The sequence below is a fragment of the Rheinheimera marina genome (assembly GCF_042654345.1).
Classification (GTDB): Bacteria; Pseudomonadota; Gammaproteobacteria; order Enterobacterales; family Alteromonadaceae; genus Pararheinheimera; species Pararheinheimera marina.
Genome location: NZ_JBHSGB010000001.1, coordinates 56872 through 285704 on the forward strand (window position 1 = coordinate 56872; position 228833 = coordinate 285704).

At 52.9% G+C, this 228833-nt stretch carries 217 protein-coding genes and 1 pseudogene (1 of these 218 running past the window's edge); 92 read left to right on the plus strand and 126 right to left on the minus strand.

Annotated elements, in window-relative coordinates:
- Positions 1–30: 30 nt before the first annotated feature.
- Entirely contained in the window at positions 31–786 is a 756-nt protein-coding gene (locus ACFO3I_RS00275; protein ID WP_377330756.1) for a TerC family protein, read from the minus strand.
- A 43-nt stretch (positions 787–829) separates the two neighbouring features.
- Positions 830–1624, minus strand: a complete 795-nt coding sequence (locus tag ACFO3I_RS00280; RefSeq protein ID WP_377330758.1) for a substrate-binding periplasmic protein — start codon at positions 1622–1624, stop codon at positions 830–832.
- A 154-nt stretch (positions 1625–1778) separates the two neighbouring features.
- On the opposite strand from ACFO3I_RS00280, the gene ACFO3I_RS00285 reads away from it, so the two are divergent.
- On the plus strand, positions 1779–3281 hold the full coding sequence (locus ACFO3I_RS00285) for a YifB family Mg chelatase-like AAA ATPase (protein WP_377330760.1): 1503 nt from the start codon (positions 1779–1781) through the stop codon (positions 3279–3281).
- 1 nt (position 3282) lies between these two features.
- Here ACFO3I_RS00285 and ACFO3I_RS00290 read toward each other — a convergent pair whose 3' ends face one another.
- Entirely contained in the window at positions 3283–4452 is a 1170-nt protein-coding gene (locus ACFO3I_RS00290) for a Bcr/CflA family efflux MFS transporter (RefSeq protein ID WP_377330762.1), read from the minus strand.
- A gap of 192 nt (positions 4453–4644) precedes the next feature.
- Between ACFO3I_RS00290 and ACFO3I_RS00295 the strand changes: the two genes are divergently transcribed.
- The gene (locus ACFO3I_RS00295) at positions 4645–5352 is read left to right on the plus strand and encodes a substrate-binding periplasmic protein (protein WP_377330764.1); all 708 of its coding nucleotides are present in this window, start codon (positions 4645–4647) and stop codon (positions 5350–5352) included.
- On the opposite strand, the gene ACFO3I_RS00300 is transcribed toward ACFO3I_RS00295, so the two are convergent.
- Positions 5334–5900: a sugar O-acetyltransferase gene (locus ACFO3I_RS00300; RefSeq protein ID WP_377330765.1), complete on the minus strand. Its 567-nt coding sequence runs from the start codon at positions 5898–5900 to the stop codon at positions 5334–5336. The genes ACFO3I_RS00295 and ACFO3I_RS00300 overlap by 19 nt on opposite strands.
- 98 nt (positions 5901–5998) lie before the next feature.
- Between ACFO3I_RS00300 and ACFO3I_RS00305 the strand changes: the two genes are divergently transcribed.
- Positions 5999–6673, plus strand: a complete 675-nt coding sequence (locus tag ACFO3I_RS00305) for a DUF3334 family protein (protein WP_377330767.1) — start codon at positions 5999–6001, stop codon at positions 6671–6673.
- Here the strand turns inward: ACFO3I_RS00305 and ACFO3I_RS00310 are convergent.
- The 4 genes from ACFO3I_RS00310 to ACFO3I_RS00325 are packed head-to-tail and all read right to left on the minus strand — an operon-like array spanning position 6670 to position 9854.
- A complete protein-coding gene (locus ACFO3I_RS00310) occupies positions 6670–7890 on the minus strand; it encodes an ATP-binding protein (protein WP_377330769.1) in 1221 nt (406 codons plus the stop codon). The two genes, ACFO3I_RS00305 and ACFO3I_RS00310, sit on opposite strands and share 4 nt — an antisense overlap.
- 19 nt (positions 7891–7909) lie before the next feature.
- A complete protein-coding gene (locus tag ACFO3I_RS00315) occupies positions 7910–8605 on the minus strand; it encodes a response regulator (protein ID WP_377330771.1) in 696 nt (231 codons plus the stop codon).
- A complete protein-coding gene (locus ACFO3I_RS00320) occupies positions 8605–8979 on the minus strand; it encodes a DUF3019 domain-containing protein (protein WP_377330773.1) in 375 nt (124 codons plus the stop codon). Before ACFO3I_RS00320 ends, ACFO3I_RS00315 begins: the two co-directional genes overlap by 1 nt.
- A 14-nt stretch (positions 8980–8993) precedes the next feature.
- A complete protein-coding gene (locus tag ACFO3I_RS00325) occupies positions 8994–9854 on the minus strand; it encodes a MipA/OmpV family protein (protein ID WP_377330775.1) in 861 nt (286 codons plus the stop codon).
- Between the two features lie 188 nt (positions 9855–10042).
- Here ACFO3I_RS00325 and ACFO3I_RS00330 point away from each other — a divergent pair, with 188 nt between their 5' ends.
- Together ACFO3I_RS00330 and rlmF are read left to right on the plus strand one after the other, a co-directional pair.
- Entirely contained in the window at positions 10043–11101 is a 1059-nt protein-coding gene (locus ACFO3I_RS00330; RefSeq protein WP_377330777.1) for a LacI family DNA-binding transcriptional regulator, read from the plus strand.
- A gap of 17 nt (positions 11102–11118) precedes the next feature.
- Complete coding sequence (gene rlmF / locus ACFO3I_RS00335; protein ID WP_377330778.1) at positions 11119–12024, plus strand: 23S rRNA (adenine(1618)-N(6))-methyltransferase RlmF; 906 nt, start codon at positions 11119–11121, stop codon at positions 12022–12024.
- 57 nt (positions 12025–12081) lie between these two features.
- On the opposite strand, the gene ACFO3I_RS00340 is transcribed toward rlmF, so the two are convergent.
- The 10 genes from ACFO3I_RS00340 to ACFO3I_RS00385 form a co-directional block, all read right to left on the minus strand.
- Positions 12082–13527 carry an MFS transporter gene (locus ACFO3I_RS00340; RefSeq protein ID WP_377330780.1) on the minus strand — a complete coding sequence of 482 codons (1446 nt, stop codon included), beginning with the start codon at positions 13525–13527 and terminating at the stop codon, positions 12082–12084.
- Positions 13528–13795: 268 nt separating this feature from the next.
- Positions 13796–14251: a hypothetical protein gene (locus ACFO3I_RS00345; RefSeq protein ID WP_377330782.1), complete on the minus strand. Its 456-nt coding sequence runs from the start codon at positions 14249–14251 to the stop codon at positions 13796–13798.
- A 160-nt stretch (positions 14252–14411) separates the two neighbouring features.
- Positions 14412–16475 carry a M13 family metallopeptidase gene (locus ACFO3I_RS00350; RefSeq protein ID WP_377330784.1) on the minus strand — a complete coding sequence of 688 codons (2064 nt, stop codon included), beginning with the start codon at positions 16473–16475 and terminating at the stop codon, positions 14412–14414.
- Between the two features lie 143 nt (positions 16476–16618).
- Positions 16619–18484, minus strand: coding sequence for a glycoside hydrolase family 13 protein (locus ACFO3I_RS00355; RefSeq protein ID WP_377330786.1), 1866 nt, complete (start codon positions 18482–18484; stop codon positions 16619–16621).
- A 1-nt stretch (position 18485) separates the two neighbouring features.
- Positions 18486–20933 (minus strand): glycoside hydrolase family 31 protein, encoded by a 2448-nt coding sequence (locus tag ACFO3I_RS00360; protein WP_377330788.1) that lies wholly within the window; start codon positions 20931–20933, stop codon positions 18486–18488.
- 20 nt (positions 20934–20953) lie between these two features.
- A complete protein-coding gene (locus tag ACFO3I_RS00365; RefSeq protein WP_377330791.1) occupies positions 20954–22459 on the minus strand; it encodes a tryptophan halogenase family protein in 1506 nt (501 codons plus the stop codon).
- A 94-nt stretch (positions 22460–22553) separates the two neighbouring features.
- Positions 22554–25358, minus strand: coding sequence for a TonB-dependent receptor (locus ACFO3I_RS00370; RefSeq protein WP_377330793.1), 2805 nt, complete (start codon positions 25356–25358; stop codon positions 22554–22556).
- A gap of 403 nt (positions 25359–25761) precedes the next feature.
- Positions 25762–29739: a pullulanase-type alpha-1,6-glucosidase gene (gene pulA / locus ACFO3I_RS00375; protein WP_377330795.1), complete on the minus strand. Its 3978-nt coding sequence runs from the start codon at positions 29737–29739 to the stop codon at positions 25762–25764.
- A 56-nt stretch (positions 29740–29795) separates the two neighbouring features.
- Positions 29796–32711 carry a TonB-dependent receptor gene (locus ACFO3I_RS00380; RefSeq protein ID WP_377330797.1) on the minus strand — a complete coding sequence of 972 codons (2916 nt, stop codon included), beginning with the start codon at positions 32709–32711 and terminating at the stop codon, positions 29796–29798.
- A 180-nt stretch (positions 32712–32891) separates the two neighbouring features.
- The gene (locus ACFO3I_RS00385) at positions 32892–34517 is read right to left on the minus strand and encodes a methyl-accepting chemotaxis protein (protein WP_377330798.1); all 1626 of its coding nucleotides are present in this window, start codon (positions 34515–34517) and stop codon (positions 32892–32894) included.
- Between the two features lie 168 nt (positions 34518–34685).
- On the opposite strand from ACFO3I_RS00385, the gene ACFO3I_RS00390 reads away from it, so the two are divergent.
- The 4 genes from ACFO3I_RS00390 (at position 34686) to argA (ending at position 38416) form a co-directional block, all read left to right on the plus strand.
- The gene (locus tag ACFO3I_RS00390; protein WP_377330799.1) at positions 34686–35099 is read left to right on the plus strand and encodes a DUF350 domain-containing protein; all 414 of its coding nucleotides are present in this window, start codon (positions 34686–34688) and stop codon (positions 35097–35099) included.
- An 11-nt stretch (positions 35100–35110) separates the two neighbouring features.
- Positions 35111–35683 (plus strand): DUF1190 domain-containing protein, encoded by a 573-nt coding sequence (locus ACFO3I_RS00395; RefSeq protein WP_377330801.1) that lies wholly within the window; start codon positions 35111–35113, stop codon positions 35681–35683.
- A 6-nt stretch (positions 35684–35689) separates the two neighbouring features.
- A complete protein-coding gene (locus ACFO3I_RS00400; RefSeq protein ID WP_377330803.1) occupies positions 35690–36841 on the plus strand; it encodes a glutathionylspermidine synthase family protein in 1152 nt (383 codons plus the stop codon).
- Between the two features lie 255 nt (positions 36842–37096).
- The gene (gene argA / locus ACFO3I_RS00405) at positions 37097–38416 is read left to right on the plus strand and encodes an amino-acid N-acetyltransferase (RefSeq protein ID WP_377330805.1); all 1320 of its coding nucleotides are present in this window, start codon (positions 37097–37099) and stop codon (positions 38414–38416) included.
- Here the strand turns inward: argA and ACFO3I_RS00410 are convergent.
- Entirely contained in the window at positions 38411–39493 is a 1083-nt protein-coding gene (locus tag ACFO3I_RS00410) for a glycerol-3-phosphate dehydrogenase/oxidase (RefSeq protein ID WP_377330806.1), read from the minus strand. The two genes, argA and ACFO3I_RS00410, sit on opposite strands and share 6 nt — an antisense overlap.
- A gap of 131 nt (positions 39494–39624) precedes the next feature.
- On the opposite strand from ACFO3I_RS00410, the gene ACFO3I_RS00415 reads away from it, so the two are divergent.
- A complete protein-coding gene (locus ACFO3I_RS00415; protein WP_377330808.1) occupies positions 39625–40398 on the plus strand; it encodes a substrate-binding periplasmic protein in 774 nt (257 codons plus the stop codon).
- Positions 40399–40401: 3 nt separating this feature from the next.
- Here the strand turns inward: ACFO3I_RS00415 and ACFO3I_RS00420 are convergent, their stop codons facing one another.
- Both ACFO3I_RS00420 and proB read right to left on the minus strand, forming a co-directional pair.
- Positions 40402–41652 (minus strand): glutamate-5-semialdehyde dehydrogenase, encoded by a 1251-nt coding sequence (locus ACFO3I_RS00420; protein WP_377330809.1) that lies wholly within the window; start codon positions 41650–41652, stop codon positions 40402–40404.
- Positions 41652–42761, minus strand: a complete 1110-nt coding sequence (proB, locus tag ACFO3I_RS00425; RefSeq protein ID WP_377330810.1) for a glutamate 5-kinase — start codon at positions 42759–42761, stop codon at positions 41652–41654. The genes ACFO3I_RS00420 and proB overlap by 1 nt, the downstream gene beginning before the upstream one ends.
- Before the next feature lie 192 nt (positions 42762–42953).
- Here proB and ACFO3I_RS00430 point away from each other — a divergent pair, with 192 nt between their 5' ends.
- The 3 genes from ACFO3I_RS00430 to ACFO3I_RS00440 all read left to right on the plus strand — a co-directional run bounded on the left by ACFO3I_RS00430 (position 42954) and on the right by ACFO3I_RS00440 (position 44808).
- On the plus strand, positions 42954–43595 hold the full coding sequence (locus tag ACFO3I_RS00430) for a YiaD family glycine zipper/OmpA-like lipoprotein (protein ID WP_377330812.1): 642 nt from the start codon (positions 42954–42956) through the stop codon (positions 43593–43595).
- Positions 43596–43657: 62 nt separating this feature from the next.
- Positions 43658–44527 carry an EamA family transporter gene (locus ACFO3I_RS00435; protein WP_377330813.1) on the plus strand — a complete coding sequence of 290 codons (870 nt, stop codon included), beginning with the start codon at positions 43658–43660 and terminating at the stop codon, positions 44525–44527.
- Positions 44528–44556: 29 nt separating this feature from the next.
- Positions 44557–44808 (plus strand): hypothetical protein, encoded by a 252-nt coding sequence (locus tag ACFO3I_RS00440; RefSeq protein WP_377330815.1) that lies wholly within the window; start codon positions 44557–44559, stop codon positions 44806–44808.
- Positions 44809–44873: 65 nt separating this feature from the next.
- Here the strand turns inward: ACFO3I_RS00440 and speE are convergent, their stop codons facing one another.
- Positions 44874–45728, minus strand: a complete 855-nt coding sequence (gene speE, locus ACFO3I_RS00445; protein WP_377330817.1) for a polyamine aminopropyltransferase — start codon at positions 45726–45728, stop codon at positions 44874–44876.
- Between the two features lie 125 nt (positions 45729–45853).
- On the opposite strand from speE, the gene speA reads away from it, so the two are divergent.
- From speA to ACFO3I_RS00465, 4 genes are all read left to right on the plus strand, one after another.
- Positions 45854–47740 (plus strand): biosynthetic arginine decarboxylase, encoded by a 1887-nt coding sequence (gene speA, locus ACFO3I_RS00450; RefSeq protein ID WP_377330819.1) that lies wholly within the window; start codon positions 45854–45856, stop codon positions 47738–47740.
- A 74-nt stretch (positions 47741–47814) separates the two neighbouring features.
- Entirely contained in the window at positions 47815–48708 is an 894-nt protein-coding gene (locus ACFO3I_RS00455) for an acyltransferase (protein ID WP_377330820.1), read from the plus strand.
- The gene (locus ACFO3I_RS00460) at positions 48708–49631 is read left to right on the plus strand and encodes an acyltransferase (protein ID WP_377330822.1); all 924 of its coding nucleotides are present in this window, start codon (positions 48708–48710) and stop codon (positions 49629–49631) included. Before ACFO3I_RS00455 ends, ACFO3I_RS00460 begins: the two co-directional genes overlap by 1 nt.
- Entirely contained in the window at positions 49625–50827 is a 1203-nt protein-coding gene (locus tag ACFO3I_RS00465; protein WP_377330824.1) for a mechanosensitive ion channel family protein, read from the plus strand. The genes ACFO3I_RS00460 and ACFO3I_RS00465 overlap by 7 nt, the downstream gene beginning before the upstream one ends.
- Positions 50828–50830: 3 nt before the next feature.
- Here the strand turns inward: ACFO3I_RS00465 and ACFO3I_RS00470 are convergent, their stop codons facing one another.
- Entirely contained in the window at positions 50831–52015 is a 1185-nt protein-coding gene (locus tag ACFO3I_RS00470) for a methyltransferase (RefSeq protein ID WP_377330825.1), read from the minus strand.
- 148 nt (positions 52016–52163) lie between these two features.
- Between ACFO3I_RS00470 and ACFO3I_RS00475 the strand changes: the two genes are divergently transcribed.
- Positions 52164–52553, plus strand: a complete 390-nt coding sequence (locus ACFO3I_RS00475) for a response regulator (RefSeq protein WP_377330826.1) — start codon at positions 52164–52166, stop codon at positions 52551–52553.
- 35 nt (positions 52554–52588) lie between these two features.
- On the opposite strand, the gene ACFO3I_RS00480 is transcribed toward ACFO3I_RS00475, so the two are convergent.
- The 3 genes from ACFO3I_RS00480 to ACFO3I_RS00490 are packed head-to-tail and all read right to left on the minus strand — an operon-like array spanning position 52589 to position 55650.
- On the minus strand, positions 52589–53557 hold the full coding sequence (locus tag ACFO3I_RS00480) for an FHA domain-containing protein (protein ID WP_377330828.1): 969 nt from the start codon (positions 53555–53557) through the stop codon (positions 52589–52591).
- Positions 53545–54789, minus strand: coding sequence for a S1 family peptidase (locus tag ACFO3I_RS00485; RefSeq protein ID WP_377330830.1), 1245 nt, complete (start codon positions 54787–54789; stop codon positions 53545–53547). The genes ACFO3I_RS00480 and ACFO3I_RS00485 overlap by 13 nt, the downstream gene beginning before the upstream one ends.
- A 15-nt stretch (positions 54790–54804) precedes the next feature.
- Positions 54805–55650 carry a tetratricopeptide repeat protein gene (locus tag ACFO3I_RS00490; RefSeq protein ID WP_377330832.1) on the minus strand — a complete coding sequence of 282 codons (846 nt, stop codon included), beginning with the start codon at positions 55648–55650 and terminating at the stop codon, positions 54805–54807.
- Between the two features lie 352 nt (positions 55651–56002).
- On the opposite strand from ACFO3I_RS00490, the gene ACFO3I_RS00495 reads away from it, so the two are divergent.
- The gene (locus ACFO3I_RS00495; RefSeq protein WP_377330833.1) at positions 56003–57742 is read left to right on the plus strand and encodes an acetolactate synthase 3 large subunit; all 1740 of its coding nucleotides are present in this window, start codon (positions 56003–56005) and stop codon (positions 57740–57742) included.
- A 1-nt stretch (position 57743) separates the two neighbouring features.
- Positions 57744–58238 (plus strand): acetolactate synthase small subunit, encoded by a 495-nt coding sequence (gene ilvN / locus ACFO3I_RS00500; protein ID WP_377330835.1) that lies wholly within the window; start codon positions 57744–57746, stop codon positions 58236–58238.
- Between the two features lie 40 nt (positions 58239–58278).
- Here ilvN and ACFO3I_RS00505 read toward each other — a convergent pair whose 3' ends face one another.
- Positions 58279–58644 carry a response regulator gene (locus ACFO3I_RS00505; protein WP_377330836.1) on the minus strand — a complete coding sequence of 122 codons (366 nt, stop codon included), beginning with the start codon at positions 58642–58644 and terminating at the stop codon, positions 58279–58281.
- 164 nt (positions 58645–58808) lie between these two features.
- On the opposite strand from ACFO3I_RS00505, the gene ACFO3I_RS00510 reads away from it, so the two are divergent.
- Positions 58809–59177 (plus strand): response regulator, encoded by a 369-nt coding sequence (locus ACFO3I_RS00510; RefSeq protein ID WP_377330838.1) that lies wholly within the window; start codon positions 58809–58811, stop codon positions 59175–59177.
- A 26-nt stretch (positions 59178–59203) separates the two neighbouring features.
- On the opposite strand, the gene ACFO3I_RS00515 is transcribed toward ACFO3I_RS00510, so the two are convergent.
- The 7 genes and pseudogenes from ACFO3I_RS00515 to ACFO3I_RS00545 all read right to left on the minus strand — a co-directional run bounded on the left by ACFO3I_RS00515 (position 59204) and on the right by ACFO3I_RS00545 (position 64429).
- A complete protein-coding gene (locus ACFO3I_RS00515) occupies positions 59204–59737 on the minus strand; it encodes an Hpt domain-containing protein (RefSeq protein ID WP_377330840.1) in 534 nt (177 codons plus the stop codon).
- 14 nt (positions 59738–59751) lie between these two features.
- The gene (locus ACFO3I_RS00520) at positions 59752–60045 is read right to left on the minus strand and encodes an STAS domain-containing protein (protein ID WP_377330842.1); all 294 of its coding nucleotides are present in this window, start codon (positions 60043–60045) and stop codon (positions 59752–59754) included.
- A gap of 13 nt (positions 60046–60058) precedes the next feature.
- Positions 60059–60423 (minus strand): annotated as a pseudogene (locus ACFO3I_RS00525) (response regulator).
- Positions 60424–60432: 9 nt separating this feature from the next.
- A complete protein-coding gene (locus ACFO3I_RS00530; protein WP_377330844.1) occupies positions 60433–60639 on the minus strand; it encodes a hypothetical protein in 207 nt (68 codons plus the stop codon).
- A 24-nt stretch (positions 60640–60663) separates the two neighbouring features.
- A complete protein-coding gene (locus ACFO3I_RS00535; RefSeq protein ID WP_377330846.1) occupies positions 60664–61236 on the minus strand; it encodes a methyl-accepting chemotaxis protein in 573 nt (190 codons plus the stop codon).
- A 506-nt stretch (positions 61237–61742) separates the two neighbouring features.
- Entirely contained in the window at positions 61743–63041 is a 1299-nt protein-coding gene (locus ACFO3I_RS00540; RefSeq protein ID WP_377330848.1) for a cation:proton antiporter, read from the minus strand.
- 149 nt (positions 63042–63190) lie between these two features.
- A complete protein-coding gene (locus ACFO3I_RS00545) occupies positions 63191–64429 on the minus strand; it encodes an NRAMP family divalent metal transporter (RefSeq protein ID WP_377330850.1) in 1239 nt (412 codons plus the stop codon).
- Between the two features lie 154 nt (positions 64430–64583).
- On the opposite strand from ACFO3I_RS00545, the gene ACFO3I_RS00550 reads away from it, so the two are divergent.
- Complete coding sequence (locus tag ACFO3I_RS00550) at positions 64584–64859, plus strand: hypothetical protein (protein WP_377330852.1); 276 nt, start codon at positions 64584–64586, stop codon at positions 64857–64859.
- 26 nt (positions 64860–64885) lie between these two features.
- Here the strand turns inward: ACFO3I_RS00550 and ACFO3I_RS00555 are convergent, their stop codons facing one another.
- Positions 64886–65458 carry a GNAT family N-acetyltransferase gene (locus tag ACFO3I_RS00555; RefSeq protein ID WP_377330854.1) on the minus strand — a complete coding sequence of 191 codons (573 nt, stop codon included), beginning with the start codon at positions 65456–65458 and terminating at the stop codon, positions 64886–64888.
- A 77-nt stretch (positions 65459–65535) separates the two neighbouring features.
- Here ACFO3I_RS00555 and ACFO3I_RS00560 point away from each other — a divergent pair, with 77 nt between their 5' ends.
- Positions 65536–66876, plus strand: a complete 1341-nt coding sequence (locus ACFO3I_RS00560) for an NAD(P)/FAD-dependent oxidoreductase (protein WP_377330855.1) — start codon at positions 65536–65538, stop codon at positions 66874–66876.
- A 187-nt stretch (positions 66877–67063) separates the two neighbouring features.
- Here the strand turns inward: ACFO3I_RS00560 and ACFO3I_RS00565 are convergent, their stop codons facing one another.
- Entirely contained in the window at positions 67064–67837 is a 774-nt protein-coding gene (locus ACFO3I_RS00565) for a substrate-binding periplasmic protein (RefSeq protein ID WP_377330857.1), read from the minus strand.
- 128 nt (positions 67838–67965) lie between these two features.
- Here ACFO3I_RS00565 and ACFO3I_RS00570 point away from each other — a divergent pair, with 128 nt between their 5' ends.
- The 7 genes from ACFO3I_RS00570 to ACFO3I_RS00600 all read left to right on the plus strand — a co-directional run bounded on the left by ACFO3I_RS00570 (position 67966) and on the right by ACFO3I_RS00600 (position 75593).
- Complete coding sequence (locus tag ACFO3I_RS00570) at positions 67966–68217, plus strand: GNAT family N-acetyltransferase (RefSeq protein ID WP_377330859.1); 252 nt, start codon at positions 67966–67968, stop codon at positions 68215–68217.
- A gap of 79 nt (positions 68218–68296) precedes the next feature.
- A complete protein-coding gene (locus tag ACFO3I_RS00575) occupies positions 68297–68845 on the plus strand; it encodes a glycine zipper 2TM domain-containing protein (protein ID WP_377330861.1) in 549 nt (182 codons plus the stop codon).
- A gap of 163 nt (positions 68846–69008) precedes the next feature.
- Entirely contained in the window at positions 69009–69389 is a 381-nt protein-coding gene (locus tag ACFO3I_RS00580) for a DUF1294 domain-containing protein (protein ID WP_377330862.1), read from the plus strand.
- A gap of 91 nt (positions 69390–69480) precedes the next feature.
- Positions 69481–70653, plus strand: coding sequence for a dipeptidase (locus tag ACFO3I_RS00585; protein ID WP_377330864.1), 1173 nt, complete (start codon positions 69481–69483; stop codon positions 70651–70653).
- 24 nt (positions 70654–70677) lie between these two features.
- Positions 70678–73992 carry an MHYT domain-containing protein gene (locus ACFO3I_RS00590; RefSeq protein ID WP_377330866.1) on the plus strand — a complete coding sequence of 1105 codons (3315 nt, stop codon included), beginning with the start codon at positions 70678–70680 and terminating at the stop codon, positions 73990–73992.
- A complete protein-coding gene (locus ACFO3I_RS00595; protein WP_377330868.1) occupies positions 73992–74987 on the plus strand; it encodes a response regulator in 996 nt (331 codons plus the stop codon). The genes ACFO3I_RS00590 and ACFO3I_RS00595 overlap by 1 nt, the downstream gene beginning before the upstream one ends.
- 75 nt (positions 74988–75062) lie before the next feature.
- Entirely contained in the window at positions 75063–75593 is a 531-nt protein-coding gene (locus tag ACFO3I_RS00600; RefSeq protein WP_377330870.1) for a hypothetical protein, read from the plus strand.
- Positions 75594–75668: 75 nt separating this feature from the next.
- Here the strand turns inward: ACFO3I_RS00600 and ACFO3I_RS00605 are convergent, their stop codons facing one another.
- From ACFO3I_RS00605 to ACFO3I_RS00615, 3 genes are all read right to left on the minus strand, one after another.
- Entirely contained in the window at positions 75669–75947 is a 279-nt protein-coding gene (locus ACFO3I_RS00605; RefSeq protein WP_377330871.1) for a cell division protein ZapA, read from the minus strand.
- A 3-nt stretch (positions 75948–75950) separates the two neighbouring features.
- Positions 75951–76154, minus strand: coding sequence for a hypothetical protein (locus ACFO3I_RS00610; protein WP_377330872.1), 204 nt, complete (start codon positions 76152–76154; stop codon positions 75951–75953).
- A gap of 165 nt (positions 76155–76319) precedes the next feature.
- Complete coding sequence (locus ACFO3I_RS00615) at positions 76320–77123, minus strand: DUF2884 family protein (RefSeq protein WP_377330873.1); 804 nt, start codon at positions 77121–77123, stop codon at positions 76320–76322.
- A gap of 229 nt (positions 77124–77352) precedes the next feature.
- On the opposite strand from ACFO3I_RS00615, the gene ACFO3I_RS00620 reads away from it, so the two are divergent.
- On the plus strand, positions 77353–78288 hold the full coding sequence (locus ACFO3I_RS00620) for a M14 family metallopeptidase (protein ID WP_377330875.1): 936 nt from the start codon (positions 77353–77355) through the stop codon (positions 78286–78288).
- 74 nt (positions 78289–78362) lie between these two features.
- Here ACFO3I_RS00620 and ACFO3I_RS00625 read toward each other — a convergent pair whose 3' ends face one another.
- On the minus strand, positions 78363–80516 hold the full coding sequence (locus tag ACFO3I_RS00625) for a TonB-dependent siderophore receptor (RefSeq protein WP_377330876.1): 2154 nt from the start codon (positions 80514–80516) through the stop codon (positions 78363–78365).
- Between the two features lie 161 nt (positions 80517–80677).
- Between ACFO3I_RS00625 and ACFO3I_RS00630 the strand changes: the two genes are divergently transcribed.
- Positions 80678–81331 carry a DsbA family oxidoreductase gene (locus ACFO3I_RS00630; protein WP_377330878.1) on the plus strand — a complete coding sequence of 218 codons (654 nt, stop codon included), beginning with the start codon at positions 80678–80680 and terminating at the stop codon, positions 81329–81331.
- A 3-nt stretch (positions 81332–81334) separates the two neighbouring features.
- On the opposite strand, the gene ACFO3I_RS00635 is transcribed toward ACFO3I_RS00630, so the two are convergent.
- Together ACFO3I_RS00635 and ACFO3I_RS00640 are read right to left on the minus strand one after the other, a co-directional pair.
- Positions 81335–81676, minus strand: coding sequence for an FKBP-type peptidyl-prolyl cis-trans isomerase (locus ACFO3I_RS00635; protein WP_377330879.1), 342 nt, complete (start codon positions 81674–81676; stop codon positions 81335–81337).
- Positions 81677–81681: 5 nt separating this feature from the next.
- Positions 81682–82152 carry a MarR family winged helix-turn-helix transcriptional regulator gene (locus ACFO3I_RS00640; RefSeq protein WP_377330880.1) on the minus strand — a complete coding sequence of 157 codons (471 nt, stop codon included), beginning with the start codon at positions 82150–82152 and terminating at the stop codon, positions 81682–81684.
- Positions 82153–82363: 211 nt separating this feature from the next.
- Here ACFO3I_RS00640 and ACFO3I_RS00645 point away from each other — a divergent pair, with 211 nt between their 5' ends.
- Positions 82364–83152, plus strand: coding sequence for a substrate-binding periplasmic protein (locus ACFO3I_RS00645; protein WP_377330882.1), 789 nt, complete (start codon positions 82364–82366; stop codon positions 83150–83152).
- A gap of 91 nt (positions 83153–83243) precedes the next feature.
- Entirely contained in the window at positions 83244–83729 is a 486-nt protein-coding gene (locus tag ACFO3I_RS00650; RefSeq protein WP_377330883.1) for a hypothetical protein, read from the plus strand.
- Between the two features lie 66 nt (positions 83730–83795).
- Here ACFO3I_RS00650 and ACFO3I_RS00655 read toward each other — a convergent pair whose 3' ends face one another.
- Positions 83796–85910 carry a hypothetical protein gene (locus tag ACFO3I_RS00655; protein ID WP_377330885.1) on the minus strand — a complete coding sequence of 705 codons (2115 nt, stop codon included), beginning with the start codon at positions 85908–85910 and terminating at the stop codon, positions 83796–83798.
- Positions 85911–86084: 174 nt separating this feature from the next.
- Here ACFO3I_RS00655 and ACFO3I_RS00660 point away from each other — a divergent pair, with 174 nt between their 5' ends.
- Positions 86085–86717: a lysoplasmalogenase gene (locus ACFO3I_RS00660; RefSeq protein ID WP_377330887.1), complete on the plus strand. Its 633-nt coding sequence runs from the start codon at positions 86085–86087 to the stop codon at positions 86715–86717.
- Here the strand turns inward: ACFO3I_RS00660 and ACFO3I_RS00665 are convergent.
- Positions 86668–87477, minus strand: coding sequence for a TMEM175 family protein (locus ACFO3I_RS00665; RefSeq protein ID WP_377330889.1), 810 nt, complete (start codon positions 87475–87477; stop codon positions 86668–86670). The two genes, ACFO3I_RS00660 and ACFO3I_RS00665, sit on opposite strands and share 50 nt — an antisense overlap.
- A gap of 207 nt (positions 87478–87684) precedes the next feature.
- On the opposite strand from ACFO3I_RS00665, the gene ACFO3I_RS00670 reads away from it, so the two are divergent.
- Positions 87685–88743, plus strand: coding sequence for a DUF3083 family protein (locus ACFO3I_RS00670; protein ID WP_377330890.1), 1059 nt, complete (start codon positions 87685–87687; stop codon positions 88741–88743).
- 11 nt (positions 88744–88754) lie between these two features.
- On the opposite strand, the gene ACFO3I_RS00675 is transcribed toward ACFO3I_RS00670, so the two are convergent.
- Entirely contained in the window at positions 88755–89948 is a 1194-nt protein-coding gene (locus ACFO3I_RS00675) for a diguanylate cyclase domain-containing protein (protein WP_377330891.1), read from the minus strand.
- 192 nt (positions 89949–90140) lie between these two features.
- Here ACFO3I_RS00675 and ACFO3I_RS00680 point away from each other — a divergent pair, with 192 nt between their 5' ends.
- Positions 90141–90488: a PadR family transcriptional regulator gene (locus tag ACFO3I_RS00680; protein ID WP_377330892.1), complete on the plus strand. Its 348-nt coding sequence runs from the start codon at positions 90141–90143 to the stop codon at positions 90486–90488.
- A complete protein-coding gene (locus tag ACFO3I_RS00685; RefSeq protein WP_377330894.1) occupies positions 90488–91219 on the plus strand; it encodes a permease prefix domain 2-containing transporter in 732 nt (243 codons plus the stop codon). Before ACFO3I_RS00680 ends, ACFO3I_RS00685 begins: the two co-directional genes overlap by 1 nt.
- Before the next feature lie 22 nt (positions 91220–91241).
- Here ACFO3I_RS00685 and ACFO3I_RS00690 read toward each other — a convergent pair whose 3' ends face one another.
- The 3 genes from ACFO3I_RS00690 to ACFO3I_RS00700 all read right to left on the minus strand — a co-directional run bounded on the left by ACFO3I_RS00690 (position 91242) and on the right by ACFO3I_RS00700 (position 92626).
- Entirely contained in the window at positions 91242–91835 is a 594-nt protein-coding gene (locus tag ACFO3I_RS00690; RefSeq protein ID WP_377330896.1) for a hypothetical protein, read from the minus strand.
- Between the two features lie 129 nt (positions 91836–91964).
- On the minus strand, positions 91965–92183 hold the full coding sequence (locus ACFO3I_RS00695; protein ID WP_337880098.1) for a helix-turn-helix transcriptional regulator: 219 nt from the start codon (positions 92181–92183) through the stop codon (positions 91965–91967).
- On the minus strand, positions 92180–92626 hold the full coding sequence (locus ACFO3I_RS00700) for a hypothetical protein (protein WP_377330898.1): 447 nt from the start codon (positions 92624–92626) through the stop codon (positions 92180–92182). Before ACFO3I_RS00700 ends, ACFO3I_RS00695 begins: the two co-directional genes overlap by 4 nt.
- A 433-nt stretch (positions 92627–93059) precedes the next feature.
- On the opposite strand from ACFO3I_RS00700, the gene ACFO3I_RS00705 reads away from it, so the two are divergent.
- Positions 93060–94052 (plus strand): branched-chain amino acid aminotransferase, encoded by a 993-nt coding sequence (locus ACFO3I_RS00705; RefSeq protein WP_377330899.1) that lies wholly within the window; start codon positions 93060–93062, stop codon positions 94050–94052.
- A gap of 75 nt (positions 94053–94127) precedes the next feature.
- Here the strand turns inward: ACFO3I_RS00705 and ACFO3I_RS00710 are convergent, their stop codons facing one another.
- Complete coding sequence (locus ACFO3I_RS00710; RefSeq protein ID WP_377330901.1) at positions 94128–95387, minus strand: NADH:flavin oxidoreductase/NADH oxidase family protein; 1260 nt, start codon at positions 95385–95387, stop codon at positions 94128–94130.
- A 228-nt stretch (positions 95388–95615) separates the two neighbouring features.
- On the opposite strand from ACFO3I_RS00710, the gene ACFO3I_RS00715 reads away from it, so the two are divergent.
- From ACFO3I_RS00715 to ACFO3I_RS00730, 4 genes are all read left to right on the plus strand, one after another.
- Positions 95616–95972, plus strand: coding sequence for a MerR family transcriptional regulator (locus ACFO3I_RS00715; protein ID WP_377330902.1), 357 nt, complete (start codon positions 95616–95618; stop codon positions 95970–95972).
- A gap of 347 nt (positions 95973–96319) precedes the next feature.
- Positions 96320–97282, plus strand: coding sequence for a hypothetical protein (locus ACFO3I_RS00720; protein ID WP_377330903.1), 963 nt, complete (start codon positions 96320–96322; stop codon positions 97280–97282).
- Positions 97283–97495: 213 nt separating this feature from the next.
- Positions 97496–97987, plus strand: a complete 492-nt coding sequence (locus ACFO3I_RS00725) for a hypothetical protein (protein ID WP_377330905.1) — start codon at positions 97496–97498, stop codon at positions 97985–97987.
- Entirely contained in the window at positions 97987–98202 is a 216-nt protein-coding gene (locus ACFO3I_RS00730) for a helix-turn-helix transcriptional regulator (protein ID WP_377330907.1), read from the plus strand. Before ACFO3I_RS00725 ends, ACFO3I_RS00730 begins: the two co-directional genes overlap by 1 nt.
- 91 nt (positions 98203–98293) lie before the next feature.
- Here ACFO3I_RS00730 and ACFO3I_RS00735 read toward each other — a convergent pair whose 3' ends face one another.
- From ACFO3I_RS00735 to ACFO3I_RS00745, 3 genes are all read right to left on the minus strand, one after another.
- Positions 98294–98485, minus strand: coding sequence for a hypothetical protein (locus ACFO3I_RS00735; protein WP_377330908.1), 192 nt, complete (start codon positions 98483–98485; stop codon positions 98294–98296).
- A 74-nt stretch (positions 98486–98559) separates the two neighbouring features.
- Positions 98560–98751, minus strand: coding sequence for a hypothetical protein (locus ACFO3I_RS00740; RefSeq protein WP_377330910.1), 192 nt, complete (start codon positions 98749–98751; stop codon positions 98560–98562).
- On the minus strand, positions 98708–99319 hold the full coding sequence (locus ACFO3I_RS00745) for a nucleotidyltransferase domain-containing protein (protein ID WP_377330911.1): 612 nt from the start codon (positions 99317–99319) through the stop codon (positions 98708–98710). Before ACFO3I_RS00745 ends, ACFO3I_RS00740 begins: the two co-directional genes overlap by 44 nt.
- Before the next feature lie 325 nt (positions 99320–99644).
- On the opposite strand from ACFO3I_RS00745, the gene ACFO3I_RS00750 reads away from it, so the two are divergent.
- The gene (locus ACFO3I_RS00750) at positions 99645–100406 is read left to right on the plus strand and encodes a HipA family kinase (RefSeq protein ID WP_377330913.1); all 762 of its coding nucleotides are present in this window, start codon (positions 99645–99647) and stop codon (positions 100404–100406) included.
- Entirely contained in the window at positions 100403–101272 is an 870-nt protein-coding gene (locus ACFO3I_RS00755) for a hypothetical protein (protein ID WP_377330914.1), read from the plus strand. The genes ACFO3I_RS00750 and ACFO3I_RS00755 overlap by 4 nt, the downstream gene beginning before the upstream one ends.
- A 19-nt stretch (positions 101273–101291) precedes the next feature.
- Here ACFO3I_RS00755 and ilvA read toward each other — a convergent pair whose 3' ends face one another.
- From ilvA to ilvG, 4 genes are all read right to left on the minus strand, one after another.
- A complete protein-coding gene (ilvA, locus tag ACFO3I_RS00760) occupies positions 101292–102932 on the minus strand; it encodes a threonine ammonia-lyase, biosynthetic (RefSeq protein ID WP_377330915.1) in 1641 nt (546 codons plus the stop codon).
- A 3-nt stretch (positions 102933–102935) separates the two neighbouring features.
- Positions 102936–104789, minus strand: a complete 1854-nt coding sequence (ilvD, locus tag ACFO3I_RS00765; protein WP_377330917.1) for a dihydroxy-acid dehydratase — start codon at positions 104787–104789, stop codon at positions 102936–102938.
- Positions 104790–105288: 499 nt separating this feature from the next.
- Positions 105289–105546, minus strand: a complete 258-nt coding sequence (ilvM, locus tag ACFO3I_RS00770) for an acetolactate synthase 2 small subunit (RefSeq protein WP_377330918.1) — start codon at positions 105544–105546, stop codon at positions 105289–105291.
- Complete coding sequence (ilvG, locus tag ACFO3I_RS00775; protein ID WP_377330919.1) at positions 105543–107204, minus strand: acetolactate synthase 2 catalytic subunit; 1662 nt, start codon at positions 107202–107204, stop codon at positions 105543–105545. Before ilvG ends, ilvM begins: the two co-directional genes overlap by 4 nt.
- Before the next feature lie 653 nt (positions 107205–107857).
- On the opposite strand from ilvG, the gene ACFO3I_RS00780 reads away from it, so the two are divergent.
- Positions 107858–108118: a DUF1289 domain-containing protein gene (locus ACFO3I_RS00780; protein ID WP_377330921.1), complete on the plus strand. Its 261-nt coding sequence runs from the start codon at positions 107858–107860 to the stop codon at positions 108116–108118.
- A gap of 82 nt (positions 108119–108200) precedes the next feature.
- On the plus strand, positions 108201–109844 hold the full coding sequence (locus tag ACFO3I_RS00785; protein ID WP_377330923.1) for a sensor histidine kinase: 1644 nt from the start codon (positions 108201–108203) through the stop codon (positions 109842–109844).
- Here the strand turns inward: ACFO3I_RS00785 and ACFO3I_RS00790 are convergent.
- The gene (locus tag ACFO3I_RS00790) at positions 109816–110700 is read right to left on the minus strand and encodes a LysR family transcriptional regulator (RefSeq protein WP_377330925.1); all 885 of its coding nucleotides are present in this window, start codon (positions 110698–110700) and stop codon (positions 109816–109818) included. The two genes, ACFO3I_RS00785 and ACFO3I_RS00790, sit on opposite strands and share 29 nt — an antisense overlap.
- Before the next feature lie 192 nt (positions 110701–110892).
- Here ACFO3I_RS00790 and ACFO3I_RS00795 point away from each other — a divergent pair, with 192 nt between their 5' ends.
- The gene (locus tag ACFO3I_RS00795) at positions 110893–111651 is read left to right on the plus strand and encodes an SDR family NAD(P)-dependent oxidoreductase (protein ID WP_377330927.1); all 759 of its coding nucleotides are present in this window, start codon (positions 110893–110895) and stop codon (positions 111649–111651) included.
- A gap of 69 nt (positions 111652–111720) precedes the next feature.
- On the opposite strand, the gene ACFO3I_RS00800 is transcribed toward ACFO3I_RS00795, so the two are convergent.
- The 5 genes from ACFO3I_RS00800 to ACFO3I_RS00820 form a co-directional block, all read right to left on the minus strand.
- Entirely contained in the window at positions 111721–113409 is a 1689-nt protein-coding gene (locus ACFO3I_RS00800; RefSeq protein WP_377330928.1) for an alpha-amylase family glycosyl hydrolase, read from the minus strand.
- A 153-nt stretch (positions 113410–113562) separates the two neighbouring features.
- Positions 113563–114543 (minus strand): catalase family peroxidase, encoded by a 981-nt coding sequence (locus ACFO3I_RS00805; RefSeq protein WP_377330930.1) that lies wholly within the window; start codon positions 114541–114543, stop codon positions 113563–113565.
- Positions 114544–114668: 125 nt separating this feature from the next.
- On the minus strand, positions 114669–115397 hold the full coding sequence (locus ACFO3I_RS00810) for a complement resistance protein TraT (RefSeq protein ID WP_377330932.1): 729 nt from the start codon (positions 115395–115397) through the stop codon (positions 114669–114671).
- 280 nt (positions 115398–115677) lie between these two features.
- Positions 115678–116370 (minus strand): 16S rRNA pseudouridine(516) synthase RsuA, encoded by a 693-nt coding sequence (rsuA, locus tag ACFO3I_RS00815; protein WP_377330933.1) that lies wholly within the window; start codon positions 116368–116370, stop codon positions 115678–115680.
- Between the two features lie 60 nt (positions 116371–116430).
- Positions 116431–117918, minus strand: a complete 1488-nt coding sequence (locus ACFO3I_RS00820) for a thioredoxin-like domain-containing protein (protein WP_377330935.1) — start codon at positions 117916–117918, stop codon at positions 116431–116433.
- Between the two features lie 311 nt (positions 117919–118229).
- On the opposite strand from ACFO3I_RS00820, the gene ACFO3I_RS00825 reads away from it, so the two are divergent.
- Together ACFO3I_RS00825 and ACFO3I_RS00830 are read left to right on the plus strand one after the other, a co-directional pair.
- The gene (locus tag ACFO3I_RS00825) at positions 118230–119576 is read left to right on the plus strand and encodes a sodium-dependent transporter (RefSeq protein ID WP_377330937.1); all 1347 of its coding nucleotides are present in this window, start codon (positions 118230–118232) and stop codon (positions 119574–119576) included.
- Positions 119577–119759: 183 nt separating this feature from the next.
- On the plus strand, positions 119760–120698 hold the full coding sequence (locus ACFO3I_RS00830; protein WP_377330939.1) for a lysylphosphatidylglycerol synthase transmembrane domain-containing protein: 939 nt from the start codon (positions 119760–119762) through the stop codon (positions 120696–120698).
- Positions 120699–120706: 8 nt separating this feature from the next.
- Here the strand turns inward: ACFO3I_RS00830 and ACFO3I_RS00835 are convergent, their stop codons facing one another.
- The 11 genes from ACFO3I_RS00835 to ACFO3I_RS00885 form a co-directional block, all read right to left on the minus strand.
- A complete protein-coding gene (locus ACFO3I_RS00835; RefSeq protein ID WP_377330941.1) occupies positions 120707–121099 on the minus strand; it encodes a hypothetical protein in 393 nt (130 codons plus the stop codon).
- Between the two features lie 91 nt (positions 121100–121190).
- Complete coding sequence (gene cysQ, locus ACFO3I_RS00840; RefSeq protein ID WP_377330943.1) at positions 121191–121961, minus strand: 3'(2'),5'-bisphosphate nucleotidase CysQ; 771 nt, start codon at positions 121959–121961, stop codon at positions 121191–121193.
- Positions 121961–122554, minus strand: coding sequence for an adenylyl-sulfate kinase (gene cysC, locus ACFO3I_RS00845; RefSeq protein ID WP_377330945.1), 594 nt, complete (start codon positions 122552–122554; stop codon positions 121961–121963). Before cysC ends, cysQ (ACFO3I_RS00840) begins: the two co-directional genes overlap by 1 nt.
- A 9-nt stretch (positions 122555–122563) precedes the next feature.
- Positions 122564–124303: an SLC13 family permease gene (locus ACFO3I_RS00850; RefSeq protein ID WP_377330947.1), complete on the minus strand. Its 1740-nt coding sequence runs from the start codon at positions 124301–124303 to the stop codon at positions 122564–122566.
- On the minus strand, positions 124303–125715 hold the full coding sequence (cysN, locus tag ACFO3I_RS00855) for a sulfate adenylyltransferase subunit CysN (RefSeq protein WP_377330949.1): 1413 nt from the start codon (positions 125713–125715) through the stop codon (positions 124303–124305). Before cysN ends, ACFO3I_RS00850 begins: the two co-directional genes overlap by 1 nt.
- Positions 125715–126629, minus strand: a complete 915-nt coding sequence (gene cysD / locus ACFO3I_RS00860) for a sulfate adenylyltransferase subunit CysD (protein ID WP_377330951.1) — start codon at positions 126627–126629, stop codon at positions 125715–125717. The genes cysN and cysD overlap by 1 nt, the downstream gene beginning before the upstream one ends.
- Before the next feature lie 13 nt (positions 126630–126642).
- Positions 126643–128061, minus strand: coding sequence for a siroheme synthase CysG (cysG, locus tag ACFO3I_RS00865; RefSeq protein ID WP_377330953.1), 1419 nt, complete (start codon positions 128059–128061; stop codon positions 126643–126645).
- Between the two features lie 169 nt (positions 128062–128230).
- On the minus strand, positions 128231–130033 hold the full coding sequence (locus tag ACFO3I_RS00870; protein ID WP_377330955.1) for a M61 family metallopeptidase: 1803 nt from the start codon (positions 130031–130033) through the stop codon (positions 128231–128233).
- Positions 130034–130067: 34 nt separating this feature from the next.
- Entirely contained in the window at positions 130068–131141 is a 1074-nt protein-coding gene (locus tag ACFO3I_RS00875; RefSeq protein WP_377330957.1) for a nitrate- and nitrite sensing domain-containing protein, read from the minus strand.
- A 304-nt stretch (positions 131142–131445) separates the two neighbouring features.
- A complete protein-coding gene (sstT, locus tag ACFO3I_RS00880; RefSeq protein WP_377330959.1) occupies positions 131446–132657 on the minus strand; it encodes a serine/threonine transporter SstT in 1212 nt (403 codons plus the stop codon).
- A gap of 124 nt (positions 132658–132781) precedes the next feature.
- Positions 132782–135067: an EAL domain-containing protein gene (locus tag ACFO3I_RS00885; protein WP_377330961.1), complete on the minus strand. Its 2286-nt coding sequence runs from the start codon at positions 135065–135067 to the stop codon at positions 132782–132784.
- A gap of 168 nt (positions 135068–135235) precedes the next feature.
- On the opposite strand from ACFO3I_RS00885, the gene ACFO3I_RS00890 reads away from it, so the two are divergent.
- Positions 135236–136384, plus strand: coding sequence for a tetratricopeptide repeat protein (locus ACFO3I_RS00890; protein WP_377330962.1), 1149 nt, complete (start codon positions 135236–135238; stop codon positions 136382–136384).
- A 6-nt stretch (positions 136385–136390) separates the two neighbouring features.
- Here the strand turns inward: ACFO3I_RS00890 and ACFO3I_RS00895 are convergent, their stop codons facing one another.
- From ACFO3I_RS00895 to ACFO3I_RS00905, 3 genes are read right to left on the minus strand one after another with little or no spacing between them, the layout of a single operon-like run.
- Positions 136391–137128 (minus strand): phosphoadenylyl-sulfate reductase, encoded by a 738-nt coding sequence (locus ACFO3I_RS00895; protein WP_377330964.1) that lies wholly within the window; start codon positions 137126–137128, stop codon positions 136391–136393.
- A gap of 15 nt (positions 137129–137143) precedes the next feature.
- Positions 137144–138859 (minus strand): assimilatory sulfite reductase (NADPH) hemoprotein subunit, encoded by a 1716-nt coding sequence (cysI, locus tag ACFO3I_RS00900; RefSeq protein ID WP_377330965.1) that lies wholly within the window; start codon positions 138857–138859, stop codon positions 137144–137146.
- The gene (locus tag ACFO3I_RS00905) at positions 138859–140664 is read right to left on the minus strand and encodes an assimilatory sulfite reductase (NADPH) flavoprotein subunit (RefSeq protein ID WP_377330967.1); all 1806 of its coding nucleotides are present in this window, start codon (positions 140662–140664) and stop codon (positions 138859–138861) included. The genes cysI and ACFO3I_RS00905 overlap by 1 nt, the downstream gene beginning before the upstream one ends.
- Before the next feature lie 212 nt (positions 140665–140876).
- Here ACFO3I_RS00905 and ACFO3I_RS00910 point away from each other — a divergent pair, with 212 nt between their 5' ends.
- A complete protein-coding gene (locus ACFO3I_RS00910; RefSeq protein ID WP_377330968.1) occupies positions 140877–141665 on the plus strand; it encodes a DUF2884 family protein in 789 nt (262 codons plus the stop codon).
- 52 nt (positions 141666–141717) lie between these two features.
- A complete protein-coding gene (locus ACFO3I_RS00915; RefSeq protein WP_377330970.1) occupies positions 141718–142071 on the plus strand; it encodes a RidA family protein in 354 nt (117 codons plus the stop codon).
- Here the strand turns inward: ACFO3I_RS00915 and ACFO3I_RS00920 are convergent.
- The 5 genes from ACFO3I_RS00920 to ubiK form a co-directional block, all read right to left on the minus strand.
- Positions 142068–142835 carry an alpha/beta hydrolase gene (locus ACFO3I_RS00920; RefSeq protein ID WP_377330971.1) on the minus strand — a complete coding sequence of 256 codons (768 nt, stop codon included), beginning with the start codon at positions 142833–142835 and terminating at the stop codon, positions 142068–142070. The genes ACFO3I_RS00915 and ACFO3I_RS00920 overlap by 4 nt on opposite strands.
- Positions 142835–142993, minus strand: coding sequence for a hypothetical protein (locus ACFO3I_RS00925; protein WP_377330973.1), 159 nt, complete (start codon positions 142991–142993; stop codon positions 142835–142837). Before ACFO3I_RS00925 ends, ACFO3I_RS00920 begins: the two co-directional genes overlap by 1 nt.
- Positions 142994–143067: 74 nt before the next feature.
- Positions 143068–143421: a hypothetical protein gene (locus ACFO3I_RS00930; protein ID WP_377330975.1), complete on the minus strand. Its 354-nt coding sequence runs from the start codon at positions 143419–143421 to the stop codon at positions 143068–143070.
- Between the two features lie 136 nt (positions 143422–143557).
- On the minus strand, positions 143558–144826 hold the full coding sequence (locus ACFO3I_RS00935) for a Xaa-Pro dipeptidase (RefSeq protein WP_377330977.1): 1269 nt from the start codon (positions 144824–144826) through the stop codon (positions 143558–143560).
- Positions 144823–145080 carry a ubiquinone biosynthesis accessory factor UbiK gene (gene ubiK, locus ACFO3I_RS00940; RefSeq protein WP_377330978.1) on the minus strand — a complete coding sequence of 86 codons (258 nt, stop codon included), beginning with the start codon at positions 145078–145080 and terminating at the stop codon, positions 144823–144825. Before ubiK ends, ACFO3I_RS00935 begins: the two co-directional genes overlap by 4 nt.
- Positions 145081–145190: 110 nt before the next feature.
- On the opposite strand from ubiK, the gene rep reads away from it, so the two are divergent.
- Positions 145191–147206 (plus strand): DNA helicase Rep, encoded by a 2016-nt coding sequence (gene rep / locus ACFO3I_RS00945; protein WP_465269128.1) that lies wholly within the window; start codon positions 145191–145193, stop codon positions 147204–147206.
- Here rep and ACFO3I_RS00950 read toward each other — a convergent pair.
- Both ACFO3I_RS00950 and ACFO3I_RS00955 read right to left on the minus strand, forming a co-directional pair.
- Entirely contained in the window at positions 147180–149759 is a 2580-nt protein-coding gene (locus tag ACFO3I_RS00950; RefSeq protein ID WP_377330980.1) for a bifunctional diguanylate cyclase/phosphodiesterase, read from the minus strand. The two genes, rep and ACFO3I_RS00950, sit on opposite strands and share 27 nt — an antisense overlap.
- 236 nt (positions 149760–149995) lie before the next feature.
- A complete protein-coding gene (locus ACFO3I_RS00955; RefSeq protein WP_377330982.1) occupies positions 149996–150397 on the minus strand; it encodes a c-type cytochrome in 402 nt (133 codons plus the stop codon).
- Positions 150398–150916: 519 nt separating this feature from the next.
- Between ACFO3I_RS00955 and polA the strand changes: the two genes are divergently transcribed.
- Entirely contained in the window at positions 150917–153697 is a 2781-nt protein-coding gene (gene polA, locus ACFO3I_RS00960) for a DNA polymerase I (RefSeq protein ID WP_377330984.1), read from the plus strand.
- 734 nt (positions 153698–154431) lie between these two features.
- Here polA and yihA read toward each other — a convergent pair.
- On the minus strand, positions 154432–155067 hold the full coding sequence (gene yihA, locus ACFO3I_RS00965) for a ribosome biogenesis GTP-binding protein YihA/YsxC (protein ID WP_377330986.1): 636 nt from the start codon (positions 155065–155067) through the stop codon (positions 154432–154434).
- 206 nt (positions 155068–155273) lie between these two features.
- On the opposite strand from yihA, the gene ACFO3I_RS00970 reads away from it, so the two are divergent.
- The gene (locus ACFO3I_RS00970; RefSeq protein ID WP_377330987.1) at positions 155274–155876 is read left to right on the plus strand and encodes a c-type cytochrome; all 603 of its coding nucleotides are present in this window, start codon (positions 155274–155276) and stop codon (positions 155874–155876) included.
- 101 nt (positions 155877–155977) lie between these two features.
- Here ACFO3I_RS00970 and ACFO3I_RS00975 read toward each other — a convergent pair whose 3' ends face one another.
- On the minus strand, positions 155978–156736 hold the full coding sequence (locus tag ACFO3I_RS00975) for an FKBP-type peptidyl-prolyl cis-trans isomerase (RefSeq protein ID WP_377330988.1): 759 nt from the start codon (positions 156734–156736) through the stop codon (positions 155978–155980).
- A 98-nt stretch (positions 156737–156834) separates the two neighbouring features.
- Between ACFO3I_RS00975 and ACFO3I_RS00980 the strand changes: the two genes are divergently transcribed.
- The gene (locus ACFO3I_RS00980) at positions 156835–157818 is read left to right on the plus strand and encodes a WD40 repeat domain-containing protein (protein WP_377330989.1); all 984 of its coding nucleotides are present in this window, start codon (positions 156835–156837) and stop codon (positions 157816–157818) included.
- Positions 157815–158042: a SlyX family protein gene (locus tag ACFO3I_RS00985; RefSeq protein ID WP_377330991.1), complete on the plus strand. Its 228-nt coding sequence runs from the start codon at positions 157815–157817 to the stop codon at positions 158040–158042. The genes ACFO3I_RS00980 and ACFO3I_RS00985 overlap by 4 nt, the downstream gene beginning before the upstream one ends.
- Positions 158043–158051: 9 nt before the next feature.
- Here the strand turns inward: ACFO3I_RS00985 and ACFO3I_RS00990 are convergent, their stop codons facing one another.
- A complete protein-coding gene (locus tag ACFO3I_RS00990; protein ID WP_377330993.1) occupies positions 158052–158264 on the minus strand; it encodes a YheV family putative zinc ribbon protein in 213 nt (70 codons plus the stop codon).
- Positions 158265–158342: 78 nt separating this feature from the next.
- Here ACFO3I_RS00990 and ACFO3I_RS00995 point away from each other — a divergent pair, with 78 nt between their 5' ends.
- The 3 genes from ACFO3I_RS00995 (at position 158343) to ACFO3I_RS01005 (ending at position 160937) form a co-directional block, all read left to right on the plus strand.
- On the plus strand, positions 158343–160247 hold the full coding sequence (locus tag ACFO3I_RS00995) for an ATP-binding cassette domain-containing protein (protein WP_377330994.1): 1905 nt from the start codon (positions 158343–158345) through the stop codon (positions 160245–160247).
- Entirely contained in the window at positions 160240–160725 is a 486-nt protein-coding gene (locus ACFO3I_RS01000; RefSeq protein ID WP_377330995.1) for a TIGR02444 family protein, read from the plus strand. Before ACFO3I_RS00995 ends, ACFO3I_RS01000 begins: the two co-directional genes overlap by 8 nt.
- A gap of 83 nt (positions 160726–160808) precedes the next feature.
- Entirely contained in the window at positions 160809–160937 is a 129-nt protein-coding gene (locus tag ACFO3I_RS01005; protein WP_377330997.1) for a DUF3149 domain-containing protein, read from the plus strand.
- Positions 160938–160946: 9 nt separating this feature from the next.
- Here ACFO3I_RS01005 and ACFO3I_RS01010 read toward each other — a convergent pair whose 3' ends face one another.
- Both ACFO3I_RS01010 and ACFO3I_RS01015 read right to left on the minus strand, forming a co-directional pair.
- On the minus strand, positions 160947–162527 hold the full coding sequence (locus tag ACFO3I_RS01010; RefSeq protein ID WP_377330998.1) for a GMC family oxidoreductase N-terminal domain-containing protein: 1581 nt from the start codon (positions 162525–162527) through the stop codon (positions 160947–160949).
- Positions 162524–163033, minus strand: a complete 510-nt coding sequence (locus ACFO3I_RS01015) for a hypothetical protein (RefSeq protein ID WP_377331000.1) — start codon at positions 163031–163033, stop codon at positions 162524–162526. Before ACFO3I_RS01015 ends, ACFO3I_RS01010 begins: the two co-directional genes overlap by 4 nt.
- Positions 163034–163085: 52 nt before the next feature.
- On the opposite strand from ACFO3I_RS01015, the gene ACFO3I_RS01020 reads away from it, so the two are divergent.
- Both ACFO3I_RS01020 and ACFO3I_RS01025 read left to right on the plus strand, forming a co-directional pair.
- A complete protein-coding gene (locus ACFO3I_RS01020; protein ID WP_377331001.1) occupies positions 163086–164108 on the plus strand; it encodes a hydrolase in 1023 nt (340 codons plus the stop codon).
- Entirely contained in the window at positions 164108–164353 is a 246-nt protein-coding gene (locus ACFO3I_RS01025; RefSeq protein WP_377331003.1) for a YheU family protein, read from the plus strand. Before ACFO3I_RS01020 ends, ACFO3I_RS01025 begins: the two co-directional genes overlap by 1 nt.
- On the opposite strand, the gene cysQ (ACFO3I_RS01030) is transcribed toward ACFO3I_RS01025, so the two are convergent.
- Positions 164350–165177 (minus strand): 3'(2'),5'-bisphosphate nucleotidase CysQ, encoded by an 828-nt coding sequence (cysQ, locus tag ACFO3I_RS01030; RefSeq protein WP_377331005.1) that lies wholly within the window; start codon positions 165175–165177, stop codon positions 164350–164352. The two genes, ACFO3I_RS01025 and cysQ (ACFO3I_RS01030), sit on opposite strands and share 4 nt — an antisense overlap.
- On the minus strand, positions 165164–165742 hold the full coding sequence (gene nudE / locus ACFO3I_RS01035; RefSeq protein ID WP_377331006.1) for an ADP compounds hydrolase NudE: 579 nt from the start codon (positions 165740–165742) through the stop codon (positions 165164–165166). Before nudE ends, cysQ (ACFO3I_RS01030) begins: the two co-directional genes overlap by 14 nt.
- 40 nt (positions 165743–165782) lie before the next feature.
- Between nudE and yrfG the strand changes: the two genes are divergently transcribed.
- Positions 165783–166469, plus strand: coding sequence for a GMP/IMP nucleotidase (yrfG, locus tag ACFO3I_RS01040; protein WP_377331008.1), 687 nt, complete (start codon positions 165783–165785; stop codon positions 166467–166469).
- Here the strand turns inward: yrfG and ACFO3I_RS01045 are convergent.
- Genes ACFO3I_RS01045 through gspC form a run of 12 tightly spaced genes read right to left on the minus strand, consistent with a single transcriptional unit; the run spans position 166455 to position 177631 of the window.
- Positions 166455–167207, minus strand: coding sequence for a type II secretion system protein N (locus tag ACFO3I_RS01045; RefSeq protein WP_377331010.1), 753 nt, complete (start codon positions 167205–167207; stop codon positions 166455–166457). The two genes, yrfG and ACFO3I_RS01045, sit on opposite strands and share 15 nt — an antisense overlap.
- Complete coding sequence (gene gspM / locus ACFO3I_RS01050; protein WP_377331012.1) at positions 167207–167668, minus strand: type II secretion system protein GspM; 462 nt, start codon at positions 167666–167668, stop codon at positions 167207–167209. The genes ACFO3I_RS01045 and gspM overlap by 1 nt, the downstream gene beginning before the upstream one ends.
- Positions 167665–168855 (minus strand): type II secretion system protein GspL, encoded by a 1191-nt coding sequence (gene gspL / locus ACFO3I_RS01055; RefSeq protein ID WP_377331014.1) that lies wholly within the window; start codon positions 168853–168855, stop codon positions 167665–167667. Before gspL ends, gspM begins: the two co-directional genes overlap by 4 nt.
- The gene (gene gspK, locus ACFO3I_RS01060; RefSeq protein ID WP_377331016.1) at positions 168852–169832 is read right to left on the minus strand and encodes a type II secretion system minor pseudopilin GspK; all 981 of its coding nucleotides are present in this window, start codon (positions 169830–169832) and stop codon (positions 168852–168854) included. The genes gspL and gspK overlap by 4 nt, the downstream gene beginning before the upstream one ends.
- Positions 169832–170431, minus strand: a complete 600-nt coding sequence (gspJ, locus tag ACFO3I_RS01065) for a type II secretion system minor pseudopilin GspJ (RefSeq protein ID WP_377331018.1) — start codon at positions 170429–170431, stop codon at positions 169832–169834. Before gspJ ends, gspK begins: the two co-directional genes overlap by 1 nt.
- Positions 170424–170789: a type II secretion system minor pseudopilin GspI gene (gene gspI / locus ACFO3I_RS01070; protein WP_377331020.1), complete on the minus strand. Its 366-nt coding sequence runs from the start codon at positions 170787–170789 to the stop codon at positions 170424–170426. Before gspI ends, gspJ begins: the two co-directional genes overlap by 8 nt.
- Positions 170786–171445: a type II secretion system minor pseudopilin GspH gene (gene gspH / locus ACFO3I_RS01075; protein ID WP_377331022.1), complete on the minus strand. Its 660-nt coding sequence runs from the start codon at positions 171443–171445 to the stop codon at positions 170786–170788. Before gspH ends, gspI begins: the two co-directional genes overlap by 4 nt.
- Positions 171445–171879, minus strand: coding sequence for a type II secretion system major pseudopilin GspG (gspG, locus tag ACFO3I_RS01080; protein ID WP_377331024.1), 435 nt, complete (start codon positions 171877–171879; stop codon positions 171445–171447). The genes gspH and gspG overlap by 1 nt, the downstream gene beginning before the upstream one ends.
- A 1-nt stretch (position 171880) precedes the next feature.
- A complete protein-coding gene (gspF, locus tag ACFO3I_RS01085; RefSeq protein WP_377331025.1) occupies positions 171881–173101 on the minus strand; it encodes a type II secretion system inner membrane protein GspF in 1221 nt (406 codons plus the stop codon).
- The gene (gene gspE / locus ACFO3I_RS01090) at positions 173101–174603 is read right to left on the minus strand and encodes a type II secretion system ATPase GspE (RefSeq protein ID WP_377331026.1); all 1503 of its coding nucleotides are present in this window, start codon (positions 174601–174603) and stop codon (positions 173101–173103) included. Before gspE ends, gspF begins: the two co-directional genes overlap by 1 nt.
- Before the next feature lie 5 nt (positions 174604–174608).
- The gene (gspD, locus tag ACFO3I_RS01095; protein WP_377331028.1) at positions 174609–176696 is read right to left on the minus strand and encodes a type II secretion system secretin GspD; all 2088 of its coding nucleotides are present in this window, start codon (positions 176694–176696) and stop codon (positions 174609–174611) included.
- A 29-nt stretch (positions 176697–176725) separates the two neighbouring features.
- The gene (gene gspC, locus ACFO3I_RS01100) at positions 176726–177631 is read right to left on the minus strand and encodes a type II secretion system protein GspC (RefSeq protein ID WP_377331029.1); all 906 of its coding nucleotides are present in this window, start codon (positions 177629–177631) and stop codon (positions 176726–176728) included.
- A 171-nt stretch (positions 177632–177802) separates the two neighbouring features.
- Between gspC and hslR the strand changes: the two genes are divergently transcribed.
- The 3 genes from hslR to ACFO3I_RS01115 all read left to right on the plus strand — a co-directional run bounded on the left by hslR (position 177803) and on the right by ACFO3I_RS01115 (position 180787).
- The gene (gene hslR / locus ACFO3I_RS01105; RefSeq protein WP_377331030.1) at positions 177803–178201 is read left to right on the plus strand and encodes a ribosome-associated heat shock protein Hsp15; all 399 of its coding nucleotides are present in this window, start codon (positions 177803–177805) and stop codon (positions 178199–178201) included.
- Between the two features lie 20 nt (positions 178202–178221).
- Positions 178222–179070: an Hsp33 family molecular chaperone HslO gene (gene hslO, locus ACFO3I_RS01110; RefSeq protein ID WP_377331032.1), complete on the plus strand. Its 849-nt coding sequence runs from the start codon at positions 178222–178224 to the stop codon at positions 179068–179070.
- Positions 179071–179248: 178 nt separating this feature from the next.
- Positions 179249–180787, plus strand: coding sequence for a phosphoenolpyruvate carboxykinase (locus ACFO3I_RS01115; RefSeq protein ID WP_377331033.1), 1539 nt, complete (start codon positions 179249–179251; stop codon positions 180785–180787).
- A gap of 39 nt (positions 180788–180826) precedes the next feature.
- Here the strand turns inward: ACFO3I_RS01115 and envZ are convergent, their stop codons facing one another.
- The 3 genes from envZ to ACFO3I_RS01130 all read right to left on the minus strand — a co-directional run bounded on the left by envZ (position 180827) and on the right by ACFO3I_RS01130 (position 183176).
- Positions 180827–182149 (minus strand): two-component system sensor histidine kinase EnvZ, encoded by a 1323-nt coding sequence (gene envZ, locus ACFO3I_RS01120; protein WP_377331034.1) that lies wholly within the window; start codon positions 182147–182149, stop codon positions 180827–180829.
- Positions 182150–182875, minus strand: a complete 726-nt coding sequence (gene ompR / locus ACFO3I_RS01125) for an osmolarity response regulator transcription factor OmpR (protein WP_377331036.1) — start codon at positions 182873–182875, stop codon at positions 182150–182152.
- 97 nt (positions 182876–182972) lie between these two features.
- Positions 182973–183176, minus strand: coding sequence for a hypothetical protein (locus tag ACFO3I_RS01130; RefSeq protein ID WP_377331037.1), 204 nt, complete (start codon positions 183174–183176; stop codon positions 182973–182975).
- Between the two features lie 273 nt (positions 183177–183449).
- On the opposite strand from ACFO3I_RS01130, the gene greB reads away from it, so the two are divergent.
- The 3 genes from greB to ACFO3I_RS01145 all read left to right on the plus strand — a co-directional run bounded on the left by greB (position 183450) and on the right by ACFO3I_RS01145 (position 187719).
- Complete coding sequence (greB, locus tag ACFO3I_RS01135; protein ID WP_377331038.1) at positions 183450–183932, plus strand: transcription elongation factor GreB; 483 nt, start codon at positions 183450–183452, stop codon at positions 183930–183932.
- Positions 183929–185299 carry an aldehyde dehydrogenase family protein gene (locus ACFO3I_RS01140; RefSeq protein ID WP_377331039.1) on the plus strand — a complete coding sequence of 457 codons (1371 nt, stop codon included), beginning with the start codon at positions 183929–183931 and terminating at the stop codon, positions 185297–185299. Before greB ends, ACFO3I_RS01140 begins: the two co-directional genes overlap by 4 nt.
- A gap of 110 nt (positions 185300–185409) precedes the next feature.
- Positions 185410–187719 (plus strand): Tex family protein, encoded by a 2310-nt coding sequence (locus ACFO3I_RS01145; RefSeq protein WP_377331041.1) that lies wholly within the window; start codon positions 185410–185412, stop codon positions 187717–187719.
- 56 nt (positions 187720–187775) lie between these two features.
- Here ACFO3I_RS01145 and ACFO3I_RS01150 read toward each other — a convergent pair whose 3' ends face one another.
- The 3 genes from ACFO3I_RS01150 to bioH form a co-directional block, all read right to left on the minus strand.
- A complete protein-coding gene (locus ACFO3I_RS01150; RefSeq protein ID WP_377331042.1) occupies positions 187776–188639 on the minus strand; it encodes a putative metalloprotease CJM1_0395 family protein in 864 nt (287 codons plus the stop codon).
- Positions 188640–188646: 7 nt separating this feature from the next.
- The gene (locus ACFO3I_RS01155) at positions 188647–188916 is read right to left on the minus strand and encodes a flagellar basal body rod C-terminal domain-containing protein (RefSeq protein WP_377331043.1); all 270 of its coding nucleotides are present in this window, start codon (positions 188914–188916) and stop codon (positions 188647–188649) included.
- A 114-nt stretch (positions 188917–189030) separates the two neighbouring features.
- Positions 189031–189777, minus strand: coding sequence for a pimeloyl-ACP methyl ester esterase BioH (gene bioH, locus ACFO3I_RS01160; RefSeq protein ID WP_377331045.1), 747 nt, complete (start codon positions 189775–189777; stop codon positions 189031–189033).
- Between the two features lie 42 nt (positions 189778–189819).
- On the opposite strand from bioH, the gene ACFO3I_RS01165 reads away from it, so the two are divergent.
- Complete coding sequence (locus tag ACFO3I_RS01165) at positions 189820–190575, plus strand: ComF family protein (protein WP_377331046.1); 756 nt, start codon at positions 189820–189822, stop codon at positions 190573–190575.
- Here ACFO3I_RS01165 and ACFO3I_RS01170 read toward each other — a convergent pair.
- Complete coding sequence (locus ACFO3I_RS01170; protein WP_377331048.1) at positions 190509–192992, minus strand: M14 family zinc carboxypeptidase; 2484 nt, start codon at positions 192990–192992, stop codon at positions 190509–190511. The two genes, ACFO3I_RS01165 and ACFO3I_RS01170, sit on opposite strands and share 67 nt — an antisense overlap.
- A gap of 186 nt (positions 192993–193178) precedes the next feature.
- On the opposite strand from ACFO3I_RS01170, the gene nfuA reads away from it, so the two are divergent.
- The gene (gene nfuA / locus ACFO3I_RS01175; protein ID WP_377331050.1) at positions 193179–193757 is read left to right on the plus strand and encodes a Fe-S biogenesis protein NfuA; all 579 of its coding nucleotides are present in this window, start codon (positions 193179–193181) and stop codon (positions 193755–193757) included.
- 57 nt (positions 193758–193814) lie between these two features.
- A complete protein-coding gene (locus ACFO3I_RS01180) occupies positions 193815–194825 on the plus strand; it encodes a polysaccharide deacetylase family protein (RefSeq protein WP_377331052.1) in 1011 nt (336 codons plus the stop codon).
- 21 nt (positions 194826–194846) lie between these two features.
- Here the strand turns inward: ACFO3I_RS01180 and ACFO3I_RS01185 are convergent, their stop codons facing one another.
- The 5 genes from ACFO3I_RS01185 to ACFO3I_RS01205 are packed head-to-tail and all read right to left on the minus strand — an operon-like array spanning position 194847 to position 198594.
- Entirely contained in the window at positions 194847–195482 is a 636-nt protein-coding gene (locus ACFO3I_RS01185) for an SCO family protein (RefSeq protein WP_377331053.1), read from the minus strand.
- Between the two features lie 19 nt (positions 195483–195501).
- On the minus strand, positions 195502–196407 hold the full coding sequence (gene cyoE / locus ACFO3I_RS01190; RefSeq protein ID WP_377331055.1) for a heme o synthase: 906 nt from the start codon (positions 196405–196407) through the stop codon (positions 195502–195504).
- On the minus strand, positions 196358–197380 hold the full coding sequence (locus ACFO3I_RS01195) for a COX15/CtaA family protein (protein WP_377331057.1): 1023 nt from the start codon (positions 197378–197380) through the stop codon (positions 196358–196360). Before ACFO3I_RS01195 ends, cyoE begins: the two co-directional genes overlap by 50 nt.
- Positions 197380–197877, minus strand: a complete 498-nt coding sequence (locus ACFO3I_RS01200) for a hypothetical protein (RefSeq protein WP_377331059.1) — start codon at positions 197875–197877, stop codon at positions 197380–197382. Before ACFO3I_RS01200 ends, ACFO3I_RS01195 begins: the two co-directional genes overlap by 1 nt.
- Complete coding sequence (locus ACFO3I_RS01205) at positions 197878–198594, minus strand: SURF1 family protein (protein ID WP_377331061.1); 717 nt, start codon at positions 198592–198594, stop codon at positions 197878–197880.
- A 24-nt stretch (positions 198595–198618) separates the two neighbouring features.
- Between ACFO3I_RS01205 and ACFO3I_RS01210 the strand changes: the two genes are divergently transcribed.
- On the plus strand, positions 198619–198828 hold the full coding sequence (locus ACFO3I_RS01210) for a DUF2909 domain-containing protein (RefSeq protein ID WP_377331063.1): 210 nt from the start codon (positions 198619–198621) through the stop codon (positions 198826–198828).
- Here the strand turns inward: ACFO3I_RS01210 and ACFO3I_RS01215 are convergent, their stop codons facing one another.
- From ACFO3I_RS01215 to lexA, 5 genes are all read right to left on the minus strand, one after another.
- The gene (locus ACFO3I_RS01215) at positions 198829–199710 is read right to left on the minus strand and encodes a cytochrome c oxidase subunit 3 (protein WP_377331065.1); all 882 of its coding nucleotides are present in this window, start codon (positions 199708–199710) and stop codon (positions 198829–198831) included.
- Positions 199703–200269: a cytochrome c oxidase assembly protein gene (locus ACFO3I_RS01220; protein ID WP_377331067.1), complete on the minus strand. Its 567-nt coding sequence runs from the start codon at positions 200267–200269 to the stop codon at positions 199703–199705. The genes ACFO3I_RS01215 and ACFO3I_RS01220 overlap by 8 nt, the downstream gene beginning before the upstream one ends.
- A 10-nt stretch (positions 200270–200279) precedes the next feature.
- Positions 200280–201875 carry a cytochrome c oxidase subunit I gene (gene ctaD / locus ACFO3I_RS01225; RefSeq protein WP_377331069.1) on the minus strand — a complete coding sequence of 532 codons (1596 nt, stop codon included), beginning with the start codon at positions 201873–201875 and terminating at the stop codon, positions 200280–200282.
- Positions 201876–201884: 9 nt separating this feature from the next.
- A complete protein-coding gene (coxB, locus tag ACFO3I_RS01230) occupies positions 201885–203015 on the minus strand; it encodes a cytochrome c oxidase subunit II (protein WP_377331070.1) in 1131 nt (376 codons plus the stop codon).
- 258 nt (positions 203016–203273) lie between these two features.
- Positions 203274–203900 (minus strand): transcriptional repressor LexA, encoded by a 627-nt coding sequence (gene lexA, locus ACFO3I_RS01235; RefSeq protein ID WP_377331072.1) that lies wholly within the window; start codon positions 203898–203900, stop codon positions 203274–203276.
- Between the two features lie 132 nt (positions 203901–204032).
- Between lexA and plsB the strand changes: the two genes are divergently transcribed.
- Positions 204033–206462: a glycerol-3-phosphate 1-O-acyltransferase PlsB gene (gene plsB / locus ACFO3I_RS01240; protein WP_377331073.1), complete on the plus strand. Its 2430-nt coding sequence runs from the start codon at positions 204033–204035 to the stop codon at positions 206460–206462.
- Between the two features lie 24 nt (positions 206463–206486).
- On the opposite strand, the gene tesB is transcribed toward plsB, so the two are convergent.
- Positions 206487–207368, minus strand: a complete 882-nt coding sequence (tesB, locus tag ACFO3I_RS01245; RefSeq protein ID WP_377331075.1) for an acyl-CoA thioesterase II — start codon at positions 207366–207368, stop codon at positions 206487–206489.
- A gap of 88 nt (positions 207369–207456) precedes the next feature.
- Here tesB and ACFO3I_RS01250 point away from each other — a divergent pair, with 88 nt between their 5' ends.
- Together ACFO3I_RS01250 and ACFO3I_RS01255 are read left to right on the plus strand one after the other, a co-directional pair.
- Positions 207457–207918 (plus strand): EVE domain-containing protein, encoded by a 462-nt coding sequence (locus ACFO3I_RS01250; protein WP_377331077.1) that lies wholly within the window; start codon positions 207457–207459, stop codon positions 207916–207918.
- A gap of 5 nt (positions 207919–207923) precedes the next feature.
- Entirely contained in the window at positions 207924–208154 is a 231-nt protein-coding gene (locus tag ACFO3I_RS01255) for a hypothetical protein (RefSeq protein WP_377331079.1), read from the plus strand.
- On the opposite strand, the gene ACFO3I_RS01260 is transcribed toward ACFO3I_RS01255, so the two are convergent.
- Positions 208151–208654, minus strand: a complete 504-nt coding sequence (locus tag ACFO3I_RS01260; protein ID WP_377331081.1) for a hypothetical protein — start codon at positions 208652–208654, stop codon at positions 208151–208153. The two genes, ACFO3I_RS01255 and ACFO3I_RS01260, sit on opposite strands and share 4 nt — an antisense overlap.
- Positions 208655–208785: 131 nt before the next feature.
- Positions 208786–210513, minus strand: coding sequence for a DUF885 domain-containing protein (locus ACFO3I_RS01265; RefSeq protein ID WP_377331083.1), 1728 nt, complete (start codon positions 210511–210513; stop codon positions 208786–208788).
- A 321-nt stretch (positions 210514–210834) separates the two neighbouring features.
- On the opposite strand from ACFO3I_RS01265, the gene ACFO3I_RS01270 reads away from it, so the two are divergent.
- The 12 genes from ACFO3I_RS01270 (at position 210835) to hemB (ending at position 220490) form a co-directional block, all read left to right on the plus strand.
- Positions 210835–211857: a GGDEF domain-containing protein gene (locus ACFO3I_RS01270; RefSeq protein ID WP_377331085.1), complete on the plus strand. Its 1023-nt coding sequence runs from the start codon at positions 210835–210837 to the stop codon at positions 211855–211857.
- The gene (locus ACFO3I_RS01275; RefSeq protein WP_377331086.1) at positions 211858–212928 is read left to right on the plus strand and encodes a DNA alkylation repair protein; all 1071 of its coding nucleotides are present in this window, start codon (positions 211858–211860) and stop codon (positions 212926–212928) included. It begins immediately after the preceding gene.
- 101 nt (positions 212929–213029) lie between these two features.
- Positions 213030–213782, plus strand: coding sequence for a bifunctional demethylmenaquinone methyltransferase/2-methoxy-6-polyprenyl-1,4-benzoquinol methylase UbiE (gene ubiE, locus ACFO3I_RS01280; protein ID WP_377331088.1), 753 nt, complete (start codon positions 213030–213032; stop codon positions 213780–213782).
- Positions 213782–214390 (plus strand): ubiquinone biosynthesis accessory factor UbiJ, encoded by a 609-nt coding sequence (locus ACFO3I_RS01285; protein WP_377331090.1) that lies wholly within the window; start codon positions 213782–213784, stop codon positions 214388–214390. Before ubiE ends, ACFO3I_RS01285 begins: the two co-directional genes overlap by 1 nt.
- A complete protein-coding gene (ubiB, locus tag ACFO3I_RS01290) occupies positions 214390–216012 on the plus strand; it encodes a ubiquinone biosynthesis regulatory protein kinase UbiB (protein WP_377331092.1) in 1623 nt (540 codons plus the stop codon). Before ACFO3I_RS01285 ends, ubiB begins: the two co-directional genes overlap by 1 nt.
- 42 nt (positions 216013–216054) lie before the next feature.
- Positions 216055–216306 carry a twin-arginine translocase TatA/TatE family subunit gene (gene tatA / locus ACFO3I_RS01295; protein ID WP_377331094.1) on the plus strand — a complete coding sequence of 84 codons (252 nt, stop codon included), beginning with the start codon at positions 216055–216057 and terminating at the stop codon, positions 216304–216306.
- A complete protein-coding gene (gene tatB, locus ACFO3I_RS01300; protein ID WP_377331096.1) occupies positions 216307–216702 on the plus strand; it encodes a Sec-independent protein translocase protein TatB in 396 nt (131 codons plus the stop codon).
- Positions 216680–217429, plus strand: a complete 750-nt coding sequence (gene tatC, locus ACFO3I_RS01305) for a twin-arginine translocase subunit TatC (protein ID WP_377331097.1) — start codon at positions 216680–216682, stop codon at positions 217427–217429. The genes tatB and tatC overlap by 23 nt, the downstream gene beginning before the upstream one ends.
- Positions 217426–217932, plus strand: a complete 507-nt coding sequence (locus ACFO3I_RS01310) for a hypothetical protein (protein ID WP_377331098.1) — start codon at positions 217426–217428, stop codon at positions 217930–217932. Before tatC ends, ACFO3I_RS01310 begins: the two co-directional genes overlap by 4 nt.
- Complete coding sequence (locus ACFO3I_RS01315) at positions 217933–218733, plus strand: TatD family hydrolase (RefSeq protein WP_377331100.1); 801 nt, start codon at positions 217933–217935, stop codon at positions 218731–218733.
- On the plus strand, positions 218723–219499 hold the full coding sequence (locus ACFO3I_RS01320) for a GGDEF domain-containing protein (protein ID WP_377331102.1): 777 nt from the start codon (positions 218723–218725) through the stop codon (positions 219497–219499). The genes ACFO3I_RS01315 and ACFO3I_RS01320 overlap by 11 nt, the downstream gene beginning before the upstream one ends.
- Complete coding sequence (hemB, locus tag ACFO3I_RS01325) at positions 219483–220490, plus strand: porphobilinogen synthase (protein ID WP_377331104.1); 1008 nt, start codon at positions 219483–219485, stop codon at positions 220488–220490. Before ACFO3I_RS01320 ends, hemB begins: the two co-directional genes overlap by 17 nt.
- 33 nt (positions 220491–220523) lie before the next feature.
- Here the strand turns inward: hemB and gppA are convergent, their stop codons facing one another.
- Positions 220524–222029: a guanosine-5'-triphosphate,3'-diphosphate diphosphatase gene (gppA, locus tag ACFO3I_RS01330; protein ID WP_377331106.1), complete on the minus strand. Its 1506-nt coding sequence runs from the start codon at positions 222027–222029 to the stop codon at positions 220524–220526.
- A gap of 4 nt (positions 222030–222033) precedes the next feature.
- Positions 222034–223305 carry an ATP-dependent RNA helicase RhlB gene (rhlB, locus tag ACFO3I_RS01335; protein ID WP_377331108.1) on the minus strand — a complete coding sequence of 424 codons (1272 nt, stop codon included), beginning with the start codon at positions 223303–223305 and terminating at the stop codon, positions 222034–222036.
- 103 nt (positions 223306–223408) lie between these two features.
- Between rhlB and trxA the strand changes: the two genes are divergently transcribed.
- From trxA to ACFO3I_RS01350, 3 genes are all read left to right on the plus strand, one after another.
- Positions 223409–223735, plus strand: a complete 327-nt coding sequence (gene trxA, locus ACFO3I_RS01340; RefSeq protein ID WP_377331110.1) for a thioredoxin TrxA — start codon at positions 223409–223411, stop codon at positions 223733–223735.
- Between the two features lie 261 nt (positions 223736–223996).
- Positions 223997–225265 (plus strand): transcription termination factor Rho, encoded by a 1269-nt coding sequence (gene rho, locus ACFO3I_RS01345; RefSeq protein ID WP_337841749.1) that lies wholly within the window; start codon positions 223997–223999, stop codon positions 225263–225265.
- A gap of 212 nt (positions 225266–225477) precedes the next feature.
- Positions 225478–226773: an NAD(P)/FAD-dependent oxidoreductase gene (locus tag ACFO3I_RS01350; protein WP_377331112.1), complete on the plus strand. Its 1296-nt coding sequence runs from the start codon at positions 225478–225480 to the stop codon at positions 226771–226773.
- A gap of 5 nt (positions 226774–226778) precedes the next feature.
- Here ACFO3I_RS01350 and ACFO3I_RS01355 read toward each other — a convergent pair whose 3' ends face one another.
- A complete protein-coding gene (locus ACFO3I_RS01355; RefSeq protein WP_377331113.1) occupies positions 226779–227654 on the minus strand; it encodes a hypothetical protein in 876 nt (291 codons plus the stop codon).
- A gap of 113 nt (positions 227655–227767) precedes the next feature.
- Positions 227768–228833 carry the 3' portion of a thymidine phosphorylase gene (deoA, locus tag ACFO3I_RS01360; RefSeq protein ID WP_377331115.1) on the minus strand. It continues 248 nt past the right edge of the window, so only the last 1066 of its 1314 coding nucleotides appear in the window; its start codon lies beyond the right edge, outside the window; it ends in the stop codon at positions 227768–227770.

Below are 228833 nucleotides of genomic sequence, written 5' to 3' on the forward strand. Positions count from 1 at the left end.
CAGGGCCTGTTGTATTCAGGGTCAGTGAGCTTAAGACGGGTCCGATTCCGACATCGCCTTGTGCAGTTTGACCGCTTTGCCTTTACGCATGCGGATATTGATCATCTCCACCGCCACTGAGAACGCCATGGCAAAGTAAATGTAGCCCTTAGGTACATGCACATCGAAGCCTTCTACCATCAGGGTAACACCTACCACGATCAGGAAAGACAAGGCGAGAATTTTCACCGACGGGTGATCATCAACAAAGTCACCAATAGGCTTAGCAGCAAACATCATCACAGCCACCGCAGCAATAATGGCAATCGCCATGATTTCAATATCGTTGACCAGACCCACAGCAGTGATCACAGAATCCAGCGAGAAGACAATATCCAGAATGGCGATTTGGATCAGTACCATAAACAGACTATTGGCAGCCACTTTCGGGCCAGAGGCTTCTTCTTCCACACCTTCCAGGCTGTGGTGAATTTCCTGGGTGGATTTGGCCAGTAAGAACAAACCACCCCCAATCAAAATAATGTCGCGGCCTGAGATTTCATTGCCCAGCATGCTGAATAGCGGCTCGGTCAGCCCCATCACCCAACTGATAGAAAACAGCAGCGCCAATCGCGCAATCATCGCCAGCGCCAGACCCAGACGACGGGCAAAAGCACGCTGCTGTTCAGGCAGCCGCCCGACCAGAATAGATAAGAAAATGATATTGTCGATACCCAGCACTATTTCCAGCGCTGCCAGGGTTCCCAAGGCGATCCACGCCTCCGGACTGGCGATCCATTCAAACATAACGATGTCCTGTAAGTTAAAAACTGAGGCTAGTGTAGCGGCTTTATTTACGGATTTCAGCAGCTCCAGGCGCTGCTGGCGGAATTACAGCCAACTGATGCTTAAATTCAATCAGGCCATATTTTTGTTTTAAACGCGCGATGACGTGCGACTGTTCGCGCAAAAAACGATTAAATCGTTTAAGTTGCTCCGGGTGTTTTTCGGTCGACAAATGAAAAGCCAGCTCACTAAACGGCAAGTGCAGCCCCGCCACCAGAGCCTCAGGCTGCTTCATACGCTGCAACTGGTAAGCGGCCACGTTGTACTCCACATTGGCGCCATCCACCCGCCCCCGTAGTGCCAGCTTTAGTGCAAACTCAGCATCTGGCACTTCCAGAATGCGGATCTTGTATTGACTTAACAAAGGCAACCATAAGGTTGGGGAGAAGCCGTGAATATTGGCCAACAGCTTGAACTGCTGCAGCTGCATATCCGCATTTTCCGGCCTGACCATGGTGCTGCCCAGAGTATAAATCACCGGGTCGCTGTACTTCTTAGTGGCAGCCCCTTCTGAAGCGAGATTCGGTTGCCAGGCCTGGTTGTCCGGATAAATAAAATCCGTCAGTGCGCCGGCCTCAGCGTACAAACGCTTCACCGGCAATGGCACAAAGATAAACTTGTCACCGCTCCACTGACTGTAGAGCTGGATCAAATCGTAGATATAGCCACGGGGCTGCGCTGACTTAAAATCGTAATGCGGGTAATAATCCAGTTGTTCGATCCCAATGCGGTATTCCTTTGCCACGGCAACCACGCAAACAAAAAGACAGAACACAGTCAGCACTAACTTACATCGCATCTGAGCTCTCACAACTACTGCACAGGATCTAAACATAGCGCAGAGCCACTGCTGTTGACCAGTGTCCTTTCAGGTACAACTGCGGCTGGCTGCACTGGCAAAAACCAGCTGCTGCATTAGACTGAGCAAACACACGAATCACAAAGGAACTGTGATGAGTCTGGCCCTTATTCAAAGCCGCGCCCGTTGTGGTCTGCAGGCACCGATAGTCACAGTAGAAGTGCATCTGAGTTCAGGTTTACCGGCCTTTTTACTGGTCGGCCTGCCGGAAACATCGGTCAAAGAAGCCCGTGACCGGGTGCGTAGTGCCTTACTGAACAGTGGCTTTGAGTTTCCCGATAAGAAAATCACAGTGAATCTGGCCCCTGCTGATTTACCCAAAGAAAGCGGTCGCTTTGACTTGGCGATTGCGCTTGGCATTCTGCAAGCCAGCGGCCAGTTGCAGGCCGATACTTCCGGCTATGAATTCTATGGCGAATTGGCCCTGTCTGGCGCCTTACGGCCGATACTGGGTGATATTCCGCTGATGCTTGCCTGCCAGCAAGCCGGTCATCAGGCGTTAATGCCGATGGAAAACGCCAGTCAGGCCCGGCAAATTCCAGACGCTGTGGTGCATGGTGCCGCCCATCTGTTGCAGGTGCATGCCTTTTTGCAGCATCAACAAGCCCTGCCCCCGGTTACCATGCCACCGACAGTCACCGCCAGAGACTGGCCAGAACTGCAGGATGTACGTGGACAACAACAGGCTAAACGCGCACTGGAGCTGGCCGCCGCCGGAGGTCACCATTTGCTGATGTACGGACCGGCCGGTACTGGAAAATCCATGCTGGCCCAGCGGCTACCGGGTTTGTTACCGCCGTTAACTCCGGCTGAAGCCTTAAGCTGCGCTGCGGTCTATTCAATTGCCGGCCAGCCCAGAGCACTGTCTGACTGGCAGCTACCGCCTTTTCGTCAGCCGCATCACAGTTGCTCGGCGGTCGCTTTGGTCGGAGGCAGCTCAGTGCCCAAACCTGGTGAAATCTCGTTGGCGCATCATGGCGTGCTATTTCTCGATGAGTTGCCCGAGTTTCCCCGCACTGTGCTCGAAGTGCTGCGCCAGCCGCTGGAGTCCGGCACTGTATTTATCTCAAGGGCAGCCCGCCAGGCCGAGTTCCCGGCACAGTTTCAGCTGGTGGCGGCGTTAAACCCCAGCCCGAGCGGCCATCATCAGGATGGCCGTGCCAGCCATGAACAAATCCGTCGTTATCTTGGGCGCCTGTCTGGTCCTTTGCTGGACCGCATTGATTTGCAGGTCGAAGTGCCCCTACTGCCGATCACCGCACTGCAGCAGCAACAACCAGGGGAAACCTCTGCCCAGGTGCGAAGCCGGGTGCTGCAAGCACGAGAGCGGCAATTAGCGCGCCAGCAAAAAGCCAATGCGCTGTTGTCGGCGACCGAACTAGAACAGCATTGCCAGCTGCACCAGGCTGACGCCGAGTTTCTGGCGCAAAGTATGGATAAACTGCAGCTGTCGGCCCGTTGTTACCACAAGCTGTTGCGGGTGGCCCGCACCATTGCCGACCTGACCGCCAGCCCACAGGTGAAACGTGAGCATGTGCTGGAAGCGATCAGCTACCGGGCCTTTGACCGCTTACTGCAGTACCTGCATCAACCCTGAATCAGGCTTTAGCAAGGGCCCTGGCCCACCACTGACAGCAGGCAATGGCCAGCACACCGCACAGCATCAGGCTGGCAAAAGGTACAGGGGTCCCTGTGTAAGTCAGCGCCAGCAACGGGCCTGCGACGGCACCACTGCCAAACCTCAGAGTACCAATCACAGCGGTAGCACTGCCGCTGTGCTGCGGAAACTTCATCAGAATAATGGCATCCGCATTGGTAGCCACCAGGCCCAGACACCCCATCAGCGGCGCTATACAAACCACAGTGCTCCACAACGGCAAGCCACAAAGATTGACAGTCACTAACGAACTGGCCGCAATCATCGCGCCTGTTAAACCAACCAGCAGCATACGGGGCGAACCTAACCGCACCACCAATCTGCTGTTGGTAAAATTCGCCAGCATCAGGGCGCCGACATTCAGCGCGAACAACAGGCTGAAACTTTGCTCATCCACCCGATAAAACTGGATATAAACAAAAGGCACCGCCGTTAAAAAGCAGAAAAAGGCAAAAGAGCTGAACATGGAAGTCGCGATAAAAGGCCTGGCTTGGGCCTGAGCAAACACCACTTTGTAGCCTGCCAGCAAATTCAGTTTACCGTCCAGCCGCGGCGTAGGGTCCGGCAGGTAACGCCAGGCACAACCGAGGATCAGTAAGGCGTATAAGGCCAGCAGTAAAAAGATATGCTGCCAGTGCCCCAACCAGAGTACTGCACTGCCAATAGCAGGGGCTATCAGCGGCGCCAGCATCATAATCATCGACACATAAGACATGCCTTTGGCGGTATGCTCTTTAAACAAAGCACGGATAATCCCAGGCACCACCACTGTTGCTGCACTGCCACAAAACGCCTGCACGGCGCGCAACGCAATCAGCTGATGTGCATCCTGGCAAAAAGACAACGCCAGACTCGCCAGCGCAAAGCCGCTCAGGCCAAACAGCGCCAGCGGGCGACGACCTAAATGGTCAGCCAATGGGCCAAATAACAGCATGCCGACGCCATAAAACGCCAGATAAATACTCAGGGATTGCTGAATAACGGCAATATCGGTACCGAGTTCCAGTGCCATTTGGGGCATAGCCGGCAGGTACATATCAATCGCCAGCGGTGTGCTGGCAATAATACTGGCGAGCAGCGCCAGCATCGCAAAAGAAACGGGAGACTTCATTAACTGACTTTTGACTTCGGACCGAGAGGGCTCTCTATGATAGCCGATCTGACATAAAAACCTGTTACTTTCTGTCTAGCCGGGCATCCCTTTGACCCCAATTTATGCCAGACTTGGATCAGCCATTGGATTGCAATACAGTCTGTTGGTCCGCTCTGGCGATGTTCAGTATTTTCACCTTCCGGGGACTTTATGCGAAGTATTCTGTTATGCCTTAGCCTCTGCCTCGTTAGCCTGGTTCAGGCCGCCCCCATCAAAGTGGGGCTTCATGACTCCGCCCCATGGGCGTATCGGGATAGCCAGGGCCAAATTACAGGAATTGACTACGACATTGTACAAACCATTTTGCGGCAACAAGGTATTGAAGCCAAATTCGAGCTTTATAGTTACAGTCGGCTGCTCAAGTTGTTTTCGGAGCGCAAGCTGGATATGGCCAGTCCTGTAGCGGTACCCTACCCTGGCGCTTATTACAGCCAGCCGTATTTCACCATACAGGATGTAGTGGTGAGTCGACGGCAAGTCCCATTACAAATCCGCACCCTAGCCGATCTAAAAGGTAAAAGTATTGTCGCTTATCAACAAGCCAGCTCCGTGTTGGGACCTGATTTTGCCCAACAAATGAAACAAGCTTTTTATCTGGAAGAGGCGGATAGGAAAAAACAGTTTGAGTTGTTGTTTAATGACAGAGTGCAGCTGATCGTTGGTGATGAGCAAGTACTGTCCTATTACTCCCGCACTTACTACGGTCCTGATTTACTGACGATTTATCCAATCTTTCCCGCCGTTGATTACCCTGCTGCTTTTTGGCAGGCCAGCTTGCAGCAGAAATTTAATCAAGGACTACAGCAACTGCAGGTACAAGGGAAACTGGAGGAGTTTCATCATTTCCCCAGGTTTTGATCCAAGGCCCTTATCCAGCGTGCGGGATTTCCGGCAACCAGGCTATTGGGGGCGACATCGGTAGTCACTACGCTACCGGCCGCCACAACAGCGCCATGGCCGATAGTGACACCAGGCATAATTAACGCACCGCCGCCAATCCAGACCGAATCTCCTATCGACACCGGTAAGCCCTGCTCAACACCTGTTTTGCGAAGGTCCGCATCAAGCGGATGCGTCACGGTATAAATCTGTACTCCGGGCCCGAGCAGCACATCGCGTCCTATACGGATCGGCGCCGCATCCAACATCACACAGTGGTGGTTGGCGTAAAAGTTTTCGCCCAGATCTATATGCACACCATAGTCACAATAAAAATCCGGTTCGATATAACAACGGCTGACCTGACCAAACAATTGTCTGGCCAGCTGCTGATGAGCTTTCACCGGCACAGGTCCTTGCTGGTTCATTTGCTTACACAAAGCTTTGGCTTTTTGCCGCATCGCCACCAGTTCTCTGTCCCCGGCGTTAAACCAAAGCCCGCTGCGCATTTTTTCCAGCTCAGTCATTTTTCATTTCCCTCTGCATCCCCCACCTCTGGGTTATGGTCTTCATGTTAAAAATCGGCTTATACTAGGTTAAATTTCGTCTGGCTGTAGAGAACACAATGAAAAAGAACAAAATTATTACCACTGAAGAAATTCTGCTGACTTTATGTCGCTCTGTCACCGATGTGTTAGCTGCAGCGGGCAACCACAATGTGAATTACTCCCCTATGGTGCAGAAAATTCATAAAACCTGCTTACGCCCGGACCTGGGCTGTTTTGTTCTGTTTGATGGTGGCTTCTCAGGCCTGGTCATCATGAACTTTACTTCACAGGCGGCGATGGAAATTTACCGTAAGTACATGATGAGTATGGGCATGCCGGAATCCGAACTGGCACAGTTCCACACCTCAGACGAAGTGGGTAATGTGATGGGTGAGCTGATGAACCAAATCGTCGGCGACTTTACCAACAGAGTGCGGCAGGAACTGCAAACCTCAATTAACCAGAGCCAGCCGAAAATGATGGCCATTAATAAGCAAGTGCAGATCATGGTGAACACCCAACTGGATCAGCCACAGGCCCGTCGGGTGACCTTTAGCACGCCAAATCACGCGATCTTTTATATGGAATTGTCGATGGATAAAACAGAGTTTATCCAGCTGCATGATTTTGCGCCGAATGAGGAAGAGCATCCGGATGAAATTCTGGCCAATGCGACCCAAGCTGAAACCGTGGCGCCAGCCGCAGTGGTCGACGATGCCGACGACGACTTCCTGAAAAACCTGGGACTTTAACGGCTGTGGTTATGCTGGAGCCTGATCTGAAAGCGGGCTCCTCCCCAGCTGTTGGTCTGCACATCCAGCTGGCCCTGGTGCCATTCCAGTACCCGGCAGACAATCGCCAGCCCAAGGCCAAAACCACCGAAACCTTTTTGCCGGCTCGGATCCAGCCGGACAAAAGGTTTTAAGATCTCCGCCCGCTGCTCCGGCGGAATGCCAGGACCATCATCATCAATCCACAGCAGACATTCACGGTCTTTGAGCTGCAACGTCAGCACCACTCTGCTGCGGGCATAACGTTTGGCATTCACCAGCAAATTCTGCAGTGCCCGTTCCAGATAATGCGCATCGCACCACCAAAGCATCTGCGTGGGCAAACGGGTTTCAATGGCCGCTCCAGGTAAAGGGGAGAGCTTTTCACATAAGTTTTGCAGCAACTCCGTCAGGTCAACCTGTTGCCAGTCCAGCGCGGGCTGCGCCGATTCCAGTCGGGCATAGTCCAGCATTTCGTCAACCAATAGCTCCAGCTCTTTGACATCGTTAAGCATCAACTCTTTGTCGCTATCCGACAGTGCCGACAGCTCCAGCGCAAAACTCAATCTGGCCAGTGGTGTACGCAGTTCATGTGACACCGCCTGAGTCATTTCCCGCTGCAGTCCGACCAAACGTTCAATTTGCAGGCGCATTTGCTGAAAGCTTTGTGCTATCGGCGCAATAAAGGAGCGCACGGGTAAGGCTTCTGCCGGCGCTTGCGATTGCTGTAATTGCAGCTTGAGCCGCTGCAAATCTCTGGCCACAGGCCAGAGCCAAAGCCAGACCGCCACCGCCAGCAAGCCTAAAAACAGCAAGCTAAACCAATAGCCGGGCACCTGGCTGTCCTCGGTTAAGTCCAGCGGCCCAAGCTGCCACAATTGCTGTTGTTGCATCGCATAGAAAAACGCCTGGTCTTTGGTAAACAGCGGGATCACTTCGCCCTGCTGCAGCTGCTGCAATTCGTCGGCCGACCAGAGGATGCTGCCTTCAGGTAGCGCAGTGACCGGCAGCATCAGGTCCCGGCTGCCGGGTTCGAGTTGCTGCTGGCGCAGCTGTTGGCTGAGTTGTCCGGCCAGCACCAGTACCCAGGCAGGCACCTGCTCTTGATGCACTTGCTGCCAAAGCCGCTCGACCGTCCAGCCAATACCCAGCAGCACCAGTGAAATAAACAGATAAAAATGCAGGAACAGCCTGGGCATCGCAGCTGCCGGACTTTTGTTAGTCATTCCAGGCGTCAGCAACAAAAAGATAGCCTTTACCCCAGACCGTTTTAATCCGGAACGGGGTATCGGCGTTGTCGTTCAGTTTACGGCGCAGGTGAGACACCCGCACATCGACGGTTCTGTCCAGACCATCGTACTCACGGCCGATAATCTGCTTGTGAATGGCTTCGCGTTTCACCGTCTGGCCGGCATGTTTGGCCAGCATCCAGAGCAAATCAAATTCATAACTGGTCAGTTCCACCAGCTCTGGCCCGTAATGCGCTTCACGGGCACTATTGTTGAGCCGTAATTTGCCAAACTGCAGTTCCTGATTGTCTGATTTGCTGACCGGTTGAGTGCGCCGCAGCAACGCATTGACCCGGGCTAACAGTACCCGGGGCTCCACCGGCTTAATCACATAATCGTCGGCGCCCAGCTCCAGCCCCAGCACCTGATCAATGTCACTTTGTTTGGCGGTCAGCATCAGAATAGGCGCATTGAACCAGGCCCGGATGTTCCGACACACGGTAAAGCCGTCCATGCCGGGTAACATTAAATCAAGGATCAGCAAATCCGGCGAAAACGCCTGACAAGCGGCGGCAACAGTGTCACCACGGCTTTCCAACCGCACTTCAAAGCCTTGTTGCTGCAGAAAGCTTTGCACCAGGCTGGCCAGGCGCGCATCGTCTTCCACCAGTAAAATCTTATGCATCAGAACACACTCCAGGGCGCAACTAAACGCCGTCTTTTTTCAGGTTGCCGGCTTAAGACCACCAACTCCTTTTGCAATAACACGCGCCCACCCTGCTGCAAACTCAAGGTTGCGTTCTCAGGCCAGACAATATGCTGTTGCCACTGGCCAGCCCGGGCGTCTTGCCAACAGGATAGTTCCTGCTGCGCCAGTTTCAGACATAAGTCCAGGGCGGCACTATGCTGCCACTGTACTGATAGCTGCGCTTCACAGGCCTGCTCAGGTAACGCAGAAATGCAAAAAGCCGGACTTACCGACCAGCATAAATCTTGGTTGCATTCTGGTTGTGGGGCGGGCGCCAGCCATAACTGACTGGTCAATATCAGCCCTAACATGCTCTATCCCTGCCTTAAAAAAATTGGTAACTCACTCCAACAAACCAGGTCTGTACCCTGGAGTTTTTTACCAAAGGACTGTCTGTCATCGCATCATCCAGCAACAGCATACGATAGAAGCTCAGCAAGGACCATTTCGGCGTCAAGGCTTTTTGCCAGCCCAGTCTCAATTCTGGCTGCCAGCTATCTTTGCCCTGATAACGCGCCAGATAAAACAGCTCAGACTCATCCAGGCCATAGTAGGTATCAATCAGTTTACGGCTTTTCCAGTGCAGGTTAGCGCCTAACTGCAAGTGGCCACCCAGCAGCGGGTAAAAGGTACTGGCCGACGCCGTGGCGTTCTGGCCATGGTAAGTGCCGCTGGCATCCTGCATCAGATTCAGGCCCAGTTGCCAGTCATCGCCAAACCACTGCATCTGTACACCGGCGTCCCAGGCAGTCGGGCGTTTGTTCACTTCGCTGACCGATACCATCGACATTTGTTTCGTAGCCCCGGTGTCCACTTCAGGTGGCAACATGGTGCTGGACGTGCTGTAAGTCATCAGATTGCCGGCAAACCAACGCTGAAAATAGCCTTTTTCCTGGTTCAGCTTCACCACCAGGCTCAACACAAAATCCGGTTGTTGCAACAGGCTGTAACCTGCGGTGGTGTTATCCCAAAACCAATACTCACCGTAATAGCTGACATCAGGCATCAGCAGCAGCGGCACATTCTCACCATTATGCAAAGGATTGGTGCGCTGACCGGCACCTAAGGCCAACGCCAGATTAAACTGGCCAGGTTCAACACAGCCAGAACTGGTTTCAGTGCAGGAGGCGTACGCAGTCTGGACACCACTGATACAGAACAGCACAATCATCAGCAGTTTTTTCATACAGAGCACTCACTAATTAGATGGCGATACTTTAGCAGTTTCTGAAAACCAGCTTAAGCAGACATAACAATGTTTCACAAAATGAGCGCTAATCTTTGCAACATTATCGGCCCCTGCTTTGGTTAGGATCCAATCAAGGCTTTTAATGCTATGATGCGGCACCAGTAGTAACAGCTCCGAATCTAACAATGACGTCAGACAAATCGCAATGGCCCGTGCTCAAAGGAAAAGCGACCTCTTTTGATATCGCTTATCTGGCTGGCGTTTCCCAATCGACTGTGTCGCGTGCGCTGCGTGACAGCCCGGCCGTCAATCAGGAAACCAAAGATAAAATCTTCGCCATTGCCAAACAGCTGAACTACAAAGTGGACAAAAACGCCAGCAACCTGCGCAAACAGCGCAGCGGCACTTTGGCCCTGTTGCTGTTTGAAGACCCGACCGTCGATGAGTCGCAAATCAACCCGTTTTTCCTGTCGATGCTCGGCAGCATTACCCGTGCCTGCAGTCAGCGGGGTCATGATCTGTTGGTGTCCTTTCAGCAGCTGAGCAACGATTGGCACGCCGATTATGAAGACAGCAAAAAAGCCGACGGCATTATTTTATTGGGTTACGGCGACTACAAAGATTACGAAGAAAAACTCGATACCCTGCTGGCTCAGCAAACTCACTTTGTTTGCTGGGGCGCCGAAGTGCTAAACCATCCGGAAGTCACCATTCGCAGCAATAACCTTGAAGGTGGCAAACTGGCTGGCCAGCATTTACTGAGCCTGGGTCGGCGCCGTTTTGCCTTTATCGGCAACGCTTCTGCCGGAAGCCCGGAGTTTTTCGACCGTTATCAGGGTATGCTGAAAGCCATTGCAGAGGCAGGTATAGACGAATCCCAGGTGGCGCAGCTGGATGCCATTTCGACTGAGCAAGCCGGCTTTGACGCCATTATGCAGCTGCATGCCCAAGGCAAAACGTTTGACGCCCTGTTTTGTGCCAGCGACTTAATTGCCATTGGAGCCATGCGCGCCCTGCAAAAACTGGGCAAACGTATTCCAGACGACGTGGCGGTGGTGGGGTTTGACGATATCCCAGTGGCCTCATTCTCTTCCCCGGCGTTAACCACCATAGCTCAAAACACCTCGTTGGCCGGAGAGATGCTGGTGGTCAACCTGCTACGCTTGATCAACCATGAACAAGTGGCGCTGACGGAAATTGAACCCAAAATTGTGGTGCGTCAGTCCTGTGGTGCACAAAACTAACCCAGCCAGGAAGCCAGATGCACCCACGGAATAAACACCTGCAAGGTTATGATTTTGCAGCCTTGACGGCCGCCAACGCCGCCTTAACCCCTTTTGTCCGCGATAACGGCTATGGCCGGTTATCCATTGATTTTGCTAACCCTGCTGCGGTTTTACAATTAAACAAAGCGTTGTTGGCGCACCATTATGGCGTGCAGCACTGGCAATTGCCGGACGGTTTTTTATGCCCGGCCGTGCCTGGCCGGGTGGATTACCTGCATCATCTGGCAGACCTGCTGGCAACAGAGGCTGGCAAACTGGTGAAAGGCCGCAAGGTACAGCTGCTGGATATTGGCACAGGTGCTAACCTGATTTACCCGCTGCTGGCGCAAGCCGACTACGGCTGGCAGGTCGTAGCCGCCGAGCTGGACCCTGACGCTGTGGTTGCAGCGTCACAGTTGATAAAACAAAACCAGCTGCAAAGTAAAATTTCGCTGCGTCAGCAATCATCCGCACAACAGATTTTCAAAGGCATTATCGGCCCGAAAGACTTGTTCGAACTGACCTTATGCAACCCGCCCTTTCATGCGACTGAACAGGACGCCAAAGCTGGCACCGAACGTAAGCAGCGCCAGTTAGGCTTAAGCGGCGACGGCCTGAATTTCGCTGGTCGTAGCCATGAACTGGTCTGTGAAGGCGGAGAGCAGGCCTTTATCGGGCAAATGATCAGAGAAAGTAAAGACTTCGCCAGTCAGGTACTGTGGTTCAGCAGCCTGGTGTCCAAAGTCGACAACCTGCCTGCACTGGTTAGTCAGCTGCAACAGGCGGGTGCCGATGTGAAGCAAATCGATATGCAGCAAGGCCAGAAAAGCAGCCGCCTTCTGGCCTGGAGCTGGCAAAACGCCAAACAGCGCCAACTGTGGTGCCAATACCGGTTAAAGTAGGCCTGCCGCTAAATAACAAAGCCGCTGTAAAGCGGCTTTGTTATTTCATAAACACTGTTAGTCTTTGCTTTCTTTATCCTGCACCAGCCAGACTGACAGGGCACCCAGCACCATAGAGCCACCGGCCAGCATTACAATGTATACCGCATTGTTGGCAAACAGGTGGCCTAAGATCCAACCGGCCAGCAGGCCAGAGATAATCTGCGGCGCGGCTATGGTGAAGTTAAAAATCCCCATATAAACACCGGTGCGGTGCGCTGGCAAGGCACCCGCCAGAATGGCGTATGGCATGGCCAGAATAGCGGCCCAGGCAATACCTATACCAACCATCGGGATCATCAGACTCAGGGCGCCTTGCGGAATAGTGACCTGGGTGATCAGTAAATCCACTTCGATCATGCTTGGGTCTTTAAACAGAATAAAACTCAGGTAACCCAAACCACCGCACAGCAGCGCCGCTGAATACACCAGACGGCGGCCAAACAGATTGGCCAGCTTCGCCATCACCAAGGCAAACAACACAGCAAACAAAGAATAACCGGCGTACAGAATACCCACCCAGTCGCCTGCAGCACCTTTGGCGGCGGCAATCTCAGCAGGTAAGCCCCCCATCTGGGTGATATAGGCCGGGTCAAACCATTGCACATCCACGCCCCAGCTGTGCTGAGCAATAGCGGCCGGGAAATAAGTCCACATAATAAATAACGAGAACCAGGAGAAAAACTGCACCAGCGCCAGCTGACGCATAATACGTGGCATGGTTTTGGTGGTTTGCCAGAAACCGGCCAGCTTTTCGCCAAAGCTTTTTTCGGCAGGTTCCGTCGGCTGCACAGTTTCACCTTTGTAGGCGTAATACTGCTCTGGCGGGTATTCACGGGTACGCAGCACAGTCCAGGCCACAGAGCCCAGCAAAATAGCAGCGCCAATGTAAAACGACCAAATCACGGAAGGCGCCACTTCACCTGGTGTGGAGGCATTGTTCAGTCCCATCACATTGGTCAGCACAAATGGCAAAATTGAGCCCACCACAGCACCAATATTAATCAGCAGCGTTTGTACTGAATACCCCAGGTTACGCTGATTAGCCGGCACCATGTCCGACACCAAAGAACGGAACGGCTGAAAGGTGACGTTAAAGGCGGCGTCTTTAATGGCAAAAATCACCAGACCAAACAGCATAGGCGGTATAAAAGCCACCACCATGGAGGCATTGGGCAACAGCAACATGGCCGCAGCCGCCACCAAGGCGCCACCCAGCATAAATGGCAAACGCCGGCCCAGTTTATTCCAGGTGCGGTCCGACGCCGCGCCCACAATAGGTTGCACCAGCAAGCCCATAATAGGGGCCGCCAGCCAGAATAAAGATAAGGAAGATAAATCGGCACCTAAGTCGGATAAAATCCGGCTGACATTACCGTTTTGCAGTGCAAAGCCAATTTGCACCCCCAAAAAGCCGAAACTCAGGTTCCAGATCTGCCAGAAGCTTAACTGTGGTTGTTTCATCTGCTGTCCTGTTGTCTTAATAAGCTCTGCAGTGCAAACAACCTTGGAGGCTGTTGCCAGAGAGCGTCCGGACTGAAGTCCTGTTTTAGAATGTGTGTGTCATCGATACCGCGTTGCTGCAGCACTATGACAGACAATGCCAACGCGCGCGGGTGCCCGATTAGAGCAGCTTTTCCATGCTACTACAGATGAATACGTATTCAAGCAGCCATCTTTTGGCTGCCTGCGCTGACCCACTTTAAGCACTGAAACAGACTCAGAGTTTTAGCTAGGTCACTTCAACGATACACTGCATGCTTTGCAGTTGTTTGGCTAGCGGCTTAAAGCCATCTGGACATTGGTACCCAGGGTCAATATTCAGTACATTTTTGTCGTTGTGGTAAAACCTAATCACTACGACTTCGTCATCAAACCTGTTCAGCCGGAACACCGCCTTATCCATAGCAATAGACGCGCCGCTACCAAGCTGCACAGTTCCCTGCTGCACGACAATCGCCAGCGTTTTGGGTTTGCACACAAATACGATGAATTTACCACCATAAAAAACCAAAGCGACATGTGTCACTATGGTCGCAGTCAGGTAATTCATATCGACGACAGAAGCCGAGTTAAAGATCTTGTCATGGAAGGCATAAAACCCCAGCACAAAGAGGATTGAGACCAAAAAGTTCGCACTGGATAGCAACCACGCAGTATAACTTTTAAATAAAGTGAAATTCGCCATTGGAAATCCTTTTCGACTGCAGCTTTGCGCTCAACGCACATGCCTGCGCTTTTTTCTGTGGCTGATGGCAAGGGAGGCCCCTGCGTAATCAACAAAAATAAAGCCCCGGACAGTCCAGGGCTTAAACAGGGTTAATTTAACCAGATCAATGCATTAACGCCTACCAAATCTTCACCCGAACATCGTCCGGTCTGTACATGCCGTCACCCGGTTTCACGTCGAAGGTCTGGTAGAACTCTGGCATATTCGACAGCACACCCAACACACGGTACATACCCGGTGAGTGCGGACCTGTGATCACTTGCTGACGCAGTGCGGCGTCGCGGAACTTGATACGCCAGACCTGAGACCAGCCCATAAAGAAACGCTGATCGCCGTTGAAGCCATCCAGCACCGGCGCTTCTTTGCCTTGCAGCGAGTTATGGTAGGCCTTAAAGGCCACCGTCAGGCCGCCCAAATCGGCAATGTTTTCACCCAGGCCCAATGCGCCCTGCAGTTTTAAATCATCAATAGGGTTAAAGGCACTGTACTGATCGACCATCAACTGGGTACGCTTTTTAAACTGCTCAGCGTCGGCTGGTTTCCACCAGTCTTTCAGGTTACCGTTACCGTCAGAGCGACTGCCCTGGTCGTCAAAACCGTGGGTGATTTCGTGGCCAATCACGCCACCGATAGCACCGTAGTTCACCGCGTCGTCGGCATCCACGTTAAAGAATGGCGGCTGCAAAATAGCGGCTGGGAACACAATTTCGTTCATCGTTGAGCTGTAGTAGGCGTTGACTGTTTGTGGCGTCATGCCCCACTCAGAACGGTCTACCGGCTTGCCTAACTTACCAATCATCCGATCGTATTCACACTGGCCTGAGCGCTGGATATTGCCGAGCAGATCACCGGCTTTAATCTCCAGACAACTGTAATCACGCCACACATCCGGATAGCCAATTTTGGCATTGAACTTGGACAGTTTTTCCTGGGCAGCCAGTTTAGTTTCCGGGCTCATCCATTCCAGACCGTCGATCGACTCTTTAAACGCCACCCGCAGGTTTTTGATCAGCTGGTCCATCCGCTCTTTGGCTTCCGGCTTGAAGTAACGGTCCACGTACATTTTGCCGACCATAAAGCCCAGTGCCTGCTGTACAGATTCCACCGCACGTTTTTCACGGTCACGCTGAGCTTCCAGGCCAGATAAGGTTTTGCCGTAAAACTCAAAGCTGGCCTCGTCAAAGGCTTTGGCCAGGCTGTCGCTGTTGGCGCGGACCAGATGGAACTTCAGGTAGGTTTGCCAGTCGGCGACCGGAATTTCGGCCTGCAGTTTGGCAAAAGCAGCCAGATAGGTCGGTTGGCGCACCACCACATCCGTAATGCTTTCCAGCTTGGCCGCTTTAATCAGCGCAGCCCAATCCAGGCCAGGAGCGGTTTCGGCCAGTTGAGCCAATGTCAGCTTGTTGTAGGTGGCATTGCGGTCGCGGTTTTGTACCCGGCTCCACTGCTCTTTTGCCAGTTTCTCTTCAATAGCGTACACAGTGGCAGCCACTTTAGCCGGCTCTTGCCAGCCGGCAAGCTCAGCTACTTTACTGATATAGGCCACGTACTTGGCTTGAATATCTTTAGATTTTTCATCGCTGTTCAGGTAGTAGTCGCGGTCTGGCATACCCAAACCGGCCTGATTCAGCATAGTGGTGTATTGATCAGACTGTTTCTGATCCTGACCGACAAAGAGCACCACAGGGGTTCCCACACGGTAGGCCTGCCATTCGCCCCAGAGTACAGCCAGATCTGCATGGGTTTTCAGGCTGTCGACACGCTCGAAAGCTGTAGTCAGCGGGGTCAGGCCCAGCTTATCCAGCGTTTCAGTGTCCATATAAGAGCGGTACAAGTCGGCAATTTTCTGTGCGTCTGTGCCGGCATCCGCAGGTTGTGCCGCCAGCTCTTTCACAATAGCCAGTACTTGTTTGTCAGCATTTTCACGCAGCTCATCAAAGCTGCCCCAACGGCCTTTGTCGGCTGGAATTTCAGTGCGCTCCAGCCACTGGCCGTTTACATAACGGAAGAAGTCTTGTTGGGGTTTGACGCTGGTGTCCATATTGGCCACTTCAACGCCAGATGTCAGTTGCGTTTGTTCTGCCACAGCTGCTGGCTTGCTGTCTGCCGCCGATTGTTGCGGTTGACCACAGCCAGCCAGAGCAGCCATTACAGCCAGCGCCAGTAATGATTTATGTTGCATGAAAACCTCAGTGAGTTTGTTGTTTTAGTTAGGAATTAACAAAAAATTACCGGACCAGTGTAAAGAAAAGCCTGCTGATGTCCAGCAGGCTTAAATTCAGACGCGACAGACGACCTGACGCAGCAGACGATCATCGCAGCGCGCTAAGGCGCTGTCGGCTCACTCAGTTGTAGCAGCAGACTGCCACGCGCCGGCAGCAAAAGCTCAGCCCCCAATTGTAGTTGCTGGCCTGTCAATAAATCCTGCGCTTGAGCCCCAGCTGGCATCAACTCGGCATAGCGGCTCAGGTCGACCTGGCTGGCGCTGTTGTTTTTGTTCAGCAATACCCAAATTTGCTGGCCGTCCGCATAACGGACATAACTGTATACGCCCTCTTTCGGGCTGAAATGTTTCATCCTGCCCTGCTGCAAAACCTTGCTGTGCTTACGCAGATTCGCCAAGCGTTTCACCAGTTGCTGAGCCTGTTGCTGCTGCGCAGTTAAGCCTTTGCCGGTAAAGGCATTCACTTCATCATCTTTCCAGCCACCCGGGAAATCACTGCGCACCAGGCCGTCGTCACGCTGTTTCGGGCTTTGCGCCAGAATTTCGGTGCCGTAATACAACTGCGGAATACGTGGGCTGGTAAACAGATACACCAGGGCCATCCGGTACAGGTCAACGTCATTGTTCAGCAGTGAAAACAGCCGCGCTGTGTCATGGTTGCCTTCAAACAACACCAGGTTAGTCGGGTCCGGGTACAACACGTCATTGGCCAGGGCTTCATACAATTTCACCCAACCGGCATCCCAGCTTTCAGGCGCAGTTAATGCCCCCAGCAGCGCATAATAGAGCGGAAAATCCATCATGCTGGGGGTGTAAGAAACATAACCATCATGGTTTTGTTTGCCACGTTGCCAGTACGACACGACTTGCGGGTTGGCGCTCCATTCTTCGCCCACGATATTGAAATTGGGGTATTCGGTCATCAACCGTTTCGACCAGGCGGTCAGAAAGCTTTTGTCGGCATAAGGATAGGTGTCTTCCCGAATACCGGATAAATCGGCATATTCCACCCACCAGACGGAGTTTTGGATCAGGTAAGTGGCCAGCAGCGGGTTGCGCTGATTCAGATCAGGCATACTGTCGACAAACCAGCCGTCCACAAAAGCCTTTTTGTCGGCGTCCGAGGCATAAGGGTCCTGCACTGTGGTGCGGGCATGATTAGTAGGCTGAAAGCTGCCGCCATAATTCAGCCAGTCCTTAGTCGGTAAATCCTTGACCCACCAGTGGTCCACACCAATATGGTTCACCACAATGTCCTGAATCACCCCGATGCCCTGTTTTTTGGCGGCGGCGACAAAGGCCTGATAACTGGCATTGCTGCCAAAACGCGGGTCAATGTTGTATAAATCTGTCGCGCCATAACCATGGTAGGAATACGCCGCGCTGTTATTTTCCACCAAAGGCTGCGGCCAGATTTGGGTGATCCCCAGCTGCTGCAAATACGGCAGCGCTTGTTGCATACCGGCAATATCTCCGCCATGGCGGCCACCCGGGTTGCTTCTGTCCAGCCGGTCTGGCAAACCCGCAACACTGTCGTTGCTTAGGTCTCCGTTAACAAAGCGGTCCGGCGTAATCAGATAAATGCTGTCTTTCTGACTAAAGCCCTGCCGCTGTGCTGAGCCTTCACGCCGTGCCAGCAACCTGTACTGGTAGCGGCTTTGCTCTTTGCCTTGCTGAGAAAACACCAGGTCGAACTGGCCTGGCTTCACATCGGCCGCCAGCTTCAGGTCGATAAAGAGGTAATTGGGGTTGGCAACCTTTTGCACCCCCTGCAGGCTGACGCCCGGATAATTCAGGCTAACGCTCGAGTGCTGAATACCCTTGCCATACACCATCAGCTGTAAGGCGGGCTCTTTCATACCGGCCCACCAAAAGGCTGGCTCCAGCCGGTCAATTGATGCAGCCGCGACACTGGCCGCCGGCACAGAGGCAACAAGCAGGCTAAATAACACCACAGTGCTTTTCATTTTAACCTCCGCTGCTTAGTTGCAGCTGATGCCGGGCTTTGGTCCAGTCAAGCTTCAGCCATAACTGGTTGTTGCTCTTATCCCGGTAAAACCCTGTGGCCGCCGCTTTAAGTTCCGCCTGACTGCTCAGCTCTGGCAGCGGCTGGCCATCCAGCTCAATCGCACTTGCTTTGCTCAGCTGATGCAGCACCAGCGTCACCGCACGCTGCTTCAGCATGCCGATATAACCTAACCCAGTGCGGTCCAGGCTCAGTTGCAGCTGGCCTTTGGCGTGCACAGCGTTAAATTTCAGCAACTCGTATTGGCCTGTCGCCAGGCTGTCGGGCGACACCCCATCGTCTTCGTACAGTTCGCCCTGGCCTGCAGCGACACTGTCGTCATGGTAATAATGCAGTTCCAGCTGACGGCTGCTGTATTGGCTCAGGCTCTGCACGGCCGGTACCAAAGGCACAAAAGCACCGGCTTTGACCAGAACGGGTAAAGTGCTCAGGCTGGTCGGTTGCTCAATACTGCGGCCACCTTCGTAGCGCTGGCCGGTGAAATAATCCAGCCAGACGCCTTTGGGCAGCTGCACTGTTACCGCTTTCACGCCAGGTGCGGTGACAGGGGTCACTAAAAAGGCATCCCCCCAAAAATAGCTGTCTTTGTTCAGCATCAGCTCGGTTTGGCTTTCGTCGGCAAAAAACAGCGGCCGCATCAGCGGTAAACCCAAGGTCGAGTTCTGGTACGCCAGGGTGTAGTTGTAAGCCGCCATCCGGTAACGCAGCTTGACGAAAGGCCGCAGTAAATCCTGGGTGGTTTTGTCATGCAACACCGGCTCAGGCGCTATATGCTCCTGCGCATGAGGCCGGAATACCGGCTGAAACACGCCGTACTGCAACCAGCGTACATAGAGCTCCTGGTCGAATTGCTCACCACCGGCAAAACCGCCCAAATCGGAGTGGGTATAGCCCATGCCCAGCAGGCCCATTTGCAGTGCCAGTTCCACTTGTGGTTTTAAGCCGCCCCAGGAACGGTCAACATCGCCAGTCCAGGGGATCATGCCGTAGCGCTGAGAACCGGCAAAACCGGCTCGCATCATAATCATCGGTCGTTGTTGTGGCTGCTGCTCTAAGCGGTTCTGGTACAGCATGGCGGCCCATTGATGGCCATAGGCATTGTGAATTTCGTCGGCGGTGCCAATGGCATGAATACTGTCGGCCGGGTGAACTTCGGGTTCGCCTAAATCGCCCCACCAGCCGGCCACGCCGTCCTGAGCCAGTTGGTTGTAAATGCCGTTAAACCAGGCCTGACCCTCTTTGGAAAACACATCCACCAGACCAGTATTGCCAAAGTAAAAATCAAAACGTTTTGGCTGCCCGGCCAGGTTTTTTGCCAGCGCATTGGCGGCCACGGCTTCATCCCAGCGTTTCGAGCTGCTGAGCACAAAAGGCTCGGTGATCAGAATGGTATTGACGCCTTTAGCTTTAAAGTCGGCAATCATTTGCTTAGGCTGCGGGAAGGCCTCGTTGTCCCAGGCCAGGTTACCCATATGGCCCTGAATGTCTTTGCCAAACCAGTACAGGTCCAGCACCAGCGCGTCAAGCGGAAAATCGGCATCATGGAACTTCTGCACTATGTCGCGGCTTTGCTGTTCGGTGCGGTAACCAAAGCGGGAGGCAAAATTACCGAAGGCCCAGCGTGGCGGCAAGGGTTGCTTGCCTGTGGTGTTGACGTACTGTTGCATCAGTTGTGGGTAGGTCGGTGCCGTCACCACCAGGTAAGACGTGCGGCCAGCCACTGCTTCAAACTGCAACACGTCTTTTTCGGTGGCGCCTAAATCGAGGAAACCACTGGCACTGTTATCAAACACCAGCGCGTATTTTTTGCTGGAAAGCACAGCCGGTAAACCAAAATACATCTGCTTGGTTTCACCGTTGTAGCCGTAGCTGGCTTTGTTGTAGAGCGGCAGGCGTTGGCCCCTTCTGTCCATACCAAGCACCCGCTCGCCGCCGCCCAGCAGTTTTTCATCCGGCGTCAGTGCAAAACGAAAACCGCGCAGGGTCTGGTGGGCAAAATAACCAGCTTCTTCTTTCAGTATCAACTCGTTGCCACGATAGAACTGCAGCTGCAACGGCGACTTTTGCAGCCGCACCTGCAGTTGCTCTGTACCAAACTGCAGCGCAGTTTGCTCATCCTTTAACTGCGCAGGTAACGCCAGCTCCGGTTCGGCCAGAGCAAAAGACGGCAGCTGTTTGACGCCGCTTTGCTGATAAAACACCTCAACTGCACCGGGGCTTTTAAAACTGAGCTGCAACTGGTATTCATCGGTCTGCACCTGCAGTTGGTTCTTTTGCAACTGGTGCGACTGATACTGGGCCGCCTGACTGGCCAGCGGGCAACTCAGGCTGACCAGCAGCAGCCAGCCCCCTGAGGCTGACAGGCGAAAACAACGATTAAAAAGCTTCATTTACACTCCTGTGAAGCATCTCAGTGCCGGGTTCCGGCCACCCGGGCCAGAAACTCCTGATGACTGCCAAGACGCTCGGTAGTTTTTTCAAAGATCACTTTCAGGTTTTGCAGCATATCCTGCAGCTGCGCTTCGGTAAGCGCATCCACCAGAGGATGATGATCGGCAGGCAGCAAGCCCTGCCCTAGCATCACCTGCTGCCAGGCAATTTCGCTGAACAGCTCATCCTGCTCACGGAATACCAACCCTGACTGAGCAAACTGCTGCAGCTTGCGCTCCAGGCTCGCTGGCACCGCCATCTGCTTACAATCACGCCAGAATTTGCTGTCCTGCCGCCGGGTTAATTTGTAATGCAGAATAATAAAGTCGCGGATTTGTTCGAATTCGATTTTGGACTGCCTGTTGTACTCCGCCCTGTCACTGTCATTGATGCCCAGATGCGGAAAGAACTTCAGTAAACGCAGCACCGCAGACTGGATCAAATGAATACTGGTGGATTCCAGTGGTTCAAGAAAACCACTGGCTAAACCAATACTGACCACATTGCGCTGCCATTGCTGCAGCCGCCGGCCGGTGCGGAATTTAATCAGCCGGGGTTCGGCCAGTGCTTGGCTGTCCAGGTTGCTTAGCAACAGCTGTTTGGCTTCTTCGTCCGTACAGTATTTACTGGAATAGACAAAGCCATTACCGGTGCGGTGCTGCAACGGAATTCGCCACTGCCAGCCATTGGCATGGGCAATGGAGCGGGTATAAGGCACGACAGGTTCAGTTTTCGCGGAAGGCACCGCCACGGCGCTGTCTGCGGGTAGCCAATGCGACCAGTCCTCAAAACCAGTGTTGAGGGTTTTATCGATCAGCAGGCTGTGCAAACCACTGCAATCCAGAAACAAATCACCTTCAATGCGTTGCCCTGACTGCAGCAACAAGGCCTGGATATCACCCGTCAAGGGGTCCTGTTGCACAGTAGCCACTTTGCCTTCGATGCGCTTTACGCCAACCGACTCGCTGTATTTACGTAAAAACCGCGCATACAGGCCGGCATCAAAGTGATAGGCATAGGTCAGGCCGCCCAGGTTGACCCCTTCAATCCTGTCCAGTTTGCTGAATTTGTTCTGCAGCGACGCCTGATAATTCAGCGAAAAGTCCCAGTAGTTAAAGCTCATGCCCAACTGATCGGCTCGGCGCCAGAAATGATTAAAATGGCAAAATGGGAAATCCTTACCCACAGTGCCAAAAGCATGCATATAGCTTTCGCCGACATCGCCCCAGTGCTCAAACTGGATCCCCAGTTTGATGGTTCCCATGGTTTCCCGCAGAAATTCCTCTTCCTGCAAGCCCAGCGCTGCGTTCAGGCTTTGAATAGGCGGAATGGTGGCTTCACCAACACCTATAGTGCCAATGTCTTCTGATTCCACCAGCGTGATGTCCAGCACCTTGCCAAGAATTTTCACCAGCAACGAAGCCGAAATCCAACCCGCGGTGCCGCCTCCCAAAATAACTATTTTTTTTACAGATTTCTGCTGCATAACTGTCCCGTTCAGTCTCCAATAGCCCTGCTGCGCTACTATGACAACGAAAAAAAACCCCAGTCAATGCTGGGGTTTTCTGCGATGACCGCTATTACATTTTGTAGCTGAAACCTAACAGGAAGGTTCTGCCGTACTGCTGATAGTCACGGACACGACCGTCTTGCAGTGAAACGAATGGCTCGTCACTCAGGTTCTGACCTTGCAGGAATACTGACAGGCCTTCCAGCTCAGTGAAACCACCTTCACCAAAGTCGTAGCCAACTTGGGCATCCACAATAGTTTCGCCTTTCACGTCCACTTGTTGGGTGTTAAAGCCAATGCCGTACACATCACCTTTAAAGTCACTACGTTTACGCAGGCTGGCACGCGCCTGGAAGCCAGCATGATCATAGTAACCGGTCAGAGTCTGAACAGTATCTGACAGGCCTGGCAGTGAGTAGGCATTGCCATTCTGGTCCGTTACGTCCTGAGACACACGGCTGTGGCTGGCAATCAAACCAAAACCATCCAGTGATTCACTGATGATATTAAATGGCAGTGTCACAGACAGTTCATAACCATGCAGAGTACCGCCACCGCCATTGACTTTACCTGAACCTGTCGCGCCTGAAGTTTCTGGAACTTCCCCAGTGCTTGGGTTGGCAACGCCTTCCAGTTCTAACTGGTAACGGCCATCAAAAATCCACTGGTTCAGGTCCTTCCAGTAATAAGCCACTGAGAAATAACCTTCGTCACTGAAGTAGTTTTCGTAGGTTAAATCCACGCCAGTGGCTTCTTTTGGCTCCAGTAACGGGTTACCGCCACTGATGGCCCAGTAGTTACCGTTGGCATCTGGTGTAGAGTTGTAAGACGCGCTGACAGACGAATGCATTTCATCCAGACGAGCGCGAGACAATGTCTTGGCAGCGCCTAAACGCACACTTTGATCTTCTGCGACGTCGAAGGTCAGGTTCAGGCTTGGTAACAGGTGCGAGTAGCTGTGGCTGACATCTGTTGGTGTAAACACCACTTCGCCATTCACAGTGTTGTAGGCTGTGCCCTGAGAAGATTGGTCGGTATCCAGGTAACGCAGACCGAAGTTACCAGTCACAGGAATGCTGCCCAGTTCTGTTTCGAAATCGGCTTGTACAAAGTACGCCAGGATTTCTTCGTTAACAGTCCAGCTCTTCGCCGCGTGATCCGGGTTAGTCAGGCTTTCCTGGATCAGGTTGTAGTAACCGTCACGCACCAGACCACGGGAATCATAGGCAATCATGTCGCCCATACCGATAAAGTCCAGGTTGGCTGTACCTAAACGGTATTGCTCTGGCACAGAAACCATTTCAGGGAAGTCTTTTAAGGTCATGAAGTAACCTTCAGACTTCTTCTGCTTCTCGCGGTCACGGTAAGAAATACCGTAGCTCATTTTGGTGAACATACCGGCGTCTTCCAGCAACTGAGTAGCCGCCAGTTTAAAGCTGGTCAGTTCGTCGCTGATTTCAGGCGCGTTGATAAAGCCGTCCTGAGCCGCGTTGTTGTAGACTGGGTCGCCGTTAACGCCATAGGTGTTGTTCAGCACTGCGCTTGAACCCCAGCTGCGTGGTCCACCTAATTTCACCAGGTCGAAATCACCGTAATCCAGTGTCGGTGTGAAGATAGCACCGTTGGTACCATCCACTAAGCTGTAGGTGATGGTGTCATAAGGACCAATATTGTCACCGCGGCCGTAACCTGAGTAGCTTTCCATACTCCAGATTTTGCGATCGACCTGTGAATTGGACACGTCGAATTCCAAAGACCAGTCGTCATTCAGGTTGTAGTCCACATTGAAACCAACAGCGGTCATTTCGGCAGAACGGTCTTCCGCGTCGTTACGTACCACCAGTTTTTCGCCTGATTTACGGGCGCTGGTGACGAAGTCGCCATCGCGGGCCAGAATTTCAGTGTTGGCGTCTGATACGGCATAACCCCAACCATATGGGATCTCGATACCGCGTAAGATTTTCTCGTCGTTAAAATCGACGTATAAGGCATCAAAAGTCAGCTTCAGCTTGTCAGTTGGTGCGGCTTCCAGCACGAATAAAGCACTGTCACGCTCCAGGGTAGAAGAACGCACAAACGGCTTGGCACCACCAAGCATAGTGATATCGTCGCCATCCAGAGTCGCGTTGTTGAAACCCCAGGCATTCCAGCGTTTTTCCTGATTAGGAGACGCCATAGAGGTATACGCAAAGGCAATACCTACTTTGTCGTCAGCAAATTTGTCGATATAAGAAATAGTACCACGGGCACCATTGTCATTACCGTCCGGGTTCAGTTTATCCAGGCTGGTCTGTTCGTACTGACCACTGAACTGCAGCGTACGCTCACGGCTTAATGGCTTGACCGTTTGCATGTCGATAACACCGGCAATACCTTCAGCTTCCAGTGTGGCGTTTGGCGTTTTATAAACGGTGACACCGCTCATAATTTCAGACGGGTACAGATCGAATTCCACACCGCGGTTATCGCCGATAGACACCTGCTCACGACCATTGAAGGTGGTGGCACTTTCGTTTTCACCGAAACCACGAATACTGACGCGGCTGGCACGGCCATCCAGACGCTGACTGGTTAAACCAGGCAGGCGGGAAATTGATTCAGCAATACTTGAATCCGGTAATTTACCAATGTCTTCAGCAGAGATGGATTCAACGACGTTTGGTGAAAAACGTTTGGTGTTGATCGAGTCGACAACTGAACGACGGAAGCCTTTAATCTCAATCACTTCTAACTGAGCTTCTTGTTTGGCTTTTTCTTTGGCAGACAGCTGCTTGTTATTTTGTGTATCCGCAGTCTGATCTGCAGCAGCAATACCAGACATTAAGCCTGCGGTTGCCATAGCCACTGTTAACATACTTAATTTGAATTTATGCATGCCCTTATCCCCGGTTATGTTCTTTTGTGTGTGATCACAAACCAGCCCTGTTGGAGGCGTTTCTTTTGGTTCGTTCTGACTTATTAAACCCAAGTCTGTCTATCTTCAACATGAATACGTATTCAAGCCCTAAGGCTTGTCACATTCTGGAGCAATTCACAGAAATTCGCCCCAAATTAGTGCAAATTAATCAGAAAAACTTCTGATATCTTTAGAGTTTTTTCCTCCTTTGCACTGCATCATTCCTAAGCAAAACCTTAGCTCAGCACGGCAGATTTGCCAGCCGTTTTTGCCAAATACCTGCCCTTCTGCTGTGCAATAAAGAGCTGACGGAGACCAGGCCGATCGCCGACTGAACAGCATTAAAAAGCCACTGATTTCAGTGGCTTTTTGTTCAACCTACTTACAACTTGATCACTCTGATGCTGGGGGCCGCCAGGTCTGACGCATCCAATTCAAAACTGTAGTCACCGGCCTGAGCTGGCGTCACTTTCAGATTGCCGCCTTTGCTTTGCAGTACTTTGCTCTCACCCGGCACAACCACCGCATCGGATGACCCAAAATCGATCGTGTTCCAGTCTTCAGAGGCCAGTTTAAAGTTGTACTCTTTTGCCTCCAATGTGAGGGTCGCTTTGTACAGGCCACCGCCAAATTGCATAGCGTTGGTGGTTCCCCAGCCGTTCATATCCCCCCGCACAAAGACCGTAGTTTCGCCATAAGGAGCAGGTTCAGACACCGTCAGAACCGGCGCTTCTGGATTAGAGGCATCCAGACGGAACTGGTATTGCCCTTTGGCAGCAATGCTCAGTTTCAGATTCGACGCGCCGCGGCTTAAGGTTTTCGAAACCCCCAGAGCCACCTGCTGATCAGCCGAGCCAAAGTCCACAGTGCTCCAGTTTTCCGAAGCGACTTTGAATTCATAATCGCCCGCATCCAGCTCACGGACCATGCTGTACACGCCTTCGCCGTCATAACTGAATGCATCGTCAGTACCCCAGCCATTCATCGCGCCGCGCAGGTACACTGTGGTCAACTGATAAGGAGGAATGTCCGGTGCCCCCATGGTCGCGTCAGCTTTTAAGCCCGAGCCCTGAGCACCGTGCTGAGCTTTGACAAAAACAGCGGCTGTATAAGCTGGCACAGTGAAAGTGCCTTCATTACTGCCAGCGCTAAAACTGGCCAGCTGCGCCTCTGAATCTGCCGATTGTTGCTGCACAGAGTGCAGACTGAAGCCACTGGCAGTCGGCACTGTATGTGACTGTGTAGCTGCAGTGCCGTTAATGACCACCACCAGCGCATCACAGGCCGGGTCTAAATCCGCCAGGCCCAAGCCATCGTCAATGCTCATCACAATCAGACCTGCAATGGTGGTTTTGCCGATGTTGTGGAACCCCACTCTGTCCATCACATCCTGGCCCGTGGTAAGACGGAACAACGGACTGCTCTTACGGATTTGTAAAAATTCTCTGAACACCGCAGCGGACAACTCAATTTCGGCCGGTCCGACCTGAGTGGCTGGATTGGATGCAACAGCAGCTATGGTCGACCAACTGGCTTTATTGTCCTGCGCCAGCGGTAAGCCTACATTCCAGTTATTGCTCTCTTTACTGAAATCAACAAAGTTAAACCAGTCCCCGGCATCGTAGCTATTGCGGTCCAGTGATTTGGAACGTAATAAATCATCGCCCATTTGCAGGAACGGAATACCCTGGCTCAGCAGCGGAATAGCTAACGCTATGTTATTCACCCGCACCCGGTTTTCCAGACTCAGGGTCACTCCGGCGTTATGCAGCTCCAGCTGCAGCTTGTCCCAAATGGCTTCATTATCGTGTTTGGACACATAGTTAATAATGTCAGCCGGGTCTGTGGCATAACCGGCCGGTTGACCATTCCAGCTGATGCCGGACGCCGTCCCTGTATTGCCGCGATAATCTTTCAGCAGATAGTCTTTTAAGGTACCGGCCAGACCAATTTCAATGTAGTTTTGTTGCTGCAATTCAGTGGCTGTGCCCTTGCCATTAAATAGCGCAGCGCTGCGAACCGCGTCACGGATCCTGTCGTTAAAAGTACCCACTTCGGTGCCAGCCATATTGGCCTGCCGGGCCTGCACAAAAAGCCGATCGTCCGCCACTTCACCAAAGTTCCAGCCTTCACCATAGAAGTAGGTATCTGGATCGACCGCCCGCACCGCGTCGCGGGCCGCCAGAATCCCGGCCTTCGGATGGTGACCCATAATGTCGAAGCGGAAGCTGTCAAAGCCATATTCTTTCGCCAGCAGCACCAAAGAATCTTTCACAAACTTATCCATCATTTTGTGTTCTGTCGCGGTGTTTTCACAGCAGGTCGAACGCTCAATAGTGCCGCTGGTCGGGCTGTAGCGGTGGTAATAGCCAGGCACCACTTTATCGAACACCGAGTTGTCAAAAACGCCGGATGAACTGGTGTGGTTGTACACCACGTCCAGCACCACACGCAGGCCCAAACTGTGCAAAGCCTGATTCATCGCCCGCATTTCTTTGATCCTGGCCACGCCGTCCGGGTTAGAAGAGTAGCTGCCTTCCGGCACATTAAAGTGGTGTGGGTCATAGCCCCAGTTAAAGCCGTCACTACCCCGCATGGCCTCCACCAGCGCCTGCGCCCGTTCGCCAGAAGGCGCATAAGATTTCAGCACGTCCAGCAGCACAGTGGCCGCATTCTCTTCACTGCACACAGCGGCGGTCGGTTTAATTTTGCATAAGGCGCCTACGGTATCGGTCAGCTCGACGCGTTTAGTGCTGTCTTCATTCACTGTGGCCATGTCGGCCGCCGGCAGCATGTGGAAATGCGTCACGCCACTGTCGGCCAGAGCTTTTAAATGCTGCACAGGCGCACTCTGGCTTTCGGTAAAGGCCAGATACTTACCCCGGTTAGCCACAGAGACTGAGGCATCACGGATACTGAAATCGCGGATATGACCTTCGTAAATCACGCTGTCTTCCGGATTTGTCACTACAGGTACTTCATGACCATCCCAGCCGGTGGGTTTCAGATCGGCATCTGCGAGGTTCACAAACTGACTGTAACGCCCATTCAGCGCCAGACTCACTGAATAAGGGTCTGTGCTTTCATAGGTTTCTACTTTTTTAGTCGCCGGATGGTACACCGTGATCTCAAACCGATAGAACTGCCGGTCCAGGCTGCTTTTCGCGCCACTGTAACTCCAGACGCCTGTCGCAGTATCCAGCGTCATCGCTTGAGTCGCTGTCAGTACCTTCTGAGCGTTATAGACTTTTAATTTCACCTCACGCGCGGTGGGAGCCCATAACGAGGTTTTAATGGTGCTGTCGTAGCTCAGGCCTAAAGTGGCTTCGTCTGCATCGTTGCTGCCTTTGGTGTAGAGGTCATCCAGCACTTTGGCGACTTGCACATAACTGGCGGCGCTCAGTTGGTTATCGGCATCATAAGCGGCCAGCACCAGCTGGTTCTTCACCAGTGTTTTGACCTGCTCAGCCGTCAGGTTATGGCGGTAGGCATGCCAGCTGCCTAAATGCGGCACCAGGGCCCGCTGTTCATCTGTCAGGGCTGTTTCTTCCAGCAGGACGGCCTGGCCATTCAGTTTGCTGTCGCTGTCGATAGCCAGGTCGGCTTTGTCGGAGTAGTGCAACTGCACTTTGCTGGCAATGGCTCTGTCGACATTCCACAGCAAGGTGCCGGTATCCAGCCAGTGTGCGGCGGAATCCGCGATCGACACGCCCAGAGACAACAGCGGGTACTCAAAAATCGAATTGACGCCCGAGAAGGTAAAGGCCATCCGGGCGAACTTCTCGACCTCTTTTGGTCCCAAAGGCAGCTTTTGATCGCCACCGCCCATTTCTTTGCCGGCATCATCTGTGCCTTTATGGATAATAAAGTTACCGCAGGCCCCTGCGGTGCCGGCATAACCGGGTTTTAGTTCCAGAATCCAGTAAGCACCGTAGTTAGGGTCCTCCCCGCTGATCACCAGACCATTGTCCCAGGACGGCGCCACAGAACTGTCCTGATAGGCACTGCAGGTATCATTATTCCAGGTATGTAAGCGGTAGCCGTCATAATTGGCATCTGCTCTTTTATAAAATAAAACGGCCTGCGTACTACCGGGGAACAGCTCAGGTTCTGGTGCATTTGGGTCCACACCCACCACACAGCTTTCATTTTTTGCATCAGGTACTGTGGGTGCCGGGCATTTGATCGGCGGAGGGTCAATACAGGCCGTGCCCGCAGCATTAGGGATTTGTGGCACATTACAGGTCAGCAACTTGGTGCCGCCTTCAACAGAGTCTTCGCCACCGCCACCACAGGCGGACAACAACAACGCTGCACAGCCAAGCAGGCTGAGTTTCAGCATTTGAGTCAGATGTAACATTTTTCTACTCCAATTCGGTTTTTCAGCCCGCGCACAGCAGGCTTGCATGATCAGTGTCAGAACACGTAGTTCGCACCCAGGAAATACTGCCGGCCAAAAAACTGAATAGTGCCGGTATTGGTTGGGGTGCCGAAGTAACTTTTGGTCGGTTCATCGGTCAGGTTATTCACCTGAAACAACACGCCGAACTGATCGTTGATTTGATAAGACGCCTGGTAGTCCAGCACGGTTTCGCCGTCAAAATTCACCGTCTGCGCTTCCACCGCCACCTGTTCAGAAACAAACTTGTCGCGGTAGCGCGCACTGAGCCGGGTTTCAAAACCCTGGTACTCCCAGAACAAGGTGGCCGTCGCAACATTTTTCGACAGGCCTGGCAAGGTAATATCAATAGTCTGAGCCCCCAGACTGACCTGCTGCTGAATTTCACTTTCGGTGTAGGAATAACTGCCACTGAAGCCTAAACCAGACCAGAACCCCGGCAGAAATTTAAACACCTGGGTATACGCCAGTTCGGCACCGCGGATATAACCACCGTTTTCGTTGTTGACCGCCGTGGTGTAGTCACCGGGTTTGGTGCTGACCGGAGGCAAACCATCCGGATTTCCAGGTTCGGTGCCCGGCACATAAGCCGGGATAGGAAAACCGGCAGCAGCGAAATCAAAGTCCGTAATGGTGAAGGTATTGATAAAAGACTCGATATCTTTGTAGAACAATGCAGCGACAAAAGCCCCATCGGAATCCTCAAAGTACTTCTCATAAGAAATATCGTACTGAGTGGCGTAAAACGGCTTTAAAAACGGGCTGTTGGCACTGGAGCCATTCACTTTGCCGGTAATAGCGTCAATGGTGTAACTGGTGTTGGACGCCAACCGGTCAATAGGCGGACGTGACATCACTTTGGCCGCCGCAAAGCGGATTTGATCCGAATCGGTCAGTGCAAAGTTCAGGTTCAGCGACGGCAGGTAATCGGTGTATTTCTGGCCAATCACCCCGGGTTTATACCGGGTGTTGACCAGGCCTGCTTCATCCATAATATTCTGCGCGCCCAAGGTGGCGTCGCCGCCGACATCGGTCAGATCTGTGGCTAACTGCTCGGTTTCCACCATCCGGACGCCAATATTCCCGGTCACGGGCAACCCCAGCAGCTCAGTGTCAATATTGGCCATCAGGTAGGCCGACAGCACATTTTCATAGACTTCGCCACTTTGCAGTACGGACCAGGCCGTATCCGGCCCACCTGTCACCCTCTGCTCCGGCAGAATCCCTGTGTTGCCTGTGCCCCAGGTTTGCACTGGTTGTGGCACCCCTTGTGGAAACCAGGCATTCAATGCTTTTTGCTGATCAATGGCCAGGTAGCTGGGGAAATGGCTGAACGCGCCGCTGAAGTTCACCACCTTCACCATATCCTGGGTCAGCTTCAGTGGTGGCTGGGATGACAGAAACATGCCATCAGAGCCATATTCAAACACGGAGCGGTCATTGGAGTAATCTCGCTCTGAATAGCGCACCCCAGCTTCAAACGCACTGAGGAAGTTATTATCCAGCCGGTACTTACCATCCAGCTTATAGGCATTGACTTCATCTTCGTTCAGGTAAGGGTAAATGCCATATTTACTGACCATCACCCGGTTGATGTCGGTAAAGGCTGCTTCCTGGTTAAAGCCGACTGAAGGCAAGCTTAAACCGTTCAGCAAATAACTGATCGACACATTGGGGTCAACCACGGGGACGGCGGCGTTGGCATCTTCGGCCACCAGCGACCAGAGCAGGCCATTACGGAAATTACTTTTCGCCGCCGAATGCGACAGGTCAAAATTCAGCGTCAGGTTGTCAGTCGCCTCAAAGTCGGCGTTAAAGCCAAGGCTTAACACTTCGTCATTGTCGGTATTGTCGTCGTTGACCAGCTCAACCCTGGTGTTGCCATTGGTCTTGCGGTTGATGGTGCCGCCCACCAACATATTGTTTTCAATCACCGGATTGCCGATAGCGGCATTGGCGCCGTCAAACTTCACACGGAAACCACGGGCAAAAGCTTCAGTGTCAAACTTGGATAAAAAGGCATCGGCCTTTAATGTCAGTTTGTCGGACGGCACCCATTCCAGTGCGGCCATATAACCGTTACGGGTTTCTTCACCGCCGCGGTGCTGCATTTCAAACCCTTCGCTGATCAGCTCATTCGGCTCCGCTTCGGCCGCACCATCAATATCGGCCTCTGCGTTGTAGGCAAAGCCGACAAACTGAGTGGAGACACTCGGCTGGAACAAACGGGCATACCCCAAAGCCAGCCCCAAAGTTTCGTCGAGAAACTTGCCCTGATACGACAGGCTGAAACGGTGACCATGTTCGGTGCCATCGGGAATTTCATTGGCCCTATCGTTCAACATGCCACGCAGATTCACTGTGACATTGTGGTCTTTTTTTGCTGCCAGCGGACTGGTGGTTTTCAGCTCGACGGTGCCTGCGACGCCGCCTTCGATCAGTGAGGCTTTTGGCGACTTGTAGACTGCCGCTGAACTGATCAGCTCCGACGGGTACTGATCAAACTCGATATTGCGCTGACCGCTGGTCGACACCTGCTCACGGCCATTGAGAGTGGAAAATACAAAACCACCCGCCATACCACGAATGTTAATCTCGGACGCCTGGCCACCGGTACGCACGGCTGAAATACCGGGTAAACGGGTCAGCGCGTCGGCCATCGACACATCAGGCAAGGCGCCTAAATCATCTGCAGAGATAGCCTCCACCACAGTGTCGGCAAAACGTTTGTCATTTAATGATTTGATCAGACTGGTAGAAAAGCCTTTGACTTCAATGACCTCTACCTGTTCTTTTGATTTATTGCTGTTCGCGCCTGAGTCGGCGCTTTGCTGCTCTTGCAGTTGCTGACTGGCCTGCTCCGCACTGAGCACAGTGCTGAAACCGGCAGCAGCAAAAGCAAGCGTCAGTACACTGAGCTTGCGGTATGTCATGCCTGTTGTCCCCGTTGACTATTGTTTTTATTCCGTTACAGCTGGAACTATTGTGTTATTGATCGTTGTCCGGGTTATTTATTGACCAGCACTGGAAGGCTCACAAGATGAATACGTATTCAGTGGTGCAATCAGACCGCCAACATTGTGCAGCGACGATCTGTTGCACCAAAACAAGGCTCAGACCTGATACATAGCCGCCTGCTGTTGCAACCGGGCAGCCAGTTGCGACAAAGAGCTGCTGGCGTCGGCACTGTGGGTGGCGCTGCGGCTCATATCCGCAATACTGACACTGAACTCACTGATATTCTTATTGATATCTTCCGCCACTATGGTTTGTTGTTCAGTTGCAGCCGAGATTTGCACGTTCATATCGACAATGGTTTCCACCGAGCTTTTGATCTCCTCCAGCACAGACGCCGCTTCAACAGCGTTGTCGACACTTTCACCGGCATAACGGCCACTTTGCGCCATGGCACTGACGGCTTCCAATGCCGACTGCTGCAAGGTATCGATCATTTGTTTAATCGACTCAGTCGCCTGCTGCGTATTGGTCGCCAGGGTACGGACTTCATCAGCCACCACAGCAAAACCACGACCGGCTTCACCGGCCCGAGCCGCCTCAATCGCCGCGTTCAGCGCCAGCAGGTTGGTTTGGCCGGCAATGGTCTGAATCACCGCCAACACCGAGGTAATTTTCTCCGACTCCAGCTTCAGTTGTTCAATCACAGTACTGGCACCTTGCACCACAGTGGACAGCTGCTCAATTGAGGCTTTGTTTTGCTGCACCTTCTGATAACCCGCCTGAGTGCGATGATCGGCATTGGTCGCCTGCTCCGAGGTCAACAGTGCGCTATTGGCCACTTCCTGAATAGCGGCCGACATTTGATTAATGGCGGTGGCAATCAGGTTGACCTGCTGCTCCTGTTCAAAGGCAGTGCCGCTGACCTGCTGGCTGATTTGGCTCATTTGCTCCGACGCCGCCGCCAGTTGCGACACGGCGTCAGACAACTCACTAAAAAATTGATGCACCCGGCTAATGGTCAGGTTAAAAGCACTGGCCGTCTGAGCTATTTCATCCTGTCCTATCACCTCGGCCCGCACCCGCAGGTCAGATTTTTCACCGACGACGCTAATCGCACTTTGCAGTGACGACAGCGGATGGTGGATGGAGCGATAAATCAGGAAACTTAATGCCCCCAACAACACCAGCACCATCAATAGGGCCACCACAAACAGCTTGATAAAGAAGTCGTAGCCCGACTGCGCCTGCTCTTTGAATTTGCCGGCTTCCAGCAACTGAATATCAATCAGCTTGGCCAGCGTTTCGCTCAGCGGGTCAGCACTTTGATACAGGTCATGGTTAAAGGATTCCGCTGGCATCGCCAGCAACTCACCATTGTCCAGCTGGCTCAGATAACCCTGCAGCTGGGCACGGAACCGGCGGATTTGTTCACTGGCTTTAGTGGCCAACTGCTGTTCTTCCGGCGTGAGCTCCGTGGCCAGATACTGCTGCCAAATCTGATCCGCCAGCTCAATGCTGCTACTGAGTTGGTTTTTCGCCTGCTCAGGGGCCAACACGCCGCCCCGGGCTTTATGCAACAAATCCACCGCGCTGACCGCGTAGGCATCCGACACCTGCTTGATTTGTTTTAGTGGTACGACCCTATCCAGATAAATACTGCTGGCTCCTGAGCTCAGTACTTTCATTTCATACAACGAAACCGCGCTAATCAGCACCAATACCAATAAAGGCACGCTGACCAGCACCAACAATCTGAGTTTGACAGAAAACGAATTTAACATAGCAACCCCTTTAACAAATCAGTAACTTAGCTCGACTAACATCCTATTCAGCATAGTTGAGTTTCGTCGTTGAACAGGCGGTCGCCGAAAAAAGAACAGCCCCCGCGGTTGCCTTTTTCCGGGCTTTTCCGGATCATCGAAGCAATTCCAACAGAGAAGGACCTGAGAATGAGTGACACCCTGCTTGCTTCGATTGCCGGATTACCGGAATTTTTAAGTTTTTTCCTGCTGGCCGTGGTGCTGGTTCTGGTGTTTTGCCGCCTCTACACCTGGGTCACTCCTCATGACGAGCTGGCCCTGATTAAAGACAATAACGTTGCGGCCGCCGTGGCGTTTGCCGGCGCACTGATTGGCTTTGCCCTGCCGTTATCCAGCGCCATTACCCACTCGCTGTCATTAACAGACTGTGCTATCTGGGGCGCCATTGCTCTTTTGATTCAGGTAGTAACCTTTGCTGTGGTGCGCTTTGCGCTGAAACAATTACCGCAGCGTATTCAAAATGGTGAGCTGGCTGCAGGGGTATTTTCTGCCGGCTGTTCAGTCGCTATTGGCCTTATCAACGCAGCCAGCATGACGTACTGAGGATGTATCCAATGAAACAAAAACTGTTAAAGCGCAGCAAAAAAGCAGCGCTGGTGATGATGGTTCCTACCGCCACCATCTTAATGGCTGGCTGCGGTGAAGAGCCTGTGCAAAGCGCAGTGTTCGAAACTGTCGATCAGTGCGCCGCCTATTACAACCCGGAGCAGTGCAAAGCCGATCTGGCGCAAGCCACAGCACTGCATACGCAAGTAGCGCCTAAATACACCAGCCAGCAAGCCTGTGAGGCCGATTTCGGCGCGGGTCAGTGCGAAACCCCTCCAGCGACTCAGGCGCAATCAGGCGGCGGTTTTTTTATGCCGATGATGATGGGCTTCCTGATGGGCCAGATGATGAACGGCGGCAACAAGTTAAAACAGCCGGTACAGCCGCAGCCGCTGTATAAATCCCGTGATGATCAGGGCACCTTCCGCACGGCCAACAATACACCAGTGGCTAAAAGCACTGGCAGCACCTATCTGCGCCCGTCCAGTGTGCAGACCAGACCGGCCGGCTTAGTCAGCCGTGGCGGTTTTGGCGCTCAGGCCCAACAACGCCAGTCCAGCAGCAGTAGCTACGGTGGTTAATCCGGCATGAAGAAAATTGCCTCCACAGAGCGCCCCGGCTGGCGCTCTTATGCTGAATCCGTTGGTTTTGATTTTCATACCTTTGACGGTGAAGCCTATTGGGATGAAACCGGCTATTACCAGTTCAGCCTGGACCAGATAGAAAACGACCTGGAAGGCCCAACCGAAGAGTTGCACCAGATGGCGCTGGAGCTGGTGGCTGACATTATTGGGGATGAGCAAAAACTGTCTCAGCTGGCCATCCCGCCAGCCTTCTGGGACACAGTGCAGCAGTCCTGGCACAGCCAGCAACCATCACTGTATGGACGGATGGACCTGGTCTACGACGGTACAGGCCCGGCCAAACTGCTGGAGCTGAATTACGACACGCCTACCTCGTTATTTGAAACCGGTTTTTTCCAATGGGTCTGGCTGGAAGATCAGTTAATGCGCGGCCAGGTGCCCAAAGGCGCCGACCAATTCAACTCACTGCAGGATCAACTGGAACAGGCATTTGCCAGTTTACCTCTGGCCAATCCGCTGTATTTCGCTGCGGTCGGCAGCAGCATTGAAGACAAAGGCACAGTGCATTACCTGATGGATATTGCCCGTCAGGCTGGCACTGACAGCCGCTTTATTGAACTGGAACAGTTGGGTGCCGCCAGCGGTCAGCTGGTGGATTTAGACGGATATGCTATTGGCGGTCTGTTTAAGCTGTACCCCTGGGAATTTATGCTGCAAGAGGAATTCTCCTCAGTGATCCTGACCAGTCAGACCCAATGGCTGGAACCAGCCTGGAAAATGCTGTTGTCCAATAAAGGCATTTTGCCGCTGCTGTGGCAAAAATACCCGAACCATCCGAATTTGCTGGAAAGTCATTTCGAGCAACCAGGCCAACGCCTGGATGCTGGCTGGGTCCGTAAACCTTTGTTCTCACGGGAAGGGGCCAATGTGGAATTGGTCACCAGCTCTGGACAGCACATTGCCGAGCCAGGGCCTTATAATGACGCTGCCTTTATCCGGCAGCGGCTGCAACCCCTGCCGAAGTTTGGTGACAGCTACAGCATGATTGGCAGCTGGGTGGTTGGCAACAGTGCAGCCGGTATTGGGATTCGCGAAGATAATTCGTTGATTACCAAAGACTCTTCACGGTTCTTGCCCCATATCATTCTGGACTAAAGGTCTCCGCAGCCAAAGATGGGTTGCGGCGGCTTGCCAAATTCATCTGCAACCCGGGCTCACAACCCGTTCAGCATGAATTTACTTGCACAAAAAGTGGATAAAAAATCATTTTTTAGTTAAAGTGTGCGGCATTTTTCGCCAAGACCTTTTTCGTTTTTCTGCAGCTTTGCTAGGCTCAGGAGGCCCAGAGTTCAATGGGTCGTGAAACGAACAGAAACTTTTTACTCAACCTGATAAGGAACTACAGAGTCCGTGCGTACCACTGAACTTGTTGATGGTTTTCGCCAGTCGGCCCCTTACGTCAATGCCCACCGTGGCAAAACCTTTGTGGTGATGCTCGGCGGCGAAGCCATAGCCCAACCCGGTTTTCGAAGCATAATCAATGATATAGCCCTAATGAATACCTTGGGCATAAAAATTGTGCTGGTGTATGGTGCCAGGCCGCAAATTAATACCGCGCTGCAGGAAGCCGGTCTGAACTGCGATTACCACAACCGAATTCGGGTTACCGACGACGCGTCCTTTAAAGTCATTAAGCAAGTAGCGGGTTCTTTACAGCTGGATATTACCGCTCGCCTGTCGATGAGCTTAAGCAATACACCTATGCACAATGCTCAGATCAACGTGGTCAGCGGCAACTTTGTGATTGCACAGCCGCTGGGTGTGGATGATGGCATTGATTACCTGCACAGCGGCCGGGTACGCCGTATTGATGTCGCAGGTATCCGTCGTCAGCTCGACACCAGCGGTATCGTGCTGATGGGGCCTATTGCCGCGTCAGTCACTGGCGAAAGTTTTAACCTGACCGCGGAAGAAATTGCCACTCAGGTCGCGATTAAACTGAAAGCCGACAAAATGATCGGCTTCAACGAAGCCGGTGGTATTGTTGGCCCTGATGGCGAGATCACCGCAGAGCTGATGCCCAACTACGCCGAAAAAGTGATGCTGGAGATGGAGCAAAAAGAAGATGCCTGCACCGGCACTCTGGCCTTTTTGCATGCAGCTATTACCGCCTGCCGCTCTGGTATCCCACGCTGCCACTTGGTCAGCTTCAGCGACAACGGCGCTATGCTGCAGGAATTATTCTCCCGCGACGGTATTGGTACCCAAATTGTCACCGAAGCGGCTGAACGGTTGCGTCTGGCGGCCATTAGCGACATAGGCGGTATTCTTGATTTAATCCGGCCGCTGGAGCAGCAAGGTCTGCTGGTACGCCGCTCCCGCGAACAACTGGAGATGGAAATCGACCAGTTTACCGTGATTGAACGCGATGGTCTGATTATTGGCTGCGCCGCTTTGTACCCCTTCCCGGAGGACAATGTCGGTGAGTTTGCCTGTCTTGCCGTGCATGAACATTACCGGGATGCCGACCGTGGTACAGCCTTGTTGAAAAACATTATTCAAATTGCCCGTCAGCGTAAATACGACCGCTTATTTGCCCTGACCACCCGCAGCATTCACTGGTTCCAGGAGCAAGGCTTTGAACTGGTTGGGGTTGAAGACCTGCCAGCGAAAAAGAAACAGCTGTATAACTACCAGCGCCGCTCAAAAATTCTGGCGCTGGATTTATAACGCCTTCTGCCTGACCTGCTCCACCACAGCCCGCGCCAATGCCCGGGCTGTGGTCCATTTACCGCCAGACACCGTCAGTACCTGTTGCTGCCAATGCAACTGATACTCCCGGCTGGCTTGGCCAGCATCCTCACTGCCACCCAATAAAGGCCGCACTCCGGCAAATTCCCGCAGAATATCTTTGTGGGTGGCCGGCTGAGTGAAGTAGTGGTTATACAGGCTCAGCAGGTAATGCCGCTCCTGATCGCTGACCGCAATTTTATCCTGCAGCGACTGACGCACTTCTGTGGTACCAACCAGTGTATTGCCCTGATAAGGCAACACAAACACCAGCCGCTGCTCCTGTGGCACCTGCAGCATATGGCCATAACGGCTGACTGGTGGCAGCACTAAATGGCTGCCCCGCACCAGATCCAGCGGCGTGTCCACCCCCATGCCAGATTGCTCCAGCAGCGCATTGCTCCAGGGACCCGCTACATTCACCACCACATCAAACTGCTGCCACTGCTGCTGGCCAGCCAGCACCAGCGACCCGGCCGCATTGAGTTGCACCACCGGGCTTTGGTTGTGCAGCACGGCGCCCGCTTTACTGGCCTGTTCCGCCACCCACAGGCCCAGTTTGTAGTCATCCATCTGGCCATCAAAGAATAAATAGGCTCCCTGCAGCCCTTGTGGCCGTAGCGCCGGGGAACAGCGCAGCACCTGTTCAGGCGTCAGCCAGCGGTGACGGCCTATGCCTTTTTTGCCAGATAAAACGTCGTACAGCATCAGGCCCAGCTTCAGCTGCCAGCGCGGCCGCGCGCTGTCCTGATACAAAGGAAACAACAAAGGTAAACGTCGGGTCAGTTTTGGCGCCTTCTTCAGCCACCAGCGCCGCTCTTGCAAGGCTTCATGCACCAGACGAAATTCGGCCTGCTCTAAGTAACGCAAGCCGCCATGCAACAATTTGGACGACGCCTGGCTGGTGGCCTGCATCAACTCATCGCGCTCAAACAGCTGTACCTCAAAACCAGACAATGCCAGTTGCCAGGCACAACACAAGCCATTGATCCCACCACCAACTACTGCAACCTTCATAAGTCGACCCGCTAACCTGCTGATTTATATATCAAAGCAGAGCCTGGCTTGGTTGTCGAATAAAGCGGCGACTTGACTTTGAACTTCACTGGAGTAGTGTCATTAGTGGCGGGAGCAAGGGAGGCTGCAGAATGAGAAGTTGCATAGCGAAATACCTGGTCATGGTGACCATGCTTTGTATCGCTAGCTCCGCTACCGCGGCTCCGCTGCGTTTATACACCGAAGAGTTTTTTCCCTACAATTACAGCCTGCGTAATGAAGTCGTTGGTATTAATGCCGATTTATTAAAACAAGCCTGTCAGCTTGCCAATCTCGAGTGCCGCTTTCAGTCGCTGCCCTGGCTAAGGGCCTATGAGCTGGCACAGCACCATGAAAGCTCTGGCGTATTTTCCATAGTCCGTACTGGCAAACGCGAACGTCAGTTTCAGTGGGTCGGTCCGCTGGCCTCGTCCACCACCTATCTGTACCGGCTAAAAAGCCGGCCCGACGTCAGTCCTGCAGATTTACAGCAAGCCAAAGCCTTTGGTATAGCAGTAACCCATGGTGATTTTTTCGAGCAATACCTGCTAAGTCAGGGTTTTGTGGTCGATAAAAACCTACTGCTGGTTCAAAGTCGGCTCGACGCGGTGCCGCTGTTTCTGGCTGGCAAGCTGGATTTGCTGATTAGCTCTGATCAGGTGATTGACGGCTGGTTGCAGCCTTATGGTAAAAGCGTGGCCGACGTTGAGCCGGTGCTGGATATTTCCTATGTCGGCCAAAATTTTCTGGCGCTGAACCCTGAAATACCGCAGAAAAAAGTGCAGGCGCTGCAACAGGCGGTTGACCAGCTGCGCGCCCAAGGTTTCATTGAAGAACTGTTCCGCCAGTACAAACGGGAAACCCCACCAGCCAATTCCTTCAAGTAACGGCTAGCTGCGGACCTGCCCATCCCCCAGCACCAGGTATTTTTCGGTGGTCAGCGACTCCAGTCCCATAGGGCCATAGGCGTGCAGCTTTGAGGTGGAAATGCCAATCTCAGCTCCCAAACCCAGCTCGCCGCCATCACTGAAGCGGGATGACGCATTCACCATCACCACAGCACTGTTAATATCCCGTATAAACCGCTGTGCCGTGCTGTAATCCTGAGTACAGATCACCTCGGTATGGCCTGAGCTATGACGCTGAATATGCATAATGGCCGCTGCGTAATCCGGGACTGTTTTTACCGACAACGCCAGCCGCAGATACTCGGTATCAAACTGCTGTGCGTCAGCCAACTGGGCAGCAGCAAAGAAGCCAAGGCTCTGTGCGCAGGCAAAGACATCCACCTGCTGCGCCGCCAATGCAGCGGCGGCTTTCGGCAAAAAGTGCTCTGCAATCTGCTGATGCACCAACAAGGTTTCCAGCGCATTGCAGACACCGGGGCGCTGGGTTTTGCCATTCAGCAGCAGCGCCAGCGCTTTGTCCAGATCAGCGTCTTTGTCGACATACAAATGACAAATGCCTTTGTAATGCTGAATGACCGGAATTTTGCTGTGGTCACTGACGAAGTGGATCAGGCCTTCGCCGCCACGTGGGATCACCAAATCGATGTATTGCTTTTGCTGCAGCAACTGCAGCAATAAATCCCGGTCCGGGTCCGGCACCACAGAAATAGCGGCCGGGTCAATGCCCTGTTGCCGCAGCGCCTGCTGCATCACAGCGGCAATGGCCAGGCTGGAATGCAAAGCTTCACGACCGCCACGCAAGATCACCGCATTGCCGGATTTTAAGCACAAAGCCCCGGCATCTGCGGTCACGTTGGGCCGCGCTTCGTAAATCATCGCAATCACCCCCAGAGGGATACGCATGCGCCCCACCTGAATGCCATTGGGTCTGGTGGTTAAATCGCGAATTTGCCCGACCGGGTCTGGCAAGGCGGCCACCTGACGCACTGCAGCCGCCAGCTTCAGTAAACGCTCAGGCGTCAGCAGCAAACGGTCCAGCATGGCGTCATCCAGGCCTTTTTCCCGACCTGCCGCCATATCCAAAGCATTAGCCGCCAGAATGCTGGCCTGCTGCTCTTCAATGCCCTGCGCTATTGCTTCCAGCGCGGCATTTTTTTCTGCTTCCGTTAAACGCGCCAGCTGCAACGAAGCGGCTTTGGCCCGCTGACAAAACTCACTTACAGAAAAACTCATCATTTTGCCTCCAGCAGCGCTAAATCGTCGCGGTGCACCGCCACTTCGCTTGGGCAGTAGCCCAACACCTGAGCAATGCTCTGGCTGTGCACTCCTTTAATTTTGCCAAGCTCTGCGGTGTTGTACTGACTGATGCCTTTGGCCAGCTTTGCGCCCGCGCTGTCACACAACCAGACCGCATCGCCTTTTTCAAAATCGCCACTAACCGCAGTGATGCCTTTGGGCAACAAAGACGCGCCCCGCTCCAACACCGCTTTGGCCGCGCCTTCATCCAACTGCACTTCCCCATAAGTTTTCAGGCTATGCAGCAACCAGTGTTTTTTCGCACTGACTCTGGATAACTGCTTATGAAACAGGGTTCCGGGGTTTTGCCCAGCCAGCAAGCTGGCAAAGCTGGCCGCTTTCTGGCCGTTAATAATCAGCGTATCAATGCCCAGGCTGGTGGCCTTTTGCGCGGCCTGCAACTTGGTGACCATACCACCTGTGCCTATCTGATGATGGCTGCCACCGGCCATGGCATAAATGTCGGCACTCAGCTGATGTACATCGGTCAGCAAACTGGCAGCCGGGTTGGTTCTTGGGTTGGCGGTATACAAGCCATCCACGTCGGAACAAATCACCAGCAAGTCAGCATCCACCACGCTGGCCACCAAAGCGGCCAGATTGTCGTTGTCGCCCACTTTCAGCTCGGCCGTCGCCACAGTGTCATTTTCATTCACTATCGGCAGCACGCCATGGTCCAGCAAGGTGCGCAGGGTGTTATGCACATTCAGGTAACGACGCCTATCGGATAAATCGTCGTGGGTTAGCAAAATCTGCGCACAATCAAAGTCAAACAGATTGCGCCAGCTTTGCATCATGCGGGTTTGCCCCACTGCAGCCATCGCCTGTTTGACGTTAATCGGCAAGGGGTGATGCGGGAATGGGATAGCGGCACGGCCAGCAGCCACGCTTCCTGAAGACACCAACACCACCTCAACCCCTTGTTGCCGGCATTCGCTGATAAAATTCGCGATGGCCAGCAAGTAGCGGGTTGAACATCCTTTTGCTTCTGGTGCTATCAGCGCACTGCCGACCTTCAGCACCAGACGCCGCCATAACAACGCCATAACAGGCTTACTCCTCTGGTTAAAATTCACCCTGAGCATACTGGTTTGGACGTATATATGTCTAGCCGACTTCAGCCGGATTTTAATAGCTCCCACCACAAGGCTGAAATTCAGCCGCAATTCAGACTCTTGCCATAGACTGGTGCAAAAGGCGTGTTAGTCTGCGCCCCGAGATAACGCAAGGAGAACGGAATGAATTCAACACGTTTAGCTGTGATGGCGCTGTGCAGCGCTCTGGTACTGACTGGTTGTGCTGTGGCCCCGGAAAATCAAAACACCGCAAAGGGTGCAGCCATTGGCGCTGGTGTAGGAGCCGTACTAGGTAAAGCCACCGGTAATCATAAAAACAAACGTCTGGCTATTGGTGCCGCCATTGGTGCTTTGGCTGGTGCGGCCGTTGGCCGTTATATGGACAACCAGGAAATGGCGTTGCGTGATCAACTGTCAGGTACTGGGGTGAAAGTTCACCGCGACGGCAACATTTTACGCTTAGAAATTCCGTCACAAATTACCTTCCAGGTCAACCGTTCAGACATTCAGCCTCAGCTGTATCCGGTGCTGAATGACGTGGCCAAAGTGTTGGGTGAATACGACAAAACCCTGCTGGTGATTACCGGCTACACCGACGACACCGGCCCTTATGACTACAATATGCAACTGTCCGGCAAACGAGCTGACAGCGTGAAACAGTACCTGATGGCACAAGGGCTGAACCCGATCCGGCTGGAAACCCAAGGCATGGGACCCAATTCACCGGCAGTGCCGAATACCTCAGAAAGCAACAGAGCGATGAACCGTCGGGTTGAAATTCATATTGAGCCAGTCACGCAATAACTTTGCCTGCGTTGGGTTCTGATTTATGCTGCGCCAGTCTTTGTTCACTGGCGTAGTTGTTTATGGCGTTGCTTTGGCTGGTTACCCTGGTTTGGGCCTTTAGTTTTTCGTTAATTGGTGAGTTTCTGGCCGCCAGTGTGGACCCTTATATTGCGGTCAGCAGCCGGATGGTGCTTGCCCTGCTGCTGTTTCTGCCGTTACTGCTGAAGTACCGGACACCACTGAGACTTGCCAGTCAATTGGCGGCCATAGGCGCCATTCAACTGGGCCTGATGTACCTGCTGCTGTACCATGCCTTTTTATACCTGTCGGTGGCCGAAGTGCTGCTGTTTACCATTCTGACCCCAGTGTATATTTCGGTGCTGGACTATTACTGGCGTTACCGTCAACTGCACTGGCGCTGGCTGGGCCCGGCCTTGCTGGCGGTGCTGGGCGCACTGGTCATTCGTTACCAGCAACTCAGTGCGGAATTCTGGTGGGGTTTGCTGCTGATCCAGGCAGCCAACTTCTGTTTTGCTGTGGGTCAGGTGGCCTATCGCCAGCTCGATGTCGGTAACGCCAAACAACAAACTCAGCAGTTTGGCTGGTTTTTTGCCGGTGCGGCCAGCTTCAGCCTGCTTGCCGCCCTGCTGTTCGCCAACTGGCAACGCTTGCCCGACACTCCGCTGCAAACCGGCATTTTGCTCTGGTTGGGGTTGGTGGCATCCGGCCTTGGTTATCTGCTCTGGAGCATCGCCTCACGCCAGGTCAGCGCCAACCAGCTGGCGGTGATGAATAATGTGCTGATCCCAGCCGGGCTCCTGGTCAACTTTGTGTTCTGGCAACACCAGGTGAATTGGTGGACCCTAACCGGCGGTTCAGCGCTGATTTTGTTAAGTCTGCGTTGGGCCGGGCGGTCACCCGCTGCCCAACACCTTTCTGATAAACACTAAATTCAACGAGCACAAGGATGTGAAACTATATGTGGCGACTCATTAAGCTCTTACTTCGCCTGGGGCTTAGTTTGTTAGTACTGATTGGCAGTTTTATGCTGTATGACTATCTGTTGACTGAAGCGGCAGTGCTTTACCAACTTTGGGCCACTGGCACGAGCCAACGTGCAGAACTGGCGGATGATATGGGCTTTGGCATGCTGGGGCTTCTGGTGGTATTGCCATTGAGTGCCCTGCTCGCGCTTGCAACCAGCCTGCCGGTCTGGCTGAAAACCAAATAACACCATAAGCCCTGACCAAATACAAAGGGCAGCCCAGTGGCTGCCCTTTTGCATATGCATTCGGCTTATTTCAGGCCAAACTCACGCAACACAAAATTAGGCAGCGCCATCGCGGCCTGGTGAATGCCGGCATTGTAGTATTCGGTGTTAAATGGCGCCTGCGCTGCAGCCTCGACACGGAAGCCGTCAAACTGGGCGTCTTTGCGCGCCAGGGTGCAGGTCCACCAGCCAGACGGGTAGACCATTTGCGGGAACTGCAGGGTTTGCAGTGCGGCAAAACCGGCATCCGTCATGGCTTCACGCATGGCTTTGAGCAGCGGCATATGAATAAGCGGCGATTCACTTTGTTGCACCAGAATACCGCCTGGTTTTAATGCCTTCAGGCAGCTTTCATAAAAGGCGCGGTTAAACAGGCCTTCGCCCGGACCAATAGGGTCGGTGGAGTCGACAATCACTACGTCCAGTGACTCTGGCGCCGCGTCACGCATAAAAGCGATACCGTCGGCAAATTTTAAGGTCGCACGTGGGTCGTTATTGGACGCGCACAGCTCCGGGAAGTACTTTTCCGCCATCCGGGTTACTTGCTCGTCAATATCAATCTGGGTGACTTGCGCTATTGGGTGTTTCAGCACTTCGCGCAGCGTACCGCAGTCACCACCACCAATAATCACCACCTGCTGTGGGTTCGGGTGGGTGAATAACACCGGATGGCTCAGCATTTCGTGGTACAGGAAGTTGTCTCTGGTGCTCAGCATAATGACGCTGTCAATCACCATCATATTGCCAAACTGGGTCGTTTCGAATAGTTCAATGTGCTGGAAAGGTGACTGCACCTCGTCCAGTTTTTTGGTAATTTCCAAACCAAAAACACTGCCGCTGGCGGCAAAAATTTCGGTAAACCACTGATCAGTTTTCAACATAAAACACCCCTCCTGAAAAACGAAGCGCAACATTTTGCCAGTGCAGGCCGCTATAAACAAATTTTTCATGTTTTTTTCGCCGCATTGGTTTTAAAATACCGCATCTTTTTTATCAGGGTACGACAATGGCAGATTGGGGTTTCGAAAAGGCACGTTCTATTTATAACGTCGCGGTCTGGAGCGAAGGCTATTTTGATGTGAACAACAATGGTGATCTGGTGGCTTATCCGGATCAGGATCACAACAAGCCTGGCATCAGCATGCCAGAGCTGACTGCACGTTTTAAAGAAGAAGGCTTAACCCTGCCGGTGTTGGTGCGTTTTACCGACATTCTGCAGCACCGCGTAGGCACGCTGATCAGCTCCTTTATGCAGGCCAAAGCCGAGAAGGATTATCAGGGCGAATACACCGCCGTTTACCCAATCAAAGTAAACCAGCAGTTTTCTGTGGTGAAAAAGCTGGTTAGCCACGACAGCGGTAAAGTTGGCCTGGAAGCAGGTTCTAAACCTGAGCTGATGGCTATTTTAGGCGTCACCGACCAGCCGCTGCGTATTGTCTGTAACGGTTATAAAGATTCCGAGTTCCTGCGTCTGGCCACCATAGGCCAGATGATGGGCCACAGCGTTTACGTGGTGGTGGAAAAAATTACCGAGCTGAAAACCCTGCTGCGTGAAATCGACAGCCTGGGCCATGCCCCTTATATCGGTATCCGCATCAAACTGAACTCGGTCGGTAAAGGCAAATGGCAAAACACTGGCGGCGAAAAAGGCAAATTCGGCCTGACCGCCACCCAGGTGCTGCAAGCCATCGACATTCTGCGTGACGCCGGCAAACTGGATTTGCTGAAACTGGTGCATTTCCATATCGGTTCACAAATTGCCAATATCCGTGACATTCACAACGCCATTCGCGAATGTGCCCGTCACTACGCCGAGCTGCGTACTTTAGGTGTGCCTATTGAAACCGTCGACGTCGGTGGTGGTTTAGGTGTGGACTACGAAGGCTCCAACAGCCGTTCGGCCTGCTCCATGAATTACACCATGCTGGAATACGCCCGTAACGTGGTGTACGGCTTAAAAGAAGTCTGTGACGAATACGACCTGCCACACCCGAATATCATCACTGAATCGGGCCGTGCCATGACCGCACACCATGCGGTGCTGGTGACAGACGCCATTGACATTGAACGCGCCCCGGGCCTGGTCAAACTGCCAGAGCCAAGCGAAGATTCACCAGCGGTGATCTGGGGCTTGTGGGACTCCTACAAAAACGTGACGCCACGTTCAGCCGTTGAAGCCTACCATGACGCCGTGCATTTCTTTACCGATGCGCACGCGCAGTACGTGCACGGCCTGCTGACTCTACAGGACTGGTCACTGCTGGAACAAATTTACTTCGCCACCTTAAACAAGGTGAAAAACATGCTCGACCTGTCGTCACGTTCACACCGTGATATTCACGACGAGCTGAACGAGAAGCTGGCCGACAAGCTGTTTGTGAACTTCTCCTTGTTCCAGTCGATGCCGGATGCCTGGGGTATTGACCAGCTGTTCCCGGTGATGCCACTGGAGCGGATGAACGAAAGCCTGGAACACCGCGCCATTATTCAGGACATTACCTGTGACTCGGACGGCGCGCTGAAGAGCTATGCCGACGGCAATGGTATTGAATCGACCCTGCCGCTGCCATCGTACAAAGAAGATGAGCAGTTCCTGCTGGGTATGTTTATGGTCGGTGCTTACCAGGAAATTCTGGGCGACCTGCACAACCTGTTCGGTGACACCGACTCAGTGCACGTGGAGCTGGACGAAAACGGTGGCTACCGCCTGACCAACCCAATCAAAGGTGACACTGTGGCCGACGTGCTGCGTTATGTGCAGTTCGACGCCAAGAAGCTGATTGCTTCGTACCAGAAGCAGCTGGCGAAAATTGACGTCACCACAGAACAGCAAAGCCTGCTGCTGGAAGAGCTGAAATCCGGCGTTTATGGTTACACCTACTTCGAAGATTAAGTTAAACTAGCCACTGATCGGATCAGTTATGGGGCCAGAATCAACGTCTGGCCCCAGTTTCAGATGGTGGTGTTATGTTGCATTTTTTACCTTCGCCCGTCCGCGGCTCCTTGTCTTTCCTGCTGTACCTGCTGAACACTCTGTTCTGGTTTGTGCCCATTTCTCTGCTCGCCATTATGAAGCTGCCGCCGGTCCGGCTCTGGCGCACCTGGATCACCCACTTGCTGGATTTTTGTGCCACCTCCTGGATCAGCCTGAATAATCTGACCACCCGGGTCTTTACCCGCATTCGTTGGGACGTGAAAGGCCTGGAACAACTCAGCCTGAAAGACTGGTACCTGGTGATTGCCAACCACCAGAGTTGGGTGGATATTCTGGTGCTGCAGAAAATCTTTAACCGCAAAATTCCTTTTCTGAAGTTCTTCCTGAAAAAAGAGCTCATTTATGTGCCTTTGCTCGGCACCTGCTGGTGGGCGCTGGACTTCCCATTCATGAAGCGTTTTAGCGCCAAACAGCTGGCGGCGAACCCGGCACTGAAAGGCAAAGACATTGAAACCACGCGCAAAGCCTGTGAAAAATTCCGCTACAAGCCGGTATCGGTGATGAATTTTCTCGAAGGCACCCGCTTTACCGCGCACAAGCATGACAAACAACAATCGCCTTTTAGCCATTTGCTCAAACCCAAAGCCGGTGGCATTTCCTTTGTGCTGAATGCCATGGGCGAGCACCTGCATAAGCTGCTGGATGTGACCATTTATTACCCGAAACATAACCCAAGTTTCTGGGACTACATTTCAGGCAAAGTGCAGGACATTAAAGTGCGTGTCCGGGTGTTACCTATTGATCAACAGCTGATTGGTGACTACGAAGATCCGCAGTTCAGGCAAAAATTCCAACACTGGGTTAACCAGTTGTGGTTAGATAAAGACCTGACATTAACAGAATTGGCGCATGGGGAAAAAGGCTGATGTTGTTGTGGTTACCTGTCTTCCTGAAAGCGCCGCTGGCGTTCATCTGTTTTAGCCTGAACCTGACGTTGTGGGGCGGACTGGTCACCCTGACAGGCGTTGGCAAGCTGTTGTCCCCTACTGCCGCACTGCGGGCCTGGTGGTCCGGCCCTGCCCACCGTTTTTATCGCGGCTGGTCACGTGGCAACAAATTGCTGATGGAGCTGTTTAACCCGGTGCAGTGGCAAATCAGCGGCGCCGAAGCGCTGGACCAACACACCTGGTACTTGCTAATCGCCAACCACAAAAGCTGGATGGATATTCCGGTGCTGAGCCAGTTTGCGCTGGACCGCATTCCCGAGCCGAAATTTTTTTTAAAAGAAGAGCTGAAATGGGTGCCTTTTATCGGCTCCGGCAGCTGGGCTTTGGATATGCCTTTTATGAAACGTTACAGCCAGGCGCAGATTAAGAAAAACCCGGCGCTGAAAGGCAAAGATATCGAAACCACCCGGCTGTCCTGCGAAAAGTTTAAACACCAGCCCACCACCATTATCAACTTTGTCGAAGGCACCCGCTTTACCCCGGCCAAACACAAAGCCAAACGCAGCCCTTTTGCCCATTTATTACCGCCCAAAGCCGGCGGCATTGCCTTTACACTGGCTGCCATGGGTTCTCAGTTTGATGCGGTGCTGGATGTGACCCTGCAGTACCCGGACAACCCGGGCCATGTGATGCTGGATATGCTGTGTGGCCGCTTAAAACGGGTGGTGGTGCAGGTACAGGTGCTGCCGGTGGACGAGCAAATCGTTGGTGATTACTTTAATGACGAGCAATTCAGAGTCCGCTTTCAAAACTGGCTGAACCAGCGCTGGCTGGAGAAAGACCAGCGGATCAGCCAGTACCAACACGCGGCCCCGACCACAGAGCAAAACGCCTTATGTTAGATGTTTGGTTACAGCAAGCCGCCTTTGCTGCAGGCTTAGACTGGCCGGTTTCCCATCCGGCCTTTTTGTTTATCCGTGTGCTGCTGGCGTTTATCGTGCTGGCCGCTTTATTCACCCTGGCCAGGCGTTACCTGCGGCCTGTGCTGGCGCACTTGCTTGACCGGCTGGATGGCAAGCTGGAACAGGAAACTGAACGGGACAGACGCAAATTAGCCAGCCATCTGGCGCATTTGGTGCCGGCTGCAGTGTTAATTAACAGTGTGGCGCCATATTTCAATCACTGGCCCGACTTTGTGTTGCTGGTGGATGACGCCTTGTGGGTGTATTTATACCTGGTGGCCGGCCTGGCATTTGCCGCACTGACTAATTTTGTCTGCCGTATTTATGCCACGCTGTACCCGGCCAGCAATGTGCCTTACCTGGGGCTGGCGCAGGTACTGAAGCTGCTGGATGCCATAGTCATTGGCATTTTGATCTTAAGCACTTTGCTCGGCAAATCACCGGTCTACCTGCTGAGCGGCTTAGGGGCTCTGACCGCAGTACTGCTGTTGGTGTTTAAAGACACCATTCTCGGCCTGGTCGCCAGCGTGCAACTGGCCACCAATAAAATGGTGTCCCTGGGTGACTGGATAGAGATGCCGAAATACGGTGCCGACGGCTCTGTGATTGAAGTGGCGCTGACCACGGTGAAGGTGCAGAACTGGGACAACACCATCACCACTATTCCTACCTATGCACTGATTGCCGATTCGTTTAAAAACTGGCGCGGCATGCAACAAAGCGGTGGCCGTCGCATTAAACGGGCGCTGAAAATTGATATTCACAGTATTGGTTTTCTTGATGCACAGGAAAAACAGCAGATCAGTCAACAGCCGGAACTGCAGGACTTTGTACAAAGCGACAACGCACAGCAGCTGCTGGCCACCACGCAGCTGACTAATGTGCGGTTGTACCGTGCTTACGCCGAATGGTTGCTACGCCAACACCCAAAAATTAACCAGAACATGACGCTGATGGTGCGCCAGCTGGAATCCAACGAAGTGGGCCTGCCACTGGAGATCTACTGTTTTTGTGCCGACAAAGCCTGGGTCAATTACGAGCAGGTGCAGGCCGAGCTGTTTGATCAACTATTCGCCACCTTGCCCCTGTTTACCCTGAGCGCTTTCCAGCGGCTGGGACACAGAAGTCCAGAATAAAACTCAGCGCCGGGCTGCGCTGATCCACCAGTTTCTTGGGGTCAGGCTGGCAGGGCAAAAGCGGCGCAGCTGCACCTGATAGCCCTGTTCCTGCAAATACAGCACCCGGTCCAGCACCAGACACAGCTCCAGCGCCGGTGCAAAGGCGGAACGGACCAGTTGCAGGCGTCGTACCTGCGCCTGCCGCTTCGCCCCAGCGTCCAAAAATGGCTGCAGTTCCAGAGTATCCGGCAGAGTCCAGCCATGGCTTTGTGCGGCAAAGTCGGCAAAGGCGCGAAACTTACCGCTAAACCAATGCTTTGGCACAGACTCTAAAGGCCGGTAGCCTTGCTGCCCCGTGCAATGCTGATACAACGCCTGATAACTCAGCCGCCACCAGACTTCAAGGTGCCGCAGCCGGGCAATACGCTCACCAGCAGTGCTTTGGCTTTGCACCGCCAGTTTCAGTTGTTCTTTACTAAGCGGCAGTAATTGCCCCTGCTGAGCCTGCTGCGACAGGCCAATATAGTCCGGTTGGCGGATTAAATGATAACAACAGGGGATCAGGTCAATTTGCTGCGTCTGCGCTGTGGAGGCCGATTGCAGCAATTGCAGATGCAAATCACCACAGGCATGCAGCGCCACAGCATGTTGCTGTGACTGCAGATACTGCTGGCTCGCAGGCAACAAGACATCCGCCTGCACAAAACCTTGCGCTAACTTCAGCCGGTTTGCCTCAGCTTGCCCCTGAGTGCAGAGCTCTGCCTGCCATTCAAGGCTCAGCACCTGTCGCTGTTTCCCGGCACTCAACCAACGTCCTAAGTGCCCTTTACCAGCGCACCACTCCAACAGTGGCAGTGGCAGATCCGGCAGTTGATCCACCCAAAACTCAATTTGTTGTTGTTTGCGGCCTTTGATATCACGCGCCAGCCAGAACGGCATTTCGCTCTGAACCACTGCCGGGTGCTGCTGTGCAGCTATCCAGTCGCTGATCGCCGCCAGGTCCGGAAAAAAGCCAGCCAGTCGCTGCCGGCGCAGTGGTTCATCCTGCTCCAGTTGGCTGAGATCTGCATCGCTCAGTCGGGCCAGCCAGGCGTCTAATTCTGGCTGTTGCCAGGGAGCGTCGTTCTGGTGAAAAGGTAGAAAACGCCAGTAAGGCTGATACTGGCAGAGTAGCTGCTCCAGCTGTTGCCACAGAGTACTGAACACAGAACATCCTCAGCGCGGAAAAGGCGCCACTATAACAATTCGGCCGCATGCTACCAAAAAAACCGTCTGCCTTTTCGCCTGTGACTGGCAAGCCCAAACAAAATCATGCACACTCAACCACGGACAACCCAAGGTGCGGAGAGCCCAGGTGACTGAACTTAAACGTATTATGCATGTGGAAGATGACCCGTCTATTCAGGCCGTTGCCAAAGTAGCATTGGAAGTGGTCGGTGGTTTTACCGTGGAAACCTGTAATGGCGGCGAAGAGGCGTTGCAGAGGTTTGCCAGTTTTGCACCTCAGCTGATCCTGCTGGACGTGATGATGCCTGGTATGGATGGCCCCAGCACGCTGAAACAATTGCAGCAGGATCATGATCTGAGTACTATTCCGGTGGTTTTTATGACCGCCAAGGTGCAAGCCAGTGAAATTCAGTCATACAAAGCTTTGGGCGCTGCCGATGTAGTGGTAAAGCCCTTTGACCCCATGACCTTGTCTGATCAAATCCGCACCGTCTGGAGTGGGTTCAGCGCCAAATAAGTCTGCAGCGGCCTGACGGTCGCTGCACCTTTGATTCAGGGTCTCGATTCTGTTTGTTTATCCGCCTCAAATAACGCATCCAGCTGCTGTTGGTATGCAGCTTCAGACATGCCCTGCCCCAGATAAAACACCGCTGGCAATAGACGTTCGTCGTATCGCAGCGAGCGGTCATAAGGTGAAGGCGGCATCAGCAGTTGCAGCCACTGCTGGCTGCTGACCAGTGCCATCAGCACCGTCGCCAGCAACAGCTGATAACGACGCCGCCACTGGGTTGCCAGCCAGATATTACCGGCAAACAACAACCAGAAAATCGCACTGTAGCCCAACACTTCCAGCCAGGCCGCCCAACCAGCACCATCGCTGTTAAAGCCAATCCAAAAGCACAGCAGCCCCCAGACGGCCGAAGCAGCGATGGCCGCATAAGTCATGCCCAACTGGGGCAAAAAGAAACTGTCCTGCTGATGAAAACGGCTCCACAACGCCAGCAGCGCCGGCCATAAACAAAACATCAGCAAGGACTTGGGAATTTCCAACAGCCGTACCGGCCAGGCTTGCTGCAGCTGCGTCGGCAGAGTCAGCCAGACGGTGCCTATATGCTCGGCCGCAATCAGCAGTGCAAACAGCAGGATCAACAAGCCATGCCCCATCAGGGCCAGGCGCTGGGTCAACAGGCTTAAAGGCAACGCCGGAGCCACCTGATGCTGGTCGTCGTATAAACGCAGCGCCTGCTCGCCCAGCCAGCAAATTTCGCCGGAGCGCAGTGGCTCTTTTTGCAGTACAGCTTTGCGTCCGGCCAGGTAGCTGCCGTTCACCGAGCTTAAATCTTCCAGCTGCCAATGACCCTGCTCGTCCTGACTCAGGCTGGCGTGATGAGGGCAGACATGCTTATCGAACAGGATCACATCGTTATCATAAGCCCGGCCCAGCCGAATATGCTGCTGATTGAATTTATGCCGCTCTACAACTTTGTGCTGAGCGTTCAGCACCTCGACTAAAATTGCCATGTCACCGCCTCCCTGAATTTACGGGTAAAGGCCAGCGCCATGTCTTTCTCCACTCCGGCTAACGTGAAGTGGCTGATCACGCCCTGATGCGACTGGTCCAGTGACGCCGAGATATAGGCCACGTCATACAGTCCTGGATAGTCCTTGTACGAACGCAGACAAAACACCGCTTTGGCCTGCTGCCCGGCGGCGGCCTGCACCACCTGAGTGTCGCAGCGGAAGCGGCTGACGTCGTCCTCACCGGCTTTATTGTCGGCATTCATTTGACTGATACTGTTCTGATAGCGGCGGAAAAACTGCAGCGGATGCAAACCTTTGGCCTGCTGCCATTCAAACTGCATTTCGATACGGCCGGTACTGAACTCGTTGGACAGGAAAATCTCTTCCGGTTGATTGCAGAATGCATTCACCCGTTTCACATCATCTTTTTCTTTCTCCAGATTGGAACTGCCCCAGCAGCGCACAAAGGGCACCACTTCGTCAGGCACCATGGCCGGGCCAAAAGCTTTGGTTTTCCAGTCGGCCTGCAGAATCTGTTCAAACATCTGCCGCTGGTTTTGCACCAGCTGCTGCTGAATATCCTGCTTTAAATCGTCGACTTTGGGTCGTTGCAACAATTGCAGCAAAGCGGCGGCGGGCACCAGAAACCCCAGATCATTGCCCGCTGAAGCCACATTCACGCCAATAACTTCGCCCTGTTCATTCACCGCCGGGCCACCACTCATGCCGCTGTTAATGGCACCGGTAAAATGGATGCGTGGATAGAAGCTGTGTTTTTGCAAACCGTTGTAGGTGCCTGGTACCACAATCAGCCCTAAATCGTGAGGGTTGCCCAATGAATACACCGCAGCGCCTTGCACCGGAGCCTGTGCCTGAATATGGAAAGGTTGTGCCGCCTGATAATCCGACGCCAGCAGCGCCAGGTCATTCACCACGTCCACAGCCACAATCTGCAGCTGGCCACTGGCCTGATCTTTGTTCAGAAACTCCAGCTGGTATTTATCCGGAAACAACACCGCTTCCGACACCACATGGTAATTGGTGACAATCAGTTGGGGGTCGGCCAGCAAAAAGCCGCTGCCAATGGCCGACTTGGCGCCGGAGTTTTTATCCAGCACTTTAATCTGCAATAACGCATCGGCGTAGTCGGCAAAGACCTTTTCCGCAACGGCGGCTGCTTGCACAGCAGTGGCCCCCAACAGCAACAGCAGCATCCAGCAGCGTAAGATCATGCAAGGTCCTTTGGCTTAGTACAACAGGCTGTAAAGCTTACGGCGGAATGACGATGCCAATGGGTCACCTTTGGGCAAGGTGGCCAGAATGTCCAGGCACAATTTTTTCGCCTCGCCAAAGTTCAGGTCCTGCTTGAGAATTTGATACAACAGTTCCAGCGCTTCGCCGCTACGCTGCACCTGATGATATTGCACTGCCAGTTGCTGCTTCAGCTCGTTATTGGCCGGGTCTGCGGCCAATGCCTGCTCCAGCGCTTTCACTTCCGGGCTTTGGGACGCTTGCTGTGCCAGTTCTAACCTGGCCTTGACGCTGTGATACAAGGCATCCTGATCGGCCATCAGTACTGTGGCCAGCGCTTGCTCGGCCGCAGTGAGTTGTCCCAGCTCCACTTGCACCAACGCCAGATGCAGTCGTATTTGCACATCCTGCGGTGCCAGTTCGGCAGCCTGCTTCAGCAGTGGATAAGCGTCAGCAAAGTTTTGTTCAGCCAGTAGTGCCTGCGCCTGCTGCTGCAGTTGCTGCTCAGGCTTAGGTAAAAACGCCTGCAGACGGTTCAGAATGACGTCCTCCGGCTCTTCACCAGCAAAACCATCCACCGGCTGCCCTTGTTGGATCACCAGGGTGGTCGGCACAGACTGGACGCCAAAGTGGGAAGCCAGTTGCTGTTGCTGATCACAATCCACCACCGCCAGTGTCAACTCATTCGGATAACGCTGCGCAATACGCTGCAGCACAGGCCCTAAATTCAGGCAGGCCGGGCTGCGCTCTGAGAAAAAATAAAACAGCACTGGCTGGCTAAAAGATTTCTCCAGCAAAGCCCGCACATTGTCCATCGACACCAATTGAATATTGTCAGCCACTTCAGCTACCTATAAAACGCTTGTCTGCAGGTATGATGTGGGCTATGCCCTGCTTTTGCAAGCAGCAAGCCACGTGGCTGCGGCCAGCAACACCTTTTTAGAGTTTTTACTTTAGTCCAAAAAAGCCATCGACTTTCGGCCGCCCTTCCCGTAAATTAACCGGCAAGCCTGCGCACTACGAAAACCATTATTCAGACAGGCATAATTTTTGACAGCCTTTTCTCTGTCAGCGTCCACGTAAAAAACAGCTTGGCTCAGTCCCCTGAGCCTGCCAGCAGTCGGCTGGCTGTTGGTGTTTGCTTCAACGGCAGACGCCATTTTTTCTGTATGCAAAAACGATGAGACCTGACCAATGACAAGCGAAAACACCCAACCAGAACTGCTGTCTGGGGGAGCCATGCTGATCCGCGCCTTAGCTGATGAAGGCGTCGAGTACGTATATGGTTACCCGGGCGGTGCCGTGTTACACATCTACGATGCGCTGTTCCAGCAACATCAGGTGAAACACGTGCTGGTCCGGCACGAACAGGCGGCCACTCATATGGCCGACGCCTACGCCCGGGCCAGTGGTAAAGCAGGTGTGGTGCTGGTCACCTCCGGACCAGGTGCCACTAACGCCGTCACCGGCATCGCCACCGCTTACATGGATTCCATTCCTATGGTGGTGATTTGTGGCCAGGTGATGAGCCACCTGATTGGTGATGATGCTTTCCAGGAAACCGATATGCTCGGGATTTCCCGCCCTATTGTGAAACACAATATGTCGGTGCGCCGGCCGGAAGACATTCCAGAGCTGGTAAAAAAAGCCTTTTACATTGCCCAAAGTGGCCGGCCTGGCCCTGTGGTACTGGATATCCCGAAGGATATGACCATCCCAAGCCAGAAGTTCCCGTACGAATACCCGCAGGATATCAAGCTGCGGTCGTACAATCCGAATGCTAAAGGCCACCCAGGCCAGATTAAAAAAGCGCTGGCTACTTTACTTGCCGCCAAACGCCCGGTGCTGTATTCCGGCGGCGGCGTGGTGCTCGGCAAAGCATCTGACGAGCTGACCGAACTGGCGCGTCGTTTAAAATTACCTGTGACCAACACCCTGATGGGTCTGGGCGCTTACCCAGCGTCGGACGAACAGTTTATTGGTATGCTCGGTATGCATGGTACCTATGAAGCCAACCAGGCCATGCACCATGCCGATGTGATTTTTGCCGTCGGCGCCCGTTTTGATGACCGCGTGACCAATGCCACCAAAAAATTCTGCCCGGACGCCACCATTATTCATATCGACATTGACCCGGCCAGTATCTCCAAAACCGTCAATGCCCATATCCCTATAGTGGGCCTGGTGAAACCTGTCTTGCAGGAAATGTTGGCTCAGCTGGACAAACAAAACGGCGAACTGGACCAGGCCGCATTGTCTGACTGGTGGCAACAAATCAACCAGTGGCGTGAACGCCATGGGGGTCGTTATGACCAAAGCAGCCCACAACTGAAACCGCAGGCGGTGATTGAAGCGGTGCACCGCCATACCCAGGGCGACGCTTATGTCACCTCGGACGTGGGTCAGCACCAGATGTTTGCAGCTCAGTACTACAAGTTTGATAAACCGAACCGCTGGATCAACTCAGGCGGCCTCGGCACCATGGGCTTTGGTTTACCTGCCGCCATGGGCGTGAAACTGCATTACCCGGACGCCGAAGTGGTTTGTGTGACCGGTGAAGGCTCCATTCAGATGAACATTCAGGAGCTGTCGACCTGCAAGCAATACGGTCTGGCGGTGAAAATTATTAACCTGAACAACGGTTATCTGGGCATGGTGAAGCAGTGGCAGGACATGAATTATGACAGCCGTTACTCCAGCTCCTATATGGATTCGCTGCCTGACTTTGTCAAACTGGCCGAAGCTTATGGCCATGTTGGCATTCGGGTGACCAAACCGGAAGAACTGGAACCTGCCCTTGAACGTGCGTTTGCCCTGAAAGACAAACTGGTGTTTCTGGATATCCATGTCGACCCGACCGAACACGTCTACCCAATGCAGGTGCCGGGCGGTGCCATGAACCAGATGTTCTTAAGCAAAACGGAGCGGGTGTAAGATGCGGCATATTATTTCTGTTCTGCTGGAAAACGAATCTGGCGCTCTGGCCCGTGTGGTCGGTTTATTTGCCCAGCGTGGCTACAACATTGACTCACTGACGGTGGCGGCCACTGAAGACCCGACCATGTCGCGGCTGACCCTGGTCACCCGTGGTGATGACAAAGTGATTGAACAGATCACCAAACAGCTGCATAAGCTGATTGAAGTGGTCAAGCTGATGGATTTAAGCGAAGCAGCTCACATTGAACGTGAATTGCTGATGGTGAAAGTGCGCGCCACTAACAATGACCAACGCGAAGAGGTCAAACGTTCAGCCGATATTTTCCGCGGCCAGATCATCGACGTCAGCCCCACCACCTACACCATTCAGGTGGTCGGCACCTCTGACAAGCTGGAAGCTTTTATTGAGGCCCTGCAAGGCGTGCAAATTCTGGAAACTGTGCGCACTGGCGTGTCGGGCATAGCCCGCGGCGAACGCACCTTAAGTCTTTAACTGTGAACCTGATCAGGTCCGGCCTGCCGGACCTGATGCTTTAGATAAAGTGACTGTCCTGCAGTATTTGCCGGGTCACATCCGCAGTGATAGGTTTGCGGTAATACCGCACTCCAGACTCTTCTGCCTGCTCTTCTACGGAACGCATCAGATTGGCGGTTAATAACGCCAGCTCACAACCGGGTTGTGATTGCCGGATTTTATTGGCGACCAGCAGGCCAGTTAAATCCGGTACGTTGTAATCGAGAATGGCCAATTGAATGTCGTTTTTCGCCGCCTGCGCCACCGCATCATCGCCGGATTCGGCCTGAATAATTTGCGCCTTGGGCAATAAATCCTGCAGATAATTGGCTAAAAAAATCCGGCATATTTTACTGTCATCTAGAATCAGCACCCGCACTGTCATACCGCTTGCCTCCATTCACACCGAGCTGCCCGGCTACAGTTGGCCGGTATCGAGCAGTATAGTTAAGCTTCCCTGAAATGGTGAAAAAATGCAAAAAGCAAAACTGGTTCGCTTTTTGGCAAAGCCTTGATTAGAGTGATTACTAAACAGCTGTGGAGCTGACTGTGAAAAAAACCATTCTGGTTGTTGACGACTCACTCACCTTAAGGGAAGTGGTGCAGGACTTATTAAGCCATGCAGGGTTTGACGTGTTGCAGGCCGAAGATGCACCGGCAGCTCTGGCGCTCATGGATGGCCGCAAACTGCATTTGATCCTGTGCGATCTTTATATGCCCGGCCAAAATGGTTTAAGTCTGATCCAACAAGTGAAGCAGTTGCCGGCCTACAAATTTACGCCCGTTATTATGCTGACCACCGAACATTCGGAAGAATTCCGCCTGCAGGCCTACCAGGCAGGCATTAAAGCCTGGGTGACTAAACCTTTTTCGCCGCATCAGCTGCTGACTGCAGTGAATAAATTAATTTCCAGCTGAAATCAGCAAATTTATATCTCTCCTCTTCAGTGGAGGCTTTTGATTTTATGTGCTTTTATTTTAAGGCCGTCACGAAACACATCGGCGCCATACTCAATGTCAATCTGCCAATGCTCATGCTCAACCTGCTGCATTTCTTCTGCTGGCGGCGGCTCAGTCTGAGCCGCTGCGCCTCCGGTCATATAAGCAGCCAATTGCTGCAATAGCCACTGACCATGCTGCAAATCCAGTTCAAAATCTGCGTCCTGTAACTGCTGGATCATGCCGGACAAGTGATCCTGACAGCCAAACATCAGGTTAATCAGCTCGGCGTCCATGGTCAGTTGAGCTGCCCTTACTTTATCCAGCACGCTTTCAAGGTTATGGGTGAAAGCCACCACCGCATCAAACCCGAACAGCCCTGCCGAGCCTTTGATGGTATGGGCTGCCCGGAAAATCGCATCAATATGCTCAGCGACCGTCGCTTCACCCGACTCTATTTCCAGCAGGCAGCTTTCCATGCTGGCGAGTAAACCACTGGCTTCCTCAATAAAAAGTGACTTGGCTTGCGTCAGGTCCATAAAAACTCCCGGTATCAGGCGGCTTGAAACTCAGTCTTATATAAATCCAACACCCGGCTGACAGCAGGGTTGTCGCCGTGGGTCAGGGTAAAGTGCTTTTCCGGCCAATGCTGGCGCAGCCACAACAGCAGCTGCAGTCCTGACGAGTCGAAATCCTGCACAGCACAGAGGTCAAGAATGATATTTTCCTGCGGTAAATCAGCCAGTTTTAATAACGAGCTGTAGTAGTCTCGCACGGAAAAAATACTGAAGTCCTGGTCAAACTCCACAACCAGAAAGTCCGCTTTGGGGGTGATCTGTACCGTCATCACAAGCTCCTGCTTAAGGCAGAATCAGTTTATTCACTGCTGCCAGCATTTGTTCAGGTTTAAAGGGTTTAATAATCCAGGCTTTCGCACCAGCCGCTCTGCCCTGTTCTTTTTTTCGTCTGCCCCTTCGGTCGTCAACATCACCACAGGCGTAAAACGATACGCAGGTAACTGTTTGATTTCTTTAAGCAGGCTGATGCCATCCATATTGGGCATATTGACGTCAGAGATAATCAGATGCACTTTTTGGCCCGTCAGTTTCTTTAACGCATCGACACCATCCACAGCTTCAATCACATCAAAACCATTGGCTTTCAGTGTCATGCCGACCACTTGTCGAATGCTGATTGAGTCATCCACGATAAGAATTGTTTTCATGCACTTTTCCTAAAAAAACGTGATGTCGTCATTCTTTGCTTCGGCTGATTTACCGGTGTGTACTGTCACTTGCTCCAGCGTGGTGTAGGTCTTTTTCAGCCGTTCCAGCCATTGCTGGACTGAGGTGAAGTCTGGAACCTGACCAGCACTGACCTGATGGCTCATGGTTCTGGCCTGCTGTTCCAGCTTGTCGATGTCGGCCATCACATGGCCCATAATTTGACTGGTTCTGTCCTGAAACTACAGATGCATCACCACATCAGACAATTGCATTTGCACTTGCTGAGCCTGTTGTTGCATCAGGGAATTGGAGGCGCTGATTTGCTGAACTGCGGCTTCATAATCACTCAGCACACTACTGATGGTTTCAGCGGTTTTATGCACCAGCATCTGCTCATGCTCGACCTGCTGCTCGGAGTCCGCCACCGTTTTGGTGAGCGACTGAGTAATGTCGGCCACCCGCTGACGAATTTTTTGCCCGGCTTCACTGGAACGGTTTGATAAGGCGCGCACCTCAGTGGCCACCACCGCAAAACCCCGGCCGCTTTCGCCAGCCCGGGCCGCTTCAATAGCCGCATTCAGCGCCAACAAATTGGTTTGCGCAGCAATGTCCCCGACTTCTGAGGTCATGCTTTGCAAACTGTCAGTAACTTTAGCCAGTTGCTGAATTTCGCCCAGCATCTGCAGGCGGTTTTGCTGTGCCTGCTCCAGCTGCTCGGTCATCGCCAGTAGCTTGCGCTCCGACTCCCGGATCATCGCCACCAGCTGTTGTTGTTGATCGGCCGATTGACTTTGCTGTCCGCTGGTCAGCAAATTGATGATTTAGGTGAACAATGGCGTCTTCGGTCTGCTGTTGCACCAACAGAGATTGTTTGCCCCAGACCGGCAATACCTGCTGCAACAAATCCAGCAGATTCAGACTCCAGGGCATTAAGTCGGGCCCGGCTTGAGGTTCTGTCCGCAGCTGAGCCGGCGCTTCCTCTTTATTATCCAACCAGACCACCGCGGCAAGCAGAGCAATCAGACCCATGCCGACCAGGCGATCCCACCACTGCCCCGAACCTACAAATTGCCATCCGGCCAGCAGCAACAGGATCCACAAAACCAGGCGAGCATTTAAAGTCACATCCAGCTCCGTCTACATTGAGATTAACCTGGATCAAGTATGCTTTTTATTCGCCTAATTTCCATGAAATGACGGAAAATTTGTTTATTTTCTATGCCTTAGATGGAAAAAGCTGAAGGATAGGTTTAGACAACAGGATGGCAGGAAGCCTGACTGCCGTGCAGGATAACGGCAATCAGGTATGGAGGAAGAATCAGGAGCCAGCCTGGCCTTTTACTTCCCGCAGTTCAATGGATTCTGGTTGATGATCCACGACAGGTTTCGGCTGAAACCTGCCATAAACCAATTCAAACAGCGGAGTCGCCATAAAAGTGGTGACAATCGCCATCAGCACCATAATGGAGAACAGAGCAGGTTCAATCACCCCATACTTCAGAGCGATATTGATAATAATCAGCTCCATCAGACCACGGGCATTCATCAGAGCGCCGACCGCCATCGCCGTCGGATTGTCTGTACCTGTTAACCGTGCAGCTGCCCAACAGGCAATAAATTTGGCAAACACAGAGGCCACCAGAATAATCAGTGCCACGGACATCACATCCCAGGAACCAAGAATGGTCAGCTGGGTTTTCAGGCCTGAATAGGTGAAGAACATCGGCAACAGCAGATAAATCGTGATTTTCTCCAGCCGCTTACGGATTTGCTCCACCAGTTCGCCACGAGGCATGGCGATCCCCAGAATAAAGCCACCAAAGACCGCATGCAGACCCACCCATTCCATGGCGTAAGCCGATGCAGCAAACAGCATCAGCACAAACACAAACTGCAGCGGGCTTAACACCCCTGTTCGTTCTACTTTATCCGCCAAAGGCTGCAGCCAGCGCGTGACGTATAGAAACATCAGGGTGGCATAACTGATGCCTCCTAAAACCGCTTTCACCGCCAATATAGCTCCGCCACCGAAACTCGCCAGCACCACAGCAAGCACAGTCCAGGCGGCTGCATCGTCAATAGCACCTGCGGCCAGCGCCAGAGTCCCCAACGCCGTACCGGACAAACCTCGCTCATAAATAATCCGCGCCAGCATTGGAAAGGCCGTAATAGCAATGGCGGCGCCCAGAAATAGTGCCGCATTTCCATAAGAGATACCTGTGGCAAAAAGCCCGGGGATATCCAGCAGCCACAGACACAACACAGCTGCAACCGTAAAAGGCACCAGCATTCCGGCTAACGAGACAGCAATGGCGTTTTTCGCCTGTGCTCTAAAGAGTTGGGTGTTAAACTCCAGCCCGACCAGAAACATGTAAAGCCCGACCCCAAGCTGTGCGCCGAAATACAGCAACGGCATGCTGTGTGGAATAAAAATCTGTTGTTGAATATCAGGCCAGAACAGGCCAAACAAAGAAGGGCCAAGCACCACACCAGCAACCATTTCACCAACCACTTTGGGTTGGCCAATAAAACGCGCCAGATAACCGAAAATCTGCGCGGCAACCAGAATCACCGCCAATTGCAGCGCAAAGGCCGCTAACAGCTCATAAAAAGCCATGATAAGTCCCTGTTGAAAATCAATAATTGTGTTTTTGCGAAGGCCTGCCAGCTGAAGCTGGTCTGTTTTGGCTCAGCCTACTTTGGCGGCCATCACAACACAAGAGGCCGCCAGACTGATTTAATTAAAGCATCGATAGGTAATCGCTTTCATTTGATAAGTAACCACCACAAAAACAGCAGCGCAAAACCGAATAAATACAGCAAGCCTAACCAGGATAAAGCGCGGATCCAGGTCGACATCTGGCCAGCGCGTTGCATCAGCCGGTAGTTCAGCCAGGCAAACACCGGCGTGGTGACAAAAGCCAGGCTCATTGCGAATGTAAGCATAGGCCCCAAGGCCGATTTAAAGAACAGAATCACCGCCAGCCCGGCCATTGCCTGCAGCACCAGCCAGACCGAATAACTGCGGGTGCTGTTGCTTTTTTGCCAGCCAAGCAGTTGGAAAGACTCGTTGATGGTACGGGCATAGCCGTCCAACACGGTCAATGTGGTGCCAAACATACATAAGAAAGCCACCAGCGCCACCAGCAAGGTCGACCAGTCGCCAATAGTTTTGGCGTAAATGCCGACAAACTGCTGGATATAGCTGCCACCGGCCAGCGCCAGTTCCTGCGCTGAGCCAAATTGCACCAAAGCCCCCAGTGACAAAAACACCAACGCCAGCGCCGTAGTGCTCCAGTAGCCCAGGTGAAAATCGAACATGCCATTGGCCAAGCTGATCGGCTGATGCTGCTGTTTGGCTTTCAACCACAAGGAGTTAATGGCAGAAATCTCAATAGGGGCCGGCATCCAGCCCATTAAGGCCACCAAAAAGCCCAGGTAGGCCAGTTGCCAGGGCGACGGCGCCACATAATCGGCCGGGGCCTGCATACCTTGTTGCCAGGCAATCACAGCAGCCGTCAGGGTGGTGAAGGTCAGCAGCACCATCACCCATTTCGATACTTTGTCCAGCAAGCGGTATTGCCCGGCCAGCAACACCAGCAGGCAGACGGCAAGTAACAGACAACACAACACCGTCAGGGACAACTGAACCGGAATAAAGTACTGCAGCAGCGCCGCGGTCAGAATTAACACCCCGGCGGTATTCACCACAGCGGCAATCAGGTTCAGCCAGACAAACCCCAATAAGTACCAGCGACTTTGACGCCGGTAGCCTTCAAGCAGAGTTTCCCCGCTTTGCAGACTGTACTCCACGCCAAAACGGAAGAACGGGTATTTCAGCACATTGACGAGCAGGATCAGCAACGCCAGCTGCCAGCCAAATAAAGCGCCCGCCTGAGTCGACGCGACGATATGCGAACCACCAATAGCGGCAGTGGCTAATAAAATGCCCGGCCCCAGTGCCTGCAAACGGCTGAGCCAAAGTTGTTTTCCCTGTTCTGTCATGATTGTGGAGTAACTGCTGAATAAAAGTGCACCAGCTTAGCCAATGCCAACCACGAACTCCATGCTCAGGCCGAAAAATCACCGCGACCGGACAACAAACTTGCCGCCCGGCACCAGCTCTGGCATGCTGCGGCTTTTCTGCCGGAGCACACAGATGGATCAGGAACAGGTTGATCAGGGCATTTTATTTGAAGTGCTGGAAAACCAGTTGGCCGACAACAACCCCAAACAAGTGAAAGAAACCATGTTGCGGCTGCGGATGACCGGCCATAGCAATGACGAAGCCCTGGAGCTGATGGCCTGCGCTTTAGCGCCGGAAATGCACGCGGTGATTGAACAGGGGCAAGCCTTTAACCTGGAGCGTTATGTACAGCACCTGGCGCTGTTACCACAAACGCCCTGGCTGACTGATGCAGACCTGGCGGACTGAGCACGCGCTCAGTCTGGCCTCATCGCTTAGCGGAACAACAAAATCATCTCGGCCGCTTCGCAGCGACAGTCAAAACCACAACGCACACACTCATAGCCATTGTGGCTGTCTTTACGCCATTTATCCGGGTGAATTTTCACCAGCTGACCACCTTGTTTGCTGAAATAACGCACTGCGGCATTGCCCGGGCTTTGCCGCCACAAATGCGCGACCCCGGCTTGAGCACCCTGCGCTTTTAGCGCTGCCACCGACCGCTGCATCAGCTCCCCCCCTATTCCACGCCCCTGTAATTTCGGCGCTATGGTGTTGCACTTAAAATACGCCACCTGGCTGGCCGGCATAGGCCACAACTCCGGGCTGCACCATAAATCCGGTTGCCAGTTGCCAGCGGCCCAGGCCAGCCGGAAACCCACCAGCTGGTCGTCGCTGTAAGCCACAAAGCTGGCGTCCTGCCCATGCTTGATACCCAACTGGTGGTAATAGGCCAACGTCGGCTGGTCCAGATAGCCGGCACCATGCACCGTATTGGCCAGCGTCAGCAATGGCTGATAATCCTGCAACTGCAGCTGGCGATAGAAAATGCTGGCTGAACTGCGCATCGCCCGCCCCCTTGGTTTTTCCGGTTAATCTTGCCATGATGCGCGAAAAGTCCCGCCACTGACAAGAAGGACACCGCATGTACGATCCCTTGCACGACCCGCACCCAGGTATTGGCCTCGCTTACCCGGACAGTTATTGGGCCAGCCACTCAGGCCAGGCGCCCACCGATCACGGGCCCCTAATCCAAGACACCGAGGCAGAGGTCGTGATTATCGGCGCTGGTTATACCGGTTTATCCTGTGCCTACCATCTGGCAGCAGAGCATGGTATTCAGCCTTTAGTGCTGGAGGCCAACCGCACCGCCTGGGGCTGTAGTGGTCGCAACGCCGGTTTTGTGCTGAAGTCCTCTGGCCGTAAGCCGTACTCAGTGATGAAGCAGCAGTACGGCGAGCAGGTGATGCAGGCTATTTACCGTGAATTTTGTGAAGGTCTGGACACAGTCAAAGGCCTGATCGCCACCGGAATTCAGTGCGATCAGCAGGACATGGGTTATCTGCGCATGGCGCATAAACCGGCGATGATCAAAACCCTGCAGGCCCAAGCCGCCCTGATGCAACGCGAGTTTAACTACCAGGTGGAATTTATCAGCCGTGACCAGTTGCATCAGCAGTATGTTGCTGACCAGCAGGCCTATGCTGCCTTACGTTTTCACGACGGCTTTGGCCTGAACCCACTGAAACTGGCCTGGGGCTACCAGCAACTCGCCATGCAGCAAGGAGCGGTGATTCACAGTGCCAGCCCGGTGCTGGACTGGCGGACAGAAAACGGCAAACAGCTGTTGGTCACTCCACAAGGCAGAGTGCGGGCGGAACGGGTGGTGATTGCCAGTAATGGCTATACACCAAAAGCGCTGCATCCCGGCGTGCAGGCCCGATCTTTGCCTGTGTTGTCACAAATTATTGTCACCCAGCCGTTGTCAGCCGGGCAACTGGCGGCCTGTAACCTGTTGACCAGCCAGGTGGTGATGGACACCAGAGCACTGAAGTATTACTACCGCAAGTTGCCGGATAACCGCATTCTGTTTGGCGGGCGTGGCGCTATTACTGGCAAAGGAGCTGAAGACCCCTATTTTGCCAAACGTTTGTTGGCGGTGCTGAAACAAAGCTTTCCGGCCTTAAGTGATGTGCAGTATGACTACAGCTGGTCCGGCTGGATTTGTATGGCTCTGGACGATATCCCGCATCTGGCAGCGGCCGATGACTGTAGCAAGGTGCTGTATAGCATGGGCTATTGTGGCGCTGGCCTGACGTTTTCTGCCCAAGCCGGCAAGCGGCTGGCGCAGCGTATTGCCGGTGTGCAGCTACCCGCTATTCCGCTGTATCAGCAGCGCTTACCCCGCTTCCCACTACCGGCCTTGCGTCGCCTTGGGCAATGGGGCTATTTTCAGTATGGTCGGGTTAAAGATCAGTGGTTTTAAAGTTCGGGCAAACCAGCTAGACTGGCGCCCTTTTTTTCACCGGGGCGCCCGGTCCGGAGGTTAGGATGAGTTCAAGCAAAGCACTAAAAAAGAAAATAGCCAAGCGGGCCAAACAGAAGAAAAACATCCAGGTAAAAAACTCGATCCGGCTAAAACAAAAAGCCGAAACTGAACAAGGCAGCAGCGTTCAGTCAGCCAAAGCTGTGGCAGGCGCAGCAGCCGATTCTTCAGAAAACAGCTGATTCAACTCGCCAAAATACTTCAGCTGCAAGGCGTTGAATTCGGGAGAGGCCAACACCTCGGCCAAAGCCCGGTCAAAGCGCTGACGCAGCACATCAGTCCGGAACGCCGCATGGTACAGGCTGGGTGGAAATAACCTGGCCAACTGCAATTCATCGATACTGCGTTCATGCTGCTGCAGGTAATAATTCAGAATATTCCGATCGGCGACCACTAAATCACAACGGCTCATCAGCAACATCTGCACCTGCTGACTCTGATTAGCCAGCTCCTGATAACTCTCCATCGCATTGACACTGGTTTCATAGTCGTCTCCTAACAAACGGTGTGCATTATGAAAAGCCACCACAGTGTAGGGTTGCATATCCATAAAGCGGCGGATGTCTATCGAGCGGATTTTCAGGCTGCCCACTATATTCTGGTACTGAATATAAGGGTCGGAATAAAACAAGGGCTGGGACGGGTCAACCTTTTGCAGCGAGGCCATATCGGCTTTGCCCTCCAACAGCAAATCGCGCAGCCTGGCGTTGGGCACATGCAGAAACTGCGCTTCAGCCCCCATATGCTTCAGCACCAGCCGCAGCAGATCCAATTCATAACCAGATTGATCAGTCAGGTTAATGTACGGGGGTTTGTCCAACCCCACCAGCACGGTCAAGGTGGTTTTGGCGACAGCAACAGACGAGATCAGCAAGACAAGGGCAGACAGCAAAATTTTCATGCGTGGTACTTCTCCTCAACACAGGGACAACCTTCGAACACACAAAATTTATTCGCAAAACGTCAACAGACTCTGGCCGCTTCTGTTAAAAGATAGGCATGATTTCACGCCTTTACACACAGACCGCTATGTCCTACCAAGTCATCCATCAGCCAGAGCAACAGCAATTTGTGATTACCCTGAGCCAATCTCAGGCTTATCTGCTGTATCGGCTGGATCCCCAAAATCATGCAATAAATTTTTACTCCACCTTTGTGCCGGATGAAGCCCGCGGTCTGGGGCTGGCGCGCCTGTTAACAGAAACCGGTCTGGCCTGGGCTCAACAGCTGCAGCTGACCATTCACGCCGATTGTTGGTATGTGCAGAAATTCTTACCGTGATTCAGCGGGCATAAAGCTTAGTTCCGTTACCTTAAATCCTGTCAGCAAGCGCTGGATCAGATTGGATACGAGGTGAACTATGAATAAGTCTTTAATCGCAGGTGTAGTAGTAGGGGGTATTGCCGTCACCGCCTTAGGTTCTATCGCTGGCTATAGCTATCTGGGTAAAGAACCCCAATTTGCCGAAGTAGTGGCCAGTAAAGCGGTCTATCAGTCCGTCTCAGTGCCGACCGAACAATGTTCAGACCAGGTGGTTCAGCAACGCCGCGCTGTACAGGACCAGAATCAAATTGCCGGTACTGTGTTAGGCGCCGTCGTGGGTGGTGTGCTGGGTAATCAGGTCGGTGGTGGCTCAGGCAAAAAGCTCGCCACTGTTGCCGGTGCGGCGGCAGGCGGTTATGCCGGTAAGCAAGTGCAAACCGATATGCAAAACAAAGACGTGGAAACCAGCACTCGCCGTGTCTGCAAAACAGTGCAAAAAACTGAGAAGCAGTTAGTTGGCTATGACGTGACCTATATTCTGGATGGCAAAGTCCACAAAACCCGACTGGACGAAGAACCGGCCGAACGGGTTCCGGTCATCGACGGACAGGCCGACTTCAGTGCCAGCCTGGCAGCAAATCACTGATCTCATGCAGGCAGCCACCAAAATGGCTGCCTGTTATTTTTGTGCGTTATAGTCAATCTGCAACGAACTGTTACTTTGGTACGCCCCTTTGAAATCCAGTTGTATTTGTGCGAAGAGGGCAAGTATAAATAGCGATATTCCCTTCTGACTCTGGACCGCCCTTATGCCTGAACACCGCACCGTCAGCACAGGATTGAAACTCAGCCTGTCCGTATTCGTCCTGGTTACCTTGTTGTTGCTTTATCTGGACTGGCAACTGGTGGTGCCTGGCTGGTTGAAGTACCTTCTGTTACTGCTGAACCTGGCGACACTTTTTGGTTACTGGCGGGACAAAAAAGCCGCCGAGCAACAGGCCTGGCGTACCCAAGAAAGTACCTTGTTACTGCTGGGTCTGCTCGGTGGCTGGCCAGCCGCCTTAATTGCCCAGCACGGGTTCCGGCATAAAAACAAAAAACTGAGTTTCCAAATTCTGTTTTATCTGACGGTCCTGCTGAGCTCTGGCCTGTTTTACGCACTCTGGTTGCACAGCACTTTGCTGCCATAAGCGGAAAAACTGCGGCCATCATGCTGGTCGCACCGCTCAAAGCACGTTAAATTAGTCCCTTACAATAATTTCAAAATTTGTTGAGGGGCTTATGCGCTTGTCTGCTTTACCTTTTTCCGTGTTACTTGCTCTGTTATCCAGCCACAGCATGGCCAGCGATCTGGCAGCTAAAGCACAACAACTGGCGCAGCAGAAGCTGATTATCGACACCCATATCGATGTGCCTTACCGTTTGCACGACGACTGGGAAGACGTCACCAAAGCCACCCAACGCGGCGAGTTCGATTACCCGCGCGCCAAAGCCGGTGGGTTAAATGCGCCATTTATGTCGATTTACATTCCGTCTTCGTATGAAAAAAGTGGCGGTGGTTATCAGTTTGCCAACCAGCTGATTGACAGCATGGAGGCGCTAGTCGCCCGGGCACCGGACAAGTTCGCCATGGCTTACAGCAGCAAAGACCTGGCCGAGCAATTCAAACAAGGCAAAATCTCCCTCGCGCTGGGTATGGAAAACGGCACGCCGATTGAAGGCAAACTGGAGAACCTGCAGCATTTCTACAACCGCGGTATCCGTTACATCACGCTGACGCATTCCGAGAGCAACCATATTGCCGACTCCAGCTATGACCTGCGTCGCCAATGGAAAGGCCTGAGTCCGTTTGGTAAGGAACTGGTCGTCGCGATGAACAACACTGGCGTGATGATCGATATTTCCCACGTCTCTGACGACGCTTTCTATCAGGCTGTGGCATTAAGCAAAGTGCCGGTCATTGCGTCCCACTCGTCGTTACGGGCGTTCGTGCCTGGTTTTGAACGCAATATGGACGACAAGATGATTAAAGCCCTGGCCAAAAACGGCGGTGTGATCCAGATGAACTTTGGTTCTGCTTTCCTGGTACAAGCAGCCAACCAGTGGGGTTTACAACGCGATGCCGCCTTTAAGGCCTCTGGCCAGACCAACAAAGACGCCTTTAGCTTAGAGTACAAGAAACAACACCCTTATCCTTTTGCCAGTCTGGACAAAGTGCTGGATCATATTGATTACGTCACCAAACTGGTTGGCATTGACTATGTGGGCATCGGCTCTGACTTTGACGGTGTCGGTGATTCTCTGCCAGAACAGCTGAAGGATGTGTCGATGTATCCGAATTTAATTGAAGGGATGCTGCAGCGCGGTTATTCAGAACAGGATATTGAAAAAGTCCTGTCAGGCAACCTGCTGCGGGTGTGGCGTGCAGTGGAAGACTACGCTGCAAAACATTAATTTCTTTGCTGTGGAGGCCTGAGCATGTGGTCCTGGCTGAATCAACTTTTTACCCATCCGGCCGAAGCTGATCTGCTGCTTGGAACCTATGACCCTGCCCTGGTGTCGTTGTCGGTGCTGATTGCTATTTTTGCTTCGGCGATGGCCCTGCAGGTGACAGCTCAGGCCGCAGTGGTGAAACGCACTGGCCTGCGCAATTTAATGTTGCTCAGCGGCAGCTTCAGCCTGGGAGCAGGGGTCTGGTCGATGCATTTTATCGGTATGCTGGCCTTTGCGCTCTGTACACCGGTCAGTTACACCCCCGGACTCACGGCCTTGTCGATACTGCCAAGCATTGCAGCGTCCTGGGTGGCGCTGAACCTGATCAGCCAGAGAAGACTCAGCCCACTGCAACTGGGTCTGGGTGGCTTACTGGTTGGTGCTGGTATCGGCACCATGCATTACAGTGGTATGGCGGCCATGCAGCTGTCTGCCGCGCTGCGATATGATCTGCCAACCTTTATGTTGTCGATTTTGGTGGCTGTAGCGTTGGCGATACTGGCGCTGTGGATCCGCTTTGGCCTGAAACGCTTGCGCCTGCCGCCTCATATACTGACCCTGATGGCCGCCACCGTGATGGGGGCCGCCATTTCCGGTATGCACTACACCGGTATGGCCGCCGCTCGTTTTGTACCGCCAGCAGGCTTTATTCCGGCCAAAGAAAGCGGTGAGTTGCCCATGGTACTGGCCGCTGGCATTACGGTACTGACCCTGGTAATGACCTTGCTGGTGGTCACAGTCAATGTGTTGTTACGTTACCGCGAAGCCAGTGCCCAGGCCAAAGCCAATGAAAGCCGGCTCAGCTCCATGATGGAAACCGCGGTCGATGCTATTGTCACCATAGACCCGGAAGGCTATATCCTCAGTGTCAATAAAGCGACCGCTGCTATATTTGGCTGGGACACCAGCGCCATGTTGGGGAAAAGCATTAACCTGTTAATCCCTGATGAAATTCAGCCGGGAAGCAAAAACTACCTGCAAAAGTATCTCGCCACAGGCAATGTGAGCCTTATCGGCCAGGGCCGGGACGTGCTGGCACGCCACAAAGACGGTAACAACCTTCCTGTTCGACTGGCGGTTGGCCATACCAGGCTGTCAGACCAGGACCTGTTTGTCGCCTTTATTACCGACATCAGCTCACGCCTTCAGATGGAACAGGCGCTGAAAGAGAACGAAGAAAAATTCCGCTCTTTGATCACCAATATCCCGGGCGCCGCCTACCGCTGCCTGTTTAACGAGCACTGGGACATGCTGTTTATCAGCGACGCTATTGAAGGCATTTGTGGCTACCCAGCCAGCGACTTTATGTTGCCGACTCAGGTGCGGCGTTGGACCAGTCTGGTGCATCCGGATGACCTGACCACAGCGCAGCAAATGGAGCTGTATCAGAACGGCTTTCAACTGGAATACCGCATTGTGCATAAAGATGGTTCAGTGCACTGGCTGTTGGAACAGGGCCAGGCCGTTTGCGATGACCAGGGAAAAATCCTCTGGCTGGATGGGTTCCTGATGGATATCACCCAACGTAAACAGATGGAAGTAGAGCTGCTCGACGCGAAAAACCAGGCCGAAGATGCAGCCGCAGCCCGGGCGGCCTTTTTGGCCAATATGAGCCATGAAATCCGCACCCCGATGAATGCCATTATCGGCTTCAGCGATTTGTTACTAAGCACAGATTTACTGCCCGAGCAGCGCAAACACCTGTCGACCATTCACGGCTCTGCCCACTCGTTATTGCACCTGCTGAATGATGTGCTGGACAGCGCCAAGCTGGAAAAAGGCAAGCTGGAGCTGGAAATCAACAACTTCTCCTTACCTGCATTGCTGGACTCTGTGGTATCAACTTTATGGCTGCAAGCCCGCAAAAAACAGCTGGGGCTGGAACTAAAACTGGCCCCTGAGCTGGGTGAGTTTTATTTAGGCGCACCAGAACGCATCCGGCAAATTCTGACCAATCTGATTGGTAATGCCATCAAGTTCACCGAAAAAGGCCAGGTGACTGTGCAGGTTGGGTTGACCACAGATCAGCAGCTGCAATTCCGTATTGTCGACAGCGGCATTGGCATTGCCGCCAATCGCCTGCCCTATATTTTTGACGCCTTCACCCAAGCCGATGCATCAATGAGCCGGCGTTTTGGCGGCACTGGCCTTGGCACTACCATCAGTAAACAACTGGTGGAGCTGATGGGCGGCACCATCCGGGTTGAAAGCACCGAAGGGGTCGGCAGTTGTTTTGAATTTACCCTGCCACTGCAGCCAGGCCAGTATCAACCGCAGCCAGCGCAAGGGCTGGCACCTAAGCTGCCTGCTCTGCACATCCTGATTGCCGACGATATTCCGCAGAACCTGGAACTGCTGCAACTGCTGCTGCAACGCGCCGGTCATTCAGTGATCTCTGCCCGTGATGGTTTAGAAGCAGTGGCCCAGTATCAGCAGCATCAGCCACAGCTGGTATTGATGGATATTCAGATGCCACATCTGGACGGCTTGGGTGCCTGCCGTCAAATCCGTCAGCTGGAAGCTGCCCAGGGCTTGCCGACGGTGCCGGTGATTGCGTTAACCGCCAGTGTACTGGACGAAGACAAACAAGCCGCACGGGATGCCGGCATGCAGGGTTTTGCCACCAAACCTGTCGATTTTGCGGCCTTGTCGCGCGAGATAGCCGCTGTGTTAGGCATCGAACTGCCAGATGCCGCCGACGAGTTCGAAGAAGCGCAGCCAGAGCAACTGATTAACCTGACCAAAGCCTTGCAGCTGTGGGGTCATCAGGACAGTTATCTGTTTAACCTGCGCCAGTTCCTGCAACAGCTACCAGAACAACTGGAATTGATGCTCAGCGCTTACCAGCAAGGCGACCTGACCCAAGTGCAGCATAAAGCGCATGCGCTGAAAGGCGTCAGTGGCAATCTGGCGCTGGAAGCCTTCAGCCGTATTGGCGCTGAATTGGAACAGGCCGCCCGTCAGCTGCAACCGGAACGTTGCCTGCAACTGATCAGCCGTTTACAAAGCGGCTGGCCGCGGCTGGACAAAGCTGCTGCCGCACTGCACAACCAACAACCCGAACAAAGCAATACAGAAACCGTTGACATCACACAACTGCAATTGCTATTGCAACAACTGGCGGCAGGTCTTGCTAAACACCAGCTCGACTCTCAGTTGGTACAGCAACTCAGCCAGGTTCAATCCCCCTGGCAGCATGAAATCCGCCAAATTCTGGAACTGGCAGATGAGTTTGAATTTCAGGCAGCCTTAGCCTTGTTGGATCAGCTGGGGCCGCAACTTAAACAGGACAACAGTTGATGAACCAGGCCAGAATTTTGCTGGTTGATGACGAAGCCACCAACCTGAAGGTGCTGCGCAACGTATTGCAGGACCAGTACCAGCTGATGTTTGCCAAACATGGCGATGAAGCCTTACAGCTGGCCGCCGAACATAAACCGGATTTGATCCTGCTGGACGTGATGATGCCGGGTAAAACCGGCTTTGATGTGTGCACCGAACTGAAACAACACCCGCTGCTGTGCAGTATCCCGGTGATTTTTGTCACCGCATTAAAAGATGAGCTGGATGAAACCAAAGGCTTTGAACTGGGTGCGGTTGATTACATTACCAAACCGATCAGCCCGGCTGTGGTGCGGGCCCGGGTGAAAACCCATTTGTCACTGGTGCAGGCCGAAGAGCTGAAGCAAACCCGTTTGCAGGTGATCCAACGCCTGGGCCGGGCCGCTGAATACAAAGACAACGAAACCGGTTTGCACGTACTGCGCATGAGCCACTATGCCCACGTGCTGGCTCTGGCGTATGGCATGGACGCACAGCGGGCAGAAAACTTATTGCATGCCGCTCCGATGCACGACATCGGCAAAATCGGCATTCCGGATCATATTCTGCTGAAACCGGGCAAACTGACCAGCGAAGAATTTACCGAGATGAAACGCCATCCGCTGATTGGCGCCGAAATCATTGGTGAATGCGACTCAGCATTGCTGCAAATGGCCAAACAGGTTGCGCTTTACCATCATGAGAAGTGGGATGGCTCAGGCTATCCGCATGGCTTGCAAGCCGAACAAATTCCGCTGGAGGCACGTATTGTGGCGGTGGCCGATGTCTTCGATGCACTGACCAGCCCCAGGCCCTACAAACCGGCCTGGTCATTGCAGCAAACCATGGACTATATGCAGCAGCAAAAAGGCCTGCATTTTGAGCCCCGGCTGATTGAGCTGCTGGAACAAAAGCTGCCTGACATTTTAGCTATCCAGCGAAAATGGGCAGAAAAAGACCAGTCGGTACAGTAAAGCATTGCGAATTTGCCGCCGACTTTGCAAGATAAACAGAACTTCTGCCTTCGGGCTGTGAAACGGATTGAACTGATGAAGGTTTTTTACTCTTGCTGGTGTCTGATGTTGTTAACGGCTTGCAGCAGCCTGCAGTACCAGGAACGCCTGCAGCAACCGATGCCGCTGCCGGAAGGTGAATGGACCTTGACCCGGCTGCATCCGAACGATTTAGTGTTGGTCACTGAAATGCGTTGGCAGGACAAAAGCAGCCAGGACTTGGTACAGAGTTTTGTGTTTGAACAGCAGTCCAATGTCAATCTGCAGGACACCAAACGCATTGACGATGAGCAAGGCCAACTGAACTGCGACTTGCTGTTTGACAGCCAGATCCTGAACCAGACGCCACAACGCGGGTATCCGCAACTGACCTGGGTGTCTGAGTGCAAAAGCAGCAACGGCAGCTACTCCAAGGTGCTGCACAAAGCGATAGCAGGCAAAGATTCGCTTTATGTGTTTAACCGCATCTGGCGCACTCAACCATTACAGACCGAATGGGATCTCTGGCTGGACTATAGCAGGCGGATCTACGTCTGTGATCAGCGTCAGGCCAGCAGCTGTCAATAAGTTCGCCACACCAGCCTTGTCAGCGGCAGCACCGCAAAAAGAGGCAGCCAGGCTGCCTAAAAGGAGAGGCCCGAGCTAACGTTGCTCGAGCAAAAGGATCAGATTATCCAGCTGCTGCTGGCAATTCTGTAACTGTGGCTGTTGTTGCTGCATCAGCATCTGGGCTATTTGCAACGACGCCAGCACTATGCTTTGTTCCTGCGATAAATGACCATTGCCTTTGCGCACAGAAACAACCTGTTCATTTAACAAGCGGGCAGCTTCCTGCAAATAGGACTGTTCATGCACCCGACAACGCAGCCGGTACTCCCGGCCGCAGATCAACAACTTCTGTTCAATCAGGGCTGCTGACATGGCTTATCCGGCAGACTTGCCAAAAAGTTGCAGTAACTGCTGCAAATGCTGCTGCACCTGCTGTTGCTGCTCCTCATTCTCCAGCGTTTTCAGTTCCAGTGTTTCCAGTTGAGCTTTGGTGTCATCCACCTGCTGTTTCAGTTGCTGGTTTTCACTGATTAAGCCCTGAACAAGCTGATGCAAATGCTGGAACTGTGAATCGAACATAGGATTTCCTCTCAAGAATACGATGAAGTGGGTGGTCAGGCACTGACAACTGAATGCTCACCGACTTTAGCGGCTGCAATTGAACTCTGGCTGAACAATCAGGCTTTGCGCCAATAAAAAAGCCCGCCAGAATGGCGGGCAAAAAGAGTAGTTCTACTCCAGGGTTCAGAAACTGACCAGCGTGGCGCCATCTTCGCTCTGCTCGGTGTTCAGCAAGTCATAAGCCGCGAAGGCTGGTAATTGCTGTTGCAGACGGCTTTCGACCTGATCCAGCGCCCGCAGGTTCTGGCACAAGGCATCGCCTTGGTGCTCCAGTGCTGAGGCTCTTAATTCAACGCTCTGCTCAATCTGTTGGCCAACCAGTTCCATGCGCTCACCAAAGGCTTCCATTCGCTGCTCAAAATCGCCTTCACCAGACATCATCGCCAGCCCCATTTGCCAGAATACTGAGCCCATGGATTGCTGCACCGCATCTTCCATCGCCTTTTCAAACTCAGGGCCAAAGGCCTCATCCAGTTGCTGCATCTGGCTGCCGCGAATTTCAATGGTCTGGCCGTCACGCACAATCAGCTCGTCGGTGGTCAGTTCCACTTTGTGCAGTGCGCTTTGCAAGCCGTCAAAGTCTTCAATATCTTTGCCGGTCAGTTCGGTCATCGCCTGACCTACAGCACTAACCGCCAGTTTCATGGCGTCACCCACCAGTACCACGGTTTTTTCGGTCTGGTCACGCAGGCCGGCCTGGTACTGCACCAGCAGTTCACGTTGACTGGCGTTCACCTGGTGTGGATTACCGTTCAGCCACAGATTACCCTGTGGGTCGATTTGCCATAACGAATGACCACGGTCCGACAACTCGACCATCGCCGGTGCGATACGCAAGTCCTGCTTCAGTTGCAGGTTGCACTGTGAGGGTTCAGCTGCCGCAGTGGCGCTTAACAACAACATGGAAGTGGCAATCAGAGTTTTCATAAGTGGTCATCCTTTCACTGGTTGATGCCAAAGAATTTGCAAAGCCAATGCCAACACATAAATTATTGTTTTAAAACAAATTAACAAAAACCCCATAAAACAACAAATACATTGAGTTAGTCAAATTGACTAAAAAATAGTGGCATCCGTCTGATTGCAACAGAGGCTGAACTTCCGGCTCAGCCGGGGCAGTGCTATAGTGCGCGCAGCATTGGAACAGGACAGCAGCATGAAACCAGCCACACCTTTTATTTACCCTATAGGCACCCAAGGCCAATGTTGGGGCGACACCGAAAAAGCCCTTTGGCTCAGCCAGCAAAAACAGACCAAACGCAGTTATCAGCAGGATGTAGTCAGCGCACTGCAATCCTTGCCGGCTGACGCCGAATTAGTGCAGTACGGCCATATCGATTACAGCCGCCATCAGCTACCGGACTATGCGCTCTATGCAGTGCGCAGCAAAAACTGGCAGGCAGACCTGCCTGTGCTACTGGTAACCGGTGGTGTGCATGGTTATGAAACCAGTGGCGTGCATGGCGCGCTGGCTTTTATTCAGCAGCATTTTGCTGAATTCAGCCGCCAGGCCAACCTGTTGGTCTTGCCTTGTATCAGCCCTTGGGGTTACGAAACCATCAACCGCTGGAACCCGGATGCCGTCGATCCGAACCGGTCGTTCAGCCCAACAGGCGAAGCAGCCGAAGCTCAACTGGCGATGGCCTGTATTCAGAGCCACAGCGGTAGCGTTCTGATGCATATTGATTTGCATGAAACCACTGATTCTGACAACAGCGAATTCCGCCCGGCCAAAGCGGCGCGCGACGGCACAGTGAATACCAACTGGAACATTCCAGATGGTTTTTATCTGGTGGGTGACACAGAGCGGCCTGAAGCCGGTTTCCAAAAAGCGGTGATTGATGCGGTGGCCAAAGTGACTCACATCGCGCCAGCAGACGAAAACGGCTGCCTGATTGGTGAAAAGCTGCAGCAGTTCGGCGTAGTGAATTACCCGAAACGCAGCTTGGGTTTGTGTGGTGGTGTTACCAATGCCCGTTTTGTCAACACCACAGAGGTGTACCCGGATAGCCCAAACACCAACCCGCAGCAGTGCATCCAGGCCCAGGTCGCCGCCGTGGTCGCCGCGATGCAGTTTGCGTTAACCCATTAACAAAAAGGGGTCAGGTCTTGAATTTTGAATGTGAATTCAAAATTCAAGACCTGACCCCAAAGCTGGAAAGTTGATTAGAACGCGTAGTTCACACTGAACGACAGGTTACGTGGTGTGCCGTAACGGTACATGGTGTAGGAAGTCCCCCAGGCCGTCATGTAGTTGTAGTACTTTTCATCCAGCAAATTAGCCACGTTCAGCTGCAGGTTCAGATTGGTAGCTACATCGTAGCGTGCCATCAGGTTCACCAGTGAATAGGACTGCTGAGTCAAACGCGCACCGCCGCCTTCGGCATAAGTTTCACTTTGCCAGTTCACGCCGCCACCCACCGTCAGTTCAGGTAAGGCGTCCACAAACTGGTAAGTGGTAAACAGTTTAAACTGCTTGCGTGGACTGTCGGTATTCACCTTCAGGTCATAGGCGTCTTCAGCTTCAAATTGCGAATACCCGGCGCTGATGTTCCAGCCTTCGATTGGCTTACCTACCACTTCAAGCTCAAAGCCTTTGCTTTCCGTGCCGTCGGCACCGTAATAAGCGGTTTGCTGCTCTGCATTCGGAACGAAGGTTGAGTCAACCACGGCCAGGTTATCCTGCTGAATTTGGAACACTGCTACAGTGGTATTTAAACGATCATCCAAAAAGCTGCTCTTCAGACCGAGCTCATAGCTCTTGCCTGAAACCGGATCTAATAGCTCGTTATTTTTGTCGCGACGATCCTGAGCTTTAAAGATTTCTGTATAGCTGGCATACAAACGGTGTTGTTCGGTCAGGTCCAATAAGGCACCAACATAAGGTACAAATTCACCGTTATTGCCGTAATCCTCTTTAGCGCCGTACCAGATCCCTTCACGGTCCCAGCTTGACACCCGACCACCGACAATAAACTTCAGCGCATCTGTGGCAGAAATACGGGTCGCTGCGTACAGACCTTTTTGTTTAATGGTGACATCTTCAGCCCGTACAGGCGTATTTTCCCATTCAGGTTGTGGTAAACCAGCCCACTGATAAAAATTGCCAACGTCCACACGATCGTAGCCACCACTCATATCACCACCAATTGGAGTGTAAGAATCAGTTTCAATATCCTGTGTACTGGTAATAGCCCCAACCACAAACTCGTGGCTCTGATTAAACAACTGATAATCACCTTTCAGTTGCACATCGAAGCTGTTCTGGTCGCTTTCGCCGTAGGCACGGTAGCGCTGTGCGCTCAGGCCTTCACCGGTGGCTTTATCAACTGCACCGTAGAGATACAGCAATTTGGAATCTTTTTCGTAGGCCATACGGTTGTAGTTGGCGACCAACTGCCAGCCATTAGCAAAGCTGTGATTCAGGTTAGCGAAATAATTGGTGTTGGTAGTTTCCCAGCGGGTCCAGTCAGCACCAGTCGTCTTTGAGGTATCCCAGTCGATATAGGTACCGTCACTGTACATCGCTGGCAAAGCGCCCCAAGTGGCAGCTTTCGGATCACGGTTTTGGTAACTGCCGCCAACGCGAATTAAGGTACTGTTGCTCAGGTCAGCTTCCAGCACGCCATAAAGCACATTGCTGTTATCTTCAAACTGGTCCCAGTAAGAGTCACTTTTCAGGTACTTGCCTACCACCCGGCCACGCAATGTACCACTGCGATTTAGCCCGGACGCCACGTCTGCTGTGAGCTGCTGCCGGTTCCAGCTGCCGGTCTGCACATCAACATTCCCTTTCAAGGCTGTGCTATCAGCATGCTTACGCACCAGATTGATAGACGCGGATGGTTCACCTGCCCCAGTCAACAGGCCAGTTGCACCACGCACAAACTCGACACGTTCATAAATGGCTACATCTGCCACTGTTTCGCCAGAATCACCAGCCAGAGACCAGGCTAAAGGCACACCATCAATCTGGTAGTTTGTCACTTCAAAGCCACGGGCCTTGAATGAGCTGCGCACGTTATCCACTTCTGTCGCCGACACGCCTACCGCATTTTTAACGGTTTCAAGCACCGTATTAATGTTCTGATCTTTTAAGCGCTGCTCGGTCAGCACGCTGACCGATTGCGGCGTTTCACGCAGGCTCAAACCCAAGCCCGTTGCGGTATCAATGTTTTCAGTGACAGTGTATTTGCCAACAACTTCGATACGCTCGACATCCTTTTCCGTTTTATCTGCTGCAACAGCAGCCATGCTGAACAGCGCCATTTGGGTGGCAACAACTAAAGGTAACTTACGGAATTTCACGGTGTTTGACATAAAAGATCCTCCAATTGCGGCGGATCATACACAAATGCAAACCATTATCAAATGCGGATGAGATGAATTGTTATTTCTTTACAGCCCAATTCAACAGGTTAACTTGCAATTAACCAGCCTGCCCCCATAACGGCTGTAATGCCCGTTAAAAGGAAAACCTGATGCGTCAGCTTCATATTGATTTAGTTTCGGATATCGCCTGCCCCTGGTGTGCTATTGGTTATGCGCGCTTGCTCGAAGCCTTGCACCAGCTGGAAGGCAAAGTTCAGGTCAGCCTGAGCTGGCGGGCCTTTGAACTGAACCCGGATCCAGACTTAGTGCCAGAACCTATTTTGCCGGCACTGGCCCGTAAATATGGCCGAACCGAAGCAGAAATGCAGCAGTCGCAGCAGCAACTGATGGAAATTGCCAAAGGTCTGGGCCTGAATTTCTCGGGGATGCAGCAGCGCAATACCAGCAACACCTTTAATGGCCACCGTCTGGTGAAATGGGCGGCTGGTTTTAATCAACAAAGTGCCATGAAGCTGGCGTTGTTTGACGCTTATTTTGGTCAGGCGGAAGATGTCAACAACAAGGCTGTGCTGCTCAATGCGGTGCAGGCCGCAGGACTGGACCCAGTGCAGGCGCAGGCGGTTTTAGATTCGGATGCTTTTGCGGCCGAAGTGCGGGCCGAAGAAGCGCAGTACCAGAATGCCGGCATTCAGTCGGTACCGGCTTTTATTATTAATCAGCAATACCTGATTTCCGGCGCCCGCGAACCCGAAGTACTGGCGCAGGCGCTGGAACAGATTGCCGCAGAAATCACTGACGCTTAGGCGTCAGTCATCGCGGTTTTTCACGTCGAGCAGTTCAATTTCAAAAATCAGATTGGCGTGCGCGGGTATCTTGCTGCCAATCTGGCGTTCGCCATACGCCAACTCAGCCGGCACCCACAGCCGGCGTTTACCACCGACCTGCATCCCCAGTAATCCGAGGATCCAGCCCTGGATCACTCTGTTATTGCTCAGCACCACTTCGAAAGCTTCACCCTGTTGGTAGGACGAATCAAATTCAGTGCCGTCTTCCAGCCAGCCACGATAATGCGCGGTGATCAACGAACCGCGTTTGGCGGCTTTGCCCTCGCCTGGCTGCAGGTCTTCAATTGTGAGTTCAGCGGTCATCGCAGCTAACCAGCGTTCAGACTAGTGGCAATACGGTCACGCAACTGCTGCAGTTCGGTACGCAGCCGCACCAGCTCCGTCAGCTCCATGCCACAGGCCAGGCCAATTTGCTGCAAAACCGCGAAGGCCTGCTGTTGCAGCGCTTTACCTTCTTTGGTCAGCTTAATTTCCAGTGCCCGCTCATTGTCCGGAATGCGCTGGCGGGTCAGCAAGCCTTGCTGCTCCAACCGTTTCAGCACTGGTGTTAAGGCGCCCGACTCGGTGATCAGCCGCTCGGCAATATCCTTCAGGCCAATGCCATCTTTTTCCCACAAAATCAGCATCACCAGGTATTGCGGATAGGTCAGCCCCAGTTTTTCCAGCAATGGCTTGTAGGCTTTGGTCATCATCAGCGACGCCGAATACAAGGCAAAACACAACTGATTGTCCAGGTGCAGCGCGGCAGGCTGATCCAAAGGTAAACACTGATCTGACATAGTCAAAGTCCGCTAAATACAGGTCTGGCAAGGGTAAAAGATGCGGCAGGGGCAGGCAAGTTAAAAAGCGGTGCATCGACAGGGTTAAAGAAAAAAGTCGGTTTGGTCGCTTAGAGTCTGATGGCGAATTAAGGTTAGTTTTTAATAACCAAACCTCAACCGCTTGTAAATTCTGTATAGTAACCACTTGCTAAGAATTAAGGACGTCCGCATGAAAAGGCTGCTGTTTATATTCAGCTTGTTCGCTTTCTGCTCTGCGCCGCAGGCAGCGGAGACAGTGCGGCTGCGCTGGTGTCTGGATCACTTTCCCAACGTGCACGAATTTAACAGCTCAGGCAGCAAAGCCACAGGCCCGGGTGTGGAATTTATGCAGGAGCTGGCACGTCGGGCCGGTGTTGAACTGGAGATGAGCAGCAAAACACCCAGCCGTCGTTGCCTGAAAGCGATGGAGACTGGTGAAACCGACCTGATGATGAACCTGGTGATGTCACCGGCCGGGCAAAACTATATGTGGATGTACGACTACGCCGGTCGCTTTACCGATGCAGCCTGGCAACGATACGACGACCAGCGTCCCATTGCGCAGATGGCCAGCCTGGGTAATTTTACCTTAGTGACAGTGCGAGGTTATGGCCTGCACCCCAAAGTCAAAGCTGTGGTTGACTCTTTGCCTGACCGGCAAAAAGTGCTGGCACCTTCGGCTGAACTGGCGTTGCGCATGGTAGAAAAAGGTCGGGTTGACATCGCCCTGCTACCCGGTGAATTGTCTAAAGCGGCGCTAAATACGAATCCAGACCTGAAGTCAGTGGTTCGCAAACGTCAGTTGCCCGTTGCCGCGGATGATACCCAGCCGGTTTACCTGGCATTTTCGAAAAAAAGCCCACATGCAGAACTGCGTCAACGCCTGCAGCAAAGTCTGGACAGCATGTTGCAGGACGGCAGCGTGGAACACTGGTTTGGCGACAGAGTAGTTCTTCGATCCCAATCCACCGAATACTAAACAACATTGGGGTCAGGTCTTGTATTTTGCGTTTCAATACAAAATACAAGACCTGACCCCTGCACAAAATAGACGTTAGGGATAACAGCACATGAAAATGCAGTCGCAGCGCGATGTCCGCTGGCCGAATCAAACAATGACCTTTACCAGTGTCAAACAGGGATGGCGGGTGCTGAGCGGTGCAGGTCGCACTGTGATTTGCAGCCTGTTTGCTCTGTACGTCGCAATGATCTTCTTAAACAGCAGCAAACTGAACAGCCTGCTGATGCTCAGTAACATTCCGGTCTTCGGCTTGATGTTGCTGCACTACCTGCATAGCCGGGGGCATCCGCGTTTTGAAGAAGTCAGCTTGACCGAAGAGCTTCGGTTGGACAACGGGCAGGTATGCATCGGCAATTATGTGTTTCCGGATACAGTACGCAAACTGGTGATAGGACGGCAAGACATTAACGGACCAGGATTTTTGCAACTGGCCTGGAATGGCGGTGAGCAGTGGTTATTCCCGGTGGAAGAAATCCCATCAGTGCGGCATTTCTTCCGCCAGCATGCGCCGCATATTCAGGTGATTAACGAATAAGAAAGGGGTCAGGTCTTGTATTTTGCGTTTCAATGCAAAATACAAGACCTGACCCCATACCGTAAGTTAGCCTAACCAGCGGGCGAATAAACCTGCCTGCCAGGCCCAACCGGCCAGACACGCCAGCACCAGCAACGTCAGGTACAAACCAATATGGCTCTTGTTTTCGTACGGGTCTGCCATGCTACGGCTGGAGCCTGCCGGTAACTGCGCCAGAGCGGTCAGTCGGGTGCCAAAAGGAATACTCAGTTTGGCATTGGTATTCAGCGCCCAGCCGTTGGCATCCAGCAATGGAGCCAGGTTGCGCTCACGCAGTTTAAACCAGGCCAGCAGCATCGCCGGGCCTGAAATCATCAGTGCAATCCCCGCCAACGCCAGCGGCATCTGCCACCAGCTCAGGCCAAGGAAACTACTGAATACAGTTGCCAGCGCTGTCCCCAAGGCACCAAGCGCCAAGCCAATGGCGGCAAAAATACCGGCAAATTTAGCCACATCAAAAGGTGCGGCGGGTTTGGCTGCTGTCTCCGCGACTTTGGCGGCGTCACCCACTCCGGCGGCACTTTTGGTTTCAATTTCTTTGTCTTTACTGGCGGCAAATTTCTGAATTTGATCGGAAATCATGCGGCCAATCCGGCGATACGGCGTAAAAAATGCTTCGCGGATACTGATTGGGTTTTCCACAATACGGCTGACCGTGGCGTCCCAATCCTGACCTTTGGCGTCGTAATAAACGCCGTTGCGTCCCACCATCAGATTACCGGCATCCCCAGCGGTCATGGCGGCAACAATCGACTTTTTCTCCGCGCTGCCTTTGCGGCTGCAGTCCATATACAGCAAATAAGCACCAGACAAACCCGCCACTTTGGCGTGTTTGCCGGCGTCATGCACTTCAATGCATAAATCACAGCTGCGACCGTCTATATAAAGCCGGCCATTCTGGAAAATTGCTGGTTGTTTCAGGCTGTAGAAACTCTGCAGATTGACAAAGTTATGCAATAAATCCCGCAGGTAACGCTGGTAGCGGATCAGCTTATCCACTTCCAATACAGACTCAGCCTCAGACTGGCGGGCTAAATCCTGTGCTATCAGTGCAGTGGCTTCCGCCAGTACGGTTTCCTCCAGACAAGCGCGTAACACCAGCGCATCCAGACTAGCCACCGGGCTTTGCGGTTCGGCCGCTTTCCAGTCGGCATAAGGTTTCAGCGTGTCTTTTAACTGCTGCCATTTGCTGGCATTAATTTCTTTCGCAGTTTTCCATACCGGCTTGGCAAGTGCAGCCAGGCGGGCCAGTTTGTCAGCCCAGTGCGGATGCACCCCGGCCGTTAAAGGCAACAAGGCCTCTGCACTGATACGGGCCAGCGGCAAGTGGCTGGCGTCTGCGCTGTCGGCATTTAATAACTGGCGGGACAAAGCGGCATAATCGGCGAGCGCCGCATTCAGTGGTTCAGTGGCATTGGCGTCGTAAGCAGCCAGCTGACAACGGGTAAAAAAGTCGGCCACTTTGGCATCGAGCGCCTGCACCAGCTGGTACAGCTCAGCCGTCTGTTCACCAGCCACCGCAGACACAGCGTCGGCGGCATCCAGCCAGCCGCGGTAAGCCTGACCGGCTGCGACAAACTGGTCCAGCAACGGCTGGTCAATACCCGCCATACCGCTGCGGTCCTGCACCTGCCAGCCGCAGCTGTGGATGGCGGTAATCAGTTGGGTCAAAGGTTCGGAGCTGCTGAGTGCGGCGGTGATCACGCCATCACCGTTCAGTTGGTCCGGCGGGAAAATACTGGCCATATCAGCGGTATCGGCCACCGTTAGCGCAGACGCCTCGGCTTTACCTAAGTTGGTCAGCATGCGCTGAGCCGACGCCAGCAACTTGCGGCCCTGCTCAGTGCCATCATCAATCGCACTCAATGGCAGTTCGTCGCCTGACAGCAGTACGGCCGGATGCTTTAACACTGACAAGGCCCAGCGCACTGCGCTGCGCACTTCATCAATCCGCACTTTGCCGTCGGCGTCGCTGTCGAGGTAACTCAATGTACGCTCGTCAAATTCCAGCCCTTTCACCGGGCAACTCAGCGCCGCCCATAACTTCGGGTCCAGCTCGTGCAAATGTTGCCAGTCTTCAATCTTATCCAACCGAACCTGATCAAAACCGCCAGAGCGGAAAAATCGCCACTGATGTGCCATACCAGCATCTCCTTGTAGTCAACCCAGGCCTCTAATGCAGGCGCTGGTGGTATTCTTTAAATATTTCATGCTTTTGCAGAGCCAGCAAGCTGAAATCCAGCCTGACAGGCGCCGCACTTGCAGCCGCAGCAATTGCACGGCAGACTAAAAATAAACGCCGTTCAGGGAAATCCAATGACAATAACAATCCCTTTTTGCTTCAGCCTGCTCGCAGTCGCTTACCTGTGGTTATCGCAACAGGGCGAGTTCCCGCTTAGTTTTCTGGTCAAAATTCTGCCGCTGCTGTTATTAACCGGCTGGGCACTACGACAAAACCAAGCGCAAAAATGGCTGCTGGCCGCGCTGGCGTTTTCCATGTTGGGAGACGTCTTGCTGGCCTGGGACGGTGAGCGTTTATTTGTGTTTGGCCTGGCGGCTTTTCTGCTGGGGCACCTGAGTTACCTGATGAACCTGCGGCCGTTCACCCGCTTTTACCCGGCACTACTGCTGCCTTACCTGGGCTTTGCTGCTGTGGTGCTTAGCCTGATGTGGCCACAACTGGGTGCCATGGCGCTACCTGTCTGCATTTATATTGCAGTGATCCTCAGTATGTCCTTTGGTACCTGGTGCTCTGGCCGCGCCAACCCCTGGCTGATTGCCGGTGGCTTGTTCTTTATTGCCTCCGACAGCCTGATTGGCCTGAACAAGTTTTATCAGGCCATTCCTTCTGCTGGCAGCTGGATTATGCTGACCTATTACGCAGCGCAGTTTGCCTTAGTCAGAGGCTTTTTGCAGACGCCAACTCAGCTTCAGCCGCAGTCGGACTGAATTCAGGCTGCGGCTCTGGCTCTGTCAGCGCTTCGATATTTGCTTGCTGTGCTGCCAGCAGAAGCTTCAACCCTCTGTTATTGAGCCTGACCGTGAGCGGAACCAGAATGCCCAGCACCGCATAAATAAAGCCGCCTAATAAAATCCAGGCACCTTCGGCGAACAGACCAATCAATACTGAGATCATCGCAACAATACAGAGCACCAACCCCAGGCGGATTTCGTTGCCTAGTACCGCCCGTTCATAAGTGTCCAGCGGCAGCTCAAGGTTTACCTTCAACGCATGGCGGTTTAGCAGCACAATGCACAGCATCATGCCCAGGTAACCCAGGCTGTACACCACAAAAAGACCCGCCAGCCCATGCTCCGACGCCAGGCGAATCCCTGAAGGCAACCAGCCCCCAGACACCCAGTGGAACATGCTGGAAAACACCGCTTTCAGTGGGTAGACATAAATCAGCACCAGCAACACCAGGCTGAAACTCAGCGCCACCGACACTGAATCATCCAGGCCAGTGCGGCGGCTCCAGATATGATGACGAAACCAGAAGGTACCCAGCAAGGCCACGCTAACGGCAAAGGCCGGAATATGCAGCAGCGCCTGCTGCAATTCGGCATAACTGGCGGGAATTTTGCCCTGGCCTATCACCAGCAAAGTAAAAGCAAAGGCGAAGGCAGCATCGGTCAGAGTTTCAATCCGGGTGGTTTGCAAGCCCCTTAACCTGAATTCGGCAGGCCCAGCCTTCTGCGGTGCATTCATCTCAATCCCTACCCTGCTTCCATTAACATTTGACTGCCATTTTATAAACAAAGCCACAACCGGACGCAATCCCTGCCACGCTGAACACGGTGGCTGTTGCCAGCGCTGTTTTTGCCGTTACTTCCAACCTGAAGTTTGCGCTGGATCAGCATTTGCTCAGCCGGACGGGCGCACAATGCCGCCAGTTTGACAAATCAGGAGAACAGCATGCATAAGGTTTATTTGCCGCAAAACGCCCGTTCCAGCCAATACCTGCTGGCCGAACTGCCGCTGTGTAACGAACTGCTCAGCCATTACCCGGACTTGATCAGCTGTTACCAGGCGCTGAGCCAGAGCTTCTTTGGGCACTGCCAGCAGCAAGGCCTGCACCACTGCTACTTTATCGCCAATGACAAAGTGCCGGTGGTGCGTTACCTGTCCGAAGCACTGACGGTACAAACCCAGGACCAAATGCTGTTTTTCTATAACCCGGCTTACCATGAAGGCCAGCAAGCCTACTTTGACAGCCAGTACCGCGCCCGCAAAATCAGCCTGCTGTTGCTCAGTGCTGGCGAAGAAATCCGTACTAATGCCGCCGCCTTTCACAGTGCCGTGCGCCGTGCCCTGCTGGGCTTCAGAGAAAGCCTGCCCAGCCTGAATACTGGCCTGAAACTGCGGGACCACCAACATATAGGCTATGACCTGTTTGCCCGGCAAAAAGGCAATGACCAAAGTTACGGCTACAAAATGCGCGCCGTGCCGAAACGCTACGAAAGCCGGGACTGTCAGTTACCAGAGCAATACCACCAGATGAATTACGCCGCCATCAGCCTGCCGTTTAACCGGCAGCTGCGCCAGGCACTGACGCTGGAACACGACGCACTGGCCGGCAGCAGTGTTTTGGTGCCAGCGCTGGAACAACTGTTTTTCCAGCAGGCCCAAGCCCAACAGCTGAAACTGGCCGCCTTAGTGGCCGACGGCCGCACGCCACTGGTTCGTAACTTCCAGTCCGACAAAGAGCATGTCAGCAAAGAGTTGCGGCTGCTTAGCTTCGACACCAGCACCAGCGAGGTAATGTGGCAATGCTTCTGGCAACCTGAACTTTGCCCGGACACTGTGCATTTATTGTTGGTGGCCGACGACAGCCAGTTAACTGAAGGGGGTTATGCCCGCTTTTTACAACGGGTGGAAGAATGCATGAAACAGCTGACGCGTAAGCTGATGCTAAACACCGAAAAACAGGACGTACAAATCCGCTTCCATCAGCATATCAGCTACTGGTTGTAAGTTTGCCCTGCTCAGTCGTCAGCAGCCGGCTCCAGTTGGTTGCTGACCTGTTCTGCCTTCATGGCATACAGAGTAAAACCATGGCGGCCACTGCGTTTCACGCTGTACATGGCCTCGTCGGCTTTTTCAATCAGCTCAGCAATCTGACGGCCATGCTGCGGGTAGATACTGATACCAATGCTGGCCCCCAGACTGTAACTCTGGCCATCTATTTGCACCGGCAACTCCAACAACTCAGACAGCTTTTCCGCCACCAGACTCACCCCATGCGGATGTTCTAGCTGAGTCGCGATGACCAAAAACTCATCGCCGCCCACCCGGGCGCAAACGTCTGTACTGCGCATATACTGCCGCAATCGCCGGGCCACTTCTTTTAACACCGCGTCACCAGCTTTATGCCCGGCCTGATCATTAATGGGTTTAAAATTATCCAGGTCGATATAAAACACCGCCAGCAGCTGATGGGGTCTGTTGGCCAACAGCAACACCTGCTCAAACAGCGCATCAACATAACGTTTGTTATTCAGGCCGGTCAGCGGATCTTTGTAAGCCATTTCCAGTGCTCTGGTTTCTGACGCCATCAACCGTTGCTGAAACAAGGCAAACACCGCACTGATTAAACTCAGATAGAGCCCAACCACCAGCACAGTACCCAGCCAGAACGCCTGAGTGCGCCAACCATCAAACAACACCAGTGACACCGGCTCCAGCATAAACCAGTGCACCGCGCGCAAGCAGGCAAAAAGCGCGATGGAGCGGCGGATCAATGCTGGCACGGCCGACTCCCCCTTAAGCACTGTGTAAGCCAACGCCAGCAAGAGGAGGCAGTTCACCAACCCCAAAGCCAGGTTAGGCACCCAGACTGACCAGTGCAGCAGTTGAGCAGCCACGAGACAAAGAGCGCAGGCAGCGGCTAATCCAATATACGCGGCCCGCTGGACCACAGCACCAAAGAATGCAGTCGCCCCGAGCAGCAACAACAGCTTTTCGCTAAGCGACAACAGGCTATAGGCCAGCTTTGCCAGTTGAGCATCTATCGGAAACAACCCGACGTTAAACAAACGTGCACAGCAGGCAGCCAGAATGGCCAGCGCCCACCAACCGCAGCCAGGGTTGGTACGCGGAACTTTGCGGGCAAACAACATCAACACGAAAAACACCAAGTACAATGCACAACCGACAGAATGAACAATTTCGAATGACATAATGACCCTGAATAGTAATGTGGCAGTCAACCCACCATGGTTTAAGAGGGTGGCTTGTACCGCTGATTTCAAGGCCCGAAATTTAGTGTAGTTCAGCTCTGGTGTTCCGCAGGGCGTTTTACCCTTTCTCTTGAAGCTGAAAATTATTTAATCTACATTGTAGAGGTTATTTGAGCAGGACAAGGCCCGGCAATGTCGCAGGACAAATTCATTGGTGAACTGGAGCAAATGCTGCTGTTATGCATTCTGCAGCTGCGGGAGCAAGCATATGGAACTCAAATCCGGCTCTGCCTGGCAGAACGAGCAGGAAGAGATCTCAGTATTGGCGCGCTTTACACCACGCTTGAACGCATGGAGCAGAAGGGAATGCTCAACAGCCGCCTGGGCGAAGCCACTGCCGAGCGTGGAGGACGCGCCAAAAAATACTTTGTTTTGACAGCAGAGGGCGTGCAGGCATTGCAACGCAGCAAACAGGCGTTGGATAACTTATGGCAGGGCATTGCGCTGGGCAGTCCTGATACCGGCAACAGGAGTGCCTGATGGAACACCAGAAAAAACCGTCATTTCCCCCATTACCACCAGGTCCGTTGCCGCCACATTTGCAACCACCACTACTTTGTCAGCTATTACTCGAATGGCTGCTGCCAGAGCAGCTGCAAGATGCAATTTTGGGTGATTTGCAGGAAGAATTTATCCAACGTCAGCAGCAAAGCCGCAGCCGGGCGCGTTGGTGGTACCGCCAGCAAGCTTTGCATGCAGCCTGGCATTTTCTGACACAAACCAAAGGAGACTGGCTGATGTTCTTACTCAGCATGCTGTTTTTTATTGTTTTAACTGGCTGGGCTATGTGGGTATCTTCGCCGGACGACCCGTGGGCCTTTTACGACTTTGTCTCCCTTGTTCTTATCGTGCCCACTTCACTGATGTTTGCAGTAGGAGCCACCTCACGGCAAACCATGCGTCAGGCACTCGCGCTGCTACTGGACAGCCGACTGCCGTTAAGCCAGCAGAACTATCGGCAGGCTCAACACTTTTTTGACGTGCTGGGGCAAAGTGCCCTGCTGATGGGGATTTTCAGCACACTAATTGGCGTGGTCGCCATCGCCAACAACCTGACCGCCGCCGAATTTGCCAGCGCATTTGGTCCGGCCACAGGGGTTTGCCTGCTGACCTTACTTTATGGTTATGGCCTGAAAACCTTGTGTTACGTGGCTGCACAAAAAGTAAGGTTCAGAGCAGAGCAGGACAACCCGGCTGGCAGCCCTGCATAACCGGCTGCTACTCAAAAAAGCGTTATGGCTGCTGGCTATTGACCGCCTGCCAGTTACCCTGTTTGTCGCGCTGCAGAATCGTTGCTACTGGCCTGGACGGGCAACAGCGGGCGTCGTCTGGGCCATAGCTTATGCCGAAAATTTTCACTTGGTCATCAGCTACCTTTTCAAAGCCTTTGACGGGGGCTTTGGCACTCGGCATGCCTTTGATACGAATAACAGGCGATGACGCTGTGGCGTTCACAAACAAACCGCCAACATTTTTTTCCACCAGTGTCAGCTGATAAGCATAAGAACCGCTGCCGCCGTAACAGCCCAGATCGGCCGCCCATAACACCAGCCAGGACAACATCTGCCCTTCGCCTTCGGTACTGGTATTCCACGGGATCTGGCCAATGAGTTCATGCTGACCACAGCTGAGCGCGTCGGCGTATTTATCAGCAACCTCTGTGGCCTGTTGCTCCAGTGTCAGCTCTCTTGTGGCCTGCTCAGCAACCGTTGGCGCAACCACTGGAACCGCGGGGGAGGAAATAGTGGGGTCTGGAATGGCGAACTCTTGCGGCGCCGACAACGAAAAGCAAAACACTAAACTGCTGAAACTACAAAGTTTGTTCATCCTGAACCTCGGCATTGCAAGTTGAGAACCATTCTCAACTTGCACGAGCGGCATTATTGCAGAATGCCGCTCAAGCACAAGATGTTTACAAAGATTTATCGTTTCACTCACACAGTCAGTGCTGTGCTGTCAATCCGCCTGCTGCTGCCACTGAAATACCTCCTCCAGCGGCACCCCAAAGACCCGGGAAATTTTAAAAGCCGCCTCCAGACTGGGAGAATATTTCCCTGCTTCGATGGCGGCAATGGTCTGGCGGGTGACGCCAATTTTTTCGCCCAGTTCAGCCTGCGTCATTTCGCCCTGCATAAAACGCAGCAATCGGATCCTGTTGGTCAGCTGTTCAGTCATAGAGCCTGCCTGCGGTAACTCAGCACCATCTGGCTGTAGTGCCACAACTCACTCAGCACAATAAAAAACACTGCGGCCTGAAACTGTGGCCAGCCACCTTGCGAAAATGGCATCAGGCAGCCCACCAAAATCATGCCGGTCATCAGCAGGTAATAAGCGCCTTTCAGTGCATTCGCTTCAATGGCTTTATCACGTTCATCTTTGGCGGCTTTGGCATCCAGCGGCATCTGCCAGCGCAACCAGAGATAACCTCCACCCAGCAATGCCAGCTGCACAGCCACTGTCAGACCATAAGCCTGCAGTTGCTGCCACAAACTGAGCTCCTGAGTGGCATTCAGCGACACCCAGACAAAATAAGGCCCAAAGGCCAGCAGCCGGGCCAGAATGGCCAGCCAGGCCGATTTCTCGCGGTAGCTGACTTGTGAATCTTCTGCGTGTTCCATAGCAGTCTCCAGTGCAATAACCAGCAATTAATGAATACTAAACCATACTTAAAGTTAACTACACTTAACATTAAGTCAAGTTTACCATTCAAAAAATTCTGGCATTACTGCAGGTCCTGAAACACCATAGCGCCCAGCTGCAGCCGCTGCACCGGCCAAATTCATCAGTAGAATTCACAAAAATTTGATTGATTAAACACAGCATTTAACTAATGCCATCTGTGTTTAAGCGCTGTACAATGGCCCGGCGCCTTGTGGCAGTGGTGGACGATAATTCGGGTGTGCAGCAGATGAAGTCCCACAAGGTTTTAATGGCCGAGCGCCAGTTCCCCCCATCCGCATTTTTGCTCCCGGATCCGACGAATAACGTCAGAATTTGCAGTGACAATAATGAACGGCCTTTTCAGGCTGGTAAGCAACAGGAATAAAGAAAATGGCAGCATTTGGTAGCGTATTTATGCCAGAAATGGCACTGGCCCGTTTTGATGGCAGCAGCTGGAGCGAAGGCGCTCTGGTGTCCGCCGACAGCATTTCACTGCACCCGGGCGCGCATGTGCTGCACTACGCCAGTACCTGTTTTGAAGGTTTAAAAGCCTTTCGCCACGAAGACGGCAGCATTGCTATTTTCCGTATGGATAAAAACATTGCCCGCATGCAGCAAAGTTCAAAACTGCTGTCGCTGCCGGAGTTTGACGCCGACCTGCTGAAGCAGATGATTATCGACGTGGTGAAACACTACGCCGCCGACGTGCCAACACCGCCAGGTTCCATGTATATCCGCCCAACCCATATCGGCACTGAACCGGCCATTGGTAAAGCAGCCAACCCAACCACTACGTCCATGCTGTATGTGCTGTTGTCGCCAGTCGGTGATTACTTCGCCGGTGGCAGCCGTGGCCTGCGTTTGCTGATGGAAGACAACGCCCGCTGTGCGCCGCATATGGGCATGATCAAAAGCGGTGGTAACTACGCCAGCGCGCTGCACCCAACCCTGCAGGCCCGTGCTCAGTACCAGGCCGATCAGGTGCTGTTCTGCCCGAACGGCGATGTGCAGGAAACCGGCGCCGCCAACTTCCTGTTAATTGACGGCAACGAAATTATCACCAAAGCGCTGGACGCCTCGTTCCTGCACGGTGTCACCCGCGAGACCATTCTGACGCTGGCCCGCGATTTAGGCATGACCGTATCTGAGCGCGAACTGACTGTGGCTGAGCTGCTGGAACGCGCCGCCAAACCGGGCACTGAAGCAGCGCTGTCTGGCACAGCGGCGGTACTGGCGCCGGTCGGCACTCTGATCCATCAGGGCAAAGAATACAAAGTAGGTTCAGGTGAGCCAGGCGCCACCACAGCCAAACTGCGTCAGGCACTGAACGACATTCAGTGGGGCAAAGCGGCCGACACGCACGGCTGGCTGACCCACATCTAATCGCCACTCTCTTTTGGGGGTCAGGTCTTGTATTTTGCATCCCAATGCAAAATACAAGACCTGACCCCTTTTGGTTTAGTTGCAGCAGCTGGCACCTTGGTCGGCCATTTCGCGGCGGTAACGTTTTGCCAGCTTTTTCAACCGCAGCTGATCCGCCAGCAACATCAGCACGGGCCAACGCAGTGGTGACCAGAATGGCAACGGCTTACCGACTCGGCGCAGCATCAGTCGGGTATAAGCCATAGCCGCCAAGGCTTTCAACGGCTTTTGTTTAAACGCCAGCGGCGGCAATTCCGGCGCCAGCGGCTCCCCGGCCTGCCAGCGCTTGGGTAAATCTGGCTGCAGCGCCAGTGCGGTGGCAATTCCGACCAAAGACACACCCGACTGCAACACTTGCTCAGCCACTTCGCGCCGACGAATACCACCTGTCACCATCAACGGCATTTGTGCGGCCTGCTGCAGCTCTTGGGCAAACTCCAGGAAATAAGCTTCGCGCGCCAGAGTACGGCCATCCCGACTGTCGCCCTGCATGGCCGGCGCTTCATAACTGCCGCCCGACAGCTCGACAAAATCCAGCCCCAGTGGGTTCAGCCAGTGCAGCACTTGTTTAGCGTCTTCTGCCGAAAAACCACCGCGCTGAAAGTCGGCCGAGTTTAGTTTTACACTGACAATAAAGCCTTGAGGCAATTCACTGCGTAGCGTGCGAGCAATATCCAGTAGCAGCCGGGCACGGTTTTCCAGGCTGCCACCGTAAGCGTCAGTGCGCTGATTCACCAAAGGCGATAAAAACTGACTGAGTAAATAGCCATGCGCCGCGTGAATTTGCACTCCGCTAAAACCCGCTTGCTGGGCCAGCCTGGCCGAGGTTAAAAACTGGGTTTTCACCTGCTCAATATCATCCAGCGTCATGGCGCGCGGCTGCACAAACATTTTGGAGAACTTGCCTAAATCCAGCGCTATCGCTGAAGGCGCCAGCGCAGGCTGCCCAAGATTGCTGGGTAACTGACGACCTGGGTGGTTGAGCTGCAGGATCAATTTGCTGCCCAGCGGCTGACCGGTGCCCGTCTGCACGGATTGAGCCCAGCGCTTAAACCGCGCCATATCGGAATACACGTCCAGCACCACGCCGCCAGGGCCAGTTAAGGCTGTGCGGCTGACCATCACATTGCCGGAAATCAGCAAACCAGTACCACCCTGCGCCCAGCCCTGATACAGCTGAATCAAATCGTCCGACGGGTTTTGGCCACTGCCCGCCATATTCTCTTCCATAGCCGCCTTCACCAGCCGGTTTTGCAACTGCACACCACTTGGCAGCAACAGACTTTCAAATAACATCACACACCTCTTTTATTGGACCAGCCCTTTTGGGTCGCTCTTTATGGGGTCAGGTCTTGTATTTTGCATCCCAATTCAAAATTCAAGACCTGACCCCATATCCGGAAGCCAACACCGCTATCACACGAATGACGACGCAGACAGTGTAAAGCTTCAACCCAGGTTGAGAGTCAAGTCCTTCTGTGCCAGTATCCGGCAAAATAACTCATTGCTGTCGGAGCCTTTGTTATGTACCGGATTGGTCAGCTTGCCAAATTGCTGAATGTGTCGGAATCCAAGCTGCGTTTTCTGGAAGAACAAGGCGTGATCCACTCGGTGCGGCAGGCCAATGGTTACAGGTATTACAACGACGACAACAAAGAACGGCTGGAAATTATCTTAAAAGCCCAGCAAATGGGCTTTAGTCTGGCAGAAATTCGTGCCGTGCAGCGTAAGCACGGCAGCAAAGAACACCCGGTGGATTGCCAGTTGTTAGTGCCGATGCTGCAGCAAAAACTGCAGGAGCTGGACCAGCAAATGCAGCAACTGCAACAGCAGCGCCTTGAGATGCAGCTATTGGTGGAACAACTGGCGAAACCAGCCTAACGCGCAATAACTCAGCCACATCACCCCAAATGGGGTCAGGTCTTGTATTTTGCGTCCCCATGCAAAATACAAGACCTGACCCCCAGTTTCTATATAAGAAAACTCTAAAAAACCCTGTCGCACCCAAAATACCCCTCTATACTTTCATGCGAATTTCGGTACAGCGTTACTCTCTGTGTCCAGGTTAACGACTTCCAAGTGAGCTGCAGCAAAGTTAAGTCCCCGATAATTCACTGAAAACGAGCAAGCATACCGGCCTTTTGCCGGGCCGCTACTTTGTCAAAAATCAGTAAATACAGTCCCAGTCCGCAGTGCACTGCCCATTTACTGACACACAAGGAAACGTCATGAACTATAAAAAAGTACTTCCATCACTGACCATCCCCCTGGTGTTAGCTGGCTGTTCAAACACCTACCACAACAAAGATGCCGACTTTTTCGACGTCAAACCAACGCCGCCGTTGCACCTGCTGGAAGTTGCCAACGACGACAGAAACCTGGATACAACCCTGAACCTCGACTACGCCATTACCGACGAAAAAGTGTATCGCTTTACCTATCTGGTGGAAGACACCATGCGTAAACGGGTCGACCATGGCCGCAAATGGGAAGAAGGCCTGTCGGCCATGCAGGTGATCCTGGCCGCCTTTGCGTCGGCCTTTTCTGCGTCTACCGGGGTTCACCCCGACGTAGTGACCACCCTGGCGGGCCTGAGCGCGCTGACACCAGATGTGGCCACTATTATTAACGCCGGCGGCAAAGCCAAAGCCTATGCACAGGGCCTGGAGCTGATTGAAGCCGCTAACGCCAACTATATCCGCGCGCGGTCCGAAGCGGCCGCAGGCACCGGCACCAACATTATTCCAGCCACTTTAACGCCAGAGGGTGCGGCGTTATTTGTCAGCGTCATGTCAACCTTAAAAGTGATGCGCGACGCCCTGTTACAGACACTGCCGACCGAAGAAGACTTAGCCAAAGCCACAGGTAAATACAGCCTGTTTGCGCTGGACACCAACCAGCTGACCATCACCCTGCCAGCCACCACCCCAGCCAAATTATTTGCCACCCCGGCAGACCTGCCCTTTACGCTGACCGAAGATGGCCAGGCGTATTACACCAAGGTGGTCAGCGTGGTACGGGGAGTCAAAGCCGTGCAATGCACCTCAGACGCGCCCGCAATTGCCGAGGTAAGCAACTGCGCTGACAACGCCGTTACCATAGTGCCAAAAGCCGAAGGCACTGCCGCCATTACCGTGGTCAGTGACAACGGCAGCCGAGCTATGGTTAGGGTAGAAATTAAGAAAAGCTAAAATTTAGCCCGCCAAGCTCAAACGGGGTCGGTCTTTGTGGGGGTCAGGTCTTGTATTTTGCGTCTCGATGCAAAATACAAGACCTGACCCCCTTTTGTTATGCGCCATCCGAAACCGATACCTTTAGGTATCAAAAATCATTGACATTGATACCTAAAGGTTCCAATATGATACCCGAAGGTATCAAAACTCAGTAAAAAAGGAAGGTTTATCATGGCTACATGGACTATCGAAGATCAGGAAAATTGCGTAAAAGCTTCACATGTTGGCGCACTCTTTATCGCGCTTATGACAGGCTTCACACTGTTAAAAGACATCAGTTTGTATTGGTTTGAACAGCCTGCCGTCAGTGATATTTTCGGCTTTGGCGTAGCGTTTTCGTTGATTTATTTTTTATACCAAGTGGCCAAACAACCCAAGTTTCTGTCCTATGGCTGGCGGATCCGGGAAATATGCGGCGACTTTCAGGACGAGTATTTGCGCAGCCGTTTTCAACGTGCCACCACACTCGCCTATACGCTCACCATCACAGTGGCTTTTGCAGGTTACGTGGCAACCCATCTGATCATCAAAAACGGTGACCCACAGTGGGTCGCTTTTCAGCCCTTCCCATTGCTGACTGTATTTGTCGGCACCCTGAGCTTCTACCTGAGTTTGCGAACCGTGCTGGATGAGCAGGACGAGCCCGCTGAGGAACAGCCGTAATGGAAGAGCTGGCCCTGCACAACAGAATTGCCGAGCTGCGCGCCTCCAGAGGGCTGTCGCAGCAACAACTGGCCGACGCCATTGGCGTATCCCGCAAAACCATCAGCACGGTAGAAACCAGCCGTTTTACGCCCTCGGTGGTAATAGCTCTGCAAATGGCACGTTATTTTGACGTGCCGGTAGAGCAGATATTTAGCGTTGACGGTTTTCGTTAAGCCTAAATACCCGCAAAAGCCATATGGGGTCAGGTCTTGTATTTTGCGTCACCATGCAAAATACAAGACCTGACCCCAGAACATTTCGTACTTAACCTCTTCGACCTTTCCCCCCCTGCAACCACTGCTTTACCATCCCTAACAATTCATTGGCCTGTTTCAGGCATTCGGTCACGGCAGCGTCTGTCACTAAATCACCGGAATAGTCGGTGACATTGCGCTGCTTACGCAGTGCATCCAGCACAATCAGCCGATCGGAGCTAATCCCTACGGTTTTTACCAACGACTGCAACCTAGCGACAGCGAATTCAGAATAGTGACATGATGGCCGGGTTTGCTGGTTAACGTACGAAAACCCTAGTGCTGCAATGCGGCATTGGCCAACTGCATAATGGCCTTGTAAGCCACATCAAAGCGGTTTTCGTTGCTCAATTGGGCAAAACCAGCATCTTGAATATTGCGTTCTGCCGCCTGTAATAGCCGCAAAATTTGTGTTGGGTCGGGGTTAATTCGCTCCAGCGTGGAGCCTATCAAGTTGTCTAAGGTCATCCTTGTCTCCTAGCACCATCAGTAATGGGCTGGTCAGTAATTCGGTGATAAAGCCCGAATTGCTGGCCTGCGCCTGAATCCATTCAGGCACTGAATATAGCTTAGGGTTAATTTCGCGGCCAAGTTGCTGCTGCAGCGGATATAACAGCTTCACAGCGTCAGCAAAGCTCAAGTCCCCAACCAGCAAAAGGTCAATGTCACTGCTGGCCGTGGCTTTGCCGCTGGCCTCTGAGCCAAACACAGCAGCAACCAACAACTGCTGCTGAACAGGCTGTAACGCCAGGCGCAGTTGTTCAGCCAGCCCGCTGGTTTTACGCAAAATAGCGGCCAGTTCGTCAAACACCGGGCACTGGCGGTTGGCCTGATACCACAACTGATTGCCTTGTTGCTGGCAGCTTAAAATGCCAGCCTCAGCCAGTTTGCTGAGTTCTTTATGCAAGGTGCCGGGCTGCGTATGGGTTAAGCGGGCAATTTCACGCACATGGTACGCCTGCTGCGGCTGCAGCAATAACAACCCAAGCACCTGTCGCCGGTACTTGGTAAACAACAACTCCGCTAATGCATTCACTGCCCACACCCAAAATGAAGCAAATTTAGCTACGAATGTAGCTTTATTGGCTTCGATATTCAAGCCAGCGCAACAACGAAAACCCGTACCGAAAAACTGCTTGCCGTTTTTGCGAGGCTGCTTTACCTTGGTTTTATTAACGTAACAACAATGTGTTGCAGGTTGCCGGAAAAGGATGTTTGGGCAGTTTGATTTTCAGGCGTTATCCGCTTTTAACTCTTCCGCTTTAAGTATCCAATTTCTGCTTTATAAAAGACTTAACCTTTGGGGCACGGGGCAAGACCTCAACCCGTTGTGTTGTGTGTTGGAATGAATGGGAGTTAACTTGGAACAAGTTGAAATTGGGTTGATGCTTCCTGGCGCAACTTTGTTTAACGACCTAAATATAAATAAAACCTGGAAAGCGCATGTTAAGACCCATGAGCAAGTAGTTGTTGCATATGTGAAGCTTTTATCTCCAAGAAAACTATATATTGAATGCTTATGCGCGGTTATTGGACGATTTCTTGGGCTTCCAATACCAAAGCCGATAATAGTCAAAGTTAGTTCGGATTATTCAGATGATATTCCAAGTGGACAATTTGCGCTTGGCTATGGTTCCGAAGACGCCAGCTACCCGAGCTTTCGGCGCCATGTAAATAATGAGGAAGCCATTCTGAAGCTAGAAGAATTCTCTAAAACATTAGACATTGGCGTATTTGACGAATGGATAGCCAATTGGGATAGAAATATTGGGAATATCCTTTATGATGGCGGTACAGCGTTTTCATTTATTGACCATGAAAATGCAATTAACGAAAACCTGCTTTCGGAGCAACCAGCGAATAAAAATCAAATAGTTGATGCAATTTACTCCAAAAAAAGTGAATTCGAAAAATATAAGTTACTCCGAATTGTTCAGTCTACAATTACACCACCATATGCAACCCTTCCTCTATCACTTGTATCTGAGAAGACTTACGCAGGCTCATATTTGTCAGAGGAAGAGATCTTACAAGTCATCGACTTTTTAGAAAATCGCACAAACGTTTTGGAAAAATTATTCAGCAACCGGTTGAGACTCAAACAACAAGAGATGGCGATATGAACACGCTAGAATCACTTTTCCCCTCAAATCCAAATTATGCAGGCCGCTGGCATGCAATTTATTTAGAACCAATTGTTGGTTCCGGTGAAAAGATATCTATAGGCGTTTTAGCTATTGGCGCAGATAGCCAGTACAAGGTTATTCAAGCTATTCGTGCCGAGTTATTGGATTGCTTATATGGCTCCCAGGCAGAAAATATGCAGTCTATGATTGATTGGGTTTTGACATCTGCAAGAGAGGAACTTAAACAACATGGGACCATTTGTAAGTGGTCACCACCATTTAGTGGAGTAAAACTCAGCAAGGAATATCAAGCAGCAGACGAAAATATTGAAGGCATATTAAAACAAGCGATTCGATTTACATCTAGCCTTAGTACATTAGCTTTGGATGCTGAGCGAGAAGATGACGAATATCAACCGAGAAAATACTCGGAGCATTGGACCAAAAGCATTTCGGATGAATTAAAAATCATCGCCCCTCACTTTGGCTCAAACTTCAACAGAAAAATTAAAGTTGGTGATGCAAACATACTCACAACATATGGTTTTTTGACTGATCAATATGTGACGAACTTTGGCCTGTTAATACCAACAAGACTTTCAGCATCACTCAATACTATTAAAGCAAAGTTGTTCGATTTAGAAACACTCAAGCGTTCAAATCTATTAATCAAACCAGAAAAATACGAAATAATAATTGGAACACCTTCATTCAATGACCCAACTTTGTCAGACAAATCTATAAAACGGTTGAAAGAAACATTAGGGATGATCTCAGAGCTTTCCGAAGACGAAAATATCGGTTTATTTCAAGCGGAGAGTGCGAGCCAAGCGGCAAATCATATTTTTGAAGTTGCCGCTTGATTTCGATTACATCCGTACCCTAACCGGCCGCCGTCAAAAACGCTCTATAAGCCCCATTACTCGTGACCAGCCGGTATTCGTAGCCGAGCTGGTCTAAATGCCCGGCTATCTCTGAATGATCAGCTATCTCAAACCCCGCCAATACGTCGCCGGTCGCGGCGCCGTGGTTGCGGTAGTGAAATAGCGTGATATTGCATTCATCGCCCAGCGTGGTAAGGAAGTTCATTAGCGCTCCGGGGTATTCCGGGAAGTTAAACTGGTACAGCTGCTCTTGCACTAAACGCGGTGGCATACCGCCCACCATATAACGCACGTGCAGTTTGGCCAGCTCGTCGTCGGATAAATCCTGAAACTCGTAACCGGCGTCGGCTAAGGCCTGGGTGACCTGCGCCAGCTCTTCAGCGCCGTGGCGCAGCTTAATGCCAACAAAAATATGGGCTTTGTGGTCGCTGGCGTAGCGGTAGTTAAATTCGGTAATGGCGCGCCCGCCTATGGTTTGGCAAAAGCGGCGGAAGCTGCCTTTTTGCTCGGGAATAGTTACTGCAAACACTGCTTCTTTTTTCTCGCCCAGCTCGCAGCGCTCCGACACATACCGCAGGGTGTCGAAGTTTAAATTGGCACCGCTCAGTACTGCACTCAGCTGCTGGCTGTGGTCAGATGAAGCGGCGTATTTTTTCAGGCCCGCCAAACTCAGCGCCCCGGCAGGTTCGGCCACGGCGCGTAAGTCATCGAAAATGTCTTTAATGGCGGCGCAAATTTCGTCGCTGGACACGGTGATCACGTCATCACAATACTGCTGCGCCAGCTTGAACGTCTCGGAGCCAATGCGTTTAACCGCCACGCCGTCGGCGAACAGCCCTACTCTGTCTAACGTCACTGGTTCACCGGCCTCAAGTGCCGCTTTTAAGCAAGCGGCGTCGTCGGGTTCTACCCCTATTACTTTTACGCCCGGCATCACGGCTTTAATGTACAGCGCAATGCCCGCCACCAGCCCGCCGCCACCGACGGGCACAAAGACCGCGTCCAGTTTGTTGTGCTGGCTGAGCAGCTCTTTGGCGACAGTGCCCTGGCCTGCGATAACGTCTGGGTCGTCGAATGGCGGAATATAAGTGGCGCCCTGCTCGGCCGCCAGCGCTATGGCGTGGCGGTTGGCTTCGTCAAAAGCGGTGCCGTGTAGCAGCACTTTGCCACCCAAGGCTTTCACTGCATTTACTTTAATTTCTGGTGTGGTAATGGGCATCACAATAGTGGCGTTGAGGCCCAGTTTACGCGCCGACATGGCGACGCCCTGGGCGTGGTTACCTGCCGAAGCACAGATTACGGCGGCGCCCGGCTGCTTCTCTTTTACCTTGCACAGCTTATGAAAAGCGCCACGCAGCTTAAAGGAATACACCGGCTGCATGTCTTCACGTTTTAAAAACACCTGATGGCCCAGCCGCTGGCCTAACTTGGGCATGGCCTGCAGCGGGGTTTCTACTGCCAGTTGGTACACTGGCGATAGCAGAATGTCACGCAAATAGGCTTGCTGCTGCGCTAAATCGGCCGCTGGTTTGTGCCAATAGGTATGGTTAGCCACGCCAGGCGCGGCATTTTTTACCTGGGGTGCGGCGGCAGTTTCACGTTCTACCGTAACCGTAGTCAGCGCAGTGGCATCCATCATGCGTTAGTCCTGTTCCAGTTTGGATAAATCACGCACCGCACCTTTGTCGGCGCTGCTTGCCAGCATGGCGTAGGCTTTTAATGCCGGGCTCACATAACGCTCGCGGTTGAGTGGTTTCCAGCCCAGTTTGCCTTTGGCGTCCATGGCGGCGCGGCGCGCGTTCAGCTCAGCGTCGCTAATTTCAATGGCAATACGGCGGTTTGGAATATCAATAGCAATGCCATCGCCTTCTTCTACCAGCGCAATAGCACCACCGCTGGCAGCTTCGGGTGACACGTGGCCAATAGACAAACCCGACGTACCGCCAGAGAAACGGCCGTCGGTGATCAGGGCACAAGCTTTACCCAAGCCCATCGACTTTAAGTAGCTGGTGGGGTACAGCATTTCCTGCATGCCCGGGCCGCCTTTTGGCCCTTCGTAGCGAATCACCACCACGTCGCCCGCCACCACGCGGCCCGCTAAGATGGCGTCTACCGCGCTGTCCTGGCTTTCGAAAATACGAGCGCGGCCGTTAAACACCAGGTTCTCTTTTTCTACCCCGGCGGTTTTCACAATACAGCCATTGGGGGCCAGGTTGCCGAATAACACCGCCAGGCCGCCGTCCTGCGAATAGGCGCCTTCCTTGCTGCGGATACAACCGTCAAAGCGGTCGTCGTCCAGCGTGGGGTAACGGCAGTCCTGCGAAAAGGCCTGAGTGGTGCGAATACCGGCCGGGCCTGCGCGGTAAAAGTCGTGCACTGCCTGGTCTTTGGTTAAGGTAATGTCGTAGCGGCTGATCACATCGCCCAATGAGCTACCCGCCACATGCGGTGTGTCAGGGTTCAGCAGGCCAGCGCGTAATAACTCGCCCAGAATGGCAATCACACCGCCGGCGCGGTGCACGTCTTCCATATGGTACTTTTGGGTGGAAGGCGCCACTTTGGACAGGTGCGGTACAATGCGCGACAAGCGGTCAATATCGGCCATGCCAAAATCTACTTCGGCTTCCTGCGCCGCTGCCAATAAGTGCAGCACTGTGTTGGTCGAGCCGCCCATGGCTATATCCAGCATCATGGCGTTGTCAAAGGCAGTTTTATTGGCAATGTTACGTGGCAAAGCGCTGGCGTCGTCTTGCTGATACCAGCGGTTGGTCAGTTCCATAATGCGTTTACCGGCGTTGATAAACAGCTGCTTACGGTCGGCGTGGGTGGCCAGCAAGCTGCCGTTGCCCGGCTGGGCCAAACCCAGGGCTTCGACCAAACAGTTCATCGAGTTGGCGGTAAACATGCCTGAACAGGAACCACAGGTAGGGCAGGCACTGCGCTCAATTTTTTCGCTGTCAGCGTCTGTTACATTCGGGTTGGCAGCCGACACCATAGCGTCGACCAGATCCAGCTTGATGATCTGATCCGACAGCTTGGTTTTACCGGCTTCCATCGGGCCGCCCGACACAAAGATCACCGGAATATTCAGCCGCAGCGCGGCCATTAACATGCCCGGCGTGATTTTGTCGCAGTTGGAAATACAGACCATGGCGTCGGCGCAGTGGCCGTTCACCATATATTCCACCGAGTCGGCAATAATTTCGCGCGACGGCAGGCTGTACAACATACCGCCATGGCCCATCGCAATACCGTCGTCAATGGCGATGGTATTGAATTCTTTGGCAATACCACCGGCTTCTTCAATGGCTTCCGCCACCAGTTTGCCTAAGTCGCGCAAATGCACATGGCCCGGCACAAACTGAGTAAAAGAGTTCACCACCGCAATAATAGGCTTACCAAAGTCGGTATCTTTCACGCCAGTAGCCCGCCATAAGGCGCGGGCACCGGCCATGTTGCGGCCTTCGGTGGTGGTGGCTGATCGTAACTTTGGCATGCTTAGGTAACTCCAATTTGTTTGGTTCCCCTGCGTACTTGGAACCGCAGCGTTGTTGACTTCGCTCTTCGCCCCAGTCACATAGTTCACTATGCTCCTGGGGCCTCACTCGCTTGTCGCCTAGCTGCAGCCCCAATTACTTTGGGGTGCATATAGTTTGTTTTTGCCCTGCTGCCTTGCCGCCGTAGCTTTGTTGCCTGCGCTCTTCGCTACTACGCCAATGCATTTGGGCTGTATTTTGTTTGTTGGCCCAGCCTAAAGCTGGGTTTTATCAATTTGTCTTTTTCAAGGATGAGCACCTCACCCTCTACTGCATAGCTCAACTTGCTAACTGGGTTGCTGTGTTCCATAAAGCGACCGTTGAGCGCCAGGGACGGCGCGAAACGAGCCCCCCAGGGATGGGTTCACGGGCGTGTCGCTGTTGGAATGCAGCAACCCTTTGCAGCCGATCCATCTACTCAGTACCACTAAACCCACCGAACCCAAACAACTCAACCCATCAGGCCCGCATCGAACCGGCAGCACCTGCCGCTTTGCACTCTAAATGCTGCACGTCGTACAGCTTGGCCAGCTGATTAGTCAGCAAGCTGATTGGCTTGTCGCTGTTAATAGACAGCGTCAGCAGCAGGCCGCTTAAATCCGCCAATGGCTTCATTTCAAAAGAGGCCAGCTCAAAACCACGGTAGCGCGTTACCTGCAACACCCGCTCCAACGCCACTTGCTCATTATTGGTGTGTATCGTTAAAACATGGTTCATTTGCTTGCTCCCGTTAACATATCCTGATTGGCGGCGCCCGGCGGTACCAGCGGCCAGACATTGTCTTTTTCATCAATGCGTACATGCAGTAAATAAGGCCCTGGCCAGGTAAACATGGCTTCCAGCGCCGGTAACACCTCGTCTTTGCGGCTGATGCTGTGGCCTGGTATCGCAAAAGCCGCCGCTAACGAGACAAAATCCGGGTTGTCCGACAAATCAGTTTCGCTGTAGCGCTCGTCAAAAAACAGCTCTTGCCACTGCTTCACCATGCCCAGTTTCTGGTTGTCGACAATGACAATTTTCACCGGCAGGCGGAAACGCTTGATGGTGCCCAGTTCCTGCACGTTCATCATAAAAGAGCCATCGCCGCTCACCGCGATGACCGTATCTTTTGGCCGCGCCAGCTGAGCGCCAATGGCGGCCGGTAAACCAAAACCCATAGTGCCTAAACCGCCGCTGCTTAAATGGTTGCGCGGGCTGGAAAAGCTCATATGCTGCGCCACCCACATTTGGTGCTGGCCCACGTCGCAGCACACCACGGCGTTGTCGGGCGCGCGGTCGCTTAATTGCTTCAGCATTAAAGGCGCAAAAATCTGCTCACCCGGGTGGTCGTAGCGCCAACCGTGCTGTTGTTTCAGGCGTTGGCAATGCGCCAGCCAGTCGGCGCAGTAAGTGGGTACTGACATCGCTGGCAGCAGCTCACACAAATCGCCCAGCATGGCGCAATCGGCACGGCGTAACTTGTGCAGTTCGGCCGGGTCTATGTCTATATGGATCACTTTGGCGTCGGGTGCAAAAGCGGCCAGTTTGCCGGTGACGCGGTCGTCAAAACGCGCACCTAAACAAATCAGTAAATCACATTGCTGCACCGCAAAGTTGGCGGCCTGGGTGCCATGCATACCCAACATGCCCAGGTAATAGGGGTTGCTGGCTGCCACTGTGCCCATGCCTTTTAAGGTGGTGACAGACGGCATGGGGCTTTGCGTTAAAAAGGCATTCAGCTCTGCTTCGGCGCCCGCCATATGCACGCCACCGCCAATGTAGGCCACCGGCTTTTTCGCGCCCTGGATCAATAAACGCGCCTGGTCTAACGCCGCCACCGGCAAGTGGGCTGGAGGCTCAGCGGCTTCGTTGTCGGCTACTAAACGGGGTTTTAACTGCACTTCAGCCAGTTGAATGTCTTTGGGAATATCCACCAGCACAGGGCCTGGGCGACCGGAGACGGCCAGTTTAAAGGCCTGGTTTAAGGTGGCTTCCAGCTCTGCCACGTCGCGTACCATAAAGCTGTGTTTGGTCACGCTCAGGCTTAAACCCAATACGTCGACTTCCTGAAAGGCGTCGGTGCCCATCACGGCTTGCGACACCTGGCCGGTAATGGCCACCACAGGCACTGAGTCCAATAAGGCGTCGGCTAATGAGGTAATTAAGTTGGTAGCACCAGGGCCTGATGTCGCCATACAAACGCCAATTTTGCCGGAGCTGCGGGCATAACCAATGGCCGAAAACGCGCCGCCTTGTTCATGGCGACACAGGTAATGTTTGACGTTACTGCCGTACAGTGCGTCGTAAATAGGCATAATGGCACCGCCGGGGTAGCCGAACACATGTTCAACTCCTTGTTGTTCCAGCAGGTTAATTACCAGTTCTGCGCCTTTCATACCCCATCCCCTTTTTGGCCTTCGTGCTTGGCGCTGCGGCTTTGTTGAATACTCTCCCGGCACCGATTTGGATGCTGGACGGGCGGGGGTAAACCCCGCCCCTACGTATTCATCTAGCCTGCAACGCCAATTACTTTGAGCTCAATTTTCTGTGTTGCTGTTACCGTTACAACAAAACCTGTTTCGAACTTTTCGGGGACCTTAAAAACACAAAACCCCCGAACCTTTCGGTGCGGGGGTTTTGTTGAGAATTTTTTGCTGCTTAAAATTCCAAACGCGATCCCCCGCAGTGACTAATCACCACGAGCACGAGGACCACAATAATGTTCAGAATTGAAGCTAAACGCATTTTTGTATTTTAACTCTTAGGTTAATTTGCTGATTTTCAGCACTGGGTTGTTCACCTCTGTGTGCTGTCCGGCGGTGTTTTTACGTTGTGCCGGAAAATTGCGCTATTAGAAATAGCCGTCTAAACATCTTTAGTCAACAACTATTTTTGCTTTTTGCCGCGTTTTGTAAAAAAATTACAAGCCGCACAGGCAGTTATCTGAGCGGTGCTGTGGTCAAACAAAGTAGTCAGGCAATCCCTTTGTCACCTTGTGGCGCAGCCAACACAACTGCAACTTCAAGGGCGACGGGGATAAAGAGCAGGTATGGATCAGTTAGAACTATTCGACTTACCCAACCCCTGTATTGGGGTATGCCAAAGCAATAACCGCGGTTATTGTGTGGGCTGCCTGCGCTCGCGCGATGAACGCTTTGGCTGGCACGACAAGCCGGTGGCGGAACGCGCCCGTATTCTGAAGCTGCTGGAACAACGCCGCGCCCGCCGCGACGCCGCCCGACTGGCCGGTAAACCGGACAGCAACCTGGAAGCCGATGCCAACCCGACTCCTGACCTGTTCGGCTTCTGACCGTTTCACCAAGGGGTACACCGATTGCGCATTCTGAGCGCAATGGCTACAGTGGATTCAGAACATTTCCTGGAAATCAGCAGTGTCCGCCATTTTATCCCAGTCATCCGAAATCCTTCAAAAGCAACTTCTGCATATCCGTGGCGATTTTGCCAATGCCTTATGGCGTAACTTTGCCCTGATTTCGTTGTTTGGCGTGCCGTTGTCTTGCCTGCGGGCGCTCAATACCGGCTGGTTGCCGCTGTACAACCTGCATATTGCGGTCGGATTGGTGTTTGTTGGCGGCGTCTGGCTGCTGCCGAAGCTGACGACCGCACTCAAAGGCGGTTTGCTGATCCTGCTGTTCTGGCTCATTGGTCTGCCGGGCGCCATGCACTTTGGTTTTGCCTCGCCGGGCATCTGGTGGCTGGTGCTAAGTTGTGTGGTGTCGCATCTGTTGTTCCGGCCCCTGGTCACTGTGCTGCTGGCGGTGACAGCCTCACTGAGCCTGTTCGGCCTGGCGCTTGGCTTTATTTACGGTTACCTGAATGTTCCGTTCAGTGTGCGTTCTTATATGACAGACCCAATCGCCTGGGCCACCTACCTGACCGTCAACTTTATCGCTTTTGTGGTGGTGTTCCGCACAGTGGTCAGCCACAGCGCGGCGCTGCAGGCCTACGCCCAGCATCAGTTCCGTCAGTGGGTGGAAGATTTGCCTTTGGGTATAGTGGTACTGAATAAACTGGGCCAGCCTTTTTACCGCAATAAAACCGCGCAGCAGTGGTTTGGCGCTGAGCCCCCCCAACTGAACCTGCTGTTGGGCCAACAGGCCTGCCCGCTAGACGACAGCCAGTTGCCGGAGCAACGCGCCTTATCGGGCGAGCGGGTGCAAATGGATAACCTGCAGTTGCAGCAGGGCCATGACGCCCGTTTATTGCAGGCCTGGGGCCGGCCGGGTTATAACCCGGATGGCGCTCTGAGCTTTGGTATTGCGGTCTACGAAGACATTACAGCCCGTAAAAAGCTGGAGCAAGTAAAAGACCAGTTTGTCTCGACCGTCAGTCACGAACTGCGCACCCCACTAACGTCCATCCACGGTGCACTGAAACTGGTGCTGGGGAATGCATTGGGCGAGCCGCCAGAGAAAATTCGCGCCATGCTGGAAATTGCCGAACTGAACAGCCAGCATTTAATTCGTTTAATCAATGATTTACTGGACATTCAGAAAATTGAAGCAGGCGAGCTGGCCTTTGACCTCAGCCGGTTTCAGCTGGGCCCCTGGCTACGCACCGCGGTGCAGCAACTGTCAGGTTATGCCATCAGTCATCAGGTCAGCTTTGAGCTGGCAGAACCTGACTGCTCCTGCTGGGTAAACGCCGACAGCAACAGGCTGATGCAGGTGATGGGCAATCTGCTGTCCAATGCTGCCAAATTCTCTCCGGCAGGTGCTGTGGTACAGATCCGGCTTCAATGCCTGGAAAATGGCTGCCGTATCGCCATTGCCGACCAGGGCCCAGGTATTGCTGACAACTTTAAAGAGCGGATTTTTCAACCATTCAGTCAGTCCGATACCTCCGACCGGCGCCAGTTTGGTGGCACCGGCCTGGGCCTCAGCATCAGCAAAGCGCTGGTGGAAAAACATGGCGGAACGTTGTGGTTTGAAAGCATTGCCGGCCAGGGCTGCACCTTTTACGTCGACCTGCCGGCAGCAGAGCCGCCTAAAACTGCTGACTTAGCCAGTCACTGAAAACCCGCAAATTTCGGCTCACCAACTTCCGGTGTGCATACAGCAGATTGACCGGCATGGCGGGCGCATTAAAGTCGGTCAGCACTTGCACCATAGCGCCACTTTGCAGATGGGCTCTGGCTCCGCTTTCCGGCACCTGAATTATACCTAGCCCAGCCAGACAAGCTGCACTGTAGGCTTCGGCGTTATTCACTGTGATCTGGCTCTGCATGCGGATGCGCTGCACACCGGAGCCTTGCAGGTATTCAAATTCAGCCGCTTGCCCGCTGAGTTGCTGGCTGTAATTCACCAGTTGGTGCTGGCTTAAATCGTCCAGCCGCTCAGGTTTGCCAAAACGCTGAATGTACGCCGGGCTGACACAGTTGATTTGCGGCATCTGCCCCAGCGGCCGGGCGATCAGGCTGCTGTCTTTCAGCTCGCCAACCCGCACTATGGCGTCAAAGCCTTCGGCGATTAAATCCACCCGCCGGTCTGTGCTCGACAGCTGCAAGTGCAACTGCGGATGCTGCTGTAAAAAATCCGGTAAGCGCGGCAATACCAGGTTTTTCGCCAGCCCTGTCGGCATATCGATACGCAACACGCCACTGAGTTGCTGGTCGTCGGCTTTAAACAGGTGCTGCAGCTCGTCAAACTCCGCTACCAGCTCGCTACAGCGGCGCAGATACAACTGGCCTTCATGGCTGAGCTCGACCCTTCTGGTGGTGCGATGCAACAACCGGCTGCCCAGGCTCTGCTCCAGCTGCTGTACCGCCTCTGACACTGAGGTTTTCGGCAAACCAAGCTGCTCAGCGGCCCGGCTGAAACTGCCCAGTTCCGCCACCCGCTGAAAGATCTGCATCTGCAAAATTCTGTCCATCATTCCACCACTTTATCCAAACATTGCGAACAGTGATTCCGAATTTAGCGAGTTTATCCAATTATTCCACACAATATACTAATGAACGTCAATAACGCATTGGGGTCAGGTCTTGTATTTTGCATCACAATGCAAAATACAAGACCTGACCCCAGACTGATGGACCCACACAACCCACTGAGGAGCACGACCATGACGACTAAAATTGCATTGATTACCGGTGCCAGCCGGGGTTTAGGTAAAAACGCTGCGCTGGCGTTAGCCAAAGCTGGCCATGATTTGGTGATCACCTACCATAGCCAGGCAGACGCGGCCGCTGCTGTGGTACGAGAGATTGAATCCCTTGGCCGCAAAGCGGTTGCACTTCAGCTGGACACCAGCAACATTGCAGGATTTGCCGACTTTTCCCAGCAATTAACTACTGTTTTACAACGGCATTGGCTGCGCGACCACTTTGATTATCTGGTGAATAATGCCGGCACCGGTATGCACACCGCCATCAGCGACACTACGGCGCAGCAGTTTGACGCCATGGTGAATGTACATCTAAAAGGCGTGTTTTTCTTAACCCAGACCTTGCTGCCACAACTGAATGACGGCGGCGCTATTCTCAACCTGTCGAGTGGTCTGGCCCGCTTTTCGCTGCCAGGTTATGCCGCTTACGCCATGATGAAAGGGGGCATTGAGGTGTTCAGCCGTTATCTGGCGTTGGAATTAGGACCACGCCGCGTTCGGGTGAATACCTTGGCGCCTGGCGCAATTGAAACCGATTTTGGCGGTGGTGCAGTGCGCGACAATGCAGGTTTAAACCAACTGATTGCCTCACAAACCGCACTCGGTCGGGTGGGTTTACCAGATGATATTGGGGGAGCTGTTGTTACGCTGTTGTCAGAGCAAAGTGGCTGGATTAACGGCCAGCGCATTGAAGCCTCGGGCGGTATTCACCTTTAAATGAAGTGGGGGGTCAGGTCTTGTATTTTGCGTTCCAATGCAAAATACAAGACCTGACCCCCATAGGTTTTAGCTTTGCCAGATTTGCAGCTGGTACGCACCCAGCTCTGGTGTGTCGTCTTCCTGCCAACTGATTGACAGTCCGGCCGGTACCAATGCTGCCGGAATGGCCTGCGCTTCAGCTGACAGGTTCAGTAACATCACGGACTGCTGCTCACCTAAAGTCCGGGTCAGTTTCAGCAATTTGCCTTCAGCCAGCAGTTCGGCCTGGTAGTCTCCGGCAATCCCAAACTCTGGCCGTTTTTTCTGCGCAATCAGGAATTTATACAAAGACCAGACTGATTTCGGATCTTGCTGCTGCGCCGCTACTGTAGTGGCAGCTTTCAACTGCTGTGCTAAAAAGGGTGCCCACCAGCTGGTATCGCCTTGTGGCGGAAACAGGTTGTCTGACTGCACCCAGACTTTATCCGCTGCAGTAAAACCCGCCTGATTGGAGCCGTCCCAGAACATCGGCGAACGACGGTGCATATGCTCTTTGTCTGACGCCTGGGTCAGCGCAATTTCTTCGCCGTAATAAATGTAGGTGGTGCCTGGCGAGGCAAATAACATCGCGGCCGCCAACTTAGCTTTGTTGAAGTCCTGGCCTAACTGCCAGGCCAGCCGTGGCTGATCGTGGTTGGTCAGGAAGGGGCTGAAAAACTCAAAAGGCGCACCTGACGCTTTGCGCTGCTCAAAGTTGTCCTGCAGGATATTGCCTGTGGTTTTGGCCTCGCTCATAGTGCCGAATTCAGCGTTTTGTGCCCCGGCGTTTAAAAGCTCCAGCACTTTGTAACCAAAGTCAAAATCAAAACCTGCGTCCAGGCCTTTGCCTTGCCCCCAATAGCGGGCGGCCACCGGAATATCGACCCAGGCCTCAGCCACTAAATAAGCTTCCGGGTTAATGCTTTTGACGTACTGAGTAAAATCGACCCAATAATCAATGGTCTGCTGGGTATCGGCCCGTTCCTGCGGGCCGTTTTCGATGGCGTATCGCACCGCGTCCAAGCGGAAACCAGCCACCCCTTTGTCCAGCCAGAATTTGGCGGCCTTTTTCATTTCGGCAATAACATCCGGGTGGGTCAGATTCAAATCCGGCTGGGATGCACCAAAGGCGGCGTAGTAATAGGCTTTGCGCTGTTCGTTCCAGTGCCAGACCGCTTCAGGTTTCACTTCCTGACTCCAGGCCGGGCCCCAGCCGTCCTGCGGCAACTCATCACGCCAGATAAAGTAGTCTTTGTACGGCGCTTCGCCAGCGGCCGAACGCTTGAACCAGTCGTGTTCGCTGGAGATATGGTTGATCACCAGGTCCAGAATCACATTGATATTTTTGCTTTTGGCGTCCTGCACCAGCTGCTCAAAATCAGCCATGCTGCCGTAATCCTGCTCCACCTGATAAAACTGGGTGAAGTCGTAGCCATGGTAAGACGGCGCTTCAAACATCGGGGTCAACCAGATGGCGTTGATGCCTAAATCCTGCAGGTAAGGCAGCTTGGCCTGAATACCTTTGAAGTCGCCAATGCCATCACCGTTAGTGTCATAAAAACTGCGTGGCCAGATTTGATACACCACAGCGTCTTGCCACCAGTGTTTGCTGTGTTCAGCCACCACCGGGTTTTGCACTGCAGCCGCGGTGCTGGTTGTTGGAGGAGTGTCGCCGCTTTTTCCACAAGCACTGAGCGCCAGAGCCAATGAAAGCGCCAGCAAGTTATGTTTGAGCATGATGTCTGATCCCTGTTGCAAGCACATTATTGTTGCCGCGCCCGAGCCAGCTCCGGCTCTGGGTCGCGACAGATTTTGCCCCAGCTTAGTCAAAAAGCTGGGGCTGGGCCAGACTGAATACGAATGCGAAGCCGCTGAACGCGGCCAAAAGAACTATTGGCCGGTCAGGCGTTTACCAAAGGAGATGGCGTAGGCAGGGGAACGCATCGCCAACACAGGGTCAGTACTGGCGCGCACGCCTTTGCTCAGCACATTGGGGTCAAAATTTATGCCGGTACAGGCGTCGCCGCCCTGGCTCTGAATGCTGAGCTCGGCAATATCCAAGGTTTTGCGGCCGGCTGGCCAGCTTTGCGACGGGTCGGTTTCACTGTCTCCGGCTTCGCCCAGCACCAGTTGCATAGTCCAGCGTATCGCCCCCTGCTGCAGCCGCTGTGCCAGTCGCTGCTGTAAAAAGTCCTGCGGTGGCGCTTTAATTTCTGCGTCGGTCAGCCCTTTGATGCCGTCTGCAGGAACAAACTGCCAACGCACTTTATGCTCTACGCCGCTGCTGTCGGTCAGGAAAAAACTGTGAATGCCAAAATAGGACGTAGTGGCATAACTCCAGGGTGGGGAGTTTTTTTGCAGGTACTCGGCTTGTGGCAAGGTGGATGGATTGGCCTGACGGAAGGCCTGAATTTTGGCCAGATCAGGTTTGCCGGTAGCCGGGTCCGGTAGCGAGCTTTTCAGCAGGCCTAAAAACACATCCGGGTCTTTAGCGCCAAACACCGGGGTACTCAGCATGGCAAAATGCTGCAGCTCGCCATTGGGGCTTTTCAGTTGCAGGGCCAGTCCGCGTGGGCTGCGGCTGTTTTCCGGCGCTTTCGGGTTGCCGCCAGCCATCGAAAAACGCGCCGTGACCGGCACCTTAGTCCCGGTTAACCAGCTGATTTGGCTGAACTGCTTTGCCGCAGGCAACGCACTGAACTCGCCAGCAGCACAAAAGCCTTTAGCGTGGCCTTTGCGTTCGCCTTTGTGTTCGCCAAACAGCTTGGCGAAGGTATCAATGAAGTCTGTTGGGGTGGCAGGTTCTGCCCTCAATCCGGGGCTTAGGACCGGGCTTAGGACCAGCAGCATGGCAATAGTTAATGGCTTCATTTCAGGAATCCTGTTGCAGTTGTAAACACCCTCAACAGACCCTGAGTGCAGCAGATATCTTTCGTTAGGCGAAAAAAAAAGCCGGAAGTGCTTGGGACACGACCGGCCTAAGGGAACAACAAGACTTACAGGATGCCAGAGATAGAGCGGATTAAGCCCTGAACCAGTGCAGGCTCTGCCTCTGTGTATTCCATATTGACCTGATTGGCCGTCGACATAATGCGGGTCTGATAACGTTTCCACTCGGTTTCTTCAGTGGAGCTGACGTTTTTATAACCGCTGTTACCTTGCTTCAGTGCCGCTTTGTTTTCTTCAACAACGACTACGCCTTTTTTCGCCCGTTCAGAGATCTGCAGGTCGGTGATAATGCTGTAATGCACGTCTTTGACTAAAGCATCAGCCGCCAGACCAATCAGCGCACCACCTACTGTGGCGGCTGCACGGCCACTGCCGCTGCCAAACTGGTTACCGATAGCACCGCCCACTAAAGCGCCGCCAAAACCGCCACCGAAGGCTTCGTTCTGCGCACGCAGGTCAGTCTCACCGGCTTGCAACACATTGGCCTGTAACAGGAAATTGGCCTGTTCAGGGTCACGCACCACGCGGTAGCCCTTCGATTGCACCGCTTCAACAATGAAAGGTTCCAGGCTTAACCCTTGTTTATCAGAGGTGTTACGCACCTGCACATACACGGTCCGTTTATCGTCAGCGACCGGGTCTAAGAAGATGGTGTCAGACATTTTGGTCTGCACATCCAGGTTCCGTTTGCTGATGGCAGTGTGGGTTGCGGAGCAACCAGATAACGCTAATGCACCAACCACCAGGGCTGCTGCGGCAAATTTCAACTTTGACATACATAACTCCATAGTAACTGTCGTAAAGACCTGCTTAGTTTATACGGACAGCCCTTGGCTGAGCTTGTACATCGCTAAAAATATTTGTAACAGCTTGTGCTGTTGCTGCCGTTTCAAAGCAATAGTAATGCTAGGTCTCTGAACCGTTTCTGAATAATTGACGAGCGTTCGAACAATTTATCGACAGCGCAGAAAACGATTGGGGTCAGGTCTTGTATTTTGCATTGAAACGCAAAATACAAGACCTGACCCCAAAGTTACGACAGCCCCGCAACCCGATTCAACGAAACGAGGCCACCTCTTCCGGTGTCAGAAAACGGTAGTCACCTTCGGCCAGGCTGTCGTCCAACACTAAAGCACCTATTTGCTCGCGGTGCAGCTTTTCCACCTTATTGCCAATAGCAGCAAACATGCGTTTCACCTGATGGTAACGGCCTTCGTGAATAGTCAGCAGCGCCTGCTGTGGCTCGACAATTTCCAGCTGAGCCGGTTTGGTCAGTGCTTTTTCGCCGCGCAGCAGCACGCCTTCAGCAAAAAGAGCAATGGCAGACTCCGGTACCGGATCGGCCAGCCAGACCCGGTAGGTTTTGGCGCAGTGATGTTTAGGGGAGCTGATTTTATGCGACCACTGACCATCGTCGGTGATCAGCACCAAACCTGTGGTGTCTAGGTCCAGCCGGCCAACCGTATGCAAACGCTCGGTCAATGGCTCATCCAACAGGGTGAATACCGTGTTGTGGTCCGGGTCGTCGGTAGAGCAGACATAACCAGCGGGTTTATGCAGCATGATGTAACGTGGCCCCATCAACTGCAGCTCTTCGTCATCCAGACTGACTTTGTCTTCAGGCTTCAGCTGTAACGCAGGCTGCTTCACTCTGGTGCCATTCACTGTCACCAGACTCTGCCGGATCAGCTTGCCCGCCTGACTGCGGGTCAGACCTGTGCAGTCACAAATAAACTTATCTAATCGCATCATTGGCTTCCTGTTTCTGCTGTTCAGTCTAACCAGAAGCCAGCCACAACTCCAGCCTTGTCATGGCACCGCGATACTCAGCACCTTTTGTTCACCTGTTTCTGGTTTGTAGGTCAGCAGCCTGTTGTTATTGGTGTCGGCGATATAAATCAGCCCTTGCCAGACCGCTACCGAACCCGGCTCGTTAAGAGATGGACTGAGGTTGATGCTGCTGACCTGCTTCTTATCCAGATGCAGCAAGCGCAGCCTGTGGTTGTAGGTGTCAGCCACCACCAGGGTGTTTTTATCCAGCACCGCCACATCTTTGTTGTGTTGCAGCAAAGCCCGGCGGAAGGAACCGTCTTTCAGGCCAAACTCAAACAGACCCTGACCGACCAAAGTGCTGACCTGATTGGATTTCAGGTCGATTTGCCGCACCGCACTGGCTTCGGCGTCGGCCACCCATAATTTGCCTCCTGCCAACGCCAGACCACTTGGCTGGTTAAACGCTGCGTCATCCCGACGGCCATCCAGCAAAGCTTCCTGTCCGGTACCGGCATAGGCTTCCAGCCGGTTACGCACTAAATCCAGGGTCCAGATTTGATGACTGCCCGCCATCGCAATATACAAAGTGCGGCCATCCAACGCGACATCCCAGGGTGAACGCAGCGCCATGCCGCGCGGGTCGTCACTGCTGTTGGAACGATCGCCCAGTTCACCGGTGCCCGCCAGGGTGCTGACCTCAAAGGTTTTCAGGTCAATTTTACGAATGACATGGTTGCCGGTATCGGCCAGATAAAGTGCATCGTCGGCCAGCGCTATGCCTTGGGGCGAATGAAAGGCGGCGCTGTCGGCATGGCCGTCTTTCAGCTCAGCCACGCCACTGCCAATACGTTTAATCAGCTTGCCCTGAGGGTCCAGCAGCACCAGTTGATGATGCAAGGTATCGCTGATGGCGATAAAACGGCCATCTACCGCGACAGCACCTGGCGCTGCTAACGGAGTATTCAAAGGGTCGAGTAGTTTCAGCGGCAATGGCGCTGTGTTCAGCTCGCCTTTGTATTCGGCCAGCAGTTGCGCCACCGCGTCGTCCAGTAGCTGATAACGGCCTTCGCCAGAGGTCTGGCCGACGTACTTGCCGTCCGGTGCAATCAGCACAAAAGTGGGCCAGGCCCGCACCGCGTAATGACGCCACAACACAAAGTCCACGTCATTGACGACCGCATGCTGAATGCCATAACGGCGCACAATGGAACTTAAGGTGCTGAACTGCTTTTCATTGTCGAACTTGGGCGAATGCACCGAAATCACTGCCAGCTTGTCACCGTATTTTTGTTCCAGCTTGTGCAGGTCCGGGATCACATGCAGGCAGTTCACGCAGCCGTAGGTCCAGAAATCCAGCAACACCACCTTGCCGCGCAGCTGCTGCATGGTCAGTGGCTGACTGACATTGAGCCAGGGCAAGCTGGTTGGAAAGTCAACGCTATTGGTACGGGCTGCCACTTTTTGCAGCCCAAAAGCTAAACTACCGATCATAATCACGATCCAAACCATTAGTTTTAAACGCATTTGACGCTCCTGCCTCAGACCTGCTTCTTTACTATAGACAGCGAAGATGAAAGATTTCTTTCGTAGTTTGGACAGAAGGCTCGCTGCCAGATGCCTGTTTTAACCAGATAATCCGTCCTGACCACGGATTTTTGGTTGCATTTGGTTGCATAATTACTCTATCTTGCTGCTGCACCAAGGTGTATACCCATAGTACTTAAAACAGCCGCTTGGTTGGCTTTGGGTGTATAGACTTTCAAGTTGTCGGCAGAACTGTGCGCATCCGGGCTGGCAGCACTGACCAAAACTACAATTAGAACGATGAGATCAGCATGACTAACTCTGTATCACGCGGCAGCTGGGGTTCGCGTATAGGTTTTATTCTGGCCGCAGCCGGCTCTGCCGTCGGCTTAGGCGCCATCTGGAAATTCCCTTATATTGCAGGTGCAAACGGCGGTGGTGTGTTCCTGCTGGTGTATCTGGCCTGTGTGTTTTCTGTTGGTGTGGTGATGTTGCTGGCCGAAATGATGATTGGCCGCAGCGCCAAAAAATCAGCCACTTCAGCCTACCGGGCTTTGGGTAAAGGCTACTGGCATGTGGCCGGCTGGCTGTCGGTACTCGGGGTATTTTTATTGCTCGGCTTCTACTGTGTGGTGGGCGGCTGGACCATTGCTTATATAGTGCAGGCGGTTCAGGGCAATATTCTGACCACGGATGCCACTGAACTGAACAACATTTTCACCAGTTTTATTGCCGACCCAACCTCGTCGCTGATTTTTACCGCGATGTTCCTCGGCATTACTGCGCTGGTGGTGATCGCCGGTGTGCAGTCTGGGATTGAACGTATTTGTAAAATTCTGATGCCAGCGCTTTTTGTGCTGATGCTGGTGATGGTGGTACGCAGCCTGACCTTACCAGGCGCGCTGGAAGGCGTGATCTACTTTATTACACCGGACTGGAGCAAACTAAGCATTAAAATGGTGCTGGACGCCTTAGGCCTGGCGGTGTTCAGCCTGTCGGTCGGGGCTGGTCTGATGGTGGCATACGGTTCCTACCTGAGCCCTGAAACCAAGGTGGTCAGTGCAGGTTTATGGATTGCCGGTTTAGCCACCCTGGCGTCTGTGTTGGCCGGTCTGATGATTCTGCCTGCCGTATTTGCCTTTGATGTAGACCCGGGCGCTGGCCCAGGCCTGACCTTTATCACCATGCCGGCGCTGTTTGCCCAGATGGCCGGTGGCCAGGTGCTGGCCCTGGTGTTCTTCTGTCTGCTGCTGTTTGCGGCCGTCACCTCGTCTATCTCTATTCTGGAACCCGTCGTAGCCTTCCTGATCGATGAATATGGCTTTGACCGCAAAGTGGCGACCATCAGTGTGGCCGTAGTGAACTACCTGTTATTAGGCATTCCGGCCGCCCTGTCCTTTGGCGGTGGTATGGAAAGCTACACCATCTTTGGCAAAACGCCTTTTGATGTGATGGACTTTATGGCCTCCAACGTGCTGATGCCGCTGGGTGGTATGTTTGCCGCACTCTTTGTCGGCTGGCGCATTTGGCCACAGATTAAAACCATTCTGGCCGGCGAAGTTTCTGACCTGTTGCAGAAAATTTACTGGCTGGTGGCTGCTGTAGTGTCTCCGGTGCTGATTGCGATCGTCGCCATTATGATGATCAGAGCCAGCTAAGTTGACCCAGACCAAAATAGCGTAGGAATTAAGCAGCCAGAGCCAGCTCTGGCTGTTTTACTTGCCAAAAGCCAGCCACAATGCTGAGATAACGGCAAAATGCTCGATAAGAGACCAGCAACAGCTGGATAAACACAGCAAAGCCGACCGCTGCAGCGGACCTGCTTTGGCAAGGGATAGACAATGACGAAAAAAGACTACTTCTGGCCAGTGATAGGTCTGGTCGCGGTAGCATTCTCCGTTCATTTACTGATAGACCAGCTACGGGACATCTCTTTTGATGATGTGCTCAACAGTCTTGACGCCATCAGCCTGCACGGCTGGCTGATGTCGGCACTGGCGACTGTGGCTGCGTATGTAGCTCTGGCTGGTTATGACCGGCTGGCGCTGGCGCATCTGCGTAAAAGAGTGTCCTGGCGTTTTATCTCAGTGGCGTCGTTCGTCGCTTACGCGATAGGCCATAACCTCGGTGCTTCGGTGTTTTCCGGCGCTGTGGTGCGTTACCGGGCTTACCGTTCGCAAGGCCTGACGCCTGCGGAAGTCGGCATACTGGTGGCCTTTTGTTCCTTTACCTTTGTCCTTGGCACTATCTCTTTAGGTGGCCTGGCGCTGCTGATTGAACCCAGTCTGCCGGCCCATTTCCATAAAGATATTCCACAGTGGCTGGCGCAGTTATTGGGTGCCGCCATGTTGTTTATTGTGGGGCTGTACCTGTACGGCAGCTTTATGAAACGCCGCTCCATTGATTTATGGAAAATTAATCTGGAATACCCACGTTTCTCACTGATCTGCCGTCAATTAGTGGTTGCACCGCTGGAGCTGCTGGCCGCAGCCGCCATTATTTATTACGCCCTGCCGGAACAAAGTAACCCAGGTTACTTTATGGTACTGGGGATTTTCCTGGCGTCTTTTTCTGCCGCGTTGTTGTCGCACGCCCCAGGTGGTTTAGGGGTGCTGGAAGTGATGTTTCTGCTGGCCTTGCCAGAAGTAGACCCGGCCGACGTGATTGCGGCGTTGCTGGTGTTCCGGATGTTTTATCTGATTATCCCGTTCGCCATTTCACTGATTTTTGTGATTTGGTTTGAACATGACCAACTGCTGAAAAAGTTTAAAAGCAAATAGGACGCGTCTTACACCACATCGTCCGGTTCAGCTTTAATGCGTTTCACCCGGTCCGCCCGCGGCTGGAACGAGCTGGGTAGCACTTCAATGCCAATTTTACGGCCGAGTTTAATCAGGATAGGAATAGTGATAGGGGCAAAAGGTAATACGGCGAATACGCCAAGCCCGGTAGCACGTAACACGTCCACCAGTTGATGGTTAGCAAACCGCAGTTCGGCTTCTGTGGCTTTGCCCTGCAAAGAACGCTGGTAAATCACCAGCATACGACGGGTTTCATCGGTTTCCTGCGCCAGGGCGGTTCTGAGCCGGATCATGCTAAAACGAAACCGCACCAGCGTTTTACGCCGCTGTATTCGCAGAACCCGGATCGGCGCTTTATGCAGCCGCGTTAACACATTCATAACCACCTCGGTAACATCAGCCTCTATTATCGGCCGGAACAGGCGGACAGAACAGCGTTATTTTGTCAGCTCAACTTATGTAGCAGTGCGCTCAAAGCGCACTGACCAAAAAGTTCGGGTTTTTCAGATTTTCCCGGTGATAAGCCGGGTTTTCAATGCCGCTGTAGGTCACTTCGGCGCCGGCTACTTTGGCAATCACATGACCAGCCCCAGTGTCCCATAACATGGTTGGGCCCAGCCGCGGGTACAAGTGGGCCGTGCCTTCAGCCACCAGACAGAACTTCAACGAGCTGCCGACGGCAATCAGTTCATGCAGTGGAAAGCGGCTTAAATAAGCGTCAATTTCAGCCGACTGATGGCTACGGCTACCGACCACCTTCACCACTTCACCGGCCGATGGCGTGACCGCCGTACGAATGCTTTCGGTCAGCCCATGTTGACTGCGGCTGGCGCCTAAGCCTTCAGCTGCAGTGTAGGTTTTATCCAGCACAGGGGCATGAATGACGCCAAGCACAGGTTCGCCTTGTTGCACCAAAGCGATGTTCACAGTGAACTCACCATTGCGCTTAATAAACTCTTTGGTGCCGTCCAGCGGGTCCACCAGCCAGTATTCTTGCCAGTGCTGGCGCTCAGACCAGGGGATATCGGCCGCTTCTTCAGACAATACCGGCACTTGCGGCGTCAGCGCCTGCAACTGAGCCAGGATCAGCTGATGTGCCGCTAAATCGGCTTCCGTCAGCGGCGAATCATCGTCCTTCTGCTCGACCTGAAAATCGCGCTGGTAGACCTGCAAAATCGCCTGGCCTGCCGCCTCTGCGATCTGTTTCACCTGATCGACTAATTCCTTGGTTAACGCCAGCATTAACGGATCACTCCCTGTTGTTGCAGCAGCGTTATCAGCGCGGCCACACTTTGTTCAATTGACAGCGCGGCGGTGTCCAGCACCAGATCCGGCTGCTGTGGTGGCTCGTAAGGGTCCGAGATGCCAGTAAAATGGCTGATCTCGCCCTGCCGTGCTTTTTTATACAAACCTTTGACGTCACGTTGCTCACAGACATCCAGTGAGGTCGCCACGTAAATTTCCAGAAACTTGCCTTCTGGCAGGCTCTGACGGATTTTATCGCGCTGCGCACGATAAGGCGAAATAAAGGCGCTCAGCACCACAAGGCCAGCGTCCAGCATTAAACCCGCCACTGCCCCAACCCGCCGCAGGTTTTCAGTACGGTCCGCTTCAGAGAAGCCTAAATCGGCACATAAGCCATGGCGCACATTGTCACCATCGAGCAGATAGCTGTGAATACCACGGCGCACCAGCTCTTGTTCCAAAGCATTAGCGATAGTGGATTTGCCGGCACCGCTTAAGCCAGTAAACCAGAGTACCCTGGCCTGATGACCGTTTTGTTGCTCCCGATCCGTACGACTCACCTGATAGTTTTGCCAGACCACATTCGACATCACAACTCCTTAGAGACTCTGAAACGGGAAAAACAACGGAATTAAGCTCAGCACTGCCACTGAATAGGCCAGCGCCATTGGCAGCCCGACTTTGACATATTGGCTAAGCCGGTAATTGCCGACGGTAAACACCAGCAGGTTAGTCTGGTAACCCCAAGGCGAAATAAAGCTGGCACTGGCACCAAACAGCACCGCCATAATAAAAGGCATAGGGTCAATGCCAAAGGCTTTCGCCAGGCTGATGGCCAGCGGGCAGGCCAAAGCGGCGGCCGCGTTATTCGACATCAGTTCGGTCAGCAGCAAGGTAAAAAAGTACAGCGCAATCAAGGCCCAGATTAAATGGTAGCCCGAAAACAGATTCAGCAAGCCCTGCCCCAGCAGCGCCGACACGCCGGTATTTTCCATCGCCTGTGACAACACCAGAGCGCCACCGACAATCAGCACTATATCAATAGGGAAACGGCGGCGGATCTCCTGCACTGTGACAATACGGGTGGCCAGCAAGCCGACCAGAAACAACACCAGACCTTTAAGCAACGGCAGCACACCTGTCATCGACAAAGCGACCACGGCGACAAAAGCGCTGAGCACACCCCAGCTGCGACCACGGGACAGTCGGGTGGAGGAATCCACGCCATTGACCAACAAAAACTCTTTGCCAAGCCGGCTGTTTTGTAAAAAGCTGCGGCCCGGTACCAGCAATAAAGTGTCGCCAGCCTGCAATTCGACTGTGCCTAAACCACCCTGTAAGCGCTGCTGATCGCGTTTAATCGCCACCACCACCGCATCAAACTCTTCGCGAAACCTGCTGTCTTTTAGCGACACGCCCACTAAGGCAGATGAAGGGCTGACCACCGCCTCAACCAAGGCCTGGCCATTCATACTGTGATGACCATACAAGGTCAGCCCCTGGATTTCCTGCAGTAACGCCACCGACTCCATATCGCCGGCAAAAAGCAAGGTGTCACCGGCCTGCAGCCGTTCGTCCGGCCCGACAGGCGCCACATTGCCCTCTGGCCGCACTATTTCTGCCAGGAACAACTTCCGTAAATGCCGCAGTCCGGCCTCACTGACCGATTTACCAATCAGGCAGGAGTCCTGAGCCAGCCGGGCTTCGAGGAAATAAGGTAAGTCGGCTTCATCCACAGGTTTTTCGGTCACTGGCAGTTTGTCGGCAATCAGCCAAATCATCAGCATACCGGCCAGCACCACGCCAACCGCCACCCCTGTCGTGGTAAAAAACTGCAACAAGGGCAAGCCGGCTTTGTCGAGGAAGCTGTTGACCACCAGGTTGGTGGAGGTGCCAATCAGGGTTAAGGTGCCGCCAAAAGTAGCGGCAAAGGCCATCGGCAGCATCAGTTTGCTGGGGGCAAACTTCTGGCTGCGTTTAATGGCGCCAATCAGGCTGGCCACTACGGCGGTATTGGCGGTAAAAGACGATAACAAGGCAGTGGAAAACCACAAGCGGCCCAGCACAGCACGGAAGCTGCCTTTGGTTAGCTGCTGGCCAACCCAGCTGATCAGCCGGGTTTTCTCCAGCGCGACTGACACCAGCAGCAACAACACCAGAGTCAGCAGTGATGAATCGGTGAAGCTGGCCGCAAATTGCTGCACATTCAGCAAATCGGTCAGATAAGCCAGAATAGCGACGGCGCCGAACACCCAGGCGGCAGAGAGCCGGGTTAAGGTCAGCAGGCCAATCAGGCCGGCCAGCATCGCAAAGACAGCGTACTGCTCCAGCGTCATCATCAACCTAACTTACTCAAATCCAGCGCCTGCCAGTGCGGGAAGTGTTTACGAATAAGCGCATTCAGTTCCAGCTCAAACTCAGAGAACTGGCTGTTACTACCGGTACTGGCCAAGGCCGAATCGACCAGACCTGCACCGACGGTAATATTGCTCAGCCGGTCGATAAAGATAAAACCGCCGGTATCCCGGTTTTGACTGTAGGGGTCAAACACCACAGCTTCGGTCAGCTCTATTTCCACCAGCGCGATGCTGTTCAGTTCCAGTTTGTCGACGGCCTGCTCGGTCAGGGTATTGACGTCAATGCTATGGGCAATGGCGGTGACCCGGCCACTGACTTTTTTGCTGGCCAGCTTAATATTGTAACTCTTACCAATGGTTAGCGGCTCTTCATGCATCCAGACCACTTTGGCCAGAATACGGTTGGACAACTGGGCATGGTGCTGTTTTGGCACTATTACGTCGCCACGGCTGATATCAATTTCATCAGTCAGCGTCAGGGTCACCGCCTGACCGGCAATGGCCTGCGCCAATTCACCATCAAAGGTGACAATGCTTTTAATGCGAGAGCTTTTGCCCGACGGCAGTGCAGTCACTTCGTCACCCACACTGAATTTGCCCGCACTTAAGGTGCCGGCAAAACCACGGAAATCCAGATTAGGCCGGCTGACATACTGCACAGGGAAGCGGGCTTCTGCTGCGACATTGGCGCCGGTGACCGGCGCTTGTTCCAGCAGGCTCAGCAGCGGTTCGCCCTGATACCAGGGGCTTTGTGCCGAGCGGTGCACCACGTTGTCGCCGTTCAGCGCCGACAGTGGCACAAACTGAATATCCGGTACATTCAGCTGACCGGCAAAGGCCAGGTAGTCTTCACGGATTTGCTCAAAACGGGCCTGGTCAAAACCCAGCAGGTCCATTTTATTGACCGCCACAATAAACTGCTTAATGCCCAGCAGCGCACAAATAAAGCTGTGGCGACGGGTTTGGGTTTGCACTCCGTAACGGGCGTCAACCAGAATAATGGCTAAGTCGCAGGTGGAGGCACCGGTGGCCATATTGCGGGTGTACTGCTCATGGCCCGGCGTGTCGGCAATAATAAATTTGCGCTTGTCGGTGGAGAAATAGCGGTACGCCACGTCAATGGTGATGCCCTGCTCCCGTTCCGCTTGCAAGCCGTCGACCAGCAAGGCCAGGTCAACCGCTTCACCTGTGGTGCCATGGGTTTTGCTGTCTTTGTGCAATGCCGCCAGCTGGTCTTCATAAATTTGCTGGCTGTCGTGCAACAGGCGGCCTATCAGGGTGCTTTTGCCGTCGTCCACTGAGCCGCAGGTAAGGAACTTCAACAGCGATTTATGCTGCTGGTCCTGCAAATACTGCTCAATGCCAATTTGCGCCAGTTCTTGTGCTACCGACATCAGAAATACCCCTCACGCTTTTTCTTTTCCATCGAGCCACTGGAATCGTGGTCAATCACCCGGCCTTGCCGCTCACTGGAGGTCGACAACAGCATCTCTTCAATAATTTCCGGCAAGGTGCTGGCGGTGCTTTCAATGGCGCCAGTCAGCGGGTAACAGCCCAGCGTACGGAAACGCACCAGCTTCTGCTGCACCTGCTCGCCGTCTTTCAGCTTCATCCGGTCATCGTCCAGCATAATCAGCGTGCCATCACGCTCGACCACCGGACGTTCAGCGGCAAAATACAGCGGCACTATGTCGATGTTTTCCTGGTAGATGTATTGCCAGATATCCAGTTCAGTCCAGTTCGACAGCGGGAACACCCGGATGCTTTCGCCCTTATTGATCTGACCATTGTAGGTATGCCACAGCTCAGGCCGCTGGTTTTTCGGGTCCCAGCGGTGGTGTTGGTCGCGGAAGGAATAAACCCGCTCTTTCGCCCTGGATTTCTCTTCATCCCGGCGCGCGCCACCAAAAGCCGCATCAAACTTGTAGTGATCCAGCGCCTGCTTCAGGCCCTGGGTTTTCATCACGTCGGTGTGCTTGGAGCTGCCGTAGGTAAAGGGATTCATATCCATCGCTATACCTTCCGGGTTGATATGCACCAGCAGGTCAAAACCATACTTCTTCGCTGCTTCATCACGAAACTTATACATTTCGCGGAATTTCCAGCGGGTGTCCACGTGCAATAACGGGAATGGAATTTTGCCCGGATAAAAGGCTTTGCGTGCCAGATGCAGCAACACCGAAGAATCTTTGCCGATGGAATACAACATCACCGGGTTTTCAAACTCGGCGGCGACTTCGCGGAAGATCTGCATACTTTCAGCTTCCAGTTGTTGTAAATGCGTGAGGGACTGCCCAGGCTGTGCCATCCGTTCTGCTCCGTTATAGTTGATTCAAAAGCGCTTGTGACGCCGCCTGACTGGTGGACTTACCAAACCAGGCCAGTTGAGATTGCAAGGCAACGACTTCGCCAACAATCAGCAAAGCCGGCGACTGCACCTGCTGCTGCTCAATCAGTGCAGCCAGTTCAGCCAGTTGCCCGGTGAACACCCGCTGTTCAGGCCGGGTGCCGTTTTCAATAATGGCGACCGGGGTTTGCGCTGCCCGGCCAGCCTGCAGCAGTTGCTGCTGAATATGTTCTGCTTTCATCAGCCCCATATAAATGGCCAGCGTCTGATTGGGTTTCGCCAGGCTGCTCCAGTCCGGTTCAGTGCCATCTTTGCGGCAATGGCCGGTGACAAACTGCACGGTCTGGGCGTAGTCCCTGTGCGTCAAGGCAATACCGGCGTAAGCAGCACAGCCGGCTGCGGCGGTAATACCAGGCACCACCTGAAACGCGATGCCATGCGGCAACAACACTTCTATCTCTTCGGCGCCCCGGCCAAAAATAAAGGGATCGCCGCCTTTCAGCCTGCAGACCTTTTTACCGGAAAGCGCTAATGAAACCAATAAGTTATTGGTATCTTCTTGTGCCACCGAATGGGCGCCGGCTTTTTTACCCACGCAAATGAGCTCAGCGTCACGCCGCACCAACTGCAGAATGGGTTCAGACACCAGGTAGTCATAGACCACCACATCGGCCTGCTGCATGCATTGCAACGCTTTCAGCGTTAATAATTCCGGGTCGCCAGGGCCTGCCCCCACCAACCAAACTTCACCTTGTTCTGGTTGTTCGTTAGTCAGCAGCTGCTCCAGTTGCTGCTGCGCTTGATCCAAGCGTCCGGCCTGAACTTCACGCACCACACTGGAATTAAACACTTTTTCCCAGAACTGACGGCGGGCCGCGAAGCCGTCCAGCTTTTGTTTCACCGCGGCACGGAAATTGCCGACCAGCTGGGTTAATGGTCCCAGATGCTGAGGTAACAGGGTTTCCAGTTTTTCGCGGATGCGCCTGGCCAACACAGGCGCAGCACCACCGCTGGACACCGCCACCAGCAAGGGGCTGCGGTCAATAATGGCAGGGAAGATAAAACTGCAGTTGGGCTGGTCGTCGACCGTATTGACCAGCATCTGACGGGCTTCAGCCGCCTGAAACACGGCGTGATTAACAGCGTCATCGTCGGTCGCTGCCACCACTAAAAAATGACCGTCCAGCTGAGCAGGATGAAATTCGGCATGCAGCAGTTGTACTTTGCCTTGCTGTTGCCAGGCAACAAAATCGCTGTGGAAGTCGGTCGCCACCACCGTCAGGCGGGCACCGGCAGACAGCAGCGTGTTGGCTTTGCGCAATGCCACATGACCAGCGCCCACCAGTAACACCGGGCGCTGCTGCAATTGGGCAAAAATAGGCAAGTACTGCATCCAGACTCCACAAAAACAACCAGCCGGGTTTGGGCCCTTGTCCTCAACCCGGCACTTTTAGCATTGCTGTGGATATTAGACGTCTAAACGTCTTTTTTACAAGATTGCTGCGAGCTTTCTTATAACCAAATGGAATGAATGCTTTCAGCCTTCCTAAAAGGTGATTGTATTAAATCTGCTTTGCCGCTAACCAGGCGTCGCGTTTTTTCCGCTGCGCTTTGCTGGCTTTCGGATCTTCCGTCAGTACCAGTTGCGGGTCGGTCTGTACTTTCAGTGTCAGCTGCAATGGCTGGTCAAAGCGGCGCAGGGTCAGCGTCAGCTCGTCTCCGACTTTCGCCGCAGCTAAAGCGGTGTTCAGGTCGTCTTTACTGGCAAGCCGTACATCCCCCAGCTGCAGCAATAAATCGCCGTCTGTCACACCGGCCAGCGCCCAGGCGGAGCCATGCAGCGCCACACCACGCACCAGTAAGGCATCGCCAAAAGGCTCCAGTGTCAGTGGCCCCAGCCAGGCTTTATCCTGATGTTCAGGTTTGAGCTGTAAGCCAAGTTGAGCAAACAAAGCCGGGTAATCTGGCAGTGCCGGCCCTTCAATGCTGTCCTGGAAGAAACGACGGGCAAAGGCCCGGTCGCCGCTGACCTCTGCCAGCGCCTGTTCAATATCGGCCAGTTGGTACGGCTTTTCTGCACGGCCAAATTGTTGCCACATCCGTTTCATCAGGGCGTCCAGGTCCGTCTGGTACTGAGTACGCAGCGTCAGGTCCAGCCCCAGCGCCACCACTTCACCATAGGTGTAATAAGACAAAAAGGTATTGGCGTAATTGGTCGGGTCTATCGACACGCCGGCATCAACAAACACCGCCTGCTGACTCATCGCCGCCGGACCATACCAGCGCCGGCCCGGTGCCTGTAATGCGCTATTCAGCGGCCCCTGCACTTTCTCCAGGTATTTTTCCAGGCTGAAATGGCCACTGCGTTTAAGCAGCAATTTGCCGTAATAGTTGGTAAAACCTTCGGCAAACCATAAAGCGTTACTCATGTTGGTCTGTGTAAAGTCAAAGGGTTGCAGATTCTGCGGCCGCAACCGCTCCACATTCCAGGCGTGGAAGAACTCGTGCGAAATGGTCTCTATCTGGCTCAGTTCTGCCTGTGCCAGGGATTTGCTGCTGGTCACCACAGTGGAATTGCGGTGTTCCATGCCATCGCCGTTAATGCCACTTTGATAATCGGCAATAAAGGTGTAACGCTGGCCGGCAAAATCCGGCAGCTCACCAAATACCGCCTGCTGTTGCTGCACCACGGCTTTGGTTTTTTCCAGCAGGGCCTTGGCGAGATGGTCCGGGCCCTGATGATGCAAGGCCAGTTCGATGCGGTAGTTTTTGCCATTGGAGTTTTGCTCAAAACTGAGCAACTGATGCTCACTCAGCTCCAGAGGGCTGTCCATAAAGTAGTCCAGATTTGCCGCCTGCAAGCCGCCATCGGGTTGTAGTGCCAACTGACTGGCTGCCGACCAGCGCTCTGGTAATTGCTTCAGTTGCACTGTCAGTGGCTGCTGCGCCAAGGCCGGCGCATACAAGAAACTGGCAGGCATATTCAGGTGAACATGGCGACTGTCGATCTGGCTGTACGTACCATCAGCTCTGTTGCCAAACAACAGATAACTCACCTTCACCACCCCTTGATGCCCCTGCACCTGCCAGCTGGACGGCGTCAGCCTGGTGATCGGCAGTTCCCGCCCCTGCCCGTCTGTGGCTTTGAGCGCGTAAATGTTTTTGGCAAAGTCGTGGCGAGCGTAGCGGCCTGGCGACGCGGAAGCCATGCGCAATTCCAGCGGTTCACGGTCTGGCAATTGGTATTCGGCATCGACAGCCAGCTGATGCTGCTCCCGGGCGGATAAATCTAAGGAATACTTGGTTTGAGCGACCGCTGTTGGACTGAGCAACAACAGAGCCCAGGCCCCCACTGCAACTTTCATAGTTTCATTTTCCTTTATCGGCAAAATAAAGCGGTCAGGACCTTTGGACAACCGCACTCTGAGCGAACGACGTCGCCTGTTCTTGTTGTAACTTATAAAATGGGTTCCACCGCTCTGGCTCAGGTGTTGCCATGGCGATGCCATGCAGCCCGGGCATCGAGGGGTCAAATAACAAACTACTGACAGGGCTCTCCGGCTCTTGCTGTACCGCGGGCTGTTGTAAACTGGTCAGTTTGCCCTCTGCTTCGGCAAGCGCCTGCTGCAGCTCGGTGCTGATCTCAGTAAGGATCAGCAAAATAATCTGCTGCATCCTGTCTATGCGCTCTGTGGTCAGTTGATACCAGACATCTGCAATGGCTGGCACCATGCAATCGGCGCCATTAAATTGCCTGAGCATCCGACGTAAATGTGCTAAATCCTCTGAGACCTGTGAATTGCCCTGACTGGTCCATGCATTGACCAGAGCCGGGGGGGCAATTTGCAGAAAACGTTCAGCTGCCTGCTGCTGCTCCTCATCCAGATCCATAATGTACCGGGACAATTCCTGGCTGAAACAACCTTGCGAGAAGCCAACATTGCCCCAAGCCCGCTCCTGGCCTGCCAGCTCTTTCATCCTGCTTAATTCCAGCAGACACTGCAGCATCAGCTGCAGGCTGGCGTCCGAAATCCGCTCCGCTAACAACTCAACCACCAGATGCCAGGCATGGATCAACCGGCTAAATGCCTGTGCTGACTGCTGAGTGCCAATAGCCTGGCTACTAATTTGCTGACGCAGCATAGTCAGGTCTTGCTGAGCCAATAACGCCATCGAGGTCCGGTGGCACACTGCGCTGTCAAAGCAGCCCGACTCCGGCAATAACGCCTTTAGCTTTAGCTGCAAAGCGTTCAGGCTTTGATCGACCAGAGTACACTGCAAATTACGCTCAACCCTGAACAGCTCAGATCCTGACGCCAGAAAACCGTTGCTCAGCCCCCGCTCACGTTGCAATTGATGCACCAGAGCGCAAATGGCCGAAATCAACTCCAGATAAAAGGAGAAACGCTGCCGTTGATGCAGCTCAGCCTGTTTGGCTGCCAGCAGAAATTGGAAAGCATGTACTGGTGTCATTGCATCCTGCCTTTCAACTCAAGAACTGTGCTGCCACTGCTCTGAAGTCGCTGATTTGTGTTGTCCTTGACCATCATGATGTTCGGGGTACCCGCTAAGGAATAGTAGCCAACTCTAGGGCTTGTTGACGTTTCAGGGTTATTTTTTCAGCAGTCTGGCCGGTTTTTATGCCAGGCAGTGCGAGTGCAGTGTAGTTAGCCTGCATAAACGAGCACTAACGCAGCAGAAAGACCGGCCAGGCGCTGCCCTTTGGGTTCGTCTGGCGGACACAAAGCACCCCGGTCACTGACCGGGGTGTATCACCTTATTCGGATTGACTGACCGCAGCCGTAAAGACTACATCGGTGGAGCTGTTTAACGCGGTTTCGGCGCTGTCCTGGATCACCCCAATAATAAAACCAATGGCCACCACCTGCATCGCAACGTCATTTGGGATGCCAAATAACGAACAAGCCAGAGGGATCAGCAACAAGGAGCCACCGGCCACGCCAGAAGCGCCGCAGGCCGATACTGTGGCCAGCAGACTCAGTAAAATGGCGCTGGCAAAATCGACCTGGACCCCCAGAGTGTGCACTGTGGCCAACGTCAGTACAGTAATGGTAATAGCCGCACCCGCCATATTGATGGTGGCTCCCAGCGGGATGGACACGGAATACAGTTCTTCTTTTAACTCCAGCTTTTCACATAGCTGCAGGTTGACCGGAATATTGGCGGCAGAGCTGCGGGTAAAAAAGGCGGTCACGCCGCTCTCACGCAGGCAGCGCAGCACCAAGGGATAAGGATTACGGCGAATTTTGAAATACACCAAAGCAGGGTTTACCACAAAAGCGATAATCGCCATCGAGCTCAGTAACACGGCAATCAGCCGTCCATAGCTCGCCAGTGCGCTGAAGCCGGTAGTGGCAATGGTGTCAGCGACCAGACCGAAAATCCCCAACGGAGCCAGCCGGATAATAAATTTCACCAGTGACGACAAACCATGGGATAAATCCGAAAACATCAGTTTGGTATTTTTGCTGGCATGTTGCAGCGCAATACCCAAGCCCACAGCCCAGGCCAACACACCAATATAGTTGCCGGCAATCAGCGCATTAATGGGGTTATCCACCACTTGTAACAACAAGGTTTTCAGTACCTGGCTGATGCCTTCCGGCGCCGCAATAGCTTCCGGAGAAGCTTCCAGTACCAGCGTGGTTGGAAAGGCAAAACTCAGAACCACAGCCACCAGAGCCGCCAGGAAGGTACCAAACATATACAGCACCAGCACAGGGCGCATTGCACTGTTGTCGCTGGCTTGTTTATTGGCGATAGCCGAAGCCACCAACACAAACACCAGCAAAGGAGCTATCGCTTTCAACGCCTTTACAAAGACAGTGCCGAGCAGGGACAGTTGCTTGCCAAGCTCTGGTGACGCCACAGCCACCAGAATACCCAACAAAATACCGATCACAATTTGTGGCACCAGGCCAATACGCAGCAACTTTTGCAGCGGAGAAACAAGAGTCGAACCTGTCATGGAGGAGTGTTCCTGATTGATGCCGGAGTGCGTGCTCCGGCTTATTGGAATAAGCCCCCGATTCTGCCGAAAAAGCCTACAGACCACAAGTCAGAGCAGGTCAGCAGCTCCGCGCTTTCGACAATCAGGTGGGCTGAAACTGCATGGATTCAGGGTGCAGCAAATTAGGTGTCGGATTTTGGCTCAGCAACCGCTGCCAATAACAAATGGGCTGGGGTGCACTGAACAGGTAGCCTTGCAGTTGCTGACAACCCAAGGTCTGCAGGAAACGGCGCTGCACATCCAGCTCTACGCCTTCAGCCACCAATTTCAAATCCAGCGTCTTCGCCAGCTGAACCGTGGTGTGCAAAATGCGTACAGTACGGCTATCTTGCGGCACGGCTCGCACAAAGCGCCGGTCAATTTTTAAGGTGTCTGCCGCACAATCCACCAATTGGCTTAATGACGAATGGCCGGTGCCAAAGTCATCAATGGAAATACTGAAGCCATACTGGCTCAGCGCTTTAAGGCGCTTATGCAAGGTCGGGTGCTGCACTGCAATATTGGTTTCGGTAATTTCCAGCTGCAACTGGCTGGTCAGCCAGCTATGGTCGGCGCCCAGACTCATCAACTCAGCAAAGAAGCTGTCATCCAGCAATTCCGGGCCGGCCAGATTAACCGCCACCGGGTACACCCAACCTCTTTCCTGCCAATCTTGTAATAAACGCACGGCCTGCTGCAGCACGCACCGGGAAAACTGCACAATAATGCCTTGCTGCTCGGCCAGTGCAATAAAACGGTCTGGTGTCACCACTTCGCCATTTGGGGTCCAGCGGCTCAGTGCCTCAAAACTTTGCAGCTCACCTGTTGGGCTGACTTTAGGCTGCAAATGCAATTCCAGCTGATGCAGGCGCAGGGCGTCGCGCAGCGCATTGCCCAGGCGGTAATCCTGCTCCAGCTTTAACGCCGAACCCGGGTCGTAAAAACTTAATGGCTGTGCCGGATTGCTTTGCTCCAGCGCCAGCTCGCAGCGCTCCAACAGCACCAGCGGTTCGTCCGTCGTCAAACGGGCAACCGCCAGACCAAACTGATAATGCATGCGGGCTGGAAAGCCATCGATGTTGATTTCGCTTGGCAGATTGGAACAGAGCATCTGAGCCAGATGCACCGGGTCAGTCGCATTCAGATTGGCCTGCAGCCAGATGGCAAACTTCACGCCACGTACCCGTGCCAGCACGGCGTCGGCCGGCAACACGGTCCGGCTTTTTTCAGCAAAACGCTGCATCAGCCGGCTGCCAAAGTCGTAGCCATATTGCTGATTCAGGGTTTTGATATGACATAGCCGCACTATCACCACTAAGGCAAACTGATTCGACTGCAAAGTACTGAGACGTTGGGTACCAAGCTCGAGAAATCCGGCCCGGTTTGGCAGACTGGTCAGGCTGTCGTAATGCTGCCAGACATCCAGCTTCTGCTGATGCTGTTCAAATTGTTGCTGCAGGCGTTTTAGCGGCGTGATGTCCTGCAAGTTCAGAATATGGTGACCACTGCTGGTGCGGATCACATGTTTCAGCTGCATATAGTGGTTCGGGTCGGCCTGCAACTGGCATTCAATTTTGTCTTCTGCCCAATGCGCCGGGTCTAAGGGGCCCGCCTGCGTCTGCAGCAGTTGATCCAAACGCAGCGGCTCAGTTTCACACTGCAACAACTTACGGGCTAAGCCATTGGCTTTAATCACTTCACCTGTGCTGTGCACCAGCAAGGTCGCCGAGCCATTATTTTCAAACAGCTCTTCGTAATAATTATGGCTCTGTTCCAGCTGCAGATTTAGCACGCCAAGACGGCGCGAAGTGCGGCGTAAGGTGCCAAAAATCCGCGCAAACGCCAGTGGCATACAAAGGTTAAAAAACAAAAACAGCAGGCCATGCAGATACAAGGCGGTGTCAGGCAAAGTGAAGGACCAAGGGGTCAGATGCAGCGGCTGATTCAACCACACCATGTAGCCAAAAGGCACTAAGTTCAGCAGCATAAAAAACACCGCCGCTCTGAGTCCAAAAAACATCAGGCTGATCATTGGCAAGGTGTAGACAAAAATCACTCCCAGCTTAGCCAGGCTGAAATCATCAATAAATAATGACATGCAGAGACCTGCCCCTATCACAACGCCCAACAGGGCCACAGCCCCAGCTTTGGTGTGATGGCGTGACAAATACAAAGCGGTCAGCAAAGAAACGTAGAAACTGCAGGTGATGGCAATAATATGATAAGAACCTTGCAGCCAGGCTTGCCAGGAGCTGTGCAGTACGATCACCAGCACCAGCGCCAAACCCGACAGTAAAATAATCCGCAGCACACTTTGTTGCCAAAGTGCAGGCTCAGCAGAAGCTAAGTCTTGCTTCGTCAGTCGTAAAAATTGTCGAAACCACTGCATGACGGATATCTCAGCTTTCTGCGCAAGGCGCATACATTAGCAGAGCCATTATCATTTTGTCTAAAAAATCACAACTAATGCACTTCAAAAAGAAAATTTGTTGTTAAACGATGGGTAAATATGTAATAAAACAACAACTCTCTGATTATGTTTCAGACAGGAAGTCCTATGCACACCAGGTTACTATGGCTGATTGCGATATTGATGTTGGCAGGCTGCCAGAGCAATACTGCCCCCCAAAAAGTGACGGTCACTATGCCGGCATTCGAGCAGCATTGGTCGCCTGCTCAGGTGCAGCTGCCAGAATTGGATCACTGGTTTGAGCTCACGCCAGAACAACAGCAACACTTCCTGAGCTTTTTTAATAACCCTGAATTTGCTGACCAAAGCCCGGCCCAACGCTTGTCTTCTTACCTGCATAACAAGCTGGTCAGTTTCCATTACCTGGGTGAAAACCTGTCTGCGTCAGAAGCTCTGCAAAAAAATCAGGGCAATTGCCTGACACTGGCGGTCGTGACCACAGCCCTGGCGCGCTTGGTCAACATCAACCTTGGTTATCAGTTGGTGTCGTCACAGCCGGTCATAAATGTGAAGAATGGGGTCTGGTTAAGCTCAGACCATGTGCGGACTTTATTGTATAAACCAGCAGAACCAGGCAAACCTTTATTGGACCGTGGTTCGATAGTGGTGGATTATTTCCCGGACGCCGAAGATGTCAGCGGCCCTAAGCTGGCCGAATCACGCTTTCGCGCCATGATCTTCAACAACCTGGCCGCAGATGCCTTTATAGCCAAGCAAAACGCCAACGCCTATTTGTTAGCCAAAGCAGCCTTGGAACAGGACCCGACTTACACTCCCGCCATAAACCTGATAGCTCTGACACTGACACGTGACGGCGCCCTTGGGTCAGCGCAAGACTGGTTTGAGTATGGCAGTCACAGCACAGAACCAAATCTGAGCCTGCTGGCCAATTACCGGGACTTTATGAAACAAGGTGGCGAACTGCAAGCGGTACAGCGGATCGAACAGCAAATCGAATCGGTGCATTTCGGCAATCCTTTTGCTGACTTAGTGCTGGCACTGGAAGCTTATCATCATCAAAACTTTCCCAAAGCTCAAAGGTATTATCAACGGGTGCTGAAGCAAGCACCGCATTTACAAAAAGCCTATCTGGCTTTATTGGATATTTACCTGAAAGATGGCCAGTACCGGGAAGCCAGGCAGGTTGCCGAAACCGCGATGCAATACGCCTACGAACCTGGCCTGCAAAACTTTTACCTGGCTAAGCTGGCGGCGCTCAGCCAGCAGCCAGAGTAAGGCCTGTTAAATACCGTCACCGTCCAGATGCAGGCCGCATTCGCGGCCAAAACCATTAAAGCGAGTGTCTTCTTCGCTCATGCCCAATTCCAGCTTGCGGGTGGAATGCACATCACCGACCGACACATAGCCTTGCTCCCATAATGGGTGGTAGGGTAAGTCGAACTCTTTCAGGTAATAAAAAATGTCTTTGTTAGACCAGTCCAGTATCGGCTGCACTTTCACCACACCACGGCTGATTTCAACAAAGTTTTTGTCGGCGCGGCTTTTCGACTGGCTGCGCCGCAGGCCGGTAAACCAGGTGCCCACCTGAAGCTCTTGCAGTGCCCGTTGCATCGGCTCTACTTTGTTCACCTGATTGTACTGCTTCATACCGCTTTCGGTTTGCCACAGCTGGCCAAAACGGGCTTCCTGCCAGGCCGGGCTCAGTGCAGAGCGGTACACCTTCAGGTTCAGATCCAGCCGCTGTTGCAGCTCGTCGACAAACTGGTAGGTTTCCGGAAACAAATAGCCAGTGTCGGTCAGTACCACCGGAATATCCGGCTTCTGCCGGGTGACCAGATGCAACATCACCGCGGCCTGAATACCAAAGCTGGAGCTCAGCATTGGTTGCTGTGGCAAATTGGCCAGCGCCCATTGCACCCGTTCGGCCGGATGCATTGGGGCCAGCAGCGCATTGACTTCATCCAGCCAGTGCTGCTGTGTGTTCTGGTCCTGCTGGACTATCGCGTTCACACTGCTCATGCTCTACTCCCGCCCTCAGGCATGGAAATCGGTTTTTGACACTTTGACTTCCGCAACCACACCGGCGCGGATCACAAAATCACCAAAGCCTTCACCATCCCTGCGCTCTGCGACCCAGCGGCCAATCAGCTCGTCCAGCGCCTGCAGAATTTGCGCTTCGCCAACGTTGTCCAGGTACAACTTCGGAATACGGGTGCCTTCACGGTTACCACCCAGGTACAGGTTGTATTTACCCGGACCACGGCCAACCAGACCGGCTTCGGCCAACATGGCGCGGCCACAACCATTCGGGCAGCCCACCACCCGCAGGATCAGGTGGTCGTCCGCAATGCCGTGACGGGCCAGCATGGATTCGACATAAGTCACCAGCGTCGGCAGGTAACGTTCTGCTTCCGCCATTGCCAGTGGGCAGGTTGGCATCGACACACAGGCCATCGAGTTTTTCCGCTGCTCTGTGACGCTGTCGTTGATCAGGCCATGCTGGCGGGCCAGTTGCTCAATCTGCGCTTTATGCTCGGGGGCCACGCCGGCAATAATCAGGTTCTGATTAGCGGTAATACGGAAATCACCTAAATGAATGCGGGCAATTTCCGCCACCCCGGTTTTCAGGCTTTTGCCCGGATAATCCAGCAAGCGGCCATTTTCGATAAACACCGTTAAGTGCCATTTGCCGTCAATGCCTTCCACCCAGCCAAAACGGTCGCCACGACCGGTAAATTCGTATGGACGGCTTGGCTGGAATTTCACGCCAACGCGTTTTTCCACTTCAGCTTTAAAGTTATCCGCGCCAATCCGGTCAATGGTGTATTTGGTTTTGGCATTTTTACGGTTGACCCTGTCGCCATAGTCACGCTGCACTGTGACCACATGCTCAGCCACTGCCAGCACATGTTCCAGGCCGATAAAACCAAAGTCTTCGGCTTTACGCGGGTAGGTGCCTTTATCGCCGTGGGTCATTGCCAGGCCACCACCGACCAGCACGTTAAAGCCAATTAACTGACCCTGCTCAGCTATGGCGACAAAACTCAGGTCATTGGCGTGCACGTCCACATCATTTTGCGGTGGGATCACCACAGTGGTTTTAAACTTACGCGGCAGGTAAGTTTCGCCGAGGATTGGCTCCACTTCTGTGGTTTCGACCTTTTCTTCGTCCAGCCAGATTTCGGCGTAAGCGCGGGTTTTTGGCAATAAATGCTCAGAAATTTTTGCCGCCCATTGATAGGCCTGCTGATGCAGCACCGACTCAACCGGGTTCGAAGTACAGAGCACGTTACGGTTGACGTCACCTGCAGTGGCAATCGAATCCATGCCGATTTTGTGCAGCATCTGGTGCATGCTTTTGATTTTTGGTTTTAACACACCGTGGAACTGAAAGGTTTGACGGGTGGTTAAACGAATGCTGCCGTACAGCGTATTGGCACCGGCAAATTCATCAATGGCCAGCCACTGAGCTGTAGTGATAATGCCGCCTGGCAAACGGGCCCGTAACATCACATTGTGCAACGGCTCCAGTTTTTGTTCGGCACGCTCAGCCCTGATGTCGCGGTCATCTTGCTGATACATACCGTGGAAGCGGATCAGCATAAAATTGTCACCGTTAAAACCACCGGTGATTTCGTCTTTCAGATCCTTGGTAATAGTGCCGCGCAGCAGCTGGCTGTCTTTTTTCAGCCGCTCGTTGTCCGACAACTGGCCCTGAACCTGAAAGTCCGGATTGATTGGGTGAGTCATTAGTATACGTCCTTCTGATAACGTCTGGCCTGACGTAAATCATCAAAATAAGTTTCTGCCTGTTCAGCGTCTAAGCCGCCGTATTGCTGTGCGATTTGCAACAATGCCTGGTGCACATCTTTTGCCATCCGGGCGCCGTCACCACAGATATACAGATAAGCACCTTGTTGCAGATAGGCCCAGACGTCGGCGCCTTTTTGCAGCAATTTATGCTGCACATAAATTTTTTCGGCCTGGTCACGACTGAACGCCACATCCAGCCGGTTCAGTACGCCACGTTTTAAATAGTCCTGCAGTTCCACCTGGTAGAGGAAATCCTGAGTAAAACTCGGGTTGCCGAAGAACAACCAGTTTTGTCCGGTGGCACCAGCCTGATCCCGCTCTTGCAGGAAAGCCCGGAACGGCGCAATGCCAGTGCCAGGGCCAATCATCAGCACAGGGGCCTCATGATCAGGCAAACGGAAGTTGTCGTTGTGTTCGACAAAGACCCGCACCTCTGCGCCTTCGTCCAGCCGGTGCGCTAAAAATCCTGAAGCGCCGCCTAAATGTGGCTGGCCAAAAGCATCGTAACTGACCACGCCGACGGTCAAATGCACTTCTTCACCGACTTCGGCTTGCGAGCTGGCAATCGAATACAAACGCGGCTGCTGTTTACGCAGCGCATCTACCAGATTTTGGGCATCAATGGCCGCCGGGTATTGCAGAATCACGTCCGCCGTCTGGTGCTGCTCTAAAAAGGCCCGCAGTTTGGTTTTGTCAGCCACCAGTTCCAGCAACACCGGCTGCTGAGTGGCCTGTGCATACTTCTCGACAAAAGACGGGTAAGACTGAGTCAGTTCCAGCTGGCTGATTAACGCCTCGCGTATTGTCAGTTCAGTGGCAGCCACCTTTACTAAGGTATCGGCCGCGCAGCCAGTCAGTTCAAGGATAGAATCGACCAGTTGTTCATCATTACTAAAATACACCCCTAAGGCATCGCCCGGCTGATAGGTCAGCCCGGAACCGGCCAGATTGATTTCGATATGCCGCACATCTTTGACCGAGTCGCGACCGGTAATTTTCTGGTCAACCAACAACTCTGCGGCAAAAGGCGTTTCTTTGCTGTATGGACTGTCATGCGATGCCGCCTGACCTGGCCAGGCAATCACCTGTGCTGAAGCGTTACCCGCTTGTTTTAATTCAGGGGCAAAAGCACGGATGGCGGTGTCGGTCCAGCCCGCAGCAGCAGCGGCATAATCCACATCCAGCAGCGCGGCCTGATGCAGCCGGGTCGCCCCTAATGCCTGCAGCTGCTCATCAAAATCAGTGGCAGTTTTACAGAAAAACTCATAGCTGGTGTCACCCAAACCTAATACGGCAAATTTCAGCTCATTCAGCTTCGGAGCTTTTTTGCTGAATAAGAACTTATGGAAAGCCACCGCGCTTTCTGGTGGTTCCCCTTCGCCGTAGGTGGAGGTCACAATCAGCAGGTACTTCTCTTTCGCCAGCTGATTGGTTTTGTAGCTGGCAATATCCTGCACCTGCACCGCCAGACCTTGTTGCTCAGCTGCGGCTTTAATTTTGTTCGCCACACCTTTGGCATTGCCGGTTTGCGAGGCGAATAAAATGGTCAGGCTTGCCGACTCTTCGGCCCGAGCTGCAGCACCGGCCGACAGACTTTGCCCGGCAAATTGAGCAGAAGCGGCCAGATAGCCACTGACCCAGGCTTGCTGGATTGGGTTAAGCTGGCTGACCAGTAGTTGCAGATCTTTGATTTGCTGCGCCGACAGCGGGCTGGCCTGAGCCGCCAAAGATGCCAAAAGCATGAGTTCACCTGTAGTATTAACACTTCAGGCATTTTAGCCATCTATACGGATGCTGCAGAAATAACCCTTCTCTCTGCTTTATTCCGTTTGGTTATTAAAATAAAGTTTGTATGCCTGACCCGTTGGTGATCGGAATCACTGCCTGGCCCTTATTCAGGCCGGATTCAGTGCCTGCTGTTCAGGATGCCGTCAAAGTCCCGGAGGTAACCCCCATGAAGTTAATGATGATCCTGCTGGCTGGCCTGAGCAGCACAGCCGTCTTTGCCAGCCAGTGTGGCCTGCAGTTGCAGCAGGATTTAACCGTCAGCCCCAGCCAGATCAGCCTGCAACAGGGGCCACAGCAACTGTGGCGGATGGACACCCAAGGCCGGCTATGGCAGCAAAGCCAGCCCGTCGCCGTCAGCCAGCCGCAACAACAATTATTGCAGCGCTATCAACAGCAACTACGCAGCCAGGTGACGGCCTCAGCCGCCTTAATGGATGACAGCCTGCAACTGGCCCGCACTGTGCTGGACCAGAATCTGCAGCAGAGCACAGGCCAGGGCCTGAACCGCTACCCGCAAGTGCAAACTGTGGTGCAGCAACTGGAGCAGCAGTTAAATCAAATTGTTGAACGCAAAGATTCGTCCATCTATGTGTATGGCAGTCAACTGGCAGCAGTGGATCATAATCTGGCGCAGGATGCCGAGCAGAAAATTCAGCAGGCGATGCTGAAAATCAGCAGTCAGATGATGCTGACGCTTGGCCAGCAGGCGTTGCAGGGCAACGGTACCGCCGCCGAAAAAATGCAGCGGTTCAGTAATGGCGTTGGCCAGTTCAGCAACAAATTAAAAGCGGATCTGAAATCTGGCAGTGCACCACTGCAACAGCGTGGTCAGCAAATTTGCCAGCAACTGCAGCAGCTGGACCAATTGGAAAGCCAGATCCAGCAACAGATCCCGGCCTTATCGGGTCTGGATTTAATTGACGGCACCAGTGCAGGTTTCAAAGCAGGCCTCTAGACGCGAGACGCCTCAGCCGTTAGTCTCGCTGCACAACCAAAGAGGAAGAAGCATGATCCAACGCATATTGCCGGGTAAAAGATACAGTGAAGCCGTGATTGCACAGGGGCTGATGTTTTGCTCTGGCATGGTACCGGAAAACACCGACGCCGATGCCACAGCTCAGACTCAAAACGTGCTGCAACAAATCGATCAGTTGCTCGCCAGCCAGGGCACAGATAAAAGCCGGATTGTCGATGCCACTATTTATCTGGCGGATATGGCCGACTACAACGCAATGAACGAAGCCTGGGATGCCTGGGTGGCCGAGGGTCATGCACCTGCACGGGCCACTGTCGAAGCCCGGTTGGCCGACCCGCACTGGAAAGTGGAAATCAAAGTGGTAGCGGCGTTAAGCCAAAACTAGTGCGAGCCGGCTGACGGCTCAGCCGGAAACAGCGCCACTAATAAGTCATCCAGCAAAGGTTGCCAGTTGTCCCAATCGTGGCCTTGTTCCACTTTGAGCCGCACCAGTTGATGGCCTTGTTTTTCCAGCAACTTCATCATTTGGGTATTGGCGTGCAGATTGTCATTGCGGTTACCCACCGAATAAAACAGCCGCATCTGTGGACCTTGCCGCTTTTTATACTCTTGCCTGAGCAGCGTCAGATGCTCTGAGTTGGCCGGTGACTGCAAACCATACAGACCAAACTGCTCAGGCAACATCAAACCAAAACACAACGCATTGGTCGCACCAAAGGACAAACCCATAATGCCGCGTTGCCCGCGGGATGGCTGAATACCAAGCTGAGATTCCACCTTAGGGATCAGCTCATCGCGATAGAATGCCGCGTACTGGGTGTTGCATAAATACTGCTGATTGCGGCGGTCCTGCGTTAACTGGTCGGGGTCACGGCTGTCGACGAAAACGACATAAAGAGGGCGAATTTGCTGTTGTTGGATCAGTTGTTCCAGCACAGCAATCATCTTGCCTTGTTGCAGATAAGCGGCGCCGTCTGAAACATAAAGAATGTGCTGAACTTGTTGTCCGGTCGGGACTGCAGGCCGGTACAACCAATACTGCAGCGGATACTGCAAAGTTTGACTGTCGAGGCGAAAAAGTTCAGCCCTGTCCACTTGCGCGGTCAGGGCTGAGCTGCACAGCATCAGCCAAAGCCAGCTGTATTTCATCAGATCTTGCAGGCACCGCCTGCACAGTCGTCACCACCATCCTGTAACTCTGCCAGTTCGGCCAGCTGCGCTTGTTGCTGCTTATCCTGGTCCGCTTTGGATTTTTGTTCCGCGGCGTCAAAATCCAGATGGTCTAAATCAAAATCAAAGTCACTCATTGTCCGTCCTCCACTGCTTTGCATGGTCAGTGGAGTCACTGTAACGGACTTTCAAGTCGGACCCAAGGGCATTTTTAGCCAAAAATGCGCTGCAGTTCGGCCAGACGCTCTTGTTCAGACATGGCTTTTAACTGTTGGATCACTGACGGAGTCAGCTTACGGATTGAGCCACGGCTGAACTCACGAATTTGACGCTCAGCAGAAGTCTCAGTGATCTGGCTTCTCGCGGCGCTCAGTAAAGCTTTGCATTCTGCTTTAGCTGGCACAAAACCCAGTTTGTCAGCATAGGCACTCAGCATTTGTTTGCTGGCGTCCTGACGAACCAGAGCGCAATACTCCTGATTGCTGTACTGGTACTGTTGTTCAACAGTCACAGGATTGGTTTGTACAGACATACTGAATAAAGCGGCAGTGAATAAAACAGACATGGTCGGCTCCTATGGGCAGTTCGTTTAACTGCGCGCATTTTGAGCAGATTATGTGACAGTCAGGTGACGGATAGCGGAGAAAAATCATGACAGAAGCATAAGATTTACTAATGCTTCTGTCATTTTAGCTCACGTATTACTGCACCAGCAGGCCGGCTTTCACCACTGCGGCCGGTTGCTCCAGCTGCTTGATGTGCTGTAAAGGGTCGGCCTTTAGCGCAATTAAATCAGCAAAAGCACCCACTTCGGCAACCCCAACATTTTGCTGGCCCTGATCATTTTTCCAGTTCAGCAAAGTGCCAGCATTCAGCGTAGCTGCCTGAATGGCCTGCAGCGGCGTCATGCCCCATTGCACCATGTAAGCAAACTGGCGGGCATTCAGACCATGCTGATAGACGCCAGCATCGGTACCAAACGCCATTTTCACACCGGCTTTCACCGCTTTCTGGAAATTCTGCCGCTGAATTAACCCGACTTTTTTCTCTTTTTCCAGTGACTCCGGCAGAATACCGGCCTTTTCACCTTCGGATAAAATAAAGTCGCTGACATAGACATCCATCACCAGGTAAGTGCCATGCTTTTTCGCCAGCGCTATAGCGTCATCGTCAATAAAGCTGCCGTGTTCAATGGAATCCACCCCAGCCTGAATGGCGCGTTTAATGCCCTGTAACCCATGGGCATGAGCCGCTACAATACGGCCCCTGTCATGCGCTTCTTCAATCAGCGCTGTCATTTCTTCCAGATTGTACTGGCTGGCGTTAACGTCAGTATTTTTGGATAACACCCCACCAGTCGCGGTGAATTTGATCACGTCTGCGCCGTATTTAATATTTTCCCGCACTTTGGCGCGGATTTCGTCCGGCCCGTTGGCCACACCACCACTGTTGGCGCGGTAAATATGCGGCAGCAGGTTGTTGTCGCAGTGGCCGCCGGTAATACAAAGAGTCCGGGCCGCAGTGCGCATGCGCGGTCCGGCAATTTCACCTTCGTCTATGGCATCACGTAACGCCACATCGGAAAAACCACCGGCGCCTAAATTACGCACTGTGGTAAAACCGGCCTTTAAGGTAGCTTCAGCCGCTTTCACGCCATAAATGGCTTCACGGGCCGGGGTTTCTGCCAGCGCCCGGTAGCCATGTTTATTTGGGTCCGAGGTCAGGTGCACATGCATGTCAATTAAACCCGGCAATACGTGGTAGGCCGACCAGTCCAGCACAGGCACATCAGCAGGTGCGTCCTTGGCTGCTACTATGGCACTGATCCGCCCCTGTTCAACCAACAACGCCTGATTCTCTCGGTATTTTCCGCTACGAACATCCAACAACTTGCCGGTCAGTATCACTTGCTCAACCGCTACGGCCTGCCCTGCTAGCACCAGCAACCCCGGAACTACCCACTTCATCATTCCACTTTTCCTTGCTTCGCCGCCACTAACTCAGCCACCTGCTGCTCCAGTTGTTCCAGTTTGGCGCGGGTGCGGGCCAGTACCTGCGTCTGCACATCAAATTCTTCCCGCGAGACAAAATCCAGCTGACTGAGCTTGTTCTGTAAGGTCTGCTTGATTTTTCCTTCAATATCGTCGGCCATTTCCCGCACTTTAGGTGGGATGCTGTTGCCAATCTGACGTGCCATTTCTTCAATTTTCTTTGGATCAATCATGGTCGTTCTCCTTTTGTTGTTTTCATTCTACGGCCAGAACTGCAGAACGCGAATGAAATCTGCCGCAAAAACCAGATAGAATGTCCGGCTTAGCGGAGGACCCAACCCAAGTGAAGCTCAATCCCCAACAAAACGAAGCCGTAAAGTACATCAGTGGCCCTTGCCTGGTGCTGGCTGGCGCCGGCAGCGGCAAAACCCGCGTGATCACCAACAAGATTGCTTATCTGATTGAAGAATGTGGTCTGGCGGCCAAACATATCGCCGCAGTCACTTTTACCAACAAAGCGGCCAGGGAAATGAAAGAGCGGATCAGCCACCAATTGCCACGCCCCTTGCTGCGCGGTTTGACGGTATCGACCTTCCATACCCTGGGGCTGGATATTCTGAAAAAAGAATACAAAGCCATTGGCTACAAGGCGAACTTCACTCTGTTTGACGATCAGGACAGTATGGCCCTGCTGAAGGAGCTGACCGAAGCCGAGCTGCAAGGGGACAAAGATCAGCTGAAACTGCTGATGAGCAAAATCTCCAATTGGAAAAATGATTTGTTATTGCCTAGTCAGGCACTGGCTCAGGCCAAAGACCCACAAAGTATCAGCTTTGCCAACTATTACCAGCAGTATGCCCAGCAGCTGCGGGCTTATAACGCACTGGATTTCGACGACCTGATTATGATGCCGACGCTGCTGTTTGCTGCCAATGAGCAAGTACGGCAAAAGTGGCAGCAGAAGATTCAGTACCTGCTGGTGGACGAATACCAGGACACCAACACCAGTCAGTACGAACTGGTGAAATGGCTGGTCGGTGAACGGCAACGTTTTACTGTGGTGGGCGACGATGACCAGTCGATTTATTCCTGGCGCGGTGCCAAACCACAAAACCTGGTGCTGCTTGGCAAAGACTTTCCGAACCTGAAAGTGATTAAGCTGGAGCAGAACTACCGTTCGGCCGAGCGTATTCTGAAATGCGCCAATATTCTGATCGCCAACAACCCGCATGAATACGACAAGAAGCTGTTCAGTGAACTGGGTTATGGCGTGCCGTTACGGGTACTGCCGACCCGCAACGAAGAAGACGAAGCGGAAAAAGTCGTGGCCGAGATTATTTCGCACCGCTTCGTCAACCGCACTCAATACAAGGATTACGCCTTACTGTATCGCGGCAACCATCAGGCCCGGGTGTTTGAAAAAGCCCTGATGACCAACCGTATCCCCTACAAAATATCCGGCGGCACCTCGTTTTTTTCCCGTAGTGAAATTAAAGACATCATGGCGTATCTGCGGTTGCTGGTGAACCAGGACGATGACAACGCGCTGTTGCGGGTGGTCAATGTGCCACGGCGGGAGATTGGCGCCGCGACTCTGGAAAAAGTCGGCAGCCTGGCCAACGAAAAACACATCAGCCTGTTTGCTGCCTGCTTTGAACCTGAACTGGCCGAGCGCTTACCTGCCCGCAGCCTGACGGCTGTGACTTCTTTTGCCAACTGGATTAACCGGCTGGCCGAGCAGGCGCTGCGCAGCGAACCAAAAGAAGCAGTGCGGGACCTGATCCGGCAAAGTAATTACGAAGCCTGGTTGTTTGAAACCAGTGCCAGTGGCAAAGCCGCCGAAATGGCGCTGAAAAACATCAATGAACTGTACCGCTGGGTCAGCGAAATGCTGGACGGCAAAGACGATGAAGAACCACTGACCTTAAGTGAAGTGGTCACCAAACTGACACTGCGCGACATGATGGAACGGCAGGAACAGGAAGACAATGCTGACCAGGTGCAGCTGATGACCATGCATGCCTCTAAAGGCCTGGAGTTTCCTTTTGTGTTTATTGTCGGCATGGAAGAAGGCCTGTTGCCGCACCAAAGCAGCATTGACGAAGACAATGTCGAAGAAGAGCGCCGGCTGGCCTATGTTGGTATCACCAGGGCACAACGTGAGCTCGTGTTTACCTATGCCCGCGAGCGTCGTCAGTACGGCGAAATCGTCAAACCTGAACCCAGTCGTTTTCTCGATGAGTTACCGCCGGATGATCTGGAATGGGCAAAACCTGGTGTGGTGAAAACCGAACAGGAACGGCAACAAACCGGCCTGGCACATCTGGACAGGTTACGCCAGCTGCTGAAAAAGCCCTGATTGCTGCACAGCAACCGCCACTGGCTGCTCAGTGAAATAATAGCCGCCAGCCTGCGCCATCAGCTGCTGGATTTCTTTTTGTTCTGCATGGCCTGCAATCAGCTTGAATTGACGGCTCTGCGCCAGTTGTTGCAGCACTTGCAGTAACTGGCGACGGCTTTCACTGCGTGGCAGACTGCGGCTAAATGCAGTATCCAGCACCACAAAATCGAATGGGTACTGCACCAATAAGCCTAAGGCGGCCACTTCTGCAGCAAACTGATCCAGTGACAAACGCACACCCAGACGTTTCAACTGATGTAAATTGGCCAGTTGTGTCGCCGACAATCGCAATAAATCCGCTTCCGTAAAACCCAGAACCAGTTGATGCAAAGGCAAAGCAGACTGATGCAGTTGCTGCGTCAGTTTATCCAGTAGTAAGTGGTTACTTAACCAGGCTGGGCTCAGGCTCAGACACAACACGGCCCCCTGCTCCCACTGCGACGACATGCTGCTCAGTTGCTGCAGTAACATCAACTCAATGTCCGGCATTAAACCTGCCTGGGTGGCCTGGCGGCTCAGTTCCTGTTGCTGGGTAGCATCGGCCTGCAGCCAGGACAAACTGGCCTGATAACCGACCAGGTCGGTTGATTCTGCCGCTATCAGAGGACGCAATTGCGGCTGAAATTGCCGTTGTTGAACGGCCTGTTGCAGCGCTTGTTCCTGCCCCAGTTCCTGCAGCATTTGCGAGCGCATGCTGTCATTGAAAATCACAAAGCGGTTACGGCCAAAGGATTTCGCCTGGTACATAGCGGCGTCAGCATCGCGCAGCAACTCGTCTGCATGCTGGTACCAGTTCTGATAGCAGGCAATGCCGATACTGGCACCGGAGCACACCTGATTCCCTTCCAGGTTCATCGGCTGACGCACAGATTCAATTAAACGCTCCGCCACTTCTTCCGCGTCGACTTCATGCTGAATTTTGCCCAGCAGGATCACGAATTCATCGCCACCTAAACGGGCGACTAAATCGTGTTCCCGCACTGCTTGCTGCAAACGACGGCTCACTTCAATCAGGAACAGGTCGCCTATGTGGTGACCAAGGGTGTCGTTGATCAGCTTAAAGCGGTCGAGGTCGATAAACAGCAAAGCAAAGTTAGTGGCTGAATCCCGGTTGCGGTACGAAAACCGTTGTTTAAGCTGCATCAGAAACATTTGTCGGTTCGCCAGACCTGTTAATGCATCGTGGTTGGCTTCGAAAAATAGTTGTTCTTCGGCTTTTTTCCGTTCTTCGACCTGCAAACGTAAAAACAAATTAGTCTGGCGCAGTTCACGGGTGCGTTCGAAAATGCGTTTTTCTAAATCTTCGTGATGTTGTTTTTGCTGTTCTGTCGTCAGTTTCCGGCTGATCGCCACCGCGATGTGCTGAGACACAAACTTCAATAACACCAGCTCCTGCTCGCTATATTGGTGGCTGTTGTCATAACATTGCAGCGCTATCACACCCAGGATCTGGTTGCCAATTTGCAGTGGAGCGCCAAGCCAGCTGGTACACATCGGCTGATAACCCGGATTACTGACCTGCCGCTCTACCTCACCGGATTGGATCAACTGCTGCAGCTGCACTTGTGTGACTAAACGGGCCTCACCAGACCGAATCACATATTCAGTCAGGCCACGCTGCAAAGGTCGCTGCTTTTGCGTAGGGCTGTACTGATCCAGATAGAAAGGGAAATTCAGCTGCTGTCCGTCTTTGTCCAGCAAAGCAATGTAGCAATTATCCGCTTGCAGCAGTTCACTCAAAATGCTGTGCACTTCGCGGTAAAAACTGGACATATCGGAGCTGGCGGCAGTCAGCTCGGAGATTTTGTATAAGGCCGCCTGCAGCATTTCAGCATGGCTACGTTCGCGAATTTCATGCTGCAGCGAGTCATTAGTATTGCGCAGCTGCTGCGTGCGTTCACGCACTGTTTGTTCAAGTAGCTCACGGCTGCGCACCCGATCAATGGCGGTCACGGTATGAATGGCAATATGGCTGATCAGCGCCAGGTCGTGTTCGTTATAACCCGCATCCGCCTGATAACTCTGAATAGCCATCACACCGATCACCCGCTCACCGCGGCAAAGCGGAACGCCTAACCAGTGCATAGGCGCAGAACCTTGTGCCTGTATCTGACCTTCCTGCACCAGACGGTGAAACCCTGCTTCGTCACAAAGCAGTGCTTTGCCACGTCGGGCAACATACCCAGTCAAGCCGGAGGCAAAGGCTTCCGAAGGAGCATCAAGCAAAATTTGTTGGTCTTTTTCGTCGGCAAAATATTCAGGCCGGAAGGTACCGTCTTGGTCAATCAGCGCAACATAGAAGTTATCAGCACGCAGCTGCTGATTCAGCAACTGGTGAATAGCGGGATAAAACTCACGCATTTCTTTAATGCCGGATGCCAGCTCAGACAGGTTCAGCAACGCGCCCTGTATGGTGTATGCCCGCTTATAGCCAGACAACAGCGTACGCATGCGGCGTAGCTGGCTGTGCCAGACTGCAGGAATAACGGAGCTGAGCTTTTGGTCCTTCAAGGTGTTCTCTGTATTCTTATTATTAGTTGCGGCGAGTGCCAAAACGGCAGCCTCTATTATGCACAAAGTCTGACCAAATGGAATGACTGATTTTTAATCTGTAGCCATGCAGTTAGACAGATTCCGATCTGGCTTAGAATTAAATGACATAGAACGCAGACATATGGGCAGGAAAGCAGCAAAACACAGCAATAAAAAAAGCCGCGACCCGGGCGGCTTCTTTCAACACCAACAGATTAGATACCGTCGGTCATAAACTTAATTGCAGCCGCCAGCTCGTCTTCAGAGCAATCACCACAAGTACCGCGAGCAGGCATAGAACGAATACCTTCTATTGCGTGTTTCAGCAACACGTCAGCGCCTTGAGCCAAACGAGGTTTCCAGTCAGCAGCTTCCCCCTTTTTCGGTGCACCTAAGGCGCCAGTGCCGTGACAGGCAAAACAAGCCCCCTGGAAGACCTGCTCGCCAGTGCGAGGGCCTTTTGGACCAGTGTCAACAGCAGCTTCCGCACCTGCCAGATAAACCTGACCTACAGGCTCAAGACGTTTTTTCAGTGCGTCGTTATCGGTTTCCTGAGCGACTGCGTTGACCAGGGCAGCAGAAGTAATCAGGGCGAGGATAAGCGTTAATTTTTTCATCTGTGTGATCCCGTTCAAAGCCTTCTTAGTTTTGGGGCATTATAGCGTTGCAAGCCTTAACTGTGGAAGCCCCTGTATTTACTGGTGTTTCATTTGCGACGAAACGCATGCAAATCTTTAGTTCAAATTCATTATAACAAGTTGTTTTTGGACGCTCTTTTTTATCTAAAAAAAGTTCAGTCCGGGCCTATGCAATCACCCTGATTGTGGTAGTCTGTTTGTCCGGTTTTGACCTTACCCTTACCATCCACTTTGCAAGGGTCGTCAACCCCGAAAAAATACTCACAATTGGATGTATAAGAAAAACAATAAGGGAATAGGTAGTTTACCCCTTCTTTTTCTTTTCAAAACAAACACTTAAAAACACACAACCAGAACATGCTGCGGCACGTGCTGTATTCAGCCTATGGTCTTTCCACAAAGTTATCCACAGACTAAGCAAGCAGCTCACTGCATTCAGCTGGCTCCGATCCTGATGTTATGGCATGCTAAAAAAAAGCGTTTTCAGGATATTCCTTTATGGCCTCTGCCCCACAAAATCCGCTGATCCTGGTGGATGGTTCGTCTTACTTATTCCGTGCCTACCACTCGCCTCCGCATCTGACAAATTCACGCGGGGAAGCCACTGGTGCCATCTACGGCGTAGTCAATATGCTGAAAAGTTTGCTGAAGCAGTACCAGCCAGATGAAATGGTGGTGGTGTTTGATGCCAAAGGGCCTACCTTCCGCAATGAAATGTATGCCGACTACAAGGCGCATCGCCCGCCGATGCCTGACGATTTGCGCACACAGATTGAACCTCTGCATAAAATTATTCAGGCGATGGGCTTGCCGCTGCTTTGCATCAGTGGCGTAGAAGCCGACGACGTGATCGGTACATTGGCAATGCAATACAGCCAGCTCGGCCGGCATGTACTGATTTCCACAGGTGATAAAGACATGGCACAGCTGGTGACGGATAAGGTCACGCTGATCAATACCATGACGGATACCCTGTTGGACCCTGCAGGCGTGCAGGAAAAATTTGGCATAGGCCCGGATCTGATCATCGATTACCTGGCATTAATGGGCGACAAAGTGGATAACATCCCAGGGTTGCCAGGTGTGGGTGAAAAAACTGCATTAGCCCTATTACAAGGCATAGGCTCCATTGCGCAGCTGTACCAACGCCTCGACGAGATTGCGGCTTTAGGTTTCCGGGGTAGCAAGACGATTGCGGATAAAATGCGTGAGCATCAGAGCCAACTGGAGTTGTCCTACCAACTGGCCACCATCAAAACAGACGTGCAGCTGAACCTGACCGAAGAACAGCTGAAAATCAGTGCCGCCGATCTGTCCGCACTTGCCGAACTTTACAAAGATTGCGAATTCAGACGCTGGCTCAGTGAAGTGCTGTCAGCCCAGGAGAAATCTGCACCGCCCGCTCAAGCCAGTTTGTTTAGTGACGCTGAGACTGAACTGCCCACTGAAGTGCAAACCAGCCAAGCAGCAGCCGAGTATGATTGCATCCTGACCGCTGAAGCCTTTGCTGCGTTACTGAAGCGGCTGCAGCAAGCCGAACTGGTGGCCCTGGACACCGAAACCACCAGCCTCGATTATATGGTGGCCGAACTGGTCGGCATGTCTTTTGCGTTTGCTGCGGGTGATGCCTGCTATTTGCCTTTGGCCCATGACTATGTCGGCGCGCCGGAACAACTGAACCGTGACCAGGTATTGGCAGAATTGAAGCCCTGGCTGGAAAATGCCACTGCAGCCAAAGTGGGCCAGAACCTGAAGTACGATATGAGTGTACTGGCCAGGTACGGTATCACACTGCAGGGCATTCAATTTGACACCATGCTGGAGTCTTATGTGTTTAACAGCACCGGCTCCCGCCATGATATGGACTCACTGGCGCTGAAGTACCTGGGCCATAAAACCATCAGCTTTGAAGAGATCGCTGGCAAAGGCGCTAAACAGCTCACCTTTAACCAGATTGCCATTGAACAGGCGACTGCTTATGCCGCCGAAGATGCGGACATCACCTTACGCTTACATCAGACCTTGTGGCCGCAGTTGGCAGAAAATACCGACCAAGCCAAAGTACTGACCGACATTGAAGTGCCGCTGCTCAGCGTATTGTCCAGGGTGGAACGGCAGGGAGTGCGAATTGACCCGCAGTTGCTACGCCAGCAAAGCCAGCAACTGGCCGAACGTATTGCCGAATTGGAACAACAGGCGTACCAGCTGGCCGGCAAAGAATTCAACCTGGCATCCCCGAAGCAGTTACAGGAAATTCTGTTTGAGCAAATGGGCTTACCGGTGATCAAAAAAACCCCAGGCGGCACCCCTTCGACCGCAGAAGAAGTGCTGGTGGAGCTGGCTCATGATTACGAATTTCCGAAACTGATTATGGAGCACAGAGGACTGAGTAAGCTGAAGTCCACTTACACCGACAAGCTGCCGCTGTCAGTGAATGCGCAAACAGGCCGGGTTCATACCTCGTATCATCAGGCCGTCGCCGCCACTGGCCGTCTGAGTTCAACCGAACCCAACCTGCAGAATATTCCAATCCGCAGTGAAGAAGGTAGGCGCATTCGGCAGGCCTTTATTGCCCGGGATGGTTACACCATTCTGGCTATCGACTATTCGCAAATTGAACTGCGCATCATGGCTCACCTGTCCAGAGATCAGGCTTTGCTAAACGCCTTTGCTCAAGGCAAGGATATCCACAGAGCAACAGCTGCTGAGGTCTTTGGCGTCGCGCTGGACGACGTCAGCACAGAACAGCGTCGTCGCGCCAAGGCCGTTAACTTCGGTTTGATTTATGGCATGTCTGCTTTTGGACTGGCCCGCCAGCTAGACATCAGCAGGTCCGAAGCCCAGCAATATGTTGACCTGTACTTTGAACGTTTTCCAGGCGTGCTTGACTACATGGAGCGCACCCGGGCTCAGGCCCATGACAAAGGCTATGTCGAAACCTTGTTTGGCCGCAGGCTCTATCTGCCCGAAATTAATGCCCAGAATATGGCACGGAAAAAAGCGGCGGAACGGGCCGCCATTAACGCGCCGATGCAAGGCACTGCAGCGGACATCATTAAAAGAGCGATGATTCAGGTCGACTTATGGCAGCAGCAGCAGCCGAAAGAGACCGCGCTGATGATCATGCAGGTCCACGATGAACTGGTGTTCGAAGTGAAAAGCGAAATGTTGGCTGAGGTGACAGCTGAATTAGTAAAATTGATGGAATCGGCAGCGCAGCTGGACGTGCCATTATTGGCCGAAGCAGGCTCCGGCCCGAACTGGGATCAGGCACACTAAAAATATTTACCAAATGGGTGAACTTCGTTGCAACGAAGTTATCTGAAGAGATGTGTGAATGCCCATTCCTGGTATGTTGACCTTCCGCCCCGGTATATCCGGGGCTTTTTTATGCTGTGGCAAAGCCACAGACATCGCCGTAAAACCAGTAAATCAATGAGTAATTCGATTACATTTGCAATACTTTTGGCCAATAAAACCGAAATTTTGTAGTTTAATTACAAACTTCGCCTTGCTTTTTTATTCAACAGTTGTAGAATTCAAAACGTAGGGTACAGAGGTAAGATGTTCTATCTTTCAGCACTAACCAGCATATTTGTTGAGTTAATGACCAGAAAGAAAGGCTTTATTAGCCGCCCCACTGCTTGCAGTGGGGCGTTTTTTTTGTCTGTTAGTTACGGAAAAAACAGAATTGTGAAATAAAACTAGATTTTTTAGAGCAAATACTTCAAACAAGAAAATTTCTGTGTATAATGCAATTGTCTTGTCAAACAAGACACCCTGTTGATTTGAAATTATTGAATAGCTTCTCCCCGTTTGCTATGACCGGCCCCGTAAAGGCCGGTTTTCTTTATTCTGCTCCCAGTAAATCTGAAAACTTTCCGTCTAACAAACAAATGCCTGTAGAGCAGATCTTCGATGCTGGTTACTGCTTGGGTGAATCAAGTGGTCAAAAGGGAAGACAATCTAGATGCGCGAGGGTGCCAGAATGCACCCCCTGAGTGAATAGCGACTTATTGGCTGTCGGCCTGAGGCTCCAGGCCTTGCGGATAAAACCATTGATCCAACACTTGCTCCAGCTCTGCCAGACCTAATTTAGTTAATGAGCTAAACACCTGTACTGTCACATCTCCCATAAAAGCCAACGAAGCTTCACGAACTTCCATCAGTACTTTTTTGCGTGGCCCAGGGCTCAGTTTGTCTGCTTTGGTCAGTAACAACAAAACTGGCAGTTGACTACCGACGGCCCAATGGATTAAATCCTGGTCCAGATCTTTCAGCGGGTGACGGATATCCATCAGCACCACCAAGCCTTTCAGGCTGTCACGCTTGACGAGGTATTCGCTTAAGGATTTTTGCCACTTCAGTTTAACTTCAAGTGGTACCTGAGCGTAACCATAACCTGGTAAATCGATAAGACGCTGGTCTTCTCCCAAGGCAAATGTATTGATCAGCTGAGTCCGACCTGGTGTTTTACTGGTACGAGCCAGGCTTTTCTGCCGGGTCAGTGTATTTAAAGCACTGGATTTTCCCGCATTAGAGCGTCCGGCGAACGCAACTTCGATGCCAGTATCTGCAGGTAATGCTTTAATGTCTGGGGCGCTAGTCAGAAAACTGGCTTTCTGATAATTGATTAAGGCTTTGTACACAGCCTGCTCCGATGGAAAAATTTGCGTTAGTGTAACGGATCCTGCCGATCCACAGAAGCATTACTCCACTTTATGGGATTCTCAGTGGGCAAGAATCGTGTAAAATAGGCATAAATTATAAGGTCATTCACAACTTGGTTGCCAGCTTGCTGGTGGGTCATCGCGGACAGAGACGGAAAAAAATGAAAAAATTCGCACTTCCACTCATGCTTCTTGTAGGTTTAGTGGGTTCAGCTTCAGCATTCGACGGTAATGCAGAAGCAGGAAAAGCCAAATCAGCAACATGTGCAGCCTGCCATGGTATGGATGGCAACAGCCCAACCGACATGTACCCTAAAATTGCCGGTCAGCATGCTGGTTATATCTTCAAACAGCTGAAAGAATTCAAACTGGGTGCAGAAACCGGCGGCAAACAAGGCCGTAATAACGCGGTGATGGCCGGTATGGTGGCGGCATTATCTGAGCAAGACATGAAAGACCTGGCTGCTTACTTTGCCAGCCAAACCATGAAACCAGGCAGCACCCCAGAAGATGTGGTTGCTAAAGGTGAAAAATTATTCCGCTCAGGTGATAAAGAACGCGGCATTGCTGCCTGTATCGCTTGTCACGGTCCACGTGGTGTCGGTCACAGCATGGCAGGCTTCCCGAAAATTTCGTTCCAGCACGCTGCTTACATTAAAACTCAGCTGGAATCGTTCCGTGCAGGCACCCGTTCTAACGATATGAACGGTATGATGCGCGATGTAGCGAAAAAGCTGACTGACGAAGATATCGAAGTGTTATCTAAATACGTCGGTGGCCTGCACTAACAGCTACAGCACCAGCAAAAAGCCAGTCGGAAGATTGGCTTTTTGCTGCCAGGCCCAAAGAAAAAGGCCCACCTGTGGTGGGCCTTTTTCTTCAGTTCGAATTACTTCGTTGCTTCTTCAGCTTTTGGCTGTTCAGCTTCTTCACCGATACCTAATAGTTCAACGTCAAATACAAGTACGCTGTTCGCTGGGATAGTGCCCATATCACGCTCGCCGTAGGCTAAATCGCTAGGGATAGTGAATTTGAACTTAGAGCCAACGCTCATCAGCTGCACACCTTCAGTCCAGCCTTTGATCACCTGATTCAGCGGGAATTGTGCCGGACCACGCTCTTTGGAACTGTCAAACTCAGTACCATCAGTCAGTGTACCAGTGTAATGCACACGCACGACGTCCGTCGCTTTTGGTTTTGGACCATCAGCGGCTTGCACTACTTCATACTGCAGGCCAGATTCTGTCACTGTCACGCCTGGTTTCTTAGCATTTTGTTCCAGGTAAGCTTTCCCAGCAGCGATGTTTTGCTCGGCCTGAGCTTTAGCCAGTTCAGTTTGTTTCTCACGCGCAGTTTGCTCTAACGCCACCATCACTTTCTGCACTTCTTCTTCAGTCAGCTGAGCTTTGCCAGCCAGTTGGTCCTGAATACCACGCAGGATCACGTCAGAAGCCAGAGGTAAACCCAGTTTTTCGTGCTCTTTGATCGTGCTGTCGATAAAGCGGCCAGCGGATACGCCCAGGCTGTACGATTGTTTAGCAGCATCTGTGTCCAGAGTCAGTGGTTTTGGTTGTTCTGCTTCTTTATTGCAAGCAGTTAACGTGAAGACGGCTACCGCAATCAGCGATACCTTAGTCATTAAGCGCATGTAGTTCTCCGATAAATTACGCAGGTTGAGCTGTCAAAATTATGTTTTAATAAGTCTAAAGGTGTGAAACCACGGTCCTATACTAACGGTTTGTGCGTATGACGTTAACCCATGGTGCGAAATATCTGTCGCTTTTTTTGGTCATTGGTCTGCTGGGCTGTAACAAAGTTCAACCAGAGCCGGTTCGGCAGGTGCTGCACAGCGAAAATCCCTCTTATGCAGCCAGCATCGACCAGGCTGGTAACAAGGTTGCCGTCTCCGCGGTGGACGCTGGCGTCACGGTCTGGGACATCCACAACGACACAGCTTTGTATGCGTTAAAGCACCAAGGAAAGGCAGATAACCAAATCCTTGCCTTAAGTCTGAGTCCGGATGGCAGTTCGCTCGCCACCGCAGACAGCCAGAATTTCGCCTTATGGCAGATGAGTGATGGTAAAAACCTCGGTTTCTGGGCTGTCAAGGACGCGACCATCCGGGACCTGGCCGTGGCCGACAACGGCCAAAGCCTGCTAATCGCGCAAAGTGATGGCAAAGTCCAGCACCTGACACTGGCGACAGGCAGACGACTGGAGTTTCTCGGTCACAGCGAAAACGTCAACTCGGTTGATTTGTCCGCCAACGGCCGCTTTGCGTTAAGCGGCTCGAATGATCATTACGCTTATTTCTGGGACACCAACAGCGCCCAAATCATTTACAGTTTTCCGCACCCGAACCGGGTGACCAAAGTGGTGCTGGACCAGCAAGGGCGTTACGCCTTTACCTCTGGCAGCGAAGTCACAGCGTTTATCTGGGATTTGAAAACCGGTAAAAAAATCAGTCAGCTGGCGCTATCCAGGGCCCAAATAATTACGGCGGCCCGCTTTAGTCCTGATGGACGCTTTTTGGTCACGGGGTCGCCATCGCGCGCTTTAGCCTTGTGGGACGTACACAGTGGTAAAAAGGTTCAGCAATGGCAGGTTCGGGCCATTCTGAACAGCAGACCGGCCAGTGCCGTGGTGCATGCGGTCGCTTTCTTATCCGACCAACAGATTATCAGTGAAAGTTCCAGTGGTATTGCCGAAGTATGGGAGGTTCGTAAGTGACTCAGGCCGAGACTGATCAGCTGCAACAGCAGATCATCGATTTAGAAAGTAAACTGGCATTTCAGGAGGACGCAGTGTTCGCCCTGAACAATGAATTGCTGGAACACCAGAAACGCATAGAGAAGTTGCAGCGCCAAGTGATTTTACTGGCAGAAAAACTCAGTCGGGGTGGTCAGAGCGACATTTTGACGCCAGAAGAGGAACCACCACCGCCGCATTATTAGGCCAGGCCTTTATTCGGGTTTAAATACCCCAATCACCTGTTCAGCAGGGCGCGCCTGTTTGGCGACTTGCTGTTCAGGCTGCACCATCTGATAGTGGCACTGCACGCACTCTACCTTTTCCACATTGTTTTCCTGAAACAACATCATGGTGTCGACGGCTTTGCATTCCGGGCAGGTGGCGCCAGCAATAAAACGTTTTTTCTTCCGGATCGTCGTGTTCATACTCTACAATTCGCTTTTTTGTCAGATGTCTGATGGTTTGGCCTGTCAACAGGCCCAGTGTGCTCAGGACCCCGTTTTATGATCCAGCTGCAACAACTTGAACTGCGCCGTGGCATTAAATGCCTGTTGAAGGACGCTAATCTTACCGTATTTCCAGGCCAGCGCGTCGGAATAATTGGTGCCAACGGTTGTGGCAAATCCAGTTTATTCGCCTTGCTGCAACACAAACTGCAGCCGGATGCCGGCACAGTCAGTATTCCATCCAGCTGGAGCATCGCTACGGTCGCCCAGGAAACGCCGGCGCTCGACATCAGCGCGATGGATTATGTACTGCAGGGCGACAGCCAATTGTACCCTTTATTGCAGCAGTTGAAGATCACCGACGGTTCTGTGGATCTAGCCTCGGTGCATCACCAGATTGAAGCGCTGGACGGCTACCGTGCCGAAGCCAAAGCGGGCACCTTACTGGACGGTCTGGGGTTTTCTGGCGCCGCACAGCAACACAGCGTTAAATCATTTTCGGGTGGCTGGCGGATGCGCCTGAACCTGGCCCGTGCGCTGATGCAACCGGCCCAGCTGCTGCTGCTCGACGAACCAACCAACCACCTTGATTTAGACGCAGTGCTCTGGCTGGAAAAATACCTGGCCGGTTATGACGGCACCTTATTGCTGATCAGCCACGACCGCGATTTCCTCGACGCCGTAGTGGATGGCACAGTGCATATTGAGCACCAGACTTTAACGCTTTACAAAGGCAACTACAGCGCCTTTGAACGCCAGCGCGCCGAACATTTAGCCCAACAGCAATCCAACTTTGAGAAGCAACAGCGTCAGGTAGCGCACCTGCAAAAGTTTATCGACCGCTTTAAAGCTCAAGCCACCAAAGCCAAGCAGGCTCAGAGCCGGATCAAGGCACTGGAACGCATGACCTTATTAGCCCCGGCCCATGTCGACTCACCGTTTCACTTTGAGTTTTTACCGCCGCGCACGTTACCAAATCCTTTGTTGAAGCTGGAAAACGTCAAAGCCGGTTACGGCGACACCAGCATACTGCAGCAGATTAACTTTCAGCTGCTGCCTGGCAGCCGTATCGGTTTGTTAGGCCGCAATGGCGCAGGTAAATCCACGCTGATTAAGCTGCTGTCTGGCAGTATGCCGCCGCAGGCTGGTGACCTCTGGTATGCCAGTGGTGTGTCTATTGGTTATTTCGCCCAGCACCAATTGGAAACCCTGCGACCACAAGATTCGCCCTTACAACACTTAGTCCGCTTAGCGCCAAACGCCACAGAGCAGCAACTGCGCGATTATATTGGTGGTTTTGGTTTCCATGGCGATAAAGCGCTGGAAGCCTGCGCGCCGTTTTCTGGCGGCGAAAAAGCCCGCCTGGTGTTGGCGTTGCTGGTGTATCAGCGCCCTAACCTGCTGCTGCTGGACGAACCGACCAACCACCTGGACCTCGACATGCGCGAAGCCATTGTGATGGCGCTGCAGAGCTTTGAAGGCGCCATTGTGGTGGTATCGCACGACCGCCATTTATTGGCCAGCACCACAGACGAGTTTTATCTGGTCGCGCATGGCAAGGTCGCCCCTTTTGCTGGCGATCTGGCCGATTATTACCAGTGGTTACAACAGGACCAAAAAGCCAGCGCCGAGCCTAAGGCCGAAGCGGCCGGCAGTGCGGTGCAACGTAAGGATCAAAAACGACTGGAAGCTGACCTGCGCAACCTACTGCGGCCACTGAAGCAAAAAATTGAGAAGTTGGAGCAACAGCAGGATAAGCTGCAACAGGCGCTGTCGGCCATTGAACAGCAGCTGGCCGATACCAGCCTGTACGAGGCCAGTCGCAAAGCCGATTTAACCCGTGTGCTGAACGAACAGCAGCAACAACAGAAAACGCTGCAACAAACCGAAGAAGACTGGTTTGCCGCTCAGGAAGAATGGGAAGAAAAAACCGAAGGCTTCTGGGCCCAGCAGAATGGATAATACCCAGTTCTGGCAGTTCAGTCTGGCTTTGTACCCGCCTAATCAGCAACTGTTGCTGCAATGGCAGGACCACTACCAGCTGAACGTCAATCTGGCGTTGTTTCTGCTGTTTTTACACCGGCACCAGCAACCGCTGTCTGAAGCTGGTTTAGTGTCGCTGCAACAGCAGTTGCAGCTGTTCGGTCAGCAAGTCACCCAGCCACTGCGTTCGGTGCGCCGTGCCGTACCTACGCCCTGGCTGGACGAAAACCTGCAGCGGCCATTTCGCCAGCAGCTACTCCACGCTGAGCTGGCGGCCGAACAGCTGGAGCAGCAGCTGTTGCTGCAGCACTATGCTCAACTCCCTGGCGCCACCACTGGCAGCGCCAATGCAGAGCTGCTGACCCGCTACCTAGAGTTATTGCAGGCACCCACCGGGCAGCTACAGCAGCAGATTATTGATCTGTATCAACAAGCAGAACAGCTGCAGCAGCCCTAGCCAGCAGACTTTGATCTACATCAGATCAGCCGTACGCCTCTCTCACTAAGCTGGGTATATATCCACAGAGAAGGAGCAACACCATGAATGTCTGGCAACAATTTGTGCAAGACCCGGTCATTTTTATTTCATTCAGCGGTCTGGCGCTGGTGATTGGGCTCTGCCTGTTTTATGCGGGTTATTTTCTGTATAAAACCAGCCATAACGAATAACCAGGCCGGTCAGCGGATTAACTGAGGTTTCAGCTGCTCCAGCTGCCACAGCGTCAGGCCAAATATGGTCAATTGTGGATTCGCTCCCAGGCTGCTCGGCAGTATGGAGCCATCCAGCACCGACAGGTTGTGCAGCTGGTGATGGCCACCATCCGGACGCACCACCCCTTTGGCCGGGTCTTGGCTCATGCTACAGCCTCCCATCACATGGGCACTGGCCAAAGTACAAAGGTAAGGTGCCAGTTCCAGCTGGTTGATAGCGGTTTTCGCTTCTGACCAGCTGCGGTAATGCAGAGCCTGTTGGTGCAGCGGCAGCACAGTTTTGGCACCGGCAGCAAACTGCACTTCTGCCATAGCCAATAATGCCTTGCGGGCGCCTTGCCAGAAGTAAGGGCTAAAGGGGTAATGCAATACAGGCTCGGCCGCTGCATCCAGTTTCACCACGCCACCGGGACTGTCCGGATGAAAACCATCGCGCAACAGCGCAATACACACCTGTAGCTGATTAAACTGCTGCATTAACGCGGCATGCGCTTCGGCATGACCGGTCAGTTTGCTGGCCATTAACACAGGATGCACAGGTGCCACTTCCAGCTTAAACCCCATACTGCCATCGTCAGGCCAGACAAACTGGTCCGAATACACCGACTGTGGTGCACCACAGTGGCCGGCGATCTGCTCTGGATAAAAAGCCCCTGAAATCAGGCTTGGGTGCAGGCAGGTGCGTTTGCCCAATTGGGCGTACGGGTCCGGCGCACCTGAGCGCAGCAGTAACGCCGGTGAACCCAGGGCTCCGGCCGCCAAAATAAAATGCCTGGCTTCAAACCGAAGCAGCGGGCTGCTTTGGGGCTGAAAATACGAGTCCACCGGCACAGCTTCCAGCGCTTGCACTGTGGAGCCAGACCACAACAAGCGTCTGGCACTGAGGTTACTGATCAATAAAGCGCCATGCTGTAACGCTGCCGGAATGGCACTGACCAGCATCGATTGTTTGGCATTTAGCGGGCAGCCCATACCGCAGTAGCCCAAATTCGCACAACCTTTTACATTACGGTGGATCTGGCTGTAGCTCCAACCAAGCTGCTCGCAGCCCTGACGCAGTTTGTCATTGTTGGCATTGGGCGCGATGGCCCAAGGGGAGATATTCAGCCGCTGCTCGGCCTGCTGGAAATAAGGATCCAGCTGTTCGGGACTGAATGGCAAATCAAACTCAGACCGCCAATAACTTAAAGTCGGCGCCGGCGTGCGAATAGAGGTAGTCCAATTGACGGTGGTAGAGCCTCCGACGGTGCGGCCCTGAAGCAGGCTAATCGCCTGATCGGCTGTTTTGCGGCCTGCGCCATCCTGATACAGCGCCGGGTACGCCCAACGCTCCTGCTGTTGAAACTGCCCCCCTTCCTGTAAAGAGCCCATTTCCAGCAGTATCACGTCCAGCCCGGCCCTGCTTAACTGCTCTGCAGCAGTCGCGCCACCGGCACCAGAGCCGACAATCACCACATCAGCCCGCCAGGTTTGAGCTTCTGTCAGTTGACGGGCATCCAGATAACGCCAACCCGCGGCTACCCCATCGGCAATGATATTTTTACTCATAGCGCAGCAACCGGGTTAAACACAGGCGGCTGATACTGCAATGGCTGCCAGTGCGCCGGGTCGCCATAATAAGCGCCCAGCAGCAGCTCTTTACAAGCCGCATAGGCCTGTTGCATCAGCTGCAGGTAGCTATCACGCCAGCTGTCGAGCAACCGCAAACGCTCCACCAGCGGCAGCTCTGTAAGACTTAACCAATGCCCGGTCAAAGCCAGCCGCAGCAAATCTGTCTCCAGCACAGCAAACAGTTGGTGCAGCTGTGCCTGCTGGCTTTTCGCCAGAAACCCCAGATACTGCAAAACCGCCTGACGGGTCTGCCGGAGTTGCTGCGCCGCCAGTTGAGGGTCGTGCGGCAAGGCACCCGCCAATAACGCGGGCAACAACGCTTCCACGACCAAAGTCGCACTGTCGGCGCTGCCGTCGGCCTGTTGATACTGGTATACTGTCCACCCTGTGCTGGCGCTGACCAGCAGCGCCAGGGTGCTGAAAAGAAACTGGCGTCTGTGCATTGTTGTTCTGGTCCGGCCAGGAAATCGAAAGTTTGATTGTTGAGTAGACACTGTGAATTTGCAAGCCCAGCCTTTTTCCATGCAATTGCCGCCGGCTTTTAAAGCCGCCTGGTGGCTGCGCAACTGCCATCTGCAAACCATAGCCGCCAAATACCTGGCCCCACCTCGCAAGGCTCCGGCCTGCAACGAGATGCTGGCCTTGCCGGATGGTGATCATTTACAGCTTAGCTGGAGCGAGCCGTCGACCTTGCGACCAGAAGCACCGCTGGTGGTGGTATTGCATGGGCTGGAAGGCAATATTCACAGTCATTACGCGGCTGGTATGCTGGCGGCGTTGCAGCAGCAGGGTTTCACTGCGGTATTAATGCACTTTCGCGGCTGCAATGGTCAACCGAACCGCTTGCCGCGCGCTTACCATTCCGGCGATACCGCCGACCTGGCGTATTTTGTTGCCCAGCTACAGCACCAGTTTCCCAGCCGCCCGCTGGCTGCAGTTGGCTTTTCATTAGGTGGCAATGTACTGGTGAAATACGCCGGCGAGACAGGCGCGAGTTGCCCGCTGTCCGCGCTGGTCGCGGTATCCGCGCCGCTGGCCTTGGCTCCTAGTGCAGACAGGATCAATCAGGGCAGCAGCAAAATCTACCAAAGCTATCTGCTCGGGCGCCTGAAGCAAAGCATGCTGGCCAAACTCAAACGCCACAGCCATTTTCCATTGCCCTTAACAGCACAACAAATTCTGGCCGTGCGCAGTATCCGTGAATTTGACGATTTACTGACTGCCCCACTTCATGGCTTCAGTAATGCGGACGAATACTACAAACTATGCAGCGGCAAAGGCTTCTTAAAGCAGATCCACAAACCTACATTGTTGGTACATGCAGAAGACGACCCTTTTTTGTCGCCAGCTGTGTTGCCTAAAGCCACTGAAATGCCGCCATGGGTGTCGTTATTGTTGTCCAAACGCGGCGGCCATGTAGGTTTTGTCAGTGGCAGCAACCCGTTTAAACCCCGCTATTACCTGGAGCAACATATCCCAGGTTATTTGCAGCAGTTTTTCCCACAGGTGGCGACTTGATGTTGATCCCATACCAGCAACTGGACAGCGCTACGCTGGACAATCTGATTGAAGCTTTTGTACTGCGTGAAGGCACGGATTACGGCGAGCTGGAAATGGCATTGGCCGAAAAAGTCAGCCAGATCCGGCAACAGATCAAAGCCGGGCAGGTCGTGATTGTGTATTCCGAACTGCATGAAAGCGTCGATTTGCTGACCAAACAGCAATGGCAAACCCGTTTGTCAGAACAGGACCCTGACAGTTAAGTGATGCTGCGGGTGGCGCTGTGGGCACGTATCAGTGTTGCCCAGGACTGCTCCGCCCGTCCCAGTACCATAAAGTCCGGGTTGGCCAGGGTTTCACGTTGGTTATAGCTCAGCGGCATAAACTGGCTGTCCAGAATTTTACCGCCGGCTTCTTCAACAATAATCTGCACGGCCGCCGTGTCCCACTCGCCGGTGGGTCCCAGACGTAAGTAACAGTCAGCGCCGCCTTCTGCCACCAGACAACTTTTCAGCGAGCAGCTGCCCAGAGCAACAAATTCCGGTTGAACCAACTCATTTAATAAATGCTGGATAGGTGCCAGAGGCTGACGACGACTGACCGCAATAGTCAAAGGCTGGCCTGCCTGATGCTGACGGACCTGAATACGTTTAATCAGCGAGCCTTGCTGTTTAAACGCACCATGACCACGGGTGGCATAATACCAAACCTGCTCTTTTGGCCAGTAAATCACCCCCAGCACTGGCCAGCCATGCTCCACCAGCGCAATACTGACAGCAAAATCACCACTGCGGGCGACAAATTCCTGAGTGCCATCCATCGGATCAATCAGCCAATAGCGGGGCCAGTCCTGTCGCTGCTTCAGCGGTAACAAATGCATTTCTTCCGACACCACTGGAATATCAGGACTAAATTCAGCTAACGCATGCAGGATCAGAGAATTCGCCGCTAAATCAGCAGAAGTAACCGGGCTTGCATCCGACTTTTGTTCATGCTGGTAATCGCCGCTCTGGTAAATAGACCAAAGGGTTTCTCCGGCACGTTGTGCTGTTTGTTTAACAGGTTCTATTAACCTACTTAAAAACATCCTGATGGGTATCCAGATAATTCCGGGCGAGATACAAAGCGGCAACACTGCGCGCTTCCGTGAAATCAGCTTGTGTAAGCAATAAAGACATTTCTGGCCAGGTCCAGCTCACCAGCTCCAGCGGTTCAGGTTCATCCCCCTGCAACCTCGATGGTGACAAGTCCAAGGCTAACACCACATGCATTGTAGCATTAAAGTACCCCGGAGCTAAGGCCAGGGTCTTTAGTTCAATCAAACGACTGGCCTTAAAACCAATTTCTTCCTGCAGCTCCCGGTTGGCCGCTTCCAGTGCAGTTTCACCCGGGTCAATTAAGCCTTTGGGAAAGCCCAGCTGGTAATCATGCGTACCGGCACAGTATTCACGCACCAGATAAAACTCGTCCGGACCTGCACAAGCCACCACCATCACGGCGCCTCGGCCAGAGCCTTTCATCCGCTCATAAGTGCGCAGCTCGCCATTACTGAACTTCAGCTCCAGTTGCTCCACTTTAAATAAGTTGCTTTGAGCAACCAGCCGGCTGGCCAGAATTTCAGGTTTGACTTTCGCTGGGTCCTTCTGCGCCATCAGACTGCCTCTGTTACAATGTGCTTCCGCTCTACTATAAATGGAAAGGCTGAAAAAACCTATGCTGGACTGGCGACAAATAGATACGGTGCTGTTGGATATGGACGGCACTCTGCTCGATTTGCATTTTGATAACTACTTCTGGCTGGAGCATCTGCCAGAGCGCTGGGCCGCTCAAACCGGCCTGACGGTCGAGCAGGCGAAAGCTCAGCTGAAAGCCGAATACGATGTGCTGATGGGGAAACTGGAATGGTATTGCCTGGACTACTGGGCCAACCGCACCGGCTTGGCCATTACTGAACTGAAACGGGAAATCCAGCATAAAATCCGCATGCGCGACGACAGCCCGGCTTTTTTAACTGCGCTGCGCCAGTCGGGCAAGCAGGTCATGCTGGTCACCAATGCTCACCCGGACAGCCTGTCACTGAAAATTGAGCAAACCACTCTTGCCAGCTACATCGATACACTGGTGTCGGTGCATGAATTTGGCTACACCAAAGAGCAGCAGCAATTGTGGCAACTGCTGCAGCAGAAGTATGGCTTTGACCCAGAGCGTACCTTGTTTGTCGATGACAGCTTGCCGGTGCTGCGCTCCGCTCAGCAATTTGGTATCCGGCATTTGCTGGCGATCACTAACCCCGACAGTCAGCAACCGGCCCGCATCATCACCGAGTTCCCGGCTATCGATAACTATGCGGTGTTACTGGACGACTTAACGGCTGCCTAACTGCACCGGGAAACGTCCTTGCGCATCAGGCTTGCCGACAAACTGCATCGCCTGATGCACGTCCTGTGGCATTGAGCTGTCCGGTTTGACGAAGCCATTTAAACGGTAACGCCCAACCGGACTGACCAAAGCGGTCACATCCAGATGCAATGGTGGGCTTGGCAGCGTCACTAACTGCAGTTGATTGTCAGCACAGCTCAACTGCGCGTCCAGAGTGCCTAAATTCACCCAGCCTGTTGGCGGTTGTACCCTGGCGTCCAGCCAGCTGACCAACCCCTGCAGCTGCTGACAACCGTCCGCCGACCAGTCCAGCTGAGGTATTTTTACCAGCATAGCTCCGTCCAAGCCTACGGGTAATGGCAGCTGCAGCATGGGCTGCAACAAAGAGACTGGTACTCTGGCCTGCAATTGACTGACACTGACGGAACTCAGACCCAACGCCAGCTCGCCTTTTAGCGACGGCAACGCAACTTGCCGCTGCTGTCCGGCTTCCAGGCTGAGCGACAGCTTGCCGGTGAACAATGACCAGGGGTTTAACTGCCACTTCAGATCGGACAAGGTCAGGCCTTGCACAGACACTGCCTGCACACGGCCTTGCCACAAGGTTCCACTCACTGGGCCCAGTTGCACAGACGCCGGTAACGACACGAGTTTAAGCCACAAAGCTGCTGGGCTAAGCAGCAGCAAAAATGCCAGATACAATGCCAGAATAATCAGGCCGGCTTTAATTTTTTTCATTAACTTTCAACCACTAAACGTCGAACTCTGACCAGGCCAACCTGGTCGGCTTTGGTCAGATCCAGCTGCACTATCGACACCTTGTGCTGGTACTGCAACTCGTGCAACCAGCCTAATAACTGATCAAAGCTCAGGTCATTCAGCATCACCTGCATTTGATCATTTTGAGGTTGCATCCGGCTGACTTGAATATTGTGCTTGCGGGCACTGGAGCTGATCAGGTCAGTCAGACTGACAGTTGGCCCACTTTGCGCAGCAGCCACAGGGAAACTTTGCACTTGGTTCAACTGCAGCTGAACGCCAGCCAAATCGGCTTTTTGTTGCGCCAGGCTTTGGTGCAGTGGCTGCCACAGGCCGTAATAAAAAATGGCGATCACCACCACAACAGCCGCAGTCATTAAAAGCTGTTGCTCGCGGCGTTGCAAGCCAGACCAACGTGCCAGAAGTTGTTGTTTGGTCATGATTTCGCCCTCACAGACACAGTACCAACCACTTTATTGCCCTCGTTGCTCAGTGCACCCTGTTTTACTTCAAAACCTTGCTGCTCCAGCCGGGTTTTCAGGCTGTCAAAACGTTGGAAGCTGTCGGCCTGCGCTTGAAAACGCAACTCATGACTTTTTTGATCGTACCGCAAATTGTCCAGGCTAACTTGCTCTGTGGCAGTCAGCTCTCTTTGCACATCCTGCAACAAGCCAAACAAGCTCAGATCCTTGCCGGTGCCGGCACCTCCGGTTTTTCGTGCCAGTGCTCTGCTGATATCCCGCGTCGACTCGCCGGGAAAACGGCTTTTATACAGTTGCACCAGTTCAGTCCGCTGCGATTGCAGCTCTCTGCCTTGTTGCCAGACCTGCAGCCCAACCGAACTTAAATAAATCAGCAGACAGGCCGCGGCCGACAGCAATGAGGTTTTCCAGAGCCCCCAGACTTTGCTTTGTGGCTTTTTCGGCTGGTACGCCCCCTGCAGCAGGTTAAAGCTCTGCTGCGGTAATTGGCCAGCTAACAACGCCAGCGGCAGTTCAGGTTCAGCCAACTGCACTTGCTGTAATAGCTGTTCAGGCCATGGGCTGTAGCTGGTGATCAACGGCAGGTCGGCTAAGGTCAGGTAGTCGGCCCACCAGCTGCTGTCGACACTGGTCGCCTGCCATTCTGAATGCCGTAACAGCCATTGCCCTGCCAGTTCAATGGCACTGGCACCTTGTTCAGACCACGGCAGTAGCAACGCATCAGGCAACATACGGCTGGCGCTGAAACCCGCGTCAGTCAGCTGCTGCAGCCACAGCTCCAGCTTGGTTTTTTTACATAAGGCGACTTGCTGCCAGTAACTTTGCTCTTGTTGCACACAAGGCCCTAACGCCAGGAACAGCTGTTCAATGTCTTCGGCATGCTCTTCTTCCAGCATATAAGGCAAAGCTTGCAACAGCTGACGGTTCGGTTTGCCTGGTAGTGCCACTTTGGTCATCACCACATCAGAGGCCGGTACCAACGCCACCACGGGGCGTGCTCCAACCCGCTCGGCCAAGGCTGATAATTCCGAACTGTCTTTTAACTGCCCCGACGCTATCACTTCTGCGCTGGCTGCCGACCAAACCAGCCAGATCACTGGCTGATCGGGCTGGCTGTTCAGCCGGATTATTAATTGTTCTGTCACCACTGGCCTCCAAAACGCCGGGCTATCACTTTTACTTTTTGTTGTTCATCTATGTGCAGTACAGACGCCAGATTAAACAAACTGTCCTGATAGGTCACTGTACTTTCCAGCACAAAATAATTCGTTTTTAACACAAAGAGCGCTTTTACTTCATCCGGGATATTTTTGCCCTGCAGCTGCTGACTTTGCCAGACTTCGTCAAGCGTGGAAAAACCTTCTTCCGGCCTGCTGGCGATCAGCTCCTGGGCAGCACTTTCATCCAGCTCCGGGATATAAGCACTAAGCAGTACGGCCTGTTCGGCGGTGATGGTGTTCAAATTCAGTTTGCTGTCGCGTGTTTTTGGGATCACACAGACAAAGGGACGCACCTGCTCATAATCAGAGGGGGTCATATCCAACATCACCCGCAATTCAGACACAGATCCCATCAAGCCATTGGCAGTGTAATAAGGCAACAGCAGACCCGCGTAATCGTCCTGCTCGGCACCACCGGCCGTCTGCAGCAGCGAATCGGCGTCCAGCCAGTCACTGACCCGGGCGACCAGGTACTCTGCTGGCATCGACAGCTCGGTGACTTTCAGCTCCAGCAGCCGTTGAAAGGCCTGTTGTGCTGTGGTTTTTCCGGCACCGACCGGACTCTCTCCTGTCGTGCGCTGCAGGTTGTTCAAATTAAAGCAGCTCTGCAAATCGATCAGCTTGCCGGTAATGCTGCCGTCATCCACCGGAAAGGTGGCGCCAAGCCTGGCCCAGTCTTGCGATAAATTCGTGGTTTCTTCTTTCACTACAGTGCGTTTTAACAACTGCAAAGCCGCCTGTTCAGCAGCAATGGCGTACCAATAGGCCTGTTGCTGGTGCTGACGGTTAAACTGACGCTGCAATTGCAGCTGTAACCGGCCACTCATTTCCACCGCCACCACCACCACCAGCGCCAGGATCAGCATCACCACCACCAGGGCTACACCACGTTGTTGCCGCATCAGGTCAATCCGTCCACTAAGGTATAAAAACGCTGTATCTCACCCAGGCTTTCATGCGTGATGGTCAGACGTATCGCTTTAGGTAAACGCTCGGAATTCCACTGCTCTTTCCAGGTTTCCCCTTCCAGGTATTCCAGTTTAAAGCCGGTGACATGGTCCAGCAGGGGCTGAACCTTGGGCTCAGTTCCGGTGACGGCATCCGGATATAAACTAAACAAACGCTCAATGCGGCCTTCTTTCAACCGGTATGCTACCGCCTGAATTTCACTGCGAGGCAGCACCATGCCAGGGTTACGCCAGCCATGGTGCACGAACGCCATAGCGTCTTCTTCACTGTCAAACAGCAGTTTTTCGCCAATCAAGATCGACTTCAGCGGCTCATCACCGTCCAGCCGAATTTGCCGGCTGCTGATTTGCGCTAAATCCCGCTCCAGCAGATTAAAAAAGCGTTGCAGCTGTACCAGGCGCTGCTCAGCAGCCCGTGACGCGGCATCGGTGTCCAGTACCGAAGATAATACGCTGGCCGAAGCCAACCCAACGACGGCAAAAATAGCCACCGCCAATAACATTTCGATAAAGGTAAAGCCAGGGCTACGCATCTGGCTTGCCTATGTAAGTCTGCAGCTGAAAAATCACCCGTTCTGGCTCATCTGCCAGACTGACTTTGACCACCACAGCGCTGAAGTTGGCGTCGGCAGTTTTTCGGATCTCCTGCCGCCACAGCCAGCTGCGGTTCGCCAATTCCACGGTCTTTTGTTGGTTTTTCAACGGCCAGCTCTTTTCCAGAAACACCGCATTCAGCTGGTTTTCGGCGACATAACCGGCATAGGTCTGTTCTTCCAGCATGCTGATCGCCCGCACATGCTCTGAGGTGGCTTTCATAGCAGCTACCCCTGCAGTTGCAAATATGGCAATAGCGACCAGCAGCTCCAGCAAGGTAAAACCCTGGTTTTTCATGGCCGCACCGTATCAGGTTCAGTTCGGATCAGGGGGATGCTGTACTCCCCCTTCAACGACTGAAACCAGGAGGGGTCGTCGGTTTGATCCGACAACACCAGCAAAAACGGACTTAAATCACCAGAAGATAAAATATAGACTTGCGGTAACAGTGGCTTTTGTTTGGCATCCGGCACCTTTTTTGTTGGTGTTTTGCCGTCTTTGCCCTCTTTGCCGGCTGCATCTTCTGCTTCGTCTTCCTGTTCCATCAGCTGCTCCAGCCACTGCTGTTGCTGCTCACGAAACTCTTCCTGTCCCATAATGCTGTCTTCAGCAAAGGGCAAACCATCCAATTGCAATTCTGCAGTCAATTGCTCAGGCCAGGCATGGAACTGCATAAAACGGGGTTCTGTTACCCGCTGCCAGCGGGTGCCGTCATGCCACAGGAACTCGTAGCCTTTGTCATTCAGCGCCAGACCAAAGTCCATTTGTTTCATCACGGCCGTTTCAGACACAGTCTGCACCAACTGCTGCAAACGTTCAGTTTCGCGCCGCAACACTTTCTCCCGCGGCTCCAGCACAAAATTGACCACCACAAAAGACGCAAGCAGCCCCATCAGCACCATGACCAACATCACTTCAATCAGGGTGAAACCCTGGTGCCGGGGCTTTTGCATCAGTTTTGTTGCTCTTGCGAATCCAGGTTCCAGTTCCCAATGTCATCTTCGGTACCTGCCACCCGGTCCGGCCCCATGGAAAATACATCGATACGGCCCATTTCACCTGGGCTAACCAATTGATAGTCGTTGTCCCACGGGTCTTTTTGCAGGCGTTTAACAAAACCACCCTCAGGGAAAGAGCGTGGAATAGGTTCTGAGGTCGCTTGTGTCACCAGCGCTTGCAACCCTTGTTCAGTGGTCGGGTAAAAACCGTTGTTCAGCTTGTACAGGTCCAGCGCATTTTCAATTTGCTGAATATCGACGACCACTTTTTGTTTGGCGGCTTTTTCCTGGTTCCCAATCAAGTTCGGCACCACCATGCTGGCGATAATACCGAGAATGACGATCACCACCATTACTTCAAGCAAAGTAAAACCTTTTTGCTGTTGCATCCTAACCTCCTACTAAATTGTTTAATGCCAAAATAGGTTGCAATATCGCCATGACAATAAATAACACTATGCCAGCCATGGACACTACCAGCACAGGTTCAAACACTTTCAGAGAAACGGTAACCAGGGTTTCGAATTCCCGGTCCTGGGTATTGGCCGCCCGTTCCAGCATGCCATCCAACTGACCGCTTTTTTCGCCGCTGGCGATCATATGCAGCATCATAGGCGGAAATAATTTGGTCTGATCCAGCGCAGAGCGCAGTGAAGCCCCTTCCCGCACTTTGGCGGTGGCTTCGCCAATGGCTTGCCGCATGTAGCTGTTTTCCAGCACGTCACTGCTAATGCGCATGGCTTCCAGCAATGGCACCGCACTGGCATTTAAAATACTTAAGGTACGAGCAAAACGTGCGGTGTTCAGGCCGCGACTGACTTTACCTATGATGCCCAGCCCCAACATTCGCCGGTCAACGGCCAGCTGAAAAGCCGGCTTACGCAGCGCGCGTTTGAACGCGGCCACACCAAGCATCAACAGGCCAAGCAACACCAGACCATAGTCACGGACGAAGTCACTGGCGGCGATTAAAAACAGCGTCGATCCAGGCAGACTCTGACCCATATGTTCGAACTGTCCGACAATTTTTGGCACCACAGCGGCCAGCAACACGCTGATCACGCCAATAGCCACCAGCGTCAGAATGGCCGGATACAGCAATGCCTGCAAAATCTGGCTGCGCATATGCTGACGCTGTTCGGTGTAATCAGCTAAACGGTTTAACACCGCGTCCAAGTGACCGGATTTTTCGCCCGCCGCTACCATCGAGCTGAACAGATGATCAAACACATAAGGAAACTCAGCCAGGCCTTCCGCCAGACTGTAGCCTTCCACCACTTTAGAGCGCACGGCCATCATCATGCTTTTCAGCCGGGGCTTGTCACATTGCTCGGCAACGGCGAACAGAGCGTTTTCAATCGGCAGGCCCGCTTCGACCAGCGTAGCCAGTTGACGGGTGATCAGTGCAAGCTCAGAGGCTGTCACCCGGGGTTTGAACCAACCCGAACCAGCCGACAGCAGCTTTTCTTGCTTAGCGACTAGTTCCAGACTCAATGGTGTCAGCTTTTGTTCACGCAGTAGCTGACGGGCATGACGGGCGTTGTCCGCTTCCATCACGCCTTTAGTTTTGCGGCCTCTGGCATCCAGCGCCTGGTAATCAAAGGCAGCCACTACGCATCCTCGCGCGTCACACGCAGCACTTCTTCCAGCGTAGTTTCACCGGTCAGCACTTTGCTGAAACCATCCTGGCGAATACTTGGGCTTTGACTGCGAATGTATTTTTCGATGGCCTGTTCGCCTTTGCCATTGTGGATCAGCTCACGGGTGTGTTCATCCACCACCAAAAGTTCATGAATACCTGTTCGGCCGCGATAGCCAGTCTGGTTACAGTGTTCGCACCCAACGGCACGGTAAATCAGCGGCGCGTCTTTTTTAGTCACCGCCAGCAGCGCCCGCTCTTCTTTATCCGGTTCATGTGCCTCTTTGCAATGTGGGCATAAGGTCCGAACCAGACGTTGCGCCAATACCCCTAACAAACTGGACGACAACAGAAACGGCTCTACGCCCATATCTTCCAGACGGGTAATAGCACCAGCGGCAGTATTGGTGTGCAATGTGCTCAGTACCAGGTGACCGGTCAATGAGGCTTGTACCGCAATCTGCGCCGTCTCCAAATCCCGGATTTCACCCACCATCACCACGTCCGGGTCCTGACGCAAAATAGCGCGCAGACCTCGGGCAAAGGTCATATTCACTTTGCTGTTGACCTGGGTTTGACCTATGCCTTCCAGCTCGTATTCAATCGGGTCTTCTACCGTCAGAATATTGCGGTCTTTGGTGTTAATTTCGGTCAAACCGGCATAGAGCGTGGTACTTTTACCCGAACCTGTCGGGCCTGTAACCAGAATAATGCCATGTGGTTTTAAAATAAGGCGGGAGAAGGATTGTTGCACCGACGCGGTCATGCCCAGCTTGTTCAGATCCAGATGGCTGTTGTTTTTATCAAGTAAACGCAGCACCACCCGTTCACCGTGACTGGATGGCATAGTCGAAACCCGCACATCGACGGCACGACCGGCAATGCGCAGGCTGATGCGGCCATCTTGTGGCACCCGTTTTTCGGCGATATCCAGCTTGGCCATTACTTTGATCCGCGACACCAGCAGGCTGGACAGCTTTCGGTTCGGTTTTAACACCTCACGCAATACGCCATCGACCCGGAACCGCACCACCAGGTTTTTCTCAAAGGTTTCGACGTGAATATCCGACGCTCCCAGCTTGATGGCTTCACCCAACATCGCGTTGATCAGCTTGATAATGGGCGCGTCGTCTTCGTTTTCCAGCAGGTCTTCGGTTTCCGGTATTTCATCCGCCAAGGAGGCTAAATCCACCTCATTGCCAATGTCCTGCATGATCTGTTGTGCTTCGGTGGAATCACGCTGATAGGAAGCCTCCAGTAAGGCTTCAAACTCGGTGCTTTGCAGCTTATGCACTGAAAAGGCTGTGCCTAATAAACGCCGCACCTCCAGCAATGCCGCCGGTGCAGTTGTGGGATTCACATACAACACCCAGCCTTGTTCCTGCGCCTGCAGCAACACCCCAAACCTTTTGGCAAAACCAAAAGGCAAACGGGTTCTGGGTGTAGCCGCCTGAGCCTGTTCAACCTCTGCCATCAGGATTACTCCCCACCATTCTGGGTTTTCTTTAGCCGTTCAGCCTGGTCCTGGGCTTTTTTCTTTTCCAGGTACTCGTCAAAGCTCGGAGGAATAATCAGCGTAGAATCAAATTCAGGCATGGCCGGGGTGTCCGTATCTGACATCAGTTTGATGCCTTTTTCGCCCTGAACCAGCTGGGCGGCACGCACATAATTGTATTTGCGCTGGCTGATTTCATTCATCAGGCCATCATCACGGATAATGGTAGGTTTAATAAACACCATCAGGTTGCGTTTACGTTTAGTCGAAGAGGTCGAGCGGAACAGAGCGCCTAGCACAGGAATATCACCAAGTAATGGTACTTTGGCTTCGCTTTGCTGGACGTCTTCGTCAATTAAACCACCCAGCACCACCGTGGCACCATCATCGGCCAGCACTGTGGTTTTAATTTCACGTTTAGAAACGATAGGGTTGCCTTCAATGTCACCGTTACGGCCTGACACTTCCTGCTCAATGTTTAATTTAACTGCATTACCTTCATTGATTTGTGGCGTGACTTTTAACTTGATACCCACTTCAATCCGGTCCAGCGTGGTAAAAGGGTTGGTGCCACCTGAACCCGGACTGGTGGTGGTTTTCACCGGTATTTCTTCACCGACAATAAAAGACGACTCCTGGTTATCCATAGTGGTAATGGACGGTGTGGCCAGGATATTGGAATTGCTGTCACTTTTGACTGCCTGCAAAATAGCGCCCCAGTCGTTTTTCACCACGCCCAGCATCATCCCAGTGGCACCGCTCAGGGCTGACGCCAGGGTAGAATAATCACCCGCCTGATCAGGATTTTTCACAGTCACGCCTGTTTCCGTATTCGTCTCAGTCGTTCCCTTGGTCGGTTGTGCTGCAGCCGCGCCAGCAGCCACAGAGGTAATAGGCACCACCCCATTATTAAACTGAGTAAAACCACCGTCCGCGCTGATCCATTGCACACCCAGGTTCACCCCGGCGTTGTCCGCCACTTCAACAATAATGGCTTCAACCAGCACCTGAGCTCTGCGCACATCAATCTGACGAATCACATCTTCCAAGGAACGCAATACGTCCGGCTGCGCCGTGATCACCAACGAGTTACTTTCGACATGAGCTTCGATACTGACATCGCGGTTGCTACGACTGCGAGCACCTTGTTGGCCTGCAGCAGCAGTTCCACCCTGAGTTTCTGCAGCGATAGTGGCGCTGACCCCTTGCAGAACTTTAACTAAATCTTCGGCTTTGGCGTATTTCAGGTAATAAACCCGGGTATTGCCCTGGCTTTCCAGTTCAGCATCCAGCCGCTGTACCAGTGACACTACCCGTTGCCGCGCCTGACGCTCACCACTGACAATCACACTGTTGGTACGTTCATCCGCAACGATTTTTGGGATCAGGAATTCAGGTGTCTCACCTTTCCCCTGATTCTTATAGATATTTTCTAAAATACGCACCACCTCACCCGAGGAGGCGTAACTCAGCTTTATGATTTCCAGGTCCTGGTCACCGGCCTTATCAACCCGGGATATAATATCCACCAGTCGATTTACTGTGGCGGCCTGTCCCGTCATCATAATAACGTTGGACGGGTCATAGTTCACTACGCTGCCGCCACCACTTTGGTCAACAAACTGTCGCAGCAAGGGTGCCAGTTCACGTACCGAGACGTTTTTGACCTGCACCACCCGGGTGACCATTTCATCGCCTTCCGCGCTGCTATTGTCACCCACCACCGGGATATTGGCGGTTTTTGCGTCTTTTTGCCGTACGACTTTCAGCACCCCATTGTCCATTTCCACCACAGAGAAGTCATAAACTTCCAGTACGTTCAAAAAGAACTGGTAATACTGTTTTTCATTCAGCATTTCATAGCTGCGCACATTAATGCGTCCCCGCACCTGCGGGTCGACAATAATGGTTTTATTCAGGTTTTTGCCGACGATGTTAATAAACTCATTAATGTCGGTATTCTTAAAATTAGGCTGGTATTCCACAGCGGCAGCAAAAAAGCTCAGTAATGCCAAAGCACCGGCACCTAACCAGCGTTGCATCTGTTTACAGGAATATCTGACTGACTTCATTGGGTTTGAACCATTCTTTAATGTAATTGTTATTGCGACAGACTGAAGACGATGTCCCGGGTCTGACCATCCCGCTCTATTTTTATCGAAGCCTGGGTCGCTTCCCTTAATTCGCGCATGACTACCATGGCCTGTTGCATGTCATCCAGGGGAGTACCGTTAATTTCGACTGCAATATCGTTGGTCTGCAAACCCATCCGCTCAAATAAAGCAGGGTCTTTACCCGGCGTCACGCGGTAACCATAAAGCTTGCCGTTACGGTATTGCGGAGAAATACGCACATAGTCAAAGAACTTCATTGGCTCCTGCATCATTTCCTGACGAGCTGCCGCCAGATCTTCAGGCACTTCCACCAATTGCGGGCCTTCCATAGGTTCGGGTTGCGCCTGATAGTTATCCACGGCCTGATTCTGTTGCGCCATTTGCTGGTACTCCACGCCATCCAGCATCAGGGTTTCAAAACGGCCGCCTACTTTCAGCAACACCCGGTCATCCAGCACCTGACTTAAACTGGCGCTGGTGCCGTCAATACGATCAGGCACACCATAGGTTTGTTCAGAGCCCTGACTGTCGATGATCGCAGAACCTGCATCCGGCTGGCCTTTGATGGCGACCACCCCGGTCAGTTTCAGATTCAGGCTGGTTTTTGGCGCGTCTGATGGGGCAGGGGTCGCCACTTCAGCTACGGCCTCCGCCTTGCCAAACAACTGAGCGGCCAGCAACAACTGCAGATCCACAGCTGACGATTGGGTAATTTTGCCCGCACTGACAGGTAAATTAGGCGTTTGAGCCGAAGGCAATAACTGCCAGGTCAGCTGGGCCGCCAAATAACACGCCAGCAATACAAAGGCTGCGGTCAGGCCAGTATTGACACGGTTCTGAGGCACCCGGGAAAACCAGGCCAGATAAGGGCGGACGGAAGCAAGCCAATTCATTCTTTAATAATTCTTTTACAAAACTAGGTTTATCTTACTCAGTTGTCTAAAGCGCAACAAGCCTGCAATTTCAGCTGACATAACCCCACATTCTACGCTGGGGCGTACGGCTGATTTGTGGTAATTTGTACCAGTACACTACTGGTGTTTTTACCACCTCAGGAGCCTTGGATGTCAGAGCCTAACATAAATACATTACGATTAGATAAATGGTTATGGGCCTGCCGCTTCTACAAGACCCGCAGCCTGGCAAAAGACATGATCGAAGGTGGAAAAGTTCATTATAATGGCCAACGTTGTAAAGCCAGCAAAACGGTAGAAACCGGCGCGACTATTCGTCTGACCCAGGGCTCAGACGAAAAAACCGTCGTCGTGCTTGGGTTGTCGGAACAACGTCTGTCCGCACCATTAGCTCAGGCTTTATATGAAGAAACAGCAGAAAGTATTGCCGACCGCGCCAAACGCGCCGAATTGCGTAAACTGAACGCCTTATTCGCGCCGCATCCGGACACCAAGCCGGATAAAAAAATGCGCCGGCAATTGCTGCTGATTAAAGCTCAGCAATCCTGAGCAGTTCAGATAGGTAACCCATGAACAGAGATCTGCTACAACGCTTTTTATTCAGCCACCGCGATGTACGGGGTGAACTGGCTTATGTCAGTGACAGCCTGCACCAAATGCTGCAAAACCATAATTACCCCTACCCGGTGAAACAATTGCTGGCAGAACTGGTGACCGCCACCAGCCTGCTGACCGCCACCTTAAAATTTGATGGCGATATCGCCGTGCAGTTGCAAGGGGATGGCCCGATCCGTTACCTGGCCGTCAACGGCAGTTCCAGCCAACAATTTCGCGGCGTCGCCCGGTTACAGGCAGAAATAGCCGGAGACAGCTTTCGCGACTTGGTTGGCGAAGGCTTTATGCTGGTCACCATTACGCCAAAACAAGGGGAACGTTATCAAGGCGTGATCCCTTTAGTGGGCAATAGCCTGAAAGAAACCCTGGAAGCCTATTTTGTGCAGTCCGAACAGCTGCCTACCCGCTTGTACCTGTTCAGCGATCTGACAACCGACAGCAGCAGAGCAGCTGGTTTGTTGCTGCAGGTGCTGCCTGTGGATCCGGAAAAAGCCAAACAGGACTTTGACGATTTGGTGGTGCTGACGGACACCATTACCGCACCTGAACTGCTGGACTTACCGGTCGAACAAATACTGCACCGGCTGTACCATGAAGAAGATCTTGAGCTGTTTCCAGCGCAGTCCGTGCAGTTTGTTTGTGGTTGTTCCAAAGAAAAATGTGAAGCCGCCATTATTTCATTGGGCAAAGAGGCGGTTGAAGAACACATGGCCGAAGGCAAGCTGGACATCAGCTGTGACTACTGCAATACCACCTACCGTTTTGATCAAAGCGAACTGGCGCTGATACTGACTAAGTTCTGAGCCATCTGACAGGGCGGAATTGTAACCCGCCCTGTAAACTTTCAAAATTCCCTATAAAAACCTGTCAAATCCGCTATCCAAGGGTCGTATCGACCGGTCAAATACAGTACAATCGCCGCCATAATAGCTATAAAACACCTCTACAACTGACTTATGTACCTCAAGGAGTCACCCTACAATGACCTCTACAATCACACGCCACATTGATTTAACCGTGGCGGATTTAGTTGAGCATGCGATTCGCCGTGGCGAAGGTGTGTTGGCGGATAACGGCGCTTTAGTGGTTAAAACCGGTCACAGAACCGGCCGTTCACCGAAAGACCGTTTTATTGTCAAAGAGCCTGGCACAGAAGCTGAAATTCAATGGGGCAATGTGAACCAGCCTTTTGACGCAGCCAAGTTTGACGCCTTGTGGGCCCGGGTCAGCGATTTTATTGCGACCAAAGAGCATTTCGTCTCTCACCTTGAAGTAGGTGCAGACGCTGAGCACTACATCCCCATGACAGTGACCACTGAAACAGCCTGGCAACATGTGTTTGCCAAAAACCTGTTTATTACGCCTGAGCACTGGAACAAAGCGGGTAAAGACCACTGGCAAATTCTGAACGTACCGTCCTTCAGCTGTGCTCCTGAGCGCGATGGCACCAACAGCGACGGCACTGTGATGATCAACTTTGCCGCACGTAAAGTGCTGCTGGCCGGTATGCGTTATGCCGGTGAGATGAAAAAAGCCATGTTCTCTGTGCAGAACTTCCTGTTGCCAGCCAAAGGCGTACTGCCCATGCACTGCTCGGCCAACGTGGGTGAAGCCGGCGACACCACTTTATTCTTCGGCTTGTCGGGCACAGGTAAAACGACTCTGTCTGCCGACCCGAAACGTTTCCTGATCGGTGATGACGAGCATGGCTGGGCACCAGGCAGCGTCTTTAATATTGAAGGCGGTTGTTACGCCAAGTGTATTGACCTGTCACAGAAAAACGAACCTGTGATTTGGGACGCCATTCGTTTTGGAACCATTCTGGAAAACGTGGTACTGGATGACCAACGCACACCAGACTACAAAGACGCCAGCCTGACCCAAAACAGCCGTGCCGCCTACCCCTTGGCCCATGTGGAAAAACGCGTACTGGAAAACCGTGCCGGCGAACCAAAAGCTGTGGTTTTCCTGACCTGCGACGTCAGCGGTGTATTGCCACCTGTGTCGGTGCTGTCTGAAGAAGCAGCGGCTTACCACTTCTTAAGTGGTTACACCGCGAAAGTGGGCTCAACTGAAATTGGCTCTACCGCCGCCATTGAATCGACTTTCTCTACCTGTTTTGGTGCGCCATTCTTCCCACGTCCGGCCGGCGTATACGCAGAATTGCTGATTAAACGGGTGCGTGAATTCAACTCGAAAGTCTACCTGGTGAATACCGGCTGGACAGGTGGTCCACACGGTGTGGGTCAACGTTTTGATATTCCGACCACTCGCGCCATTATTGACGCCATTGTGTCGGGCGAATTGGCCACAGCAGAAACTATTCACCTGCCACAATTGAACCTGAACGTGCCGGTGCACGTGACGGGTGTGAACAGCGCACTGCTGAACCCACGTGACACCTGGGCAGATAAAGCGGCTTATGATCAGTACGCCGCCAAACTGGCTGCAGAATTCGCTGCTAACTTTAAGAAATACGACGTATCGGACGCTATCCGTAACGCCGGTCCTAAAGTGTAAAAGCGGGTTTCACCCAGGAAAGGTACTCAGGGGTCAGAGCTAAGCGCTGGCCCCTTTTTCTTGTTTCAGCGGAAAATACACGGTAACCACCAGGCCACCATAAGCATGATTATGCATGCTGATGTGACCTTGGTGCATATCGACAATTTTCTTAATAATGGCCAGGCCTAAACCTGAACCGCCACTGCCACGGGCAATATCGCCTTGGGCAAATGGCTCCAGCATTCGTCCCATTTCCGGTTCAGGAATACCAGGGCCATGATCCCGCACCTGCACAAAGACCCGTTTACTGGCCCGCTCTACCCCTGTACTCACTTCAATGGCACCATCTGAGTACTTCAGTGCATTTTCAATCAGATTGGTCAGCACCCGCTTCACCGCAATACGCCGCAACGGCACCAGCGGCAAATGGCTGTCCAGATGTGCGTTGATTTCACGTTTTTGCAAACGATCAGCACTGATTTGCTCAGCAACCAGCGCGTTTAAGTCATCATTTTGCAGGCTTTCTTCTTTATGGTGCCTAATGTAGTCAATAAACTGGTCGATGATAGCGTTCATATCATCGATGTCGCTGGCAATGCCGTCGCGGATCCAATTGTCCTGCTCACTGACCATTTCGCTGGCGAGACGAATACGGGTCAGTGGCGTGCGCAAATCATGTGATACACCAGCCATTAACAGGTTGCGGTCTTTTTCCAGCTGCCCTATGCCTTTGGCCATATGATTAAAAGCGCGGGTCACCGCGACAATTTCGGTCGAGCCCTGTTCAGGAATAGGTTCAGGGATCTCCCCCCTACCTACTCTGAGCGCTGCTTGCTGTAACGCCTGTAACGGCCGGTTCAACTGGCGGGCAAAAAGCCAGCCGCCCGCCACACTTAAAAAGCCAATCACCAGTACATAAATTTTCAACGGGGAAAAGTCGGTTTCATCCAGGCCCGTCAGCGGCACTTTAACCCAATACTGTGGCGCCTGCGGCGGTTTGACCCAAAATGCATAGTTGTTTTGCTGCGCAATCCGCACCTCGGCCGGCCCGCCTAATTCTTCCGACATTTCTTCAGAGAAATACTGGTAATAGCTGGCTTCATTCAGACCGTTCTGCACAGCTGTGGCATCGGTGTAGACTTCGATACCTGTTGCCTTCTGAAACCGACGGGTCAGCTCTTCCGACAATAAGTGGTCACGGTGATCCACATCGATAAACACCACTTTGATTTGTTTGGCAATCAAATGGTTTATTTGCTGATAGCTGGGTTTGATCACGTAATACACAACGGACAGGTAAGAAACCAGTTGGTTAATCAGCAGCAAAATGCCAATTAAGAAAACGGTCTGGCCAAAGGCGCTGCGGGGAACCAGACGCATCTAGCTGACAGCACCATCCGGCACAAACACATAACCCAGGCCCCAGACGGTCTGAATATAACGTGGGCTGGCCGGGTCATCTTCCAGCATCCGGCGCAGGCGCGACACCTGCACATCAATACTGCGTTCCATCGCTGAATAATCACGGCCGCGCGCCAGGTTCATCAGCTTGTCGCGCGACAACGGCTCGCGGGCATGACTGACCAGTACTTTGAGCACGGCAAATTCGCCACTGGTCAGCGGCATCAGCTCGTCACCGCGGTGCATTTCACGGGTGGCTAAATTGAAGGTAAATGGACCAAACTTGACCTGCGTTTCTTCCTGAGTGGGCGCGCCAGGCAATTCCTTGGATTTGCGTCGCAACACAGCACGAATACGGGCCAGCAGCTCACGAGGATTAAATGGCTTGGGCAAATAATCATCGGCGCCCATTTCCAGGCCAATGATACGGTCGACTTCGTCGCCTTTCGCGGTCAGCATAATGATCGGAATTTCATTATCCTGCTGTCGCAGTTTACGGCAAATAGACAGGCCGTCTTCACCAGGCAGCATTAAATCCAGCACCAGCAAATGAAAATGCTCTCGCTCCATCAGCCGCTGCATCTGCTCATAGTTGGCCGACGTCCGCACTATATAGCCTTGCTCCACCAGATAACGCTCCAGTAAAGCCCGTAACCTCATATCGTCATCGACCACTAAGATCTTGATGGTTTCCTGTCCTAACATACGTCACCCTCCACGCCACCAGACCACTATAAACGAAAAAACCCGTCACAGTAGCTGCCGTGACGGGTTCTTGTGTTACAAAGTTTGTCGGAACGACTTAATTTGTCTGCACTTTTTCAATTTTTTTCAGGGGTGGATTCATCCATACCACGTGACCTGTATGCGAATTTAACCGGGTCGAATTTTCCTGCTTTTCCAGTTTTTGTTGGTCAATCACATACGCATAATCAGCTGACGAACTGCAACCACCGAGGATCAGTGCCACTGCAAGGACCAGCAGACCTAAAATTTTTGCTTTCATAGTGGTCTCCTTATTTCAGAACACAAGTTCACTATAGCCAGCAGGCCACCAAACGCCTAGCATATTTTTGTTACATCTAAATGACAGTGAAAGATTATTTTTAAATAAGCAGCGTAATTAGACTAAATCACTGTATTCATTAGAAATATATTTTCACCCATAGCATTCCCCTGTCATACCGCCGAAATAATCCAAAGAAAAATCAACGCTGTCTGGTCAGACTGTTGCAGAATCGCTATAACGTCAGGGAATAACCACAGCTCCTTTATTGGCATGAAAACAGAATTAATTACCCGCGAAGGCTACGAAGCTCTGCAACAGGAACTGAATCATCTGTGGCGCGAGAAACGGCCTGACACTACAGCCAAAGTCGCTTGGGCCGCCAGCCTCGGCGATCGCAGTGAAAACGCAGATTACCAATACAACAAAAAGCTGCTCAGAGAGATAGACAGGCGGGTCCGCTATTTGCGGAAGCGGCTGGAAGTGTTAAAAGTGGTGGATTATTCGCCACAACAGCACGGCAAAGTGTTTTTTGGTGCCTGGGTGGAAATAGAAAACGACAATGGCGAACAACTCTGTTTTCGTATTGTCGGGCCGGACGAAATTTATGGCCGTAACGATTACATTTCTATTGATGCACCTATGGCCAGAGCTCTGATCAAAAAACAAGTCGACGATGAAGTACAGGTAAATACCCCGGCAGGCAGCAAGACCTGGCTGGTGAATAAAATATGGTACCCGCAGGAGCAACAATGAACCCTTATCAGCCAGAGTTTCAACAGCAACAACAGTACTTTGCCTCAGGTGTCAGCCGCTCCTTGCAATGGCGACGTCAACAGTTGCAGGCCATGCGGCAAATGTTGCAAAACCACCAGCAAGAATGGCAAGACGCCTTACAACAGGATTTGGGCAAAGCACCTTTTGAAAGCTGGTTGACCGAGATCGCCTACCTGGACGCAGAAATCCGTCACACACTGAGTTCTTTAAAAAAATGGAGCAACGCACGGCGGGTGAAAGCGCCGCTGATGCTGTGGCCTTCGATGGCCTATGTGCAGCCCGAACCTTATGGCGTGATGCTGATTATTGGCGCCTGGAATTATCCGCTGCAACTGGCCTTAGGGCCCTTAGTGCCAGCCATTGCCGCCGGCAATATGGCCGTGATTAAACCGTCGGAACTCTCCCCCGCCACTTCAGCCCTGATAGCCCGGCTGATCCCACGTTACCTGGACGCACAGGCCGTCAGGGTAGTGGAAGGCGCAGTTGCGGAAACCACCGCTTTGTTAGAGCTGCCTTTTGACTACCTGATGTACACGGGCAACGGGCAAGTAGGCAAAATCGTCATGCGCGCAGCCGCTGAACATTTGACACCATTAACCCTGGAGTTAGGCGGCAAAAGCCCGGTTTATGTCGACGCCAGTGCCAATATCCAGTTAACGGCACAGCGGCTGGCCTGGGGTAAATGGTTAAACGCCGGCCAAACCTGTATTGCCCCAGACTATGTGCTGGTACACAAAGATGTTGAGCAGCAGCTGATCGACGCGCTACAACAGCAAATCAAACAGATGTTTGGTGACGACCCACAGCAAAGCCCGGACTACGGCCGTATCGTGAACAGCCGCCACTTACAGCGCATCCTGGGGTATCTGCAGCACCAGCCCAAGGTTTTGGGCGGGAAGTTCGATGAAGCCGACCGCTATATAGAGCCGACGTTGGTATTGGATCCAGCGCCAGACAGCCCGTTAATGCAGCAAGAAATATTTGGTCCCTTGTTGCCTGTGTTAACAGTGAGCAACTTCAATCAGGCCATTGAATTTATTCGCAGCCGTGAGAAGCCGCTGGCTGCTTATCTATTCAGTGCCGACAGCCAGCAACAACAGCTTTGGGTCGACCGGATCAGCAGCGGCAGCCAATGCATAAACGACGTGATCCTGTTTATGGCCGTAGCTGAACTGCCCTTCGGTGGCACAGGCCCCAGCGGCATGGGCCAGTATTCCGGCAAAGCCGGCTTTGACCAGTTCAGCCATTTAAAATCGGTGTTGCGCCGCACCTTCCTGCCCGAACCGCCACTGCGGTTTGCCCCTTATCAAAGCTGGAAACAGCGTGTTCTAGGCTGGTTGCGCTAAGCAACCAGCGCATCGGCATTGGCAAGCTTTGTGTAAAAGTGGACAATGCCAGCACCTGAACTGACCAAAGGCCAAGCTGTAGCGGCCTTGACCAAGGATGTATTGATTCCATGTCAATGATTACCAAACAAATTGCAGTAGAGATTTCAGCAAAGGCTGAACAGGTTGCTGCAGCTATTCAATTGCTGGATGAAGGCGCCACAGTGCCTTTTATTGCCCGTTACCGTAAAGAAGTGACAGGTGGGCTGGACGACACGCAGCTGCGAACGCTGGAAAACCGCTTGACCTATTTACGTGAACTGGAAGACCGCCGCCAGGTGATCCTGAAAACCATCGCCGAACAAGGCAAACTGACTACCGAGCTTGAACGCGACATTCTGAGCGCCGACAACAAAACCCGTTTAGAAGATTTATACCTGCCCTACAAAGCAAAACGCCGCACCAAAGGCCAGATCGCCATTGAAGCGGGCTTATTGCCTTTGGCCGATGCGTTACTGGCCGATCCGGAGCTTAGCCCGGAGCAAGAAGCCAGCCGCTACCTAAATGCGGACGCGGGTCTTGCCGACACCAAAGCTGTGTTGGACGGCGCTAAATACATTCTGATGGAGCGCTTTGCCGAAGATGCTGCACTGCTGGCTAAACTGCGTCGCCATTTGGGCCAATACGCAGTGCTGAAAAGCACCCTGGTTCCCGGTAAAGAGCAGGAAGGTGTGAAGTTCCGTGATTACTTTGCGCACAGCGAAAACTTCAAATCTGTGCCGTCTCACCGCGCTTTGGCGATGTTCCGTGGTCGTAACGAAGGCATTCTGAATCTGCAGCTGCAGCCAGACGCAGATGAAGCCACAGCTCATGCCAGCTGCGAACAGATGATCGCCAGCCATTTCGATTTGCGCCAGCAAGGCCGGGCCGCAGATGATTTCCTGCGTACCGTAGTGCAGTGGACCTGGAAGGTAAAACTGCATCTGCACCTGGAAAACGATTTATTGGGTGAATTGCGTGATCTGGCGGAAGACGAAGCCATCAAGGTGTTTGCACGCAATCTGAAAGACCTGCTGATGGCGGCCCCTGCTGGCTTGCGCCCGACGCTGGCATTGGACCCGGGTTTACGCACCGGCGTTAAAGTGGTTGCCGTTGATGAAACGGGCAAAGTGCTGGACACCACCACAGTGTTCCCCCATGCGCCGCAAAACCACTGGGATAAATCGGTCCGCACCCTGGCCGCTTACTGCAAACAATACAAAGTGGAGCTCATCGCCATTGGCAACGGGACTGCGTCACGTGAAACCGACAAACTGGCGGCTGAAGTGATTAAGTTACTGCCAGAACAAGCCATCACCAAAATTATGGTGTCGGAAGCAGGCGCCTCTGTGTACTCTGCCTCCGAGCTGGCGGCGCTGGAATTCCCGAATTTGGACGTTTCCTTGCGTGGTGCAGTATCTATTGGTCGTCGTTTACAGGACCCGCTGGCCGAACTGGTGAAGATTGAACCTAAAGCCATTGGTGTAGGCCAGTACCAGCACGACGTCAACCAAAGCCTGTTAACCAAATCGCTGGATGCGGTGGTGGAAGACTGCGTAAACGCGGTAGGGGTAGACCTGAACACAGCATCAGTCCCGCTGTTGGCTCGAGTGGCTGGCCTGAACAAAACGCTGGCACAAAATATTGTGGTGTACCGAGACACTAACGGCCGCTTCGGCCAGCGCAAAGACTTGCTGAATGTAGCCCGCCTCGGCCCTAAAGCCTTCGAACAGGCGGCAGGCTTCTTACGTATTGGCCAGGGCAGTAATCCACTGGATGCCTCCGCCGTTCACCCGGAAGCCTACCCTCTGGTCGAGAAAATTCTGGCGAAATTTGGCAAACCTGTGGCAGAGCTGATTGGCAACAGCAGCTTTTTACGCGGCCTGAACCCGGCAGAGTTTGTCGATGAACGCTACGGCTTACCGACAGTGGAAGACGTGATCCGCGAGCTGGATAAACCAGGTCGTGACCCTCGACCTGAATTTAAAACAGCCCAGTTTAAAGACGGCGTGGAAACCATGGCCGATCTGAAACCAGGCATGTTACTGGAAGGTGTGGTGACCAACGTCACTAACTTTGGTGCCTTTGTCGATATTGGTGTGCATCAGGATGGCCTGGTACATATCTCCTCGCTGACCGACAAATTTGTCTCAGACCCACACCAGGTAGTGAAGGCCGGCGATATTGTCAAAGTGAAGGTACTGGAAGTCGAGCTGGACCGTAAGCGCATTGCATTGACCATGCGGATGGACGAACAGCCACAAGCCAAAGCAGCCACAGGCAAAGACAGCGGCTCCCGTCAGGCAGCCCCGAAAGCGGCCAAAGCCCCAAAAGCGATCGATAACCCGAATGCAGCCATGGGCAATGCCTTTGCCGCCGCTTTTGCCAAGCTGAAAAAATAATAGCGAACCAAACGCAAAGGCCGCTTTAAGCGGCCTTTTTTATTGTTTTCACCCGACTAGGCGGTTTGCAATAAAGGACGTGAACTTGGCACTGTAGAGCGGGAATAAAAACCGGCTATCACTTCAGAGCGCAATTGCATTAAGGGTTGCTGCAGGCTCTTCGACACTTTAGACCTGTACACAGGGCCTGTTTCTACCTCAATCGCAGCATAAGGGTCAGCCGCCTGTTCAGTGCCTTGTGTCTGGCTCGTTTCCCGGTACTCCTGATGGGTATCGCTGACCAGTTCTGCGCGGGCTTCTTGCATCTTACGGCCCGCTTCCGCAGCAATGGCACGGTCAGCCCCTGACGGCTCAGCTGGCGCTAAGGCGGCAGCTTTCACCTGCTGCATTTTAGCAATAGTAGCTTGCGGGTCGTTAGGTATCTCAGAAATATCGATCTGGACTTCGCCGCCCACCGCATATTTTTGGCCGTCCGGGCCTGTCTCATACTCATAACTGGGGGAGCCAGCATACTGCCCGCCTATGGCGGCATGCGCCTGCTCGTGCACCCGCACTTCCTGATCACGGGCTTTTAATTCCGCAATCTCTTTCTGCTCAGCCTGCTGTTGCTGCTTATCGGCATCAGACTGCTGCCCTGAAGATTGCTTTTGGCCTTGCTGATCCTGCTCTTTTTGATCTTTCGCTGTAACCGCCTGATCGTAATCCAGGCCTTTGGTTTTACTATCATCCTGATAAGAGGTTTGGGTCTGGCGGGCGTCCCGGCCTTTATCATCAGCCTGTACGCCTTTTTCAGCACCTGAACGGGCCATCTCACGCACAGGTTCTATCACTTCGCGGCGCGCGTTGTCGCGCCGGACCAAATCAGTGGCCGGATTACCTACATACAGAGGTACGTTAGGGTAATTCGAAGTGAGGATCATCTGTCGCTTACACCCTTATATCAATAATTGAGCCCAAAACTTCATCTGCGGTCTGCACAGATTTCAGATTGGCTTCGGCTTGATCCTGAGCCACGTTTAAATCAACCAGACTTTGCTCCACCGATACCGAACTTACTGGCTCTGCTGGAGTTTCCAACTGCTGCTGATTGCGCGACGCCGCAGTTTGCTGATTAATATTGATAGTGGCTTCAGTCACTCGATCTGACGCACGCTGGTAGCCCTGTAAACCACTGGAAAAAGCGGAACTGATTTCCATCACAAGCCTCCGTTAATTAGTAAAGTGCTTAATTATTGGCCAAAACCAATAAAAACGGAAGCAAAACGGCAATTTTTTGCCGTTTTCTGCTTAAAAATCTGTCAACTGCGACACTTACAGCAACTTCAGTACCCAGGAAAGGAAGAGATCTGGATGGGAAATAAATGGCGCATGAGAAGCTTTGTCCAATAAGGTCCAATCCGCCTCAGGTTTCAGGCGCTGCAATTCGGCTAATACTGCGGCCGGCACCAAAGAATCCAGCCGGCCATATAAGCCGGATACAGCAATGGGTAACGCCTGCAACAGAGGACGCGCATCCAGTTCGGCCAGCCAGGTCAATCCCTGGTTCAGGCTGTGCGCTGACGGCAAAGGTAAACTCAGTACCGCCTGACGCAACAACTTAATGTCCTGCCTGGCACTGCTGCTGCCCATCGCCTGTATCGCAAGAAAACGGTCGACCGTCGTTGCCAAATCCTGCTGCAGTGACTGAGCAAACTGGCGCATCACCGCAGCATCCATCCCTGGCCAACCGGCATCTTTCAGAAATTTCGGACTGCTGGCGACTAACCCTAACCGGCTGACTTTTTCAGGGTAACGCGCGGCCAGTTCAATGGCCAACAGCCCACCCAAGGACCAGCCGACCAGCACGGACTGTGGCGGGATCTGAGCCGCCAGTTGCTCCAGCACCAGCTCCAGCTTATAAGGTTCTGGTGCCGGACTACCTCCGTAACCAGGAATATTCAGCGTCAGCACTGGCTGACCGGCTGGCAATAACGGCAGAAATTGACTCCAGACCTGCTGGTTCAGGCCCCAGCCATGCAGTAGCACCAGAGTGCTGGTATTTAGTGGTGATTTCACCATACTTGATGTCTCTTCCCATTGGAGATGGACAGGATGTCCGGATTGAGCTTTTGGTTTGGTTACCTCAGACGTCAGTTGATGCCATCTGTCTGCCTTTGGTGCCAACAACCTTTAGCCTGGCATGAACCTCAACTGTGCCACCATTGCCACCGCCATCTTCCCCGACTGGACGCGGCGCTGACTCAACACAATGCGCTTTATTTGCCACCAGTGCAGCGCGGACTGGCGCAGGCCCGCTTTGATGCGCTGTACCCTATGGCTTGGTACCAACAGCCTTATCGGCATTGGGTCCAACGCTGGAAGTTCCAGCAAGGGCTGGCCGAAGGCGAGTTATTATGCCAGCTGATCGGAGAAAAAGCCGCAGCACTGCGAGATACAGATGGCATAGTGCCCGACGCTGTCGGCTTTGTGCCGATGTCCGCCGCCAGACTCAGACAAAGAGGCTTTAATCAGGCGCTGTTATTGGCGCAATCGGTCGCCAGACAGTGGCATCGCCCTTGCCTGGCGCTCTTTGACAGCCCGGCATTGGTCCCACATCAGACAGGGCTGAGTCGCCGGGACAGGCTGGCCAATTTGCGGGAGAAAATTCAGTTAAACAGCGGCACATTGCCAGCCCATGTGGCTCTGGTGGATGACGTTGTCACCACTGGCGCCACCATGGACTGGCTGACTGGGTTGTTAAAAAATGCAGGCGTCCAGCGGGTCGATGTCTGGTGCCTGGCGGTTACTCGTCACTCGACTGCGGCCTCTTCACCGTCGTCATCCATCGAGTCCGCGCTAAACATTTTGCCCAGATAAATCGCATTGATCAGCAAGCGACTGGAGCCGACAAAATAACCGCGAAATACAGGGTTGTCGGACATACCAATGACCCGGCCTTGTCCCAGGTTGTGGGCAACCAATGCTGCGCCTTCAGCAATACGGTCGACATACTCGGCTGTGGTATAACCCGCCAGCTGTGGTTTTTCGCTGTAGAGCGCCACGTTGGTAAAAGCTTGCTGCATCGGCATTAACAAGAAGGTGCTGTTCTTAAACACCGGCAGCTCAGGGCGGCTCAGACCAAAAGCCAGCGGATGCGTTAAATCCAGTTTGGTCTGGTAAATAGCCCCGGCAATACGGCGCTTGCCTGCCAGTTTCTCTTTGTCACCATAGCTGGCCCCTTCGTCGCTGACTAAGGCGGCCATTTCAGCTGAGTTCCAGGCTTTGGCTTTTAGCAGACCGGCCCGGCTTAACCAGGCGGCGCCGCCTTTATGGCCCCAGAGCACACCGCCCTGACGAGTCCATTGCTGCAGCAATTGCTGCTCTTCAGCCCCCCAACTGCGATAGCTGCCATCCGGCAAGATGATATGGCTGTAGCGGTTCAGGTTAATGCGGCCCAAACGCTGCGGCTCCACCAAACTTGGCGACAGGCCCGCCAGCTGCTCCAGATTAAACCAGGCTTCACCGGCCTCAGTGGAATTCACATCTGGCCCAGCAACCAACAACACTCTGGGCTTCTCCACCGGCACAAACCCATTGCTGCCGAGATCCTGGCCTTGCCCAGTTAAACCCGACTGCACAGCCATAACAGGCAGATTGACTTGCTGCAAGGCGCGTCCGAGTCGCTCGAACCAGTCCGATTCAGTCTGCAGACCCGAGTTGACCACCATGGCACCGGCTTTAAAGCGATGTTCGCCCCCGGAAGTGCGGGCGACAAAATCTTTACTGGCCGCACGCACCACCACCCCCTGTTCGAGCAGAGCCTGTGCCAGCTGAGGCGCCTTTTGGTCGGCCCAGTCAAACGCATAGGCATAAGCGCCTGCAGCTGGCACAGTTGCGGCGGTTGACCCTGGCTGCCAGGCCTGTGCTTCCACCGCCGGGCTGCGACCGGTTTTACCGAACTCGATGTTGTAGGCATAAGGCAAAGTCCAGGCCGACACATCGTAAAAGGTATTGTCCGGGAAATTGGTTTCGGTGCTGAACGCAGCTTTTAACAGCAGATACTGTGCTTGTTGCAGCGGCAGGTAGTAGGCCTGTCCTGGCTGATAGGTTACGCCTTTGTACTGCCATTTTTCGGTCAGCGCGTACGCCTTAATATGATGCTTCGCCAGTAAGCCCAATAGCGCCTGCAACCGGCTGGCGTCCTGGTCTTCGGCAATGATATAGCCTTTGTAAGCTTCGTCCGCAGCCAGCCGCTCAGATTCACGGAAAAACGCTTGCTGGTAGTTTTGCAGCACTTTTTTCTGGTTCAGTGCCCCACGCAAGGTCGACAGCGAGGTGATGAACTGATTGTCGATGGTGGTGGCAAAACTCAGAGGCCCATTGATGCTATCCTGCAGATGACCACGGCTGCTGGCCTGTTCAAACAGAATACCGATCGATCCATTGACGTCTGGGTAGGTCGAGCCTTTCCCGACATAGAAATCATCAAAACTTTCTTCGGTGTAATAGAGCTTACCTTTACTATCAAAAGCTTTGGCATGAAACTTAGCAATCTCTGCAGTCAGTTGCTGATTGCGCGCCGGTGTCAGCGGATAAGTGCGGCTTGGAATACCTGGCTGAAAGAAGTAGCTGCTGTTCGGGCCCATTTCATGGTAATCCCCCATCACTTCTGGCCGCCATTTATAGAATTGTTCGATACGGGCCTGACTTTCCGGGTGCTGCAGTGGCAGCCAGTCGCGGTTTAAATCAAACCAGTAATGGTTGGGCCGGCCATTTGGCCAAGGTTCAATATGTTCGCGGCTTTGCGGGTCAGCCACTGGTGTTTTGCCTTTGTGCATATTGGCCCAGGTGGCAAAACGTTCCATACCATCTGGATTCAGGCTGGGCTGGATCAAAATGACTGCATTTTTCAGCCAGTCCTGCACTTCGGGGTCCTGGCTGGTCAACAGGTGGTGAGCAACCCGCACCGCCGCATTCGGGCCACTGCTTTCATTGCCATGTACGCCATAGCCCAACCAAATCACCAGCGGAATATCGCCAGACAGTTCTGTGCCAGCGCTTAGCTGAGCCAAATGCTGCTGACGAATTTGCTCCAGCTTCGCCAGGTTTTCCGGCGCTGAGACAATCAGCTGTAACAGTGGCTTATGCTCGTGGGTGTGACCAATGACTTCCAGCCGGGCTTTGTCTGACGACGCCGCCAGTTGCTGAAAATACATCTGAATTTGGTCATGGCGTAAGTGCCAGTCGCCGGACTGAAAACCCAAAAATTGCGCCGGACTTTGTGGCTGAGCCATTGCGATTTGACTGCTGCACCCCAATAACAGCGAACAAAGTATTAGTTTGAACCTTGGCATTACTGCTCCTCTTTGTTTTTGTTTCACCTTAGCAATAAAGCTTCACTGCCGACAAGCGGGGCTGGCAGGGGGGGCAGAACAGGAGTATCATAGCCATTAACCTAGTAATTTAGTCAGGTACTACCAATGATCAAAATTTCCGAAACCGCTCAGGCCCACTTTAGCAAGCTGCTGGAAAAGCAGGCCGCTGGCACTAACATCCGGGTCTTTGTGGTCAACCCAGGCACTGTTTCTGCGGAGTGTGGCGTGTCTTACTGCCCTGCAGATGCGGTGGAAAGTACCGACATTCAGCTGTCATTTAATGGCTTTTTTGCCATTGTGGACGCGGAAAGTGAACCCTTTTTAGTCGATGCAGAAATTGACTTTGTCACTGATCAAATGGGTTCTCAGCTGACTTTAAAAGCGCCAAACGCCAAAGTACGTAAGGTGGATAACGACGCGCCGTTGAAAGAACGGGTTCAGTATGTGATTGATGCTGAAATCAATCCTCAGCTGGCCAACCACGGTGGCCGGGTGTCAGTGGTTGAACTGACCAACGATGGTGTGGCCGTGCTGCAGTTTGGCGGCGGCTGTAACGGTTGCTCTCAAGTTGACCTGACTTTAAAAGAAGGCATTGAGAAAGAACTGTTAAACCGCTTCTCCGGTGAGCTGAATGGCGTGCGGGATGTCACCGATCACCAACGTGGTGAGCATTCCTACTATTAACTAGTGCACAAGACAAAAGGCCACCCAGTGGCCTTTTGTTGTTTCTGGGAGTTGCCTGTGCTGAAACTAATACTGTTTATGATAGCCAGCTGGAGTCTGAGCACTCAGGCCGCCATCATTTTGCAATACCACCATGTCAGCACCAGTACGCCGCGTTCGACCAGTGTCACGCCAGCTGAATTTCGCAGCCATTTACAGTACTTAAAAGACCATCAGTACCAGGTAATTGGACTGGACCAGCTGATCGCCCAACTGAGCTCAGGTCAAGAGCCTGCCGCCAATGCCGTAGTGATTACCTTTGATGACGGCTATGACAATATTTATCTGCAGGCCCACCCAATTCTGCAGCAATTTGACTTCCCTTATACCGTGTTCTTAAGCCCGGCCCTAATTGACCGCCACGAAGGCCCGGTAATGAGCTGGCAGCAAATCAAACAATTACAGGACGATGGCGTGATCATCGCCAATCACAGCTCATACCACGATCATCTGGCCAAACCGCAGGCCAATGAAAGTCAGGCCGACTGGCTAAAAAGGGTGAAAGCAGATATTGAGCTGGCGCAGCAGCAGCTGGAACAGCAGTTGGGGATTAAGCATAAATGGCTGGCTTACCCTTATGGCGAATTCAGTGAAACGCTGGAACAGCTGGTTTCGCAGTCAGGTTACATCGGCATAGGCCAGCAATCCGGCGCCGTTGGGTTGGCCAGCAGCATGACGCGTTTGCCCCGTTACCCCTCTTCAGGCCAGTATGCCGCGCTGAAACACTTTGCCCCCAAACTGAAAACACTGGCGATGCCGGTGAAAAAGGCCCTGGCGGCCGATCCGGTTAAAGGGCCAAACCCGCCGACCCTGAGCCTGCAACTGGATTTAACCGATCTGAATCCAAAACAGCTGAACTGCTTTAGCAATGGTGAACCTATTGAAGTGACCTGGCTGAGCGCGGACAGCTTCGCCGCCAGAGCGAAGGCACCACTGCGCAGCAGCCATAAACGCTATAACTGCACAGCACCATCCCTCAGCCAAAAAGGCTATTTTTACTGGTATTCTCAACCCTGGGTATTGGATTAAGCCTCACCCAGCGCCAAGTAACTAACCTTCGCTGCGCTCTAATACCAACGGAAAATCGGCCAGTAAAATGTCACTGTTCACCAGTGGCGGCTGGCCAGCTTTCATTTCGGGTTTAAACATGGCGACTACATCGGCTTTTGGACTAATCAAGGCAATACTGGCGCTGTGATCCACCAGGTAATGCCCTTCCTGCTGTTGGGGGATGGCATACATCAGACCCAGCTGACGCACAAAAGGAAAGAGCGCCGGGTGGTCTGCCGTAAAGGCTTTTAATGCCGGTTGATTAAAATGCTGAACGTACTGCGCCAATTGTGTCGGCGTATCCCGCTTGGGATCCACAGACACAAACCAGACCTGCACAGGCGTGCTGGTCATTTGTTGCAGTTTAGGCTGCAAACCGGCCAGTTTGGCCATGGTCAGAGGGCAAATATCCGGGCAGGAGGTGTATCCCACAAACACCAGGGTCCATTGACCACGTAATGCCTCCAGACCAGCTGGCTGTCCCTGCTGGTCCAGCAAACTAAATTCAGTTAACGGCCTGGCTTTTGGATACACCACAGCCTGTTGTGGCTGCTTAGGGCCCGCCTGCATTTGTGACAACCAGACGCCAGCCAACAAGGCCAGCACCAATACCACCCAGAGCGCATACTTATTCATCAGTTTTCCTTTGCCAGTGTTAAAACGCGGACCAAAGCCAATAGTGGTCCGCAAACAACAGCAGGAATAATACCATCAGATGCCAGACCGAGTACTTAAAGGTGGCCATCGCGGTATCGGCTCTGGCATTAAATTTCAATTGCCAGGCATACCAGACAAAACCGAGATTGAGTACCGTGCTACCCACCAGATACACCAGACCCGTCATCCCCACCAGATAAGGCAGTAAACAGACCAGACAAAGCATCAGGGTGTAGAGGAAGATGGCGGTTTTGGTGAACTCAATACCATGAGTCACCGGCAGCATCGGCATATTTACTCTGGCGTAATCATCACGCCGGTGTATTGCCAGAGCCCAGAAGTGTGGCGGCGTCCAGGTAAAGATAATCATCACCAGCAGCAAGGCATGTGCATGCACTTCTGCCGTCATGGCCGTCCAGCCCAATAACGGCGGCATCGCACCTGCCAGGCCGCCTATCACAATATTTTGTGGGGTGGCCCGTTTCAAAAACATGGTGTAGACCACGGCATAACCGAACAGGCTGGCCAGCGTCAGCCAGGCCGTCAGCGGGTTAACCGCGACAAACAGCAACAAAAAGCCCGCCAGCGCCAGGCCAAAAGAGAACTGCACCGCCTGACTGGTGCTGATACGGCCTTTGGCTACGGGTCTGTGATAGGTCCGGGCCATTTGAGCGTCAATGCGTTGGTCCACTACATGGTTCAGCGCTGCCGCAGCGGCGGACAACAAGCCAATGCCCACAGTGGCGGCCAGCATCAAGCCAAGCGGGGGCAAGTCCGGCCTGGCCAGCACCATACCCACAACAGCCGTCAGCACCAGCAGTGCCACAACTTTGGGTTTGGTCAGCTCCAGATAATCACGCCACTGATTGCTGGCAATTCGTTGTAACGGCTGAGTTTTTTGCATAAACACTCTCCTTGCTTCTGTGCAGCAGATAACCGCTGCACACCAGACACATCAGTAAATTGGCCGCGACAAAGTTATGGGCAATTGCATTTACAAGCGGCAAATGCAACGCAACATTGGCAATACCAAGGCCAATTTGCACCAGCAGCAACAGCCCGATCAGCAGTGAAAACTGCCGCAGCAGCGCCACCCCCTGCCGCCATAGCATCCACAGATACCCCACTACCACCAGCGCAGTGACCATAGCCCAGACCCGATGCATCACATGCACTGTGGCCCGCGCATCCAGGCTCATGACGCCAAATTCGTAGCTGTCGTAACCCAGATGCAATGAAAAAGCTTCGTCAAAATTCAGCCGGTCTGCCCAGCCCGCTTCGCACAGTGGCAGCTGAATGCAGGACAAGGCCGCGTAATTCGCGGAGGTCCAGCCCCCCAGAGCTATCTGGCCCAGTACCACCAGCAGGACAGGCCAGAACATTAGTTTCATCGTCTGGCTGATCTGCCAGACGGGTCGGGGTTGCTGCTGCCACCAGTGCACTGCCAGTAAAGACAGCAGAGCAAAACCGCCGAGCAAATGGCCCATTACCACCACAGGATGCAAGGCCAGAGTGACTGTCCACATGCCAAGTGCGGCCTGAAACAGCACCAGCGACGACAAGACCATTGGTAAACGACGTTGGCGCAGTCGCCAGCCGTTAATCAGCAGCGCCAGGATCAGCAAGCCCAATCCACCGGCAAAATACCGATGGATCATTTCGTTCCAGGCTTTGTCTGCTTCCAGCGGCCGATCAGGGAATCTGGCTTCAGCCAGCTCCCGGTGAGCATCATGCTGTGGCACCTGCAAAAATCCATAACATCCAGGCCAGTCCGGACACCCCAGACCGGCGTCCGTCAGCCTGGTGTAAGCGCCTAGCAAAATCACCGCCATCGACCAGAGCACCGCCAGCGTGACCAAAAACTTTTGCAGCCGCATCAAAGCCCCCTTTCATACTTCAGCAGTTTATTCAGGTCAGCCAGTATGGCTTTGCCAGTTTGCACGTTCAGTTCACGCTCCAGTGCCACCGGGTAGCTCAATAATCCAAGGCCATGCCTGTCCACCAACACCAACTGACCGCTGTATGCTTCAGCCCCTGCCGGCAGCGCCTGTTGGGCCACTGCAGGTGCCGTGGCTGCGCCCAACTGCCATAAAGCCAGATAATCCTGCTTGCGGCCAAGCGCCTGATACACTTGTTGCTGCAGGTACGCAGCCTCTTCACAACGCATATCACAGCTGGTGTCTGCAGTCAGATAGGCCAGCCGCCAGTGCTGTTTCTCAGCTACCGCCGGCAATAGCAGCAGCTCTTCGGTAAGCCACTGGCCTTTGTTATTGGTTTTGTCACTAAACCAGCCAAAACTAAGCACCGCCTGCGCCGCGGCCAGCGGCAACACCAGGCAGACCACAAAAAAAAGTAAAAAACGGGATTTTTTCATTCAGAGCTCCCTGCGCCACAAAGCGCCTGCGACTACCAGCACCACCAGTGCCAACAAGGCCCATTGCACGGCATAAGCCCGGTGTTTTTCAGGCGGCAGCACGACAGCTTGGTAGTGATAACGAAATGAAGATTGCTGTTGATAGACCACACCTGTGTAGACAGGCTGAGCCAAAAGCTGACCCAACTCTTGTGGCACCACCTGCTGCATACGCTGTGGCCATAAGCCTGAATTTTCCAGGTTCTGCCCCAACAACACGCCCCCCAGACGGGTGCGTAGCAACCCTTGCAATTCAAACTCAGCCGGCACACTAAGCTCAGGTAACTGGTCGCGCCGCGCCGGCGCAGCAACCCAGCCCAGATTGACCAGCACCAGTGGCATGCTGTTGTCGACCAGCACTGGGATGACCACGTCATAGCCAGCTTTGCCATCCAGCAGTTGATTGTCGAGCAGCCAGACCGCAGGCTGTTGCCAGACCGCCCGGCCGCTAAGCTGTACACCATCCAGTTGCAATGGATCGGCCAGCGGAAGCTCTCTCCAGGCAACAGGACCTTGTTGCTGCCAACTGGCCTGTTGCTGCAACAGTTGCTGTTTTTCATCCGCTCGCTGCCATTGCCACAGCGACAACTTGCACAGCAACAAAAAAGCGGCCAGAGTGAATAGCACCAGCAGCCATTGCGCCAACCGCCACTGCGGCTTCAGGCTCAATGCTGCCATCTGCTTTCCCTGAAACGAGGTTGTATGCTGATTAAATTACTGCTCATAGCGCTGCTGCTCTTTATTGTTTTTAACTTGTTTCGCGCGTTATTTTTGATGATGAAGAATGATCCGAACCAACCACCTATGTCTGTTTTTCTTGGCCGTCGCCTGATTTGGTCTGTCGCCGTGGTGCTGCTGATTGTGCTGGCACTGGGGTTGGGCCTGATGAGCCCACACCCCAGGCCTTACTAGTCAGAGCACATAGACAAACACAAAGAGGCAAAGCCAGACCACATCCACAAAGTGCCAGTACCAGGCCGCCGCCTGAAAGGCAAAATGCTTGTGGGCGCTAAAGTGATTTTTCAGCAAAATGCGCAGGAAAATCACGGTGAGAAACATAGCGCCCAGAGTCACATGCAAACCATGAAAACCAGTCAACAGGAAGAAGGTATTGCCGTAGACCCCGGAATCCAGTTTCAACCCTAAATCACGGTACGCATGAATGTATTCATAGACCTGAAAGCAGAGGAATAAGAACCCAAGTGCGATGGTCAGAAACAGCATCAGTTTCAGCTGACCCCGTTTATCTTTTTCCATCGCAATATGAGCAAACTGCAAGGTGACTGACGACGTCAGCAGGATCAGGGTGTTGTACAGCGGAATACCCTGCCAGGGCATCGCCTGGGTCTGGGTACCATCCGGGGTAGTCAACAAAGGCCAGACCGCTTCAAACGCCGGCCATAACACTGCAGCCGTCATCGCGTTGTTGCTGGCGCCGTCCAGCCAGGGCACCGCAATCAGGCGGGCGTAAAACAAAGCGCCAAAAAAGGCTCCGAAAAACATCACTTCAGAAAAAATAAACCAGCTCATGCCCTGGCGGAAGGATCTGTCCATTTGCGCGCTGTACAGGTTGTGCATGGATTCGTCGATCACATTACGAAACCAACCCACCAGCATAAACAGCAGTATCACCACGCCAGCCACAATGGAGTAGCCGCCATAACCCGGCTGATCCTTGGTCACTTCGTTGACAAAATGCCCGGCACCAAAGGCAATTAAAAACAGCGCTACAGCGCCTACTATGGGCCAGGGCGATTGCTCCGGCACATAATAATGTTGATGTTGTTCACTCATAGTTATCCCCTGTAACAGTTCCCGCCGGGGCAGTCGTTTCAGCACCCTGCACCTGATACAAGGTGTAGGACAAGGTAATAGTGCTGAACTGGCTGGGAAGAGCGGGATCGACATAAAACTGCAGCGGCATCAGCATTTCCTGGCCTGCCGCCAACGCTTGTTGATTAAAACAAAAGCACTCAATTTTATTAAAGTACAACGCCGCCTGACCCGGTGACACTGACGGTACGGCCTGCGCCACCATAGGCAAAGCGGTTTCATTTCTGGCCAGATAATTCACTTGGTGAATTTCACCCGGATGCACCCGTAACCTGGTGACCACAGGCTCAAATACCCAAGGCATGTTTTTATTTGGCCGGGCAATAAACTCCACCAACACTTCGCGTTGGCTGTCCACCACAGCAGCCTCGGCGCTGGCTGCTTCAGTGGATGTTTTACCGTTTAAACCGGTAATGTCGCAAAACACGTCGTACAGAGGCACCAGCGCATAACCAAAACCAAACATAGCCAATGCCGCTATGCTCAGTTTGACTGTCAGGCGTTGATGAGCAAGTGCCATAAAACCTCCGTTACTTCACGTCTGGAGGCGTGGTAAAGCTGTGATAAGGCGCCGGAGATGGTAAGGTCCACTCCAACCCTTCAGCACCTTCCCACACCTGATCCGTTGCTTTTTTCCCACCCTGAATACACTTCACCACCACAGCCACAAACAGCAATTGCGACAGGCCGAAGGCAAAACCACCAATGCTGATAAAGGCGTTAAAGTCAGCAAACTGCAGCGCGTAATCCGGGATCCGCCGTGGCATGCCAGCCAGGCCTACAAAGTGCATAGGGAAAAACAACATGTTCACCGAGATGAGCGAACACCAGAAATGCCATTGGCCGAGGCTCTCGTCGTACATATGCCCCGTCCACTTCGGCAACCAGTAATAAGCCGCCGCCATAATGGAGAAGATAGCCCCCGTTACCAGCACATAGTGGAAGTGCGCCACCACAAAATAGGTGTCGTGGTATTGAAAGTCAGCCGGGGTGATGGCCAGCATCAGTCCGGAAAAGCCGCCAATGGTAAACAACACGATGAACGCCAATGCAAACATCATCGGCACTTCGAAGGTCATGGCGCCGCGCCACATGGTGGCCACCCAGTTAAAGACTTTCACCCCGGTCGGCACCGCAATCAACATGGTGCAGTACATAAAAAACAGCTCGGCAAAGACCGGCATGCCGGTGGTGAACATATGGTGAGCCCACACCAGAAACGACAGCAGCGCAATGCTGGCGGTGGCGTACACCATAGAGGCATAACCAAACAAGGGTTTACGGGCAAAGGTCGGCACTATGGCGGATACAATACCAAAGGCCGGCAGGATCATGATGTACACCTCGGGGTGACCGAAAAACCAGAAAATATGCTGGAACAACACAGGGTCGCCACCACCTGCCGCTTCAAAGAAACTGGTGCCAAAGTATTTGTCGGTCAGCACCATGGTGACGGCACCGGCCAGCACCGGCATCACCGCAATCAGCAAAAAGGCGGTAATAAACCAGGTCCAGACAAACAACGGCATTTTCATATAGGTCATGCCTGGTGCACGCAGGTTCATAATGGTCACAATCACATTGATGGCGCCCATAATGGACGAAATACCCATAATATGAACTGAGAACACAAACAAAGCCGTACTGTCACTGCTATAGGTGGTGGAAAGCGGCGCGTAAAAAGTCCAGCCAAATGCAGGCCCGCCACCTTCCATAAAGAGTGACAGCAGCAAAATGCTGAACGCAAACGGCAGGATCCAGAAGCTCCAGTTGTTCATGCGGGGTAACGCCATGTCCGGCGCGCCAATCATCATAGGCACCAGCCAGTTGGCTAAACCGGTAAAGGCAGGCATCACAGCGCCAAACACCATAATCAGGCCGTGCACTGTGGTCATCTGGTTAAAAAAATCCGGCTGGACAATTTGCAGGCCAGGCTGAAACAGCTCGGCCCGGATCACCATCGCCATAGCACCGCCAATAAAAAACATCAGCAATGCAAACAGCAAGTACAAAGTGCCAATGTCTTTATGGTTGGTGGTATAAAACCAGCGTTTCAGGCCTTTGGCCGGGCCATGATGGTGATGCTCAGCATGAGCATCATGATGGTCTGTTGTCACTGTACTCATCAGAGCCCCCTACTGTTGTGCTTTGGCAATGTCAGCGGCCTGCACCACATCACCGGTATTGTTATCCCAGGCATTACGCTCATAGGTAATGACAGCAGCAATTTCCTGCAGACTGAGTTGTTTGGCGAAGGCTTGCATCGCAGTGCCGGTTTTGCCATGCAACACAATGTCGATATGGCCAGGTAAATCCTCCAGCGCCATTTTGCTGCCTTTAAGTGCCGGGAATACGCCAGGAATGCCAAGACCTGTTGGTTGGTGACAAGCGGCACAATAGCCGTTATAGGTTTTCTCACCCAAGGCCATCAGCTCTTCTTTGCTCATGGTCATCGCCAGTAGTTTTTGCTCTTCCTCTTTGGCTTTGGCCTGCACTGCCGCGGTCTCTGCCAGCCAGCTGTCAAAATCCGCCGCTTCCTTTGCAATTACCACCACAGGCATAAAGCCATGGTCCTTACCACAGAGTTCAGCGCATTGACCACGATAAATGCCTGCCTGATCCACTTTGGTCCAGGCTTCGTTGATGAATCCGGGGTTGGCGTCTTTTTTCACGGCAAACGCTGGTACCCACCAAGAGTGGATCACGTCGTCGGAAGTCATCAGGAAACGGACTTTTTTGCCGGTGGGGATCACCAGTGGGCGGTCGACTTCCAGCAGATAGTTGTCGCCTTTGGCTAATTTGTTCGCAATCTGCTGACGTGGTGTGGCTAACAGGGAGAAAAATTCGACATTCTTATCCATGTACTTGTAGTGCCACTTCCACTGTGAGCCGGTGACCAGAATGGTTAAATCTGCCTCGGAAGTGTCTTCCATAGCGATCAGGGTTTTGGTGGCAGGTATCGCCATCAACACCAGAATAATCACCGGCATAGCCGTCCAGGCCAGTTCAACCTTGGTGCTTTCATGAAATTGAGCCGGCACGGCTCCTCTGGCTTTACGGTGACGCAGAATAGACCAAAACATCACCCCAAAAACTGCTATCCCTATAGCACAGCAAATGTAGAAAATAGTCATATGCAGGTCATAGACCTTCTGACTGATCTCCGTCACCCCCTGCGTCATATTCAGGGGCATTTCTGTGGACTGCGCACGAAACGCAAGCAACAAGGTTAGCAGCGAACCACTCCAACGACTGGAATTCGCCACGTAACTTCTCCTCTGTCTTTGCCATAGGCATGTTGCAGAAAAGAAGACACTTCACCCTACACTTCGTCTTCGCGATGCAACCGCCATTATTCTTATAATGCCAGCATCAGTTGCTGAAGCTGGCACACAGATAAAGGAACCTGTGTGGTTTAAGAATTAGACAAGGAAACTGGGGATGTAAACCTGACTGGCTGATAAAACCATCTGGTCGTACCAGCCAAAGATAAAAGGCAAGCTATTGAGAAAGGATAACTTTTTCTAGAAGCCATTGGCCCGGATCACGCCAACGGCAAGGCCTTCAATGGCAAAATGCTGTTGTGTCAGATCCACTTTAATCACGTTAAAATCGTCATTTTCCGGGTGCAGAAATACGATTTGCCCCTCTCGGCGAAAACGCTTCACTGTTACTTCATCTTCAACCCTGGCCACCACCACCTGACCCTGACGGGCTTCAGAGGTTTTGTGCACTGCCAGTAAGTCACCATCCATAATGCCGATGTCTTTCATACTCATACCCTGCACCCGCAGCAAAAAATCAGCATGAGGCTTAAACAGGCTGGCATCCAGCTGATAACGCTGCTGAATATGTTCAGCGGCAAGAATAGGCTGACCTGCCGCCACTTTACCTACCAAAGGTAAGCCTGGCTCTTCTTCGGCTTCATTGGCTGCTTCGTCGTCCACCAGACGAATACCACGGGAGGTACCCGGCATCATTTCGATAAAGCCTTTTTTTGCCAGTGCTTTCAGATGTTCTTCCGCCGCATTGGCCGACTTAAATCCCAGCTGCGCAGCAATTTCTGCCCGGGTCGGTGGCATACCGGTTTCGGCCTGATAGTCTTTCACCAGTTGTAAAATTTCGGCTTGTCGTGGCGTTAATGGGCGCATAATGCTGAATACCTATACAGTGGATACTGTGAGTATATACAGCATTTTTGCCAGTGCCAAGCCCAAGCCGGAATTTTGCTGGTCTAACCATTCATGCTATTCTTAGCGCCCTGTGATCCGAGTGGAACCCCTATGTTAAGACCCGTCCGCTGGCTGGCCAAACTGCTGTACTGGCCGCTGAAACCTCTGGTGCGTTGCAAAATTGTCCCTGACGCCGTCAAAGAAAACCTTGAGCTGAACCCAAATCAGCCGGTGTTTTACATTACCAGAACGGAGTCGGCCAGCGATCTGGCGACTTTGGTGCGGATCTGTCACAAGCTCGGGCTGCCTGACCCATTACAACCTGTGCAATTTGGTGCCAGCTGGTTGCCGCGGGTGTTGTTCCTGGAACAACCTCATGTGTTATGGGGAGCCCGCGCAGCAACCACAGCATTGGAGCAAGGCTTAACCTTATTGCAGACACAGCAGCGCCACCCCGAGCTGCAAGCGCAGTTAGTGCCAGTTTCTGTGTTGTGGGGCCGTGCGCCCGGTAAAGAAAACAGCATTAAGTCCGTGCTGGGTGAATCCGAATCCCCCAGCTGGCTGGCCAAGCTTTTTATTGTGCTGATTTCTGGCCGCCATACCTTAGTCCGCTTCAGCCGCCCGGTATCAGTCGGGGAGATGATTGCCCAGACCGAAGTGAATACAGAAACCGCACATAAATTACTGCGGGTGGCGCGGGTGCACTTTTACCGGCAACGTCTGGCGGCTACAGGCCCGAAACTGCCGGACCGCAGTGCGTTATTTAATGCGTTGCTGGGCTCGGACCGCCTGAAACAAGCCATCGAAGATGAAGCTCGCAGTAAGCAGATCCCAGTGTCAGAAGCCCGAGCTGAAGCGTTAAAACTGCTGCAGGAAATCGCGGCTGATTATCGTGAATCCACCTTACGGCTGGGCGACCGTTTGCTCGGCTGGTTATGGCAACGGCTGTACAACGGCATTGTGATCAATAACAGCAAAGTGCTGACCGAGCTGGTGCAAAAGGGCCATGAAATTGTTTATGTGCCCTGCCATCGCAGCCATATGGATTATTTACTGCTCAGTTATGTGATTTACCATCAGGGTCTGGCTCCTCCGCATATTGCCGCCGGGATCAATCTGAATTTCTGGCCTGTTGGCAGCTTATTCCGTCGCGGCGGTGCCTTTTTTATCCGGCGCAGCTTCAGCGGCAACAAACTCTATTCCGCGGTGTTCCGTGAATACCTGAGCCAGCTATTCAGCAAAGGCTACCCGGTGAAGTATTACTCCGAAGGTGGCCGCAGTCGCACCGGCCGTTTATTGCAACCGAAAACCGGCATGCTGGCGATGACAGTGCAGGCGATGCTGAAAGGCATAGACAGACCCATCAGCCTGGTGCCTGTGTATCTGGGCTATGAACACGTGATGGAAGTAAATACCTACCTGAAAGAACTGAAAGGCTCAGGCAAAGAAAAAGAATCCATTGGTGGTGTGTTTAGTGCCATCCGCAAGTTACGTGATTACGGTTATGGCTACGTCAACTTTGGCCAGCCTATTGCGCTCACCCAGTTTATTAACCAGCAGCAACCCGACTGGCGTGACAGCCTGACCGACGATCCGGCTAAACCGGCCTGGCTGAATCCGCTGGTTGCCAACCTGGCGGATCAGCTGATGCGCCGGGTGAACCAGAGTGCGGCGCTGAACAGCATTAATATGATTGCCACTGTGCTGCTGGCGACCCGCCAGCATTCGCTGCCGCGTCAGGAACTGGAACGGCAACTGGCGTTTTACCAACAACTGCACCAGCAAGCGCCTTATGCGGCCTTGGTGACGAAAGCAGAAGGCACCGCTGAGCAATGGGTTGAGCACGCCCTGAAACTGCAAAAGATCCAGCAACATCATGACAGTTTTGGCCCCATTATTCAGCTGACGGCCGAACAAGCCATTACCATGAGCTACTACCGCAATAATGTCAGCCATTTATTTGTGGTGCCGGCACTGCTGGCGACTGCCTTATTGCAGCACCATGAACTGAGCACTGTTCAGCTGAAAAATATTATTCAGCTGATCCAGCCGCTATTGGCTGACGAACTGTTTTTACAACTGGATACGCTGGACTCGTACCTGCAGCAACTACTCGATGCGATGCAAGAAGCCGGGCTGATTGAGCAGCAGCAAGGCCACTACAGCGCTGTGCCGGTGCAACAGGCAGGCCACCGCATGCTGGAATTACTGGCCTTTAATGCGCAGGACATTTTGCAGCGGTATGCGGTGGTGTTGAATTTACTGTCGGATACCCCGCTTAGCCGGGAAGAACTGGAACAAAAGAGCCAGCAAATGGCCAAACGACTAAATACCCTGCATGGCGTCAGCTCGCCCGAGTATCTGGATAAAAACCTGTTTGCCACTTTGGTCAATGCGCTGAAACAAGCAGGTTATTGTCAGTTAACAGACCAAAACGCCTTAATCGCAGGCAGCAGTGCGCAGCCGGTGCAACAGACAGTCAATGCGCTGTTGCACGCCGAAGTGCTGCAAACGGTGCTGAGCATTGTGAAAGGCCATTAACTGACCAGTAAAGCCGGGGTGGGTCTACTGACCGCCCTGGCCTCTGTTTTCGTAGCTGCGGATCACCCCTTCCTGCATGGTCGACGCCACCAGCTTGCCATCCCTGTTAAAGAACTGACCCCGCACCAAACCTCTGGCGCCTGAAGCACTTGGGCTATCCACCGCATACAGCAGCCAGTCGTCGAAGCGGAAATCATGGTGAAACCACATCGCATGGTCGATGGTCGCCACCTGCATATTCGGCGCCATAAAGGATTTCCCGTGCGGCTGCAGCGCCGTCGGCAGGAAATTGAAATCTGAGGCATACGCCAGCAGGTACTTGTGCACCCGCAGGTCATTTGGCATCAAGCCGTTGGCTTTAAACCAGACATAACGTTTCGAGTCGCTCACCTGAGGCTGGAACGGATTCTGGAAATCGACCGGACGCATCTCAATCGGCTTTTCACAGATAAATTTGCTGCGAATGGCTTCCGGGATCAAATGGGCATGCTGTTGGTAAAACACCAGGTCGGATTGCAAGTCCTCCGGCGGCGGCACCTGTGGCATGGGGTCCTGATGTTCAAACCCCTGTTCCTCGCTCTGGAAGGATGCAGTCATATAAAAAATGGCTTTACCAAACTGAATGGCGCTGACCCGGCGGGTGCTGAAGCTTTTACCATCACGGATGTTTTCCACTTCGTACACTATAGGTTTGCTGGCATCCCCTGGCCGCAGAAAATAAGAGTGAAAGGAATGCACTTTGCGATCCGGGTCTACCGTCTCTTTGGCCGCGGATAAGGCTTGCCCCATCACCTGACCGCCAAAGACTGCCTTAAAACCAAGGTCCTGACTCTGACCCCGGAATAAGCCCTGTTCAATAGTTTCTAGTTTTAACAAGGACAATAAATCGGCTAATACCTGACTCATGCGCTACTTCCTCAGTGAACAATCTGTTGTATTCTGCCGACTGAACTGCCACGATTCAACCCGTTCTGCAGACACAACGGAGGATGCCATGTACTGGCTGTACAAAACTGAACCTGAAGAATGCAGCATTGATGATTTTGCCAGCACCCCTGACAAGGCCATCATCTGGGAAGGTGTGCGCAATTATCAGGCGCGCAATTTCCTACGCGCTGCCACTCTGGACGATTTAGTGCTGATTTATCACTCCAGCTGCAAACTGATTGGTCTGGCCGGTATTGCCCGTGTAGTAAAAACCGCCTACCCGGATCCATCGCAATTTAACCCAGGCAGCATTTATTTCGACGGCAAATCCAAAACCGAACAGCCGCGCTGGTCTGCGGTGGATTTGGTTTTTGTCGAAAAATTTCCGGCCTTGGTGCCGCTAGACAAACTAAAGCGCTCATCTAAGCTAGAACAACTGGCTCTGGTCCAAAAAGGCAGTCGGCTGTCAGTAATGCCCGTGCAGCCAGACGAATGGCAAGTGATGTTGGCGATGGCCAAGCAGGAGTAGCACCAATGAAACAAGAGCGTCGGCGTTCAGCCAAGAGTTTTAATCAGTTCTGGCAGCTGTTAAACCCGGCCCAACAGTTCTCCGTGTTTGAACTGCAGCGTTTTGGTTATGAGTTGTCTTTTGTAAGAAAGCTGGAACAACAGCACCTGGCCGTGTTAAAAGCCGGGGACCGGCTGGCCAGCGTCGACATTGAAGGTCAAATCAATATAGCACCTACTGTGGTACTGCGGGATTAGCTGGCTCTGCGGTCGGGAGCCGTCGAACTCTGCTCTTGCAGGATCTCCAAACCCTTATGACATAACTTGAAATAAGACGTCAGCGTATTGCTTTGCCATAACTCGGTCAGGATCGGGTAATGCCGCAGAAAGTTCTCGATATCATTCATCGTCAGCTCTGAATGCTTTTTCAGATAGAACCCAAAGCTTTGTTTTGGCGTCAGCCCCTTGTTCGCCTGATCGCGGCACAAGGTAGGAATGGCTTTGAACAGTTGCTCAAGATGTGGTGCATGCAAAGGCAGTTTGGCTTGTTGACGTACCCAGTGCTGCAGTCTGGAGATCAGTTGCTGGCTTTGCTCTTCCGCCAGCCAGAACGCCAGATGCTCAACCTGCACCGATTGCTGCTCAGCAAAATGTAATTGCACTTTAAGCCGGTTGAACGCCTTGCTTTGTTGATCCAGCTTCATCACCAGAACCACTATTGGGGCTACCGCCAGTACCAGAAAAAATATCCACCACATCAGGCATCCCTCCAAGGATCATCCAGCTTGTTGACGCTTCCGGGCAAAATGAAACTTTACGCTGGGCTGCAGGGCGCGCACTCTAGCAAAGAGCACCCCCGACTGGCTACGCCAGTCAGGGTGAATTTTTTTCAGGCTTTGCCCGCCTGCTCAATATACTGAGTCACCTGCAACTCCAACTGAGACAGTGGCACACTGCCGTTCTTCAGCACAGCCTCATGGAAATCGCGCACGTTAAATTTGTCACCAAGCTGTTGTTCAGCTTGATTACGCAGCTTTTTGATGGTGATTTCGCCTAACTTGTAAGACAAAGCCTGGGCTGGCCAGCTAATGTAACGGTCAATTTCTGTGGTCACATTATGCATTGAAAGCGCGGTATGGCTGCCCAGATAATCCAATGCCTGCTGACGGCTCCAGCCCATTGTATGCATGCCTGTATCCACCACTAAGCGACAAGCGCGCCACATTTCATAAGTCAGTCGGCCAAAATTACTGTACGGGTCCTGATAAAAACCCATTTCCAGGCCCAGAAACTCCGAATACAAGCCCCAGCCTTCGCCAAACGCAGAGGTGTAGAAGTTACGTCGGTAATCGGGTTGGTCCGTCATTTCGGCGGCCAGCGCAATTTGCAGGTGATGGCCTGGCACGGCTTCATGCAAAGTTAAGGCTTCCAGCTCATAGAGCGGACGACGGTTCAGTGCATAGGTGTTGACCCAATAAAAGCCTGCCGAATCTGCTCTGCCGCGGCCAGAATAGCGGCCCGACGTGTATTTAGGTGCAATTTCCGCTGGCACCGGGGCTACGCCATAAGGTTGTCGCGGTAAGGTTTTAAACAACTTCGGTAATTCTGCGTCAGCCTTTTTTGCGATAAACGAAGCTTCTTTTAGCAGGTCGGTTGCCGTTTTGGCATAAAACTGCGGATCAGTCCGAAGAAACTCAATAAAGTCGGCAAAACTGCCTTTAAACCCCACCTGGTCGATCACTTGCTGCATTTCCGCTTTGATACGGGCCACTTCCTGCAATCCAAGCTGATGCACCTGCTGCGGTGTCATTTTCAACGTGGTGTAGTGTTCCAGCCGGTTTTGGTAAAAGGCTTCGCCCTGCGGCAATGCATTGGCGCCAATCTCGTCACGGGCCGATGGCCGGTAAGTACCGACAAAGAAATCATAAAACTGCTGATAAGCAGGGTTAATTTGTTGAGCGATTAATGCCTTGGCTTGCTGTTCAAACGAGGTCCAATCTGCGTCCGCAATAAACTGAGGTTTTTTCTTAAAAGGCCGGTAAAAAATACTCTGCTCCGGCGTTTCACTGATATAAGCCTGAATACTCTGCTCATAACCAGTAAGCACAGCTTTGGGTTGGGTGAATCCTTTGTCCATACCCTTGCGCATCCAATCGGTTTGCTGCTGCATATAACGGGGTACTGAGGCCAGCTTTGTCAGGTAATCCTGATAGGATTTAACCGAACTGAATTCGGTACCTGACGCCATAAAACCAAGGCTGGAGTGGAAGCCCGATTCCGACGTCAGTGGCATGTAATGTGCCCCAAAACGGTATTCATCAATGGCGTCCTGCAGTTCATACACCAGGATCTGATAATTAATCGCCTGCTGCTCATTTAAGCTGTTCTGATCTACCTGCTGCAGTTGTTTTAACAGGTGCAGCCGTTTCTGCTGTTTCTTTTCAAGTGCCTCTGGTGACATATCTGGCAAACGAGTGGCGCTGCGGTCGGATAACAGCTGCTCTTGTTGCCATATTTGTGCGGACAGCTGGTCAAAGCCCGCCGTTGCGGGAGCGACTTTGGCGGCACAGGCGGCCAAAGACAAGGTTAAACTCAGGGCGATCAGTGTTCTCTGCATTATTATTCTCCTTGTTTTTTCTGATTCTACTCTGACAAGCCAAGAGCTCCAGCTGAACTGTCCGGGCTTTCTGGAGATTGGCCGTATTCTGTAGACAAAGTCAGTTATTTCGACAGCTTTTAACGGCTTAACTGCTAAAAGCACATTTAAAAATGCTCAAAACTAAAAAAATAATCTGTTAAGTCCCAAGCAAATGCAGACTTTTTTTTACAGATATGTCAGCTTAGTGGAAAGCGGTTGCTTGCCTTAGTGTTAGATTCGCGTAACATGGCAAAAATAACGCTAAATGAGCAGTAAAATTTAGTTGGAGTCAGGTTTGGCATGAAATATCAGGACTCAATCGATCAAGCGAGTGAGAAGGCGGCGCTAACGTCGGCCTTTTTGCAGCGGTATCGTTTGGCAGCCCACCCGGTTAATTACACCGTGATTTATGAGTACATCAGCGGTCACAATGCCGGTTTATGCCATGCTATCGAACAAAAACTGGCTGCCCAAGCCAATTTTGACGACTTTGTGATGGCCGAGCTGTACAGCCAATGGCTGTTACCGCAGCAAGCCCGGCAAGAAGCTTTAGCCCAGCAAGTCACCACCATGCTGGCGAAACTGTCCGGCACGACCGACATTGCCAATGAAGCCGTTCAACAGTACATAGATATGCTGGATCAGGTGTTACTCGGCCTCGACCCCAATAACAGCAATCGCAGCAAAGACAGCATTAATAAAGCCATCAGCGCGACTTACGCCATTAAAGCGTCCCAGCAAAAATTGCAGGACCAGCTCGAATTTTCCAACGAACAATGCCACCACTTACGTGACGAGCTGGAGCGCTTAAAACAAGAGCGCCAGCTGGATCCACTGACCGGCCTGTATAACCGCCTAGCCATGCAGGAACATCTGGATCTGTGGCTCAGTGAAAATCCGCATCGGCGCATTGCCGCTATTGCCGTGGATCTTGACCATTTCGCCCAGTTTAACCAGGACTATGGCGCTGGCATTGGCGATGTGATTTTAAGCAAAGTGGCACGCAAAATCGCCAGTTATGTGCAGGAAAGCGGATTACCTGTGCGCTGTGGCGGTGAAGAGTTCCTGATCCTGCTGCCGGATGTCGATTTACGCACTGCCGGTGAAATTGCCGAGCAAGTACGACGTGGCGTGGAAAAACTGCGTTTTGTGTCGTCCAAAAGCAAAAAGACCTTACCCAAAATCACCATTTCTCTGGGTGTCTCCATCTACAACACCGCAGAAAACTGGCACCAGTTTTTATCGCGTTCAGCCCGGGTGCTGCAGGAAGCCAAACATCGCGGCCGTAACCAGGTTGCCAACGAGCTGATGCTGGCCGTGTAAATGGCAGCAGCACTGAAAGACTGCTATTCCCCCTCCTTTGTTCAACAGCTGGGTCTACTGTGCCAACACCAGGACCCGGCTTTCCAGCTGAGCGCTTTTCACGCCTATGTACTGACAGATGACTGGCCAGAGCTGGAACTGAAACAACGGATGCGCCGCATCAGTACTGGACTCGGCCTGCATTTAACCCAACCTTATGCCGCCGCACTTGCTGTTGTGCTTCAGGTCGCCAGGCAATTTTCCGGCTTACCAGGGTTGGTGTTTCCCGACTTTGTCGAAGTTTATGGGCTGGAGCAGCCGACTTTATCTATACCGGCACTGGGTGAACTGACCCGCTATTCCAGCAGCGAATTTGCCATCCGGCCTTATTTGTTGCGTTACCCTGAGTTGGTCCTGCCTCAACTCTTGCTCTGGGCACAGTCTCCTGACCTGCACCAGCGCCGCCTGGCCAGTGAAGGTGCCCGGCCACGGCTACCCTGGGGATTAGCGCTGAAAAATTATCAGCAGGACCCGTCCGCTTTGCTGCCGCTACTGGAGCAACTAAAAGCCGATCCGGAACCTTATGTGCAGCGCAGTGTCGCCAATCATCTGAATGACATCAGCAAAGATCATCCTCAACTGGTGCTGGACCTGGCAGCTCGCTGGCTGAATCACAGCGCAGTCACCAACTGGATTTTACGCCATGCGCTGCGGGGCTTGCTCAAACAAGCCAACCCGCAGGCACTGCTGTTATTTGGTATTACACCTGTGGCCTTAACTGCCAAGCTAAGCCTGAGCAGTCCAAGCGCTTCGGCCAGTCAGCCGTTGCACTTTCAGATCAGCCTCGCAGGTTCGGCCCCGCCATGTCAGCTGCGGCTGGAATACCGCATTGGCTACCTGAAGAAAAATGGCAAGCTCAGTTTTAAGGTGTTTCAATGGGCCAAACCCAAATGGCAAGGCCAGCCTTTGCAGCTCGCCAGACAACAGGCGTTTGTCGACCTGACCACCCGCAAACATTACCCAGGCCAACACCAGCTGGAGATTTGGCTGAACGGCCATTGTGTTGCCCAGCAGTCATTTGAGCTTCGCTAACGGATATCTGGCACTGAGCTGGACAGAAAGTCCGCGCAATGATTGGCGTTGTCGCCTGAATCTTTTACACTAACGCCAATTTTTCTGCCTGAGGCTTATTTATGTCAGACCAGTCCAATCAAACCCACTTTGGTTTTAAAACAGTACGGCAGGAAGAAAAAGTGTCGATGGTGGCCAATGTGTTTCACTCCGTGGCCGGTAAATACGACCTGATGAACGATTTAATGTCGATGGGCATTCACCGTTTGTGGAAACGCTTCACTATCGACAGCAGCGGCGTGCGCGCCGGTCATCAGGTGCTGGACCTGGCGGGTGGCACCGGTGACATCACAGCGTTATTTTCTAAACGTGTGGGGCCAACCGGCAAAGTGGTACTGGCTGATATCAATGAGTCTATGCTGAATGTCGGTCGTGACAAACTGCGTGACCTGGGTTTAGTCAACAATATTCAGTATGTGCAGGCCAATGCTGAAGCCTTACCTTTTGCCGACAACAGTTTCGACATTATCAGCATTGGCTTTGGTTTACGTAACGTCACCGACAAAGATGCCGCTTTGCGTTCTATGTACCGCGTGCTGAAGCCGGGTGGCCGGCTGTTGGTGCTGGAGTTTTCCAAACCTGAATACGACTGGCTGAGCAAAGTCTACGACTTGTACTCCTTTAAATTGCTGCCGACCATAGGTCAACTGGTGGCCAATGACAAAGACAGTTATCAATACCTGGCAGAATCGATCCGGATGCACCCGGACCAGGAAACCCTGAAGCAGATGATGCAAAACGCCGGTTTTGAGCATGTCAGCTATCACAACCTGACAGGTGGCATAGTCGCGCTGCACAAAGGGTACAAATTCTGATGTTGAACCTGCTGCCACAGCTGATTTGCGCTGCTTTTGAGAAAGCACTGCAAAAGCTGCTGGCTATGGACCCGGCAGCAGAGCGCCTGCTGAGTAGCGTGCAAGGCAAACAGCTGGCGGTAAAGCTCACAGAACTGCCCTGGCGTTTTGTATTATCCGCCTCTGAACACCAGTTACTGCTGAACCAGCATCAGGAACCAGCCGACTGTGAAATTTGCACCGATCTCGCCACAGCCCGTCAGTTGTCAGACCCCAGCCAGCTGACCCGTTTGATTAAACAAGACAAATTGTGCATTCAGGGTGATTTGCAGGTCGCACAAAAATTCAGTCAGGTACTGCAACAACTGGATCCCGACTGGCAGCAAGAACTCTCTGTCTGGTTGGGCGATGCACTGGCGCATAAGCTGGCGACCGCACTGACGCAAGTCCAGCAGTTGCTGCAGCACAAACTGGCACAACTGCAGCAACAAAGTGTGGAACTGCTGCAAGACGAGTTACAAACAAGCCCCAGCCGCGCCGAGTATCAACAGTTTCAACAAAACCTGACCGCGGTGCAAACCCGGCTTGAGCAATTAAGCCGTCAACTGAAAACCCTGCAGGAGTCCTAGTGGGTATTAAGCGCTTTTATCAGATTTTCAGTACCTTACTGCGCTTTGGCCTGGACAACCTGGTGCCTGAAAAATGGCGTCCCTGGTACTGGCAGTTGCTGCGAAGCGGCGCCTTTTGGTTAAATAACCGCCATCCGGAAAAAACTCAGGGCGAACGGCTGCGGCTGGCGTTACAGCAGTTAGGTCCTGTGTGGGTCAAATTTGGCCAGATGTTGTCGACCCGCCGCGATTTATTCCCGGATGAATGGGTCGACGAGCTGGCCAAGCTGCAGGATAAAGTCAGCCCTTTCCCTGGTGAACAAGCCGAAGCTGTGGTGAAGAAGCAGTTAAACCTGCACAGCCTGGATACGTTATTCAACTATTTCGACCTGACCCCTTTGGCGTCAGCCTCCATTGCCCAAGTGCACACTGCAGGCCTGAAACAAGCCGACGGCACTGTGGTGGATGTGGTCGTCAAAGTGATCCGGCCCGACATCAAGCCACAAATTCTGGCCGATCTGGAACTGATGGAAGCCATGGCCGGATTGGTGGCCCGTTATCTGCCAGACGGCAAACGGCTGCGACCGAAAGAAGTAGTGGCCGAATACCGCAAAACTATTCTTGATGAGCTGGATTTACAACGCGAAGCCGCCAATGCCATTCAGTTGCGGCGCAATTTCGAAGGCTCAGATTCGCTGTATGTGCCTTATGTTTATGCCGATTACAGCCGTCCTTCAGTGATGGTGATGGAGCGCATTTACGGCATTCCGGTCTCCGACATTGCGGCGTTAAAAGCTCAGGGTACCAATATGGAGTTGTTGGCTAAACGTGGGGTCGAAGTGTTTTTCACCCAGGTGTTCCGCGACAGTTTTTTCCACGCTGATATGCACCCTGGCAATATCTTTGTATCACGCGAGAATCCGGACAACCCTCAGTACATTGGCATTGATTGCGGCATTGTCGGCACCTTAAACAAAGAAGATAAACGTTATCTGGCAGAGAACTTTGTCGCTTTCTTTAACCGGGATTATTTAAAAGTGGCTCAGCTGCATGTGGACTCGGGCTGGGTGCCGGCTGATACCAGTGTCGAAGAGTTTGAAAGCGCCATTCGTACTGTCTGTGAACCTATTTTCCAGAAACCGCTGCAGGATATCTCCTTTGGTCAGGTGTTGTTTAACCTGTTCAATACGGCGCGCCGTTTTAATATGCAGGTGCAACCTCAACTGGTGTTGCTGCAAAAAACCCTGCTGTATATCGAAGGCCTGGGTCGTCAGCTTTACCCTCAACTGGATTTATGGCAAACGGCGAAACCCTTTCTGGAAAACTGGGTCCAACAGCAAATGGGACCGACCGCGCTTTGGCGTGAGCTGAAAGCCAATTTGCCATTCTGGGCAGAAAAACTGCCTGAAATGCCCGGCTTGTTGCACAACTACCTGCAGCAAGGCCCCAAAAACCAACTGGCATTGTTGCAACAACTGCAGCAGTTACAGCTGCAGCAGCAGGAACAGACAAAAAAACTGACCTGTGCGGTGTTTGGTGGTATGAGTTTTGTGGCCACTGTCTTATTATTGACATCTGGCTGGACTATAACAGCAGCCTGCGGTGGCTTAATCACGGCAGCTATGCTTTGGAAAATACGCTGAGCTTCAACTGGCGCAGCAGGCAGTAACAAGGGGATATTCAACATGGGTTTCGGTGGTATCAGTATTTGGCAACTTCTGATTGTGCTGGTTATTATCGTGCTGTTATTCGGCACAAAACGTTTACGCGGTCTGGGCTCAGATTTAGGCTCAGCCATTAAAGGCTTTCGCAGTTCCGTGAAAGAACAGGACGACGCAGAAGTACCGACGCCTGCCGCAGTCGAGCAAAAACCTGCGGCACCTGCTCAGTCAGTCGCCAGCCAGCCTGAACAGCAAAAATCAACTGATCAACGCTAAATGAGTTTTTGGGAGCTGGTGGTTATCGCCATCGTCGCTTTGTTGGTGTTAGGCCCTGAGCGACTGCCTGCAGCCATTCGGAGCGTCAGTGAATTTATCCGTGGAGTCAAACAGTTTGGTCAGCAAATGCAGGCCGAACTGAATGACGAACTGCGGGTTCAGGAGCTGCATGAAAAGCTGAAACAGGCGGAAGAAAAAGGCCTGTTGAATCTGAACAGCGAAGAAATGAAAGCCATTGCTGAATTACGCCAGGCGGCTGCGGATGTGACCAATCCATACCCCACTTCAGCAGTTCAGGCCCCAACAGCCCCAGCCGCACCGGCAGTCGACGCGACTGGCGGGTCAGCCCCTTCGGCATCAACCACAGACAATTATGAGCAACACAAACCCCAATAGCCTGTTAGGGCATTTAATTGAGTTACGCCGGCGTTTGTTGCATGTAGTGGCGGCAGTACTGTTGGTGTTTATTTCACTGGCTTATTGGGCGGCGGATATCTACCATCTGCTCGCCTCGCCCTTAATGACCGTGCTGCCTCAAGGCGCATCGATGATCGCCACCGATGTGGCTGCACCTTTTTTTGCACCTTTTAAGCTGACTTTTATTGTGGCGCTGTGCCTGGCGGTTCCTTATATTCTTTGGCAAATCTGGCTTTTTGTTGCGCCCGCCTTGTACCAGAAAGAAAAGCATCTGGTGGCGCCGCTGATTGTATCCAGCACGCTGCTATTTTATCTGGGTATCTGCTTTGCCTACTTTGTGGTCTTCCCGATCGTCTTTGGCTTCTTTACCAGTGTGGCACCAGAAGGCGTCACTATCGCCACCGATATCAGCAGCTACCTCGACTTTGTACTGAAATTGTTTTTTGCCTTTGGTCTGGCTTTCGAAATTCCTGTTGCCGTGTTATTACTGGTCTGGACAGGTGCAGTGGACCGAAAAAGCCTGGTAGAGAAACGCCCTTATTTTGTCGTGATTGCCTTTATTATCGGCATGTTGCTGACACCACCTGATGTCCTGTCACAAACATTGCTGGCTGTCCCTATGTGTCTGCTGTACGAACTGGGGATCTGGCTGAGCCGGTTTTATCAACCAGGCACTGAAGAACATACGCATGAGGAAGTTCAATGAAAGCTGTAGCCGTCATTTTGGGTCTAATCGTTGTCTCAGCACAAGCCACCACCGTCAATGACGAGCTATCGAAGTGCCGTCAGATTACACAAGACCTGCCACGGTTGGTCTGTTATGACCAGATAGGCAGCCCAGCTCCAGCCGCCCAGCCTGTGATTGTGACAGCGGATGCCGTCAGCGACACAGAGCAGCTGACAACGGTCACTGCGGCAGCCCCTCAAGCAACGGCGACAGCTGAGCAGAAGTTTGGCATTGAACACCGGGCGGCCCCTCCGACCGATCTGCCGGAAGCCGTCAGTGTCGTGCTTGCCAAGGTGACCAAGGCACCGCGCGGTGAGTTAGTGTTCAGCTTTGATAATGGTCAGGTCTGGCGTCAGGTCAACAAGGAATCCTTTGTCGCAAAAGCCGGCGAAACGTACCAACTAACCAGGGGCGTGCTCAATTCGTTTTTCCTGGGCCAACAAGACTCACCACGCAAGACCCGGGTACGTCGGGATAAATAAGTGGTCAGTTACTGTGATGCCGGAGTCAATTTATTCAGCAATCAATTTGACTCCGATCGTGCCGAGGTCATTGAACGCGCGCATCTGAATGCAGTGCGGCAACTTCTGCTGATCAGTTCAGATGTGGCAGAAAGCCGGCTGAATCTGGATTATTGCCAAGGCAAGCACAGCTTAGTCTGTACCGCCGGCGTCCACCCACATCAGGCGGCTGCGGTCGCACCCGATTGGCTGCAGACCCTTATGCCATTGCTGGCCGACCCTGCAGTGGTCGCTGTGGGTGAATGTGGTCTGGATTATAACCGCGATTTTAGCCCCCGACCTGCTCAGCTGCAGGTGTTTGAACAGCAATTAGAATTGGCCTCCCGGGTAAACAAAGCTGTTTATTTGCATGAAAGAGATGCTTTCGCTGACCAAATTGCGTTACTGAAATCTTTCCCTGCCCTGACCGGTGTCGCCCATTGCTTTACCGGCGACAGTGTGCAACTGAGAGCCTATCTGGATCGCGGTCTCTACATAGGTATTACCGGCTGGCTTTGTGATGAGCGGCGCAATCAGAGCATGATAGAAGCCTTAACCTACCTGCCGCTGGATCGGATCCTGCTGGAAACAGACGCCCCTTATTTGTTGCCTCGTACGCTTGCTGACAAACCCAAAAGCCGTCGCAACGAACCGGCCTTTGTCAGCTCGATTGCAGCGCAGATTGCACAATTGAAACAACTCAGTCTGGACCAGGTTGCCGAACAGACCACCCTTAATTTCAACCGCTTATTCAGACCAGTGGAGCCTAGTGATGGGGTATGAATGGATATCACAGCAGTGGCAAGGAATGCTGGCAGGCTTCGCTTTTGCTGGCGTGCTGATCGCACTGCTGGCCTGGGCACTTTTTGTCTGGCAGCAACGGCGCTGGCAGCAAAATGTGGCCGATGAGCTGGAAGAGAAAATCCAGCAACGCACTCTCGAACTGCAAATTACCCTGAATGAACTGGCTGATAAAAACCGTCAGCTGGAGCAGCAAAACACGCTGGACGCACTGACCGGCATACGCAACAGAGCCTTTTTTGATCAGAAACTGATTGCGGAACTGAAACGCTGCCGCCGCGAGCGCAGCTATTTGTCATTGTTGATGATAGATATCGATCATTTTAAAGCCATTAACGACCAGCATGGCCATTTGGTGGGCGATGCAGTCATTCAGCAAGTCGCTCAGTGTATTCAAAGCCATTTAAAACGCAGTAGCGATCATTTGTGCCGTTACGGTGGTGAAGAGTTTGCACTGATCCTGCCCAACACCAATTCTGAAGGTGCCATGCAGCTGGCCGAACTGGTACGCCAGGACCTGGCCAGCAGTCAGGTCAATTACCAACAACTTGCGCTGCTGATCCATGCCAGCATCGGCTGTTACACGGCAATCCCCGAACCACAGCAGACCAGCAGTGACTTTATTCAAGCCGCAGATGCAGCTTTGTATCAGGCTAAACACACCGGACGCAACAAAGTGGTGTGTTCGGAACTTTCGCAGCATGAGATTGCTGAACAGGAGCCAGAATCCGATGACCAAGACCAATGAGTATTTCCCTGCCAGCCGCCTGCGTCGGTTACGAGCGCACGATTTCAGCCGTCGCCTGATGGCGGAAAACCAACTTAGCGTTAACGACCTGATTTACCCGATGTTTATTGTGGAAGGCGAAAATCAGCGCCAGGCTGTCGCCTCTATGCCAGGTGTAGAACGCCTGTCACTGGATTTATTACTCGAAGAAGCACGCGAACTGGCCGATTTAGGTATTCCTGCCATTGCCTTATTCCCGGTGACAGCAGCTGAGAAAAAATCTCTGATGGCTGAAGAAGCCTATAACCCGGACGCTTTAGCACAACGCGCGGTGAGGATGTTGAAACAGCAGGTGCCACAACTTGGTGTGATCACCGACGTGGCGCTGGACCCCTTCACCACTCATGGTCAGGACGGCATTATTGATGAAGACGGTTATGTGCTGAATGACATCACTACAGAAATTCTGGTGAAACAGGCGCTGTCGCACGCCGAAGCTGGGGCCGATATCGTAGCACCATCTGACATGATGGATGGTCGTATTGGTGCTATCCGGGAAGCCCTGGAAGACGCTGGCTTTGTGAACACGCAGATCATGGCTTATTCAGCTAAATACGCTTCCGCCTACTACGGCCCATTCCGCGACGCCGTTGGCTCGGCTGGCAATCTGAAAGGTGGCAACAAGAAGTCCTACCAAATGGACCCGGCCAACAGCAACGAAGCACTGCGTGAAGTGGCGCTGGACCTGGAAGAAGGGGCCGACATGGTGATGGTAAAACCAGGTATGCCGTATCTGGACATAGTCCGTCGTGTCAAAGATGAATTCGGCGTGCCCACCTTTGCTTATCAGGTCAGTGGCGAATATGCGATGCATATGGCCGCCATTCAAAATGGCTGGCTGAATGAAGAAGCGGTGGTGATGGAGTCGTTGCTGGCCTTCAAACGCGCCGGTGCGGATGGCATCCTGACTTATTTCGCCAAAAAAGCCGCCATTTGGTTAAAACAGAGCTGAGTTTAATTGAAGAAGGCGGGGTTACCCGCCTTTTTAATGCACCATCAACTGCCAGCCAGCTTGCTGCTGGTAGGCAATTTCCTGCTCCAGCTCAGCCCGCATCAACGGATGATGATCCAACCAGCCGTCGGGCAGTTTAAGATGTAAGCCTTCCGCCTGAGCCTGCACTTGCACCGCTGGCAAGGCTTCGTGACGGCGACGCATGGACAAAATCACCGCCAGTCGCAAGATACGGGTCAGCCGCACCGCCAGTAAAACGGAGGTCATGGTCTGACGCGCCAGAATATCTTTATTCAGGTCTGCTCTGTGGTTATACACCAGCGCCATCAACAGCTGCTGCTGTGCTCTGGTAAAACCCGGCAGTTCCGCATGATTGATGATATAGGCGCCATGATGGTGATGATTTTTGTATTCAATCAGTAAACCCAGCTCGTGCAACAAGGCGCCACACCGCAAAATGCTCAGGCCTTCAAAGCTTTGCAGGTTCCATTGCGGGTCCAGCTGCTGCGCCAGCATAGCGGCCATATCGGCTACCCGGTTGGCCTGCTGCTGGTCAATAAAATAACGTACCATCATGCTTTGCACTGTGCGGGCACGGACGTCCTGATGCTGCAATTGCGACAGCATGCCGTACAGAACACCTTCGCGCAGCGCGCCCCCTGACAATGTCATGCCTTTGATTTGCAGTACCCGAAATAACGCAATCAGAATCGCCAGGCCGGACGGAAACACTTGTTTGCGTTCCTGGGCCAGACCATGGATAGCCAACTGGTCCATATGACCACAGGCAAGCGCCTGCTGCAGTATGGTTTCCAGCCGGGACAAGGTGATCACTTCGTCTTTGCCCTGGGCAACCAGAATTTCCTGCAATGCCTGTACAGTGCCGGATGCCCCTACCGCATTTTGCCAGCCTTGCGCCAGATACTCATCGGCCACCTTGTGAATTTCCAGTTCAGCCGCAGCGATCGCCGCATTGAAGTTAGACTCACTCAGCTCATTGTTCTGAAAATAACGTTCCAGATAAGTGACGCAGCCCATATTCAGGCTGGACAGCAACAGCGGTTGAAAGCCCTGGCCGACCACCACTTCAGTGGAGGCTCCACCTATATCAATCACCAGACGGTTTGCTTCACAATTGGAGGTATGGGCAACCCCAAGGTAGATAATCCGGGCTTCTTCTTCACCGGAAATCACTTCAATTTTATGGCCAAGGATCTGTTCGGCTTCAGTCAGAAAGGTTTTTACGTTGCGGGCCAAGCGCAATGTGGCGGTACCGACGATACGGATGTTGCTGGCCGGAATATCTTGCAGCCGCTCAGCAAACAGAGCCAGGCATTCCCAGCCGCGGGTCATGGCTTCTTTGCTCAGTACCAGGCTGTCATTTAAACCGGCCGCCAAACGCACTTTACGTTTGACCCGTCCAATCACCTGCACACTGCCGGCGACAACCTTGACCATCAGCATATGGAAGCTGTTGGAGCCGAGGTCAATCACAGCATAAATATCATTATGCTGTGATTGGGACTCTTCAAATTGCATCGCCTTAACGCGGACGGCTGCGTGGGTTCCGCGAGCCATTAGACTGACTTCGCTGGCCGGTACGGGCCTGTCCAGGCCGACGACGGACACGGGGTTTTGGCTGGGTCACATCTTCCAGTAATACGGTCGAATCGTATTGGGTCACCGGAATCGCATGACGAATATAGTCTTCAATGGCGGTCAGGTTCAGCGCATAACGCTCACAGGCGAAACTGATGGCTTTGCCGCTTTCACCGGCACGACCGGTACGGCCAATACGGTGCACATAGTCTTCACAGTCATCCGGCAAGTCATAGTTAAACACATGACTGACTTTCGGAATATGCAGGCCACGGGCAGCCACATCGGTTGCAACCAGGATATCGAGCTGACCTTTGGTGAATTCTTCCAGAATACGCAGACGTTTTTTCTGAATAACATCACCTGTCAGTAAGCCAACCCGATGCCCATCGGCTTCTAACCAGGCATGGATGTCTTCACAACAATGTTTGGTGTTGGCAAATACAATGGCTTTATCCGGCCACTCTTCTTCCATCAGGGTCAGCAAGAGTTTCATTTTGTGCTCGTCTGACGGGTAAAACAGTTCTTCGCTGATACGGCTGCCGGTCATTTGCTCTGGTGCAATATGCACGTGCACCGGCTGATTCATCTGCTCAAAAGCCAGTTCCTGCACCTTGTAAGACAAAGTCGCAGAGAACAGCAGGCTCAGACGTTCAGTGGCGGGCGGCATCCGGCGGAATAAGAAACGAATGTCCTTGATAAAGCCCAGATCAAACATGCGGTCGGCTTCATCCAGCACGACCACCTGAATTTGCGACAGGTCGTACAGGCCTTGTTTCAGGTAGTCAATCAGACGGCCTGTGGTGCCGATTAAAATATCTGCGCCTTTTTCGAGGGCCTGACGTTGAGTATCGTAACCTTCGCCCCCATAAATCAGAGCAAGCTTCAAACCTGAGTGTTTGGCCAAAGCCTGGGCGTCATGATGGATCTGCACAGCCAATTCCCTGGTCGGCGCCATAATGATGGCCCGCGGCTGACCTGAACCCCGAGGTTCATGTGTCAGTAAATAGTGGAAAGTGGCGGTTAAAAACGCGAGGGTTTTACCTGTTCCGGTCTGTGCCTGACCTGCAATATCTTTGCCGGTCAGAGCAATGGGCAGACACTGTGCCTGTATTGGTGTGCAATGCTCGAAACCTTGCGCTGAAAGTGCTGCAAGAACCTGAGGTGCCAATGCAAAATCGGCGAATTTGTGTGGTGTTAAGTGTGTTTTATTCATACGCGCTAAGCATAACCGTTACGCTTGCAATAAGGAACAGTCCGGATAAAATTGGCTTTAAATTTTTGCAGTACCCAACTGCCCAGTACTAACGGAGAATACAATGAGTGAACATATTCTGCAGGTATCAGACGATAGCTTCGAAGCCGACGTGTTAAAAGCTAGCGCACCTGTCCTGGTTGATTTTTGGGCTGAGTGGTGTGGTCCGTGCAAAATGATTGCACCCATCCTGGACGATGTAGCGAAAGAATACGCAGGCAAAGTCACTGTGGCTAAGGTCAACATCGACCACAACCCAGGGACGCCGCCAAAATTTGGTATTCGTGGTATCCCAACGCTGCTGCTGTTTAAAAACGGCCAGGTTGCCGCCACTAAAGTAGGTGCCTTATCGAAGACTCAGTTAAAAGAGTTTTTAGACAGCAATATCTGATTAATTTCAGGTGAAAATCTGTTTGGGGTTTTCACCTGATCTTCGTGGTTTTCTGCGCTTTCGCACTACTCTGAGCACCCATCGTATAAAAATACAGCTTTTCTCGTTTTCATCTGGACGCAAGAAACTTATCCTGCTAAGGTGTATCGCAGCAACAAATCCCTAAAACCACGCTGTCCCGTTGACTAAACCTAAGCCTACTTCCTTTTAATCAGCGCGATAAGCTTGTAATTCTGTTTGACCAACAAGAATCCACACACTATGCATTTAACCGAACTGAAACTGAAGCCAATTAACGAGCTGGTTGATTTATCTGAATCAATGGGCCTGGAAAATATGGCCCGCCTGCGCAAACAGGACATTATCTTCGCCATTCTCAAAGCCCATGCCAAAAACGGTGAAGAAATCTACGGCGATGGCGTTCTGGAAATTCTGACCGACGGTTTCGGCTTCCTGCGTTCTGCAGACAGTTCTTACCTGGCCGGCCCTGACGATATTTATGTCTCTCCCAGCCAAATCCGCCGCTTTAACCTGCGGACCGGTGACAGCATTTCTGGTTTGATCCGTCCGCCTAAAGAAGGCGAACGTTATTTTGCGCTGCTGAAAGTGAACGAAGTCAACTTCGGTCGCCCAGAGCAAGCCCGCAATAAAATTTTGTTTGAAAACTTAACTCCACTACACGCCAATTCACGGCTGCGGATGGAACGTGGTAACGGCTCCAAAGAAGACTTAACAGCCCGGGTGCTGGATTTGGCGTCTCCAATTGGCCGTGGTCAACGTGCATTAATCGTTGCACCGCCAAAAGCCGGTAAAACCATTTTACTGCAGAACATTGCCCAGTCGATTGCCGCCAACCACCCTGAATGTGTGCTGATGGTACTGCTGATTGACGAACGTCCGGAAGAAGTGACCGAAATGCAGCGTCTGGTCAAAGGTGAAGTGGTTGCGTCCACCTTCGACGAACCAGCCAGCCGTCACGTCCAAGTGGCTGAGATGGTGATCGAAAAAGCCAAACGTTTAGTTGAACACAAAAAAGACGTGATTATTCTGCTCGATTCAATCACTCGTCTGGCCCGTGCTTACAACACAGTGATCCCTAGCTCAGGTAAAGTGTTGACAGGTGGTGTGGACGCCAACGCGCTGCACAAACCGAAGCGTTTCTTCGGTGCAGCCCGTAACGTGGAAGAAGGCGGTAGCCTGACCATTATCGCTACAGCACTGGTTGATACCGGTTCGAAGATGGACGAAGTCATTTACGAAGAATTCAAAGGTACAGGCAACATGGAACTGCACTTGTCGCGCAAAATTGCCGAGCGTCGTGTGTTCCCTGCCATTGATTTCAACCGGTCGGGCACCCGCCGCGAAGAGCTGCTGGCGTCGCCGGAAGAACTGCAAAAAATGTGGATCCTGCGCAAAATCCTTAATCCAATGGACGAAACGGATTGCATGGAGTTCCTGATCGATAAACTGTCGATGACTAAAACCAACGATGAGTTCTTCGAAGCCATGAAACGGCAGAAAAACAGTTAAGACAAAAACCGGCCCTGTGGCCGGTTTTTTTTATGGACCCAACCGAATCACGACCGGAATGTGACAGCAATTCCGGCACAGCATCACAATAACGTGCGACCCATGCAGCCGCGCGAGGGAATGACAAAGGCACAACTCAGGGATGATTGTGCGGATGGCAAAGCAGGCAGTGCTGCTAACAGGACTGGTAGCAGCAGCGAATGAGAGAAACAATGACTACTCCACATATTCTGGTGGTCGGCGGTGGCGCCGGTGGGCTGGAACTGGCAACCCGTCTGGGAAATAAGCTGGGCCGCAAACACAAAGCCCGGGTGACCCTGATAGACCGTAATCCAACCCATATTTGGAAACCTTTATTACACGAAGTGGCCACCGGCACCCTGGACGTCGATATTGACCAGGTGACGTACCGGGCCCATGCCAAAGCCCACGGTTTTGAGTTTCAGTTGGGCACTATGACCGGGCTGGACCGGGCCGCCCGTGAAGTGGTGCTGGCGCCTATTCATGACGAAAACGGCGATCTGGTGCTTGAAGCACGCCGGCTGAAATACGACTATCTGGTACTGGCCATAGGCAGTATTTCCAATCATTTCAACACCCCAGGCGTGCAAGAGCATTGCATCTTTCTGGACAGCCCGAGCCAGGCCAATCGCTTCCATCGCCGTTTGCTGGAAGCCTACCTGAAGTTGAATTCGCCATTGCATCCAAAAGAAAACCTGAATATTGCCATTGTTGGCGCAGGGGCGACTGGTGTTGAACTGGCGGCTGAACTGCACCATGCTGCTGCGGAGCTGAACTCCTATGGCTTTGATGATGTGAAACGGGACCGGCTGAAAATTTCGGTGATTGAAGCGGGGCCACGTATTCTGCCAGCCTTGCCTGAACGCATTGCCGCGGCGGCGCATAAGGAGCTATTGAAACTGGGTGTCGATGTGCGGGTGAACACCAAGGTGACCGCCGCCACTGAAGACGGCCTGAGCCTGGGTGAGGAGCAGTTGCATGCCGAGTTAATGGTCTGGGCCGCCGGCATCAAAGCACCAGATTTCCTGAAAGAATTAGATGGGCTGGAAACCAACCGTATTAATCAGCTGATGGTGTTGCCCACCTTACAAAGCACCATCGACAGCCAGATTTATGTGATTGGTGATTGTGCGGGTTGTCCGCTGCCAGGCAATAAATGGGTGCCGCCGCGGGCGCAATCAGCCCATCAGATGGCCAGCCATGTGGCGCGCAATCTGCTGGCCGTGCTGGCAGGCAAAGCCCAGACGCCTTATATCTACAAGGACCACGGCTCGCTGATTTCATTGAGCCGCTTTGGCACTGTAGGCAGCCTGATGGGTAATCTGGTCGGTGGCGCCATGATGATTGAAGGCCGCATCGCGCGCATGGCATACATCTCCCTGTACCGCATGCACCAAATGGCCTTACACGGCTGGTGGCGTACCCTGATGATTTCTGTGATTGGCAAAATCAACAAGATCATCCGACCTCGCCTTAAACTGCACTAGCAGCTCTATTCCAGAGTTTCAGCCTGCTCGGGCTGTACCTGCTTCAGCAGGCTGAACTCTGGGTAATGTTGTAACAGCAGCTGCTTTTCTGAGTCCGTCGCCCACAGCAGCATGGCGTCCTGGTAACTTTGACGTTGCTTCAACTCTGGCAACACCTTGTTGATATCAACCATCCACTGCTCGCCTTCTGCCGTCTTCGAACACACCACATAACCGTAAGAAACCGGCTCCAGCCCTTGGATAGGCCGCGAAGAAAAGAGTAAATTCAGGCCAGCTTCTTTGGCAAAAAAAGCCAGTCGGTGCGGATAATCCACCACATAATCCACACGTTTTGCATTAAGTAATTGTGCAGGATTTAATGTCGACATGGAGCTGCTACCCAAATTGCTGCCTGGCTTATCCAGATGCTCAGACACTAATTTTGGATAAGCCCTGTCCGCTTCCAGTAAACCCAATAAATCCTGCTGCCGACTTAATACTTTAAGATTAACCAGTGGCTGACTGGCGAATGTCTTCACGGCTTTAGAGTTGGACGGCGTGTAGTTGATTTCGAGGTTCGTGATCAGCGCGGCAGGCTCAGATAACAGGCCTTTCGTGGCGCGTTCTTTGGTATAACGTAAACCAAAAGTGCAATGAGATTCCTTGGTTAACGCAGAGATCCTGGTGATACGGGCCAGATGAATCTGGCGAATTTGGTGCTTGTATTGAGGTAAGGCCTGCATCAGTTGCTGCAGCAGCACATCGTAGCGGCCCTGACCGGCATAAGGGCCTTCAGAGATACGAAAAGGCGGCCAATGGCTGGCGTACCATACCATCACTGGCTGAGCAGAGGCGACACAGCTGGTCAGCAGCGTCAGCCATAACAACAGTCTCTTTTTCATCCATGCCTCCCTTACTGCCGCGGCTACAGTAGCAAAAGCCTGTGACCGCAACAAGACGGTTAGTCGCATTCCATTTTGCGGATAACCGTCTGAAGAAGCTTGAATTTTTGAGGTCAATCTATCACCAGATGTACCAAAGGATCCGTAGCCACCGGCGTCTCAGACCACCCTAACGCGGCCAGATATTCTGCTTTGGCTTTGTCGGCCTGTTCCTGAGTGTTGGCATGCACCCGCGCCAGCAACTGGCCCGAAGTGAATCGACCACCCACTGGCTGCACATCGCTAAAACCTACTGCCGGGTTAATCACCTGGCTTGGGTGAGCCCGTCCGCCGCCTAAGCGCACTACCGCCATACCAATGGCTGTGGTATCAGCTCCGGCAAGATAACCAGTAGCAGGTGCCGTAATATCCTGCACCACCTTGGCTGTGGCCAGATACTGCGCTGGTTTTTCCAGTAAATCGGCCGGTCCTCCTTGGGCCGCCACCATCTTACTAAACAGCTCTGCTGCTTTGCCTGAAGTTAAGCTGTGTTCAAGTGCCGCCACAGCGCTGGTTTTATCCGGATACAAACCGGCCAGTTGCAGCATGCTGGCGCCCAGTTCCAGGGTCACCTGATGCAATCTCGGCTCGCGGTATTTACCAGTTAAATAATCCAAAGTTTCCACAACTTCCAGCGCATTACCTGCGCTGGTGCCCAGCGTTTGGTTCATATCAGTCAGCAAGGCCTGAGTCGGTACCCCGGCCCCTTTGGCGGTGTTGACGATGCTGCGGGCTAACGCCGAAGCGTCGGCCACATTTTTCATAATGGCGCCCGAGCCAATTTTCACATCCATCGTCAGGTACTGCAGGCCGGCCGCCAGCTTTTTCGACAAAATAGACGCGGTGATCAGAGGGATGGACTCCACGGTCGCGGTCACATCGCGGATCAGGTATAAACGCCGGTCTGCCGGTGCCAGCTCCGCACTTTGCGACACAATCACGGCACCGTTTTTCCGTACCAGTTGCTGAATCGAATCCAGACTTTGTTGGGTCTGATAACCGGGGATCGCCTCCAGCTTATCAATGGTACCACCGGTATGGCCTAAACCCCGGCCCGCAATCATCGGCACATAAGCGCCGCAGGCGGCTACCATGGGCGCCAGCATCAGGCTGACTTTATCACCCACACCACCTGTACTG

Coding starts and splice junctions, on each gene's coding strand:
- ACFO3I_RS00275 (WP_377330756.1), bottom strand. CDS start 786: ATGTTTGAATGGATCGCCAGTCCGGAGGCGTGGATCGCCTTGGGAACC.
- ACFO3I_RS00280 (WP_377330758.1), bottom strand. CDS start 1,624: ATGCGATGTAAGTTAGTGCTGACTGTGTTCTGTCTTTTTGTTTGCGTG.
- ACFO3I_RS00285 (WP_377330760.1), top strand. CDS start 1,779: ATGAGTCTGGCCCTTATTCAAAGCCGCGCCCGTTGTGGTCTGCAGGCA.
- ACFO3I_RS00290 (WP_377330762.1), bottom strand. CDS start 4,452: ATGAAGTCTCCCGTTTCTTTTGCGATGCTGGCGCTGCTCGCCAGTATT.
- ACFO3I_RS00295 (WP_377330764.1), top strand. CDS start 4,645: ATGCGAAGTATTCTGTTATGCCTTAGCCTCTGCCTCGTTAGCCTGGTT.
- ACFO3I_RS00300 (WP_377330765.1), bottom strand. CDS start 5,900: ATGACTGAGCTGGAAAAAATGCGCAGCGGGCTTTGGTTTAACGCCGGG.
- ACFO3I_RS00305 (WP_377330767.1), top strand. CDS start 5,999: ATGAAAAAGAACAAAATTATTACCACTGAAGAAATTCTGCTGACTTTA.
- ACFO3I_RS00310 (WP_377330769.1), bottom strand. CDS start 7,890: ATGCCCAGGCTGTTCCTGCATTTTTATCTGTTTATTTCACTGGTGCTG.
- ACFO3I_RS00315 (WP_377330771.1), bottom strand. CDS start 8,605: ATGCATAAGATTTTACTGGTGGAAGACGATGCGCGCCTGGCCAGCCTG.
- ACFO3I_RS00320 (WP_377330773.1), bottom strand. CDS start 8,979: ATGTTAGGGCTGATATTGACCAGTCAGTTATGGCTGGCGCCCGCCCCA.
- ACFO3I_RS00325 (WP_377330775.1), bottom strand. CDS start 9,854: ATGAAAAAACTGCTGATGATTGTGCTGTTCTGTATCAGTGGTGTCCAG.
- ACFO3I_RS00330 (WP_377330777.1), top strand. CDS start 10,043: ATGACGTCAGACAAATCGCAATGGCCCGTGCTCAAAGGAAAAGCGACC.
- rlmF (WP_377330778.1), top strand. CDS start 11,119: ATGCACCCACGGAATAAACACCTGCAAGGTTATGATTTTGCAGCCTTG.
- ACFO3I_RS00340 (WP_377330780.1), bottom strand. CDS start 13,527: ATGAAACAACCACAGTTAAGCTTCTGGCAGATCTGGAACCTGAGTTTC.
- ACFO3I_RS00345 (WP_377330782.1), bottom strand. CDS start 14,251: ATGGCGAATTTCACTTTATTTAAAAGTTATACTGCGTGGTTGCTATCC.
- ACFO3I_RS00350 (WP_377330784.1), bottom strand. CDS start 16,475: ATGCAACATAAATCATTACTGGCGCTGGCTGTAATGGCTGCTCTGGCT.
- ACFO3I_RS00355 (WP_377330786.1), bottom strand. CDS start 18,484: ATGAAAAGCACTGTGGTGTTATTTAGCCTGCTTGTTGCCTCTGTGCCG.
- ACFO3I_RS00360 (WP_377330788.1), bottom strand. CDS start 20,933: ATGAAGCTTTTTAATCGTTGTTTTCGCCTGTCAGCCTCAGGGGGCTGG.
- ACFO3I_RS00365 (WP_377330791.1), bottom strand. CDS start 22,459: ATGCAGCAGAAATCTGTAAAAAAAATAGTTATTTTGGGAGGCGGCACC.
- ACFO3I_RS00370 (WP_377330793.1), bottom strand. CDS start 25,358: ATGCATAAATTCAAATTAAGTATGTTAACAGTGGCTATGGCAACCGCA.
- pulA (WP_377330795.1), bottom strand. CDS start 29,739: ATGTTACATCTGACTCAAATGCTGAAACTCAGCCTGCTTGGCTGTGCA.
- ACFO3I_RS00380 (WP_377330797.1), bottom strand. CDS start 32,711: ATGACATACCGCAAGCTCAGTGTACTGACGCTTGCTTTTGCTGCTGCC.
- ACFO3I_RS00385 (WP_377330798.1), bottom strand. CDS start 34,517: ATGTTAAATTCGTTTTCTGTCAAACTCAGATTGTTGGTGCTGGTCAGC.
- ACFO3I_RS00390 (WP_377330799.1), top strand. CDS start 34,686: ATGAGTGACACCCTGCTTGCTTCGATTGCCGGATTACCGGAATTTTTA.
- ACFO3I_RS00395 (WP_377330801.1), top strand. CDS start 35,111: ATGAAACAAAAACTGTTAAAGCGCAGCAAAAAAGCAGCGCTGGTGATG.
- ACFO3I_RS00400 (WP_377330803.1), top strand. CDS start 35,690: ATGAAGAAAATTGCCTCCACAGAGCGCCCCGGCTGGCGCTCTTATGCT.
- ACFO3I_RS00410 (WP_377330806.1), bottom strand. CDS start 39,493: ATGAAGGTTGCAGTAGTTGGTGGTGGGATCAATGGCTTGTGTTGTGCC.
- ACFO3I_RS00415 (WP_377330808.1), top strand. CDS start 39,625: ATGAGAAGTTGCATAGCGAAATACCTGGTCATGGTGACCATGCTTTGT.
- ACFO3I_RS00420 (WP_377330809.1), bottom strand. CDS start 41,652: ATGAGTTTTTCTGTAAGTGAGTTTTGTCAGCGGGCCAAAGCCGCTTCG.
- proB (WP_377330810.1), bottom strand. CDS start 42,761: ATGGCGTTGTTATGGCGGCGTCTGGTGCTGAAGGTCGGCAGTGCGCTG.
- ACFO3I_RS00430 (WP_377330812.1), top strand. CDS start 42,954: ATGAATTCAACACGTTTAGCTGTGATGGCGCTGTGCAGCGCTCTGGTA.
- ACFO3I_RS00435 (WP_377330813.1), top strand. CDS start 43,658: ATGGCGTTGCTTTGGCTGGTTACCCTGGTTTGGGCCTTTAGTTTTTCG.
- ACFO3I_RS00440 (WP_377330815.1), top strand. CDS start 44,557: ATGTGGCGACTCATTAAGCTCTTACTTCGCCTGGGGCTTAGTTTGTTA.
- speE (WP_377330817.1), bottom strand. CDS start 45,728: ATGTTGAAAACTGATCAGTGGTTTACCGAAATTTTTGCCGCCAGCGGC.
- speA (WP_377330819.1), top strand. CDS start 45,854: ATGGCAGATTGGGGTTTCGAAAAGGCACGTTCTATTTATAACGTCGCG.
- ACFO3I_RS00455 (WP_377330820.1), top strand. CDS start 47,815: ATGTTGCATTTTTTACCTTCGCCCGTCCGCGGCTCCTTGTCTTTCCTG.
- ACFO3I_RS00460 (WP_377330822.1), top strand. CDS start 48,708: ATGTTGTTGTGGTTACCTGTCTTCCTGAAAGCGCCGCTGGCGTTCATC.
- ACFO3I_RS00465 (WP_377330824.1), top strand. CDS start 49,625: ATGTTAGATGTTTGGTTACAGCAAGCCGCCTTTGCTGCAGGCTTAGAC.
- ACFO3I_RS00480 (WP_377330828.1), bottom strand. CDS start 53,557: ATGGCAATTTTAGTCGAGGTGCTGAACGCTCAGCACAAAGTTGTAGAG.
- ACFO3I_RS00485 (WP_377330830.1), bottom strand. CDS start 54,789: ATGATCTTACGCTGCTGGATGCTGCTGTTGCTGTTGGGGGCCACTGCT.
- ACFO3I_RS00495 (WP_377330833.1), top strand. CDS start 56,003: ATGACAAGCGAAAACACCCAACCAGAACTGCTGTCTGGGGGAGCCATG.
- ilvN (WP_377330835.1), top strand. CDS start 57,744: ATGCGGCATATTATTTCTGTTCTGCTGGAAAACGAATCTGGCGCTCTG.
- ACFO3I_RS00505 (WP_377330836.1), bottom strand. CDS start 58,644: ATGACAGTGCGGGTGCTGATTCTAGATGACAGTAAAATATGCCGGATT.
- ACFO3I_RS00515 (WP_377330840.1), bottom strand. CDS start 59,737: ATGGACCTGACGCAAGCCAAGTCACTTTTTATTGAGGAAGCCAGTGGT.
- ACFO3I_RS00520 (WP_377330842.1), bottom strand. CDS start 60,045: ATGACGGTACAGATCACCCCCAAAGCGGACTTTCTGGTTGTGGAGTTT.
- ACFO3I_RS00530 (WP_377330844.1), bottom strand. CDS start 60,639: ATGGGCCATGTGATGGCCGACATCGACAAGCTGGAACAGCAGGCCAGA.
- ACFO3I_RS00540 (WP_377330848.1), bottom strand. CDS start 63,041: ATGGCTTTTTATGAGCTGTTAGCGGCCTTTGCGCTGCAATTGGCGGTG.
- ACFO3I_RS00545 (WP_377330850.1), bottom strand. CDS start 64,429: ATGACAGAACAGGGAAAACAACTTTGGCTCAGCCGTTTGCAGGCACTG.
- ACFO3I_RS00550 (WP_377330852.1), top strand. CDS start 64,584: ATGGATCAGGAACAGGTTGATCAGGGCATTTTATTTGAAGTGCTGGAA.
- ACFO3I_RS00555 (WP_377330854.1), bottom strand. CDS start 65,458: ATGCGCAGTTCAGCCAGCATTTTCTATCGCCAGCTGCAGTTGCAGGAT.
- ACFO3I_RS00560 (WP_377330855.1), top strand. CDS start 65,536: ATGTACGATCCCTTGCACGACCCGCACCCAGGTATTGGCCTCGCTTAC.
- ACFO3I_RS00565 (WP_377330857.1), bottom strand. CDS start 67,837: ATGAAAATTTTGCTGTCTGCCCTTGTCTTGCTGATCTCGTCTGTTGCT.
- ACFO3I_RS00570 (WP_377330859.1), top strand. CDS start 67,966: ATGTCCTACCAAGTCATCCATCAGCCAGAGCAACAGCAATTTGTGATT.
- ACFO3I_RS00575 (WP_377330861.1), top strand. CDS start 68,297: ATGAATAAGTCTTTAATCGCAGGTGTAGTAGTAGGGGGTATTGCCGTC.
- ACFO3I_RS00580 (WP_377330862.1), top strand. CDS start 69,009: ATGCCTGAACACCGCACCGTCAGCACAGGATTGAAACTCAGCCTGTCC.
- ACFO3I_RS00585 (WP_377330864.1), top strand. CDS start 69,481: ATGCGCTTGTCTGCTTTACCTTTTTCCGTGTTACTTGCTCTGTTATCC.
- ACFO3I_RS00590 (WP_377330866.1), top strand. CDS start 70,678: ATGTGGTCCTGGCTGAATCAACTTTTTACCCATCCGGCCGAAGCTGAT.
- ACFO3I_RS00595 (WP_377330868.1), top strand. CDS start 73,992: ATGAACCAGGCCAGAATTTTGCTGGTTGATGACGAAGCCACCAACCTG.
- ACFO3I_RS00600 (WP_377330870.1), top strand. CDS start 75,063: ATGAAGGTTTTTTACTCTTGCTGGTGTCTGATGTTGTTAACGGCTTGC.
- ACFO3I_RS00605 (WP_377330871.1), bottom strand. CDS start 75,947: ATGTCAGCAGCCCTGATTGAACAGAAGTTGTTGATCTGCGGCCGGGAG.
- ACFO3I_RS00610 (WP_377330872.1), bottom strand. CDS start 76,154: ATGTTCGATTCACAGTTCCAGCATTTGCATCAGCTTGTTCAGGGCTTA.
- ACFO3I_RS00615 (WP_377330873.1), bottom strand. CDS start 77,123: ATGAAAACTCTGATTGCCACTTCCATGTTGTTGTTAAGCGCCACTGCG.
- ACFO3I_RS00620 (WP_377330875.1), top strand. CDS start 77,353: ATGAAACCAGCCACACCTTTTATTTACCCTATAGGCACCCAAGGCCAA.
- ACFO3I_RS00625 (WP_377330876.1), bottom strand. CDS start 80,516: ATGTCAAACACCGTGAAATTCCGTAAGTTACCTTTAGTTGTTGCCACC.
- ACFO3I_RS00630 (WP_377330878.1), top strand. CDS start 80,678: ATGCGTCAGCTTCATATTGATTTAGTTTCGGATATCGCCTGCCCCTGG.
- ACFO3I_RS00635 (WP_377330879.1), bottom strand. CDS start 81,676: ATGACCGCTGAACTCACAATTGAAGACCTGCAGCCAGGCGAGGGCAAA.
- ACFO3I_RS00640 (WP_377330880.1), bottom strand. CDS start 82,152: ATGTCAGATCAGTGTTTACCTTTGGATCAGCCTGCCGCGCTGCACCTG.
- ACFO3I_RS00645 (WP_377330882.1), top strand. CDS start 82,364: ATGAAAAGGCTGCTGTTTATATTCAGCTTGTTCGCTTTCTGCTCTGCG.
- ACFO3I_RS00650 (WP_377330883.1), top strand. CDS start 83,244: ATGAAAATGCAGTCGCAGCGCGATGTCCGCTGGCCGAATCAAACAATG.
- ACFO3I_RS00655 (WP_377330885.1), bottom strand. CDS start 85,910: ATGGCACATCAGTGGCGATTTTTCCGCTCTGGCGGTTTTGATCAGGTT.
- ACFO3I_RS00660 (WP_377330887.1), top strand. CDS start 86,085: ATGACAATAACAATCCCTTTTTGCTTCAGCCTGCTCGCAGTCGCTTAC.
- ACFO3I_RS00665 (WP_377330889.1), bottom strand. CDS start 87,477: ATGAATGCACCGCAGAAGGCTGGGCCTGCCGAATTCAGGTTAAGGGGC.
- ACFO3I_RS00670 (WP_377330890.1), top strand. CDS start 87,685: ATGCATAAGGTTTATTTGCCGCAAAACGCCCGTTCCAGCCAATACCTG.
- ACFO3I_RS00675 (WP_377330891.1), bottom strand. CDS start 89,948: ATGTCATTCGAAATTGTTCATTCTGTCGGTTGTGCATTGTACTTGGTG.
- ACFO3I_RS00680 (WP_377330892.1), top strand. CDS start 90,141: ATGTCGCAGGACAAATTCATTGGTGAACTGGAGCAAATGCTGCTGTTA.
- ACFO3I_RS00685 (WP_377330894.1), top strand. CDS start 90,488: ATGGAACACCAGAAAAAACCGTCATTTCCCCCATTACCACCAGGTCCG.
- ACFO3I_RS00690 (WP_377330896.1), bottom strand. CDS start 91,835: ATGAACAAACTTTGTAGTTTCAGCAGTTTAGTGTTTTGCTTTTCGTTG.
- ACFO3I_RS00695 (WP_337880098.1), bottom strand. CDS start 92,183: ATGACTGAACAGCTGACCAACAGGATCCGATTGCTGCGTTTTATGCAG.
- ACFO3I_RS00700 (WP_377330898.1), bottom strand. CDS start 92,626: ATGGAACACGCAGAAGATTCACAAGTCAGCTACCGCGAGAAATCGGCC.
- ACFO3I_RS00705 (WP_377330899.1), top strand. CDS start 93,060: ATGGCAGCATTTGGTAGCGTATTTATGCCAGAAATGGCACTGGCCCGT.
- ACFO3I_RS00710 (WP_377330901.1), bottom strand. CDS start 95,387: ATGTTATTTGAAAGTCTGTTGCTGCCAAGTGGTGTGCAGTTGCAAAAC.
- ACFO3I_RS00715 (WP_377330902.1), top strand. CDS start 95,616: ATGTACCGGATTGGTCAGCTTGCCAAATTGCTGAATGTGTCGGAATCC.
- ACFO3I_RS00720 (WP_377330903.1), top strand. CDS start 96,320: ATGAACTATAAAAAAGTACTTCCATCACTGACCATCCCCCTGGTGTTA.
- ACFO3I_RS00725 (WP_377330905.1), top strand. CDS start 97,496: ATGGCTACATGGACTATCGAAGATCAGGAAAATTGCGTAAAAGCTTCA.
- ACFO3I_RS00730 (WP_377330907.1), top strand. CDS start 97,987: ATGGAAGAGCTGGCCCTGCACAACAGAATTGCCGAGCTGCGCGCCTCC.
- ACFO3I_RS00740 (WP_377330910.1), bottom strand. CDS start 98,751: ATGACCTTAGACAACTTGATAGGCTCCACGCTGGAGCGAATTAACCCC.
- ACFO3I_RS00755 (WP_377330914.1), top strand. CDS start 100,403: ATGAACACGCTAGAATCACTTTTCCCCTCAAATCCAAATTATGCAGGC.
- ilvA (WP_377330915.1), bottom strand. CDS start 102,932: ATGATGGATGCCACTGCGCTGACTACGGTTACGGTAGAACGTGAAACT.
- ilvD (WP_377330917.1), bottom strand. CDS start 104,789: ATGCCAAAGTTACGATCAGCCACCACCACCGAAGGCCGCAACATGGCC.
- ilvM (WP_377330918.1), bottom strand. CDS start 105,546: ATGAACCATGTTTTAACGATACACACCAATAATGAGCAAGTGGCGTTG.
- ilvG (WP_377330919.1), bottom strand. CDS start 107,204: ATGAAAGGCGCAGAACTGGTAATTAACCTGCTGGAACAACAAGGAGTT.
- ACFO3I_RS00780 (WP_377330921.1), top strand. CDS start 107,858: ATGGATCAGTTAGAACTATTCGACTTACCCAACCCCTGTATTGGGGTA.
- ACFO3I_RS00790 (WP_377330925.1), bottom strand. CDS start 110,700: ATGGACAGAATTTTGCAGATGCAGATCTTTCAGCGGGTGGCGGAACTG.
- ACFO3I_RS00795 (WP_377330927.1), top strand. CDS start 110,893: ATGACGACTAAAATTGCATTGATTACCGGTGCCAGCCGGGGTTTAGGT.
- ACFO3I_RS00800 (WP_377330928.1), bottom strand. CDS start 113,409: ATGCTCAAACATAACTTGCTGGCGCTTTCATTGGCTCTGGCGCTCAGT.
- ACFO3I_RS00805 (WP_377330930.1), bottom strand. CDS start 114,543: ATGAAGCCATTAACTATTGCCATGCTGCTGGTCCTAAGCCCGGTCCTA.
- ACFO3I_RS00810 (WP_377330932.1), bottom strand. CDS start 115,397: ATGTCAAAGTTGAAATTTGCCGCAGCAGCCCTGGTGGTTGGTGCATTA.
- rsuA (WP_377330933.1), bottom strand. CDS start 116,370: ATGCGATTAGATAAGTTTATTTGTGACTGCACAGGTCTGACCCGCAGT.
- ACFO3I_RS00820 (WP_377330935.1), bottom strand. CDS start 117,918: ATGCGTTTAAAACTAATGGTTTGGATCGTGATTATGATCGGTAGTTTA.
- ACFO3I_RS00825 (WP_377330937.1), top strand. CDS start 118,230: ATGACTAACTCTGTATCACGCGGCAGCTGGGGTTCGCGTATAGGTTTT.
- ACFO3I_RS00830 (WP_377330939.1), top strand. CDS start 119,760: ATGACGAAAAAAGACTACTTCTGGCCAGTGATAGGTCTGGTCGCGGTA.
- ACFO3I_RS00835 (WP_377330941.1), bottom strand. CDS start 121,099: ATGAATGTGTTAACGCGGCTGCATAAAGCGCCGATCCGGGTTCTGCGA.
- cysQ (WP_377330943.1), bottom strand. CDS start 121,961: ATGCTGGCGTTAACCAAGGAATTAGTCGATCAGGTGAAACAGATCGCA.
- cysC (WP_377330945.1), bottom strand. CDS start 122,554: ATGTCGAATGTGGTCTGGCAAAACTATCAGGTGAGTCGTACGGATCGG.
- ACFO3I_RS00850 (WP_377330947.1), bottom strand. CDS start 124,303: ATGATGACGCTGGAGCAGTACGCTGTCTTTGCGATGCTGGCCGGCCTG.
- cysN (WP_377330949.1), bottom strand. CDS start 125,715: ATGTCGGTAGCACAAGAACTGGCGCAAATTGGCATTGAGCAGTATTTG.
- cysD (WP_377330951.1), bottom strand. CDS start 126,629: ATGGCACAGCCTGGGCAGTCCCTCACGCATTTACAACAACTGGAAGCT.
- cysG (WP_377330953.1), bottom strand. CDS start 128,061: ATGCAGTACTTGCCTATTTTTGCCCAATTGCAGCAGCGCCCGGTGTTA.
- ACFO3I_RS00870 (WP_377330955.1), bottom strand. CDS start 130,033: ATGAAAGTTGCAGTGGGGGCCTGGGCTCTGTTGTTGCTCAGTCCAACA.
- ACFO3I_RS00875 (WP_377330957.1), bottom strand. CDS start 131,141: ATGACACCAGTACATGCTTTCCAATTTCTGCTGGCAGCCAAACAGGCT.
- sstT (WP_377330959.1), bottom strand. CDS start 132,657: ATGACAGGTTCGACTCTTGTTTCTCCGCTGCAAAAGTTGCTGCGTATT.
- ACFO3I_RS00885 (WP_377330961.1), bottom strand. CDS start 135,067: ATGCAGTGGTTTCGACAATTTTTACGACTGACGAAGCAAGACTTAGCT.
- ACFO3I_RS00890 (WP_377330962.1), top strand. CDS start 135,236: ATGCACACCAGGTTACTATGGCTGATTGCGATATTGATGTTGGCAGGC.
- ACFO3I_RS00895 (WP_377330964.1), bottom strand. CDS start 137,128: ATGAGCAGTGTGAACGCGATAGTCCAGCAGGACCAGAACACACAGCAG.
- cysI (WP_377330965.1), bottom strand. CDS start 138,859: ATGACTCACCCAATCAATCCGGACTTTCAGGTTCAGGGCCAGTTGTCG.
- ACFO3I_RS00905 (WP_377330967.1), bottom strand. CDS start 140,664: ATGCTTTTGGCATCTTTGGCGGCTCAGGCCAGCCCGCTGTCGGCGCAG.
- ACFO3I_RS00910 (WP_377330968.1), top strand. CDS start 140,877: ATGAAGTTAATGATGATCCTGCTGGCTGGCCTGAGCAGCACAGCCGTC.
- ACFO3I_RS00915 (WP_377330970.1), top strand. CDS start 141,718: ATGATCCAACGCATATTGCCGGGTAAAAGATACAGTGAAGCCGTGATT.
- ACFO3I_RS00920 (WP_377330971.1), bottom strand. CDS start 142,835: ATGAAATACAGCTGGCTTTGGCTGATGCTGTGCAGCTCAGCCCTGACC.
- ACFO3I_RS00925 (WP_377330973.1), bottom strand. CDS start 142,993: ATGAGTGACTTTGATTTTGATTTAGACCATCTGGATTTTGACGCCGCG.
- ACFO3I_RS00930 (WP_377330975.1), bottom strand. CDS start 143,421: ATGTCTGTTTTATTCACTGCCGCTTTATTCAGTATGTCTGTACAAACC.
- ACFO3I_RS00935 (WP_377330977.1), bottom strand. CDS start 144,826: ATGATGAAGTGGGTAGTTCCGGGGTTGCTGGTGCTAGCAGGGCAGGCC.
- ubiK (WP_377330978.1), bottom strand. CDS start 145,080: ATGATTGATCCAAAGAAAATTGAAGAAATGGCACGTCAGATTGGCAAC.
- ACFO3I_RS00955 (WP_377330982.1), bottom strand. CDS start 150,397: ATGAAAAAATTAACGCTTATCCTCGCCCTGATTACTTCTGCTGCCCTG.
- polA (WP_377330984.1), top strand. CDS start 150,917: ATGGCCTCTGCCCCACAAAATCCGCTGATCCTGGTGGATGGTTCGTCT.
- ACFO3I_RS00970 (WP_377330987.1), top strand. CDS start 155,274: ATGCTTCTTGTAGGTTTAGTGGGTTCAGCTTCAGCATTCGACGGTAAT.
- ACFO3I_RS00975 (WP_377330988.1), bottom strand. CDS start 156,736: ATGCGCTTAATGACTAAGGTATCGCTGATTGCGGTAGCCGTCTTCACG.
- ACFO3I_RS00980 (WP_377330989.1), top strand. CDS start 156,835: ATGACGTTAACCCATGGTGCGAAATATCTGTCGCTTTTTTTGGTCATT.
- ACFO3I_RS00990 (WP_377330993.1), bottom strand. CDS start 158,264: ATGAACACGACGATCCGGAAGAAAAAACGTTTTATTGCTGGCGCCACC.
- ACFO3I_RS00995 (WP_377330994.1), top strand. CDS start 158,343: ATGATCCAGCTGCAACAACTTGAACTGCGCCGTGGCATTAAATGCCTG.
- ACFO3I_RS01000 (WP_377330995.1), top strand. CDS start 160,240: ATGGATAATACCCAGTTCTGGCAGTTCAGTCTGGCTTTGTACCCGCCT.
- ACFO3I_RS01005 (WP_377330997.1), top strand. CDS start 160,809: ATGAATGTCTGGCAACAATTTGTGCAAGACCCGGTCATTTTTATTTCA.
- ACFO3I_RS01010 (WP_377330998.1), bottom strand. CDS start 162,527: ATGAGTAAAAATATCATTGCCGATGGGGTAGCCGCGGGTTGGCGTTAT.
- ACFO3I_RS01015 (WP_377331000.1), bottom strand. CDS start 163,033: ATGCACAGACGCCAGTTTCTTTTCAGCACCCTGGCGCTGCTGGTCAGC.
- ACFO3I_RS01025 (WP_377331003.1), top strand. CDS start 164,108: ATGTTGATCCCATACCAGCAACTGGACAGCGCTACGCTGGACAATCTG.
- cysQ (WP_377331005.1), bottom strand. CDS start 165,177: ATGTTTTTAAGTAGGTTAATAGAACCTGTTAAACAAACAGCACAACGT.
- nudE (WP_377331006.1), bottom strand. CDS start 165,742: ATGGCGCAGAAGGACCCAGCGAAAGTCAAACCTGAAATTCTGGCCAGC.
- yrfG (WP_377331008.1), top strand. CDS start 165,783: ATGGAAAGGCTGAAAAAACCTATGCTGGACTGGCGACAAATAGATACG.
- ACFO3I_RS01045 (WP_377331010.1), bottom strand. CDS start 167,207: ATGAAAAAAATTAAAGCCGGCCTGATTATTCTGGCATTGTATCTGGCA.
- gspM (WP_377331012.1), bottom strand. CDS start 167,668: ATGACCAAACAACAACTTCTGGCACGTTGGTCTGGCTTGCAACGCCGC.
- gspK (WP_377331016.1), bottom strand. CDS start 169,832: ATGCGGCAACAACGTGGTGTAGCCCTGGTGGTGGTGATGCTGATCCTG.
- gspJ (WP_377331018.1), bottom strand. CDS start 170,431: ATGCGTAGCCCTGGCTTTACCTTTATCGAAATGTTATTGGCGGTGGCT.
- gspI (WP_377331020.1), bottom strand. CDS start 170,789: ATGAAAAACCAGGGTTTTACCTTGCTGGAGCTGCTGGTCGCTATTGCC.
- gspH (WP_377331022.1), bottom strand. CDS start 171,445: ATGCAAAAGCCCCGGCACCAGGGTTTCACCCTGATTGAAGTGATGTTG.
- gspG (WP_377331024.1), bottom strand. CDS start 171,879: ATGCAACAGCAAAAAGGTTTTACTTTGCTTGAAGTAATGGTGGTGATC.
- gspE (WP_377331026.1), bottom strand. CDS start 174,603: ATGGCAGAGGTTGAACAGGCTCAGGCGGCTACACCCAGAACCCGTTTG.
- gspD (WP_377331028.1), bottom strand. CDS start 176,696: ATGAAGTCAGTCAGATATTCCTGTAAACAGATGCAACGCTGGTTAGGT.
- gspC (WP_377331029.1), bottom strand. CDS start 177,631: ATGAATTGGCTTGCTTCCGTCCGCCCTTATCTGGCCTGGTTTTCCCGG.
- hslR (WP_377331030.1), top strand. CDS start 177,803: ATGTCAGAGCCTAACATAAATACATTACGATTAGATAAATGGTTATGG.
- hslO (WP_377331032.1), top strand. CDS start 178,222: ATGAACAGAGATCTGCTACAACGCTTTTTATTCAGCCACCGCGATGTA.
- ACFO3I_RS01115 (WP_377331033.1), top strand. CDS start 179,249: ATGACCTCTACAATCACACGCCACATTGATTTAACCGTGGCGGATTTA.
- envZ (WP_377331034.1), bottom strand. CDS start 182,149: ATGCGTCTGGTTCCCCGCAGCGCCTTTGGCCAGACCGTTTTCTTAATT.
- ompR (WP_377331036.1), bottom strand. CDS start 182,875: ATGTTAGGACAGGAAACCATCAAGATCTTAGTGGTCGATGACGATATG.
- ACFO3I_RS01130 (WP_377331037.1), bottom strand. CDS start 183,176: ATGAAAGCAAAAATTTTAGGTCTGCTGGTCCTTGCAGTGGCACTGATC.
- greB (WP_377331038.1), top strand. CDS start 183,450: ATGAAAACAGAATTAATTACCCGCGAAGGCTACGAAGCTCTGCAACAG.
- ACFO3I_RS01140 (WP_377331039.1), top strand. CDS start 183,929: ATGAACCCTTATCAGCCAGAGTTTCAACAGCAACAACAGTACTTTGCC.
- ACFO3I_RS01145 (WP_377331041.1), top strand. CDS start 185,410: ATGTCAATGATTACCAAACAAATTGCAGTAGAGATTTCAGCAAAGGCT.
- ACFO3I_RS01150 (WP_377331042.1), bottom strand. CDS start 188,639: ATGATCCTCACTTCGAATTACCCTAACGTACCTCTGTATGTAGGTAAT.
- ACFO3I_RS01155 (WP_377331043.1), bottom strand. CDS start 188,916: ATGGAAATCAGTTCCGCTTTTTCCAGTGGTTTACAGGGCTACCAGCGT.
- bioH (WP_377331045.1), bottom strand. CDS start 189,777: ATGGTGAAATCACCACTAAATACCAGCACTCTGGTGCTACTGCATGGC.
- ACFO3I_RS01170 (WP_377331048.1), bottom strand. CDS start 192,992: ATGGCTCAGCCACAAAGTCCGGCGCAATTTTTGGGTTTTCAGTCCGGC.
- nfuA (WP_377331050.1), top strand. CDS start 193,179: ATGATCAAAATTTCCGAAACCGCTCAGGCCCACTTTAGCAAGCTGCTG.
- ACFO3I_RS01185 (WP_377331053.1), bottom strand. CDS start 195,482: ATGAATAAGTATGCGCTCTGGGTGGTATTGGTGCTGGCCTTGTTGGCT.
- cyoE (WP_377331055.1), bottom strand. CDS start 196,407: ATGCAAAAAACTCAGCCGTTACAACGAATTGCCAGCAATCAGTGGCGT.
- ACFO3I_RS01195 (WP_377331057.1), bottom strand. CDS start 197,380: ATGCGGCTGCAAAAGTTTTTGGTCACGCTGGCGGTGCTCTGGTCGATG.
- ACFO3I_RS01200 (WP_377331059.1), bottom strand. CDS start 197,877: ATGAAAAAATCCCGTTTTTTACTTTTTTTTGTGGTCTGCCTGGTGTTG.
- ACFO3I_RS01205 (WP_377331061.1), bottom strand. CDS start 198,594: ATGGCAGCATTGAGCCTGAAGCCGCAGTGGCGGTTGGCGCAATGGCTG.
- ACFO3I_RS01210 (WP_377331063.1), top strand. CDS start 198,619: ATGCTGATTAAATTACTGCTCATAGCGCTGCTGCTCTTTATTGTTTTT.
- ACFO3I_RS01215 (WP_377331065.1), bottom strand. CDS start 199,710: ATGAGTGAACAACATCAACATTATTATGTGCCGGAGCAATCGCCCTGG.
- ACFO3I_RS01220 (WP_377331067.1), bottom strand. CDS start 200,269: ATGGCACTTGCTCATCAACGCCTGACAGTCAAACTGAGCATAGCGGCA.
- ctaD (WP_377331069.1), bottom strand. CDS start 201,875: ATGAGTACAGTGACAACAGACCATCATGATGCTCATGCTGAGCATCAC.
- lexA (WP_377331072.1), bottom strand. CDS start 203,900: ATGCGCCCATTAACGCCACGACAAGCCGAAATTTTACAACTGGTGAAA.
- plsB (WP_377331073.1), top strand. CDS start 204,033: ATGTTAAGACCCGTCCGCTGGCTGGCCAAACTGCTGTACTGGCCGCTG.
- tesB (WP_377331075.1), bottom strand. CDS start 207,368: ATGAGTCAGGTATTAGCCGATTTATTGTCCTTGTTAAAACTAGAAACT.
- ACFO3I_RS01250 (WP_377331077.1), top strand. CDS start 207,457: ATGTACTGGCTGTACAAAACTGAACCTGAAGAATGCAGCATTGATGAT.
- ACFO3I_RS01255 (WP_377331079.1), top strand. CDS start 207,924: ATGAAACAAGAGCGTCGGCGTTCAGCCAAGAGTTTTAATCAGTTCTGG.
- ACFO3I_RS01260 (WP_377331081.1), bottom strand. CDS start 208,654: ATGTGGTGGATATTTTTTCTGGTACTGGCGGTAGCCCCAATAGTGGTT.
- ACFO3I_RS01265 (WP_377331083.1), bottom strand. CDS start 210,513: ATGCAGAGAACACTGATCGCCCTGAGTTTAACCTTGTCTTTGGCCGCC.
- ACFO3I_RS01270 (WP_377331085.1), top strand. CDS start 210,835: ATGAAATATCAGGACTCAATCGATCAAGCGAGTGAGAAGGCGGCGCTA.
- ACFO3I_RS01275 (WP_377331086.1), top strand. CDS start 211,858: ATGGCAGCAGCACTGAAAGACTGCTATTCCCCCTCCTTTGTTCAACAG.
- ubiE (WP_377331088.1), top strand. CDS start 213,030: ATGTCAGACCAGTCCAATCAAACCCACTTTGGTTTTAAAACAGTACGG.
- ACFO3I_RS01285 (WP_377331090.1), top strand. CDS start 213,782: ATGTTGAACCTGCTGCCACAGCTGATTTGCGCTGCTTTTGAGAAAGCA.
- tatA (WP_377331094.1), top strand. CDS start 216,055: ATGGGTTTCGGTGGTATCAGTATTTGGCAACTTCTGATTGTGCTGGTT.
- tatB (WP_377331096.1), top strand. CDS start 216,307: ATGAGTTTTTGGGAGCTGGTGGTTATCGCCATCGTCGCTTTGTTGGTG.
- tatC (WP_377331097.1), top strand. CDS start 216,680: ATGAGCAACACAAACCCCAATAGCCTGTTAGGGCATTTAATTGAGTTA.
- ACFO3I_RS01310 (WP_377331098.1), top strand. CDS start 217,426: ATGAAAGCTGTAGCCGTCATTTTGGGTCTAATCGTTGTCTCAGCACAA.
- ACFO3I_RS01320 (WP_377331102.1), top strand. CDS start 218,723: ATGGGGTATGAATGGATATCACAGCAGTGGCAAGGAATGCTGGCAGGC.
- hemB (WP_377331104.1), top strand. CDS start 219,483: ATGACCAAGACCAATGAGTATTTCCCTGCCAGCCGCCTGCGTCGGTTA.
- gppA (WP_377331106.1), bottom strand. CDS start 222,029: ATGCAATTTGAAGAGTCCCAATCACAGCATAATGATATTTATGCTGTG.
- rhlB (WP_377331108.1), bottom strand. CDS start 223,305: ATGAATAAAACACACTTAACACCACACAAATTCGCCGATTTTGCATTG.
- trxA (WP_377331110.1), top strand. CDS start 223,409: ATGAGTGAACATATTCTGCAGGTATCAGACGATAGCTTCGAAGCCGAC.
- rho (WP_337841749.1), top strand. CDS start 223,997: ATGCATTTAACCGAACTGAAACTGAAGCCAATTAACGAGCTGGTTGAT.
- ACFO3I_RS01350 (WP_377331112.1), top strand. CDS start 225,478: ATGACTACTCCACATATTCTGGTGGTCGGCGGTGGCGCCGGTGGGCTG.
- ACFO3I_RS01355 (WP_377331113.1), bottom strand. CDS start 227,654: ATGAAAAAGAGACTGTTGTTATGGCTGACGCTGCTGACCAGCTGTGTC.